The organism is Sulfitobacter aestuariivivens, from assembly GCF_014763045.1.
GTDB classification, from domain to species: Bacteria; Pseudomonadota; Alphaproteobacteria; order Rhodobacterales; family Rhodobacteraceae; genus Sulfitobacter; species Sulfitobacter aestuariivivens.
The window spans coordinates 1128675-1353987 of the sequence record NZ_JACTAG010000002.1; the positions used below are offsets into that span (position 1 = coordinate 1128675).

Consider the following 225313-nt stretch of genomic DNA (forward strand, 5'->3'; position numbering starts at 1 on the left):
GCGTTGAGGTCATGAATGGCCTGGCGCGGTATCTGGGTGTGGATGAGACGCTTGAGGGGTTGGACAAGAAGCTGAAAAAGCAGAACCCCAATCCGATCTCGGCCAAGGTCAGCAATTACGACGAAATGCTGGCGGCGCTGGCGCGGATGGATCGGTTTGATCTGACCCGAACGCCCAACTTTGAGCCGCGTCGCGGGCCGAATGTGCCGTCTTACGTGGCTGCGGCCGAAAGCGCGCTATTGTATCTGCCGCTGAAATCCGGGCCGCTTGAGCAAGTGACGGCGTGGATGGCGGCGCTGGATGGCGTTAATCTCGAGGATTTGCGGACCAAGCTCACGCAGAAAGACCTGCGCCGTTGGAAGCGGCGCCATCCCGGGCACCGCAGCTTTACGGTGCTCAGGCATCCGGTGGCGCGCGCGCATGATGCCTTCTGTCGCCATATTGTGCACACGGGCGCGGGCAGCTTTGTTCATCTGCGCAATACGATGATCCGACGTTACAAGATGCCGCTGCCCCCGGATGGGCCTGATGCGGGCTATGACAAGGACGCGCATCGCGCTGCCTTTGCCGCCTTTCTGACCTTTCTGAAGGGCAATCTGTCCGGGCAGACCGCGATACGTGTGGATAACGCGTGGTGCACGCAGGCACAGGCGTTGACGGGATTTGGTGATCTGGCGCTGCCGGACCGGTTGATCCGCGAGGAAGATATGGCGGTTGAACTGGCCGAATTGGCGACGATTGTTGGCGCGCCTGACGCACCGGCCTTGCCAGAGGCGGTTCCGGACCAGCCGATCACCTTGGCAGAGATCTATGATGAGAGGATCGAAGACCTGGCGGCAGAAGCCTACCAGCGCGATTATGTGACCTTTGGTTTTGGTCGCTGGGCCTAGGCGGCCTGCGTCGACTGTTCTTCGGTCAGGATTGTGTAGAGCGTCGTTGCAACCGGGTTGGCGCGCAGCTTGTTGCAGATGCTGTTGTTGCGCAGCGTGCGGCTGACGAGGGCCAGTGCCTTGAGATGTTCGACGCCCGCATCTGTCGGTGCAAACAGGGCAAAGGCCAGATCAACGGGCTGACGGTCAACGGAAGAGAAATCAATCGGCTTGTCCAGAAGGACGAATGCGCCGACGACTTCTTCCAGACCGTCCAGCCGCGCATGTGGCAGAGCAACACCGCGACCGACACCGGTCGGTCCCAGCGATTCGCGGGTCATGAGAGCGTTGACAACGTCAGACGCGCTGAGGTTATAGGCATTTTGCACCAAATCCCCGATATCCTGCATCAGGCGCTTTTTGCTGGACGCTGAGGTCAATACCTTGACCGCCTCCGGCTTGAGAACTCTCACAAGATCCATAACGTTTGCTCTGCCCTTGGACGCCTGTTGCGCCCTTTATGTTATGCCGGATCGATCCAGCCGATGTTGCCGTCCTCGCGACGGTACACGACGTTCAATCCCTCTTTTCCCTCTTTGCGGAACACTAGCACAGGGGCTCCTCCCAATTCCATCTGCATCACCGCTTCTCCGACAGACAAGGTAGCGATCTTGGTCTGCATTTCGGCGATTATCATAGGTTGAAGAGTTTCTGGCTCCTGCGCGTCCGAGTCGCTTTCAGAGGCGAGGATATAAGAGGATGCTCCAAGGAGTTCAACCGGTTCGACACGTTCCTTGTGATGGTCCTTGAGACGGCGCTTGTAACGGCGCAGCTGTTTCTCCATCTTTTCGCAACATCCATCGAATGCCGCATAAATTTCGGTGTCATGTGCCTTGGCAGATGCGGTCAGACCGGTGGAAAGGTGTACTGTTGCCTCGCAGACAAACTCATGCCCCGACTTTGAGAAGACCACCGTCGCGTCAGTAGGACGGCCAGCGTACTTCTGAACGGCTGCGCCCAGCTCTGCCTTGACGTGGGTTTGCAGGGCGTCACCGATGTCGATCTGTTTGCCGCTGATCTGGTACCGCATAGGGTCTCCTTCTTGATTGGCCTGAACATCGCAAATCGGACCACGAGCGTGGCCGAGCAATGGTTCAGATGCGGGTTGCTGGCATTTTCGGTTGCTTGTTTTTTGCCATGCCTTGGCTGAAAGGCCGATGCAGGATCAAACAGGAACGCGGTGCTGCCATCCCATGATCAGGCCAAGATTTCGTCTGAAAGTCAATGGCCGGACACCCATTTGCGCGGAAAAATACTGTTAACCATTTGGAAGCGTTAAGAAATGCGGAAGTTATCGCCAAGATAGACCCGGCGGACGTTTTCGTTCTGCACAACCTCGTTGGGCGTGCCCGACATCAGCACTTTGCCTTCGTGCAGGATATAGGCGCGGTCAACGATTTCGAGGGTTTCGCGCACGTTATGATCGGTGATCAGCACGCCAATGCCGCGGGTTTTCAGATCGGCGACCAGATGGCGGATATCGCCCACCGATATCGGGTCAACTCCTGCAAAAGGTTCATCCAGCAACAGATATTTCGGGTCTGCGGCCAGGCACCGCGCGATTTCGACCCGTCGCCGTTCACCGCCTGAGAGGGCCAGTGCAGGTGCGCGGCGCAGGTGTTCGATGGAAAACTCGGACAGCAGTTCTTCGAGCCGTTCCCGGCGCTGGTGACGATGTGCCACCGTGATGTCGAGAATCGCGGCGATGTTGTCCTGAACGGACAGACCACGAAAAATGCTCATTTCCTGCGGCAGATAGCCGATACCCAGTTGCGCGCGGCGATACATGGGCAGCGTCGTCACGTCTTTGCCATCCACTGTGACGGTGCCCGCTTCGGGTGTGACCAGACCGGCGACCGAATAGAACGTGGTCGTCTTGCCAGACCCGTTTGGCCCCAGCAGCGCTACCACTTCGCCGCGATCCAGATGCATCGAAAAATCGCGGATAACGGTCTTTTTGCGATAGGATTTGCGCAGGTGTTCTATTCTAAGGCCGGCGTTCCCGTCAGCCACCGCCAGCTTGGGGGGTGCCATCAGTTATCACCACCGGTTTGCAGAATGGTTTTAACCCGGCCCGACATCTGCGCTGTGCCATCAGACAGGCGTACCGACATGCGATCCGCACTCAGCGCGCTTTGGCCCTGCGCAAGCAGCACATTGCCCGACATCACGATGGTACCTTCATCAATGCTGTAGTCGGCGCGCTCTGCCTCAGCGGCGTCGGGGCCGGACACCAGCGTCACACCGCCTGTCGCCTCGAGGCGCGAAATGCCTTCACCACCGTCGCCATAGACGACCAGGACTCGAGCTGCTGACAAACGCATTTCCCCCTGTCCGATCAACACATTGCCCTCGAACACAGCGGTACCGTTTTCCTGATCCACGTTGAGATTGTCGGCTGTTACTTCAACCGGTTGGCTGGTGTCTTGCCGGATGGTGCCGAATGCGACGTTTGTGCCTTGTGCAAACGCTGCTGTCGCCAGGGCGAACAGGAAAACAGGCAGAAGCAGAAGTCTCACGGCGATCACTCTTTTAACTCTTTTGGGGTGTATATCAGCTTCACACCGTTTGTGAAAACCAATTGGGGGGCCTTGGTGCCATCGCGGGGGAACAGCGTCATACTGCCGGCGGAAAGGGTGCCCGCGGGCGCGATCCCTTCAACCGGACCGGGGGATGTGAGCGCAAGGACGGACATTTTGGTTTCCAGCATATCGCTGGCCAACCGGTACCCGCCTGACGTCGAAATTACCACTTTGTCCTGCAATCTTGCCATGTCGTCGACGATATGAAAGCTCGCCCGGTTAGCTTCAAGCGTGACGACGCTGCCCTCCGCCAGTTCCAATACCGACCTGATCTGTTGCGCTTCGTTTGCGTCGGTTTCGCCCTGCGGCGTTGTAAGTTTTTCGGCGGAAAACGACACTTTGTCGCCATCGGCGGTGGTCCCGGTAAAGAAGGGCCCGGTGACCTGCTGGTCGCGCAGGCGGTCCTGAATTTCCTTGTCGGCAAAGGGGATCACCGTTTCGGGGTCATTGCTGCGGGACAAAAGAAACAGCGTGGAGAGGATGGCAAGGGCAGTTAGTGGAAAGACCACCTTGAGCCAGGAAATCAGCCGGGAGTAGCGATCTGAGGCCACGGCACTCATCCCAGTCCGACGCGTAGGCAATCGTGGATGTGCAGCAAACCGGTCGGTTTGCCGGGGGCGTTGGGATCGACAACCAAAAGACACGTGATCTTGCGGTCGTTCATAATGCGCACGGCCTTTTCGGCCAGCGCATCCGGGTCGATGGTAATGGGCGAGGGGGTCATCACATCGCGCGCCTTGAATGTGGGCAGCCCTTCGATATGGCGGCTGAGGTCACCGTTGGTGATGATCCCGGCTAACTGGCCCGCATCGTCGGTGACGCCTGTGACGCCAAAGCCTTTTTCCCCGATCTGTGAGAGGGCATCGCTCATCGGGGCGTCTTGATGCACCAAGGGAATTGCATCGCCCGTGTGCATCAAATCCGCAACCCGGCTGAGCTGGGCGCCCAGCTTGCCGCCCGGGTGGAAGTCGCGGAAGTGTTCTGCCGTGAAGTCGCGGTTCTCCATCAATGCCACTGCCAGCGCATCGCCCAAAGCGAGCGTCATGGTGGTCGAGTTGGTGGGAACGACGCCGGTGCCGCAGGCCTCACCGGTTTGGGGCAATTGCAGTATGACATCTGACTGGCGCGCCAGCGCGCTGCCAAGGCGGCTGGTCATGCCGATCAGGGGGATGTCATAGCGGCGCGAATAGATCAGCAGGTTGGCAAGTTCGGGCGCTTCGCCAGAGTTCGAGATGGCCAATACCACGTCATCGCGTGTGATCATGCCCAGATCGCCGTGGCTGGCCTCGGCCGGGTGTACGAATTGCGCGGGCGTCCCGGTGGAGGCAAGCGTCGCTGCGATCTTGTTCGCGATGTGGCCGGACTTGCCAATGCCGGTGACAATGATCCGCCCTTTGCAGCCCTTCATCAGGTCGATGGCATCGCGAAAGCGCGCATCCAGGCTGTCGGCCAACGTCATCAGCGCCTCGGCCTCTGTGCGGATCACGCGGGCGGCGGTATCAAGGAAAGGGGTGCTCATGAATGGGCAAATATGTCCGTGTCCGGCCATCCTTCAAGGTCCAGGCGGGCGCGGGTCGGTAGAAAGTCGAAACATGTCTGTGCGATTTCCATGCGGCCTTCGCGTTCCAGCATCGCATTCAGCCTGTCGCGCAGTTGGTGCAGATAAAGGACATCGGATGCGGCATATTCTAGCTGCGCTTCGGTCAGATCGGTGGCGCCCCAGTCACTGGATTGCTGCTGCTTGGAGATGTCGATTTGCAGCATCTCTTGCAGCAGTTTCGCCAGCCCGTGCCGGTCTGTGTAGGTGCGCACAAGGCGGCTGGCGATCTTGGTGCAATAGACCGGTGCGGTCAGCGCGCCAAAGGCGTTCAGCATGGCGGCGATGTCGAAGCGGCCGAAGTGAAAGAGCTTGAGAACATCAGGGTTTTCCAGCAGGGCGCATAGATTGGGTGCCTCAGTCTGTCCTTTGGCGATCTGCACCAGATGTGCGTTTCCGTCGCCGCCCGACAATTGCACAACGCACAGGCGGTCGCGGTGCGGGTTCAGGCCCATGGTTTCACAATCGATGGCAACCATAGGACCCAGATCAAGGCCGTCAGGCAGATCGTTTTGATAAAGAGTATTTGTCATGCGCCCCCTATATCGCGGTCGTGGCACCGTGGAAAGCAGCGGTTAAATCGCCTTGTTCAGAGCGATGTCCGAAAGTGCTGGTCTTGGGTAGGCGGTCAGCAGATTGGAGACCAACACGTGACACTTGTAATAATCGCTTTGCGGATCAATCAGCGCGCGGGGCGGTTGGGCATATTTCAACACCAAGCGGCGCCAATTGTGGACCACGAGGCAGCGTAAAACGGCGGTGTCGAGCGGGTCGAGGGACGGCAGGTCTGTCAACGCATCTGACAGTGCCTCAAGCGCGGTGCGCAGCCGCGCGTAGTCGTCTTCCAGCGCTGCAGGTGCCACCTGTTTTGACACCCAATCGGGCGCGGTACTGGCGGCGAGCGCGAAGGTGTCCCGGGGCAGTGGAGCGTCCGCCGGGCCGACAAAGACGCGGGGCATAAGCTGGATCATGCCTGCATCGTTCAATATCTGCTGCCTCTTTGGATCAGTCTTGGGCAAAATGACAAGCTGCCAGTTCTCTGGCCCCTCATTGGGGCGGGCGTAGATGCGCGGGCTTGCTGCCGCACTTTCGGCGCGTCCCAGTGCAGTAAGGCTGTGCTGGCTGATGCGTCCGGATTTCTCGGATGCGATCCAGCCGTCATTGCGCAAGCGGTGCAGCGCCACGCGGGCGGCTTCTGGTCTTACCTCAAGTGCTGCCATGATTGCAGACAGGACCGGGCCATCAATCTTGTCGCCCTCCCCCTGTGCCAGATCACCAAACAGGCTGACCACCAACGACCAGACCCGCCCACCCCCAAGGGCGCGCAGATCTGCCGCCGCGTCGTACAGCGTATCAGAGGGCATTCATGGTCAAGAGCTCATACTCGGCGGCAGTCTCGTCATTCTGATTGGTCAGGGTCACGTGCCAGCGTACCTCACCATATTCATCATTGCGAGGTGTCTTGTGCTTGACCGTCAGGCGCACGCGGATGCTGTCGCCTGCTGCGACAGGGGTCATGAAACGCAGATTATCAAGGCCGGTGTTGGCCAGTACCGGGCCCGGATCAGGCTGCACGAACAGGCCTGCTGCAAAGCTGAGCAATAGATAACCGTGCGCCACGCGGCCCGGGAAGAACGGGTTTGCGCGCGCGGCTTCATCGTCCATGTGGGCATAAAAGGTGTCCCCGGTGAAATGCGCGAAGGTTTCGATATCATCGAGGGTGATTTCACGGCGGAGGGAATAGAACGTCTCGCCCAGATCGAGGTCGGTAAAGGTGCGGGTGAAGGGATGCGCGCGATCAGTGATCTCATCTGCGCCCGGCACCCATTGCTGGCTGATTGCGCTCAGAATATCAGGGCTGCCCTGCACCGCCGTGCGCTGCATATAGTGCATGACACCACGGATCCCGCCCAGTTCTTCGCCACCACCTGCGCGGCCCGGGCCGCCGTGAACCATGTGTGGCAGGGGGGAGCCGTGGCCCGTTGCTTCTTTCATTGACGCGCGGTTGTTGAAATAAAGCCGCCCGTGGAAGGCGGCACTGCCCATCGTTATTTCACGCGCAACTTCGCCGTCGTTGGTAATGACGGAGGCAACAAGCGAGCCTTTGCCCTTGTTCAGCAGGCTGACCGCATGGGGCAGATCACGATAGGCCATGATGGTTGAGACGGGGCCGAATGCTTCGGTATCGTGCACGCGTTCAGCCAGATCGGGCGCGGTGCAATGGAACAGCATTGGCGGGACAAATGCACCTTTCTGCGCGTCAGCACCATCGACGTTGAAATCTTCGGGGTCACCAAACACACGCTCTGCCTCGGCACCAATCAGAGCGGCTTTTTCCAGGACATCACGTTTTTGACTGGCAGAGACCAGCGCGCCCATGCGGGTCTGTTCAAGGCGAGGATCGCCGATCGTCGTTTTTGCAAGGCGTGCGGTTATTGCCTCAATAACAGGCTCTAACACCGGTTCTGGCACCATGATCCGGCGAATGGCAGTGCATTTCTGACCCGCTTTCGCCGTCATCTCTCGCTGCACTTCTTTCACGAATAGGTCGAATTCGGGTGTGTCAGGGGTGGCGTCAGGGCCAAGCACCGAGGCGTTCAAACTGTCCTGCTCAGACGCAAAGCGGACGGATCGCTGCAACAGATGCGGGTTGCTGCGCAGCTGATTTGCTGTGTGGGCTGATCCGGTGAAGGCAATGGCATCCTGCAGGTCAAGATGATCGAGCATATCGCCCAAACCACCGCTTACCAGTTGCACGGCACCCGCTGGCAGCTGCCCGCTGTCCAGCATCAGTCGCACACATTTTTCCGTGACATAGCAGGTGGCGGTTGCTGGTTTCACGATTGCAGGCACCCCGGCAAGCAGCGTTGGTGCAAGTTTTTCCAGCATCCCCCAAACCGGAAAGTTGAATGCGTTGATGTGTACGGCCACGCCTTGCAACGGCGTGCAAATGTGGCGACCCAGAAATTGCCCGTCGCGGCCCAATTGTTCTGGCACGCCATCAAGATAGACGTGCCCGTCCGGCATTTCGCGTCGCCCTTTGGAGGCGAAAACCATCATTGTGCCGATCCCGCCGTCGACGTCGATCTTATGATCGCTGAGCGTCGCACCGGTATCATAGCTGAGATCGTAAAGTGTCTGTTTGTGGGTCATCAGGTGCATCGCGACAGCCTTGAGCATGCGCGCGCGGTCATGGAACGTCATCTTTCGCAACGCCGGGCCGCCCACATCGCGCGCATAGCCCAGCATCGCCTGCACATCGAGCGCCTCATTGCCGGCCCGCGCGATCACCTCGCCGGTGATGGCGCTGGCGATGTCGCGCGCCCCGGCGCCCGGTGCAATCCATTGCCCGGCGGCAAAACTTTCAACTTCGAGCATATGGCCCCCTAATGAGTGTCGTAGTCGATGACGAGCGTGTCGGTGATCGGATAAGACTGGCAGGACAGGCGATACCCATCGGCCACCTCGTGATCCTCAAGCGCGTGATTGGCAAGCATTTCAACCTCGCCTTCCAGCACCTTGCACATGCAAGTCGAACAAACCCCGGCTTTGCAGGCAAAGGGGGCATCCTGGCCATTTTCCAATGCGGCATCCAGCACGGACTGGCCCTTGGACATTTCAAATGTGCGGCTGGCCCCGTCGATAATCACCGTTAGTTCTGTACCCTTCTGCCCCTCCGCACGTGCAGCCATCTCCTGCTTTGCAAGCTGGCCTTGCTGGCTTTCGCTGAAAAGCTCCATCTTGATCTGATCAGGCTCTAACCCGTGGGTTTTGAGGCTCTCCGAGATGGCCAGCATCATTGGTTCCGGCCCGCAGATAAAGGCGGTGTGGATGGATTTGATGTCGATCCAGTACTTGAAAAGTGCCGTGCATTTATCCTGATCGACACGACCTGTGAAAAGGTCAATGTCCTGACCGGATTCCAGCATATGAATGATCGTCAGCCGCCCCATGTAGTGGTTTTTCAGATCCTCGAGTTCTTCTCGGAACATGATCGTGTTCACGGCGCGGTTGGCATATACCAGCGTAAAGGTACTTTGCGGTTCGCGTTTCAGAACAGTCTTGAGGATCGACAGCACCGGCGTGATGCCTGAGCCGCCTGCAAATCCGAGATAGTTTTTCGCCTTTTCAGGCTCTATCTTTGTGAAAAATTTGCCCTGCGGGGGCATCGCGTGCAGCACATCGCCGACTTGAAGTTGGGTATTCGCAAAAGTGGAGAACGCGCCGCCATCGACGCGCTTGATCCCGACCTTGATCTTGCCCTCGTCAAGTCCGGTGCAGATTGAATAGTTGCGCCGCAGTTCGGTACCGTCGAAGTCACGCTTGAAGGTCAGGTATTGGCCTTGGGTGAACGAAAATTGTTCCGGGTTTTCCGGCTGCAATGTCAGCACCACAGCGTCGCGGATGGTGTGGTGGATGTCTGTTACCTTGAGGGGATGGAATTGGGCCATGTCAGATACACTTGAAGTAATCGAAGGGTTCGAGACAGTCCTTGCAGCGCCACTGCGCCTTGCAGGGGGTGGAGCCGAACTGGCTGATGCGCTCGACGTCTGTTGATTTGCAGCGCGGGCAGTACTGCGGGCCACCGGCGGGTTGCGGCGGTGCGATACCGTATTCTTCGAGCTTAGCGCGGCCGGCGTCGCTGAGCCAATCGGTAGTCCAGGCGGGCGAGAGTTGCCGTTTCAGAGACAGGTTTTCAATGCCGCGCGCGCGCAGAGCCGTTTCAATATCGAGGTTGATGATCGTGGTGGCGGGGCATCCGGAATAGGTGGGCGTGACCGTCACTTCCAGCGTATCGCCCTGCCACTGGACATCGCGGATGATGCCGAGATCAGTGAGCGAGATCACGGGGATTTCGGGGTCGGGAACCTGGCCGAGCCAGTCCCAAACTGTCTCTAAAGTGGGCTTTTCGATTACCATGACGCGTCCGGATAGGCCCGTTGCAGGAACTGCATGGAGCTGAGCATATGGCCCAGATGTTCGGTATGTCGTACGCCGGTCTTGCCGCCCTGATGGGCAAAGTCGTCTACGGGGCGGACGAGCGTCGCCTCGCCAAGCACTTCGGCCAGACGGGCGTCATAGGCGGGGCGCAGGCTAGCGGGATCGGGAGCGATGCCCTGTTCCGCGATTGCCTTATCGACCGCGTCGGCGGTGAACATTTCCCCCGCATAGGGCCACAGCAGGTCGAGCGCAGCTTGCATGCGCGCGTGGCTTTCCTCAGTGCCATCGCCCAGGCCGATCACGGTATCAGAGGAGCGTTCAAGGTGATAGGTGACCTCTTTGGTGGACTTCTCGGCAATGGCGGCGATCTGGTCATGACTGGCCGACTGCAAGGCCTTCAACATCTCCAGATGCCAGGCGTCGAACAGAAACTGACGCATCAGGGTCTGGCCAAAATCACCGTTCGGCTGTTCGACCAGCAATACATTCCGAAAGTCCCAGACGTCGCGGTGAAACGCGAGGCGATCGGCATCGCGACCTTGGCCTTCAGTCTCGCCCGCGAGGCCGAGCCAAAGCTGGGTCTGCCCAATGAGGTCGAGGCCCATGTTGGCGAGCGCAATGTCTTCTTCGATCACCGGGGCCACGCCGCACCATTCAGAGACACGCTGGCCCAGTACAAGGGTGTTGTCGCCCATGCGGCAGCAGAATTCGAAAAGGTCTTTGGTCACATCGCCCCCACTTCGTCAGGGATGTCGAAGAAGGTCGGATGGCGGTAAACCTTGTCGTTGGAGGGCTCGTAGAGCGATCCCTTTTCTTCCGGAGACGACGCGGCGATATGCGCAGCTTCGACGGCCCAGATGCTGACCCCTTCGTTGCGGCGGGTGTAAACGTCGCGGGCGTTCTTGATGGCCATTTCGGCGTCCGGCGCGTGCAGGGAGCCGACATGGCGATGCGACAGGCCGTGCTGGCCGCGGATGAAAATCTCCCAAAGGGGCCATTCGGTTTTGCGGGGGCTGCCGTGTTCGGCGGCTTCGGTATCGTTGTAAGGACTGGATTCTGGGCTGCTCATTTCGAGGTCTCCGTCAGATTGGTGTGCGTCCAAGCGTTTCAGGAACACTTGGTCAACTCCATTGAAGGGGTCGGCTATTCCGCAGCAATTGCTGCGTTGCGTTTCTTTTTGGCATGAGCCAGCAGCCCTTCGCGAACCCAACGGCCATCGTCCCAGGCCTTGTTGCGGGCCGCCAGTCGTTCGGTATTGCAGGGGCCGTTACCCTTGAGGACCTGAAAAAACTCATCCCAATCGGGTTCGGAGAAATCGTAGTGGCCGGATTCTTCGTTGAACTTCAAATGTTCATCCGGAACCGTCAGCCCAAGATATTCGGCTTGCGGTGCTGTCTGATCGACGAATTTCTGGCGCAGTTCATCATTGGTGTTCATTTTGATTTTCCACGCCATAGATTGTTCGGAATGCACCGATTCCTTGTCAGAGGGGCCGAACATCATCAGCGAAGGGTACCAAAAGCGGTTCAGCGCATCCTGCGCCATCCTGCGCTGGGCGTCTGTGCCATTGGCCATCTTCATCATGATGTCAAAGCCCTGACGCTGGTGGAACGATTCCTCTTTGCAGATGCGCACCATCGCGCGCGCATACGGCCCGTAGGACGTGCGCTGCAACGGCACCTGATTCATGATTGCGGCCCCATCGACCAGCCAACCAACCGCGCCCATGTCGGCCCACGTCAACGTTGGATAGTTGAAGATCGAGGAATATTTCATCTTGCCGGACAGCAGGTCACGGGTGAGTTGATCGCGGCTGACCCCCAGTGTTTCGGCCGCGCAGTACAAGTAGAGACCATGCCCGGCCTCGTCCTGTACCTTGGCCAGCAGAATGGCCTTGCGTTCCAGTGTGGGCGCACGGCTGATCCAGTTGCCTTCGGGCAGTTGACCCACGATTTCGGAATGTGCGTGCTGGCCGATCTGGCGGATCAGCGTTTTGCGATAGCCTTCGGGCATCCAATCCTTGGGCTCGATCTTGCTGCCAGCGTCGATCCGGTCCTGAAATGCCTTGAGAGCTTCGGGATCTTCCTGTGACGCCTCTGATTTGATCATCTGAGCATACATAGTTCAGGTCCTTTCAAGAATGAGCGCGACGCCCTGGCCCACGCCTACGCACATAGTGCACAGCGCGTACCGGCCACCGGTGCGTTTGAGTTGTAACGCTGCGGTCATCACAAGCCGAGCACCGGACATGCCAAGCGGATGGCCGATGGCAATCGCGCCGCCATTGGCGTTCACGTGCGGCGCGTCTTCTTTGATGCCGAGGGCGCGCAGCGTTGCAATGCCCTGGCTTGCGAACGCTTCGTTCAGTTCGACAATATCCATCTGGTCAGCAGTCAGGCCAGCGCGGGCCAACACTTTTTGGCAGGCAGGCACGGGACCGATGCCCATGACACGGGGTTCGACGCCGGCAGCGGACATGGCGACGATACGCGCAATGGGTTCAAGACCGTGGTCCGACGCCGCCTTTTCAGAAGCGACCAGCATTGCCGCGGCACCGTCGTTCACGCCGGATGCATTTCCCGCTGTGACGGTCAGATCGGGCCCATTGATCCCGCGCAGTTTGCCAAGTTTATCAAGAGTCGTGTCGGGCCGGGGGTGCTCATCTTTGCTTACGGTTATCGGATCACCTCGGCGCTGGGGAATGGACACCGGCGTGATTTCTTCGGCAAAGACACCAGCGGCATGAGCCTCTGCCCAGCGTTGCTGACTGCGTAGCGCGAATGCGTCCTGATCCGCGCGACTGACGTCGTGATCGGCGGCCACGTTATCCGCGGTCTGCGGCATCGAATCGACGCCGTACTGCGATTTCATCCGTGGATTCACGAAACGCCAGCCTATCGTGGTGTCATAGACAGCGTTGGTGCGGGAAAAGGCGGCTTCGGCCTTGGGCATCACAAAAGGGGCGCGCGTCATGCTTTCCACGCCGCCGGCGATGGCAAGGTCCATGTCGCCTGCGCGAATCGCGCGGGCAGCAGTGCCCACCGCGTCCATGCCTGAGGCGCATAACCGGTTCAGCGTCACACCCGGTACATCGACAGGGAGCCCGGCCAGCAATCCGGCCATGCGCGCCACGTTTCGATTGTCTTCGCCCGCCTGGTTTGCGCAGCCCATGAAAACGTCATCGACCCGCGCCCAATCCACATCAGCGTTGCGCGCCATCAGTGCAGCAATAGGCGCTGCCGCCAGATCATCAGTGCGCACAGCAGAAAGGGCACCGCCAAAGCGCCCGATGGGTGTGCGTTGCGCGTCGCAAATGAAAGCGTGCATCCAGATACTCCCTAACGAGAGTATACATTAGTTCATGAGAGATGCTGCGACAAGATAAATGTTACGAAAAATGAAGCGTGATGCGAAATTCGTAACATAAACCCATATCTATTGGTTAACCAATTCGGCCCCAAGAGTGTCGAACAGCGCGGTCAGGGTATCGGTAGCCGTGATCCCGGGTTCGCATCGATGGTTGATGTGCGGCTGAAGCGCGGGTGTGGCAATGTGGCGGTGATCACGCTGCGCCGCGCGGACGGTTTTGCGGATATCATCCACTGCGCGCTGAATAGTGCGACACATCCCACCCAATCTTGCCACCCGTTGTTCGTTCTCAAATGTGAAGAGTTCGAAATCGCGGAATGTTTCGAACATCGTGATCAGATTTTGCAGCTGGAGATCGGCCACGGATGACAGGTACTGAATGTCTTCGAACACGAGCACAGGGCCCATGTCAGCCTCAGGGGCAAGTTCGATGGTGGTGCCGACAATGCGGTCGCGACCGTCGGCCAATTGGACATATTGCAGCGTTGTGTCCCATCTGACATCGCGATTGGGGATCGCAAAGGCATCGCGGCAGCGAATGACACTACGTTCTCGGGTGCATTGGGCAAAGCGCATCAACGCAGTTCTGGCTGCCGCTGCGGGCAGTAAATCGACGAGGGATCTGCCGATCATATCCGCTACGGACCTGTTACAGGCGCGTTCCAGTGCTTTGTTGGCCCCTGTCAGTCGAAAGTCGCCGTGTCGTCCGCCGCGATCAATCGCGAACATCGGAACAGAGAACTGATTCAAGGTCCGGGTGAGATCCGTTTCAGAAGCCAAGTCATGCATACGTTTTTCCCTCCAATTTAAGGGAACGCTAGAGCGGAGAAGTAAAAAAACCTTTGCCAGATTGCGCAAAAATGATGACTTCTTGGAGTCGTTTGCCCATCTTCCCAGCAAACCGAAAATAAGATAAGTCTCTGACTCTAAACAATATACATGGATCAGGTTGAAAACCAAACGTGAGCGCTCAAGAACAAGAAAGTCGTCTGTCCTAAAAAGGTTCCCTTGAACCTCTCTGAAATAAACGAAGAATTTTAGCCTTTTCGCGCGGACCTCATCTGCCCGCTATGCGTTAAACGATCTTGGTCGAGAAATCGCCACGTAGCGCGACTTCGAGCAGCTCCAGATCGTCAGAACAATCGGCGTATGACGCGGCCAGTTCTGGCGGAATGACAAAAGCGTCACCCGCTTCGAGATCGCGGTCCGGTTGATCTTGCGCACGCAGGGTCATTGTGCCCTCCATCACAAAGGTGAAATGGATATCTGCGTCATGGGAAAACTGCGGCGGAGTGCCGCTTTGGTAACGTGCGACATGGATGCCTGCTACACCCTTGGTGCCGGCGGTGATCCCGGTATCACGCGCAACAAAGCCCGGTATGTGGAAGGGCTGCCAGACTGCCTGATCCTTTAAGTGGTGTACAAAGGTCTGACCGTCCCACTCGCGCGCAGGATCGCCGGTTCCGTTCGGCAGGGTGAAGTCGTGATCGATTGTTGTGACATGTTCGGCCGGGACGCCGATCTCTATCACTTCGATCTCAGGGGAGGCTTCGACAACACGGTGGCGAATGCCAGGGGGCTGCGTGACGCAATCGCCTGCGTGCAGACGGATGGCGTCCCCCTGATCTTCGTACAACACGTCTACCCAGCCCTTGTAGCAAAAGATCAGTTGGAATCCCACTGTGTGGTAGTGAACCATATCCGGTACCGGCCCGCCGTCCGGGATGCGGATGTGGCTGGCGATAATCGATCCGCCCAGCCGGGTCGGAATAAGATCGCGGTAATGCATGCCTGCCCGACCGATGATCCAAGGAGCCTCATCACGCAAGCGGCGAACAGCGAATTCATGTTGCGTTTGAGGTTGGTCAACACTTGGCGACAGAGGCACGACTTCGACGGTGGTACCGTTCGGCGCTGTCATCTTGCGCTGCCCTCGCGCAAAAGTATTCGGATGGTCTGTCAGGATCCGCAGGTGGCCCGGCGGCACATCTGCCCCACGTTCTATCCGGATCCGCAGGCCGTGGCCAGAAAAGCTGGCAACAGATGGATCGTCTGCGGGAAAGATATTTTCCAGGCGCATGCCAAGGGTTTTTGTGAAAAAGGGAAGATCATCACGCAGCTCTTTTGTCGGCAGCAAAACCTCTGCAAGAATATCGGTTTTCGTCATGGGGCGCCCCTTTACAACTTGCTGGTCATTCTATGCGGGCTGTCCGGTCTTGATCCAGCGCAAAGTCGTCCGCCCATTCTGAGTGCAAACAGAAATTCTGCATGCTAGGACATGCCCGAAAACAGAGTTAAGGCCCCCATGACCCAGGATTTCCAGACCGAAAAGACGCAGGCCGCTGCATGGTTCCGCCAGCTGCGCGATGACATCGTCGCAGCCTTTCATGCCATCGAAGACCGCCACGAGAGCGGCGAACGTGCTGGGCGGGTCGAGGTGCGCAAGACCAAACGCACGGCAGACGATGGCAGCGATGCGGGTGGCGGCGAGATGAGCGTCATGCGCGGCGGCCGGGTGTTTGAGAAGGTTGGGGTGAACATCTCGACGGTTTATGGCGCGTTGGGCGAACGCGCGCAAGCCGCTATGGCGGCGCGCAAAGGTATTCCGGGGATGACGGATGATCCGCGATTCTGGGCATCCGGCATTTCACTGGTCGCGCATATGCAGAACCCGCACGCCCCGGCGGTACACATGAACACGCGCATGTTCTGGACGCCGCACGCCTGGTGGTTCGGTGGCGGCGCGGATCTCAACCCCTGCATCGAATACGATCAGGACACCGCGCATTTTCATGCCGAGATGAAACGCGCCTGCGATCCGCATGGCGGGAATTTGTATCAGGAGCTCAAAGAGTGGGCCGATGAATACTTTTACATCCCGCACCGCAAGCGCGCACGGGGTGTCGGCGGTATCTTCTATGACGATCGCAATACCGGCGATTGGGATGCAGATTTTGCGCTGACCCGGGATGTGGGTGCCGCGTTTCTGCCTGCCTTTGTCCCACTGGTGGATAAACGTCGCGAAACACCTTGGGACGAAGCCGACAAGGACGTCCAATTGCGGCACCGGGGCCTCTATGCTGAGTACAATCTTGTCTACGATCGGGGTACCAAGTTTGGCTTGGAGACCGGCCACGACCCCGATGCGGTGCTTATGAGCCTGCCGCCCTTGGCAAAGTGGGTGTGACAGCCTTGCCAGTGGCATGATTTGACAGAGGTCGAAATGCCTCTACCGGCTAATGACGCCGAGGGCACATTTTCATCTTTCCAGTAAACTCAAGATCGCGGAATCAGCGACCTTCGCGGACAGTATCGATCATCAGCTGGACATTCTCCGGATCAGCATCCGGCGTTATACCGTGACCAAGATTGAAAATGTGCGGGCCGCCTGACAGCGCATCGACGATGCGGCGGGTTTCAGAGACCAGCGCGTCGCCGCCCGATACCATGTGTGATGACGCCAGATTGCCCTGCACACAGCCGTCAGGTTGCACATGTTCGGCGACCCATTCAGCGCTTACACCATCGTCGACCGCGATACAGTCTGCACCGATGGCGGCATGGGTACCCTTGAATCGCTCGCCTGCGCCACGCGGAAAGGCGATAACGGGGATGTTTGGATTTGCGGCTTTAACGCCGTCGACGATGGCCCGCATTGGGGCAATGGAATAGCGGTCAAAATCGGCACCCTGAAGAGAGCCGGCCCAGCTGTCGAAAAGTTTGACAACCTCGGCGCCCGCTTCGATTTGGGCGTTGAGGTAGGCGATTGTGGCTTGGGTGATCTTATCCATCAGGGCATCGAATACGGCAGGGATCTCTGATTTAAGAGCGTGCGCGGGCGCCTGATCTGACGTGCCTTTGCCCGCGATCATGTAGGTGGCCACAGTCCAGGGGGCCCCGGCAAATCCGATCAGCGTCGTTTCATCTGGCAACTCGCGCGACAAGATCCCGACCGTATCGTAGATGGGCATCAGGTGTTCGTGAATATCGTCAGGATCCTTTAATGCATCGACACCAGCCTGATCGGTGATTGTAGAAAGCCGTGGCCCTTCGCCGGTCACAAACCACAGGTCAGCGCCCAATGCCTGAGGGACCAGCAGAATGTCGGCAAACAGGATTGACGCATCAAATCCGTAACGCCGGATGGGCTGCAGCGTCACCTCTGCAGCCAGTTCGGGGTTGTAGCACAGCGACAAGAAATCTCCGGCCTTGGCCCGCGTTGCGCGGTATTCCGGCAGGTAGCGGCCTGCCTGGCGCATCATCCAGATCGGTGGTGTGTCCAGCGTCTCTCCTGCCAGCGCGCGGAGAATGGTTTTTTGTGCGGGCATGACGGATATTCCTTTTATCGCGTATCAGCGCACCATTTGCTTTTGTGCGTCTGGAATCAAGCGCCAATGGCGGCCCGGTCCAAAGCCTGACATAGAACGGGGCGCACGCGCCGCAATGGGAGAACACATGTATCGCCGATACGCCATTTTTTACACAGCAAGCGGACCTTTCGGAAGCCGGGGGGCCGCATGGCTGGGGTGGGATATTGCTGGCGGGCAGTCGGTCGCGCATCCGGATGGGTTGGGCATTGATCTAAGCCGCGTGACGGAAGCGCCGCGGAAATATGGGTTTCACGGCACATTGAAGGCGCCTTTCGCTCTGGCGGATGGTCATAGCAAGACCAGTTTGCTGACCGCTTTTGAGGGGTTCTGCGCGACCCACCGGCCTGCATCTGTCGACGGGTTGGAGATTGCGGCGCTTGGGCGTTTTCTGGCACTTGTTCCATCGGGCGACCCGGCAGCGCTCAATCAACTGGCAGAGCAGATCGTGCGTAGATTTGACGCAGTTCGCGCACCGCTGACATATGCCGATCTGGCCCGACGTAGAGTTTCGCGGCTTACGCCACAGCAAGACGCGAATCTTGTGGCATGGGGATATCCCTATGTGATGAGAGAATTTCGGTTTCATATGACATTGACGGGGCGGCTGCCGAAGGCAGACCTGGAAGGTGTGAGGCAGGCGGCAGTGCAGTATCTCGACGGTGCAATCCCTGCGCCGTTTACCATCGACGCACTTTCGTTGGTGAGAGAGCGTGAAGACGGAAAGTTTGAGACTCTTTTGCGAAGACCGTTAACGGGTTGAGCCGTCAAATGTCCTTCATCAGCCGCAGGGCATCATAGATCGCGGCATGGGTATTGCGTGCGGAGACGGCATCTCCGATGCGAAACAGACGAAACGTACCAGACGGGTTGCGCCTGATGGTTTGAGGGGCGCCGTTGATCAGAGCTGCCTGGTCTACCGCACCTTCATTTACTGACAGCGGTTTGAGATCGAAATAGAGATCATCAAGCGGGAGCGTTCCATAGTTTACCACCACCTGATCATATGTCGCTTCGTGCGTATGATCGCTGTAATCGGTGCCGATTGTCGCGGTCAGCTTGTTACCCGTACGGGCCACATTGAGCAGCCGACGCGCGACCGTAAAAGTAACGTCTTTGTCCTGAAGGCTGCGCATATAGGGGACCAGGTTCATACCCATGATATCGGGAGCAAAAGTGCGATCCGGTGTCATCACCTCGACCTTGGCGCCTGCAATGGCAGCCACTTCGGCAGACTGCAGGCCCGGATGATCGCCGGATTCATCGTAGATCAAGACGTGCTCGGCTGGCTTGATTTCGCCTGAAATGAGGTCCCATGTGGTTATGACATCGGGTTGCTCGTGGCCGGTTTCGAACAATTCAGTGTTGGGCAGACCGCCCGTGGCGATGATGACTACATCGGGGTGTAGCGCTGTCACATCCGCCGCTTCTGCCCATGTGTTGAAATGGAAGGTTACATCCCGCGCGGCGCATTGCGTCATACGCCAGTCGATGATGCCGATCATCTCGCGTCTGCGCGGGGACTGCGCGGTCAGGCGTATCTGCCCGCCGGGGGCGTCGGCGGCTTCGAAAACCGTCACGTCATGACCGCGTTCTGCGGCAACGCGTGCGGCCTCCAGCCCGCCGGGGCCAGCCCCGACGATCACCACTTTTTGGCAGATGTCGGCAGGGGGGATTGTGTGGGGCATGGAAAGTTCACGCCCAGTGGCGGGATTGTGAATGCAAAGCGCCTCGCCTGCTTGATAGATGCGATCCAAACAATAGGTCGCCCCGACGCAAGGCCGGATATCGTCCTCGCGTCCTTCCACGATTTTCTGCACGATGTGCGGATCGGCCATGTGCGCGCGGGTCATACCGACCATGTCGAGCAGCCCTGCCTGAACGGCATGCCGCGCCGTCGCGACGTCAGGAATGCGCGAGGCATGGAATGTGGGCATGCCGGTGGCCTTCCGAACTTCGCCGGCGAAGTCGAGATGTGGGGCGCTTTTCATGCCCTGCACCGGGATAATGTCTGTCATGGCCGGATCGGTATGAATGCGGCCGCGGATCACGTTCAGAAAATCAAGCTGGCCGGTGGCGGCGAGTTTTTTGGATATCTGTAGTCCTTCGGAGGGTGTGATCCCGCCTTTTTGCGCCTCGTCCGCCGTATAGCGAAAACCAACAATAAACTCGCCCCCCACACGCTTGCGTATGGCAGACAACACATCCATCGGAAACCGCAGCCGGTTTTCAAGCGTATCGGCGCCATAGGCCCCGGTCAGATCGTTGGTCAGTGGTGACCAGAATTGATCCAGCAGATGGCCATAAACCTGCAGCTCGATCCCATCCATGCCGCCGTCTTTCATCCGCTCAGCGGCATCGGCGTAGTCTGAGATCACGCGTTCAATGTCCCAGTCTTCCATCAGCTTGGGAAAGGCGCGATGCGCCGGTTCGCGGTGTTTGGACGAGGACATGGAGGGCAGCCAATCCCCCTTGTTCCAGCCGGTGCGTCGGCCAAGGTGGGTGAGCTGGATCATCACCGCGCAGCCATGTTCGTGAATGGCATCCGTCAGTTGGCGCGTCCAGGGCACAACTTCGTCCTTGTAGGCGAGGATGTTGTTGAAAACTGGCGGGCTATCACGGCTAACAGTTGCTGAGCCTGCGGTCATTGCCAGTGCCACGCCTGCCTTTGCACGTTCCGCATGGTAGGCGGCGTAGCGTTCAGTGGGCATGCCATCAACCGGGTATGCCGGTTCATGTGCGGTTGTCATGATCCGGTTGCGCAGGGTCAGGTGCTTCAGCTGGTAGGGTTGCAGCAACGGATCGGCTGACATCTCAGTTTTCCACCAGGGCGAGGACACGGAGGGGGCTTCCGGTGCCACCCTTTATCTTGAGGGGTGGCGCAACCAGCATCGCGCCAGTTGGCGGAAGTTGATCCAGATTGCACATACATTGGAGCCCGTATTTCCCCGCACCGTGCAGAATATAATGCGCAGGATACGGTGGCGTATAGTGTGCGCCCTGACCGGCATCCGTTCCAACGGTTTCAGTACCAAACCCCCGGATGTTACGATCTTCGACCAGCAGACGGATCGCGTCGGGCGTGGGGCCGGGGGAATGGGGGCCATCCGATGCCATATTCAGATAAGCTGCGCCAGACCTCTTTGACCAATCAGTGCGCATCAGCACCCAGGCATCTTCGGGGATTCGGCCATGTTCGGCCTCAAAGGCTTCGATGATCTGGGGGGTCAGTTCAAAGTCATCGTCCTGTGCAGCACCTTCTGAGCAATCAATGACGACAACCGGACCCACCAATTTATCGGCAGGGATTTCATCGACCGCACCCATCGGCACGTCCCGTCCCGAGATCCAGTGGGACGGGGCATCAAAGTGTGTGCCAGTGTGTTCGTTCATGGAGATATTGTGCCATTTCCAGCCGGGACCGCGATGGTCGTATGCCGATACTTCCTCCATCCGGAAACGCGCGCATTGCCCAAACTCTGGCGGCAGGATGATCACCGGGAAATCCGGATCAAGCGTGTGCGTCAGGTCGACGACCTTGACAGATCCGTCAGCGATATTTGATGCAAGGTTTGCAAGAGTGCTCATACGCCACCCCCTGTCATTTCGCGCTCCAAAACCTTGGGGTTGCGGCGGAACCGTTCATTGAGGTCTTTTGCGACATCCCCGCAAAACACGTCTTCGAACCCACCATGCAAACCGCGTACCACATCGCGGGCGATGGCTGCGGGGGTGACCTTGGGCGGCGGAAGAGGTTGATGCCATTCGTCGTCGGTGGGGCCGACAAAAACGTTCATCAGGCGCAAACCGCTGGCGCGAAACTCGGCCCGAAGCGACTGGCTGAGTGACAGCGCTGCCGCTTGGGACGCGGCGAAACTGCCAAACGAAGGCTCGTTCGCCAGCGCCCAAGCGGATAGGATATTGACCCAAGCGACGGCAGAATTGGTGCCGTCTGCGGTGCGGCTGCACATCGCGGGCCCCAAGGCTTGCGCCAGTCGCATCAGGCCCAGGGCGTTCACCTCCAGTTCACGGGCGGCGAGGTTTGTGTCGGTGCGGTCGATCACGCCGCCGGGACGGATGTAGCGTGCGTTGTTGATCAGGATATCGATTTTGCCGCCAAACTCTCCGGCAAGACGCTGGAGCGATTTGGTGTCGGTGACGTCGAGGGGAATGATCTGGGCGCCGACATCTTCGAGCGCTTTGCGGCCCTGAAACGGCAGCCAGTCTTCGGACAGACCGATGAGGATCATCGCGGCGCCCGCATCCTTGAGCGCCTTTGCAAAGTCCGGTGTATTGGGATTACGCCCGTCCACAATCAACACGCGGCGGTGACTGGGGTCGGAAGAGATGGCGCGCAAGTGCGGGTCGTCGGCCATATTGGGGGTATCCTTTTCGGGAAGCGCAAGGATGACGCCCTGACCGGAACGGTCAAGGCGATTGATCAAGCGTACGCGAGCGTATGGTTTGACGTCGCCATGAATGTGGCAAATCATCGGGGGTCCGGCATCCAGCCTAACGGTGCCAGCGCGCCAAGGCAGACGGTCGCGGAAATAGATGTCGGTTGTTGCACGTATTGTGGTTTCGGCCAGCAGCTCACCGGTGGGGATTATATCTTGCCAGGGCAGATCAATGGACAGGCATTTGTGACAAGCATCGCGCGGTGGATATTGAGTGGCGCCGCAGTCGGCGCAGACTTGCAGCATAAAGCGCCCCTCAGCCGCTGCCGCCGTGAGACCAAGCGCTGCGCGAGAGCGGGCGGCAGGCGGGATCGTGGATACCCAACTGCGGTTTAACGGGTTTTTCTTCGGGGGTGGCTGGATCGGATCGGTCATGCGCCACCGCCTTCTATCACTGTGGCCGCGGTACAGACGCCGCGATCATAGTTTACCATCCCAAAGCCTGAGATTACGGCGCGTTTGGCCCCTTTGACCTGTGTTGGGCCAGCTTGTCCTGTGACTTGACGGATCGCCTCAACCAGCCCGATGAAACCACCGGCAGCACCAGCCTGCCCGCCGGAAAGCTGCCCGCCGGATGTGTTGTGAGGGAAATCGCCCGATACCGTCATATCCTTGCCACACAAGAATTCCCCTGCATGACCCTTTTTGCAAAACCCAAGGTCTTCGATCTGCATCATCGAGATAACGGGATAGTCGTCATAGGTTTGGACAAGATCCATGTCGATAGGCGAATAACCCGACATCTGCCAAAGCTCATCAATGTCCAGAGTCCAGCCGCCTCGCAGTTGGATCGGATCATCGGCGTGCGCGTTATGCCGTTCTATTGCGCCCCGTACGGTTGCGTATGGCAGCTGACGCTTTTCTGCCTCCTTCACGGTCATGACAAGAAATGCCTCGGACCCGGCGCAGGGCATAACGCAATCAAAAAGCGTAATCGGATCAGAGATGGGGCGACCGGCAAGGTATTGATCCATTGAAAGCGGCTTTGTCATCACGGCACCGGGGTTCTTTAAAGCATTGGTGCGCTGGGCCACGCAAATGCGACCGAAATCCTCGCGTGTGGCGCCATAGGTTTGCATGTAGTGATCGGTGAGGATGCCGAAGACAGCATTTGGGCCGCCAAAGCCGTAAGGGTATGCAGCGTCCTGGCTGAAACGTGAAAAGGAAGAGAGTAGTTGGCGAAAGCTGTCGATATGATTGGTATCTCCAGCAACGCAAGCCACGACATCGGCGTCGCCCGCCTGAACCGCGCGCGCGGCGCGGCGCAAAGCGACGACGCCCGACGCCCCGCCCATCGGGATCTGATCCAGCCAGCGCGGAGACAGCCCAAGGTGCTGGGTCAGCCCAACGACAGTGTCAGGGAAAAGACTGAAACTGGCCGCAGAAAATCCGTCAAGGTCGGCAGGCGCGATACCTGCAGCATCAAGGGACCCCTTTAGCGCGCGGGCAATCCAGAAGTGCGCGGTGTCTATGGAATAGCGCTGGTAGGGGATCGATGTGGGCGCAACAAGTGCAACGCCTTGATAGGACTGCCGTGCGCGGCTCATGCAGGTTGCCGTTTCTTGAGATGGACCAGATTTATCGTTTCCGGGTCTTCAATCAATGCGACCGCCATACGCTTGAGGTCGCCGCGCTGAATTTTCTGTGTCCCGGTAAGCGGCAAGGTGTCCACAAACGCGATGTAGCCGGGTATCTTGTAGTAAGCCATCTGCCCAAGCGCCCACTCGGCCAGTTCCGTGGCCTTCTGCGCGGATGGGTCTTTAACTTTCAGACATGCAAATACCTCATCTCCTCTGATGGGGTCTGGAACGGCGGCGACCCCGGCTGCGCTGACATCGGGATGGCGCATCAGGACGCTTTCAACCTCAACCGCTGCGATGTTTTCGCCTGAGCGGCGGATCACATTCTTGCGGCGATCAACGAAGAAAATATTGCTGCCTTCCCCTTTGCGCACAACATCGCCGGTATGGAACCAGCCGTCTTCCCACGCCTCCGCGGTAGCAGTGGGGTTCTTGAAGTATTCGGTAAAAAACCCTTTGCGCGGATTGCCCTTTTTGCGGCGGACCAGCAATTCTCCGGGATGTCCGTTAGGTACATCAACATCTAGTTCGTCGACCAACCGCACATCCAGCCAATCCGGCACCTGACCAAGCGAGGATTGCCCGATCAAGCGGTTCTGCGCCTGATTGGAGATGGTCGCCCCCGCGCCAGTTTCTGTCATGGCCCAGCCTTCGCATAGCGGAATGCCAAAGCGGTCTTCGAATGCGGCATGGAGCTTTGGGTCGATGCCCGCTCCAAAGCCAAAGCGCACGGTATGGTCGCGATCATCAGGCGTTTCGGGCATGCCCATCAAGATCGAGGGCATGACGCCCAGATAATGCAGGCAGGTGGCGCGGCTGTCTTTCACGTCCTGCCACCATGTGGTGGGGTGAAATCGATCAACGACAATCAGGCACCCGCCGACCTGCAGCATGCCCATAAAGGAAAAGCACATGGCGTTCATGTGAAAGAGCGGCAGCGGCGTGATCATCCGCTCACCTTCCTTTTGCAGCGCAGCGATGCCGCCCATGCCGACGTAGTTCAGGCCAAGTTCCGTGAAATAGGTGTTGGATAGCACGCAACCTTTGGGTTTTCCCGTCGTGCCAGAGGTATACAGCATCGCGGCCTCCCGCGCGGGCGCGTCATCGGAAGGCCTGGCGGTCACCGCGCCGGCGCGAGGCGGTGGCAGGGGGGCATCGGGCGTGATCACCGCAACGTCGACGGGTGTGTTTGCAGCAGCTTCGGCCAGATCGTCGCGACGCGAATGGATTGCGATGATCAATGCGGGTTCCGCATGACCGATCATGTATTCAAGTTCTGCGGCGCGCAGGTCCGGGTTGATCGGCACAATGGCCATCCCAAGCCGGTTGGCAGCAAGCAGGATAATGAAATGCAGGGGTCGGTTCTCGACCAACAGGCCGATCCGCATACCCGAGCCATACCCAGACTCGGACAGCCTGTTTTGCCACGCCGTTACATCATGCAGGGCATCGCCATAGGTGATGTGACCCGCTGCAATGCCATAGACCTCTGCCGTGCGCGGCAGGACTTCCATAAAGGGGCGCAACGGATAGCGATGCGCCATCAACGCGAAGAGATCATAGGGGGAATTTGGTGGACTCATGGCAGCAGCTGAATGTTCCCAAAGGCGGCATCGCAATTAAGGATATCCACGCGCTTGCCCGCAATGCGAAGTTTGCCATCTACCAGTTTCAGTTGATGTTGCGCCGTCAGGGCCAGCAGAAATTGTTCATCCAGTCGCGTTTCCACGTAGTGCATCGATGTGTTGGTCTCAAACGAACCGGCGTCCGTATCGAAGGTGTCGACGAAGGGGCGCTGGATCACGTGGGAACATCGGCTTTTGGGTTTCTGACTGAACGTGCGTTCGCCATTCAATCGTTCCACCCGCAGTTTGCGCATGAAGTGATCTTCGTGAAGGAGCGATGTGATCAGGTCCGGATCTGTCTGCTTGTAATCCAACGGCATCCAATAGATTCCGTCCTCCAGCCACAGATCGAGCCATTCGGAAAAGCGGCCTTCATCGATCATGCGCGCTTCGGCATAGATGAAATCGATCACGTCGTCACGGGTAATGGTCATTCCGCGGCCTCCTGCGCGGGGGTGTCCATCGTGGCAAGCATGAAGCGTTTCCAGGCGTCGAACTGGTTGCGCATCTGGCGTTCCGACGTGCCATTTCCTGTCCATTCGTGACCAAAATCCTCGCCTTCTTCGGCGTTGCGGTGCAGGTCGACCCATTCATTGCCATCGGTCATCAGCCCCTCCTGCGCGCGTTCGTACATTTCCAGATCGTCGTGGCCCACGATAGAGGTCGGAGCGTTGATGATGCGGTTGTACATCGCGGTCCGTTTAAGCAAGTAGTCCGGCGCGCCGACAAGGCGGTAGATCCAGCTTTCCACAAGGGTTTTGTTCGGGCCCAGAGGGATGAAATTGCGCAGCTGCTGGATGGGACCTTTCATCATGATATTGGGGAAGTAGACGGTGTTGTGGCGGTTCTCGCCCAGAATCTCTGCAGCGCGCTCTTCGCCATAAGCGGCGTTCATTGCCTCGCCGTATTCGTCCTCTTCGGCGTATTCTTTGTGGATAGACGTGGCGACACCAGAGTGGCCGTGCCCGTTGGGCCAGGTGCGCTGGCCCATGCCTTCGAAGAATTCGTAGGGCGACATGAAGGGCGCGATAATCTCCATCGCCATGGGTTTGGGGTCACCTTCCTTCCAGTCGGATTCTTCAAAAAGACGCACGGCTGTACCGGCGGAGGATTCATGCGCCACCATAGGGTGGCAGGCGTCAGTCTGATTTTCGACCAGCATTTTCCAGTTGCACTGGTGCATGTAGCGCAGGGGCGGGCCTGCGACCTCCAACCGGCCCTCGGGCGCGCGGTCGACCATATTGTCGATGGAGGACATCGCGTCGCCAAAATATTCGTCAAATGAGATGCCTTCGGGAGCAAGGCGAGCAAAGACAAAACCCCGGTGATTGTGCACAGCACCGACAGATTTCATGCCTCTGGAGGCGGCCGTGTCGCCGAAATCAGTCTGCGCATAGCCTTTTTTGAGCGGGATCGCTAACAGGCAGCCATCGGTTTTGAAGCTCCAGGCGTGATAGGGACAGCGGAAGAACTTGCCGGTATTGCCGCTGCGGTCGATGGCGATCTTGGTGCCTTTGTGCGGGCAGCGGTTGTACAGAACCTTAACCTCACCGTCCGAGTGTCGGACCATGATCACCGGCTGGTCTGCGACCTGCGTGGTGATGTAGTCGCCCTTGTTGGGCGTCTGGCTGTCGTGGCCGACAAAGACCCATGTGTTTGCAAAGAGGTGCTTCATCTCAAGGCGGTAAATCTCCTCCGAGACATAGACATCGCGGTGCACCTGATTGGGGCGAACAAGGGCCGCAACGGCTTGGGGGTTTCCGGCATAGTTGCTCATCAGTTCCTCCCTAGATGTCGAGTTTCAGGCGCGGGCTTTTGGCCCTGCTGACACAGATTTGCATGACGTCGCCTGCCGCGCGTTCGGCGTCAGACAAGACCACGTCGCGGTGGTCGGGCTCACCTTCCAACACATCGGTCTGGCAAATGCCGCAGTCGCCGCGCTGGCAATCGTACATGATGTCCAGCCCCGCGTCTTCCAGCACATCGATGATGGATTTGTCAGGTGGTATTGTGAAAACCTGACCGTCGTTGATCTCTACCTCAAAGGAGGTGTCATCGCCCTCGGCCTGCGGCGTTTCGAAAAGTTCGAACCGAATGCGGTCACCGGGGTATCCTGCGGCCTCTGCGGCGGTGCGGACCGCTTCGATCATGCCTTTGGGGCCGCAGCAAAAGACGTGGGCATCATCCGGAGCGTCTTTGAGCAGACCTGCCACATCGATCATTCGGTCATCATCAAACCAGAACGTGAGTGCATCGCCAAACCGCTCTTCGAGCGTGTCTGCAAGAGCACAGACGTCGCGCGATCGGGCAGCGTAGTGAAAGGCGAAAGGCGTGCCGCGACGATCCAGTTCCGTCGCGAAGGAAACGATGGGTGTGACCCCGATGCCGCCCGCGATCAGAACAGCGGGCGCGTTGCTTTCGTGCAGGGCAAAACTATTCTTGGGCGCGCTGGCTTTGATCGTTTCGCCGACCGCCAGCTTGTGCATCGCCAGTGAACCGCCGTCGCCCTCATGTTCCGCTTGCACTGCGATGTGGTAGGCGCCCGGCAACGGGGCGATAGGAACGAAATCAATCAAAGAGTAGGACCTTGTGCCTACATCTCCCAGATCGAAATCGACGTGTGCGCCGGCAGTGTATTCGGGTAGGTCAGCGCCATCCGACCGGACCAGAGTGAACAGGCGAACGCGATCTGTAATGTCCCTGGCTTCTGCAATTTCAAGCTGCATGGGGCGTGTTTCTCCGGTGGAAAACATAATCCATGAATATTCATATAAATTCGTACTAACCCTGTCAAAGGCTATTGCCGATCAGATCGGATGGACGCGGACATTCTCCAATATCTTGACCAGCGTGCGCATCGTCACGGCGCGATCCTCTGCGGATATGCCTTTGAGCATTGCGTCATTGGCCCCCAATGTGACTGGCCAGATCTTCTCAAAAAGCGCTTCCCCTTCAGGAGTCAATTTGATTACCCGCTTGCGATTGTCCGCTTCGCTGACGCTGCGCAAGATGATTCCGTCGTTTTCCAAGCGGTCAAGCGCGCGACTCATCGTGGGTTGTTCGGCCAGTGCGTGCACGCAGAGTTCATTGATGGTCAGTTCCTTGAAAACCACGAGAGATGCGATGATGCGGGTTGCGATGGTGGACAGACCTATCGTTTTTAGCTCCGCATGAATTGTCTGATTGTATCGGTGTGCGATGCGGGTCAGCAGATATGAGGGCAGCCCGGTCAGCGCCTTGGGTTTCGTCGGTGTGTCGGTCATCCGTAATGCGCTCCGCTCTGGTTCGTATCAGGGCTACAGGGAAGGAGGCGGCGTGGCAAACACCGGAAAACTTGCATAATCATATAAAATTCTATTTCACTCGACACGACGTTCTTTGCCAAGAGGCCCGAAAACCCATGACTGACAAAACCTACTCAGGACGTACTGCGTTGGTTACCGGCGCAAGTGCGGGCATCGGGCGCGAGATTGCGCAACATCTGCTCGATCAGGGATGTCATGTGATATCGGCGGCGCGACGGCCTTTGAACATCGCATCGGATTATGTGACATCGTATGAGGTTGATCTGGCAGATCGCGCGGCGGTGCAGGCCTTTGCGAAAACGATTGCTGCTGATCATGCAGTCGACATTCTGGTCAATAACGCCGGTGTGGTGCGCAATACGCCCGTCGAGGACGTGTCAGGAGAAGAATTCGATCTGCTGCAGGAGTTGCATCTTTTCACAGCCATTCAGCTGGCACAGGCGGTGATCCCCAACATGAAGGCGCAGGGCTTTGGGCGCATCGTCAACATGTCTTCGCGGGCGGTCGTGGGGATGCAGCAACGGACCGTCTATGCTGCGACCAAGGCGGCGATCATGTCGATGACACGTACATGGGCGCTGGAACTCGGGCCATCGGGGATTACCGTGAATGCCATCGCACCGGGGATTGTGATGACTGATATGGTTGCGCCAGATATTCCTGCGGGCGGAGAAAAAGCCAGGGCCATCGCCGCCAGCCTGCCGCGCAGACGGTTGGGCAAGGCCGATGATATTGCCCGCGCGACACTATTCTTCACTGACCCCCGGAACGACTGGGTGACGGGGCAGACGCTGTTTGTTTGCGGTGGTGCCAGTCTGGCGTCGACGGCGGTCATATGAGTCACCACGTCCCCCAGAAAGTGCTGTTCAAGCATTGTGACCCTGCCGGCATCGTCTTTTATCCGCGCTACTTCGAGATGATCAATGACGCGATGGAAGACTGGTTTGCCGGACCGTTGGGCGCGCCATGGGAGGTGTTTCACAAGACGAATGCCTGTCCATCCGTCGAGATCAATGTGACCTTCATGGCCGTTTCCCGGCATGGAGATCAACTTGATCTGCGGGTGCAGGTGGAAAAGTTAGGCCGCTCAAGCGTCACCGTTTTGGTGGATGCCTATTGCGGCGATCAACAACGCTTTGCCGCGCGGGTGACGCTTGTGTGCATCCGGTCCGATACCACACGACCAGAGCCTTGGCCTGACGAGATCCGCACGCAGATGGAACGGTTTTCTGGCTAGAATTTGGACGGCCAGCCGCTGTGGTATTCCTGCGTGCTGTTGCCCCTTGGAAAGGGCGCCTTTGGCACCGGGACATCCAGAAAAGCGCAGAGTGCGTCCCAGCCGTCGCCAAGGGTATGAATATGTAATCGGTCTGCAGGCACGGTGTGTTTAACACGCGCGACATTGTCATTATAAACCGCGATGCAGTGATCTTTGGTCATGGGCTGGCCACCAAAGATAAGCGGGCCTGTCATTAACAGACCGGGTGTCATGCGCCCCTCGCCGGTGGTTGCCAGAATTGATTTCAGGATGGTCTGTTCAAAACTGCGCCACCAGTTCTGGGCATCGCGCCAGGTCAGCAATACCTTTGCTTTGGGAAACGCGTTGATCAATTGCGGCCAGTAGTAGGCCGTGGGCCAGTCCACACAAGCCTGAAATCCGTCCAGCAGCTGATCCCAATCAAGTGTATTCGTTGCTATGGCGCGCGACCATGTTGCGCAATGCGCCTGATCTTGCGCGATAACTTTCATGTGGTGACATGGGCCGATTCCCAACAACTCCAGCGCGTCGCGCATGGAATCGGTGCCCGTACGCCCAAATCCTGCACCAATTACTTTCAGATCCGCCGGCATGCACATCCCCTCTCGCGGCCGAGTATGGCCAAGGGATCATCGCATCACAAACGGGTTCGACATCGGCTGTGCCGAGGTATTGATCCACGTCGTCTTGGTGCGGGTGTAGTCAAGGATTGCCTCCTTGCCCGCCTCGCGCCCATAGCCTGATTGGTTGAAGCCGCCAAACGGCGCGATTGGAGAGATCGCGCGGTACGTATTCACCCAAGTGATGCCTGACCGAATGCGCGACGAGACGCGATGCGCCCGTGCGATGTTTTGCGTGAACACGCCGGAACCGAGGCCAAAATCGCTCTCATTGGCCAGTGCGACCGCCTCTTCCTCTGAGTCGAAAGGCAGAAGGGACATAACCGGGCCGAACATCTCTACCTTGAGGGTTTCGGTATCTGGCGTGTCGCAGAGCACGAGCGTTGGCTTGAAATAGTGCGCGCTGGTGCCTTTGGGCGCTTCTCCGCCAAAGGCGATGCGCGCGCCCTGTGCGACTGCTGCGTACAGCGTTTCGCGAATACGATGGACTTGTGCGACCGTGCAGAGCGGCCCAAGATGTGTGGCGGCATCATGTGGATCGCCCACGACAAGATCACTGCACTTTTCAGTGATTTTGCCGACCAGGGCGTCATAGATGGGGCGGTGCACCAGCCCGCGTGTTCCCGCAACGCAGGATTGCCCTGACGCGCCGAAGTTACCTGCAATCAGACCATTGGCAGCCGAGTCCAAATCGGCGTCATCGAAGACGATGATGGGGGATTTGCCGCCCAGCTCCAGCGTTGTGACGGCGAAATTCTCTGCTGAGTTACGAACCACATGGCGTGCGGTTTCGGGCCCGCCGGTAAAGGCGATGCGGTCGATGTCAGGGTGGCGGGTCAGCGGGATTGCGCAGTTTTCCGCATCGCCTGTGATGACAGACACGACGCCCTTGGGAAAGCCTGCCTGCTCGATCAACTTGGCAAATTCGATCATGGGTGCAGGGGCAATTTCCGATGCCTTGAGGATCACGGCGCAGCCCGCTGCCAAAGCTGGCGCCAGCTTGGTCGCGGCCAGAAACATCTGCGCGTTCCACGGTACGACAGCAGCCACAACGCCGATGGGCATGATCTGGGTGAAGACATGCATATCGGGTTTGTCGATGGGCAGTACGGCACCTTCGATCTTGTCAGCGAGGCCAGCGTAGTAGCGGTAGTAATCGGCGACATAGCCGGTCTGACCCATTGTCTCGACTGCCAGCTTGCCACTGTCCGTAGTCTCGATCCGGCCCAGATGCTCCGCGTTTTCAGCGACCAGATCGGCAAGGCGGTACAGCAACTTGCCCCGTTGTGTTTGCGTCATGTCGCGCCATGCAGGATCATCCAACGCGCCTTTGGCAGCAGCGACCGCGGCATTCACATCCGCCACTGACGCGCAATCGAATGTGGCCCAGGATGCGCCGGTTGCAGGATTGATCGTTTCCATGGTCTGGCCGTCCGATCCGACCCGCCATTCCCCTGCAATAAAAAGCTGAAAGTGTTCCATTCTGTTTCCTTACGCAAATGCGGGCATCACGTCGTCGATAAAGCGCGCCAGTGAGGCGCGCTTGCGTTCCGGGCTCATCCCGCTATCGATCCAGAAGGAGTATTCATCATATCCGAGGTCCTCGTAACGCTTGATCTTGTCGATGACTTCCTGCGCTGTGCCAATCGTCAGATCGCGTGCCATGTTTTCAGGCGACATCATCTTGTTGGCCGCAAGCTCATCCTCGCTCAGCGTCTGGATCAACCCCTGTTGCACCGGGCGCTTGTTCTGAAACCAAGCGCCAAAGTAGGAATAAAAACGGCTAAGTTCCTGAGCCGCCCGCGCGCTGTCATTGGCATCCGAGGCGACATAGGTGTGGTGCAGCAGCATGATCTTGTGCGTGCGCTTTGCGTGAGCGGCGCAAGTGTCTTTGTAGGTTTTCATCAGCTTGGTTATCTCTTCGATCCCCTGCCACAGCGGCGTGACCTGCACGTCAAAATCATTCACCACCGCGAATTCGTGGCTATTGGGATCACGCGCCGCAACCCAGATGGGTGGGCCGTTTTCCTGCAAGGGCTTTGGTGCGGAGCTGGTGGCCGGAAAACTGTGATAGGTGCCGTCATGGGCGCAGTCGCCCTGCCACAGCTTGCGCACCAGCGGCAGTGTCTCGCGCATCCGCTGGCCTGCGTCCCAGGCATCCATGCCGGGGATCATGCGTTCGTATTCGTAGGAGTACGCCCCGCGCGCAGCACCAATTTCGATCCGCCCGCCTGTCATCAGGTCGGCCATCGCCGCCTCTCCGGCCAGCCTGATCGGATGCCAGAACGGCACAATGACGGTGCCAGTGCCAAGGCGCACGTTTTTGGTGTGATGTGCGATGTCGACCAGCGTGGTGAAGGGGTTGGGGGCGATCGTGAATTCCATCCCGTGATGTTCACCCGTCCAGATCGCGCGCATGCCGCCCTCATCGGCCATTTTGCACAGGTCGATAAAGCTGGCGTAAAGCTGATCATGGGGCTGATCTGCGCTCAGCCGTTCCATATGGGCAAAGAGAGAAAACTCCATTCCGTTACCTTTCTTCTGTGGGCAGGACATCGCCCTCGGTTTCGCCCCCGACGTAGAGGCCAAAGGTCTTTGTCTGATGTTCCTGGGCAAATCGGGTCAGCAGGGATTTGAGTGCCGGGTCGGCAATCGGGGCGTATGGGAGCGTCTGAATGTCTACCGGTCGAAGGCCCGGTTGCGGCGTCTTTGCCGTGCCGCGAAAGACGATACGGCGTCGGTTCGCCGCTTCGTCGTAGACGGCGTAAACGACGCTGAGGGCGGTTTCGATTTCGCGGGACTTGAGATCATTTAGCAGCGTTTGCAGGGGGCTTTGTCCCGGTGGTACCTCAACCGTGGGCAGCTCCAGATTTTCGTTCAGCAATACGTGATCTGCGTCTTCGAGCAACGCACTGGCGCGGGTTGCCACGGCGTGCGGGGCTTCGGCTTCGCGTTCGCTGCTTTGGGTGAAATAGCCGTCTGGTCCGTATCCCAGCCCCGGCAGTTCGGCGTTGTCGAAATGGGTGACCCGCCCGATCAGGATCAGATGATCGCCTGCGACAACCCGTTCGTGCAGATCGCAGGTGAACCCAGCCGCGCGACCGGTGATCAGGGGGATGTTATACTTGGGCGCTGTCCAGTTCGTGGCGCCAAACCGATCCCCGGAACCGGAAGCAAAAAGGTTCGAGATGTCTTCTTGCCCTTCGGCGAGAACTGAAATGCCAAAGCGGTCAGTTTCGCGAAAGACGTCAAAGCTTGAGAGGTGGTTGCCCGGACAGACAAGCAACAACGGCGGGTCAAGTGAGACGGAGGTGAATGAGTTCGCGGTAAAGCCGACTGCTTCGCCATTCGGAGCGCGGGCGGTGACCACGGTCACACCTGTCAAGAACCGGCCAAACGCGCGACGCAGCTCTTTCGGGCTCATGCTCATATCACGGTCCCCTCGAAGGTGTCTAAGATTGCCTTGGCGAGGTGTTCAGGATGGGTCATTGGCAACATATGTGCCGCCTCGGGTACGCTGATGGCCCGCCCCTTGGGCGCAAGTCGCGCCATGGCTTGGGACATCTTTGGTGTTGAGTTCAGATCACCGTCTGCAGTTATGAATAAGGCGGGCATGGGAAGAGCGGTCAGCACCGCGTCATTCGGTCCGTCCTGACTGGCAAATAGACCATAGGCGGTGGCATAGCCTTTGGGATCGGCACCGGTCAGCCATTTCTCGCAGGCCTCGGATGCGGCGTGCAGCGGGCCTTGCGGATCTTCGCCGAACCAGCGGTCCAGCGTGGCGCCGGGATTTAAAGACCCTTTCGCGGCGATTTCTGCGGCGCGGGCTTTGACCGCGGCACTGGCCGTTTTGCTGCGCCGGTAGATTGCGTTTATTGCGGCGATCCCTGCAATTCTGTCAACGCGTTGGTGAGCCACGTCCAGTGCAATGACTGCGCCCATCGAATGCCCAGCTATGAAAATCGGGCCGGACACTGTGTCGACCATGTCAAGGACCCGATTGGCATAGTGAGAGAGCGCTGAAACATCGCCGAGCGGGGACTGCCCGTGACCGGGCATGTCGACGGCGTAGATCGTGAAGTAATCTGACAGGAGTGGGATAATCGCGCCCCACGCCTCTGCCCGCAGACCGACGCCATGGATCAACACCAGCGCAGGCCCTTTTCCCGCCTTGAAATATGCCAAATCGCCCGCGCCCTCAGACCGCGGCTGGGTTGTCCACGTCATGTCCCAGATCCTTGAGGTCCTGATACCGGTCACCAATGCGATGATGCGGGCGTCCGCCTGTGGCGGCACCCAGCGCCACGATGACTTCGTTCGCGCGGGGGGCGTCTGCGATGGAGAACTGGATCGTCAGATAATGCGATCTGCGACCAACATCGTTCTTGTCCATCAGCGGGATCTGGATTGAAGTGTCCGCTGCCGCCCTGATATTTGTGAAGGCCAGATAGGATTTGGCATCGACGGCCTGCCGGAAGAAATTCCCAAATCGCAGTGTATGGATCAGGCCAGAGGCATGTTCGATCTCGCCGTCCAGTCCGACCACGCCTGCTTTGCCAAATGCTTCGATCTGTTCTCCGCCGCCGGTCATTTCGGTGATCCGGTTTGTCAGCGTTTCGCCCAAGATCGGGCCGTACGCGTGAATGATCGGCTTGAGATCTTCCTCGAACCGTCCGGCCCATGGATTGGTCAGCACGGCGGCAACGGCATAAAGCCGCCAAGGCGGGTCAGCGGGTTTGAAACCTTCGATCAGCACGTCCTCTTGATAGCTGACCAGTTTTCGGATTTCGGGGATCATGGCGCACCTTTCCTCATGCGCATGAACCTAACGGTTCCCTTACTTCCCCACAAACGATAGAAAAAACCGTGAAAGCATTAGAAAGTCTTATGTGATGAAAAAGGGGCTCCCCCCGCTGACATGGTTTCGCGCTTTCGAGGCGGCTGCGCGGCACCTCAGTTTCACGGTTGCGGCAGAGGAGTTGGGGTTCACCCAGTCTGCCATCAGCCAGCATGTGCGATCCCTCGAAGATCGTTTGGGCAAACAGTTATTCGTGCGGCGTCACCGCGCACTGCAGCTGACCGATGCAGGGCGCTTGTTACTGCCTGATGTGGCAGCCGCAATGGCGCAGCTGGGCCGGGCGACGGCGCGCTTTCAGCCCACTGTCAGCAAACGCAAGTTGGTCGTCGCAACCAGCGCCAGCATTGCGCAGTGGATTATTGCGCCACGTCTGGCTTCGTTCACGGCAAGGCATCCGGATATTGCCGTGCAAATCGCAACAACAATCTGGCCAGACGATTTTTCAACCACTACCGCCGATATCGAGATCCGGTTTGGATCTGCTGATGTCGTAGGGCATGGTGCGCGTTTGTTGGAGCCATCCTTTCTGCACATGGTCGCGGCACCGGAGATAGCGACGCGCCTAGGTGCAGATTGCGGGCTGGCTGACCTTGAAGGTCTTGCTCTGATCCAGCCTGTCGGCTTGACGCAAAACTGGGCGGCGCTGGGCAAAGCGAATGCAAAACCGATCGCGCTGGAGGCCGGGCTCTTTGTGGATACCCACGGTCTGTCTGTTGATCTTGCAATATCCGGTGCAGGGGTCGCGCTTGCGCATTGTCAGGTGTCGCGGGCGGCCATTCTGGCCGGTCAGCTTGCGGTGCTTCGGTTGCCTCCGCTGGCTGCCGACGAAGGGTACTACCTTGCCCTGTTACCCTCTGTCGATACAGACGCGCGGGATGCCTTTGCGGAGTGGCTTCAGGCGGAAATAACGGCGTTGCATCACATGGGCTGAGCGGCGTTACTGCTTTAGAAAACACAGCAAAGGGATCTCGAGATGGCAAACGCCAACAAGAAAGCGCGCGGGTTGATTGAAGGGCGGCCCGCGTTGATCGTTATCGATATCCAGGCCAGTACATTCGCGGATGACAGCGCTGTACGGTCTATCGACAACATGCCGGGCTATGCGGACCGCATGCTGGCATCGCGTCAATTGATCGACGCGGCCCGGGGTGCGGACATTCCTGTAATCTTCATCCAGGAAATCCACCGTGCTGATCTGGTGGACTTTGGGCGCGAACTGGACGGGGACGAGGATGTTCACTGTCTCGATACCAATCCGAACACCGAGATTGCCAAGAAAGAGATGGGCTTTGTCGATGGGGACTACGTTATCCAAAAGCGACGCTATTCCGCCTTCTATGGGACCGATCTGGAGATTCTGTTGAAGGGCCTCAAGGCGGAAACGCTGATCCTGTGTGGTGGGCTGACGGATGTTTGCGTGCACTACACCTTTGTCGACGGGCATCAGGGCGACTATTTCTGCCGGGTTGTCGAGGATTGTGTCGCGGGTTCTTCAACTGAGGCGCATGGGGCGGCGTTGAAAGCGATGGAATATCTTCAGTCAGGTGCGGTGCGCGGGTTAGACGAAACGTTGATCGCGATGGCCGGTTAGGAAATCCGCGCCCCAGCCGGGATCGTCGGTGGTGCAGAATTCAGTGTTTCCATGGCAAACCCGGCGGCGGCTTTGTATTTTGCCATGAACTCCGACCGCTCTTGGGGTGAGACGACATCGTCGATGTTGCTGAATGCGCCGCCACAGCGTTCTTCGACGATCGTCAGCAAGCCGAATGGCCCATGCCCACGATTACGCAGGATCAGCTCGGAAACGGGCCCACAGAGTTTGGCGTTGTAGGCCTCAAGCGCGTCAGGTTTGATGCCATGTTCGAGCATCGCCACACCAATTTCGCGCGCGTCGATGATGGCCTGGCTGGCCCCGTTTGATCCGGTGGGGTACATCGCATGAGCCGCGTCGCCCATCAGCGCGACAGGGCCGTCCACCCAGGTCGGCACCGGGTCGCGGTCGATCATCGCACTTTCGTAGGTGACTTCTGCACCGTGGAGCAGCTTGGGCACATCAAGCCAGTCAAAGGTCCAGTCGTCGAAATGGTGGGCAAAATCAGCCACTTCCACTTGCCGGAACCAGCCGACATTATCGCGCGCAGAGGGGTCATCGATCGTGATCTCGGCGATCCAGTTAATCTGCGCCAGACCATCGGTGGGGTCGGGGGCGGAGATCGGATAGATGATCATTCGCTGTTTCACCGTGCCAAGGCCGACGAACGAAGACGCGGTGCGCATGGGTTTGGCCCGCGTTGTACCACGCCACAGAATTGCGCCGCCCCAATGCAACGGTGGCTGGTTCGGGTGCATGGTGGCCCGTACTTTGGAATGGATGCCGTCGGCGCCGATCAGCAAGCTGCCCTTGATGATGTCCGCGCTGCCATCTGCACGCGTGATGTGTGCCGTCACACCGCTTGTGCTTTTCTCATACCCGACGACACGCGTCCCCAGCATGATCGCGTCTTCACCCGCGCGCTCTTTGAGCTTTGCCGCCAGCAGCATCTGGAACTTGCCGCGATGCATTGAGTATTGGGGCCAGTTGTACCCGGCAAATGTGCCGCGGGGTTCGGCATATATCTCTTGTCCGCCGCGCCCCACGAGCGCCCATTCGCATGTTGGCACGCCCGCACTGTCGAGGTCTTCTCTGGTGAACCCCAGATCCAAGAGTTCGCGAACGGCGTTGGGCTGGACGTTGATGCCAACGCCAAGTGGGCGCAGTTCGGTCACAGACTCCAGAACGGTGAAAGGCACGCCGATCTGATGAAGTGTCAGTCCAAGCGACAGTCCGGCGACACCTCCCCCGGCGATGAGGACATGAGGCATGTCTGTCATTGCAGTAGGACAGGGATTTGAACCGGCCCATGAAACCCGAAGCCGCGAAAGATTACATCATCGGTATTGGGGATGCTCATGTTCGGGAAGCGGTCAAAGAGCGTCGGCAGCAGGATCTGCCCGATGGAGCGCCGCGCGACATGTGTGCCCTGGCAAAAATGCGGGCCATTTCCGAACGCCTGATGCGGGGCCTTGTCACGGTAGACATTAAAGATTTCGCCATCCTCATAGATGTCTTCATCGCGGTTGGCACTGGCCTGAATGGTCATGACCGTGTCACCCTTGGGGATGAAATGGCCCCTGATCTCCGTGTCTTCCTTCACCAGCCGGGACGAGGCCGAAATTGGGGCGATCCAGCGGATGCCTTCTTCGAACGCGGCATCCCAGTCGTCCTTGCGTTTTACCTCGGCCAATTGGTCAGGGTTCGTCAGGAGGCCATAGAGGATCGTGTTCATCGCATCGCGGGGCTCGTTGATGCCGCCACCGATCGCGATTTTGATATTCGAATAGATCTGGCTTTGCTCAATAGGGTCTTCGGCATTCAGCATGACCGAAAAGGCAGAGTTGTTAGGATCGGCACGGTGCCGGTCCTGAAGGCTGTCGAAAAGCGCATTCATTTCTGCGTTGGCTGCGTCCGAGGCGGCAAACAGATCATCGCGCCACCCGAAATTGCCTGCACCGTCGATCAGTGTCTGGCTCCAGCGTTGCATGTCGTTATCGCTGGCCTCATCCAAACCCAGCAGCACCGCCAACCCGCGCGCTGCATAGGGGCCTGACAGGGCAGGGAAGAGATCCACTACCTCGCCACGGGGCAGGTTCGCCACGTAATCCTGGGCAATCTCTTGATATGCGGGCACCCATTCATTCTTGATCACCGACGGGGCAAAGGTTGCGGCCATGGCCATGCGCTCTCGTTTGTGGGCTTCGCCATCCTTGCGCATCAGGGTGTGCGCTTGAAAAGCGCGCTTCATCGGTGTGTTGGGATCGTCCGAGCTGAAGACGCCGGGGTTTTCTTTAACGGCCCGCGTGTCAGCCGCCTTGGTCAACAGCGTCCGGTTTACGGCCTTGACCCGCAGAACCGGGGCTTCGGCCCGCAAGCGACGATAAATCGGAAACGGGTCGCGGTGCAGCGCGTCTAGTGTGATGATGTCGTCAATGGGGGCAGGGTTGGGCATGGTCTACCGTGGGGCCATCCGAATGGCCCCGTCAAGGCGGATCACCTCGCCGTTCAGCATGGGGTTGTCCAGTATGTGGCAGACCAGCTTGGCGTATTCCGCCGGATTTCCCAGCCGCGACGGGAACGGCACCTGCGCGCCAAGCGAGGCCTGAACGTCCTCTGGCAGGCCTTCCAACATCGGTGTGAGGAATAACCCAGGTGCGATGGAACAGACACGCACGCCCTTGTCAGCCAAATCGCGCGCCATGGGCAGTGTCATGCCGACCACGCCCCCTTTGGACGCCGAATAGGCCACTTGACCAATCTGACCGTCAAAGGCTGCGACCGATGCGGTGTTGATGATCACGCCGCGGGCGCCGTCGGGGGCCATCGGGTCTTCGCCCACCATCATGGTAGCGGCCTGACTGGCACAATTGAAGCTGCCGATCAGGTTGATGCGAATTGTCTTGTCGAACATCGCAAACTCATGCGGTTCCCCGCGCGAAGTGGTTTTGCCCGCAAGTCCGATACCTGCACAATTGACAAGAACGCGTGGCGCGCCGAGATCAGCCTTAGTTTTTGCCAGTCCGTCGGCGACGCTGGCCGGGTCCGATACGTCAACTTTGCAAATCAGACCGCCCAAGGCCTTGGCAGCCGTCTTGCCCGCCGCTTCGTTAAGGTCAAAAAGCGCGACTTTCAGCCCGGCGTCTGCCAGCGCCTTGGCGGTCGCCGCGCCCAGCCCAGATGCGCCCCCTGTCACCACCGCAACGTGTCCGGCCCAATCCTGTAGTCCCATTTCAGTGCTCCCGCTCTTGGGTTCTCATTCAAGTTGCCGCTATATTGAGAGGCCGCATCCTGACACGCAAGCCAAAGTGACGACGCCCATGTCCCTGCCGACTCCACAACTGAAAGAAGCCTGCCGGATTGAGGTCACGCTGGGCCCGGTCCGCGAATTGGGACAGGGCCGTGCTGGGGCGCGGCGGATCATTCCGATTATCGGCGGAACCGTGTCGGGGCACCGCCTGAACGGGCGTGTGCTGGACGTGGGTGCAGACTGGCAAACGGTATTTGCGAATGGCCTGGCAGAGCTGGACACGCGTTATGCCTTTGAGACTGAAGATGGTGCGGTGATTGAGATCATCAATTATGGTTTTCGGCATGGGCCGAAAGAGGTGCTGGACGCGGTTGCGCGCGGTGAGGCGGCTGATCCTGCCAGCTACTATATGCGCACCCACGCGCGTCTGGAAACGGGCGATGCGCGCTATGATTGGGTCAATCGCGCGCTCTTTGTCGGGGTAGGTGCGCGGCACCAGTCGGCTGTCACGATCGTTCTGTACGAGGTGCTGTAGCGCTCAGGCGACCGCAAGAAAGATCATCGTCGCGATCCCCCAAAGCGTCATCTGGTAATGCGTGTTCTGCGCGCCCTCATGGCTGAACCAGTAGCTAAAATGATTGCCGACGATCAGGAACATCGCCCATGTGGTTGTAAACATCAGGGTTCCGGCCAGCCCGATGGCCAGGGCTATTTGTGTGTCGATCATATTGAGAATGGCTAAAACCATAACGCCGACGCCTGCCCAAAGCGCAATGCACGCGAGAAGCTCCCAAATTACGACCAGCCGGAAAGCCAGCAATTGCAGCTTGCGGCTTTCTACCTTTCGGTGCGCGACCAAGGCATAGCTTTCGGGGTAATCCACCTGCATTCGCGCCATTGTCATGACTTCGGCGGTGAAAGCTTCGTTGTTGAGCGGGTAGAGAACGTTGTCTCGCACGCCAGTGGTCAGCCACAATGCCAAGAAAGTCAGGCAGGCGGTTTGTGCGATCAGGATCATAAGCGCCATCGGATGTTCCTCTTCAGGATGCGGCCAGAGCCATGTCGGACAACCCGTCGGCATCGGAAACCGTGACGCAAAGGCTGGACAGCGTACGCGGCTCTTCATAAGGCCATGGTGTGGCGCGGTGCAGGACGGCGCGCTGATCCCAGATCAGCACATCGCCGACCCGCCAGTTATGCGCGTAGGTGAATTGGTCCTGCGTACAAAACTCCATCAGTTCGTCCAGCAATGCCTTGCTTTCTTCTTTGGAGTAGCCATCGACCTGATAGGCGTGGCTCGCGATATAGAGTGCCTCGTGTCCGTTTTCCGGGTTCGTCCAAACGGATTTCCAATGCTGATCTGGCCATTTGTGAAACATGGGCATTTTCGCAAGTTCAGGGGCGATCTGCGCGCGCGAATGGCTGTATGCGTGCCAGATGCCGCGCCCCCGGATCCGCGCCTTGAGGGCCTCGGGCATTTCGGCCCACGCCGCCCGTGTTGAGGCAAGTTCAGTCGCACCGCCCGATGATGTGACCACGCGGGCGATCAGGATATTGGTCAGCGCAGGCCGGGGCAAAAATGTGCTGTCTGCGTGCCATAGCATGTTGGCCTTGAGGTTGAGGGTATGCAGATCCATTTCGCCGGTGACCGACCCATCTGCGCGCACGTTGGATACCTTGGGGACCTCGTACTTTTCGCCGGGTTTGCGTTCATCAGCGAGGCGGTCTTCGACCTCTCCGAATTGGCGCGCTAAGGCCAGATGGATGTCATCGGTCATGGTCTGATTGCGCAGCAGGAGGGCGGAGTGATCTTCGAAAAGCCCCCGCAGAGTTGCAAATCCTTCACCTTTTGCGGCGCGCTCAAGGGACAGGCCGTCGATTCTTACCCCAAAGGCCGAGGTGAGCGGGGTTGTCGTGATATCGTTCATGTTGTTGCCTTTGCTTCGATGTCTTCCGGGCTTAGGTCTTTGACACTGTCCCATGCCATGCTTTTGGCGCTGTTCAGCAAGCCTTTGGGGTCCATGCGTTTCTTCCATGCAAGGTGGCGATAGTCAGCATTTTTTAGGCCGCCCCCTTCGACCTGCCATGTGTGGGCGTCATAGACCGGAAATCCGTTGGCGGCATATGTTGCGTTGATCTCTGCCAGGCGATCTTCGCTGGTGAACCAGATGATCGGCAGATCAAATGTCACGATTTCGCCGCCCACCTTTGCAAACTCGTGATGCATCCAGACGTCATCGCCCAGCTTTGGGCGCAGGTCCGCAATTGCCTGCGGGTCCGGCGGCGCGGGGCAGCCGATTTGCTGATAGGTTGCCTTGCGATCCGCCTTGAGCACCTGAAGCGTGGTGTGATTATATGAAAAATCAAAGACATGCGGCAATTTTGCCGCGATGCGCTGATCCTCTGTCAGCGTCAGATCTGGCACGCCATCGTTATCTTCGATCACAGCGCGGAAAGCGTCGATCTGATCGGCAGGAATCATCGATACCATCAAGTGCTTTGCGCTGCGGACGTGCCCTTTCAGTCGGGGGAAATAATCAGTGATGCGAGCGTCTACCGTGCTGATCAGCTTGCAGCCGATCTCAGGCATCTGTGCCAGCGCATACCCTGTCGCGTAAGCCGTCGCATAGTCATCGAAGGTGGCTATGCATCCGATCCAGTCCTGTGCCGGGACGGTCCTAAGCGTAACCTCGGTAATGACGCCGTTCAGGCCCCAGGCGTGGTGCACCTGCAGCACGTCTTCACCCTCAAAAAGGTGCTCCTTGGGATCAGAGGTCACATCCATCGCCTTAAGCGCACGCAGGTTGCCGGGATCGCGCAGCATGCCGTTGGCAATCGATCCGATGCCCGATGATCCGCCCGCCACGAACCCCCCGATGGTCGCGATGTCCTGTGTTGAAGGGAACATGCACATTTCGCGACCGTGGTCCCGGAGGGCAGCGTTGACATCGGCCATAAGCGCGCCAGCCTGCGCGCGTACGAAACCATCGCCGATCTCCAGAATCTTGTTCATGCCCGTCATCTCGATGATCAGCCCGCCATCCATGGGCACGGATTGCCCATAATTTCCGGTGCCACCGCCACGCACGACAACGGGGGCATCAAAATCAAACGCAGTGGCAAGGCAACGTGCCAGTTCTTCGACGCTTTTGGGAACCGCGACCAAATCGCCAAAACATCGGCGCAGTTCTGCGTTCAGGATGGGACTATACCAGAAAAAGTCACGGGACCTTTTCTTGATCAGCACTGGTTCGTCTATCACCTCGACAGGGTCCAGCGCCTGAGTGAAGGCGTCCCAGTCGATCTGGGTTTTACCGGATAAGGATGTCATTGGGCGGCCTCCGCCATAAGGGTTGTGAGAGGGGTGCGGGTACAGGTGCCTGCCAGCAGGTCCGACACGCTGCCCGTGTCGCATACCAAAAGATCGTCCGGGGCCGCCCCGTCCACGAAAGTTTGAGGCAGCCCAAGGGCGCTGCTGGCCTGGGTCGTGATCATCGGGAGCAGGCGCCCGAGCGGTGGATCAAGGTGCCCGCCAAGGATTGCCAGCGCCAGCGATGACACCGGATCGTGTTGGCCTACGGGGCAGAACGCGTCGCGGACATTATCGGTGCCAACGATCACGTTCACCCCGGCATTCTGGAGCTCGCGGATCCGCGTCAAGCCTCGCCTGTCTGGCGTGCCATCGGTCCGACCTTGCAGGTAAAGGTTGGTGGTGGGCAACGTCACGATATGCAGCCCCGCACGCGCCACCTTATCGAGGAGCCGCTTGAGAGGATCGCCTGTCAAATTCATCAGACTGCAAGCATGTCCGCACAGGATCGGGCCTTCAAACCGCAGCTGCAGCGCGGTGTCGGCAATCAGGCTCAGACCGTCAAGGTCAGCGTCCAACCCTTCATCCACGTGAAAGTCCAGCGGCACGCTGTATTTGTCGGCAGACCGAAATGCCTGTTGGATCCCTGCGGCGCGGCGCGGCTGATCGTAAACGAAACAGCCCATCGCATCACCCGTCTCTGACGCCAGTTGAGCGATGGCATCAGCCAAAGCGGGCTGCGCCAGCGTGTCCACACCGATCAAAGGCGACAACTGCAGGTCAAGCGTACCGCGCATCTGCGCGCGTAGATCACATAGGACGTGCCAGGCCTCGGGCGGTGCTGCGCTGTCTTCGCGGTGCCAGTCGACATGGCTGCGCACAGCGCGGCAGCCTGCTGTTGCAAGTTCGCGCAGCCCGCGCGAGGCGCGGTGGTGCAGGTCATCGGTGGTCCACCGCTGCTTATCTTCAAATTGCGCGGTGATGGCGTCATGAAGGTTGCCGCCGACAGGACCCAGCCGATCGACAGTATGACATTTGTCGAGATGGACATGCGGCTCTGTCAGGCGCGGCAGGACAAGACGTGCAGCACCTTTTGTTGGGCCTGAACGCATACGGAAGATCTTGCCGTCCTCGACCACGAGATCGCCCAGCAGACAGTCGCCTTTTTCATCACCGCCAAAGCGTTGAGGGGCGCTGACCAGCGCCTTGGGAACCACCACGTTTGTTATGACATGCTGGGCGCTCATGAATCGCTATGTCGCAGGTCAAAACGGGCAAATTCGTCAAGGAACGCTGCAAAATTTTGCGCGGCGGAGGACAAAAGATGCGCACCCTTCTCCGCGTTAGCCACAGAGGCGTTCCCGCAGGCACCATGCGCATTCAAGTCACCGGCGACCCACGCGGGCTTTGCCGCTTGCCCGTTGAGCCCGATAAAGCGGTACTGCGCACGCCACGCAGCCATGGCGGGCGTAAAGTCCTGCGCTTGCGACATGTCCACTTTTTGAGGATGGGCCGCCAACATGGCGGAGGTTTCCAACTCGCCAGCGTGTATGTCATCGGCGAGTGATTGGGGGTCAACTGCACCATCGTCTTCTGCAAAACCAAACCAGCTGCACGTGGCAACGATCATTTCATATTTCATACGCAGATCGCGCGCGGCGATGTCCAATACAGGCGCATTGCCGCCATGCGCGTTCAACAGCACCAGCCGCGAGATACCTGTTCGCGCGACACTGGCCCCGATGTCACGCAGAACTGCAAGCAGGGTTTCCGCACTCAAACTCAGCGTTCCGGGAAACTGATCATGTTCACCGCTCTTGGTAACGGCGAGCGTCGGCATGAACAGAACGTTCTGCTGGTCGCTCAGGGCATCGAGGCTTTTTGCGACCACCGCATCCGCCAGATCGCGGTCCACGCTGAGGGGGAGATGTGGTCCGTGCTGTTCGATCGCACCCAACGGAAGTACCGCGACTGTATCAAGGGGCAATTTGGCAAAGTCGGAGGATGGCAGATCTGCCCAGTATCCGCGTACAGACATCAGCAGCACCCCGGCCCGATGATCCGGTGAAAAAACAGCAGAACGCACATGCGACCACCCTCCTTGAAGAGACGACGTTGCATGGCCCTGAGAATTGATCTGTGCCAGAGATGTATTTGGATGCTTGCAAAGAATGACCCGACTCGCAAGAGTTTTCGTAAGCGACGGAATAGAGGCCTTGTATGAAAGCGTTGACACCCACCGCGTTGCGGGCACCCTTTGGTAATTACGCACATGGGGTGGAGATACCGGCAGGTGCCCGTATCGTGCAGACGTCTGGCCAGTTGGGCATCAGGACTGATGACAGCATCCCGCCCGAGGCCCAGACCCAAGCAGAGATTTGTTTTGCCAGCATCACCGAAATTCTGCGCGTGGCAGGGATGACACCTGACAATGTCTTTCATATCGCGGCGTATGTCACCGACCGCGCCCATATGCCGGGGTATATGGCGGCCCGCGATGCCTTTGTTGGCCAACGTCAGCACCTGCCAAGTTCAACGCTGGTGATCGTGTCGGGCTTTACCCGACTGGAGTTCAAGGTCGAGGTGGAAGTGATGGCTGCGGCATCGGACTGAGCCAGCCATCGGGCAATTGAAAAAGGCGCGACCCATCGGGCCGCGCCTTGATCCGGAACGCTGCGGGTAGGCTTTAGAAGCCCAGACCGGCGTACTTGTTCTTGAACTTGGACACGCGACCACCGGTGTCCATCAGGCGCGAAGAGCCACCTGTCCACGCGGGGTGCGCGGAGGGGTCGATGTCAAGCGACAGCTGATCGCCTTCCTTGCCCCAAGTGGATTTCATCTGCACGATGTCGCCATTGGTCATCTTGACGTTGATCATGTGGTAGTCGGGATGTGTATCGGCTTTCATGTCTACGTCCTTTACGCTTCGGCGCCCTTGCGGGGCTTGTAGTTGGAATTTTCGGTGATGCGGGCGGATTTACCACGACGCGAGCGCAGATAGTAGAGCTTGGCGCGACGCACACGGCCGCGGCGCACCACGGTAATGTTGTCGATGTTGGTGGAATGCAGGGGGAACACACGCTCGACCCCTTCGCCAAAGCTGATCTTGCGGACGGTGAACGATCCGGCAATGCCATGACCGTTATTGCGCGCAATGCACACACCTTCGTAGTTCTGCACACGGGTCCGCGTGCCTTCGGTCACTTTGAAACCGACGCGAACAGTGTCGCCCGCGCGGAAGTCGGGGATCTTGTGCCCCAGTTCGGCGATCTGTTCCGCCTCAAGTTCTGCGATAATGTCCATCGACATATCTCCTATGATGCTCGTGGTATCTCCACGAAGTTATGGCGCGATCAGAGCTTCGGGGTTTGCAGGGTCTTCACCGCAGTGGCCCTCCGGAGGATGCATCGTCATTTCTTTTTTCACTTCGCCAATGGCAGAAGGGTCCGAAGCCGCAAAAGCGATTCCAGACGAGCGCCCGTATAGGCGGGGAAACGGCAGGGATCAAGAGGATGTTGTGCGATAGAGAGCTGGCACATTTGCAGATTGGCGGCAAACCGGCAGGTGAGCTTGCCGTGAAGAGCCTTACGTTATTGTGTCATGTGCAAAACTGCGTTGATCAGCCCCCGACGCCGTCAGACGAAACTCTCAACGGTGGCAATCGCCCCCTCCAGCGCCTTGCCTGCTGGGTCCTGTAACGCAGCCTCGCGCAGGCGCGCCATCCACTGGGCCGCATCTTCGCGACCTTCCAGCAGGTGCGCGGCTGCCATCACGCGGTCGAACTTGGACAATCCGCGCGCGTGGGTATCGGAATAACCCTTGATCAACCGACGGTTCCGCACCAATTCTACCGCCAGCGCGTAGTCCTGCGCGGCCATCTCAAGACAGGCCTGCATCCACTTTTCACAATGGGCCACTTCAACCGAATGGCGACGCGTGCGCAGACGGTATCCTTTCAATCCTCCCAGGACATGCAGCATCAAAAACGCGCGCAGGCTATCCGTTCGCAACCGACGGCCCTTGCCAAACCAGCGATCCAACCGCGCCATGCGCCGTTCTGACGCTTCCCATTTAGCGCCCATCTTTGCAGGCATCAGGCCCGCGATTTCCTCGGCACGGGGATGAAAAAACTCAGTGAGCTGTATAAGCTGATCGTCACCCGCGCCCATCTCTTGTCGGATGCGGGCATGGCGAGACGCACGTGTCTTGAGGTCCGCAACCTTGATGACATCGTCATATGCCATGGCATTGGCGATGTACTTTGCCGCCTCGTTGGTGAGCAGCCAATCCTGACTGGCGCTGTCCGCGGATTGCACCCGTGACACCGCTGCAAGATAACCCGCGCCATAGGCCACATCCTGAAAATCCACGACCTTGCGTAACCCGGTCTCAGCCATCATTTGCACCGGCTCGGGCAGCGCCTTGACCTGTTCAAGCAGCGCGGCCCAGTCGCGCATCTTCGCTTTCGGTCCGATGATCTTTGGCCCATCCGCGACAGGTGCCCGCGCCAGTGCATTCGGCCCTTGATCTGCGGTCTTGAAGCCAGCATCAAAGGCCCGCAACGACGCCTCCACCCCCTTGCCGCCGGCACGAATGGCATCTTCAAATGCCGCGCGCGTAAAAGGCAAGGCGCCAGACCCAGCCAACGCGCCGAAAAGCGACGCGGAAATGACCGATCCCTGCTCGACCGCCAACCGGTCCATATCTGCCAATATCAGTCTTTGGGCGGCCACTTCAGCTGCCGCGCGCACTTCGTCGGCATCGGCGATACCATCCCCGGGAATGGACTTTTCGCTTACCGCCAGTTGCCGGTGTGTCGATCCAATCAACGTGGTTTTGTCAGGTGTCACAAACCCCCGCATGATCGACCGCCCGACTTCCATCATTTCCGCGGCAATCAACACGTCGACGTCACCACCAGAGGGCGCCAGCGCAAAGACGGGTTGCTGCCCGGTGCTTGGCGTCATCTCAAGGTAATAGATTGTGGCTCCTGTCCGCTGACTTACCCCCGCAACAGAAGTTGCTTGCGCATCATACCCTTGCGATCGCGCCAGCGTTTCGATCCAGGATGTCAGTACGCCGCCGCCTTGGCCGCCCACGGCCATGATCGCCAGCTTTAGGATCTCGCCCACAGCCGTGTCGGCCTTGGGCTTCACGGCCATATTCATTTCAATGCCCCCATCGGCGGCAGCGGTGCCGCCCGCGCGCCCTCAGGGGCCGCCACAGTGATTGCATCAGACAACCGCAGCCGGTTGTCATCGCGCCGTTTTTGCAGCCACCCGATGATCCCCGCGCGCTTTCCTGCCCACCAGCGCTCAAGCCCGCCGGGATTGTGCACCACGTCCGCGCGATAGAACGACGGGCACAACACCGCAGCATCCGCCACTTCGCCGCAATTGCCACACCCCACGCAAGTCTGGTCGATGTGCGCAATCGGATCGTCGCGCAGCGGATCGTCCAGTCGTTTCAGTGACAACGACGGGCAGCCTGACAGCCGGATACAGGCGTGATCCCCGGTACATATATCCGCATCCACCCCGAAACGCGGCACGTCCACGCGTCGCCCTTCCTTGATGGCCTTCGCGCGCAGTGGCTTTTCGCGGCGCTGTTTGTTCAGCATGCACTCAGAGGAGGCGACAATCACCTTTGGCCCCTTGAAATCCGTGGTCAGCGCCTCGCGCACGGTGTCGCGCACCTTGGCCACGTCATACGTGTGATCAATCGTCCTGATCCATTTGACGCCAACGCCCTTCAAGGCGTCCTGGATGGGATTGCCGGTGTTCTTGGTGTCGCTTTGCGCCCGGCTCGACAACAGGTCCTGCCCGCCTGTGGCCGCGGAATAGTAGTTATCGACAATCACCACCACATTGTCAGACTTGTTGTACACCATGTTCCCGATGGAACTGCTGAGCCCATTGTGCCAAAACCCGCCATCCCCAAGCATAGAGATCGCGCGCCGCTCACCCCCGCCGTCAAAGGCGCCGTTGGCCGCAGGCCCCAACCCATAACCCATCGTTGCACCGCCAATCTCGAACGGCGGCAAAGATCCAAATAAGTGGCATCCAATGTCACCAGTGATCTGATGCTTGCCCAATTCCTCTTCGACCAGTTTCATACCCGCAAAGATCGGCCGCTCAGGACACCCTGTGCAAAATCCCGGCGGCCGGATCGGCACGACCTTGGACAAATCGGGGATTGCAGGTGTATCGCGATTTGGTGCGCGCACCTGCCCCGGCAACATGTCAGGTGCGGCTTTCTTCAAAAACGCTGTCATTCCGTCCAGCATCACCTGACCGGTGTATTCGCCGGCCATAGGCAGAACGTCCTTGCCATAAAGCTTCAGCTTGGCCCCGGCCTTGTAAAGGAAACTGCCAAGGTGCTGTTCGATATGTTCTGGCTGTCCCTCTTCGACGACCAAGATGTGATCCTTGCCGTCGCAAAAGGCGTCGAATTCTTCTCTAACAAGGGGATAAGTGACATTGAGCACGTATAGAGGAACATCCGTTTTGCCAAAGACATCCGCCAACCCTAGCCGCTGCAAGGCCCGAATGACCCCGTTGTACATGCCGCCTTGCAACACAATACCCATCTTCGCGCCTTGCGGGCCCATCACCTCGTTCAGATTATTCTCGACAATGAACTTCTCTGCCGCGGGCCAACGTTCTTTTACCTTCTGCTGTTCATGCACATAGGACCAGGGCGGCAGCACGACGCGCTGAAAATCTGATTGCGGTGCTGCAATCGCCTGCTTCATGGTCAGCGGCGGCGGGACATTATCACTGGTCTCGAAACTGCCGGTGACATGACATGACCGAATACGCACCATCAGCATCACAGGGGTATTGCTGGCCTCGGACAGTTCAAATCCGTCCTTCACGGCTTTGGTGATCGACGGCAGGTTCGGGCGTGGATCCAGCATCCAGAACTGCGATTTCATAGCGAAGCCGTGGCTGCGTTCTTGCATGATCGACGATCCCTCGCCGTAATCCTCGCCCACGATGATCAGTGCGCCACCAGTCACGCCGGATGAGCACAGGTTCGCCAGGGCGTCCGAGGCGACGTTCACACCAACCGGCCCCTTGAACGTGACCGCTCCGCGAATGGGGTAATGGACGGATGCCGCCAGCATGGCAGCTGCGGCAGCTTCAGACGCATTCGCCTCGAACCGCACGCCCAGCTCGCCCATCAGCTCTTCAGCGTCTGACAGCACATCCATCAGATGGGATATCGGCGCGCCCTGATACCCCCCCACATAGCCAACACCGTTTTCCAAGAGCGCCTTGGTAATGGCCAGAATACCCTCACCGGTAAAGACATCACCGTCGCCTTTGCGCAGATGTTCTACCTCCGCCTTGAAAGACCGTTCCGCCATGGTTTCCCCCGGATTAGAGCCTAAAAATCGTGAATGCGCACATTGCGCAGCATGGTTTTGAGTGTTGCGACAAAAGCTGCATGTTCATCCGGATTGATATCCTTGAACATCGCTTCGTAAGCCCGCGACATATGCGGCCAAAGTCGCGCATAGGCCTCGCGCCCTGCGCGTGTGATGAACACCCGTGTCGCACGCGAATCTTCGGTGTCGGTCTCACGTTCAATCAGCCCATCCCGCGCCAATGCGTCCAATGCGCGGCTAAGTGTTGATTGCTGGACGACCGCGTAGACCGCCAATTCACGTATGAGAATACCATCGATCGTACTCAGCACAGCCAGCGAGCGCATTTGTGGAGTGGTCAACCCAATTGCTGCCATTTCATCCTGCAATGCCGCATTGTACCGGCCCATGATGCGGTTCATCAGATAGGGTGCAAAATTTTCGAGCCCCAGTTCGTCAAGCTGCTGCTCTGCGCCACCATCGCTCACGATTTGATCCCCAGATAATCTTTGACCTTGCGTACCGGGTTCTGTTCGCCCGCTATGATCGCGTTCGCGACGTTCAGCCCCGATCCGCCACCCAACCCGGGTCCGGGATGGGTCGATGCGCCGATGTGGTGCAAACCCTTGATCGTGGTTTCGTTGTTGATCTGACCTGCATGGGGCCGCCAGACAAAGAACTGGTCCACTGCACAGGCCCCGCCATAGGGATCACCGCCCACCAGATTGATGTTCATCGCTTCCAGATCAGCAGGGGAATACGCGCGGCGCTTCAGCACCAACTTGTCGAACCCCTTGATGTGCTTTTTCAAGATGCCTTCAATCCGATCCGCATAGGCCTCGCGCATGTCCTCCGTCCAGTCCGGCGTTGTCTTGATCTTGCCCGCCGCGTCCCCCTTGATCACGCTTGGCGCATCGGGAATTTGCAACCAAAGGACCGCCTTGCCATCCGGGCAACGGCTTGGATCCAGAACATGCGGCTGACCGACACAGATTGTCGGCACTTCTGGTAACAAGCCTCTTTCAGCTTCATTACATGATTTAGAGACTGAATCGACTCCATCTGCGAGATGCAGAAGCGCCACCTGATCAAGCCCCGCGGTCTTCCATGCGACCGGCCCGTCCAAGGCATAGTGCAGCTGGAAGTTGCCCCGACCGTGACGGAATTTCTTGGTCGTTTCGGGCGCATGATCGCCGGACAGTAATGCATCGTAAAGCTGTCCCGGCGCGGTAGAGGCAATCACGCTGTCCGCGTAGACCTGTTCATCATCGGCGGTGATGACCCCATGCGCCCGGCCCCCGCTGACCATGATCCTTTTTGCTTCGACCCCTGTGCGGATCAATCCGCCATTGGCCTCAATCAGGGACTGAAACGCCGCCGCAGCCTGCCCTGCGCCGCCTTTGATCACAGGCGCGCCTGCTGCTTCCAACGCAAAGGCAATGACCCGCGCCATCTGCCCGCCATAACTGCTTTCCGGCGTCAGACCCACATGAAGGCACCAAGGCGCCCAGATCGCCTGCACCTCTGCACTTGAATACCGTGTCTGCAACCACCCGCGCGACGGCTCCATTGCCTCTCCGAACCAAGTCTTGAGACCATTGAAACCCTTCTTCCACGCCTGCTTGCTTAGCAATGACACCGTCTGTTTTGACCAAAGTGGTTGCCCCAGAAGGGCAAAAAGAAACTCCGCATCCTTTTCGACCGCGCCAACATCATTCACGTGCTGGTCGCCGTCACCAGCCCCTTTGGCGTTAAACGCAGCGCGATTGGCTTCGCGGTCGGTCTGCAAAACCAGCGACGATCCATCAGGCCGCAAAACGCCTGTGGGGTGTGGCGAATGGCAGAACTCCAAACCATGTTTTACCAAGTCCGCGCCCAAGGCCTCATGCGCCGGGCCAGTCAGAAACAGCACAAAGGTCGCCGCCATCACGTCGTGCCGGAAGCCCGGCACGGTGATTTCATCGGTATACATGCAGCCACCAATGCGGTCCTCCCGCTCGATCACCAGCACGCTGTCGCCTTTGCGCGACAGCATAGCGGCGGCCACCAACGCGTTGATGCCCGACCCAATAATCAAATGGTCGAATTTGGCCATCAGCCTTTGGGCACAAGCGCCAGTGCCCGGATGGGCGACCCGGTGCCGCTCTTGATCTTGAGTGGGGCCGCGATCAAAATCGCCCCCTTGGCCGGCAGTTTGTCGAGGTTCGCCAGCGATGCGAGACCAAAGCAATTGTCCCGATGCAGCAGGTTATGCGCCGGATAGGGGGGCTCCATCCCGCCCGCCTGTCCCGCATCAGTGCCAATGCACTGCGTCCCCCAGCCTACGATCTTTTTGCTCAGCAGATATTCGATGCAATCAGGTGTCGGCCCGGGGCTGTGCGGCCCGGTTTCGTCCGCGTTCAGAAATTTGTCTTCGTCATCAACACGGCTGTCCCAGTCGGTGCGCATCACAACCCATTCGCCCGCGCCGATCTCGCCATGCTCGGCCTCCCAGGCCTTCACACCGTCCGCCGTCAACAGGAAATCTTCGTTTTCGGCACTTTGCGCAGAGCAGTCTATGACGTTCACAGGGGCGACCAGACGCTGCACATCAAGGCTGTCGGTATAGCCATCCTCATAATCCTTGCCGGTGATCCAGTGGTGCGGCGCATCGAAATGGGTGCCGGAATGTTCGCCCAGTACCATCCAGTTCCAGGCAAAGAAGGGGCCGTCGCTGTCGTACTCCGAAATCTTGTGAATCTCGACCTTGGGGGTGTTCTTGGCGAAATCCGGTGGCAATTGCAGGATAGGCGTATCCGGCCCCAGAACCCCTGAACAATCCACAACCTCGACCCCACCAGAGGCCAGCATGGCCCCCAGATTGCTGACCACATCCGATGCACTCATGTCATTCTCTCCCTGATAGACCCACGATTTTCTTCGCGTTCAAGTTGCTGATTCAATGCTAGACAAATTTACATGCGTTTGCAATTATCTTGTGCAGGGGAGAACGCTGCTGATGTCCTCGGATATGGACGCGATTATCATCGGAGCAGGGCACAACAGCCTTGCCTGCGCCTGTCATCTGGCCAAGCGCGGCTGGAAGGTTGCGGTCTACGAACAAAACGCGGCCCCCGGCGGCGCAGTGAAATCAGGCACCTACACCAAACCCGGGTTTGTCCATGACTGGGCGGCAATGAACCTGTCGCTTTTTGCAGGCTCTGCATTCCACACCGAAAACGCCGAAGAGCTTGCCAGCCACGGACTTGCCTTTGCCCCCACAGGCAATCCGTTTTCCACACTTTTCCCCGATGGGCGTTGGCTGGGCATCTCCAACGATGCCGCGATCACCCGCGCGCGCGTTGCCGGACTTTCGACTGCCGACGCACAGGCGTGGGACAGTCTGACCGCTGCCTTTCCGACCGAAGCAGAACCGATCTTTGCCGTGCTTGGCAGTCCCATGAACATGCGCGCGCTGTCCTCGCTGGGCTGGAAGATGTGGCGCAAGAAGGGCGGCAGTGGCAGCCTTGATATGGCCCGTTTCCTTATGATGTCGCCGCGCGCCTGGCTGGATCAGACATTCGAATCCGACCACGTCAAGGCGACCCTGGCAGCCTGGGGCATGCATCTTGATTTCGCGCCAGACGTCGCAGGCGGCGCTGTCTTTCCCTACCTCGAAGCGATGGCCGGGCAGGCGTTTGGCATGGTGCTGGGCCAAGGCGGCGCGCAGACGATGACCGACGCCATGGTCAAGATGCTTAAGGCCCACGGCGGACAATTACACCTCAACGCGGAAGTTACAGAAATCGAACAGGCCGCAGGACGTGCGACGGGCGTTACCTTAGCTGATGGCCGTTTTGCACGCGCGGAAAGGGCGGTCATTGCCAATGTTTCACCCTCAGCCTTGCTGCGCCTGACGGGCGGCACGGGGGATGCCCGGCACGAGGCGGCAATGGCTCGCTTTCAGCACGCCCCTGGGACGATGATGATCCATCTGGCGATGGACGCCCTGCCCAATTGGCCCGCGCCCGAGCTCAAGCGCTTTGCCTATGTACACCTTGCACCATCGATGGATCAGATGGCGCGCACCTATGCGCAGGCCAAAGCCGGATTGCTGCCGGATGAGCCCGTCATCGTCGTGGGCCAGCCAACCGTTGTCGATCCGACCCGCGCGCCAGAGGGGAAACATGTGCTATGGCTACAAGTCCGCATGGCACCAGGCCTGATCAGGGGCGATGCAGCGGGCAAGATCAGCGCAACCGACTGGGAGGGAGCGGCCATGCCCTTTGCCAAACGCGCGCTGGATATCTTTGAACGTTATGCCCCGGGTACGGCAAGCAACACCATTGCCAAATATATCGTCACCCCCGACATGCTTGAGGTCGATAACCCCAATCTGATCGGTGGCGATCAGGTCTGCGGCAGCCACCACCTGCACCAGCACTTCATGAACCGACCCGCGCGGGGCTATGCCGACGGCAGCACGCCGCTGCGCAATCTTTACCATACCGGCGCTGCAGTCTGGCCTGGCGGTGGCACAGGTGCCGGGCCGGGCACGATGTTGGCGAAAAAACTGGCCGGGAACTGAACAAAACTAGAGACTAAAAAGGGAGAAACACCATGAAACTGAACCGAAGAAGCCTCTTGAAACTGAGCGCGGCCACGGCTGCGATGACAACCGTCGGCCTGCCATCCTTTGCGCAGGACATTGACGAATTGGTTATCGCCTACAACGTCAACCTGCCTTCATGGGATCCGACGGTGGGTCTGTCGGCGGTAAACCCCACCATTCAGGGGTTCTATCAATCTGTCTTTGACCTCTACATTCCGCAGAACCCAGACCTGTCGTTCGGCTCCGGCATCATCACCGACTATGGCTGGAACGACGATGGCACCGGCATCTGGATGGACGTGCGGGACGGGGTGACGTGGCACAATGGTGATCCGCTGACGGCCGAAGATGTCGCCTGGTCCCTCGCACGTGTCGCCAATCCCGATACCGGCAGCCCGATCCAGTTTATCTGGGGCAAGATCACCAACATCGCCGCCGACGGCAATCGCGTGACCGCGGACATGCCCGAGTACGAGCCGACGTTTTTCAAGTGGATGTCCTTTCTAACCGGATATGTCATGCCAAAGAAATACTACGAAGAGGTTGGCGCCGAAGGGTTCGAAGCCGCCCCAATCGGCTCAGGCCCCTACATGGTCGAAAAGTTTGAACGCAACGCTTTTGTGCGCCTGAAAGCAAACGATAATTACTGGGGTGGCGCGCCGGCATTCAAGACCGTGACCATCAAGTTCGTCACTGACGCCGCGTCTCGCGTGGCCGAGGTGGAATCGGGCAATTCCCACGTCACGCTCGAAGTGCCCTATGAAGAATTTGACCGCCTTAAGGCCAAGGACGGGCTTGCAGGCAAGGCCGAGCCGATCTCTGACATCGGGATGATTTTCCTCAATGATATTGAGGTGATGACCGACCCCAATGTGCGCATGGCGGCGGCCCATGCCATCGACAAGGGTACGATTATCGACCGGCTGTTGTCAGGCTACGGCGTACCGATCGACACGCTGCAAACGCCCGACTATCCCGCCTATGACGCCAGCATCAAGGTGCCCTATGATCCTGACAAGGCCAAGGAATTGCTGGCCGCGTCGGGCTATGGCCCCGACAATCCGGTCAAATTCAAAATCCAAACCACCAAGGGTTACAAACCCAAGGATTTCGAAATGATTCAGGCCATCGTCGGCTTATGGCGTCGTGTCGGGATCGAAGCCGAGATCGAAGTCTACGAGATCGCCAAACATTTTGAACTGCGTGCCGCGGACCAGCTGGCCCCGGCCGCCTTCTATAACTGGGGCAACTCGGTGGGCGATCCGACAACCTCTACAGGGTTCGCCATGTTCGGTCCCTCACCCCACTCTGTATGGGACGGCGAGGATACCTTTAATGCCATCCTCCCGCTTTGGGGCGAGAGAGACGAAGCAAAGCGGATCGCGGGCTGGAAAGAGGTCGACCGGCGCATCGCCGAGAACGCGGAGGTCATCCCGCTGCTGCAATATGTGCAACCGATCTTGCACGACGCGCGGATCGACGTGGTTCCGCACCGCTCCGGTGCGTTGCTGCCGCATCTGATGACACGCGCGTAAACCTTTTTTGCTGAACAGACGGGGCTGGCAAACGCTGGCCCCGTCCTTTTGTCCGAGCCCTTATGACCCTTTTACGCACTGTTCTTCTGCGGCTGATCACCACGCTGATCACGCTTCTCGGCGTGGCGGTAATTGTCTTTGTGGTGATCCGCGTGGTCCCGGGCAACCCCATCGCGATGATGCTGCCCCCGGGGGCAACAGAGGCCGATATCCTTAGGTTAGAGACACAATACGGTTTCGATAAATCCATCCCCCAGCAATTTGTGATCTGGCTGGGCGGGGTCATGCAGGGCGATTTTGGCATGTCTATTTCCACACGCCAGCCGGTTTCAACTCTTGTTCTATCGCGCCTGCCAGCGACGCTGGAGCTGTCGATCGTGGCGCTGCTGATTGCCGTGATCGCTGGAGGTACTATGGCCCTGCTTGGCACGCGCTTTCGCGACACCAAGACCGAGGGTCTGGTTGATGTTACGGCTGGCATGGCATTGTCGATCCCGGATTTTCTGTGGGGACTGGTGTTAATCTTACTGTTTGGGGTGCTTTGGCCGATCTTTCATATCTCCGGGCGCATCTCTCCCTCTCTCGACATTGATTTCACGACGAATTTCTATCTGTTCGAGGCAATTCTGCGCCTGCGTTTTGATGTGATCGCTGACCTGATCGGTCATATGTTCATGCCGGCTGTCGCGCTGGCGATCCCTTTGGCCGCGATCATTGCGCAGCTTCTGAAGCAAAGCCTTAAAGAAACCATGAATCTTGATTACGTGACCCTTGCACGCACCAAGGGCTATGGCGAAGGCAAGGTGATCACGTCCGAGGCATTGCCGAACGCGATCCTGCCGACGCTGACGCTGGTGGGCGTGCAGTTTACGTTTCTGATCGGCGGTACGGTGATTATCGAACGCCTGTTCAGCTACGAAGGACTGGGCAACATGGCGATTGATGCGGTGATCAATCGGGATCTGCCGCTGATACAGGGCATCGTGATCCTCTTTGCCCTGCTCTTTACGCTGATCAATCTGGCTGTCGATATGCTTTATGTTGTTCTCAATCCAAGGCTGCGTCATGCGTGACGCTCGGGCAGAAGTGAGGCGGCCCATCGGGCTTCGGTTGTGGCTGTCGGGCGGGTGGCTGAGCTTGCTGGCATTGGCCGCTATCTTTGCCCCGCTCATCGCCCCGCATGATCCCTTGGCTCAGGACCTGTTTCTTGGCCGCCTGCCGCCGTTTTGGGAAGACGGTACTGAACCGGGTTATGTCCTGGGCACTGATTCATTGGGCCGCGACGTGCTGTCCCGTATACTTTACGGTGCCCGATTGGCCCTGATCGTGGCTTTGGTCGCGGGCACGTTGACGTGCCTGATTGGTGCCACCCTTGGACTGGTCGCGGGTTATTATCGCGGCTGGTGTGACCGCATCATCAGCCGCTTTGTCGATATCTGGATGGCCTTCCCCCCGGTTTTGTTCGCGATCCTGCTGATCGCAGTTCTGGGCCCCGGCCTGATCTCGATCATCATCGCCATTGTTGTGATCGACTGGACCCGCTTTGCACGCGTCATTCGCGCCGAAGCGATGAGCCAGGGAGCGATGGACTATGTCGCCTCTGCCCAAGTCGCCGGTCGCACGCAATTCGGCACGATGTTGACTGAGATCCTGCCCAACGTCCTGCCGACCATCGTCGCATTGCTGACACTGGAAATGGGCATCGCCGTCATTGTTGAGGCGATTTTGAGTTTCGTGAACCTCTCCATTTCCACGGACAGCCCCACGTGGGGGGGCATGATCGCCGAAGGCCGCACCAGCGTCCATCAGGCGTGGTGGGTTCTGGTCTTTCCGCTGATCACGCTCTTTCTGACCGTTCTGAGCTTTAGCCAGTTGGGCGAAGGGTTGAAAGACCGTTTCGATCCGGTGCTGAGATGAGTTATCTTCAAATCAAAAACCTAGATGTGCGTTTGAAGGGCGGTGGGCCAATCCTGCGGCGGGTATCATTGGATGTAACCGCCGGCCAGGTTCATGGGCTTGTCGGAGAATCCGGCGCCGGAAAATCGATGATCGGCAAGGCCGTTCTGGGCACATTGCCCCGCGCACTTGAGATCACAGGTGGTGCAATCATGCTGGATGGCACCGACATTGGTACGCTGCCGCCTGCTGAACGGCGCAAACGCATCGGCGCTACCGCCGCGCTGATCCCCCAAGACCCGTTGACCGCGCTAAACCCCAGCAAACGCATCGGTCCCCAGATTACGAGACGCCTTGTAGATATCCTGGGTTGGCGCAGGGCGGACGCACAGGCCCGCGCGCTGGAGCTTCTGGATGAGGTTCACATTCCGGATCCGACCCGTGTGATGCGGAGCTATCCGCACGAACTGTCAGGCGGCATGCGCCAGCGCATCCTGATCGCATCGGCCTTTGCAGCAGAGCCCAAACTGATTATTGCGGATGAGCCCACAACCGCGTTGGACGTGACCGTGCAAAAGCAAATCCTGCGGTTGATTGCGGAAATGCAGAAACGCCACGGAACCGCCTTGCTGTTCGTTACCCACGACCTTGGCGTTGTGTCCAAGGTCTGCGACAGCCTATCCGTGCTTTATGCGGGCAAGGTTGTGGAAGACGCGCGCATGCAACGGTTTTTCATGTCCCCCATCCATGCCTATTCCCGCGCTCTTTTGGCAGCGACGCCTACCTACACCGACCCCAAAGGCAGCCTGATGCCTGTCCCGGACACCGTCATTGACGCGGTGGAGTTGGAGATCGCGCAGCATGATGTGAGGGCGCAAGCATGATGTATCAGGTGACCGATCTACACCTTTCGCTGCCCGACATGACCCGCAAACCACTGGTGGGTGCTGCGCCGCGGATTCACATTCTCAAGGGCCTGACCTTCGACGTTCCGAAAGGGGCTGTGCTTGGCATTGTCGGGGGGTCGGGTTCTGGCAAGTCGACCCTTGGGCGCGCGATGTTGCGGCTGCTTGAACCGACGTCAGGACAGATTGTATTTGACGGGACAGATGTTTCGCACCTGATCGAAGATCAGCTTCGCCCGATGCGCCGGCGATTCCAGATGATTTTTCAGGATCCCATGTCTTCACTCAACCCGCGGCGCCGGGTCGGCGGGATCATTGCGGGGCCCTTGCGGCTGCACGGGATGGAGACCGCCGGAAAGGTCGACGATGCGCTTGAGATGGTCGGCCTGCCGCGCAGTTTCGCGAGCCGATATCCTCATGAGTTGTCAGGTGGCCAGCGCCAGCGGGTCGGGATCGCGCGGGCGATTGCGCTGCGCCCCGATTTCATCCTCGCAGACGAGATCGTGTCGGGGTTGGATGTGTCCTCGCAGGCGCAGGTTCTGAACCTGCTCGAAGATCTGGTGCGCGAATTGGGGCTGACACTGGCTTTCATAAGCCACGACCTGTCGGTGATCAGGCGTTTGTGCAGTCGGATCATCGTGCTTGATCAAGGCAAAATCGTTGAGGAGGCACCGACCGAGGCTCTTTTCGAGGCACCGAAGGCGTCTTATACCCGCGCACTCTTGCAGGCGATCCCCTTGCCGGATCCCTATCAGGTCTGGGACTGAAGAGCTTGTCGGACCTGCTTGATTATCTCTTGGCGCTCAAAAAGTTCAGTTTCCAAAACCACCTGAACAAAATTGACGCGGTTGCTGGATCGATTCCTGTCCGAATGTTATGTACCGCACATGAACAGATGCCTTCCTGTAGTCGCACGTCAGGTGTAGTCGCATGAGACCGACCTTGACGCTGAGCCCGGCTTACTTTCTTTATCATTCAATCGGTCAATATCCTGGCAAGGCGGCAGAAATGGCATCGGCCTTGTCGCAGTTTTCGGATATCTGGGGCGCGATGGACGATGCGCAATGGCCGAGGGTTCTGGCCGAGCGGGAGCGGTTTCTGACGCTCTGGCGTGCTTTGATCGACGCGCCAGAAGGCACGTTGACGAGTGCGGAGAATGTGACCACGGCACTTTTTTCCGTTTTGGGTGGGCTGCCTGCAAATCGTCTAAAAGGTAAACGCGTGCTGGTGGCCGCTGATTGTTTCCCGTCGCTGCATTTTCTTCTCAACGGGATGGCGCCCCGATTGGGGTATACATTGGAGACCGTACCTGTGCGGCAGGGTGAGTTCTGGGTGCAGGATGAGGACATGCTCGCAGCCTGGGGCGAGGATGTTGGGCTGGCCTTGCTCACGTTCGTGACCTCCACTTCTTCGCATCGGAGTGATCTTGATGCGCTTGTCCAACACGGTCAGCGCATGGGATCATTCGTGGGTGTGGATCTGACCCAAGGGGTCGGGATCATTCCGTTTTCGCTGGTAAATACCCCGGTGGATTTCGTCGTCTCTACGTCGCTCAAATGGCTTTGTGGGACCCCCGGTGCAGGGATCATTCAAATGCGGGAGGGCTTGATCGATGACGTCAGACCAGAGCTGCGAGGCTGGTTTTCGCAGCCTGACCCGTTTTCGTGGGATCTGGACGCGTTTGAATATGCCCCGGACGCGCGTCGATTTGAGCATGGCACGCCGTCGGTGCTGGCGTGTGTCGGATCGGTGCCCGCTCTGGAATGGCACGCCAACCAGAGTCATTTGTTGACCCAAAATCGCGCGCTGACGGCGCAAGTGATTGAGGAGGCGGGGCGGGCAGGCCTGCATCTTGCAACGCCATTGGCCGAAAATCAGCGTGGCGGATCGGTCATGTTGGAATTGCCTGCACACGCAGATAGCGCAGCGGTTGTGAACGGGTTGCGCGGACGCGGGGTTTTTGTCGATGCGCGAGGTCGTCTTTTGCGGGTCTCGCCGGGGGCAATGACTGATCCCGCGCATGTAGAGCGATTGTTTGCAGGATTGCGTGAGATCCTTTGAGCAATTCGCGCTGGGCGGCGTGGGCGCAGAGGTATTTTCAAATGGGTGAAAGACCAAAGTGTGGTGCCCTATGGCTGCGACAGGTCGTTGAAGAAGCGCTGCAGGCGGATCATGGCCTCTTCCAGCACATCCAGTTCCGCGCAGCCAAAGCAGATGCGCAGATGGCCTTCGCCGGCGTCACCGTAGAAGCTGCCTGCTTCGACGACCACGCCGGTTTCTGCGAGCAGGCGGTCGGCGCATTCCTGTGCACTGAGGCCGGTCGCAGTGATGTTAGGGAAAGCATAGATTGTGCCTTGGACATCTGCGCAGGTCACACCGGGCATTTGGTTGAGCCTTGTCACAACGAGGTCGCGGCGGGTGCGGTCGCGGTCAACCATGCCTTGCAGGATTGACGGGTCACCTTGCAGGGCTGCGATGCCACCGTGTTGAATAAATGTATTGACGTGTGTGACTTCGCTTGTGTGGATTTTCATGCAGGGGCCGATGAGGCTGGCATCGGCAGCGAGGTAACCCAGACGCCAGCCGTCCATGGCGTAGGCCTTGGTAAAGGCGCCCATGGTGATGGTACGTTGCTTCATGCCGGGCAGGGTGGCGATGGGGATATGGTCCGCGCCGTCGTAGGTGATGTCGGCGTAGACCTCATCAGAAAAGACCAGCAGGTCGTGTTTGATCGCCAGATCGGCGAGCGCTTCCAATTCGTGGCGGCTATAAATGCGCCCCGTGGGATTACATGGGTTGATCAGGGCGATGGCGCGGGTTTGCGGTGTGATGTGCGGGGCGATCAGGTCGGGATTGATCGCAAAGTTGTTTGCAGCGTCCAAGGGGGCAACTTGCACGCGGGCTCCTGCAAGCTCTGCCTTTCCGATATGTTGCGGGTAATAGGGGGCAAGCAGCAGGCAGGCGTCACCTGTGTCCAGAAAGGCCATGAAAGCCGCAAACGAGGCCTGGGTGAGCCCGTTGGTGACGATGACCTCGGCGGCGGTGGTGTCCATGCCACGTTTTTGGAGCGTGTCCGCGATGGCGGCGCGCAGGTCGGGCAGACCTTGCAGGTCAGAGTAATGCACCGCCCCAACCTGAAGTGCAGCGACGGTGGCGTCCTTGATGTGTTGAGGCGTGTCTTCGGCGGGCATGCCCAACTCGAGGTGGATCAGATCACCCTTCATCCCCACGGCCTTGGCGAACATGCCGAAGTTCTTGGGCGAGGTGTCGGTGATACGGCGGGCAGGGCGGATCGGCATCGGGTGTCCTTGCGGCAAAGATTATGTGCATCTACATATATCTCAGGTCATGCGGGGATGACCACATCTGATAAGGAGGCAGCGATGCAGAAGGTTGCAGTGGTCACAGGGGCCGCAGGTGGCATGGGCCGCGCGATTGTTGCGCGACTGATGCGGGACGGGATGCAAGTGATCGGGCTGGACATCGACAGCGACGGATTGGCTGAGATGGAAAAGTCGGAGGGGTTCGTGGGAATTCCCATGGATTTGACCGACGCCCGTGCGATCGGGGTGGCTTTTGCCCGCATAGAGGCTGATTTTGGAGGGGTCGATGCCTTGGTGAACAATGCGGGCACTTGTTTCATGTCCGAGTTCCCGGATATTCCGGAAGACGAGTTCGAGCGGCAGATGGCATTGAATTTCTCGGGCGCGTTTCATTGTTGTCAGGCGGCGATCAAGCTGATGGCGGGGCGCGACGGTGTGCGCAAGATCGTCAATATCTCGTCGAACGGGGCGTATAATTTCGATGCCTTCGACCCGCCGCATTACCGGGCGTCCAAGGCGGCGCTGGACACGCTGACCAAGGATCTGGCGCGGCGGTATGCGCGTGCCAAGATCGCGGTCAATTCGATAGCACCTGCGATGACGGAAACGCCCTTATTTGGTGTGGTCAGCAAAGAGGTTTTGGAAGAGGCGATTGCGCAGATGCCACACGGACGCGCAATGCAGCCAAGCGAGATCGCTGATTGGGTCGGCTTTCTGGTGTCGTCTGCCGGGGATGTATCCAGCGGGAATGTGATCATTCTGAATCAAGGGCGGGATGTACGGTAAGAGAGATCGGATCACGCAAAAAACAGTGGCGCTTTCCTTAGATCTGGCCATTGTTCGGGACTGTGGCCGTAGATGATCAGCGCGTCCCGTTCTGCAGCCAGTTTCAGCAGGCGGTCACCGTGATGGATTGCCTGTGCGACGTCCCACGAGCCTACGAATTTCTCTTCCACTTCAGACGCGCGGCTTATGGCATCTGAGGTCAACAGCACCCACCCCGTTTGCGGAAGTCTGACCATAAAGGCCAGTTGTCCCGGTGCATGACCCGGGCAAAGCAACACTTCAAAGTTGGGGCCGATGGTGCAGTCTTGGTCGATCAGATGATATTGCGCCCTCGGCCAGGCCATGGGTTGTTTGCCAGACCAGTACAGCGGGCGCGGCAGGGCGCGTTCTGCGGCCGCGATCAGAATTGGTATACCGGGAAAGCCGGCCATATCGCCAATGTGGTCGATGTGCGTGTGGCTTTGGATCATCAGGGTTACATCGCGTTTGGTCAGATCCAACTTGGCCAGTTGCGCGGCAGGCAGGTTGGTGTGCGTTACGGACAGGACGCGCCCAAAACTGCCAAGGTCATCCTCTGCGGTCGCGGCATTAGCGTTGTCCGCATACTTGGCGGGAAAGCCGGTATCGATCAGGACGACCTCGTCTGCATCCGTCTCTATGACAAAGCCGCAGATGCCGATGGTGCGCGGGCCTGCGTGGACTTCGAATAGTCCGTAATCTAGCACGGCAAGGCGTTTCGGTTTGCCCTTCAGGGTGATCTGGCTTTTCATGGGACCAAGCAGACGGGATGGGCCATGAAAGTCAAGATACACACGTTGTTTCAGTATCTGTTGGAAACGACGGATGCCGCACCAGAGGCGATAGTAGGGTTTTCGTTGTCTGGCTCGCCTACGTTAGGGGATTATCTGGATGATCTTGATCCGGACTTGTCACTGGATTGGAACAACCGGGACTTTCGTGGCCTGCCAGAGTTGCGCGAAAATGTGCTGGCTCAGGCGGGGCTAACCGGCCTATGCACTTCGGCGGATGTGTTGATCACAGCGGGAGCGGCAGAGGCAAATTATCTCGTGATCATGCAGTTGTTGCAGCCCGGAGACGAGATTGTCATTGAGACACCAGGTTGGCCGCAGGCAGAGGTGTTGGCCAAGGCGATCGGCGCAAAGGTGGTGAAAGTCGCAAGGTCCGAAGCTGACGATTGGCGATTGCCATTGGATGCGGTGGCAGCGGCTGTCAGTGACAAGACACGAATGATCTTTCTGAGCAATCCGAACAACCCTACCGGGGATTTGCTGGGGGCAGATGATCTGGCTGAGCTGGTGCGCTGTGCGGATCGTGTCGGCGCATGGCTATTGGTGGATGAAGTTTACGCGGGGCTGGAGTGGGGGGCACCGCGTGCGCCATCGGTGGCCGGCCATTATGCACGCGGCATCAGCACAGGGTCAGTCAGCAAGGCGCTTGGGCTGCAGGGGCTGCGGACGGGTTGGTTGATTTGCCCTGATCCAGAGTTGATCATGGATGCAGTCATTCTGCGCGAGAACAGCAGCGAGATCATGAATATAATGGGCGAGACTATTGCCGAGATCGCCTTGCGCCCTGACAGGTATCGCGCGGCTATCGATAAGGCGCGACGCGAGGGGGCCGCAAACCTGGCTCAGATGAATGAATGGGTGGCAGAGCAGGCAATGCTAAGCTGGGTTGCACCAAAGGCTGGGCTTATTGGGTTGGGGCGGCTGCCAGCGGGGATCGACAGCGATGCCTTTGCCAAACGAGTGCTGGCCGATCCTTACCGCACCTTTTTGTTACCGGGCAGTGCGTACGATCAGCCGGGGCATATCCGTTTGGGCGTGGGCGGTGGGGCGGGCGTCAATCTGCGCAAAGGACTGGACCGCGTCGCGCAGGCACTGGCGGAGTGGTGATGACGACAGAAAAAATCATAGATGCGCATCATCACCTTTGGGCGCCTCAATCCGATCCCGGCACTGTCGGCTATGTCTGGCTACGCGACATCGGCGCGCCCAAGCCGTTTGGCGATCCGACGCCCATTCAGCGGGACTATCTGCTGCCGGAATTTTTGGCCGAACCAGCGCCAGATCGGTTGGCTGGGTCCGTGCATGTACAATGTGACCCCAAGATTTCCGATCCAGCGGCCGAGACGGCGTTCATTCAGGGGATCAGCAACACGGCCGGACATCCGATCATGATCGTCGGGTTCGCTGACCTCAGCCGGTCGGAAGTTGCCGAGACGATCAAATGTCATCAGGCCTATCCGAATCTGCGCGGGGTTCGGCAGATCATTTCGCATCTGCCGGACAGGCCTGACATCAGCTTTGCTTCAGCCAATCTACTGGAGGACCTGACATGGCGCGCGAATTTCGCAATACTGGCAGATGCAGGGCTTAGCTTTGATGTGCAGCTTTACCCTGAACAGATGCAACAGGCAGCGGAGTTTCTGGCGCAACATCCGGCTGTCCCCGCAGTCATCGACCATCTGGGCAGCCCTTATGATGCCTCTGATGCAGGGCTGCAGCGATGGGAAGACGGCATGACCGCATTGGCGGCACTGCCACATGTGCATGTCAAACTGGGCGGCTATGCCATGTACTTTGGCAGCGATCTGGGGTCTGTCCCCGCGCAATTGACCCAGCGCGCGCTGCAGCTTTTTGGTGCCTCTCGGGTGATGTTCTCCAGCAACTTCCCGGTCGACAGTCTGCATCTGACCTACCCCGATTTGCTGGCTTTCGTCCGAGCACAAATGCCGCGCGCAGATCACGCGCAGGTGTTTCATGATACGGCGGCTAAGTTCTACCGCTTCGCTTGTTAGTTACAAAAGCAACCATTATACCAACCTTCATGCGTTCAGGGAGGTTCGCTCATGGTTGATGTGCGCTATGATATTGCGTTCAAACTTTATCCTTACGAAAAGGTTGCCGCACAGGAAGCTACGGCACAGCGACACCCGGTGGTGATTGTTGGCGGAGGGCCAATTGGCATGGCCTGCGCGCTTGATCTGGGGCGCAAGGGCACGCCGGTTCTGGTATTGGACGATCACGAAGGGGTCGGGCAAGGCAGCCGCGCGATCTGTTTTGCCAAACGCACGCTTGAGATAGCCGACCGGCTGGGTGCGGGCGACGCAATGGTCGACAAGGGTGTTCAGTGGAATGTAGGCAAAGTGTTTCATGGCCCGGATCGGGTATTCGAATTCAATCTACAGCCTGAGCCTGGTCACAAGCGGCCCGCCTTTATCAACCTTCAACAGCCCTACTTTGAAAAATTTTTGGTGGACGCGGTGCGCGATGCGCAGGCGCAGGGCGCGCCTATAGAAATCCGGGGACAGAATGCCGTGACCGCCATGGAGCGGCATGGCGACTTTGTCACGCTTGAGATCGACACGCCTGACGGACCCTACACGCTGGAGGCCGATTGGCTTGTCGCCTGTGACGGGGCGCGGTCGCCCATACGCGATATGATGGGGCTCAGCTTTGACGGGCGGGTGTTTGAGGACAATTTCCTGATTGCCGATGTCAAGATGACGGCGGATTTTCCGACCGAGCGCTGGTTCTGGTTCGAGCCACCGTTCAAGGACAGTGGGCAATCCGCGCTCTTACACAAGCAGCCGGATGACATCTGGCGGATCGATTTTCAGCTTGGTTGGGACATCGACCGCGAAAAGGAACTGGACCCGGCGAACGTACGTGCCCGGGTTGATGCCATGCTGGGCGACGGGGTGGACTACGAGCTTGAGTGGACATCAATCTACACGTTTCAATGCCGGCGCATGAAGGAGTTTCGCCACGGAAATGTAATCTTTGCCGGGGATTCGGCGCATCAGGTGTCGCCCTTTGGCGCGCGCGGGGCAAATTCGGGTATTCAGGATACGGACAATCTGGCCTGGAAGCTGGATCTGGTGATCAAAGGTTTGGCGCCTGACAGTCTTTTGGACAGCTATTCGGCAGAACGCGCGCATGGGGCGGACGAAAACATCCTCAATTCATCGCGCGCGACGGATTTTCTGACGCCCAAGTCAGAGACCAGCAAGATTTTCCGCAATGCGGTGCTGTATCTGGCGCGGCAGCATGCTTTCGCGCGCCCCTTGGTAAATTCCGGCCGGCTATCCGTGCCCTGCGTGTATGACGATATGCCCCTTAACGGCGTCGACGCGCCTGGACTGCCCGAAGGGACGCGGCCCGGGGCAAGCTGTATGGATGCGCCACTGGATGAGGGGTTCCTGCTGGATCGGTTGCCCGGGAAGTTCATGATCATGGCGATCAATACGGAGGCGCCCAAAATCACCGAAGTAGACGGGGTGCCGGTAGGCACGCTGTCCCTGAGGACAGAGTCGCACGATCCGACCGGAGCGCTGGTCAAACGATATCTGGGTGAAACGGAAAAGGCGCTGTACCTCATTCGGCCGGATCAGCATATCGCCGCGCGCTGGACACGCAGCACGGCACAGGGTGTACGGGCGGCCTTGCTCAGGGCGATTGGAAAAGGGGCGTTGCAATGACACTAAATCTCGAACCCAACATCGCCGACCCGGACGGGTTTTACGATGAGTTGCTGCAGGCGCATGAAGGTCTCAGCAAATCCGAGAGCGACGCGTTGAATGCGCGGCTTATCCTTGTGTTGTGCAACCATATCGGCGACCGGGACGTTTTGCGGAATGCTTTGACCGCGGCACGCAAGGGTTAGGTCGCTCGCTTTCGGTTCATTATTGTCACCAATGGTACAAATTATTTGCCACTTGATGACCTATCTGGCAAGCATGCGGTGCATTGCCGGGCTTGTGATCACCATTCGAAACTTTTCCCACCGGTCAATTGCGCCCGCCAAATTGTTCAGTTGAAAGTCGCGAAAGGATGTCCGGATGAAAGACGAAAACTTCCTAAAGGAAAACAATGCCCGGCATATGTGGCACCCGATGTGTCATCCTGCCGACAGCCTCGCCAATCCGCCGCGCATCATCAAGGCTGCGTCAGGTGTTCGGATCACGGATATCGACGGCACAGAGGTTATCGATGCCATTGGCGGTTTGTGGAACGTCAATCTTGGCTATTCCTGCGCGCCGATCAAACAGGCCATCGCTGATCAGCTAGAGGCGTTGCCGTACTACTCGACCTTCCGCGGTACCAGCAATGATGCGGTGATTGAGCTGAGCTGGATGCTGCGCGAATTCTTTGAGCCCGATGGGCTGAGCCGGGCGTTCTTTACCTCAGGCGGCAGCGATAGCATCGAGATCGCAATGCGTCTTGCGCGGCAATATCACAAGATCAGGGGCGAGGCGGGTAGGGTCAAATACCTGTCGCTCAAAAAAGGCTATCACGGCACACATATGGGCGGTGCTTCGGTAAACGGTAATGCTAACTTTCGTGCACAGTACGAACCGATGCTGCCTGGCTGTCATCATGTCCCTGCACCATATGCCTACCGCAATTCATTTGGGGAAAGAGATCCGGAGACCCTGGCGCAGTTGTGCCTGGCGGCGCTCGAAGATGAGATCGCTTTTCAGGGTGCGCACACCATTGCGGCCTTTGTAATGGAGCCTGTGATGGGTGCGGGCGGAGTGATTGTGCCGCACCCCACCTTTATGCCGGGCGTGCGGGACATCTGTTCGCGAAACGGAATATTGCTGATTGCGGACGAGGTTGTGACGGCTTTCGGTCGCACAGGCAGCTGGTCGGGGTCACGCCATTGGGGCGTGCGGCCCGACCTGATGGCAACCGCCAAGGCGATCACCAACGGCTATTTTCCTTTCGGGGCCTGCATGATCGCGGATCACGTGGCCGAGGTGTTTGAGAACGACGAAACTGGCAAGGCCAACGTTGCGTCTGGCTATACCTATTCGGGTCATCCCACAGGCGCGGCCGCTGCGATTGCCTGCATCAAGGAAACCCAAAGATTGAATGTGGTTGCGAATGCTGCGGAGCGGGGCACGCAGCTCTTTCATGGCGTGCTTGCCCTGAAAGACAAGTACGATGTCATTGGAGACGTCCGTGGGGGCGAAGGTCTGATGACGGGAATTGAATTCGTGAGCGACCGCGCGACCAAGGCACCGCTGGACGCGCAGTCCGCTGGACGCATCCAGAACGCCATGTTCGACGCCGGAGCGATGGCGCGGATCTCAGGGCCGAATATGATCCTGTCGCCGGCTCTGATCATATCGGAGGCCGATATTGACGGAATCCTATCAGCGATTGAAGCTGGGCTTAAGGCTGCATGAATGCAGGGAAGCTTTAAGAGAGGAGCTGCGCTGAAAAATTCTTAGCAAGCGTTGAACAACGTGCTGGGTACGATTGCTGAAAGGAACACTTTCGAACCGTAAATCATGCCACTTCCCGGAAATCCTTGGGTCCTGGCCCTAATGCGCAGTCGATACCAAGCTAAGTCAGGCGCAGCGCTGACAGCCCCAATGTGTCGGATGCATTGAACGCGCCCATGCCGCCGTCTATGGCGATGTCTTCGCCCTTCATCCAGTTGCTGTCGGGCGACAGGGCAAAGGCAGCGACGCGGGCGACTTCGATGGCATTTCCGGGACGGCCTGTCCGGGCGACGTTTTTGGCCATGCGATCGCCGAACGCGCGGGCGAAATCGGCAAGGATGCCGGTGGATACGCCGCCGGGTGAAAGGGATATCATACGCAGGTCGCGGGCGAACAGGCCTTCGGTTTCGGCCATGGTCCAAAGGATCATCGCCTCTTTGCTGAGGTCGTACGCCCGGACATGGTTGATGTCTTCATTGTCGATGAATGCCGCCAGATCACTGGATCCCCGCAGCGCGCCAAGGCGTTTTATCTGGTCTACGTTTTCGCGCCATTTGTGGCCCGCGCGGCTGGCCATGTTGACGATGGCGCTCCCCTGCGTGAGGTGCGGAAGCATTGCCTGAGTAAAGCTACGTTGACCCAGAAAGTTGACCTGCAGTATCTGCGCCTCCAACCCTGTGCGCGGTGGCAGGCCCGCGTTGTTGCAAAGTCCATCCAATGGGCCTTCTACTTGTGCAGCCGCCTTTGCGATTGCCGGGAGGTCGTTGAGGTCAAGAGGAATGAACTGATCGACGTTGTCGGAAGTTTCCCGGACATCGAACCCGACAACCTGATGCCCGCGTTCTTTGAGCAGACCCGCAAGTGCGGCGCCGATGCCACTGGCGACGCCCGTCACGGCATATCGCGCCATGGCTCAGGCCGCCCTCAGCCCGAGGACACTGCGAGCCTGTGCAGGCGTGGCCACGGGACGTTCGTATTTTTCGCATAGCTTTGCGGCACGGGCGATCAATGCTGCATTCGAGGGCGCCAGCGTGGCCCGATCCAGCCGAACGTTATCCTCGAGCCCGGCACGGGTGTGACCGCCTGCAGCGATGGCCCATTCGTTGACGATGATCTGATTTGGTCCGATGCCAGCCGCGCACCATTGGGCATCAGGCGCGCGGGTTTTCATGATCTGGACGTAGAAATCGAACACTTCACGGTCCGCGAACATCGCGTTCTTCACGCCCATGACAAATTGTACGTATAGATTGCCGTAGAGCTTGCGTTCGCTGCTTAACCAGATGGCTTGAAGGATGTGACTGAGGTCAAAGGCCTCGATTTCGGGCGTGACTTCATAGGTTTGCATTTCCGACGAGAGCCACGCTACCAGATCAGGCGGGTTCTCATAGACGCGCGTCGGGAAGTTGTTTGATCCCACAGACAGCGATGCCATGTCAGGCCGCAGGGGCAGCATACCGCCACGTGCCTGCCCTGCGCCCGACCGCCCGCCTGTCGAGAACTGGATGATCACGCCGGGGCAGTGTTTTTCCAATCCCTCTTTCAGCGCGGCAAATTTGTCAGGGTCAGACGACGGCGTGCCGTCAGCGTTGCGCACGTGCGCATGGATAATTGACGCGCCCGCTTCAACAGCCGCATGGCTGCTTTCGACCTGTTCAGAGACGGAGATTGGTACCGCGGGATTGTCTGCCTTGGTTGGCACCGACCCGGTAATGGCACAGCAAAGGATGCATGGGTTGGACATGGGATCGTCCTTTCTAAATGTCGAAAAAGATCGTCTCGCCTGCGCCCTGCAGGTGTATGTCGAAACGATAGGTGCCGCTTCCTTCAGATTTGGCAAGCAACGTCGGGATGCGGTTTTGGTGCTCGATCCGTGTCAGGATGGGATCGGCGGCGTTGGCGTCGGCCTCATCCTCGAAATAGAGACGGGTGTGCAATCCGATGTTGATGCCGCGCGCCACCACCCAAAAGGTGATATGAGGGGCCTGCAAACGGCCATCGGGGAAGGGCACTGCGCCGGGTTTGACCGTTTCAAAGATGAACTCGCCTGTCTCCATGTCGCCGGGCGAACGGCCCCAGCCGGTGAAATTCGGATCTGCATCCCCCCGCGTTTCTTCAGGTGAATTAAAGAGACCCTCGGCATCGGCCTGCCAGATCTCGATCATGGCGTCCCGCAAGGGGGTGCCCGTGCCGTCAAAGACCGTTCCCTTGATCGTAATTTCCTGCCCCTTCACGGGGCCGGTCTTCATGCATTTTCCCAGATCGCCTCCATAGATGTCGATGCCGGTGAAATTGGGTGTGCAGCCGATGTGAACGTATGGCCCCGCCGTTTGGCTGGGAGTTTCGCGAAGATTGTGCAGGACTTGCGGCATCACAGGCCCTCCGGTCGGTTTTCAAAATACGTTTGCCTGCGACCACGCAGGGTGATGTCGAATTTGAAAGCGCGGGCATCCATCGGCACGGTCCGGTTCATGTCTAGTGGCGCGGTCAATGCATCGAAGGCCTCTTGGGATTTCAGCACGCCGACGATGGGGCAGAGCGGGATATGCGGATCGCCTTCGAAATACATCTGTGTGATCAGCCGTTGGGCAAAGCCAAGGCCAAAGATAGAGAAGTGGATATGCGCGGGTCGCCAGTCATTCAGCCCGTTGGGCCAGGGGTAGGGACCGGGCTGAATGCTGCGAAATTCGTAGTGGCCGGTTTCATCGGTGATCGCCCGACCGCAGCCGCCGAAATTTGGATCCAGCGCGCCTAAATAGCCCTCTTTCTTGTGCCGGTATCGCCCGCCCGCGTTAGCCTGCCAAACTTCGATCAGCGCGCCGGGTACAGGTCGGCCGGATTCATCCTTCACAACACCATGCACGATGATGCGCGGACCGATGGCTGACTGTCCATCGGCCGCGAAGTTGTGGATCAGGTCGTTGTCCATGGCACCGATGATGTCGTGTCCAAAGACGGGCCCGGTTTCTTCACCCAGCGTCGTCGGCATGGACAGGAGCGCTGCTTGCGGGCTGCGTTTGACAGAGGTTTTATAGGGCGGCGTAAACGCATCGGGCTGCCAGCCACGGTCGCGGGGGATATAGCCACCTTGCTTCAGGCTCATATTTCCACCCCCATTTCGGCGTAGGTTTGTTTCGCAAGTTTGATCGCGTGATTGGCCTTTGGCACGCCCGCATAGACCGCCACGTGCATGAAGGCCTGCAGTACATCTTGCGCGCTGGCGCCGGTATTGGCGCTGGCGCGGATGTGCATCGGGATTTCGTCAAAATTTCCCATAGCCGCCAGTAGCGCCAGCGTAAGCATGGAGCGTTCGCGCTGTGGGATTGCATCATCCGCCCACAACGTGCCCCAAGCCCCTTCGGTGATCATCTGCTGGAAGGGCGCGTCAAAGTCCACTTTCGCTGCCTCGGCGCGATCCACATGCGCATCCCCCAGCACGGCGCGGCGCGTTTTCATTCCGGTCTCAAAGCGATCTGTCATCATTCGTCCTTAGTAGGGCAGGCCCACATAGTTTTCAGCCATTGCCTGTTGCGCGGAGTCGTTGCTGCGCAGGAATTCCAGCTCGGCCACCTGAATGCGGTGATCGAATGTTGTCTGGTCAGGATAGCGGTGCATCAGCGATGAAAACCACCACGAAAAGCGCTCAGCCTTCCAGACCCGCGCAAGCGCTTGTGTGGAATAACATTCTAGCCCTGTATCAGAGCCCTTTTCGTAGTGCGCACGCAACGCATTGTAGAGGTAGTGCACATCTGACGCAGCGGTGTTGAGCCCTTTGGCCCCTGTGGGTGGTACGATATGTGCGGCATCGCCACACAGGAACAGACGGCCCCATTGCATTGGTTCTGTCACAAAGGAACGCAGCGGCGCGATGGATTTTTCAATCGACGGGCCCGTGATCAGTTTCTCGGCCTGTTCGGCGGGAATGCGGCGCTTGAGTTCTGCCCAGAAGGCGGCGTCGGTCCAGTCGCCGGGGCTGTCTGAAAGTGAACATTGGATGTAATAGCGGCTCAGGTTTTCATTGCGCATGGAACACAGGGCAAATCCGCGTGCCGAATTGGCGTATATGAGCTCGTGATTGACCGGGGGGGTTTCTGACAGGATGCCCAGCCAGCCGAAAGGATAGACCTTTTCGTATTCGCGCCGCACATTGTCAGGCATGGTGTTGCGGCTGACACCGTGAAACCCGTCGCAGCCTGCAATGAAATCGCAGTCTATGCGATGCGGGTCCCCGTCGACGCTGTAGGTGACATATGGCGCATCCGATTTGGCGTCGTGGATCACTACATCTTCGACGTTGAATTCGATCTTGCCGTCCGCTGCTTCGCGCGCGGCGTAGAGGTCACGGGTGACTTCGGTTTGGCCGTAGACCATCACCGCGTGGCCTGTGTGCTTGGTAAAATCAACGCGGAACATCTCTTCGCCATAGGAGATCAGGGTACCGCCGTGGGGGATGCCTTCGGTTTCCATTCGGTCGGCCACACCCGCTTCACGCATCAGATCCAGCAGTCCGCGTTCCAAAACGCCAGCGCGGATACGCGCAAGCACATAGTCTTTGGTCTTGCGTTCCAGCACGACGCTTTCGATGCCGCGCACGTGCAGGAGTTGTGCCAAAAGCAAACCGGATGGTCCTCCGCCAATGATGGCCACCTGGGTTTTCATGTGTCCTCCCTGATCGGTTCAGAATTGCATGGGTGTTTGGTCCATGTAAAATGCCAATTGAAGCGGCGCGTGTGAAAGGTGTCCCATGTCCCACAAAGAGGCTATCGATAGCATCGCCGCCGCCTTGCGCGCGGTTCCGGGGGTCCGAGCGCTTTATCTCAGCGGCAGCTATGGGACAGGGCTGGAAGATGCCTACAGCGACATCGACTTTACGCTTATCGCTGAAGGCGGCGCGAGCGACGCATTGGCGGCGGCGTGGCGCAAGGCCGTCGAACAGGTGGGTGAGATCGTGCTCTGGTGGGATCGCAATACGCGTCCTGGACTGATCAATGCCATCACCGCCGATTGGACGCGGGTCGACGTCGTCATCCTGAAGCCAGATAGTTTGGGCGGGCTTCGGCAGGACGCTGTTCAGGTGCTGTTCGATCATGATGGGCTTTTCCATGATTTGCCGGTCGAGACACAGCCAGCACAGCCAAACCCGGCCTATTTCCGCTATCAGGTCGAGGAATTCATCCGCATTCTTGGGCTGTTGCCGCTTGCTGTCGGGCGCAAAGAGTACATCAACGGGGTGTTGGGCGTGTTTCATCTTCGTAATCTACTGGTGGATTTGATGATTGCCGAGGCCGCCCCGCAGCATCGCGGTGGTGCACTTCATCTTAATCGGCTGATCACGCCCGCGCAGCGTGAAACCCTAACGAAGATGCCACCGCCTGTGGCGCAAAAGGAAGCGATGATTACCGGACATATGGCTTATGCGCGGGTCTATCTGCCACTGGCTCGCAGAATGGCGCTGGCCTGGGGCGTCGACTGGCCGGACCGGTTTGAGGCGGTCACCTGGGCGAACCTGAATGCGACGCTGGGCCTTGAACCTCCCCATGAGGCGGGTTGAGTGATGCAATATCATCTGAACGGTTTTACCCCCGGCGATCCTGCGCGTGCGCCTGAGGCAGACGGGGCGACCGATGTGTCAGATGCCGTGGATGTGCTGATCATCGGGTGTGGACCTGCGGGGCTGACGCTGGCCACGCAATTGGCGGCGTTTCGGGACATAACGACCCGCATCACTGAACGCAAAACGGGGCCGTTGATCATGGGACAGGCCGACGGGCTGGCCTGCCGGTCGCTCGAGATGTTCGCGGCCTTCGGTTTTGCAGAAAAGGTCGTGAAAGAGGCATATCACGTGAACGAGGTAGCCTTCTGGCGACCCGGTGAGGAAGGTGAGGGGCTGACCCGTGCTGAGCGTATTCAGGACGTTGAGGATGACTTGTCCGAAATGCCGCATGTGATCCTGTCACAAGCACGGTTGCACGATTTCTTTCTGGAGCGCATGGCGCAATCACCCCGACGGCTGGTGCCGGACTATGCCTATGATCTGTGCGATGTGTCCTATACAGACGATCCCGATCATCCCATTACGGCGCGATTTGACACGCCTGACGGGCCGGAAACGATTCACGCGCGCTATCTTGTGGGCTGCGATGGAGCGAGGTCGACCGTGCGGACCGCGATGGGGCTGACGTTGCAAGGCGCCTCAGCCCGGCAACTTTGGGGCGTGATGGACGTTCTGGTGGTCACGGATTTTCCGGACATTCGGCTGAAGTGTGCGATCCAGTCTGCGGGGGAGGGCAGCATTCTGATCATCCCGCGCGAGGGCGGCTATATGGTGCGTATGTACATTGAGCTGGACGAATTGCAGGGCGACGAACGCGCTGCGGATCGTAATGTCACCGCCGAGATGTTGATCGCAAAGGCACAAGCGATCCTTGCGCCTTATGTATTAGAGGTCAAAGAGGTGGTCTGGTGCTCTGCATATGAGATCGGACAGCGCGTCTGTGATCGGTTTGATGATGCATCGGATGTGGCTGACCCGCGCGTGTTCATCGCGGGCGACGCATGCCACACCCACAGCCCGAAAGCTGGGCAGGGGATGAATGTGTCGATGGCCGACACCTTCAATCTGGGCTGGAAGCTGGCACATGTGTTGCGGGGGCAGGCGGAACCGGCGCTTTTGCGGAGCTATTCAGCGGAGCGGCAGGCGAAAGCGAAGGAACTGATTGATTTTGACCGCGATATGGCGCGGCTTTTTAGTGCGAAACCGAGGGATAGCGAAGAGACGGCACAGTTTCAGCGCTATTTCAAGAAACACGGTCGTTATACGGCTGGGGTCGCGACGCGGTATGACGCTTCGGCCCTGACAGGGCCCGCCACTCATCAGGCTTTGGCCAGCGGTCAGATTGTTGGTATGCGATTTCATTCGGCGCCAGTGATCCGTCTGGGCGATGCAAAACGGGTGCATCTGGGACACATGTTTGCCGCAGACGGACGGTGGCGCATTCTGGCGTTTGGTGGCCAGGATGACACGGCGATTGATGATCTTTGCACTTTTTTGGCCGACGATCCGAAAAGCCCCCTGCGCCGCTTTACAGGCAAAGGTGTGGATATCGACAGTGTGATCGATGTGCGGGTCGTCTATCCGCACAGTCATCGCGACAAGCGACTTGAAGCTCTTCCGACGTTGCTTTTGCCGCGCAAAGGAAAACACGGTTTGATCGACTATGAGAAGGTTTTCTGCCCGACCACCCCGGACATCTATGATCTGCGAGGCATTGACCGCAAGAAAGGTGTGCTGCTGGTGCTGCGGCCTGATCAGTTTGTCAGCGCCGTGCTGCCGCTGAGTGACCTTGCTGGGCTTTGCGCCATCTTCGACAATGTGCTTGTCCCCAAGGGGTGTTAAAGCTCTGCCCGAGGGTGTAGGGAGCCAGCGGTCACCCATTAAACATGTGAGCTGAGATGAAAACGATCCCCGGCCCGGACGCCTTTTCCCAAACACTGAAGAACGATGCCCGCAAATATCCCAATCGGGAAGATGAGCGGTATGATGACTTTATGTTTTTCCCGGCGATTGAGCCCAGTTTCTCGATTGGGCGAGACGAGACGGTGTTCACTATCGGATCTTGCTTTGCGCGGAACGTGGAAAAGTTTCTGTTGGATCATAACGTCACGGTGCCGACCGCCCATTTCGAGGCCCCGCACGAGGAGGCGCCGGGCAACCCCAACCGTGTGTTAAACCAGTACAATCCCGGCACCATGATGCAGGTGGTCGAAGCGGCAGGGCAGACGCCTGACAAACGTGCGATTTATGGTGGGCTAACCGGATCGGTCGTGGATTGTCTGCTGGCCACAGGGGGGCGAGCGGTATCAAAGTCTCGTGCAATGGAACGTCGTCAGCAGATTTCGGATCTTTATGGGGCGGGTCTTGGGGCCTCGCAGACGGTCATCATCACACTTGGTCTGATCGAGACGTGGTATGACAAGCAAGACGAATTATACCTCAACGAGGCCCCCGGCGTGCGCTTTGTGCGCAAGAACCCGGATCGGTTCGAGTTTCGCCAGATGGGGTATGAGGAATGCAGCAGCGTCGTGAACAAGATGCTTCAGCGGCTGACGGATTTGGGCAAAAAGGTCGTGCTGACAGTGTCGCCCGTGCCGCTTCAGGTCACGTTCTCGGGCGGCGATGCAGTTACGCGCAACGCCTATTCAAAGTCGCTGTTGCGTGTGGTGGCTGAACAGGCCGCAACGACGTTCGACAACGTCGATTATTTTCCCAGCTACGAGATGGTCACCACGGGCGGCTTCCGGTCCTTCGGCAATGACAATGTGCATGTGAGACCCATCGTCGTAGAGCGGATCGTGCGCTACATGCTTGATGCCTATCTGCGTTAACCTTGGGCCTATTGGCCCGAACCGCTGCGGGCCTCGATTATCCATGACCCTACCTTGCAGTTTCTGCTGACCCGGTTCCGGGCACATAGCGTCATCCTTCCTGTACTAACGGCACCGCCTCGCGGACTTCCAGAAAAGACCAAAGAGCACGGGTGACGCGGTTGGTGTTGGCGGGATTGCGATAAAGACGGATCTGCAGCTCAACCTTCCATTCCGGCACGCCAGTAAGGACCAACAGGCCTTGGTCAATATCCGGTGCGACCAGGCTGCGCGGCAACCAGGCGATACCATCGCCGGCCCGTGCCCGGATCCTGAGCGCACCTGCCATTGAATTTTCGTAAACCGTGGTCAAACGCCGATAAAGGCCGTGGGCCTTGAGCATCGGGTTCAGCAGGGTGCTGATAGGGGCGGCTTCGCCGAAGCGCAGATAGGGCATGTCGACACCTTCGCGGGTAAAGTCAAAAAGGGGCGTGCCGTCGGACTCGGGTTTGCAAACAGGGATCAATTCGTCACTGCCGATCACCACAGTATCAAAACTGTTGTCGGATTGTTGCGCGGGCCCAACGTACGCGACGACAAAATCCAGCTCACCGTTCTTCAGATCCCGCAGGCAGTTGTGCAGGTCGTCCGCGCGTAGGCCTGACAGGATTGGCCCGTAAGCGTCTTCCAGTGCCTGTAACCAGCTGGGGTAGAACCGCCATCCAATCGAATGCTGCGCACCGAAAGTCACAACATATTTGTCCGGCAGCGAATGGGCTTCGAGGATCTGACTGCGTTCCCGTTCAATCCGTGCGAGTGCTTGCAAACCGGCCTCCAGCATCTGGGTCCCGGCCTCGGTCAGGCGGACTGGTTGGCGCGAACGGTCAACCAATGTTGCGCCGACCCAGGTTTCGAGCGATTTGATACGCCGGCTGAATGCGGGCTGGCTGAGGTTGGCAAGTACGGCGGCCTGGGAAAAATTGCCAAGCGCTCGCAGCTTTTCGAGATCGCGGAAGAGTAAAATGTCCATCGGTACATAGTAATGCAATTTTTGCATAATGTCATTTGTTCATAACATTGGCTTACGCGATGGCCGTGATGCACGATAGCTTTTGCGCCCAGAGCAGGAATCAACCATGGCAGAAACGCTCGAACATATCGCGACCCGGATCGACTTTGACCAGTTTCCGCGGACGAATCTTTGTCACCAGCCGACACCAATCGAAGCCATGCCGCGGCTGTCCACGTTCCTTGGCGGGCCAAGCCTGTTTATCAAGCGCGACGATTGCACCGGGCTGGCGATGGGCGGCAACAAGACCCGCAAACTTGAGTTTCTGGTGGGCGAGGCAATGCGCGAGAATGCGGATATGCTTGTCACGCAAGGTGCCGTGCAATCCAACCACGTGCGCCAAACTGCCGCCGCGGCCTGCAAGGTGGGCATGAAATGTCATGTGCTTCTGGAACGTCGGGTGCCGGATCGGGATGCCTCTTATGAGGAAACCGGGAACGTTCTTTTGGACAACCTCTTTGGTGCGTCGCAAGAGTTTCGGCCCGCTGGTCTGGACATGAACGCCGAGGCCGAAGTGGTCACGCAAAAGCTGCGGGATGAGGGTCATCGGCCCTATTTCATACCCGGCGGTGGATCAAACCCAACCGGTGCTTTGGGGTATGCCAGCTGTGCGCAGGAAATCGCAGATCACGCAGCGCAGACAGGACAGGTTTTTGACTGGCTGGTCATGGGGACAGGCAGCACTGGCACACAGGCTGGTCTGGTTGCCGGCTTTCACGCGCTGGGACATGATCTGCCCGTGATGGGGGTCAGCGTACGGCAACCGCGCGAGCGGCAGATGAATGCCGTGCATGCGTTGACGCAAAAGACGCTCGAAAAGTTGGGCGCATCTGGTGTGCCGCTGAGCAAGATATTGGTTGATGATGGATATGTAGGCGAAGGCTACGGGATTCCAGCAAAATCCACTCTCGAAGCAATAAAGTTGCTTGCGCGCCAAGAAGGGATTTTGCTTGATCCGGTCTATTCCGCAAAAGGGATGGCCGGGTTGATCGGGATGGTCCGGGAGGGCTTTTTCAAGCCCAGTGACAAGGTCTTGTTCCTGCATACCGGCGGGGCAAGTGCATTATTCGCATATCAGGCGCAGCTTGCGACCCTGATTTGACAAAGACGCCGGAAATTCGGCGCGTTCCAACAGAGGAGTTCACAACTATGATGATGAAATTGAAACCGATGGGGTTTGCCGCAGCGCTCTGCGTTCTGGCCGCACCCGCATTTGCAGCCGAAGAGGTGAAGATCGGGGTGCCATCCTGGACGGGGGCGCAGGCGATTGCGCATGTGCTGGGCGAGGTTGTCACCAGCCGCATCGGCGGGTCCGTTGAATATGTGCCCGGGAACAACGCCACGATTTTTCAGGCGATGGATCAGGGAAAAGGTGACATCGATGTGCACCCGGACGTTTGGTTGCCAAACCAGCAAAGCTTTACCCAGAAATACGTCGATGAAGCAGGCACTGTGACCTTGTCCTCCAATCCGTATGAGGGCAATCAAGGCTTCTGCGTGTCCAAGGATTTTGCCGCCAAGATGAACATCACTGACATTGCTGATCTGGGTCGCCCTGATGTGGCCGCGGCAATGGACAGCGACGGCAATGGCAAGGGTGAGATGTGGATCGGTGCCCCCGGTTGGGCGTCAGCAAATGTGAATGAGGTCAAGACACGCGATTATGGTCTGCTGGACTTTGTCGAACCCGTTCGTGCCGAGGAAAGCGTCAAGACCGCGCGTATCAAGGATAGTATCGCTAAGGGCGAAGGCTATGCTTTTTACTGCTACAAGCCACACGCCGTCTGGTTCATGTTTGATGTCGAAATGCTGTCCGAGCCGACCTTTGACCCGGCAAAATATGTGATGGTGCAACCATCCGATGATGCGGATTGGTACGAAAAATCAAGCGTTGCGACCAAGGATGCGCTGAAAGAGGTGCAAATTGCCTGGTCCAACTCATTGGTTGACCGGTCGCCTGCGATTGCCGAGTTCTTCCAGAATTTCGCGCTGAGCGCGGATGACGTCTCTGGGCTTGCGTATGAGATCAGTGCGAATGGCAAGGACCCTTCCGATGCTGCGAAAGAGTGGATCGCGGCTAACTCTGATAAGGTCGATGGCTGGCTGGGGCTTTGATGCGCCGCTGACACGATAACAGAGGCGGCGCCCGGGTACGGCGCCGCTTTTTTCAATTCTGATGGGGTGGTCACAAAATGTCCGACGAAACCGTCATCGAAATCTCCAACGTCTGGAAGATTTTCGGCGCTAACGCGCAAACTGCACTTGAGGCCATCCGGTCAAGGGGACTGACCAAGGCCGAAGTACTTGCCGAATACAACGCTGTCGTGGGTGTGGCTGATGTCAGCCTATCCGTCAAACGGGGTGAGATTTTCTGCATCATGGGCCTGTCGGGCAGTGGCAAGTCCACGCTGGTTCGCCACTTCAATCGTCTGCTTGAACCCACGGCTGGTAAGATCGAGATTGAAGGCACCGATGTCATGGCCTTGGGACCGCGCGCGCTTCAGCGGTTTCGCAACAGAACCATCGGCATGGTGTTCCAGAACTTTGCATTGATGCCGCACCGGTCCGTGCTGGATAATGTGGCAATGCCGATGGAAATCCGGAAAGTGTCCAAGAACGAGCGGATGCGGCAGGCGGCAGCGATCCTGGATATTGTTGAACTGGGGGCCTGGGGTGCCAAGTTCGCGCACGAGCTTTCTGGCGGAATGCAGCAACGGGTCGGGTTGGCACGGGCGCTGGCAGCAAACCCCGATGTGCTGCTGATGGACGAACCTTTTTCAGCGCTTGATCCCTTGATCCGACGCCAGTTGCAGGATGAGTTCATTCGCCTGTCGAAAATCCTCAAGAAAACGACGATTTTCATCACGCACGATCTGGACGAGGCGGTGCGCATCGGTGACCGGATTGCGATCATGCGGGATGGCAAGATGGTGCAGATGGGTACCGCAGAAGACATCGTGATGAACCCGGCAGATGATTATGTCGCTGATTTTGTCGCCGGAATTTCACGGCTGAAGGTGGTGCATGCCCATGCGGTAATGCAGCCCATCGCCGAATTTGTCGCAGACAAAGGGCCGATTTCAGCAGACGCACCGCGGGTCGACCAGGACGAAACGCTTAGCACGCTTATTAATCTGGCGATTGATGATGAGCATCCGATCATCGTCAAGGGTGACAGCGGCGATGCGGGTGTCATCACCCGCGCTGATCTGCTGCGGACCGTGATCGAAGGGACCGAAGTATCATGACCGAGACAGAAGTGAATCCGCTGGATGACACGCATTCCGACGCAGCCCGCGCCTATGCCGAAGAGCGGCGCGAGAATATCCGCACCTTTGTGCGCACCAGTCCCGACTACTACATTCGGATGTTTGACAAGATTGGTGCTTCGGCCAGTTTCACGCCGACATTCAATGCGATGGCGGGCTTGTTCGGCCCGGTTTGGTTCGGTGCGCGCGGTCTTTGGAACTGGGCATTGCCGTTTCTGATCATCGAAACGCTGGCCTTTGTGCAGATCGCACGCGGCCTTTTTGGTGACCTGGCCGCAGAGGCTATGACCCGTATCGCATCTATAGAAGGTACGCTTGAGCTTCGTCGTCGGCAGCTGGCCGCCGCGCTTGAGGAAAATTCGGACAAGGTAGATGTGTACACGCGCACCGTGGAATCGCTGGAGGCCAGTATCGGCGGCATCCGCGCTGAGGCCGAAGCTTTGGCGGCCGAGGGGCCGACAATTGCACTGACGGGGCTGGCGATTCTTGTGCTGGTCAAGATTGCGCAGTCGATGGTGGGCAATACGGCGCTGGAATCGCGGTTTTCCGAGTGGTTGAGCGACCGAACCGTGCGCTCTGGCATGCCGGTCTCGCATATCGTGCTGAGTGCCATATTCATGGTTCTGATCGTGGTGGCTGCAATGATGCACTACAGCTTTCCGGGCCGCTTTACGCTGCTCTCTGAATTTCCGACGGAACCCGGCATCCGGTTGACCAGCATTGAATGGGTTGAGGGGTTCTTTAATTGGGCGGTGCTGAACGGTGAAGCGCTCTTTGATGCGATAACCTATTGCATCCGGCTGGTGCTGGACGCCCTAGAGATCGTTTTTGTCAGCACACCCTGGATCGTGATTGCGAGCCTGATCATCCTGCTGACCTGGCTTACTGCAGGGGTGCGCATGGCCATCTATTCCGGCGCGTTTCTGGCCTACATGGGGTTGCTGGGGTTCTGGGACAAGGCGATGACAACGCTCGCTTTGCTGGGCACGGCGGCGTGCCTGTCGATTCTGATAGGCATTCCACTTGGCATGTTCGCAGCACGACGCCCGCGCTTTTATGCAGCGATCCAGCCGATCATGGATTTTATGCAGACGATGCCTGCGTTTGTTTTCATGATCCCGGTGATTGCCTTTTTTGGCACGGGCAAGCCAGCGGCAGTTGTCACCACGATGATCTTCGGCGGCACGCCCGTTGTGCGCCTGACGGTGCTTGGCCTGAGAGGCGTGCCTGAAAGCGTGCGTGAAGCGGCGATCAGCTTTGGTGCCAACAAATGGTATCTGCTGACCAAGGTCGATCTGCCGCTGGCCAGCCCATCAATCCGCGCGGGGATCAACCAGACGATTATGCTGAGCCTTGCAATGGTCGTGGTTGCCTCGCTGATCGGGGCCAAAGGACTGGGTGAAGACGTGCTGGAAGCATTGCAATACGCCAACGTTGGGCAGGGAATCCTTGCGGGCTTCTCGATCTTGTTCTGTGCGATGATACTTGACCGAATTGTGCAGGGCGGCCGTCGGTGACGCCTTTGGTCTGCGTTCATGGGTTCATGGGTGGCAGTGATCAGTGGGCGTTGCAGGCCCCTTTGGCAGAAGACCGTGAGCTGATCTGTGTCGATCTGCCCGGATTTGGCCGGAACGCCAGCCTGCCCCCCATCAGCAGCATTCAAGGATTTGCTGAGTGGGTGCTGGATGCGCTTGCGCGCCGAGGTATTTCGAATTTTGATCTGATGGGGCATTCCATGGGCGGCATGATCGTGCAGGACATGGCGCGCCTTGATCCTGCCCGGATCAGGCGTCTGGTGCTTTATGGCACGGGTGCTGTTGGCGCATTGCCCGGACGATTTGAGCCTATTGATGTTTCCATGCGTCGTGCCCGGCAAGACGGCGCGCCTGCCACGGCACATCGGATTGCGGCCAAGTGGTTTCGCGCTGGTGAAGATGCTGAGGAATATTTGGGATGCGCCGCCATCGCAGAGCAAGCTGGTCTGCCTGCCATTCTTGCAGGGTTGGAGGCGATGCGTGATTGGTCGGGCAAGGACCAACTGGCGCAGATCTCGGCGCCGACTTTGATCATTTGGGGCGACTGCGATCAATCCTATGCCTGGTCTCAAATCAGCGAGTTGTGGGCACAAATACCCGGCTGCCGATTAGCTGTACTTCCTGATGCGGGGCATGCCGCACATCTGGAGCATCCGGCGTTATTCAATATGGTCTTGTCAGACTTTCTGAACCGGACTGTTCTGGACAGCTAGGTAGTCATTATCCCCCGGTCGCCGCGCGGTACCACGCGACAATCGCCCGACGGCTATCTGTGTCCATGGTCGAGATTGCATTGGGCGGAGGCATGGCGTGGGTCACGCCCGCCTGCAAGAATATCTGTTGCGCTTGTCCGGCCACATCGCCCTGCGTTTCAAGCAAAACACCCTTTGGCGCCCAGCGGATGCCTTCAAAGAAGGGTTCGCGAGCGTGACACATTGAGCAGTTTCCACGCACCACATCAAAGGCATCAGCAAAACCAGCAGCACTGGCAAAGCGTTGTTCGTGCACTGTGAGGGGGCGGGCCTCGGCTTCTTCAAGCGTTTCATGCATTGGCAAGATTGACAGCCAGGCAATGAGGATCATCAGGAGCACGGTGACGGCCCATGTCCAGAGCGGCCCTTGGCCCGTGGCATGCATGGTGTTGAAGTAATGCCGGATCGTCACGCCCGTCAGGAAAATCAGGCTGGCGATAATCCAGTTGTACTCGGTGGCAAAGGCCAGCGGGTAGTGGTTGCTGAGCATCAGAAAAATGACCGGTAGCGTCAGGTAATTATTATGCGTCGATCGCAGCTTGGCGATCTTGCCGTATTTGGCGTCTGGCGTGCGTCCTTTCTGCAGGTCTTTCACGACGATCCGCTGGTTGGGCATGATGATGAAGAACACATTGGCGGTCATGATTGTGGCCGTGAACGCGCCCAGATGCAGCAGCGCCGCGCGACCCGTGAAGATCTGGTTATAGCCCCAGGCCATGACCACCAGGATCACAAACAAAAGCAGCATCAATACCGTGGGCGTCTCTCCTAGAGGGGACTTGCACAAGTAGTCATAAAGGATCCAACCGATCGTCAGGGACGCGGCCGAGATCAGCACACCCTGCCAAAGCGAGAGTTCCGCCTTGTTCGGATCAAGCAGGTAAATCTCGCCCCCAACCCAGTAGATGACCATCAACAATGCCGCACCGGAAAGCCAGGTCATGTAGCTTTGCCATTTGTGCCATGTCAGATGTTCGGGCAGACGCGCAGGGGCGACGAGGTATTTCGTCGTGTGGTAGAAGCCCCCGCCGTGGACCTCCCATTCCTCACCCGCCGCGCCTTCGGGCAGGTCGGGGGCCTTGCGCAGACTTAGATCCAGCGCAATGAAGTAGAACGACGCGCCAATCCAGGCCATGGCGGTGATCACATGCAGCCAGCGGACGGCAAAGCCGATCCAGTCCCACATGACGGCGAAATCATACATGGCGTGTCCCCAACTGCCCCTTCGGGGTTCCGTGTTAGCACGTCTGGCGCTGGATGCGAGGCGCAAAATCTCTTTGCGTCTGCCCGGCACCCCGCGCAGTATCGTGTGGCAAGGAAAGGCCCGCCCATGACCACGCCAATCGTTCCAGAGCTGATGTCCGCGCAGGCCTTCGCGCCGTTTGGGGATGTACTTGAGGTCGCAGGCGCGCCCGACAAGATCATCAATCAGGGCCTCTGCCGCCGGTATCACGACCGCGCAAAACTCGATTTCGGCGACGGGCGTGCGGGCGTCAGTCTCTTTCAGGCGCAGCGGCGCGAATTTCCGTTGATGCTGGATATGGTTGAGCGGCATCCGCAAGGCAGTCAGGCATTCATTCCTATGACACTTGTGTCTTTTCTGGTTGTCGTGGCTCCGGATGCGGGCGGTGTGCCAGGCCAGCCGCTGGCCTTTCTGACCGACCCCGGTCAGGCGATCAACTTGCACAAGGGCACGTGGCACGGGGTGCTGACGCCCTTGTCAGAGCCGGGACTTTTCGCAGTCGTGGATCGGATCGGGATGGGTGCAAACCTTGAGGAGCACTGGTTCGACACGCCCTATGTCATCGCGGGGCCACCGGATTAGAAGGCGGTTCCGCGGCAGCGAACGCCCTGTTGTCACCAGGTTAACCAGCGTTCGGCACCTTTGCGCAATCTTTACGCAAGGAGCCTGCGATGCCCATCCCCGACAAGTACGACGATTATCAGACAGCCCTGAACAGCCCCATCACCGGTGGTTTTGACATCATCCCGGCAGATGGCATGGACCTTGCTCAAGTCACACGTGCCGTGATGGTCTCGGAGGGCGGCGATCTTGCCGTGGTGTTCAAGAACGGCGACACCCTGACCCTTCCGGGTCTTATGCCCGGTGTGATCTATCCGTTGCGTGCTACTCAGGTGCTTGCAGCAGGCAGCACAGCGACTGGTATCAAGGGCCTGATCTGATGCTGGGTCTCTCAGTAGGGTTGCAGCCCCAGTACAGCAGTCGCGTGCCAGTGGACTTCCCAACCGGTTTTGGCTGGGACCAAGCGCACCACCCGCTGAGTATTCACCGCACCGGCACACGGTATGTTGCGGACATCAACCCGCGTGATCTGGTAGATCCGGCGATCTGGGCTGGTCCGGCCTATCACGTAGACAGCGCGGCGGGCGATGATGGGCAAACCGGCCTCGGCAGCGTGGACGGCGACTTTACTCAGGCCAAACGCACCATTTATGCGGCCTTTTTGGCCGGGAACGCGACGGCTGCGCCTTACCGGGTGCTCGTCAAACCGGGCACCTACGAAGAGAGCGCCTTCACCCGCAACGGCAATGATGAGCCGGATCAACCTGTGGCCATCATTGGCTGGGGCGGTCCCGCTACTTACCGCACGGGGCCTTTCAACGTTGCCTGGACAAATGCAGACGATACCTTTTCCGCGCCCGTCAGTTCCGTGAAGCGTGTGTTTCGCACCGATGTTCTGACACCCGAGGGGCACTATACCGAACTGACTGAGGTTACGGATACGGCCACCTGCGCAGTCACCGATCAAAGTTGGGCGGTTGATGGCAGCACAGTTCACATCAACATCGGCAGCGCCCCGGGTGCAAATGATATCGCGCTACTGCGTTCATTTCACGGTGCGCGGTTCATGACGCATACGCACGACATCTATTTGGAGAATATCCATACCCAAGGTGGTATCACCGGCGCGCTCCATCTTGATCCGGTGGCCTCGCGCAACATTGTCGGGCTAAATTGCTCGTTCCGCTACGCCGCACCTTCAAATCCGGCGGCACCACTTGATGCAGCGCGGATCAGACGCACCAGCGGGTTGTGTGCGTTCTTCAATTGCGACGCGTCGCAGGGCGCCAAGGACGGCTGGTCCTTTCACGAAGATGGTGTGAGCGGGCTGCATGTGTTGCTGCAAGATTGCACCGGCTGGCGCAACGGGATCGCGGGCGCCTCCTCTTGCAACGGGTTCACAACGCATGATGCGGTGCGCGCGATTGTCCTGAACGGGGCTTTCGGGCTATCGCGTAATGGTACCGAAGTGCACGTCATCCAATCTACCCAAAGCTGGCTTGCGGGAACCACCGCATTGGCGCGCGACGTTGACGGTACATCGATTGCATTCAAATGCTCCAACCCCTCGACGATGTGGTTGCAGGACTGCCGCGCCGATGCCGCCGGTTCGGCGACAAATTATGCTTTGGAGGTGAATGCGGGGACTGTTCTGACCCGTGATTTTGCCATCATTGCAGGGTCAGTCGAAACTTCGTTGGGCGGTACAGTTGCGTCATTCTGAGAGAGACTGCGGGCAAGGCCGGACCAATCGGCGATAGCCTCGGGCGTTTTTATCCATGCCTCGCAGCGTGCCGGACCGTCCGGCGCGCTGTATCCGATGATGGAAGGGATATCGCGGTGACACAGCGCATCAGGCCCGAGCGTCGGCAAGCCAAAATGTCGATACAGCAGGATGCGGTTTGAATTGGTCGTTTGATAAGCGATCCCCGGCGCGTCCAGATAGGGCGCAAGACCGATGTCGGCATGGGCGATGTGGGCCAGTGCGACGTCAAAGTTCTGTTCCCCGTGCCAGATGATGTTGGGCAGCGCGGGGGGCGGAGATTTCAGACGCCCCAGCACGTGGATTTGCCAGTGAGATTGCTTTGCGGCAATACGCTGCAGCGCCATGACATCCAGTTGCGTGGTGCCTGCGCAGACCGCGACTCTGCCTTTGAATGTCGGGTCAAAGGGGTTTGCCATCGGCTGTTCCACCGCTGTTTTTGGAATGCCCATCGGGTCCAGTGTAACGTTTTCATGGTCGCGAAAGCGTTTTGCCAACAAGGGTGATGCTGTGCTGATGCGGGTGAAACACTGCAGATTATCGGTCTCTGCCCGGATCAGCATCTGGGGCGCATTCAAGAGTCGAACATCGTCATTCACCCGGTAGATCCGCGCCGCGTCAGGCGCAAGTGCTGCTACCGATGGGCCAAGCAGGACAGGCGGGCCGCTTTCACAGATCACTAGATCAGCGTGCCTTAGCGGACTCTGCAGGCGTTTATGCCAGAAGGTGGTGAAATGGCGGAACGGCCATGCCAGCAACGTGTCAGCAATTTCAAACCGGGTTTTGAACGGATGTATCAGCGGTAGCTCGAATTGCGAGCTCAGCGTGGGGTTGATCACGTCGATGCCACGTGTCGGCAGGTGCTTGAACACTCCCAACCGCGCATCTCCTTTCAGGCGTGACAGCCACGAGTAGCCCATGGTCACGATCGTTACATGCCAGCCCATTTGCTGAAGGTGATCGGAGACCCACAGCATGCTGCCCTTACGCTTTTGATGCGCAAAATGGCCTGTAATCAGAACCGCGCGCTTCATGCCAACTGCCTTTGGGAGTGGGTCACAATCAGTAGAACGGCGCCGTAAACCGCCGTGCCCACCACGACCTGCGCGGCAAATGGCAAAGGCAATGCAAGCAATGTCAGTATCATCACGCCTGCTGCGCCCAACGGCTTGGCCAGGATCAGCAAATTGGATCCCGCCATGCTCAGGGCATTCAAGGCTCGCGGAACAAACCAAAGGCTCACAAGTATCGCTGAGACGGAGACAGCGGCCGCGACTGCCTGGACATTCAGCCACAACCCTATCCCTGCCATCAATGTTCCGATGCCCAATAGCACGAAGGCGCGGCCAAGAACCAACGCGGTGTATCCTTTGGCATTCAGCGCCTGCACCACCGGCATGCTGAGGGCTGATATCAGGGCGAAAGGTGCAAGTGCGCGCAGTAGGGGCACTGCTGCCGTGGTGTGATCGGCACCTACAGCCAGCCGCAGGATGTCAGGCGCGCTGATCCAAACGCCGCACCAAACCCAAGTTGACAGCATGGCTATTGTACCTAGTTGTGCCATCACCGCAGAGGGCAGGTCCGGCACAGTTCGCAGCTCGGGCAGGCTTACAAAACGCATGGGTGATAGCATCAGCGCTTCGATCAGCTCGACCATGCGCGTGGCAATCTGAAACGCTCCTGCCGCTGCTGGCCCCAGCGTCAGACCGATCATCAGTTGCACCAAAGGGAACAGCCCGGTGTTGAGCAACGCCCGCGCGATGATTTGCACGGTCTTGGGCCACAACAGGCGCAACATCCTGAGGGCGGGCAGACCCTTCGGCCGCCACCGGGCGAGCAGAACCGTTACCGCACTCCCAAGCACTGCATTCAACACAGCAAAGGCCACCAGCGCTGCCACACCTTGCCCCGTGCGGAGCATCCACAGGGCGACACCCGCAGCAACCAGTTGCACTGCTAAAGTCCGCAACGCCAGCGCCCTGATCCGCAGCCCACGCCTCAAAAGCCCGTCAGGTACCGCGGCGAGCCCGTGCACCAAAGGGATCGGGGCAAGACTTAGCAGCAGGGGATTGAAGGCCCAGCCAAGAACTGCAAAACCAAGCGACAGCGCGCCCCCCGACACCAGTGACACCGCAAAGAGAGCCTCTATCCGCCCACGGCTCCCGCCAAGGATGATCACCGCATCCGGCAGCGCGGCCTTGTGTATCCCCTGGATCATGCGCACGGGGGCAAAAGCGGTGGCAAAGAGCCCGATTTCGCTCAACGTCAGAAACCGCGTCGCCGCAAGAAAAAGCATCGCGTTGATGCCGACACGGCTCCAGCTGAGAACGAAAGACCACAAGTGCGTTTTCATGCCAGCCGCCTGTGTTGGCGAGGGCGAAACCCGCGCATCATTGGGCGTTCGATCCAATGGTGGACCACCATTCCGGTGACGAGCGAAAACAGCAGTGCCAAAACGAGATAGATTTCAGCACCGACACCGGTTGCAGGCAGCAGCGGCAGCAACACCAACGTCGCGGCCCGCAAGGCAAACCGATGTGACAGGTACAGCGCATAGGACGCATCGCCCAGCCTCAAGTCTGGCACTCTTATCGGTGGCCAGAAGAGCGTTGCGCCAGCCACCATCAGCATCGCGGGCAAACCTGCCGCCAGCACCCGGGGCATCGGCATCGAATCCAGTACGATCATCAATACGCTACCTACCGTCAGGCAAAGCCCACACCAGACAATATCAGGTCTTGGCCCCCCACTTTGCCACAGACGCGCCAGTGCGATGCCAAACAGAAACTCCAGCACCAGCGGGTTGGTCCAAAAGGTCAGGGCCGTATGTTCCGGTTTGAACACCGCGCCTGCGCTCACAAGCGCCACCAGCAAGATCGCGACCGCGCGCAGTGGACGCCCGCTGCACATGCACAAGGCCACTGCGGCATAAAAAAACACCTCGTAATTGAGCGTCCACCCCAGCGACAAAATTGGTGCCACGCGTCCATCTTCGCGGGCGTAAGGCAAAAAACCGTACGAACTGAGCACATTTGCCGGATCAAGGACCGTGTCTTTCACCGCGTCCGGCAAGGCCAGCAACGTGAGCAGCATCAGCGTCGTGAAGAGATAGTAAAGCGGCAAGACCCGTAGCAGGCGACGGCGCAGAAACACCAACGGATGTCCGATATGCCGGGCCACTGAAAGGGTGATCACGAACCCCGAGATGACAAAAAAGATGTCTACACCGCGCGTCCATGGCACGGCGTCGCCCGGGAGGGAGAGGGCAAAGTAGTGCTCTGCCTCGGCCAGAACATGACCGGTGAGAACCATGATCGCCGCAAGGGCACGCAGCATCTGCAATCCGGGTAGCCGTTGGCCGTTCACACGCGCGCGCCTTTAGAACGTCTGCGGCTGACAAAAATCCCATTCTCAATTGCGGTGCGGCATGCCCCGTGTTTGCGCGTGACCAGCGCGGATATTCCCCAGATCAGTAGCAGTGTGAAAAGGAAATTCTGATGCGTGAAGTATAGGGAATGGCTGGAAAAGAGCATCGCCGCGCCGAACTGGCCATAGACGGCGGCTGCAACCACAGACGAAGCCGCGCGCTGGTAAATCAGCCGAATGACAAAACCGCAAAGCACTATAAATGCGATTCCCCCGAAGGCTCCATAGTCGACGAAGGGGACTGTGAGAAAAGGAAATTCACCCCCGCCCAGAACCCGGTCAAGCTGTGCCAATGTGGGTGCCAGCACTTCAGCGAAATAGCTGTCAGTCAGGGTAAAGAACATCAGCCCCTCCAGCGAAAGCGCGCCGTGCGTATGGGGGGTGTGTGTGGACAACGGCGCAAAGGCATTCCACATGTCGTTGACTACATAAAACAGAAGCTTCTGGCTCGCGATTTGCGTCGCTGTGGTTTGCATCAGCGGGTTGGTTACCGCTTCGCGTGCGACCCATAGGGTCCCGAAAAGAACCAGTGCCCCGGCAAGCCAGATCACGCCAATTATCCGACCTCTTACTACGCAGGCAGTGATGTAGGCGCTCAGCATCAGTTGCAGCAAAAGCAACCGTTGGCTCATCACCATGGGCAGCACGAAAAGCGCCGCCGTATTCACAGCAAGCACGATCCACATCAAAAAACGCGCACGCTGGGTCAATTGACCTGCGGCCAACAACCCGGCCGCCAGACCAGCTGTCGCAGGCAGGGCTGCATAAAACAGACGCATTCCGGTAAATAGCTTGGTTTCAAGCAGCAGATCACGGGTCGACAGGCTGTCTTCATATGCCGCTGCGGCAAGGTGCCAGATCCCGCCGGTCTTGGTAGCAGTCAGCATAATCCAAATCCCCGTGACCCCCAGCAAGATCAGATTCGCGATAAATGTCACGCGCGCCAGCTTGCTCAGGTCAAAGGCCAATCGCATGCGCGGGGGACGACGCTGGGCAGCACGGGCGGCCAGATCACCCAGCCCATAGGCAAGGACCGCGACGAACAGCCAGCTGAAACCGGCCCAGCCAAATACCGAAACGGACAATTGTTCGCGCAACATGTAGGTCTGGACCAATGGGAGATGGTCAAGTGATAGCAATGCCACCAGTGCGACCAGTCCCGTCCCACCCCAGCAGATGATCAACAACGTCAGTGGTGACACCAGCCCTAGCATGCAGCACCGGTCCGGCTGAGAGCGTTCTCATATATGGCGATATCAGCTGCACAAAGCGCTTCGATCCTGGGGCGAAGCGACGCTGGTACGCACGTTGGACCTGGCGCGGTATTGCGCTGAAAGTAAGGAAGCGTGGCGCCGGTCAAACGCTCCATGTCGGTATGAAACCGGTCGGGCGCGGCCAGATCTCCTACAAGATCAAAGGCCGTCAGATGACTCAGCGCCTGCGCGATCATTGGCGTGTTTTGTGATGTCATCGTCTGGGTTTGGCCCGCGAAATAGTAAAGATACTGCGAGGCCAATCGCGCGGCGTCAGGTGTATCAAGAAATGCCGCCAGCGTATCAGGGCGCGTCGGATCGGGGTGGCGGCGCTGTAGATACCGATAGTGCGATACAAACCGCGAGACCGGGTCGCGCAGCAAGGTCACATATCGGTAATCCTGCGCTTCTGCCTGATGCAGTGCCGCATCGTATTGCACATGCCCCGCAATCAAATGCTTGCCGGCTGCAATCAGCCGCCGCAACTCGACGGCGCGGCGCTGATATTCGGAGATGATCCGTGCCTCAACTGTCAGTGCAGGATCCCCCGCACGAAGCGAGATCGTGGCCTGCGAGGTGAGGTACCGAAGCCGCAGCGCCATCCCGAAACTGGAGCCCCCGCATTTGGGCACGTGAATATAGATTAGTCGCGGCAGCGCTTTGCGGCGCGTCATCAGATGCAAGAAATTTGGCCCTCCCTACGCACGTTAGGATTTTGGTAAGGATCGCAGGCCATGGTTAACGCGGGCTTAACGGGTCATTGGCCCGGCTTTTGCGAAGGGATTGCCATGCACATCGTCCATATTCTGACCCGCCTGATGCGGGCTGGATCCGAAGAGAATACGCTTGAAACCTGTCGTTGGCAGGTCGCCGCAGGTCATAGGGTCACGCTGGTCCATGGGCGCGACAGCGACGTCTACTGGGACTGGCATCTGCCACATGGCGTCACACGCATTGCGGTGTCCGAAATGGTACATCCTGTGCAACCAATGCAGGACTTGCGGGCGCTGCGTGCGTTGCGGCAAACTTTGCGTTCGCTGGACCCGGACGTCATCCATACCCATCAAAGCAAGGCGGGGATATTGGGCCGGATGGCTGCCCGCGCGACACCAAAGGCGCTGGTCGTGCATGGCATCCATATTCTTCCTGTCGATGGCACCAGCGCAACGAAAGACGCCTTTTACCTGGCCGCGGAAAAATGGGTTGCTGGCGGAACAGACGCCTTCATTCCGGTTTCCCGTGCGGTCGGGCAGTCTTTTGCCGAGGCCGGCATTTGCGACGCAGAGCGTCTGCACCCGGTCTATTCTGGGATGGATCTCAAGAAATTCACCAACGCACAGCGCCCGGCAGACTGGCGTGCCCTGCTGGGGGTCCCACCACGGGGGCTCAAGCCGCCTGTGGTGGTGATGATGGCCGCTTTCGAGCCACGCAAACGTCATATCCCCTTTTTGCGTGCCTTTGCCCGTGTGGCCGCCGCGCTACCAGACGTTCGCCTGATACTGGCCGGAGAAGGGCCGGAGGAGGCACGTATCCGCGCGGAGATCGCGGCCTTTCGTCTGACCGACCACGTCATCCTTACCGGTCACCGCACGGATCCGGAGGCGTTGTTTGCGCTTGCCGATATTTCGGTCCTGACGTCTGTGCGCGAGGGTCTTCCGCGGGTGGTGGTCCAGTCCATCGCAGCGGGCTGCCCAGTCGTGGCGCAGGCCTTACCGGGACTGGATGAAATCGTGGCGCACGGGCACAATGGCTGGCTCGTTGACGCAGGCGACGTGCGTCCGGTCGCGGACCGCTTGCTACACTTTCTGACCCAGCCTGCGCAACTCGCAGCTCTCAGAAGCGGTGCGCTCGACACGGATGTGAGCAGCTGGTCCCTTGAGACCTTGGGACGCGAGACCACTCAGATCTACACCAATCTGCTGCAAAAAAGGGCGGTGGGCCGTCTGCATCCCGCGTGAAGGTTTATGTCAACGGTCGGTTCCTCACCCAGCCGTTGTCCGGCGTCCAGCGCTACGCACGCGAAATCACCGATGCGTTGGATCGCTCGCTGCCACCGGGTCGTGAGGTCACGGTCCTCGTCCCGCATCCGGTAACCTTTCCAGATTGGAAACACCTGTCCGCTCGGGTTGTACCTGGCGGCGTGGGGCACCTTTGGGAACAGACAACTCTTTATCAGGCGTCTCGCGACGGTATTCTGATCAGCCTTGGGAACGCCGGGCCGGTTCGGCATCCGGCGCAAGTGGTGTGCCTGCACGACGCGCATCTTTACGAGATGCCGCAGGCGTATGGGATACGCTACCGAATGGTACATCGTAAACTGCGACCGCTCTTGGCGCGTCGGGCATCGGCGTTGTTGACTGTCAGCCACACTTCAGCGACAGCGCTGGCGCGGTATCTTGGCCTGCCGGGACACCTTTTTCACATCGTGTCAAACAGTGCCGCGCACATTCTGCGCTTGCCTTGCGATGCGCTGGCTCCTGCCCGACACGGTTTGGAAGCGGGCCGTTATCTGTTGTCTGTTGGAAATCTGAGCCCAAACAAGAATCTCGCACGGCTTTGTGCGGCGCATGCGGCCTGTGACGTAAACGTTCCGCCGCTGGCTATCGCAGGTGGATTTGCGCCCGGGGTTGCGCGGGCACGCGATGCGGGTTTGCGCGCGCGCGTGAGTCTGCTGGGCCGGGTCCCCGACAGCGATTTGCGTGGCTTATACGAAGGGGCAGCGGGCTTTGTCTTTCCATCGTTGAACGAAGGTTTCGGTATCCCGGCGCTCGAGGCCATGCAGCTTGGCGTGCCCGTACTGGCGGCGCGCAGCGGTGCGCTGCCAGAGGTGCTGGGGCATGCCGCGCTTTGGTTCGATCCGAAAAGTACATCTGATATGGTCCGCGCAATTACCAAATTTGCCAAACTCGATAAAGCTGCGCGAAGTGTGATGCGAAAAAATGGTCTGGCTCGTGCAGCGCACTACAGTTGGGATGAAAGCGCCAACGCGGTGTGGCGCATTGTTCAGGACGTCGCCGCCCGTCAAACTTCGTCCTTGAGGCGTGCTGTCTGAGCTGTCAGGATCAGACGCCTGTCGATCTGAATACCACACCCGTTGTGCGCAAAAGCAACCCGATATCCTGCATCAATCCGCAGGTCTGCGCATAACGCCGATCAAGCCGAAGCCGCTGATCATAGCAGCCGTCACCGCGTCCCTCGATCTGCCACAGACCGGTGATGCCGGGACGACAGGCCAGATAGCTGTGGCGCTGCACACCGTAGCGGGCCAATTCCGATTCAGTGACAGGGCGCGGTCCGACAAGGCTCATGTCACCGCGCAGCACGTTCCAGATTTGGGGCAGTTCATCAAGACTTGTCCGCCGCAGGAATCGCCCCAGCGCCGTTGTCCGCGGATCATTCCGCAGCTTCTGGGTCCGCGCCCATTCCTGCTGCGCCGCCGGATCCCGCGCGAGGATGTCTGCCAGCTGGCGGTCCGCATCCGGCACCATTGTCTGGATTTTCCAGCACGAGAACGCCACACCGTTACGTCCGACGCGGTGATGCGCGAAGAACCCGGCAGGTCCGGACAGGCGCACCAGAATCCAGATCAGGCCGATAAGTGGTCCGAAAAGGGGCAGCGCAGCAAGCGACAGTGAGATATCGAGAATACGTTTGCCGTACCGAAGGTAAAATCCATCTGTATGATAGGATGTTTCTTTGGTCGTCAGGCGTTGCGCGTCAGACGAAATGCCTATTTGCGCCATATGAAGGCTCCGAAATGCGGTCCCACCCACAGGTCCGGTAAACCTACATTTCGCATCCCCACCCTTAACGAAAGGTAAACAGATTGAGGAAAAACTTCAGTGATTCAGATGTTTACATTAATCTTGGTTAATTTTCCCATATTCACATGCTGCATCGGCAATTGCCGCGGCCTGCCTAGCTGTCGCCAAACAGATCGCGTGTGAACAATTTGTCGGCGACGTCTTCCAGCTCCGGCGTCTTGCGGTTGGCGATGATGACATCTGCCTCAGTCTTGAACGCCTCCAGATCGTTTACCACACGCGAGTTAAAGAAAACCTTTTCCTCGAGCTCAGGCTCATAAACAATCACTTCGATGCCTTTTGCCTTGATCCGCTTCATGATCCCCTGAACGGAGGATTGGCGAAAGTTGTCTGACCCCGCCTTCATGACCAGTCTGTGCACGCCAACCACCGTAGGCGACATGGCTAGGATCTGTTCAGCAAGAAAATCCTTGCGTGTGCGATTGGCATCGACAATGGCGCGGATCAGGTTTTGTGGTACTTCGGAATAATTCGCCAGCAATTGCTTGGTGTCCTTGGGCAGGCAATACCCACCATAGCCAAACGACGGATTGTTGTAGTGATCCCCGATGCGGGGATCGAGGCTGATCCCGTTGATAACCTGTCGACTGTCCAAGCCCCGCGACATGGCATAGCTGTCCAGCTCATTGAAAAACGCAACACGCATCGCAAGATAGGTGTTGGCGAAAAGCTTGATCGCTTCGGCCTCAGCAGCGTCGGTAAACTGTACCGGAACATCCTTGCTAATGGCCCCCTGCAGCAGCAGATCGGCAAAGGCACGAGCTGCGTCGGTCGTTGCCCCCACGATGATCCGGCTGGGATGCAGGTTGTCATAGAGCGCCTGACCCTCGCGCAGGAACTCGGGCGAGAAGATGATATTTTGTGTTTCCATCACCGTGCGCATCCGGTCGACAAATCCGACCGGGATGGTCGATTTGATCACGATCGTCGCATCCGGGTTGTGGGCGTTCACTGCGGCGATCACCTGCTCGACGCTGGTTGTGTCGAAGTAATTTGTGTCGGTGTCATAGTTGGTAGGGGTCGCCACGATGACGAAATCAGCGCCCTCATAGGCGGTGGCCGCATCCGTGGTCGCGGTCAGGTCAAGGGTCATCTCTTTGAGAAACGTTTCCAGATCGGGATCGACGATCGGGCTGATGCGGTTATTCACCATCTCTACGCGTGTGGGGTCCACGTCCACCGCCACCACCGAATTGTGTTGCGACAGCAAGACGGCATTGGACATGCCGACATACCCCAAACCGGCGACTGCAATTTTCATGAACGCACCTCGGATAGCATTTTTTGATCAACAATAACTTGTGCCGAACCGCTATACGCGCGGCACACGCCGTGCAACCAATTCATTTGGACTTGCGCTGAAGCTTAATTTTAGATCGCGCTCAGCTATCGGCATTCCAGCTTCCGGCTATGTGCTGAAATGTCTAAACTCCTCAGACGATCTCTTGCCGTACTGACCTTTGCGTCTCAGCCTGCCGATGGTCCTTTTTCCATCTGGCGCTGGCAAATACCGCTTTCAATTTATTGAGTAGGAGCTTTTCTGAGAAAAATTGGTGCCCAGGAGAGGGCTCTGCACCGAAAATGGAACCTTGCAAAATCACACGTTATCAAAGGCTTGTCAAATGATGCCTGCCCGGGTGTGGATCTTCGAGGGTCCGTTTTGTGTACCCGCTAAAGGAACTTAAAGCATCCGACCTAAAACCGGAATCGTTGGGGATTCCCATAAGCGTTGATTTGTGATTCATCCTGTTTGGGAGGATGGATCATGTCAGCACCTTTGCCTGATGCGCTGCGGGCGCGGTTTCAGAAGTTGGTTGAAGAAGGATTGTCCGTCATCAAATGGTTTGAGACAGATGGCGTTTTGACTTTGAGGGGTCATCGCTCATCGGTTTTCAGTTAAGCAGCGGTTTTGGCGTGCTGCAAGCGCCTTAGCTTCATGGTTTGCCTTTTTGTCTTTTCTCGCTGGAGCATTATTGTGTTACCTCGATCTGTGTAGATGTCGGCGGGTGTCAGGTTGTGTAGGCTTTCGTGATAGCGTTGGTGATTGTAGTGCCCAACGAAGGCGGCGATCTGTGTTTCAAGGTCCCCTGGCAGGAAGTAGTTCTCCAACAAGATGCGATTCTTGAGGGTCTGATGTCAGCGCTGATCTTGCCTTGGGTTTGCGGATGATAAGGTGCGCCGCGTGTGTGCGGCATGCCTTTTGACCTGCCCCCCGAGGCTCCCTCATTCATATCGAGAGTTTGCGGGACTGGTTTTCATAGTTCTGGTCGTCGGTTTGGGCAAGCGCGTCGGGCGCGGAGCCCTCAAATTGCTCAGGCGTCCGACGCGCTTGATTGGGTGCCTGGTTCCCCAGAGATGAGTGCGGCCTAGCGTTGTTGTAGTCGTAGCGCCAAAGCGCGAGTTTTCGCCGGGCATCGTCTAGGCTGTCGAACATCTCCTCGTTCAGCAACTCATCACGCAGGCTGCCGTTGAAGCTTTCGATGAAAGCGTTCTGCTGCGGCTTCCCCGGGTCGATGTAGTGCCAATCGACATTGTTCTCGTTGGCCCATTTCAGGATCGCGCGACTGGTAAACTCCGTCCCATTGTCACTGACAATGCTGGCCGGTTTGCCATAGAGCCGGACAAGTGGATCCAATTTCCGCGCAACCCGGTCACCCGAGATGCTGGTATCCGCCATCAGACAAAGATTTTCCCGGCAGCAATCATCGTTCACGGCCAGAATGCGGAATCGGCGCGAGGCCCCGAACGTGTCGGATAGGAAGTCCAGCGACCAGCGTTCGCCAGGCCTCAGCGCCTCCGGCATCGGTGTCCGAGAGCCACGCGCCCGTTTCCGGCCCCGTCCTCGCCTGACGCCCAGCTTCTTGTCCGTGTAAAGCCGATAGAGCTTTTTGTGGTTCATGATCATCCCTTTGCGCTCCAGCATCACGCCGATCCGCCGATAACCGAACCGGCGACGCTTGGCCGCGACAGCCTTCATCTCCTTGCGTATCTCAGGATTATCCCCCTCTCATCGAAACTGCGTTTCGACTGCCGGGGCAGGCGGGACGGGCATTCGCGCCGGACTGTCTTCGGATCGACACCCCCTCTCAGGACATTGCTTCGCAGTGCCCTGCCGGGCAGTGGACAAGTCGGCAGGCCCGGCGTTGCGAGATGCCGTGATCCCGCATCGCCCTCAGCGCTGCCTCTCGCCGCTCATTCGGCGTCGTCAGTTCTTTCCCAGAAGATCCTTCAAAACAGCATTATCCAGCATCGTATCGGCCAGCACGCGTTTTAGCCGGGCGTTCTCGTCTTCCATCGCTCTCAGCTTTGCGACATCAGACACCTCCATGCCGCCATACTTCGATTTGTATTTGTAGAACGTTCCTTGGCCGAGGCCGTGCTTGCGGCACACCTCCGCCGTTGGCATCCCGGCTTCCAGCTCTTTGATCATCCCGATGATTTGGGATTCCGTTAAACGGCTCTTTCACATTCGTTTGCTACTTCAAAAGATCGAGCAAACTCTACATTACAATGCGGGAGATTTCGGGGGGCAGGTCAACGGCTTTGCAGCAACGCGCAAACCGCTGCCCAATCAAGGTCCGACTGCTTAATTCGCAGATCTGCGTTACAGCGTCTCAGGTTGCTCCACTTTTAGCCTTCGGCCGGAAAGAACACCTCTTGCCCGGCCTTGCCGTCCGTGTACCACCGCAGACACAGATCAGTCCAATGGGCGCGATGGCCGATCATATCTTTGATCGATACACCGGGCTCACCCAAAGATGCGGCCGCGTGATCCAGCGGCGCCAACAGCTTTTGGATTTTGGCGTATTCTTTTTGCGTCAAGGTGATCAGTTCGGCTTTGGTGGTGCAAGCCACTGCTGTTCCTTAGTGCGCCAACATAAGTGGCAGGTCAGTCTGTTCCATCATGGTCCGTGTGGTGCCACCCAGAACCGTCTGGATCATCCGCGCGTGGCCATATGCGCCCATGACAACCAGATCGGCGCCGAGTTCAGTGGCGCGATCCTGAATAGCTTGCCCGACTTCGCGGCCACCGCTGGGAAATTGAGACACTGTGACGTTGCATCCATGATGGCTGAGCCATTTGGCCACGTCTACGCCCGGGTCCTGACCACCCCCCGACACTGTCATGACCGGATCAATGCAGGCAATGACGACTTCGCTTGCCTTTTTCAGGTACGGCAGCGCTGCATGTATGGCCGCCGATGCTGCTTCGCTGCTGTTCCAAGCTACAAACACACGACCTGCTTTCTGCTCAACCGACCCATTCAGGCGCAAACCGATAGGGGAGTGGAACAAAACTCCCGAAGCGGCTTCGCGCAGGACATCAGGTGTGTCGCGCAGATTGGGTGCAAAAAATGCTTCATCACTCACGCGGGCAAGCCGGGAAACGTGGTGTTTGATATCCTGGGTCACACTGAGCGCTGGGTGAACTTCGCCAGAAGCACCAGATTTCGCGAGCAAAGCCTCAATCGCGTCGACGCGGTCCTTGTGTTCTCGCTGCGCCAACTCGACCGTTTCACTCCAGTTGTCGGGGATGTTCATTCCGCCATAAGGTGGCACGCCGTAGGCATACATTGGCAAGGCAGGGGCCTGGCCGAGCAACAGGCAAATGAGGTGTGTGGCGTCCTGTGCTGCGGCTTCGGCGGCCTGCGTGATCTGCACGTCTGGCGTGTCAGCGTTCAGGGCAAAGAGTATCGTACGGCTGTGCATGGCAGTCTTCCTTTCATAGAGTATCCGCCCGTTTGGCCGGATCTGTTGCAAGCAGGCTGGCACATCGCAGGGCTGCCCGACTGACACAGATCAAATCGCCAAGGCCTTGTGGATGGCAGGATGGCATCAGACAAAAGCATGCGAACGGCAGGCAGATGGAATTTAAGGACTATTACAAAGTGCTGGGCGTCGCGCGGGATGCGGGTGCCGACGAGATTAAGAAAGCCTTTCGCAAGGCCGCACGAAAGTATCACCCCGATATCAATACGGGCGCCGAAGCCGAAGCAAAGTTCAAGGACGTGAACGCGGCTTATGAGGTGCTCAAGGACTCTGAGCGTCGGGCGGCCTATGATCAGTTGGGGCAAGAACCGCCACGCGGTCAGTGGCGTTACCAGCCGCCGCCTGATTGGGACAGTGGTTTCTCATTCTCGCAAGGCGGTCCGCAGCAGGATGCGGCCTACAGCGATTTTTTCGAAACCCTTTTTCGGCGGGGCGCTGATCCGGCGGGTGGTATGGGGGCTGGGCGGGGGGCTGACAGCCACGGTCGGATCGAAATCACGATAGAGGAAGCCTTCACTGGGGCAAAACGTATGCTGAGCGTCAGATCGCCGGTGCTAGGTCCAGATGGCAGTGTTACGCTGACAGAACGCGCCGTCGCAGTGAACGTGCCCAAAGGCGTGTCCGAAGGTCAGCACATTCGGCTTGTGGGGCAGGGCGCAGCCGGCGAGGGTGCCGCAGGGGATCTGTTTCTTGAAGTGTCCTTCGCCCCACATCCCGTTTATCGCCCTGATGGCAAGGACCTGTACCTCGACCTTCCGGTCGCCCCGTGGGAGGCCGCCCTTGGCGGGCATGTGAAGATGCCCACCCCCGATGGCAAAGTGGACTTGCGCATACCCACGAATGCGCGCGCAGGTCAAAAATTGCGGCTCAAGGGTAAGGGGCTGCCGGGTCATCTAAGCGGAGACATCTATGCAACTTTGAAAATCGTCAACCCAAAGGCTGACACAGCCGAGACCCGCGCGTTTTTTGAGAAGATGGCACAGGAGATGCCCTTTGATCCGCGTGCCAATCTAGGAGGTTAGATCATGAAAAAGACCACCCTTCACAGCGACGTTGTCGACATGCTTACGCTGGAGGACCTTTGTCGCTTCTGCGATGCGGATGAGGCCTGGGTGATCGAGTTGGTAGAGCACGGCGTGCTCGACCCCATTGGCGGCACCAGTAGCAATTGGCGCTTTTTCGGTGCCAGCATCCGGCGCGCGAAAAAAGCGCGGCGACTTAACCGTGACCTGGGTGTGAACACAGCAGGTGTCGCCTTGGTCTTGGACCTTCTCGATGAACGTGATGCTGTAGTGCGACGGTTGGCGCAGTATGAGGCACCTTAGGGCTTCATACTGATCCGGGTGCCTTTGGCGCCCTGAACCAGTGCCATGCAATCCTCTAACCGCCCGATGGCAGCGAAACCCCCGGTCGCGCGCGCAAAGTCGCAGGCGGCATCGACTTTCGGCCCCATTGACCCAGCCGGAAAGGACATGGAGGCCAGTTCATCAGGTGTGGCCGCGCGAAGGATCGTTTCATCCGGCCCGCCCCAATCTGTGAAAACGCCTGCCACGTCGGTGAGCATCAAAAACGCATCCGCCTTCACTTCCCGCGCGAGCAGGCCGCTCGCATGATCTTTGTCGATGACAGCTTCCACACCGATCATCGTGCCGTCAGGTTTCTGCACTACCGGAATGCCACCACCGCCAGCGCAAATGACGATGACCTTCTGTTCCAGCAGGAGATTGATGACATCCAATTCCAGAATGCATTTAGGACGCGGGGAGGGGACGGTCCGGCGGAAATGCGCGCCATCTTTGCCGATGGACCAGCCGCGGTCCGTGCTCAGCTTTGCGGCTTCGGCTTCTGCATAAATCGGCCCGATGAACTTTGTCGGAGCCTGAAACGCGGGATCACCGGGATCGACCTCAATCTGGGTCAGAAGTGTGGCGTATTTCGCATCCGGCTCGTAGGCATTGTCTAGCTCCTGCTGAAGGACATAGCCGATCATGCCGTCGGTCTCGGCCCCCAGCACGTCCAGTGGGAAAAGCCCACCTTGCAGCGCCAGATAGCCGACCTGCGGGCCATTGCCGTGGGTGATCACCACCTCATGACCCGCCTCAAGCAGCTTAGCCAGAGATTCGGCAGCGACGCGGATGCTGGCGCGCTGGCCCTCGGCAGTCAGCGTTTCACCGCGTTTAGACAGGGCGTTCCCGCCCAAAGCGACGACAATTCTCATTTACGACCCAAGAGTTGCGACCAGAACGGCCTTGATGGTGTGCATGCGGTTTTCGGCCTGATCAAAAACGATAGAGGCGGGGCTTTCGAATACCTCTTCCGTCACCTCCATCGCGTCCAGACCAAAGGTATCGCGGATATGCTGGCCGACTTCAGTTTCGGTGTTATGAAACGCAGGCAGGCAATGCATAAATTTCGTGTGCGGATTGCCGGTCATCGCCATCATTTCGGTGTTCACCTGATAGGGCATCAGCAGCTTGATGCGCTCGGCCCAGACGCCTTCAGGCTCGCCCATAGAGACCCAGACGTCAGTATAGACGACATCGCATTCGCTTACCCCTTGCTGCACATCTTCGATCAAAAGGATCCGCGCGCCGGTCAGCTTCGCCTCGGCCAATGCTCCGTTGACGATGGTTTTGTCCGGCCAAAGTGATTTTGGCCCGCAAAGGCGCACATCCATCCCCAGCTTGGAGGCACCAATCAGCAGACTGTCGCCTATGTTGTTGCCCGCATCCCCCATAAAGCAGAACGCGATTTGACCCAGTGGTTTGTCGACGTGTTCAGACATGGTCAGAACGTCGGCGAGGATCTGCGTCGGGTGGAATGCGTCGGTAAGCCCGTTGTAGACGGGTACACCGGACCATTCAGCCAGCGTTTCAACGATGTCCTGACCAAACCCACGATATTCAATCGCGTCGTACACTCGGCCCAACACCCGCGCGGTGTCCTTGATGCTTTCCATCTTGCCAATGTGACTGCCCGACGGCCCCAGATAGGTGACATGCGCGCCTTGGTCGTGGGCTGCGACCTCAAACCCAACGCGCGTGCGTGTGGAGTTCTTTTCAAAGATCAATGCAATCTCGCGGCCTGTAAGGGTTGGCTGTTCGGTGCCTGCATATTTCGCGGCCTTCAGATCAGTGGCGAGTTTCAGCAGGAATTTGATTTCTTGCGGGGTGAAATCGCGCAATGACAAAAACGAGCGGTTCTTGAGATTGAAGGACAAGGCGTTACTCCACCGGATCACGTGAAATGGGGCAGGTCATGCAGTGGCCACCGCCACGGCCGCGGCCTAATTCGGCACCACGGATGGTGATGACTTCGATGCCTGCCTTGCGTAGAAGCGTGTTGGTGTGGACGTTGCGGTCGTAAGCGAGGACAACATCGGGTTCCAAGGCAACGACGTTGTTGCCGTCGTCCCACTGCTCACGCTCTTGTTCAAAATGGTCCCCGCCCGTGCCGATGATGTGCAGGCTGTCCATATGCAGAGGTTCCTGAATGACGTCAAAAAGAGATGGCCGGGGTCTTCGACCACTTTCAGCGCGTGCTTGTCATCGGGGTAAAGGGAATAGCATCTGATCTGTTCAGCCACTTGCGTGAAGCTGGTGACGGTATTGCGATCACAGAATGTCAGGACCGTATCGAGATGCATCGCGGCGCGAGACGCCGGCATCTGGCAGGCGATAACACGTGTCGCCATGCCCTGATCAAAGAGCGAGACGGCCAATTGCCCTACGGCCTGCGGTGTCGTGCGCTCGCCCATTCCGACCAGCACGCTTCCATTTCCTATGGGCATTACGTCTCCGCCCTCAAGCGTTGCGGGACCAAAATCCTGATCGGGGTTGCCCCAGAGCACCTTTGCCTTGCCCGCAAAGCGCGGGTGGAAGCGATAGATCGTGGCCGCGATCAACGTCTCTTGCTGCCGCGCGGGCCAGTGCATGGGGCTCAGCGTAACGCCCCCGTAGATCCAGCAGGATGTATCGCGGGTGAAAATGAGGTTCGGCAGAGGCGGTAGCACAAAACCATCGGCCCCGAGGAAACGGCCAAACATGCCATGCGGGGCAAAGGGCAGATCGCTGACCGTGATTCCACCCGTCAGAAATCGGGTCAGGGCGGCGGCGGGCAGTTCATTCAGCCAATCGCGCAGGTTGCTCATCATGCCGACGCCGATGCGGTCCTCTGTGATCTTGCGATCCAGAAGCCAGCGACGGGCCTCTGTTTGATCCAGAATCTCTGTCAGGAGATCGTGCTGTTCCAGCACTTCGATGCCGCGTTCACGCATCTTGTCACAAAAGGCGAAGTGATCCTTGCGGGCCTCATCCACCCAGAAGACATCGTCAAACAGCAGCGCGTCGCAGTTGCTTGGGGTCAGCCGTTCAAGTGCCAGGCCGGGACTCGAGACCATGACAGTACGCAATTTTTCCGACTTCCGAGTGTACTCCCAAAGGCGCGCTCATAGCAGCACCGCAGCGCTTAACAGCGCCATGGAGATAAGTGACAGCACCAACAGCAGGGGCCAGACAAACCTGAGCCAGATGTTATACGGCACCCGCCCAATAGCGAGGCCGCCGACAACAACAGCATATGTTGGTGCTACCAGATTGGTGATCCCGATTGCGGTTTGAAAGGCGGTGACAGCCAAGTCACGGCTGACACCGGCGAAGTCCGACAGCGGTGCCATGATCGGCATTGATAGGACGGCCAGCCCTGAGGTGGAGGGGACGAGAAAGCTCATCAACGCTTCGATCCCGAAAAGTGCGTTGATAAACGCAACCTCGGACATGCCGGTGATCCAGCGCTCGAACGTATGCAGAATGGTATCGGTGATCCGCCCCTGATCCATGATGATCACGATGCCGCGTGCCAGCCCGATAACCAGCGCCACACCCAAAAGGTCGCGCGCACCTTCGACAAAAGCATTGGTGAACGCCTTTTCGCCCAGCCAACCCAATGTCCCAATCAAAATGGACGCAGCGAGGAACAAAGCGGACATTTCTGCCATCCACCAGCCTTGCGAGGAGACGCCCCAAACCATCATGACAAAGGTTGCCGCAAAGAGGATCAGGATCACGCTTTGCATCCCCGTCAGCGTTTCACCTTCGACCGGCGCGTGCTTTTGCAGAAAGTGCGCCTCGTTCTCATCCTGCAGATGCGCAACAAGAGAGCGTGTAGGATCAACGCGCACCCGTTCGGCGTAGCGCATCACAAAGGCAACAGCCGCGAGCCACGACAGCCCAAGGATCACAAAGCGCAGGACCATGCCTTCGGTAAAAGCAATGCCCGCCGCGTTGGAGGCAATGGCGGTGGAGAACAGGTTGATGGTTGAACCGATCACCCCAACACCAGCGCCAAGCATGATAATCGCGACACCTGTCAGCGCGTCATAGCCGGCCGCGATCATGATCGGGATCAGCAGGACATAGAACGCCAGCGTTTCTTCGGCCATGCCATAGGTCGCGCCTCCAGCAGCAAACAGCGCCATCATGATCGGGATCATCCATTTCTCGCGGCCTTCCAGCTTGCGCATGGCCTGTGCCACGCCCGTGTTGATCGCGCCCGTTGCGGTAACAACGCCGAGGAACCCACCAACGATGAGGACGAACAGCGAGACGTCGATCGCGTTTGCTTCGTATGATGAGGGGTCGTAGAACCCCGCGATTGGGGCCAGTAGTACGTCAATGAACCCCTGCGGCGTCGCCTCTACCAGCGCGTAGGAGCCGGGGACAGGGACGTCCTTGGACAGCGCCGCATTCGGGGCGCGTTCATATTGACCTGCGGGAATGATCCACGTCAGTGCGGCCATTGCGATGACAAGGCCAAAGAGGATTGTGTAGGCGGATGGAAAGCGGCTCTCTTCTGGCTGCTTTTGATCGGAGCCGTAGTGCGGTGGCATGACCATCTGAAATACCTCCCTTATGGGCGCGGTTTCCATGATCATGGGGCAGTTGAGGGAATACCGATTGAGATTGCTCAATCGGACGACAGAACCGTCACTATTTCTTGATGCGCTGTTTGTACTTCCGGTAGAGGCGTTGATTCATTTCAATGAACTGACCAAGGCCTCTACCCAGCAGCCCTGCCGCATTGCGCCGCAGGTAAAAGTAGCCGGTAACGCTAGCGATAAGCCCACCCAAAGCGTCTACGATCAGATCGCCCATGGTATCTTTCAGGCCTGACTTCTGCATGTTCAATCCAAATGAAACGTCCATTGCAAATTCAAAAATTTCCCAGAGCGCGCCGACTGTCATTGCGACGCAGAAGCTGATGAATGCGATGGCGGAGGGTGGCGCGGCAAAGCGGTCGCCTTCGAATAACATAAAGACAAACAGAAACCCCGTCAGGCCAAAGCCCACCGCCGAAAGGCCATGCAATGCGATGTCCCACCACCAAAGGCGTTCGTAGAAATCGAAAGCTTCGCCCAGAAAGATCGATGCAAAGAAAAACAGGGTTGTGAACAGAAGAAACGGCAACGGCAGGCGAAGAGACCATCGGGCAGCGAGCAGGGGCGGCAACAGAGACAAAGCAAGCGTTGCGAAGCTGACAAAGGCCAGAGACCAACGCGACAGCCCAAGCGCGATCACAGCCGTACTCAGAAGCATCGCCCAGATGATCAACATTATGGCACTGGTGTCTTGGATCAGTTTCACAGATGACCTTAGGAGTGGTGTTAAAATCAGGCGTGGTCGTTCATATATATCTGGCATGCAGATGACGCAGATACGCATTGCAAGTTATAACATGCGCAAGGCCCGTGGTCTTGACCAAAAGCGGCGGCCTGAACGTACCTTGCAAGTGATCAGCGATCTGAATGCGGATTTGGTTGTGCTGCAAGAGGCCGACAAACGGCTGGGTTCGCGTCCCTCCGCCTTGCCGCGCAAGATGATCGAGACCGAGACGGATTTTGAACTGGTCAACGTGTCCCCCAACGATGTGAGTATTGGTTGGCATGGCAACGCCGTATTGGCGCGGAAAGGTCTTGACGTGATGTGCGTTGACCGATTGGACCTGCCCGGGTTTGAGCCGCGAGGGGCCGTCAGAGTGCGACTCGGTCTGGGGGCAGGTCTGACCATCATCGGGGCACATCTGGGATTGCGCAGAGGGGACAGGCAGGCGCAGCTTTCAGAGCTGAGCAGGTTCTCGTCCGAAGACAAGCATTGCATCATCGCTGGCGACTTCAACGAATGGTCCAAGACGAAAGGGTTTGAGCCGTTGAAGGCCCGATTTAAGACTCTCAGCCCTGGAAAGTCGTTCCACGCGCGACGCCCCATCGCTGCACTTGATCGTTTTGCCCTTTCACACGGCTTAACCTTGCGTGATGCAGGTGTTGATCAAAGCCCGCTTGCACGGGTGGCGTCGGACCATCTGCCGATCTGGTCCGACATTTCGGTTCCCGCCGCTACTTGCTGAACAGAATCGGCAGCTTCTGATCACGCAACAGAGCATAGGTCGTGGCCCCCAGCACAAAGTCATATGCGCGCGAATGGCCAAAGGCACCGGTGACAATCAGGTCAGCGCCCTCTTCGAATGCCACGTTCTGCAATACGTCTGCGATGCTGCCGCCCATAGGATCACGATGAACCAACGTAGGCTTCAGGCCGTGCCGCGCATACATTTCGACCATATCAATCGCGTCGGAATCCTTGAACGCATCCTGAGGGCTTTTCTGAACGCGCAGGACCGTCAGAGATGCACCATCATCTGCCAAGGCCAGCATGTCGTGCGCTGCGCGCGCTGCCTCGCGTGTATCGCTCCATCCCAATAGGATGTTGGCGCCGATCTCAGGCCCGTCGTATTCCAGCGGCACCACGATCACAGGTCGCCCGCTTTCGCGGATCACTTGGGTCTGGGCATGGCGCTGATCATAGCGGTCGCTGTTCTTGTCCTCGTGAGCCATGATGACCAGATCAGCCGCTCGCGCGCTTTCGATCATACGCTCGCTGGCCGATTGTGCTTCTGCCCGGACCAAACGGAACTCGCTGACGAAGTCTTCGGACCTGGTATGCTTTTGAAACACACCTTTGATCGCTTCTGACTCCTTTTTCTGGCTTTCGTTGAAGGATGCAAAGGCCGTGTCCGGAATATGCATTGCTATGCCGGGGTAGACGACGAGCGCTTCAACGGTGTGCAACCCAATCAGATGCGCACCGTGTTTGCGCGCGATTGGCACCGCAACTTTGAGAAGTGTTTCCGCATGATCGGGCGTGGTCAGGCATACAAGAATTGTCTTGGGGGCCATGTGTCTATTCCTTTGAGCGTGGTCCGAGCCGGGGCGCATCGCAGCGCCCCAGATTTTCGTCAGACTTTTTTGATGTTGATTTTCTGGACTGCGGCTTTGGCGGCTGGGGGTTTGGCGATGCTGAGCTTGAGGATGCCATCAGAAAAGTCCGCTTTCACGGCACCATCGTCAGGCGTGAAGCCAAGGGGAATCTGACGGCGGAAGCTGCCATATCGGCGTTCAATCCGATGATGCCCTTCTTGTTTTTCCTCGTGATCGGCGCTTTTCTCGCCCTTAAGAACCAGCAATTCGCCAGAAACAGTGACATCCAGATCATCTTCTTTGACGCCTGGCACCTCTGCGCTGACTTCGATCGCGTCGTCGGTTTCAACCACGTCAATGGCCGGGAAGCTTGAGCCTGCAAAGAAGGATTGGCCGTCATCCTCCAGCATCGGAAAGTTGGATTTGAACTGGTCAAACAGACGGTTCATTTCCTTCTGGAGCGACGGGAACAGTGCAGGTTCGCCAGCGGATCGGGTGGATTGGGGAAGCGTTTGACGTGACATCTTCAATCTCCTTTCAATGCAGTCGACACAGAGTGTATCCTTGGCTGAATATCAGGACGCAGAAAGCACCAATTGATCCCGATCAATCGATAGAGCGGAGATTCGCGTAGGTCCTCAGGGCAACAATGTTCTGAAACAAGGGGCCAATAATGTCTGTATTTGCCAAGATACTCACCGCGATTACTCTCGCGATTTTGTCACACGCAGCTTCTGCCGACCAAGTATCGACTTGGAATGGTGATGATACGTTCTTTGCGGGTGGACTGATAAACCAGTCGATTGATACCAAAGGGGATACCTTCGTTGCAGCAAGATCCGCGCGCGTGAAGGGTGCTGCCTTGGGCGATATGCATGTTTCCGGGTTTGACGTGTCAGTCGACGTCAATGTTGCCGAAGACCTCTATGCAATGGGTGCGACCGTTGTGATCCGGGGCGACATCGCCGAGGATCTTTCAGTCATGGCGTTTTCTGCCCGCACTGCAAACAGCGCCAAAACCGCTGGGAATGCGCGACTGTTGGGCAATTCGGTCACAGTCGAAGGACCGGTAGCTGGTGCTTTGTCGGTGATCGGCCGGGACGTCATTCTGAATGCACCCATCACAGGAGATGTGCGTGTTTTGGCGCAGACTCTCTCTTTCGGACCGGAAGCGGTGGTTTCTGGCACGCTTACCTATAGTACCAACGAAAAGATCAAGGTGCCGGTGCGCGTGGCATCAGAGGATCGCGTGAAGTTCGAAAAGGTTTCTGGCGGACAGATCTTTGAGGAATGGCAGGACGTCACCAAAGATATGCCTGCGCTGCCTACTTTCGCTTCAATGATGTTCGGCTTCATCGTTTCGCTGCTGTTCTTCCTCGCTCTTGGCGCACTGATGCTGGGGTTCATGCCCAAGCGGCTAGCACGCATGCGGCGCAGCATCGCGGCGGCACCCGGTCAGACATTCATGCTCGGTGTGATTGGTCTTTCCATGCTCTTTGGCATCGTCCTGGTGACCGCGCTTACCATCGTTGGTCTGCCTTTCGTTCCTATCGCCATTCTTGCCATCGTGGTGGCCTGGGTTCTTGGTTATGCCTTGGGTGCTTACAGCGTCGCTATGCGTCTTTGGACTGGTCTGGGCGGGGCGGATGACCCGAGTAATCTCGCGCGGCTTGCAATCCTTGCCGGAGCGATCACATCTATCGCACTTCTGAACTTTATTCCATTTGTGGGCTGGGTTGCGAATTACACACTTGTGCTGCTTGGCGTCGGTGCGATGACCCGCGCTGTGTTCCAATCGCTCATTGGAACCCCCGATGTGGTTCTCGATGTCGACATGAAACCGATCAAAGACTGACCTAAGAACAGGAGAAAACCCATGACCGCACAAGGTTTGGAGGTCATCGACCAGAGTGTCTATCTGACCCATGAGTGGATCAACGAGCTGGCAGGGCGGCTGGACTGGTCATCAAAGCGCTCCGCCCTTCGGCTTATGCGCGTGACCCTGCACCGCATCCGCGATCACCTGTTGGTCGATGAAGTGGCTCAGTTCTCGGCGCAACTGCCCGTGATGATCCGGGGGTTCTTCTTTGAAAGCTGGGTGCCAAAAGACACGCCGATTAAAGAGAGGCACGCGGAGGACTTTATCGCCTTCATACGGCATCAGATGGGTGAAACGGCAGAGTATCGTGGTCAGGATGACATCAAATGCGTATTTGATCTTCTCAATGCGAGGATCAGCCGGGGCGAAGTCGAAGACATTCGGGCGAGCCTGCCGCAAGATCTGCGCGACCTGTGGCCTGCTCCTTAAAACATCAAAGCCACGCAAGTGTTGCGTGGCTTTTTCTTACGGGTTAGCGACGCCGACAAATTCAGTCGTGGTCGCCTTCTGCAAGGCTCAGCAACGCTGTCGGGCGTTGGATGATGATCGTATGGATATTGTCGATTGTAATGATCCGGCTCTTGCGTAGTTGCGTGAATGTGCGGCTAACGGTTTCCGTGGTCAGACCCAGAAAGTCGGCGATGTCCGAGCGGCTCATTGGCAAGGTGATCTGACGGTATGCACCTAGATCTTCGCCAACACGCTTTGAAAGGACGCAAAGGAAAGAAGCGAGCTTTTCCGTCGCGGACTTGCGCCCCAACATCATGAAATGATCCTGCATCGCGCTGATTTCACGCAATGCTGCTTGTAGCAGGGCACAGTGCAGTTCAGGATCGCCTTCGCCGTTTTCCAGGTGGGACCGGCGGAAGGGTTGCAAGCGGACGTCGGTAAGCGCCTCGCAATCGGTGTGGTGCAGATCATTGGCCGGGAAACCGACGATGTCGCCGGGATACCCAAAAGCAATGACCTGTCGGCGGCCATCCGCCAGCAACCGGGTCAACCGCAGCACGCCGCTTGTGACCTGATAGAGCCATTCGACCTCATCACCCTCAAAATACAGGTAAGCGCCGGATTTCAGGCGCGCCTCTGCAGTTTTAGGTGTTGCGCTGGCAAGAGGTGCTATGGAAGCTTCGATGGTGCATTCGCTTGGAATCGTGACATACATTCGTGCAGACCTCCGTGTAAAGCTGAGGTCATCTTGATGTGTATGTGTAATTCAGCTTATGGTTCACCTGCTAAATTTTGTATCGTTTTGTATCGTGCGCTTCTTTCTCACTGCAATTTACACGAAGGCTCGGACAATTTTCTGCATCCCAAGCGCAAATAATGAGACCTTATGAAAGATCAGAGGATTCTTGTTGTTGAGGATGATCAAAAGATCAGAAACCTCTTGCGAAATGTGCTTGAGGACGAAGGTGCGCGCGTAATCGAGGCGGAAACAAGCGCCGAGGTCATGCGGGCAGTTGCAGACAAACGTCTAAGCTTAATCACGTTGGATCTACAGCTGGGCGCTGACAATGGGGTGGATATCGCCCGCCGGATCCGGGCTGTTTCACAGGTGCCCATCATCATGGTGACGGGCAAAGATGATGTGATTGATCGGGTTGTCGGGCTTGAGATCGGCGCGGACGATTACATCATCAAACCATTTCATGTGCGCGAGTTGATTGCCCGTATCCGAAGTGTATTGCGCAGATCCGGCGCACCCGCACGTACCACAGAGATAGATGCGATAGCGGGTAGCGCGCACTTCAGCTTTGACGGAATGACCGCTTTCCCCGACCGGCTTGAGCTTATCGACAGGGAGAACGTGCCGTGTGATCTGACCAGTGGCGATTTCAGGCTGCTGAATGTGTTTCTGAACAATCCTAAGCGCGTTCTGTCACGCGATCAGCTGATGGATCTCACCGGGGGCGTCGAATGGAGCCCGCTGGACCGGACGATCGACAATCAGGTCGCTCGCCTTCGCAAGAAGATCGAGCGCGATCCCTCAAGCCCCAAACTTATCAAGACGGTGCGTGGGATCGGTTATACCTTTGCCAGTGACGTGAGAGCTATTCAGCCATCGGCTGAACCGGCCAAAAGCGCCTGAAGCCGCTGCGCCAGTTCGGATTGACGGTAGGGCTTGTGCAGGATGTCAAAATGAATGTCATGGGCCAAATCGCCGGTGATCACATCACTCGCATATCCGGAGGTCAGCAAGACTTTGAGCTTTGGAAACTCAGCGGCGATTTTGGCCGCCAGATCATAGCCGTTCAACGTGCCTGGCATGACAAGATCGGAGAATACCAGATCGACATCTGCGCCGGCCTTCAGCATCTCATAAGCCCGGTCACCATTCTCGGCGTGTAGTGTGGCAAAACCGAGATCGCGAATGCGTTCAATCGACAGTTTTCGCACACGCTCATTGTCCTCTACAATTAGGATTGTCTCGCCATTGCCGCGTGGTGGTTCTTGTCGTTTCACGGCTTTTGGGTATACGCCATCCGCTTCAGTTTCATGCTCCACTGCCGGAAAATAGAGACCGAAACTCGACCCCAAACCCAGCTCGCTGTAGAGTGTCACGTGGCCGCCGGACTGGCGTACAAATCCGTAGACCATCGCCAATCCTAAGCCCGTGCCACCGTTCTCGGCTTTGGTGGTAAAGAACGGCTCAAACGCGCGGCGCTGCGCCTCAAGGCTCATGCCTGCGCCATCGTCGCTGACAGACAGCCGCACATAGTTGCCTGGTTGAATATCTGTTTCCTGAGCCATATAGCTGTCGTCAATCGTGACATTTGCGATGGAGACCAGCAGTTCGCCACCCGCGCCCATAGCGTCACGCGCATTCAGCGCAAGGTTCATCAGGGCGGATTGCAGCTGAACCGGGTCGATCATGACCATATCAAGTTCCGCGGCGAAGTCCGTTTTGATGCGGTAGGTCGCGCCAATGGTGCGTTTTAGCAGTGTCAGTGTTTTCGCGCACAACTCCCGCAAATCTGATCTCACTGGTTTGAGGTTGCTGCGCCGCGCAAACACCATCAGCCGCGTCGTCAGATCTGCACCCATCTCAGCGGATTCGAGCGCGTCTTTAATCAGGGGCATCTGATGTTCGTCAGCACCGCGCATCTCCAGCAGTTCGAGGTTACCGACGATCACGGTCAGCAGGTTGTTGAAGTCATGCGCGATGCCGCCTGTCATTTTTCCTATAGCATCAAGCCGCTGAGAACGTGCCAGTGCTTCTTCGGTCGCCTTGCGGTTGGTGAGGTCATGCAGGATGCCGATAAAAATGCGCGTTCCTTCGACCTGACTATGCCCGACAGACAGATGCAGCGGAAAGACCGAACCATCCTTGCGCTGTCCTTCAACATCGCGGCCAATGTCGATGATCCGCTTTTCGCCTGTTTTGATGTGATGTGCCATGAAGCCGTCATGCAGCATGCCCAGAGCCTCGGGCATCAGCATGTTGACGCTCTGGCCCAGCATTTCGGTCAAATCAAACTGAAACATGCGCGCTGCGGCGGCATTCGCCCGGAGAATTTTCCCTGTTTGGTCCGATACGACCATGGCATCTACGGCTACTTCCATGATGGCGTGCAAAATGGCGACGTCTGTTGCTGTATCGACCATGGCGGGTGTCCTCTTTGTCAAACACTGCCAAATGCTGCGCCTTGGGCGCAAGGCGGAATTGATTTGCATCAAGTGCTCATCGCTTGGTCTCGCGCATCTGGAGACATCAGGTGCCGCATGGCGTTGCCGCTCCTGAATCCTTGCAGCAAGGCTATAGAATTGGTGCGGATCTGATCATCGCTGTGCGTCGCGGATAGTGCAGCACTTTCAGTGTGGTCCTATGCAGCACGACGCAACGTGTAAATCGCCTGGCCAAATGCGCTTGCCTGTAAATCATTTGGTTGAGGTCATTGAGCAGACGAACAAGGACGTTCATCAACGATAGTACCCGCCGGTCCGAATTCACGTCGGGCTGTTATTTTTTTATCCTAAGGATTGTGCGGTTTGATTTAGGCAGGCGGTCAAGTCAGACAAGGTGATCACGCCTAGCAACTGGTGGCCTTCAACAACCATGAATTTGCGCTTGCCCGTCTTCCCGATCCTTTCCATGAGGTCTGAAAGAAGGGTTTTCGGCGAAACCATGTCTTCGTCATGCAAGCCAACAAATACATCTCCGACCCGGGTGCTTGCCCAATTTTCGCGGTCAATACCTGAGAGAACAGAGCCGTCGATATGGCCAAGAAGTACGGACCCTTCGGTCACCGGAACAAAGGTGAGACTGTGGTGTAGCATGATCTGGTTGACGAAAGCAGCTAACGTCATATCTGGGTGTGCCGTGATCGGGTCGCGCGTCATCAGGGCTTGCACTCTGTGCCCTTCGAACACGGATTTGCTGAGTTGGCTCGTGTACGTGGCACGCGCCGCTATCAGGACAAAGCCACCGATCATGATCTGCCATAGGCCCGTGAAAATCGCACCCTGAAATAGAGCGGCTATGCCAAACGCCATCAGGAAGTACGCAAAGAATATGCCCGACCGTGCTGCTGTCCGGGTTGACGCGAGCACATCACCCGATCGATGCCACAGATAGGCGCGTAACACACGACCCCCATCAAGCGGGAAGGCAGGAACCATATTAAACACCGCCAGCACCAGATTTATCAACGCCAGATAAAACAGCACTGAAATCAAAGCAGGTGGCAAGTCTATCAGGGTAGCCGCTCCTGACAGGCTCCAAAACCCCACCGCAAGTGCCAAAGACATTAACGGACCGGCAATCGAGATCCAGAATTCAGTCAGCCCGGATTTTGGTTCGGCTTCAAGCTCAGCAACGCCGCCAAATAGAAAAAGGGTGATGGACTTGATTGGCACGCCCAGATGGCGGGCAACGACCGAATGGGCCAATTCATGGAGCAATAAGGAGGCGAAAAGCCCCAGCATGGCAATGATAGCCATCGCCAAATAGGCTTGCGGGGAACGCCCGGGCAGCGCGTCCGGGAAGAACTGTTGTGATAAGCTCCAAGTAACGAGGGCCGCTATGATGAGCCAACTGGGATCGACCTTGATGTCGAACTTGTTGATTGAGAATAGTTTTATGGCGTTTGTGAACATACTAGAGCCCGTCCTTGCGGTGATCTTATCGGGGCGCAGGTGCATAAGATTGACATCGCTCAAAAACGATTATCTGGGATGGAATAATCCCCCTACGCCATATGCAAGAAGCGCTGCCGTCCCGCCGATGACCAGAGTCTCCAAGCCTGAACGCCACCATGGAGATAACGACCACCTGCTCTTGCCTGCGCCAATCAGAAAGAATGTTAAAAGCGTCGCATAGACTGATAAAGCGAACGGGTTTGATAGGCCAAAAACGAATGGGATCAGCGGCACAGCACCCGCCAATAAGAAGGCAACAAATGTCGCTATTGCCGCGCGCACGGGATGAGGATCATGGCGCGTAAGGCCATATTCATCCGTGAGCATAAGCCCGATCCATTTCTCCTTGCTCTGCGCAATGGCGTTTGTTGCCTGATCCAGAACGGTGCCAGAAAGCCCGCGCAACGCGAGGATTTGGCGCAGCTCTTCACGCTCGCCTTCGGGGTAGTGCGCTATGTGGGCTTCCTCGATCTGGATGATGCGCTTGCGGTCATCAAGTTCGGCCTTGGTGCCGGAAAAATTGCTCGCCGCCATGGAAAACCCATCGGCTAAAATGTTGGCCAGCCCCAGAGCCACAATGATGCTATGCGATAGGCCTGCGCCCTCGACCCCGGCGACAATGGCAAAAGTAGTCACCGCACCGTCGATACCGCCATAAATCATATCTTTCACCGGGCTGTATCTAATGCCTTGAGAAAGACGCTCTGTGACTTCCTGTGGATGGTGCCCGTGATCCTTAGTCATTCTCGCATAATAGAGGAGACTTTCAGCGGCGTGATTGAGCAAGATCAAGTGTATCGGGCGAAACCGCTTTATGTGGAAGGGATGTTTTTTCCCGCAACAACGCTCGGTCAAAGTCTGCTGGGCTTCGCCACCTGCGCGACTTGCGTCTGGATTGCTGGTGCGCGGCTGGCGTATCTAGCTGATGCATTGGCGGATCGGTTCAAGCTGGCCAAATCGCTGGTCGGTTTGCTGCTGCTCTCCCTGGCAACGTCCTTACCCGAGGTCGCGACTACGCTCACCGCTGCTGTTCAGCAATCGCGCGATCTTGTGTTGAACAATCTCTTTGGCGGCATCGCTTTGCAAACGGCGATCCTCGCGATGTCAGATTTCTGGGCACGGGGCCCGATTACCAACTACCCACGCAAAGCTAACCACGCGCTTGAAGCCACGTTGCTTGTGCTTTTACTTTCCGTGGCGCTGATTATCACTAGTCTGGGTGAGACATTTGTGGTTGCTGGCGTTGGGTTGGGCAGTGTCGCCATCGCGGTGATCTACGGCGGCGCGATCTGGTTGCTCAGGCGGTATGACAACAGCAGCGATTGGGTGCCGGTTGATTTGCCCGATCCCGATCCGCTCGCCTTTCCTGCGCCTACAGGTCTGAGCAAGGCTGGAAACGCAGCCCTGATTTGGCAGGCGTTTGCGGCCTGTGTTGCCATTTTAATCTTTGGGTTGCTGCTGGTGATTTTTGCGGAGCGGATTGCCGATCAATCGGGGCTTGGCGCCGGGTTTATTGGCGTGACACTGCTGGCTGCTGCGACTTCCCTACCTGAACTGACTACCAGCATCGCGGCTGTGCGCATCGGGGCGTACACCATGGCAATCTCAAACATTTTTGGAAGCAACCTGATCATGCTTGTGCTGGTTTTTCCGGCAGACATTCTGTTTCGCGCGGGGCCAATTCTGCAAGATACCTCGCGCACTGTCAGTCTGGCTCTTGGCTTTGGGTTGATGGTGACAGCAATCTATCTCACTGGATTAATCGTGCGTCGCAAACCACGGGTAAGGGACCTGGGCCTCGATTCAATCCTTGTGCTGATCACGTTCCTAGGCAGCCTCGCGGCTTACTACTTTGTCCGGTGAAACACTTGGCCTGATTGCTTTGAGCACCTCCGGCACCACGATAATCGGCAGTGCGAAGGCACCGATCAGCAGCCATTCATCAACCCCAATCTTCACGGTGTGCAGCAGTACCTGCAGTGGTGACCAATAAACCGCAAGAACCTGCGCACCCAGTGTGATCGTAAGCGCTGCAAGCAGGAACGGATTGCTGAACCACCCGATCCGCGATGTGGTCAGGCTCAATGAGCGGAAGGCGAAGACGCTGACCTTCTCAAAGACCACCATGGCGGTGAAGGCTGTTGTGCGCGCGAGGTCAACGCCTAAATCCATCAGATGGAAAAAGATCCAAAGGCTCGACAGCCCGGTGTATGTGCCCAGCAAAACGATTGTGGCAATCCCGCGCGCGCCCAGAATGGGGGCGTCCTTTTGGCGGGGGCTTTGTTGCATCTGATCGGGTTCTGATTTCTCCAGACCCAAGGCAACAGCCGTGACCCCATCGGTCACGAGGTTCATCCACAAAATTTGAGTTGCGAGAAACACCAACGGTCCGCCAATGGCGATGTTGATGACCAGCGCAATTACCTCTCCTGCATTCGAGGATAGCAAATAGCGTACAAACTTTTGCACGTTCGCAAATTGCCGGCGCCCCTCGCCAATGGCGCGAACAATCGTGGCAAAGTTGTCGTCCAGCAGGACCAGATCCGACGCGTCGCGCGCCACATCTGTTCCTCTGATCCCCATGGACACGCCAATATCCGCCTGTTTCAGAGCCGGTGCATCATTCACGCCATCGCCGGTCATCGCGACGATTTGCCCCTGCGCCTGCAGGGCAGAGACGATGCGCAGTTTCTGTTCCGGCTTGGTGCGGGCAAAAAGTACATCACCGCGCAGGACATCGCCCAGTTGGCTGTCGTCGAGTTCGTCCAGTGCGTCACCGGTCAGATGTTGCGTGATTCTGAGGGAAAGCTGACCGGCTATGGCATTGGCCGTAATGGGGCTGTCGCCAGTGATCATTACGATGCGAATGCCTGCTGACTTGGCCATTGCAATGGCACCGCGGACCTCCTCGCGCGGTGGATCGATCAGACCAACGAGGCCAAGGAACGTCATGCTTTCCTCAACAATCTGGTGATCGGGCGCGTTGCGCCGTGCAAAACCCATCACGCGCAAACCACTTTCCGCAAGGTGCGTATAGGCATGCTCGATGCCTGCCCGATCTTCTTCGGTGAGAGGGCGTGCGCCTGATCGTGTCATCACATTGCTACAGATCTCAAGCACACGTTCGGGCGCGCCCTTGGTCAGCACCTCTGCAGTGGCACCAGACTGAAACAACACCGACATTCGTTTGCGGGCACTGCTGAACGGCAGCTCGGCCAGCAGGTTTCGTTCTTCGGGCAACTCGCACCATCCCTTATAGCCCAGTGTTATCAATGCCCCTTCTGTCGGAGCACCGACCATGTGCCAGACGTCGCCTTCACGGGTCAGATGTGCGTGACTGCAATAGAGCCCAGTCTTCAGCAACGCGCCCAATACGGGATCATCTGACGCACGAATGCGCGCACCGTTCCATTCAATATGTCCTGCCGGGTCGTATCCCGTGCCGGTCACCAAATAGGACCTGTCCGGGGTCCATATTTGTGTCGCTGTCATCTTGTTCTCGGTCAGCGTGCCGGTTTTGTCTGTGCAGATCACCGACGCGGCACCAAGCGTTTCAACGGCTTGCAACCGCCGCGCCAGCGCATTGTGGCGCACCATTGCGGTCGCGCCCAATGCCAACGTAATGGTCACTACGGCGGGCAAGCCTTCAGGGACCATGGCAACGGATAAGGACAGGCCGGTCATCACCATCTCGGTTAGGTCGCGTCCTAACCAGATCCCAAGGCCCGAAACCCAAGCGGCGACCAAGAGCGCGGCGATGCCAAGTTGACGGGCCAGATGACCCAGCTTGATCTGAAGATTGGTGGTTTTCGACCCGACCGAACTTGTCAGATGCGCGATCTTGCCGAATTCCGTCGTGGCACCAGTTGCAGTGACCTGCGCTTCGGCCCGACCAGCAGTAACCGATGTGCCTGCAAAAACGGCGTTGCTTTCGTCAGCATCGCCTTTCGCCACTGGGATGGATTCGCCCGTCAAGACGCTTTCATCCACAGAAAATGCTGCCGCACGCAGCAGTTGGGCATCCGCTGCAATCTTTGTACCCGATGTGAGGATCAGAATGTCACCAGGCACGATGTCTTTGGCTGGGAGGACTTGCTCTCGACCATCGCGCAGGACAATGGCTTGGGGGGACAGCATGTCGCGTAACGTGTTAAGCGCAGTTTCTGCTTTCCATTCCTGCACAAACCCAAGGCCTGCATTCAGGACGACTACCAACCCGATGGTCAGTGCGTCCACCCTTTCCCCAAGCGCCAATGCGACAGCGGCAGCGACAATGAGGATCAACACCAGAAAGCTGGAGAATTGTCGGAGCAGCACGCGAAAAGGGCCTGTTTGCTTCACGGTAGGCAGTTCGTTCCAGCCATGCAGGGTTCGGGCGGCGCGCACCTCGGCCTCTGTCAGACCAGTTGGAATGATGTCATCTGCCATCGTTCATCCTTTGAGCGCTTTGTGATTGAGATATCCCCACAAAGCAGGGGGTTGATTGAGCCATGTCAAAAGGTGGTGGCATGAGTGCCGTAGGATTGCGCCATATGAACACTCACCGGAGGACTGACGATGGCAAACAAGTCACCAAATGAAGAGAGAATACAGACTACCGAGGCACCGTTGAGTGCCGTCACTCAGCTTCAGGAGGCTGGATTGGGCAGCATGATGGGCATGGGCACAGCGTGGATTGAAGCTGTGAGCGACATGAGTGCGGAAGTTGCCCATTTTGTTGCGGAACGGATCAAGGAGGATGTGAAGACGCAGCACGAGATTCTGCATTGCAAGAATGTCTCCGACCTCCAGCACATCCAAGCCCAGTTCATCCAAAAAGCGATGGATCAGTATCAGGCCGAAACTGGTAAACTGGTCGAAATGGGCACTAAGGCTTTCGCAGCAAAGGAAGACTGAAACCCGAATTTAACCGAAAACGTAGTCACCGGGCGCGGCCCCCAGTGTGTCATTGAGGGCCGCGGTTTCCACTTTGTGGCTGCTGTGATCCTTCAACCAAGCAGCCCAATGCGGCCACCACGAACCGTCCCGCGCAGCATGGGTGTCAAACCATTCGGGCGCGGTCATGTGCGTATCGCCCTCCGTTTTATGCGCGAACCTGAAATGGCGCCCTTTGTGTCCGGGTTCTGACAGTATCCCGCCGTTGTGCCCGCCATTGGTCAGAACAAAAGTTACGTCTGTATCAGTGAGAAGCGCGAGCCGGTACACCGATGTCCAAGGCGATACATGATCCGTCTCGGTCGCGACGCAATAGATGTCAGCTCTGATGTCGCTTAGCGCAACAGCGTTGTCATCTACCCTGAACCGTCCTTTTGCCAAATCGTTCGTTAAAAACAGTCGGCGCAGATACTCAGTGTGCATCCGCGCGGGCATGCGTGTTGCATCCGCATTCCACGCCATCAGCGGGTTGTCCGGGGTCCGCTCGCCCAACAGATAATGGCGGATCACCCGACTCCAGATCAGATCATTTGACCGAAGCAATTGAAATGCACCGGCCATCTGATCTGCTTTGAGATAACCCTGCGTTGCCATGATATCCTCGAGAAATGCCACCTGACTTTCGTTGATGAACAATCCCAGCTCTCCCGGCTCCGAAAAATCCACTTGAGCGGCCAACAGACTGACGCTGGCAAGGCTTTCATCCCCGTCGCGTGCCAACGCGGCTGCGACAATGGATAGAAGCGTCCCGCCCAGACAATACCCCGCCGTGTGCAACCGGGGATGACCCAACTCTTTTACCCGACGGATCGCAGCTTGGATACCGAGGTCAATGTAATCCTTCATCGACAGATCAGCGTCTGTCTCATCTGGGTTCTTCCAGGATAGAATGAACACCTCGAAGCCTTGATCCCGAAGGTAGGCAACAAGCGAGCGTTGCGCCGTCAGGTCGAGAATATAGAACTTCATGATCCATGCCGGAACGATCAGGATCGGCTCTGGATGCACCTTTGCTGTGGTGGGTCGGTAGCGGATCAATTCCACTAGATCGTTCTGCATCACGACATCGCCGGGTGTTGTGGCCAGATCCTTGCCAACCACGTACCTATCGGACGTGCGTGGTTTTTTGGCGAGCAAACGGTTGAAATCCTCCATCCAATAACGTGCACCGCGTAACAGGTTTTGACCGCCTTCCTCCTGCGTGCGCTTTTGTACCACAGGATTGGTCGCCGCAAAGTTGGCGGGCGAAATCATATCAAGCCACTGACGCGTTACAAAATTGACGATTTTGGCGTGTTTCGGATCAACACCGTGCATGTCGGTCGTTGCTGCGTCCCACCAATTCTGTGCCGCCAAAAAGCTGTGTGACATGATATTGTAGGGGTAAGCCTCCCAAGCGGGATCGGCAAACCGGGGGTCTTTCTCGCCGTCCCGTATCGACGGCTCCAATGAAAGCCTTATCAGTTCCGCTTGTTTCTCTGGCGATCCAATCATGTGCAGCCACCAGTCGAGAAAGGCCGTCGCAAGGGTCGCCGGGGAAAGACCGCCGGTCACTTGTCCTAATGCCGCGTGCAAATTGGCATCTAGGCCACGCGAGACTATGCGCTCCTTTTTCATAACGCAGCCCTTTCCACCAGTGAAACGCCAGCGGCGATATCGTCACTTGGATGCGTCACAACCCGCTCGTCGACTTCCAGACCGCTCAGCACCTCGACCATTCGGTCATTGCGTCGACCCAGTATCACAGCGCGTCTTTCGGCCAACCCCTCGACGGCCACAAACACCGCCCAACCATCGTCAGACCGGAAGGCAGCGCTGAGCGGAATCTGAAGGGCATCATCGGCGCGCCATTCGACAATCCGCAGAAAGACAGAAAATCCGTCCCCCAGATTGGGTCGCTTGTCAGCAGGTGTTGTCAGATCAAAATATGCATCGACCCGCTGTTCTTCGATTCCAAGTGCCGAAACCTTGGTGCGCGCTTTTGGGTCAATGCGGTCCAGCCTGGCTTCCAGAATGTCCGCACCGCCCCAACGTTCAACATAGGCCAGCGCGCCGGGCTCAAGCCGCACGGCGTCGTTTGATAAGATATCGGCGACCAACTCCAGCGCGTCCGGATCACCGATACTGACCAGCGGCGTACCGATGCTGACGGGGCGCTCGCTTATTGCCTCGACGGACAAAACAACACCATCGCTGGGGGCCTTCACCTCAACACAACAACTCTTTTTTGCTGTCTCAGCGCTTTCCGGCAAGAGCAGGGTGGCACGCGCGCGTTCAATCGCCCCGTCGGCCATTTCGATGCGAGCCTGCGCCGCCTCAATCGTCGCATTCGCCACGGCGAGGCGTTGTGTGTCGCCTTCCATTCGTGTGATTGAGGCAACGCCCCTGCTGACCAAGGCCTGCGTCCGCTCAAACTGGGACTGGGCAAAGCGCGCTGTTTCTTCAGCCTGTTTCAGATCGGCCTGCGCCACATGCTTTGCGGCAAATGCCTCTTGCAGCGCTGCTTCGGCCTGAAGTTGTGCGCGAGCATCCAGTAAGCCAGAAGAGGCGGGTTGCACAACGGCAACCACCGTCTCGCCTGCGCTAACCCGATCGCCTTCGGACACAGGAGAACGCAACGCTGTGCCAGAGATTGGAGAGGCGACTTCAAAGAGGTCGCGCACCTGACTTTGACCATCCGCGTTGATCGTCACTTCCAGCGGGCCGCGGGTGACGGTGGCAAGATCGACCGGTACAGGATCCTCGCGAAAGCTGACATAGGACAGCCCGGCCACCAGAGTAACTCCGAAACCGATCAGAACCAGCGTGCGGGTGGAATAGGACATCGGATCACTCCCTTGTTTTCATGACGGCAACCAGATCAAGTCCATCGAGCCGCCGGCGTACGATCATCACGGAAACGAAGGCGGCTGTCAGAACGACGAGGCTGGCAACGGTGAAGGTTGCAGGTTTCAGGACCAGCGGGATCGCGTATAGGTCACTGCTAAAGGCATTGGTCATCAGTTGCGCAATCCAAGCACCGATGAGCCAGCCGAAGGGCTGTGCGATGAGCGCAATCAGCATCATTTCTCCCATCAGGATGTAGGAAACCTCGCCCCGGCCAAAGCCGAGGATGCGTAGACTGGCCAGTTCACGGGCGCGTTCGGACAGTTGAATGCGCGCGGCGTTGTAGGTGACACCGACGGTGATCAGCACCGCAATTCCAATGTAGATCGTGTTCATTACAACGATGTTCTGCTCAATCGTGTCCTGAAAGGATCGTCGGTTTTCGTTCATCTCGACAATGCCCGTGATCCGGGGCGTTTTCTTGATCGCAGCGTGCAGGGCTTCAGTCTGGCTTTCATCCAGTGTGACGTTCACCGTTGAAACGCGCGGCGCCTGGCGGAACATCGCGTTCATGGTCTCGAAATCCATGTAAGCGCCCAGCCCGAAATGCAGTTCAACCAGTGCGGTGACAGGCAGCAGAAACGTCTCGCGCCTGCCGCTGAGGAATTCGACCTCGATGCTGTCGCCCGCCTGCACCTCCAGATGTCCGGCCAATCGTTCGGAAAGCACAAGGCCGCCGGGCGGCACATCCAAAAGACGGCCCTCGGCATCCAGAACCCGGCTCAGGTCATTGCCGGGGCGACGGGATTCGACCGCGGCGCGTTTGCTCAAATGCCCGTGGCGCAGGATGGCGGCATGAAACTGCTGGCTTTCGGCCTGCAGCACCCCTGGCAGATGGCGCACGTCTTCTACGGCTGTTTCGGGCACGTCGCTGGCAAACAGCAGCATCGCGTCCTGCCGGTTGGTTTGATAGAATGCCAGATCGACAATCTCATCCAAAGCGTCATTGATGAAGGTTGCGGCGATCACGGATGCCACGGCAAAAGCGAGACCCAGAGACGTCAGAAAGCTGCGCAGGGGCCACCGCAACAACGAGCGGAAGATCATGACGGTAGATTGCGCCAGCTGCATCCGCGCCATCGCCTCATCTATGATGGACCGCTTGAACCGAGGTGGGGCAGGGGGCTGCATCGCAATCGCAGGGGCCAGTTTGGCGGCTTTCAGGGCGGCATGCGCGGCGCCAAGGCTGGTCGTCAGCAGCCCGGCTAGACCCGACGCCGCATAGACCCAATAGGACACCCGAAAGATCACGTAGGGAAAGTTGAAAAACTCCGCGTATTGCGCGGCCGTGTCGCGCGCCAGCCATGTGCCTGCCAGCCAGCCGACCCCAACACCTACGACAGCAATCAGCCCGGCAAGCATCAGATAGTGCAAACAGATTTCGGTATTGGAATAGCCGATGGCCTTAAGCAGACCAATTTCGCTGCGTTCCAGCGAGATGATCCGACCCATGACCATACTGACCAGAAAGGCCGAGATACCAAAGAATATTGGTGGCAGGATCGCGGCCATGCCTTTTAGCTGATTGATCTCAGCGTCCAGAAAGGCATCCGACTGGTGGGTCGTGCGGTCATAAGCCCCCAAACCGCCGAACGGTTCCAGCAGGGTATCAAGTGCATCGATCACCGGCGGGGTCTGCGCGCCTGCGGCCAGGGACAACGAGATATTGTTGAAAGCCCCTGTCATGTCATAGGCGGCAGCGGCGGCGCGTTCGGGCATCCAGATAACTCCGAAGGCCGAATTGTCAGGCATCATTGCGCCGGGCCCGATGGTGTAGATGAACTCGGGCGACAGGACGGTGCCAACAATGGTCAGTTCCCGTTTTCGCCCCCGCAAATTGGCGCTGAAGCTGTCACCTTCAGTTAGGACATTGGCATTTGCAAAGGGCGCGTTTACCACAGCTTCGCCTGAGCTGAGCGGATCAGGAAAGCGGCCGGAGACAAGCAACGGAACATTCAGCACTGGATCGGCGGTTTCGGGATATGACAGGATATGCCCAACGGCTGTGCGGTTGCGTCCGGGAATATCCAGGATTGCTTCGCCAGAGATACGAGCTTCAATGCCAAGCACCCCGTCAATGTGAGCAATCTCTGGCAGCAAGGACCGGGGCGCGCGTGTCGTGATCGCGAATACATCGGCAAAACGATTGCGTTCATAGTAGGCGGCCCGCGTTTCTGACAGCGCGTTATACATGCCTACCGACGTCAGCATGATCGCCACACCACAGGCCAGCACCAACGCGATCGCGACGGCCTGTATCCAAAGCCGTTTGAAATCACGAAGCAGTTTCCGGTCTATCGCTTGCATAACGTTCACCACACGATCTCGGACGGGGAAAGACGGGTCTCATTCGTACGGACTTCGCTGATCTTGCCGTCCTGAAAGAAGATCACTCGGTGCGCCATGCGCTGAATTTCTGCGTTGTGGGTAATCACAACAGTCGTCGTGCCAAAGCGTTCGTTAATGTCGCGCAAGACCTCAAGCACCTGCACCCCTGTGGTGCTGTCCAGTGCGCCTGTGGGTTCATCGCACAGCAGAATCTGCGGACGCTTGGCAATGGCACGCGCGATGGCGACGCGCTGCTGTTCACCGCCCGACATCTCTGAGGGGAAGTGGTCCATCCGCTTGCCAAGCCCGACCAGAGCAAGCGCCTCTTCTGCAGGCATCGGGTCGGGCGCGACATCCGTGACCAGTTGCACGTTTTCGCGCGCGGTCAGGCTGGGCACCAGATTGTAGAACTGAAAGACAAAGCCCACGTGATCCCGGCGGTACTTCGTCAGCCCCCGGTCAGGCAGATCGGTTAGTTCGGTATCTTCGAACCAAACACGTCCATCGGTTGCGTGATCCAAACCTCCAAGAATGTTCAACAGCGTTGATTTCCCGCTGCCCGAGGGGCCGAGCAACACGGTAAGCTCACCTTTGTAGAGCTCCAGATCTACACCCGCCAAGGCGAAAACCTGGACCTCGCCGGTGTCATATACTTTGGTGATGCCTTGGGTTCTGAATATGACGTCGGCCACGATTTCCTCCTGTTGTGACCAACATAAAATTGATCGCGATGTAGAGATTGATTGATCTCAATTCCGGGAGATCAATCCGCCCGGCTCCTGCAATTCGGACAGAAAACTCGAGATTGTGCGATTCTCCTGCGCGGTGCCTTCGGCAGAGTTGGGCAGGGCACCTGTCGCAACAAAACGACGGCCGAGGTCTGACACGCCGGCCGCAAAGGCCTTCTCAGGTGGTGAATGCGCGCCAGAAGTGAGAAAAATCGAAACGACCTGCGGCAGAGCATCACCCTGCCGCATCAAGGCGCGCAACGGCACAGCGGGGTAGGAGGTCCAAACCGGGCCAACGAGGATCACGTGGCGATACTTCGTCAGAGCGCCAAAAGTTTGAGATCCCAACGCACCTTTCTGGCGGAGACTGTCAAAACCTGCGCGTATGTATCCCAAAATACGATTGCTATACTTGGGTGCAGTGATCTCTACCTTATCGGCATTGAGTTCCTCCGCCAGTTTGGCCGCAAGCCGTCTAGAGTGACCTGACCGTGAGTAAAAAGCGATGCAAATCTCCGGCGTATCTTTGGACATACGGGTGTCTCCTTTGTTCGGTTGCCAAGGTCTGCATCCAAAGGGGCGACGTCCATTTGACAAAGATCAATGGAAGCTCGCGATCCGAGAGTTAGAACAACCCCAACAAGGACGAATTCATGCTCAATGATCATACATGGCGGTTCAGTTTTCCCGGTCTTGAGAACCTTTCGCCGGCGGTTTCAGACCTGCTCAATAAACAGGCGGTTCCGGCGGTTTTGAAGAAAGATGCGGTGATCTTCGGACCTGGCAAACCGGCAGAAAACCTGTTGCTTCTGGGATCTGGCACAGTCCGGGTGCAGCAACTTTCTGAATCGGGCCGCGAGATCGTGCTTTATCGTGTGCATGCCGGGGAAAGCTGCGTGCTCACCACGGCGTGCCTCCTCGCCTTTGAAGACTATTCTGCAGAGGGTGTCGCGGAAACGAATGTCGAAGCGATCCTGATTCCGCGCGACACATTTGATAAACTGATGGCGGTCTCGATAGAATTTCGCGCATTCGTTTTCGAGGCCTATTCAAAAAGGATTACCGACCTTTTCATGGTGATCGAAGAAATTGCCTTTAAGCGCATGGACATCCGCGTGGCACAAAAGCTGCTCGATTTTCAGGATGCGCACAAGGCTCTGCACGTGACGCATCAGCAGATGGCCTTGGAACTAGGAACGGCGCGCGAAGTCGTTTCACGGCAGCTGAAGGAATTCGAGCGGCGCGGATGGTTGACCCTGAGCCGCGGCTTGATCGAACTCCGCGATCCTGCAGCCATCGGTCGTTTGGCCCAGGCATCCTGAGCGATATGCGGTTCTTGTGACAATGTCACAGACAGGTCCGCCATCTCGAAGCAATATGACAATAGTAACCTCGGAAAGGATACAGATATGACTGCCAACCTAGGAAGCCCCGATCGCTTGTTAAGAGCAATTCTCGGCATCGCATTGATCGTTTTGCCGTTGCTGAACATGCCCGCCATATGGTCCAGCTCTGCCTTGGCCTATGGCAGTATAGCTGTTGGATTGATCCTCGTTCTTTCCGCACTTATCCGATTTTGCCCGCTTTACCGTATCTTCGGTGTCTCGACCTGCAAGCTTTGAACAACTGAGACTTTATCGACACCACCGGCCTGCTTCACAGGAGGCAAATTGATCGGTCTTGCTGCTTTCCGCCTAACGCCTTTGCGCGAGCGGATCATGGGAGTAACGGTCATTGTGTCGGGTGCAGCGTGGCCCGCGAGCCGCTCTGGCGGATATGGCGACTTCGATGCTCGCGTGCATGCTCCCCTTGCGCTTTGGATATTGCTGGTGCTTGACAGTTCCATTTTTTGGGGACGATGTTTTACCTCTCATTAGGGCTTTTCTAACATCTTGAATCTGGTCAATAGTTCGCAATCGTATCCTTCATCACTATCGGCTTTGGGGACTCGTTTTGGAGCTGGGCTGGCGGCTGTAGGCTGGGACGACGGCCACGCACGGTTTGCCGACCTTCGGTCTGTTTACGGCTTTTCTTGTTGATGGGTTCAATTTCCCGACCAGCGGCCGAAGGCATTGATACTGATCAATCAAAGCGTTTCCGTCTTGGGTATGGTGGCGTCAAACAACCGATTGAGGATATACAATGCCTGACCTTTCACACTTCAGGAAACTGATCACAGACCGCCTTGAAGAACTAGATGTGCGCATTCATGAGGTCGATCATGAGTTAGGCGAACCCAAGTCGGCGGACTTGAACGATCAGGCCATCGACCTTGAAGACGACGAAGTGTTGGAGAGCCTCGGTGCAGCTGCGCAGAAGGAGATCTTGCTGCTCAAGCTAGCGTTGGGGCGAATAAAGGATGGTTCTTACGGCACTTGCGCAAAATGCGAGGAACCCATCTCCGATGCGCGTTTGGAGGCAGTACCCTATGCGCCACTTTGCAAGCGATGTGCTCAGGCTGCTTGAGCACTGCGGCGAACAGCCCAGAGGGTTGCGATTGGGCCTATCAGTTCGAAAATCACCGTCGCACCAATGATCAGTCCGATGGATTGATCCGCCCAAGCTGGCAAGGCTTGCCCCGCGATCAAAGCCATCCCGATGGCGACCCCGGCCTACGGTAACAACGCTATGCCAAATAAGGGGCGTTGCGCGTGTGGTGCAGCAGATATCGCGGCCCCGATCCAGCCGCCCAGCAGTCGCGAAACCGTCCGAAAAGCGATCAACGCGCCTCCGACCGCGCCCATGTTCAACAGCGTTTCAAGTTCAAGCGCTGCACCTGCAAGTATGAAAAAGACGATCATGAAAGGCCATTGCACGTGCTCAATCTCATGAAAGGCGCGGGTGTGATATGCCGCTAGGTTCACAATCAACGTCCCTAAAAACATGCCTATCAGCAGGAAAGACACGCCAAACCATACCGCGAGACCAGCAGTTAGAAACCCGATGGTGAGGGCCTCGATCTGCAGTGGCTTGCCGTCTGAAATCCGCCCTGTGAGATGTGCAGCCGGCAGGCCAATGACAACGCCATGCACCAATACCCCGCAGAGGAATACAGCAACCAGTGTCAAAGCAGAGACTTTGACAGCATCAGTAAACATGGCCATCTGGTCAGGCAGCAATCCTATCGTGCCTGCCAACAGTCCGCAGATCAGCAGCAGTGTTGCGCGGGGGATCTGTGTCCTGCGTCCCAATTGGTCGGCGGCCAACCCCACGCAGAATAGCGAACCTAAAGTCATCGGTGCGTAGGGATCAGTCATCACACGAATTCCCAACTTAAGCTTTGAACAGGTCTATTCCTGTATCGCTTCAAGGTAATCCAGCAAGCTTTCGAAATCGGTTTCCAACACTTCACCATCAGCACCGCCCTTGGGGTGCACATGGTGCAATCCTACACGCGCGAAATCTGGCATCGGCCCTGCAAGATCGTTTTCCTCGGTCAGCCCAAGGACGTATTGGCGCACATATGTACGCGGGAAAATTCCAGCGTTGCCTGCGCTTAACCCTACCAATTCAGGCGGTACAACCCCCAAACCCAGCGAGGCAGGCCCCGCTCCTTCGCCAGCGGCACCATGGCACTGCGAACATTCCTTAGCATAGACAATTTGCCCACGTTCAACCGCTTCGTTGGCGAAGGTATCTTGGGGTAGATTGGTGTCCAGCGTGCAAGCTGTAAGCAAAGCCGCACCCATACTCATGGAGATGGCGGTTCGAAATTGCATGGCGCGTTCCTTGCTGAATCTTCTTTTCCTATGTCGCACGATGGCTTCGGTACCCGATTGATTTGTATCAAGGACACGATCGTACCTCCCACTAAGACTGACTGGGATATGTGCATACAGTTCAATTTCACAGCTAACCTTGGCGATCCTTGATGGCGCGCTCTGGTTTGCCGCCCAAACGTCTCGGGGCGCTCGTCGATGGGGGTGTTCTTAGACTTAGTGGCCGATTGTTGATCGATACCATTGAGCAACTAGATCAAGACTTTGGACAGGACGCCTCGCGATTTGATGTCAGTCAACTCCAGCAGATGGACACGGCAGGTGCGTGGTTTCTGGTCGACCGGCAAATTCAAATGGCAAAGCAAGGCACAGTTCTTGAAATCATCGGCGCGACATCGGCACAGGCGCAATTGATAGAAACCGTAGCGCGCAATATGCCGCCCCCGGATCAGCCGGAAACCAAGCCGTTTACAATTGCGGACCGGTTTGAGGCTTTTGGCCAAAAGGTCACGCGCGGCTGGCGCATGGCAGTTGAGCTAATTTCGTTTCTGGGTCAGGTCGTGGCCACGTTGGCTGGCATTCTGCGCCATCCCAGCCGTCTGCGGCTCACCTCGGTTGTGCATCACTGTCAGGAGATTGGCGTCAGTGCCGTGCCGATTGTGGCGCTGATGGCGTTCCTGATTGGCGTTGTATTGGCTTTTCAGGGATCCGCACAGTTGCGGCAATTCGGGGCAGAGGTCTTTGTCGTCGATCTGATCGCCATTTCTATTCTGCGCGAATTGGGCATCCTGCTGACGGCCATCATCGTTGCGGGCCGCTCCGGCTCTGCCTTCACCGCCGCAATAGGGTCAATGAAGATGCGCGAAGAGATTGACGCAATGCGCACACTGGGCCTTGATCCTGTGACAATCCTTGTTGTGCCGCGCGTGTTGGCACTGATGTTGATGCTGCCCGCGCTTGGATTCATTGCCGATATCTCCGGTCTGATCGGTGGCGCGCTGATGTCATGGATTGAACTAGGTGTTTCGCCTGCCGTTTTTCAAACCCGGCTCGTCAGCAACACCGATGTCTGGCACTTCAGCGTCGGGATGATCAAAGCTCCTTTTTTTGCCCTGATCATTGGGATCATCGGCTGTTACGAAGGCTTGAAGGTGGGCGGCAACGCGGAATCTCTGGGCCGCCTGACATCTGCTTCGGTGGTCTTGTCGATTTTCATGGTGATCGTCATGGATGCCCTGTTTTCCATCTTTTTCGCCATCGTAGGGGTATGATGTAGATGAAAGATAATCCCACCATTCGCGTGCGTGGCCTTGTGACACGGTTTGGAACGCACACGGTGCATGAAGGTCTTGATCTGGACGTGCGGCAGGGAGAGATCATAGGCGTGGTTGGCGGGTCAGGCACTGGGAAATCCGTGCTGCTACGTGCGATTGTGGGGCTCTTGGAGCCGAACGCTGGACAGATCGAGGTTTTTGGCCAAAGCGTGCGCGACACATCAGATGCCGAACACCGTGCCCTGCGGCGCCGCTGGGGCGTGATGTTTCAGGACGGGGCGCTCTTTTCGTCACTGACCGTGCGCCAAAATGTTGAGGCGCCGATGAGGGAACAACTGGACCTCGAAGATACGTTACGCGAGACGCTGGCCGGCATCAAAGTGCGCATGGTCGGTCTGCCGGAAAATGCAATGGCGAAATATCCATCCGAGTTGTCGGGTGGGATGCGCAAGCGGGCGGGTTTTGCACGGGCGATTGCGATGGATCCCGAAATTGTGTTTCTGGACGAGCCGACAGCGGGTCTCGACCCCATCGGTGCCGCTGCCTTTGACACGTTGATCAAGCAGTTGCAGGCGGCTCTGGGGTTGACCGTTTTCCTTGTGACGCATGATCTAGACAGCTTGCACGCCATTTGTGATCGCATCGCCGTGCTGGCTGATCGCAAGGTTTTGGCGGTGGGTACGATGGAGGAAATGCTGGCCATCGATCATCCATGGGTACATGAGTATTTCCATGGACCTCGCGCCCGTGCAGCGCTTTCATCCGCAGGGAAAGGGATCGTCTGATGGAGACGCGCGGGAATTACATCCTGATTGGCGTCTTTACGCTCTGCGCGATTGTCGGCACTTTGGCATTTTTCATCTGGCTGGCTTCGGTTCAGGTGAACAAACAGTATCAAACGTATGGCATCCTGTTTGAAGACGTGTCCGGTCTCGACCCTTCTGGAGACGTGGTGTTCAATGGCATCTCTGTCGGCCGTGTGATCGGCTTGCAGATCGCGTCGCAAGATCCCTCGAAAGTGTTCACCACGATTGAGATTGAAGCGGACACGCCCGTCCGTTCCGACACAATCGCACAACTGCAATCACAGGGCGTGACGGGTGTGGCGTATATCTCGCTTTCGGGTGGCACCCCTGCCGCCCCTCCATTGAGCGCGGATGCAGATGGCTGGTTGCTGATCCCCTCAAAACGATCAACCGTCCAGACCATTGTTCAGGACGCGCCTGATCTTCTGCACGAGGCGACACGCCTGCTTGAACAGTTTCAGGCGTTGACTGGGCCAGAGAACCAAGCCTACGTCACCAACATCCTGCGAAATCTGGATGCCTCTTCCAACAATCTTGATCAGGCCCTGAAAGATTTCTCGCAAATCACTGGCACCGTACGAGACGCGACTGCACAAATCACCGACTTCACAGCACGCCTTGATGCAATTGGTGCCTCTGTCACCACAACGCTTGAGCAGGCAAACGAAACACTCTCCGCTGCAACCGGTGCCTTTGAAACAGCAGACACCGCCCTGACCGGATCTGTAGAGGCGATTGATAGTGTTGAGGCCACATTTGATCGTGCTCGGCAGATATTGAACGATCAGGTGCCGCATATCCTAGCCCAGGTTTCCGAAATTTCTGCGCAAACGAATGCTGCGATTGTGGACCTGCAAACGCGTTCTGCTGTCACATTGGATGATTTCACGGACACATCAAACCTTCTCAACGCCCGCCTTGTCGAACTTGAGAAGACCTTGCAAGAAGCCAGCACCGCGTTTCTTGCGGTGACCGATGCGTCAAACAGTTTCGATCTCCTCGTTGACGGTGACGGCTCATTGCTGGTCGCCGAGGCCCGCGCAGTGCTGGGTGACGCAAAGAGCGCAATTGAGACGATTGATACAATAGTGTTGGATCAGGTGCCCCCCATCATGACCGACATTCGTGCAGGGGTAACAACTGCTGGGGAAGCGATTGATGACGTTGCCGCGAACCTCACCAGACTGACCGACCAGTTCGATCCACTCGCCTCTGAAGCGCAGGGCGCTATCGCGTCCGCCAATGCGCTATTCACCAAAGCGCAGGGTAGCCTGACCGCGTTGGAGAAAACATTGGACGTAGCCGAGGGCACGCTGGCATCGGCGCAGACCACTTTTGACGCAGCAAGCACAGTTCTTGATACCGATTTTGCACCGATGATGACCGACATCCGAACCGCATCTGATGAGATCAGTCGAGCGATTACGGAGGTTACAAAGGACATGCCAGCCATCACATCGGAATTGCGCGCTTTGATCGCCCGCAGCGATACGGTTGCACGCCAAATCCAGACGGCGGTGGCCAACAGCGCGCCGGGTCTCAACGATTTTGCGAGCAAGGGGCTGCCGGAGTTCACTCGCCTTGCCGCCGAAGCGCGCACGCTGGTCGACATATTGGGCAATCTGGTGCGCCGGATTGAGCGCGATCCAGCGCGTTTTTTGCTGGATGGCCGCGTGCCTGACTACAGGAGATAGACTTATGGCTGAGATGATTCGTCGGACTTTCCTACTGGGCATGGTGTCCAGCGTAAGCAGTTGTGGGACCCTATCCGTACTCAGTGAAGCATCTGAGCCCTTGGACACCTATGACTTGCTGCCAGCCGCGGGTTCAAAACGCGGCAAACGCACGTCACGGACGCTTTTGGTCGCACGTCCGCAAGCGTCTGCTGCATTGGCAACGGACCGGATTGTGATCAAGCCGGATCCCGCCGCGATCACTTACCTGCCTGACGCCCGATGGAGCGATGAGCTGCCCGCTATGTTACAAAACCTACTGGTCCGCAGCATTTCTGAGACGGACCGTGTCGCCTACGTCGGGCATGTCGAGGGAGGGCCCGTGCCAGACAAGGCTTTACTGGTGCGTATTGATCGTTTTGAGGTGGAAGCCCATAAGGACGGTTCGTTCGAAGTCGGCGTCGACGTCTTTCTGTCAATGATCAATGACCGTGACCAATGGGTGACAGACACCCGTCGGTTCGCCCAGAGAGCGACCATTGCCTCCAATCGAACGCGCGAAATTGTGACGGCGTTTCAAGCGATCATGGATGTTCTTCTGCCGGAGATGTCAAACTGGGCGGTTCAGCAGATGTAAATCTGCTCTACTCTTGTATTTTGATGAGATAGGTAATCAGATCAGTAATCGGCCGACTGGTGAAAACCGGCTGCCCGCTGCGTGTCTTGAGCGCTGTGTCATCGCCTCAAAGAACGGCCCGTACACCAGCATAGGCGATACATGGCTGATCAAAGGATCACGCCCGGCAATACGAGTAGGCAACCGGCCATTAATCTCACTGGACGAGGTCAGTGGATGACGCCGAAAACGGTTGCTGCGGTATTTAGAGCGCGAGAGTAGGCTGCGTCCTCGAGTATTGAGGCCACATGTAGATGTCGCTGTTTTGACCCGTCGGCGTAGTACCATCTCGACCAAGCACTCTGATTAAGCGAAGCTGCGTGGCAGAAGGTAGGTCTTAGTCATCGCCGGCGCGATGCGGACCCTTTGCCTCTGTTCGCGACGGGATCTTCAGTGCGGTGCATTCGAACTCAGGTGCCCAGTGACGGCGAGTTGACCGTCCAGCTTGTACACCCAGGCGTGATAGGGGCACATGATGCGGGTCGTGTTGCCGGCGCCCGACAGCAATTCATGCGCGCGATGCTTGCATACGTTGTAGAACGCGCGCAGCTCGCCCGCTTTGTCGCGCACGACGGCGATAGGCTGGCCAGCGATTTCATCCGTGACATAGGAGCCGGGTTCGCGTGTTTTTTCGACATGACACACCCATTGCCAAGTCTTCGCGATGATGTGTTTCAGATCCTCATCAAACCAACCTTGGTCTGTATAGGCATCCGCGATCAAAGACTTTGATTTCGATGGGTCACTGTTATAACCCGTGGCAATGTTTCTAGCGTAGGTCATAACGCAGATCCCCCGATTTTCAGCGTACAGAATGGACATCCGGGGGAAAACATGCTTAGCATTTTCAGTCACAAGTTATACTTTTTTAGCCATGATTGCCTTGTCGCCAAAGAGCACAAACAGCGCTTAGGCATCTATGGCCGCACACCCTGTGCCATTGCCTTTGGCAAATTTCTGCTGCTTGATGACAGAACATGCCTAAGCGTATTTTTGAGACAACGGGCTGAATGTCATAGCCAAAAATGGAGACCCTATATGCGCACCACTGCAACCGTTAGTTTTATTGCCGTGTGTTGGGCATCCTTGGTTGTGTCCGAGGAAGCTCATACGCCTTACTCAGGGCTCGAAAACCGAGCGATCGCGGCTCTTTCTGAAAGCGACATTGACGCGCTTGAGGCTGGGCAGGGTTGGGGATTTGCGCTTCCTGCGGAACTCAACGGATATCCCGGCCCGCTGCACACCCTGGAATTGGCGGAAGCCTTGGCGCTTTCACCCGAGCAAGAGGAGCGGCTGACAGAGATTTTTGAACAGATGCCCACCGACGCAAAAGCGGCCGGTGCCGCGTTCATCTCTGCTGAGGCAGCTTTGGACCGCGCGTTTTCGCAAGGCGGGATTACGCAGGAAACTCTAAGCGATGCAGTGTTTACCGCTGGAAACGCCCGAAGCGCGTTGCGCCTTGTGCATCTGTCACGCCACCTGATGACGGTTGAAATATTGAACGAGGCGCAAATCCAGCGGTACAACGTGTTGCGCGGCTACGCGGATGATCCATGCGCCGCGACGCCGGACGGACATGACCCGGCGATGTGGCGACGCCACAACGGGTGTGAGGGGTAGTATGACGTGATTGCCACACTTAGTCCGACCGATCCGGTGGAAAAATCCACGTCATCCACATCCTTGGTGCGCGACGGATAGCTTTGCGCACCGTGAAAGCCACGGAAATTTTCCATTCCATTTGCGCGCGGTCCAGGTCGCCCGTCATTTACTGCATTGCTTGAAAGATAGGGCTGGCATGAGATTTTGCCGCCAATCTATCTGGAAGGCGTAGTGCGAAAAGTAAGGTGCCGTCATGATCGCCACCGGCCTTGGTGCCATCCGCCTTGGGTCGGATGTGGTTGGCGTGATGGATCATCCAACAGGAAAGCCACAACAGGTCTTCCTCAATAGTTTTGAGGTCAATGGTCTGGGAGCTCGCTTTATCTGCTTTCGACGGTCAGACGAAGGGTGTTTCGGCGAGGGTCGCTGCGTGCGTGCCGGTCGGCAGGACCAGCGCAAGCGTGTCAGAAGTTGATGCAAGATCGGAACGGATCAGGCCAATACCGATGGTTTTGCCCAAACGTTTGGAAAAGGCGAATTCGGAAACATAGCCGACGTTTTGCCCATCCAATTGCAGTGGCACCGGGTGACCGGGCGGTGTTGGCGTGCCGTCAATCACGACGCCGATCAGCGTCCGGACGGGGCCCGTTTTGGCGGCAGCTTGAAGCGCGCTGCGCCCGACAAAATCGTGCTCAAAGCTGATCAATGGGCCAAAGCCCACCTCGAACGGAGTGGCTGGATGGGTCTGCACCCGCATGTCCGCGCCATATGAAATCAGTCCACTTTCCAGCCGTTCCGTGTCGTTGGGTGCACCGGGTCCGATGTCGAATTCCGCGCCTGCGTCTTTGACGATATCCCACAACTCGATGCCGCGTGCGCTATCCATCAGGTACATCTCGAACCCGCCCTGTTTCGACCAGCCGGAGCGGGCGATAACCAACGCGATGCCGTGCAGTTCAGCGTCGGCAAAGCCGAAGTATTTAAAGTCGCGCACGTGGTCGCCAAACAGTTTTACCGCCAGATCCATGGCCTTCGGCCCTTGGGTCGCCAGCGGAGATACATCCGGTTCGGATACGAGCTTGAGGGTTCGGCCAAGATAGAACGTGAGCCGAACAACGCGTACTATCTCAACGCGGTAGCGGCTACAATACAGTCGCGGACGGTTGGCTATCTCAGCAGAGAACAAGCGCAACGCCTTTCAGCGCAGATGATCGAAGACGGTATTGAAAGCGCCAGATGTTCGGCGAAGATAGTGGGAGGATAGCGGACGAACCAGCATGACAGCGGACACTTCGGCGTCAGGCTCGGCATTCCGACATGGGGGTGGATAGACTTTGGAGTAGGGAAACAGGCACCTACGCCCGAGCGGAAACCAAAAGCGCCCTCTAAGCAGAAGCCGAGATCGGCCCGAACCGGTCTACTGATGGCCGTTTGGCGGCGAAAGCCCGTTAGTCAGATCACCGTGCATTCTGATAGTCATATGATGGTCTTCAGTTGTCGGGTGGTTTGACTCAAACATTGATCGACCGTTCGTTGGGTCGGTGCCGCTTGGCTTTCTGGTTTGGTTTAACCCTCATTCCGATCGGCTTGACACGTGTCTTTCCCTGGACCTGTCGACTGCCCGGGAACACCTTGCGGTGAGGCTTTGTCTCGAAGATGCTGTGTGACCCAAGAAGGGCCTGACCATTTGGTCTCATGACTGTCCTGTCCGTGCATTCTTTCCGGTGAAGTATGTCTGAAACTGCCGGAAAGGACGATCTCATGGCCAAACCGAAGCAACCCATCCCAGTCGAGGGTGGGGTCGATACACACAAAAACCTCCACGTGGCCGCTGTTGTTGATGACAACGACCAGATTCTGGGAACCCAAAGCTTCGCCACAACGCGGCAAGGCAACAAGCTGATGTTGGCCTGGATGCGATCATTCGGAGATGTGCAACGGATCGGTGTGGAATGCACCCGCAGCTATGGTGGTGATCTCTTGAGATATATGCAGGTCGCTAGTGTGGACGTTCTGGAAGTTACCGCCCCGGACAAACTGGATCGCAGACGGCGCGGCAAGAACGATGACTTCGATGCGCAAAGTGCTGCCCACGCGGCTATTGCTAAGCGGCGTACGGTAACCCCGCGCAGTCGAGATGGGATTGTGGAATTCCTTCGTATATAAATGGTTTGCCGCAAAACGGCTGTTCAAGCCAGACGCGTTGCATTGCAGATCATCCAGACGACAATAGTTTGCGCGCCTGACCGTCTACGTGATCTTTTACGCAAAGTGACCCGCATGCAATTGATCAGGACGCTGGCAGCCTGGCGTCCGGATCTGAGTGGGTATCGGGATGTCGAAGAGGCATACCGGCGCGCGCTCAAATCGCTTGCACGTCGATACCTCGAACTGCACGATGAGATCGCCGAACTGGACGACCTAATCCTAGCAATCGTCACAGAACTTGCCCCAGACCTAATCGCATGCAGCGGGGTCGAGTTTAACAGCGGGGCTCAATTGTTGCTGACCGCAGGCGATAATCCTGAACGATTCAAATCCGAAGCCAGCTTCGCTGCTTTGTGCGGTGTCAGCCCGGTTCCAGCATCTTGAGGGAAAACGAAACGGCACCGATTGAACCGAGGCGGTGACCGCGCGGCAAACAGCGCGCTTCACATCATCGCAATCGGGCGATTACGTCTGGATCCGAAGACAAAGGAATACGTTGCGCGCCGCACAGCTCAGGGCCATTCAAAACTGGAAGCTATTCGATGCCTGAAAAGATACATCGCGCGTGAAGTCTTCAACATCATTGCGCGACGGCACAAACAGATCAATCAGGCCCAAATCGCGGCGTGACACTTAGAAGGGCGTCAGACAGGCCCGGCTGGTTCGGTTCTATCATCTTCCGCCTCACTTGCCGATCCAGGGTTTGAGGTTTCTTACCAGAAAATCGTTGGCGACAGCCAACTCCCCAATCTTGGCGTGCAGGTCTTTGACTTGCTATTCATCGAATTCCGGTGTCTTTCGGCCGCCGCGCTCAAATACGCCAGATGCACCTTCAAGCACCGCACGTTTCCATTGATGCATCATCGTCAGGTGGACCCTAAACCGACTGGCCAACTCGCTGACCGACTCTTCGCCTTTCAACGCTTCTAACGCTACCTTGGCCTTAAATTCTGGATGATGTTGCTTTCGCTTCGACATCGTCGATCTCCATCGTGTTGAAGATCAGCAGATAACAAATTGCAGCTGACGTCAGTATCCGAATTTCGGTGAGTAGCTCAGTCCGCTTTTTTTCATCGTGTGGCGGAGATCGGGAAAGGCGGGCTGCTTGAGCATCGGCGGGCATCCTCAATTGTCGCCTATAGACCATCCCATCGCACTCAAACTGCTAGGTTTTTCAGATCCTCCCTTTCATGTCGGGCGCTCCATTCAAATTCTCCTTGCGTGACTGTGCTTGAGGCCGCATGAAAGAAAGATGACAAAACTCGTGATCCAAATTCCTTGTTACAACGAGGCCGACGACCTGGCTCGAACGATAGCCGACATACCGCGGATCATCCCTGGAGTTGACCACATCGAGCTCCTGGTCATTAACGATGGAAGCAGCGACAAGACGGTAGAAGTCGCCTTGGAAAACGGCGTTGACCATATCGTTCATCACCGCCGGAACCGGGGTCTTGCAGCCGCCTTTCAGAGCGGACTTGACTCAGCGCTCACGGCCGGCGCCGACATTATCGTGAACACCGATGCGGACGGTCAATACAGAGGCGAGGACATTATCGCGCTGGTGCGGCCAATCCTCGAGGGGAAAGCCGATATCGTGATCGGCGATCGGGCTGTGGACAAGAACGTGCACTTCAGCCCCTTGAAACGCCAATTGCAACGCCTCGGCAGTGCAGTGGTTCGAAAGCTGTCGGGAACGAACATCCCGGACGCAGTCAGTGGTTTTCGGGCCATCAGTCGCGAGGCTGCCATGCGAATCACTATTACGACCAGTTTCAGCTACACCACCGACATGCTTATTCAAGCTGGGCGCAAACGAATGGCGATCGCAAGCGTACCGGTGCGGACCAATCGCACCGAGCGACCCTCGCGGCTGTTCAAATCCATCCCGGGTTTCATTGCACAAACCGTGGTGACGATGCTCCGTGCCTACGCGACCTACAACCCGTTGCGGACATTCGCGGCCATCGGTCTGATGCTGTCTCTTTTTGGAATCCTGCCGGTCCTGCGATTCCTCTGGTTTTGGCTAGGGGGAGATGCGTCGGGACACGTTCAATCGCTGATCCTCGGCGGCGTATTGCTGGTTTTGGGGGTGATCACTAGCCTGATGGCAATATTGGCCGATCTGATAAGTGCCAACAGGGCGCTTATTGAAAAAACGCTGGAACAAGTCAGGCGGATGGAAACAAAATTGGCGCCCACGTCCAAGATGGCGGTTTCGGAAAGCGAAAAGCCCGTGCAGGAACGATCCCATGAGCGCCAATGACGTAACTAGCCCTGACAAGTCACGTTCCGTGACCGCAGCGGACAACCTGGAATCCGATCGTGCCTTGGTGGTTATTGTCCTCTACGCGGCCGCGATACTTGTGGCCGGACAAACGTTTTCCGCTCTGAATAGGGGTATCAATTGGGACGAGTTCCACCACTATGATCTTGTGACCCAACTGATCGACGGCACATTGAGGTATTCGCTGCAAAGTCTTTTTACCCAGATATTCCGTTGGATGCCGAACCTACCCGGGGACGTGATCGATCACATCCGCGTCGCCAGATTGGTCATGTTGCTTTGCCAAGTCGGTACAGCGGCGGCGATTTTCGGTGTAGCGCGCAAATTCTGCGCTCCCAAGGCCGCCGCGTTAATTGCCCTGGCCTATCTCTCAGGTGGATATGTGGTCTTGCATGGCGGTTCATTTCGCTACGATCCTCTAGCGGCCTTTCTGTTGATGTCGACAATGTGGTTCGTGGCATGCCGGCCCCTGACCGCAGCCACGATCCTTTTGACCGGAACGCTTGCGGCCTTGGCGATGATGATCACGATCAAATCAGTTTTCTATGCCCCGGCATTTGCTGGCATTATCTGGCTTCGCGTGCAAGAGGCGGAGCACAAGGGCCCAATTGCGATTCGGATCGCCAGCTGTTTCGTGGTCTTTTTTGCCGCTTTCTGCCTGATCTTCTATTGGCATTCCGGGTACGTGGCATCATCTGCCGTTCAGGCTGGCATAGGCACTGTCAAATCTGCAAGTGGCATCGTGTTTTCCCAAGGCTTTCTGCCTATGGCAAGGGCGCTGAAATTTCAGTTGGCGATGGCGCCGCATATTACCGCCCTAGTCGTTCTGACAGCTTGGAAATGGTCCTCTCTCAAGGCGAGCGCCAGCCAAAAAATCGCAATGTTGGCGCTTCTGACCCCGCTTCTGATCCCCCTGTTCTACCGCAACAGCTTCGAATACTTCTACGTGTTCATGTTGCCGCCTGTCCTGGTGGCACTGGCACCTGCGGCGGAACAGGTGGTCCTTCCTCGTGTTCGCTTCGCAATCTGCGTCGCCCTGATGGTCAGCATAGGTACAATCATCGCGACGATCAGAGCGCCGATCGATCGGAAAATTCGGGCAGCGCAGCAGCAGACTATTGCCGTTGCGCACCAGCTGTTTCCCCAACCAATCACCTATTTCGACTTCAGCGGATACCTGGGTGATTACGATCGCGCTCTGCCGTTCATGCTGTCTGGTTGGGGGCTGAAAGGTTACCGCGAGCGCGGCCACACCGCGTTCATTAACGCTATGAAGCGAAAAACGATCCCCCTGCTAATCGCGAACCATGGTTATCTACTAACCGAAGTCTCTGGACAAGCACAGGTTGAATACTTCATACCCGAAGATGCCCAAGCGCTGCGCGAGAACTACATTCACCATTGGGGGATGCTTTGGGTGGCTGGCCGTGTGGTGCCGACGGGCGATATGCCGTTGGAAATCCATAACCGAGTCCCGGGCGCTTATACTGTCGAGGGCGGCTCAATCCGGATTGACGGCAAGCTCTACGACGCTGGCGACTTGGTCACGCTGAGCCGCTCGGTTCACGCAATCGACGGAAACCGGAAAAGAGAAGTTACGCTGCGCTGGGGCAACAACCTGGAAATCCCGGACGAGGAAATGATCAAGGCCGGACCATTTCAGCCGCTTTGGTTTTTTCCTTGAGCGACATTCTCGCCCAAAGGGTAACATGACAGTGCCGGTCGTTTTTTCGAGTTCTGCTAGTAAGTTTCACCGACGTGAAAGAAAAGAGTATTGATGGGAGCAGACGGTTTCGTTATTCGCTTTTTGGCATTGGTCGCTGCGAGGTTTCGTCCGCGCGCCTTGCTGCTGCTGCTAAGGTGGTTTCATAACAAAGGTGTTTTCAAAAATATCCAAACTGCTTGGGATCCGAATTGGATCAGGAAGCATTCAAGTTTGTGCCTGCCGCCAAATATGGCCTACCTTCATGGGGAGGGTTACAAATTATGGGTGGATTTGAACGACCATATTGGCTACCGCTCGTTCTTGAAAAATGAACCTTTCGAGATGGCGGTCCATGCAATAGCCAGTGGGCTTAAGATTGATTCGTCTGGCGTGATTCTGGATAACGGAGCCAATATAGGATCTGCAAGTATACCCTATTGCGCTCAAAATGGTTCGGTCCTAATAGCTATTGAAGATTCAAGGACAAATGCGGCGGCTTTATGTAGAAACATTTCTTCCAATCAAATACGCGCGCATTTACATTTGGTTGCGCTGACAAATCGTCAGGATGAGGGGAAATTTCTTCCCTTGTATGCCAGACAAGGGAATTCCGGGGCAAATTCTCTTGTCTCAAGATGGAACCCGTCGGTGACCGACGGTGAATCGGAGCTTGTGCCCGCCACGACGTTAGACGGACTGCTTGATGAAGAGACCATCCAAAAAATAAAGCTGGTAAAAATCGACGTAGAGGGCGCTGAATATCATGTGCTTTCTGGTGCGAGTAGATTTCTCAAGAGCAATCGAGCACCAATTTTGATGGAGTACCGTCAAGATGCTGCAAGAAAATTTCTCGATAGCGATATGCGAGATGTTCCCGAACTCGTCTGCGATCGGTATCCCATCGTAGGTCTCGACCAATATTTTGATGAAGTTTCCTTTGATCCGAGCCAAAGTTACGAAAATATTCTGCTGAAGCCGACGCCTACGCCCGAAACAGGCGAACGCGACTGATGGTGTCAATGAAATCGAACACCAGGGCGGAAGATGGCAAGCGACGCATCGCGGTCGTGGGGCCCATGCCGCCATCGAAATCTGGTATCGCTAGGCATACGGCGAGCGTCGCCCAGGCGCTCGAGGCGCGCGGGGATGCCGAGGTCCGGGTCTGGAGCTTCTATCGCCAGTATCCCCGGTTGCTGTTTCCTGGGGAGGCAGAGGAAAGCGAGGATTTTGCTCAGAACCTGGCGTTATCGACGCGCACCATCGGCGGCACTGCGCCGTTGAGTTGGCACCGAACCATCCGGGAAATCGCCGCCTTCGGCCCCAATGACCTGGTCATGCCGGCCTGGACGTTCTTTTTGGCGCCCGCCCTTGGTTGTATTGCCCGCGCCTTGCGGCGACGCGGTAGCCGTTGCACTATGATCGTGCACAACGTCTCCGACCACGAAGGCGCGGCATGGAAAGACCGGCTGATGACCTATCAACTTGTACAGGCAGACCAGTTTCTGACGCACAATGCTGCGCTGCGTGACACCTTGCAAGCGCAATTTCCAGGGCGCCCGGTGCATGTCTTCCCGCATCCGGTGTTCTCCGATTATCCTGAGCCTACCGGCGCTCTGGCCCGCGACTGGCCGCTGGAGCTTTTGTTCTTTGGTCTTGTCCGTCCGTACAAGGGGCTGGATATCCTAATCGACGCATTCGCACTGTCGGGCCGGACAGATGCCCGGCTGACCATCGTCGGCGAGTTCTGGGCCGGGCTCAAGGACACCCGTGACAAGATTGCTGCGTTGAGGGTGAAAGACAGGATCGAGCTGGTGCCGCGCTTCGTGGGCGATGCGGAAGCCGCGGAGTTCTTTGCGCGCGCCGATGCGGTAGTCCTTCCATATCGGTCGGTCACCGGGTCCGGTGTGATCCCGACGGCGTATCGCTATGGCCGTGCCGTCGTGGCCAGTGATCTTCCCGGGCTTGCCGATGTCGTTGACCATGGAAAAACCGGCTGGCTGGTTCCCTCGGGCGATGTGGAGGCGTTGGCCTCGTGCATCCGGAACCTTGAACGTACTCAGGCGGGACATGCTGGGAACCGCGCGCGGGCGTACGGAGAAACCTTGACTTGGGAGCGCTTCGTTGTGCCGGTGTGGCGATGACACACTGGCAATCAGCGCCTGGGAAATACAGCATTTGAAACGCCGGGTTCTATTTCTGCGGCGTGTCGCCAAGCCTTTTTCGATCCTCGGCTCTGCCCTAATGAGGGGCGTCCAACTGCCCCAACTTGTGCACCCCCATCTATCCGACCGCTATGACATCCGGAGCTTTCCGTTTCACGCGAGTTTGGTCCCCGGACGAGCGCTTTCCGGGCTCTTGGCGAGAGGCGGGCCAAGACCGGTCGTAATTTTCACAAAGACGGCCACTTATGGTCTGACGGCTGCGCATGTCGAACAGTTGAAGGAATGTCGGGCCATCATCGGTGTGGACAGTGTCGATCTTCCGTTGGCCGAACTCGATTTGACGCTCTTCGACTTCCACATCGCGGCGTCGTTTGCTGCCCAACACGCCATTTGCAAACACTTGGCAAACGCGGGACTGTCCGAGCGACCGGTGGGCCTCGTTCATCATCACGCCGATCCGCGGCTGGCAAAAATTGCTTCCCGCACCGAAAACGGATTTCGCGCCGCCTATGTCGGAATGCCGGAAAACGCCACAATTCCCGAGAGCCTGCAGTCGGATGTTGCGGTCCTGCACGCCAAGACCGGGCGTGACTTCGGACGAATACTTCCCGAGTTGCAGAAATACACGCTGCATTTCGCGGTGCGCCCTCCCCGGGACAACGCGACTGCGCGTGGATACAAACCCTTCACAAAGGGCTTTACGGCGGCTGCTTGCAGGGCCAACATCATGGTGAACAGGAGCGAAGACGATGCAGAACATCTACTTGGTGCCGACTACCCGTATTTCGTTGAAGGCGCGTCGGCCGATGCCATTGAAAACTGCTTCGAAGACGCACGCAGCCATTACGGTGGTCCGGTGTGGAAAGACGCGCGTGATCGCGTGCAGAACATGCTGGAGTTGACGCGACCCGATCGCCTTGCGGGACAACTCCACGAGATTATCGATACGGCGGTCCAAACTATTGGGGATTGAGAGAGCGCAGAATGGATTGGGAAGAAGCTGGACGGCCAAACAAGGCGATGTGGCTCCTGGCCGAGAGCAAACCGGTTCGGCGGGTTCGAAAAGCAATAGGGAGAGTATTGGGCGTCGACCCATTCACTGGCGATACAAGATTCTACCAATTCGCACACGGACGCCATCGCGCCACTCGAATTCAATTGGTCAACCACATGATTGCCGTAAATTCGTATTCGCGTTACCTCGAAATTGGCGTTCGATCCAGTGAAGCTATGCTCGAAGAAATACATTGCAAAAATCGTCTTGGTGTCGATCCCGATCCGAATGCCTCAGCGGACGTCTGCAAAACATCCGACGAGTTTTTTTTGAGCAACAATCAGCAATTTGATATAGTATTCATCGACGGAAACCATACCGGCGATCAGGTCAGGCGAGATATCGAAAACAGCCTTGGTTGTCTGGCTCCCGGAGGAGTGATCATGTTGCATGACATGAACCCGCCGACCAGATTCCATGCGCGTGGCAGTTACAAAGTCGATGGGAAGTATCCTGCTTGGAATGGCACCTCTTGGAAAGGATATGCTTGGGCGCGCGCCAATCGGCCTGATTTGACCATGTATGTTGTCGATACCGATTGGGGTGTCGGGCTTATTCACCCGGGTCGGCAAGAGACGATTGACCTTCACGAACCGACATATTCCGACCTTTCAAAGAATAGAGGAAAACTACTCAACATTATCTCGGTCGGCGATTTCTTGAATAAGTATTCAAATCCGTTCCGCTTCGATCATGACTAACCGCGTCGGCCAATTTTCTCAGATCCTCCTGATACGGCTCTACGCGGCAGCCGCGAGTTTCTTGCTGACCCTTCTGCTGGGGCGTCTTCTGGGGCCCAGTGAATTCGGAGCCTATGTTTTTGCTATGGGCTGGGTCAGTATTGCGGTTCTTTTCACCACGTTCGGCTTTCACCATTTCGCCATACGTGCGATCCCACCGTTGATCGTGCGCGACCGGATGCCCGAAGCGATGGGCGTCGTGGTTTTCGCCACGGTTGCGATCACGCTTCTGGCGCTCGCAACCACCCTGTTCGCTCGCATGAACCTGGGGCTTTTCGCCACGGACCCGGCTCTACACGGCGCCGTGGCTGCCGCGACCCTTTTACTGCTACCGCGATCCTGGAACCTGTTGCGCACCGGTGTCCTTCAGGGGTTAGGACATCCGGTGGCTGGGCAGGTGCCGGAACGGCTGCTGGAACCGACGCTCCTGTTGATCGCGATTGGCACCATTTATCTCGCGGGTTGGCCGGTTTCGGTGGAATCCGTTTTGTACCTGACCCTGGCGGCAATGATCGCCTCGCTGTTCCTGGGTATGGCTGCTCTTGTCAGAGCATTGCGCCGGATTGTCGTTCGCCCGGCCTTTGGTAACTGCGTCGAATGGGTTCGCGGCGCGTTCAAATCATCGCTTGTCTTCGCGGCGGGCACCGTACTTGGCGCGACTGACGTGGTGATGCTGGGATTGCTGTCCACGCCGGAGGAAACCGGGATTTACGGCGTGGCGGCGCGGTTCTTCCTGTTGATGGGGCTGCCGTTTCATGCCGCCGGCGTCTATTTGTCACGGCCTGCAGCGGTTTGCTACGCCAATTCGGACAAGGCGGGTTTACAAGCCATCGCGGCGAAATCTTCCAGCCGAACCCTTGTTGCCTGTATTGGGCTGGCAGTGCCCAGTACAATTGCCGCGGCTTTTGTCGAGCAGATCTTCGGATCGGGATTCGCGCCCGCCAGCCTTGCGATCGTCTTGCTTGTCTGGACGCGTGTCGCCTTGTCGGTCTTTGGAGAACCATCCGCGTTTCTTGCGAACACCGGACACGTCGGTCGGGTGAGTATGGTGATGCTTTTTGGTGCGGTATTGAACATTATCTTGAATGCAATTTTGGCAGGGCCATTTGGGGCCATGGGCGCTGCCATTGCCACGGCACTATCGTATTCGGCCATGACACTCCTAATGACCCGTTTCTTGGAGAATTTTCTTGAAATTAAGGCTTTTAGCGCCTCGCTACTGTTGCAAGCGATTAAAGGTGATCGACGATGAGCCAATCCCGACAATCCGGTCAATCCCTCGTCGACATCGAGGAATTTTTGCGCTGCCCTGTCACTCATCAGCCGCTTATGCTCGACGATGACAAAGCGGCGGGGGACAGCGCACGGAGGCCATTTGTCGCGGGTCAGCCCGTTCTCGTGGATTTCGAGAACAGCATTCTGGACCGGGACAGGTTCCTTTCGGGCAACGCGGACAGCTTGATCGAGAACCGCCGCCGCACGCGCCCCCTGTGGAAACGAGTGTTGCTCGGACAAAACCGGGTGACGCCGGCTTCAGCCCGTCAAATGTTGGAACTTCTGCGGAAGGACACTGATGCGCCCTTGATCCTGATCATCGGCGGAGGGACGATTAGCGATAGCGCGCAGGTGCTTTACGATTCCGAATGTGCGCGAATTATTTCATTCGATGTCTATGCATCGGATCACACCGATTTCATTGCCGATGCCCACGCGATCCCGTTACGGGATGAGTCGGTCGATGCGGTTTGGGTAGAGGCGGTACTGGAGCATGTTCTGTCGCCGCATGTCGTTGTCGACGAAATCTGGCGGGTGTTGAAGCCAGGTGGCCTGGTCTATGCCGGCACACCCTTTCTGCAGCCTGTGCACGAACGCGCCTACGACTTTACCAGGTTCACCGAAAATGGACATCGGTGGCTATTCCGCCGGTTCTCGCTGATTGATAGCGGGGTCGTCGCCGGCCCGGGAACAGCATTGTTTCAACTTTTGCGCTATTGCATGGGCGCTCTTGTCAGGAATCGCAGGCTGGGCTCGATGCTTGCCGCCCCGTTCTTCTGGCTCAGGGCCTTCGACCGAGCTAGCGACCGGAGACATGCAAGCGACGCCGCCAGCGGGGTCTATTTTCTCGGTCGCCGTTCGGACGTGCCACTGCGACCGCACGACATGCCCTCGGAATTCCGAGGCGTCCGACAATGACAAAACGTATCGCCATGGTTTCCGGCACGGCGTGGTATCTGTGGAATTTCCGGCGCAATGTGATCAAGTACTTTGTAGAGAACGGCTGGCAAGTCGATGCCATTGCCGGCTCTGACGAATGGTCTGAACGCCTGTCCGATCTTCCGGGCGTCCGGTTTCACCACTGGGACGTTTCCCTTGATGGCGCTAATCCTGCGCTTGAGATGCTGGCACTGTCACGGATCACTCGGCATCTACGCCGAGCACGACCGAACATCGTGTTCAACAACGGCATCAAGGCCAACGTCTATGGCGGCCTTGCCGCGAGATGGCTTTGCTTTCCATATGTGAACAACATCAGCGGTTTGGGAATGCGTATCCGTGAAGCAGATCGACTGGGCAGAATACTGGCGAAACTCTACGTTTTCGCTTCCGCACGGGCCAAGGCATTGCTCATTCAAAATAACGCCGACCTAGAATTTCTCAGTTCGAACGGATTGCCGGCAAATATTCCCACAGTCCGAACGATGGGCTCGGGCGTCGACCTTACTCATTTTAGGGCAGAGCAGATGCCCACAATTTCGCCTTTTAGATTTCTCTTTGTCGGCAGGTTACAATTTGACAAAGGCGTGGCCGATTTCGTGGAAGCCGCAAGGCGGATCCACCGGAACAATGTTTCGATCGAATGCACCGTCTTGGGGGACACTTATCATACCAACTCCGGAAGAATTCCTGATGCGTTACTCGGCGCATGGGAAAACGAGGGAATTGTCAAATTCGTAGGCCGACGGGATGATATCAGACCATTTCTGGCGCGCTGTCACGCGCTTGTAATGCCTTCCCATGGTGGCGAGGGCATGCCCAAGGTAATTCTCGAAGCGGCGGCGTCGGGACGGCCCACAATCGTCAGCAATATCGACGGGTGTCGAGAAAGTGTCGTCCAGGGAAAGACTGGCTTTCTTGTCCCACCTGGAGACGCGTTGGCGCTGGCGAGTGCCATGCAGGAATTCTGTGATCTCCCGGAAACCCGCCTCAAAGATATGTCACGGGCCGCGCGCGCCCACGCGATCGCTCATTTTTCAGATGAGAGAATCTGCCGAATAAGCCTTTCACTTGCCGAAGCTGGGCTGATGCCCGGGCCAAGTTAGAAAATTTCTGGATGTCAAATGGATTGCGCCCCTGGGGGCGGACAGATTGAGTAAGTTGATTTGACCGGGAGCGGGCTTTCAGAGAAAGAAAGCCCATGCCGAGACGCCATCGTAGTCATAGAACCGAGTGTAAAAGTCAGGTCTTTGCCGAATATCATGCCGGGGAAGGCCTACATGCTCTCGGTCGCCGCCATGACCTCTCTCGAAACCTGATCCACATCTGGATCAAGAAGGCGGAGGCCGGTTCGTTCGATGAAAGCGCGGCTGCAGCCGAACTTCTCGCAGACTACGAGGCGCGAGTCGCTGCCCTCGCGCGGCTTGTCGGAAGGCAGGCGCTCGAGATCGAGTTTCAAAAGGGGGCTGCGCGCTCCAGACTCTCGCAGAAAAGCGCGCGTAAATCCGTGGCAGGTCCAGGAGCACGCATCGTCACCATAGCGAGTGGGAAAACCGCTGAGATAGTCGCGCGCAGCTTCTTGGCCGTTTCGCGGCGGCCACTGCGTTCTATGGGTTTCAGAAGGTGAAGGAGCTCCGCTGCGTTGATCTGGTCAATGGGACGGTTGTGTATCGGCTTTGCCAGGTTGTCGATGTGCCAGCGCATCTAGCGCAAGGTAGCAAAAGCCAAACCGCGATCAACTAAGTTGTCGTGGTATTCGTCTGCGATCTCTTTGAAGGTCATACGCGCTTTGACATGGGCGTCTATGCTATCGACCTTTTTCTGGACGGATGGGTCTGTGCCGGTCTCAACGAGGCGCTTTGCATCATCTCGACGCCTTCTGGCATCCGCTAGGGTGACTATTGGGTACTTGCCACGACTCAAAAGCTTTTCTCGGCCCATGAATCGGTAGCGAAACTGCCAGAGTTTTGCACCAGTCGGCTTCACCAGCACATGTAGGCCCAAACCGTCACACAGGCGAAACGGCTTATCTTTCTGTTTTGCTCCGCGAATTTGCAGGTCAGATAAGGGTATTGCGGGTATCGAATCTCCCTGTTTGGCGAACAACGCGCTGTTACCCGCATGGATACCCGCAAAAGCATGCTATTGTGCGTGTATCGAGGTTCATCTATGAGCAGGAGAACAGTGTATAATTCGTTGTTTTTCAACGATTTTGATAAGCTATGTTCGGGATGTATGGTGCCCAGGAGAGGACTCGAACCTCCACACCGTTGCCAGTACTAGCACCTGAAGCTAGCGCGTCTACCATTCCGCCACCTGGGCACGTGAGCCGTGCATGTAAGGACGTGGGCGGGGGGTGTCAATTGTAAATCGGTCGAAGTACCGGTGATTCCGCTCCTCTGGCTGTAGGACGCAGGCGATTGCGGCTTGTCCGGCGCGGGGTGGGGCGGTACATCACTTGGGCAGCGGTTCTCACGCAGGAGGTGCGACATGTCAAACTTGGTCACGATCTATGGCGGCTCAGGGTTTGTTGGGCGCTATATTGCGCGACGCATGGCCAAGGCGGGTTGGCGCGTGCGTGTGGCCGTGAGGCGCCCGAACGAGGCGTTGTTCGTGCGGCCCTATGGTGTTGTCGGACAGGTCGAGCCAGTGCTGTGTAATATCCGCGATGACGCCTCAGTGCGTGAGGTATTAAAGGGTGCTGATGTGGTTGTGAACTGCGTTGGTATCCTGGCCGAAAGCGGCAAGAACAGGTTCGAGGCCGTGCAGGCCGAGGGGGCCACGCGCGTTGCCCGGATGGCAGCTGCGGAAGGCGTGGCACGGATGGTTCAGATATCAGCCATCGGGGCCGATACAGAGGCTGAGAGCGACTATGCGCGTACCAAAGGCATGGGAGAAGAAGGGGTGCTCAAGCACATGCCCGATGCCCATATCCTGCGGCCTTCGATTATGTTTGGATCGGAAGATGAATTCTTTAACCGCTTTGCGGGCATGACACGGATGGGTCCGGTGCTGCCGATTGCCGGCGGAGAGACGCGGTTTCAGCCGGTTTACGTGGATGACGTTGCTGCCGCGGCTGAGAAATGCATCACCGGCAAGGCGGCCCCGGGCATTTACGAGTTGGGCGGGCCGGATGTGGAGACCATGCGCGCGCTGATGGCGCGGATGCTGGGGGTTATCAACCGTCGTCGTCTGGTGATCAACATGCCCAATTTTGTGGCGCGGATGATGGCCTTTGGGTTTGATATGCTGCAGGCGGTCACGCTCGGGCTGTTTTCGAACACGCTGTTGACGCGGGACCAGTTGATCAATCTGCAGGTCGATAACGTGGTGGCTGAGGGTGCCAGGGGGCTGGAGGATCTGGGGATCAAACCGACCACAATGGAATCTGTTTTGCCGGAGTATCTGTGGCGATTTCGTCCGTCGGGGCAGTTTGATGCCATCAAGAAGTCTGCGCGGAACCTGCGCGAAAGCTGATGGATCAATCAACGACGCTGGTCGCGGCCTTTCTGGGGCTGGTTGAAGGGCTTACGGAATTCATTCCGGTTTCATCGACGGGTCATCTGCTGCTGGCAGGGCATTTTCTGGGATTTGAGAGTGCGGGCAAGACATTCGAGGTGGTGATCCAGCTGGGCGCGGTGCTGGCCATCCTGACGGTTTATGCGGGTCGCTTGTGGGCTGTGTTCAGCGCGGCACCGTATGACCCGCAGGCGCGGCGATTCATCCTGTCGGTGTTGATTGCCTTTCTGCCAGCGGTCGTGATTGGCGTGCTGGCGCATGATTTCATCAAGACTGTTCTGTTCGAAACGCCGATGCTGATCGCGATCATGTTGATCCTTGGCGGCTTTGTTTTGTTGGTGGTGGACCGTATCGCGCCAGAGCCAAGACATGAAGATGCGATGGCGTTTCCCCTTTTGATGGCGCTGAAAATCGGGTTTATCCAGTGCCTTGCCATGATCCCGGGCACGTCCCGATCGGGGGCGACGATCGTGGGGGCCTTGCTGCTGGGGGCCAGCAAACGGTCTGCGGCGGAGTTTTCGTTTTTCCTGTCGATGCCCACGATGGCCGGGGCGTTTGCCTATGATCTTTATCAGAACCGGGATGTGCTGGATGCGTCGGCGATGGGCGAGATCGCGGTTGGCTTTGCCATGGCGTTTGTGTCTGCGGTGTTGGTGGTGCGCTGGTTACTGGGCTACGTCAGCAAGCATGGATATGCGCTTTTCGGGTACTGGCGAATCGTGGTTGGGGTTATCGCAGTGATTGGATTGAGCATTTAGGACCGGATCGGTCCTAAAAATTGCATCGCAGGCGCAGAAAAAGGTCACTTAAGCTGACATAATGTCATAATGGGTCAGTAATGCTGTCTTTTATGCGTTGCCTCTTTCGATTATTCGGAGGGCTCCAATTCTATCAGGGGCGCAGTCGGCCATGGCGAAACAACCTATGCTCAAGTTCGTGGATGTTGACCGGGATATGCCCGAAAAGCGTCCGCCAGACCTACGGCGAAATGATTTCAATGAAATCTATGCGGAGTACGCGGATGCCAAGGCCAAGGAGCAATCCGGGCGGTGCAGTCAGTGCGGTGTACCGTATTGCCAGAGCCATTGCCCGCTGCACAACAACATCCCCGACTGGCTGCGTCTGACGGCAGAGGGGCGCTTGCAAGAGGCTTATGAGCTGAGCCAGGCGACCAATACATTTCCGGAGATCTGTGGCCGTATCTGCCCGCAGGACCGTCTGTGCGAAGGCAATTGCGTGATCGAACAATCGGGTCATGGCACTGTTACCATCGGGTCGATCGAGAAATACATTACCGATACCGCCTGGGAAAAGGGCTGGGTGCAGCCGATTACAGCACGCGAGGAACGGACCGAGAGCGTTGGAATCATCGGCGCGGGACCGGGCGGGCTGGCGGCGGCGGATGTCTTGCGTCGGGCGGGTGTGCAGGTCACGATCTATGATCGCTATGACCGTGCGGGCGGCCTTCTGACCTATGGCATCCCGGGCTTCAAGCTGGAAAAAGACGTGGTGATGCGGCGCAACCAGCAGTTGGAAGACGGTGGTGTAACCTTTGAGCTGAATTGCGATGTGGATGCGGATATCTGGCAGACGATCCGGGCGGATCATGATGCGGTGATCATCGCGACAGGTGTTTACAAGTCGCGGGCGCTGGATGTGCATGGCAGCAGCGCGGAGGGTGTCGTGCGTGCCATTGATTTCCTCACCGCAAGCAACCGAAAAAGCTTTGGCGATGAGGTGGATGCCTTCGATAGTGGCAAGCTGAATGCCGAAGGCAAAAAGGTTGTCGTGATCGGCGGCGGCGACACGGCGATGGACTGCGTGCGCACGTCAGTGCGTCAGGGTGCGGAAAGCGTGAAGTGTCTTTATCGTCGCGACCGGGCCAACATGCCCGGCAGCCAGCGCGAAGTGAAAAATGCCGAGGAAGAAGGCGTGATTTTCGAGTGGCTTACCGCCCCCAAGGGGTTCACCACCGACCTGCGCGTGACAGATGCAAGTGATACATCTGCAGTATCGGGCCCGGTACGGGGTGTGATGGTGGAAAAGATGCGTCTGGGCCAGCCCGATGTCTCTGGCCGACAGGCGCCCGAGTTGATCGAGGGCTCTGACTATATCGAAGAGGCGGATCTGGTGATCATGGCGCTGGGATTCGAGCCTGAAGACCTGCCCACGCTGTGGGATGAACCGGACCTGCCCGTAAACCGCTGGGGAACGATCAAGGCGGACTATGTCACGGGTGCCACATCGCTTGATGGGGTCTATGCCGTTGGCGATATCGTGCGGGGCGCAAGCCTTGTCGTCTGGGCGATCAAGGACGGGCGCGATTGTGCCGAAGCCATCCTTGAACGGCTGGATGCGCCTTCTGCAATGGCGGCGGAATAGCATGTCGGTACAACGTCGGTATTACGTCGGTGTGACGTCGGTGCGCGATACCGACAGCAGGGCAGCGGCGCTGACTTTTTGGGGGAGAAGCGTTAAAAATGTCTGAAGACGGGCATCATCAGGGAGCTTGCTTGTGCGGTGCTGTCACTGTCCGCGTTGACGCGCCGTTTTTGCGCGTGACCGGCTGCCATTGCGGCAATTGCGCACGCTGGAGCGGGGGCCTTTTCCTGAGCATCGAGGTGCCGCGTGACAAGGTTCAGATTGACGGACCGGTCAAAAGCCATGCGGCCACCTCTTTTTCAGAACGCGGGTGGTGCGATACCTGCGGTTCGTCCGTCTATTTGCGCAATACCGGCGTTGATGATGACGGTGAAATGGAACTGATGCCGGGATTGTTCGAGAATTTCGGCGGGGCCCGTCTGACCCGTATCGTCTATGCCGACCGCTGCCCTGACGGGCTGAGCATTGGCGGGGATATAGAGCGGGTCAGCGCGGCGACCTATGAGGCCGAAAATCTTCACGTGGAGGATCAGCGATGAGCGAGACTATTCAGGGTCAGTGCCTGTGCGGGGCCGTAACGGTTGAAGCGCAGATTGACGACGCCAAGTTGCGCGCGTGTCATTGCGATATGTGTCGGCGCCATACCTCTGGCGCGTTCTTTTCGATCAAGACGGTGCCGGGGACAGAAAAAGTCGCAGGACCTGCAAAGAGCTTTCAATCCAGTGAGTGGGCCGAGCGGGGATTTTGCGGCACCTGCGGCTCTACCCTGTGGTACGGGACACTGCAGGATGGTGCGCGGCATCTTGCGGCGGGGCTATTTGATGATGCGGGCGGTGCGCCGCTGGTAATCGAATTTTTCGCTGATCGCTGTCCGCAAGGCTATGCGTTGGCGGGTAAGCAAAAGAAGCTCAGCACTGAAGAGACCATTGCGATGTTCGCGGGGGGGTCGTCATGAGGCGTGCCATCACGGTGTTTTCTTTGTGTGTCGCCGGTGCGGCGCAGGCCGATCTTTTCGAACCGCCCAAAGGTTGTACCGCCTACATGACGGTCCAGTCACGCAGTTGCATCGTCAAGCACCACTGGACCTGCGAAGGCGATGCGCCGGGGGAAAAGTGGCATGGGGAACTGAACCAGGATGGTTTGGTCTTTATGGGGCAGGTCGATTACGAGGCGCAGTGGCTGGACAATTTTTATCTGGGCAATAACAAGCGCGAGACGTTTGTCCCGCCCGCGGCGGATCCACAAAGCCTGACGCAGCTTATTGCGACCGGCACGGATACCTATGATTTTCTGTTGCAGACGCCCGAGGGTCAGCACCGCGTGCGCGGGCAAGACAGCATCATTGAGCGCGGTGTGACAATCGACGGCGAAGAGTTGCTGCGCACGGAATACCAGATCGTGATCACGGATGCGCAGGGGGCGATTACCTATGCCTCTACCGGGTCCGAATTTGTTTCTGAAACGCACCGGCGTTTTGTGGGTGGCTATGGCGACGTGACCGAACCGGGCACGCCCTTCACCTTTAATCAGCGACCTGTCGAATTCATCTATCCCGGTGAATCCGGTTTTCTGGACAACAAGCCCAAGTACGACTGTGACGTGATCAACGCGCGGTTTTCCGACCCTGAGCCCACCCCACTGCCTACGATTGGAGAGCAACCATGACCAAGTATGATGACAATTGGGTCGCTTCCGAAGAAGCCAAGCGCGCGCGTCTGGCGGCCGAGGGGCTGTATCATCCGTCCGAAGAGCGGGCCAATTGTGGTGTGGGTCTGGTGGTGAACATCGACGGGTCCAAGACACGGGCTGTGGTGGAAAACGGGATCAAGGCGCTTAAGGCGATCTGGCATCGCGGTGCGGTGGATGCGGATGGCAAGACGGGCGATGGTGCGGGCATTCACGTGCAGATTCCGGTGCCATTCTTTTATGATCAGGTGGAGCGGACGGGCCATACGCCGCGCCGGGATGAATTGATTGCAGTGGGGCAGGTTTTCTTGCCGCGCACGAATTTTGCAGCGCAAGAGACCTGCCGGACGATTGTAGAAACCGAAGTGCTGCGGATGGGTCATTACATCTATGGCTGGCGGCATGTGCCGGTGAACGTTTCCGTGTTGGGCGAAAAGGCCAATGCGACCCGGCCCGAGATCGAGCAGATCCTGATTTCCAATGCTACGGGCGCTGATGAAGAGACGTTTGAGCGCGAGCTTTACGTGATCCGGCGGCGGATCGAGAAGGCCGCTGCTGCCGCGCAGGTGGCAGGGCTTTATATTGCGTCGATGTCGTGCCGGTCGATTATCTACAAGGGGATGATGCTGGCCGAACAGGTGGCCGAATTCTATCCCGACCTGATGGATGACCGCTTTGTCAGCGGCTTTGCGATCTATCATCAGCGCTATTCCACCAACACTTTTCCGCAGTGGTGGTTGGCGCAGCCGTTTCGCATGCTGGCCCATAACGGCGAGATCAACACGCTGAAGGGCAACCTTAACTGGATGAAAAGCCATGAGATCCGCATGGCGTCGACGACCTTTGGTGAAATGGCCGAAGATATTAAACCTATCGTGGCGTCGGGATCGTCGGATTCGGCTGCATTAGACTCTGTTTTTGAAGTTCTGGTGCGGGCGGGGCGGTCGGCACCGATGGCCAAGACCATGCTGGTGCCGGAAAGCTGGTCCAAGCAGGCAGTGGAGCTGCCGCAGCCGTGGCGCGACATGTATTCATACTGCAACTCGGTAATGGAGCCCTGGGACGGACCCGCCGCGTTGGCGATGACTGACGGGCGCTGGGTCTGTGCCGGACTGGACCGGAACGGGCTGCGCCCGATGCGCTATGTCGTCACCAGCGACGGGATGCTAATTGCGGGGTCTGAGACGGGCATGGTGCCGCTGGATGAAGCCGGTGTGGTGCAAAAAGGGGCGTTGGGCCCCGGCCAGATGATTGGTGTGCACATGGGCAAGGGCAAGTTGTTCCATGACCGTGAGTTGAAAGACAAGATGTCTGCAGCCCTGCCTTTTGGGGAATGGGTTGGCCGGATCACTGAACTGGATGACGCGCTGGGCAAGGTTGAGGAACAGCCGATCTTTGAGGGCAATGAACTGCGTCGCAGGCAGGTTGCGGCGGGCTATTCCATAGAAGAGCTTGAGCAGATCCTGGCCCCTATGGCCGAGGATGGCAAAGAGGCGCTGGCATCGATGGGCGATGATACCCCGTCGGCGGTTCTGTCCAAGAAGTATCGCCCGCTGAGCCATTTCTTCCGGCAGAACTTTAGCCAGGTCACCAACCCGCCGATTGACAGTTTGCGCGAATATCGGGTGATGAGCCTGAAGACGCGGTTCGGCAACCTCAAGAACGTACTGGATGAGGACAGCAGCCAGACCGAAATTCTGGTGCTCGACAGCCCCTTTGTGGCCAATGCACAGTTTGACGAACTGGTGACGCATTTCAATGCGGATACGGTCAGCATCGACTGCACCTTTGAGCCTGGTGACGGGAAGCTGAGCGCAGGATTGGAGCGGATCAGGGCAGAGGCGGAAGATGCGGTACGCTCCGGCGCCGGGCATCTGGTGCTGACGGATCAGCATAGTGGCGAAGGTCGTGTGGCGATGCCGATGATCCTTGCGACGTCTGCTGTACACAGTCATCTGATCCGCAAGGGTCTGCGCACTTTTACATCGCTGAATGTACGGTCCGCCGAATGCGTGGATGCGCATTACTTTGCGGTGCTGATTGGCTGTGGCGCGACAGTGGTTAACGCATACCTCGCGGAGGATTCGCTGGCCGATCGGATCAACCGGGGGCTGCTGGATGTGTCTTTGACTGAAGCCATGCAGCGCTATCGCGAGGCAATTGATCAGGGTCTGCTCAAGATTATGGCCAAGATGGGCATCTCTGTCGTGTCGTCCTATCGCGGCGGGCTGAACTTTGAGGCCGTGGGCCTGAGCCGTGCAATGTGTGCAGAGTATTTCCCGGGCATGACAAGCCGCATTTCGGGGATCGGTGTGACCGGTATCCAGCGTAAGGCCGAAGCGGTGCATGATCAGGGGTGGCGCGGCGATGGCGTGGTGATGCCCATCGGCGGTTTTTACAAGGCACGCCAGTCTGGGGAGACCCACGCGTGGGAAGCCAGTTCCATGCATATGCTGCAAATGGCCTGTAACAGAGCCTCATATGCGATGTGGCAGCAGTATTCGGCCAAGATGCAAAGCAACCCGCCGATCCATCTGCGGGACTTGCTGGATATCAAGCCGCTGGGCGCGCCCGTTGGGCTGGAAGAGGTGGAAAGCATCACGTCGATCCGCAAGCGGTTTGTCACGCCGGGCATGTCGCTGGGCGCGCTGAGCCCGGAGGCGCACAAGACGCTGAATGTCGCGATGAACCGGATCGGGGCAAAATCGGATTCAGGCGAGGGCGGTGAGGATCCGGCGCATTTTGTGCCGGAGCCCAATGGCGACAATCCGTCGGCCAAGATCAAGCAGGTGGCTTCGGGCCGCTTTGGGGTGACTGCAGAGTACCTCAATCAGTGTGAAGAGCTTGAAATCAAGGTTGCGCAAGGTGCCAAGCCCGGCGAGGGGGGCCAGTTGCCGGGAATGAAGGTCACCGACCTGATCGCGCGCCTGCGCCATTCGACCAAGGGCGTCACGTTGATTTCCCCGCCGCCGCACCATGACATCTATTCCATCGAGGATTTGGCGCAGCTGATTTACGACCTCAAGCAGATAAACCCGCGCTGCAAGGTAACGGTCAAGCTGGTGGCATCCTCGGGCGTGGGCACGATTGCCGCCGGGGTGGCCAAGGCCAAGGCGGATATCATTCTGATCTCGGGTCACAACGGGGGCACGGGTGCGTCGCCTGCGACATCGATCAAATATGCAGGTCTGCCATGGGAGATGGGCCTGACCGAGGCGCATCAGGTTCTGTCGATGAACAACCTGCGGGATCGCGTGACATTGCGCACCGATGGCGGGTTGCGGACGGGGCGTGACATTGTCATGGCGGCCATGTTGGGGGCTGAGGAATACGGGATTGGGACGGCTGCGCTGATTGCCATGGGATGCATCATGGTGCGGCAGTGTCAGAGCAACACCTGCCCTGTTGGTGTCTGTACGCAGGACGAAAGCCTGCGTGAAAAGTTCACCGGGTCCGCGGACAAGGTCGTCAACCTGATCGGTTTTTATGCGCAGGAAGTGCGTGAGATCCTTGCCTCAATCGGGGCGCGGTCGCTGGATGAAGTGATTGGCCGGGCCGATCTGCTGGCGCAGGTCAGCCGGGGGTCGGCGCATCTGGATGATCTGGATCTCAACCCGCTGCTGATCACAGTGGATGGTGCAAATACCAACGTCTATGACCGCGACAAGCCGCGTCAGACAGTGGCCGACACGCTGGATGCACAGATTGTGCGGGATGCTGCGCGGTTCCTTGAGGACGGTGAAAAGATGCAGCTTTCGTATGCGGTGCAGAATACGCACCGGACCGTGGGCACGCGCACCTCAAGCCACATCGTCAAGCGGTTCGGGATGCGCAATTCGCTGCAGCCTGATCACCTGACGGTGAAGCTGACCGGATCTGCCGGGCAATCGCTTGGGGCTTTTGCCGCGCCGGGGCTCAAGCTGGAAGTGTCGGGTGATGCGAATGATTACGTGGGCAAGGGCCTTTCGGGGGGCACGATTGTGGTGCGTCCACCGATGGCCAGCCCGATTGTTGCCTCTGAGAACACGATCATCGGGAATACAGTGCTGTACGGCGCGACCGAGGGGTATCTTTTTGCCGCCGGGCGCGCGGGAGAGCGGTTTGCCGTGCGCAATTCGGGCGCCAAGGTGGTGATCGAAGGCTGTGGTTCGAACGGATGCGAATACATGACCGGTGGCGTTGCCGTGATCCTGGGCGATATCGGTGCCAACTTTGCTGCGGGGATGACGGGCGGCATGGCCTATCTTTATGATCCGGACGGCAAGGCGCCAGCGCTTTTGAATGAGGAGACGGTGGTGACATGCCCGGTGATGCAAAACCACTGGCTGGGCCAGTTGGAGGACCTGCTGGAGCGTCATCTGGCCGAGACAGGCAGCCGCAAGGCGGGTGAGATCCTACAGCATTGGGACATGGAGCGGCATCATTTCTTGCAGATTTGTCCCAAGGAGATGCTGGATAAACTGCCTGCACCGCTGGAAGGTTCAGCACAGGCCGTCCCTGCGGAGTAAGGCCAATCGGGGCCGATTCTTGAAGAATTGGCCCCGGACAGCCGGGTGTTTGCCTCAATATTAACACAATTGCCGGTCAAAATTGACGTAACGGGCCACAAAAGGCACCGACTTCGTTTTGAGGACGAGCAATGGCACTACTTGAGCTGACTGCTCAGAGTGTGAACGGTGATCCGCTCATCTCTGGCAGCAATATCAACATTGTGAACGGCAGCGTGACCTCGTTGCAGTTCACGGACTTTGATTTCCAGTTGTTTGACCCCGCGCCGGGAGAGACAGTTTCGCTGGATGGCGGGCTGACACAGCTGACCTATGAGTTTCTGGGCTACGGCGATGTGCGCAACGACACGTTGCAGCACGCGGCGTTCATCCGTGTCGATATGGGCGACGGGACGTTTGACACCTTTGCCATTGATATGAATGCGGATGGCGATGCATTGCCAAACCTCGCAACCGGGAACACCAAGCTGACGGTTGCCGGGCTTTCTTCCGGTCCCGCAGAGCGGTTTCCGGCACCTGCGTGCTTTACGCCCGGGACGATGATCGACACGCCGGGTGGGCCGCGATTGATCGAGACGCTGGCGCGTGGTGATCTGGTGTCGACATTGGATCACGGGGCGCAGCCGCTGCGACTGATGATCCGCAACACGTTTCACGCCTTTGGTGCATTGGCGCCGATCCGCATTGAGGCAGGTGCCTTGGGCAACGCCGACCCACTTGTGGTGTCCCAGCAGCACCGGATGCTGCTGTCTGGCTGGCGGGCGGAATTGCACTTTGGGCAGAGCGAGGTTCTGGTCGCAGCCAAGCATTTGGTGAATGGCACCAGTATCCGTCCCGTCATGGGCGGCACAGTTGACTATATTCACCTGATTTTCGACCGTCACGAGATCGTTTTCGGCGCGGGCATCCCATCCGAGAGTTTCTATCTGGGTCAGAACGATGCGTTCTCGGATCAGGGTGTTCTGGCGCAATTGAAGGCGTTGATGCCGCAGCAGGATTGGGCGGCGCAATCTCAATTACCCACCGCACGTCCGGTTTTGCGCCGGGTCGATATGCAGGCCTTGGCTGCCTGAGACCGTGTTGCCGCGACGGTTGTTCGTGATAGGGGTGGGTTTGCGTTCACAAACCGCAAGTCGGCCCCTATAGATTTAATATGGCAACCGGCAAGAAAACCACCAAATCAAAGGGCAAGGCCCCACTGAAGCGATCATTCAGGCGCAGGCTGACGCGAATGGGGCTACGCGCGGTGTCGGTGGTGTTTCTGCTGGCGCTGTTTGTGGTTCTTTTGTTTGCCTTCATCAATCCGCCGACCAACGCCTATATCTTCAGCGAGGGGCGTCGTTTGGGCGATGTGAAGCAGGAATGGGTCGCGCTGGAAAACATCGCACCGGTGATGGCGCGATCCGCGGTTGCGGCAGAGGACGCTAATTTTTGCAATCACTGGGGCTTTGACATGGCGGCCATCCGCAAGGCCATTGCGCAGGGATCTGCGCGGGGGGCGTCGACGATCAGCCAGCAAACGGTCAAGAATGTTTATCTTTGGCAGGGGCGGTCCTGGCTGCGCAAAGCCATGGAAGCGGCGATGACCCCGCTGGTCGAGGCGATCTGGACCAAGCGGCGGATCATTGAGGTCTATCTGAACATGGCGGAATTCGATGAGGGCGTCTTTGGCGTGAAAGCCGCGGCGCAGCATTACTTTGGTGTCGCCCCGGCGGACCTGACTGCGACGCAGTCCGCGCGGCTGGCCGCGATCCTGCCGTCGCCCAAGACGCGCTCTGCCTCGAAACCCAGCGATTTCGTGCGCAAAAGGGCGCGACAAATCCGCGACGGTGCGGCGACAATCAGCAAGGACGGGCGCGCGGTCTGTTTCGAGAGTTGAAACGCCAGTCGATCCGGGGCATGGAAAGAGGCAACTTCTGATTTTTTGAAAGTGCATGATGGCCCGCCTGTTCCACGTTCCCCTGTCGCCCTTTTGCCGCAAGGTCCGTCTGAGCCTTGCTGAAAAGAAGATCGAAGTGGAGCTGGTCGAGGAGCGCTACTGGGAACAGGATCCTGATTTTATGCGTCGCAACCCCGCCGGCAAGGTGCCGGTGCTGCGGCTGGACGGAATCATGATGGCAGAAAGTGCCGCGATTTGTGAGTATATCGAAGAAACCCGGCCCGAGCCGTCGTTGTTGCCCGCCGATCCGGTGCAGCGGCTGGAAGTGCGGCGGTTGGTGAATTGGTTCGACGACAAGTTCCACAGTGATGTGACGTCGAAACTGCTGTACGAGCGCGTCAACAAGAAGATCATGAAGCAGGGTTATCCCGATAGTGCCAACGTCAAGGCGGGCGCAAAAGCGATCAAGTATCATCTTGATTACATGGCCTGGCTTTTGGACCATCGGCGCTGGTTGGCAGGGGATGTGATGACGCTGGCGGATTTCGCCGCTGCGGCGCATTTGTCTGCGCTGGATTACATTTCAGACGTGGACTGGAACAGGTCGGATGCGGTGCGGGACTGGTATGCCAAGATCAAGTCGCGGCCTGCGTTCCGGTCCATTCTGGCCGATCAGATGCCGGGATTTCCGCCGCCTGCGCACTACAGCGATCTGGATTTCTAGGAGGCGGACCGTTGGGGGCTGTCTGCCCCCAAACCCCCGAGGAATATTATGGCCAAAGAAAGAACAGGGCTGAAAAAGGCACTGGTTCAGCAGGCTTTGGATGAGGGGTTTGTCGCGGCGCGGGTGTGCAGGCCCTGGGATGTGCCACACGTGGCGGACCGGCTGCAGGCCTTTGTTGACGCAGGCTATCACGGACAGATGGGATGGATGGCCGAGCGGATGGCGTGGCGTGGCGATCCGGCAGCGTTATGGCCCGAGGCGCGGTCGGTGATTATGCTGGCGGAGAGCTATGCGCCGTTGCACGATCCGTTGGACGTGCTGGCGCAAAAGGATCGAGGCGCGATTTCGGTCTATGCGCAGGGGCGGGATTATCATGATATCGTCAAGAAGCGGCTGAAGCGGCTGGCGCGGTGGCTGATTGCGCAAGAACCCTGTGAGGTGAAGGTTTTTGTGGATACTGCGCCCGTGCCCGAAAAGGCGCTGGCAGAGGCGGCGGGGCTGGGATGGCAGGGCAAGCATACCAATCTTTTGAGCCGGGAGTTCGGGAACTGGGCCTTTTTAGGGTCTGTTTTCACGACGCTTGAGATCGAGGCGGACGCGGCCGAGATCGATCACTGCGGGTCCTGTACGGCCTGTCAGGATATTTGCCCGACGGATGCCTTTCCGGCGCCCTATCAGTTGGATGCGCGGCGCTGCATTTCCTATCTGACGATTGAACATAAGGGGCCGGTGGCGGAAGATCTGCGGCCCTTGTTGGGCAACCGGATTTACGGCTGCGACGATTGTCTTGCGATCTGCCCCTGGAACAAGTTCGCGGTGACTGCGAGCGACACGCGGTATCTGCAGGATGCGCCGGAAAGTCCTTTGTTAGAGACGCTTTCGCAGCTGGATGATGCCGGGTTCAGGGCGCGGTATTCGGGATCTGCTGTCAAGCGGATCGGGCGGGACCGTTTTGTGCGCAACGTGCTTTATGCGATCGGGAATGCAGGCGATGCCACCTTGATCCCTGCGGCGCAGGCACTGCTGGATGATCCGGATCCGACGGTGGCCGATGCGGCGCGGTGGGCTGTTGGGCGGCTGGCGCAATAGGGCTGGACGGGGCGGTCTTTTTCACTAAACCCGGTCAGATGTGAAGAGGGAGGCGCGCATGGCAGTATTGTTGGGCGTGGATACGGGCGGCACCTATACGGACGCGGTATTGATCCGGGATGAAAAGGACGTGATCGCCACTGCCAAGGCGCTCACGACGCGGCAGGATCTGGCCATTGGTGTTGGTGCAGCAGTACGCGCGGTTTTGCAGGATTCCGGTATGGGTCCGGCGGAAGTTTCGATGGCGTCGCTGTCGACAACCTTGGCGACAAACGCGTTGGTGGAGGGCCAGGGGGGCCGTGTAGGCCTGATCAGTATCGGTTTCAGGGAACGCGATCTGGCGGCGCATGGATTGATTGAGGCGCTCAAGGGGGACCCCCATGTTGTCTTGGCGGGGGGCCACAACCACGCGGGCGGCGAGGCGCAGCCGCTGGACGCGGCGGGTCTGGATGCCTTTTTGACAGCCCATGGTTCGGATGTCAGCGGGTTTGCCGTTGCCAGCCAGTTTGCGACGCGCAATCCGGCACATGAATTGCGGGCGGTTGAGCGGGTTATGGCGCTGACGGGGCGGCCGGTTTCGGCCTCGCACCAGTTGTCGGCCAAGCTGAACGGGCCAAAACGGGCGATGACGGCAGTGCTGAATGCACGGCTGATCGGATTGATTGACCGGCTGATCGGGCGGGCAGAGCAGACGCTGCAGGATCTGGGGATCACAGCGCCGATGATGGTCGTGCGCGGGGATGGCGCCCTGATTTCCAGTGCGCAGGCGCGGGAGCGTCCGATTGAGACGATCCTGAGCGGGCCTGCGGCATCCATTGTCGGGGCGCGGTGGATGACGGGGGCGGATTTTGCCCTGGTCAGTGACATTGGCGGGACGACGACGGATGTGGCCCTGCTGAAGGACGGGCGGCCTGCGATTGATCCGGCGGGCGCGCGGGTCGGGCCGTATCGCACGATGGTCGAAGCGGTTGCCATGCGCACAACCGGGTTGGGGGGTGATAGCGCGGTGCATTTCCAGTCCGAAGGGTTGCGCGGCGGGGTGCAGTTGGGGCCAAAGCGGTTGTTGCCGCTGTCGCTGTTGGCGGTTGAGGCGCCTGATGTTGTGCACGCGGCGCTGGATGAGCAGTTGCGCGCGACGACCCCCGGCGACCATGACGGGCAGTTTGCGCGGGTTGTTCAGGGGCAGACCACCGAGGGGATTGGCCCCCGCGAGCAGGCGTTGCTGGCGCGCGTTGGCGATGCGGTTCATCCGCTTGGGCAGGTGTTGCGGGCGCGGGTTGAACAGGGCGCGCTGAAACGGTTGGTTGAGCGCGGGTTGGTACAGATTGCAGGGATTACGCCGTCGGACGCAAGTCATGTCCTGGGCCGGTTGGATGTCTGGGATGCGAGTGCGGCCCGCAAGGGATTGCAGATTTTCGGTCGGCGGCGCACCGGCGCGGGGGAGATGCTGGCAGCGCAGCCCGAGACACTGGCGCAGATCATCATCGACCAACTGACCCATCAGACGGTTTTGGCGTTGTTAGAGACTGCTTTTGCGGAGGAAGGTGGGTTTGACACCCCCGCAGAAGTGCTGGCCCGACATGAATTGATGCAGCGTGGTTTGGGCGGACATGCGGATCTGGTGCGGATTGATACCGGGCTTGCTGTGCCTGTGGTCGGGCTGGGGGCTTCTGCGCCCAGCTATTATCCGGCTGTGGGAGAGCGGGTTGGGTCGCAGATGATCTTGCCGGACCATGCTGGTGTGGCTAATGCGATCGGGGCTGTCGTTGGGCGCGTGACGATGCGCGAAAGTGGGACTGTGACATCGCCCAGCGAGGGCAAGTTTCGGGTACATATGCCGGATGGGCCGCAGGATTTCGGAGACAGGGACGCGGCTTTTGCCATGTTAGAGACTGCTTTGCGCGACAATGCACTGGCCGCCGCCAAGCGCGCGGGTGCAGCGGATATTCAGGTTTCAGTTGATCGAGATATCCGGGTCGCAGGCGTGGAGGCCCGCGAGGTGTTTGTCGAGGCGACGATCACGGTCGAGGCCTCTGGCCGACCGCGGGTGGCGCTTTAGGGCCTTTCCGACGCGGGAAAGGCCCCTTGAGCTTATTCGGCGGCGGCGCGTTTGGGCAGCACCCATCCGGGCCGGACAAAGTGGCAGGTGTAGCCGTTTGGCACGCGCTCGAGGTAATCTTGATGCTCTGGCTCTGCCTCCCAGAAGTCGCCGACAGGTTCGACTTCGGTGACGACTTTGCCGGGCCACAGGCCGGACGCCTCGACATCGGCGATGGTATCGAGTGCGATATCTTTCTGGCCTTCGTCCACGTAGTAAATGGCAGATCGATAGCTCATCCCACGGTCGTTTCCTTGCTGGTTGGGTGTCGTTGGGTCATGAATCTGGAAGAAGAATTCCAGTTGTTCGCGAAAGGACGTGACCGCCGGGTCAAAGATGATTTCGATCCCTTCGGCGTGCGTGCCATGATTGCGGTACGTGGCATTGGGCACGTCACCGCCGGTGTAGCCCACACGGGTTGAAATAATGCCAGGGCGTTTGCGGATCAGATCCTGCATGCCCCAGAAACAGCCACCTGCCAGAACGGCGCGTTCGGTTGTCATGTGATGTCCTCCACTTGGTCGGTATAGGCGCCATACCCTTCAGCTTGCATGTCGTCGCGGTGGACGAACCGAAGAGAGGCGGAGTTGATGCAGTAGCGCAGGCCGCCCCGGTCGGGCGGGCCGTCATTGAAGACGTGGCCCAGATGGCTGTCGCCATGGGTACTGCGCACTTCGGTGCGGACCATGCCAAGTGACATGTCTCGCAGTTCGTTGATGTGCGCGGGTTCAATCGGTTTGGTAAAACTGGGCCAGCCGCAGCCGGATTCGTATTTCGCACCGCTGGCGAAAAGCGGTTCGCCCGAGACGATATCAACGTAAATGCCGGGTTCTTTATTGTTCAAAAGCGCGCCGGTGCCGGGCCGTTCTGTCCCGCTTTCCTGCGTGACGTAGAATTCTTCGGGTGAGAGCGCTGCAATCGCATCTGGGTTCTTTTGGTACTCGGCCATGTGACCTCCGGTTCTTGTCTGTCTCGCATAGATGGGGCGTTTGTGTGAATTTGAAAGCCTTTCGGCGGCTCATGCAACTTAAAGTGAACCAAACGGGGAGCTGGGGCGTAGAATTGCCAAAAGGGAGAATGCGATGCGTCTGATCCTTGCAAGCCTAATGGGCGTTTTCTGGACAGTTGCCGCTGTGGCAAGCCCACTGAACGTGACCTTTGCCAATATTGATGGCGGCACACATGATTTGCGGCAGTGGAAGGGCCAGCCTGTGCTGGTTGTGAACACGGCCTCGGAATGTGGTTTTACCTATCAGTACGACGGGCTGCAGGCGCTTTATGATAAGTACAAGGGTCGGGGCCTGATTGTGCTGGCGGTGCCGTCGGATGATTTCAATCAGGAACTGGCGTCGGCCAGCGAGGTCAAGGAATTCTGTGAGATATCCTTTGGTCTTGATCTGCCAATGGCGGACATTTCGCGGGTGAAGGGGCGGCAGGCGCATCCCTTTTACAAGGCCGTGAAGGCGCAGACCGGCTTTGTGCCGCGCTGGAACTTCAGCAAGGTGCTGATTGGTCGTGACGGTCAGGTCGTTGCGACCTGGGGGTCAAACACCAAGCCGCAGTCGCGGTCCATCGTGGATGCGATCACGCCATTGTTGAATTAGCGGCAGGCGGCTAGGCTTTGCAAAAGTCCGGAGCCGCGTATGACCCGCAAAAAGCCCACTGTAGACACTGCATATGCCCTTGAGACGCCCGAGGACAGCAAGCGGCTTTATGCACAGTGGGCGGATACCTATGATCAGACGTTTGCGGCAGACATGGATTACCTGATGCCGCATACCATCGCAGAGGCGTTTGTGGCTGTCGGGAAGGGCCGGTCGCCGGTGCTTGATGTCGGTGCCGGAACCGGTTTGCTGGTGGCGCATGAAGCGATGCGCGACGTGCCGCGGATTGACGCCTTGGATATCTCGCCGGAGATGTTGAGGGTTGCGGGCGGGCGCGGCGTGTATGACGGGTTGATCCAAGGGGATCTGACACAGACCTTGCCGATTGAAGACAACACCTATGCTGCGATCCTCAGCGCGGGGACGTTCACCCATGGGCATGTCGGCCCCGACGCGCTGGATGAGCTGATGCGGATTGCGAAACCCGGTGCGGTTTTTGTGCTGGGCATCAATGCGGCGCATTATGCGGAACAGGGTTTCGAGGCGAAACTAGCCGCATTAGAGCCGCATATTCAGGGATTGATGATCGATACCGTGCCGATCTACGGACCCGGCGCGGATGATGCGCATCGCGATGATCAGGCGCATGTGGTCACCTTTTTCAAGTCGCCATCCTGAAGATGGACGCCCTTGTTGGCGGCGTCAGTTCTGGCCAGACCACAAGACCTTGCCGTCCGAAGCTTCCATGCCGGGCGGAATGCCATGCGCGGCGCGGTAGCTTTTGGAGAAATGCGAAAGCGACCGAAAACCGCAGGCCACGCAGACATCGGTCACCGACAGGGACGTTTGCCGCAGAAGATTGCGGGCTTTTTCGAGACGCATATGCAGGTAGTGCCGCTTGGGTGATGTGCCAAGATAGCGTGCAAAGAGCCGTTCCAGCTGGCGGGTGGACAGCTTGACCAAATCGGCAATCTCGTCAGGGCGCAGCGGGTCTTCGAGGTTGTTTTCCATGATCTGCATCGCGAGCAACAGCTTGGCATTGCGCACCTCGGGCCGCGATTGCAGTGACATGCGCTGGCCCTGTGAGTGGGCGCGCGGCACGGTATAGACCATTTGATCCGCGACCCAGGTGGCCATGTCGATGCCGTAGTCGGTCTGCACACGGTGCAGCATCAGATCCATCGACGCCGCGCCGCCAGCGGTGGTGAACACGCGCCCGTCCACGGAATAGATCGTGTCCTGCATGATCACATCGGGCAGCATTTCGGCCAGGGCGGTTTTGTACTCCCAGTGGGTGGTGACCTCTTTGCCGCCGATCAGACCCGCCAAGGCCAGAGTGTAGGTGCCTGATGACAGCGCGCCATAGTCCATGCCCTTGCGGGTTTCACGCCGCAGCCAGTTCAGCAGGGCCTTGCTGCTGCCTTCGCCGGCCTTCTCGCCTGCGCAGACGATAACGGTTTCATTGCGGTTCAATTCCGTCAGGCCGGTGTCGACGTTGACCTCGACCCCGTTGTAGGCACGCACCGGGCCGCCGGTTTCCGAGATCAGGCGCCAGGAATAGTATTTGCGCCCCGAGGGGTGGTGATTGGCCAGCGACAGCGCATCCAGCGCGCAGGAAAATCCCAGCGTCGAAAAGCCCGGAATCAGCACAAAGGCGTAGGCTTTGGGTGGGGCATCTGAGGGATCTTGAGTGTCGCTCATGATCAAGCGTTACAACATTGCGTCGGCCCTGGATCAGGTCCGTGTGCGGCGCGGTGTGTCGTTCTTGGGCTATGCGCTGCGGTTTTGGCGCGATACCTGCACGGCCAGGATCCCGCCTGCGATCACTAAAACGCCAAGAATGTCGCGCCCGCCCAGTTGTTCGCCCAGCAGCAGGGCGGCGATGGCCACGCCAAAAAACGGATTGAGGAAATGGAAGGTTGCGGCCCGGGTGGCGCCGACACGGTTGACCAGCCAGAACCAGACAACCGTCGCCAGAAGGCCGGGCACCAGGCAGGTGTAGGTGAAGGCAAAGAACAGGGGCCAGGATGGATCGACCCGCGGGGTTTCGAAGATGAGGGTCGCAATGGCCAGTGCGAGGCAGCCAAAGAGCATTTGAAGACCTACGATCATCAGAAAGTTGCCGCCCGAGGTGGCGCCGCGCACCAGCAGCGTTGCGGCCGTCAGGGCAAGCACGCCGATGGCGCAAAGCAATACGCCAAACATATCGACATCCGTGCCCAATCGCGCGCCCATGATCAGCGCCACACCGATAACACCGGCGATCAGCCCCGCAATGCCCAAGGGTCGCAGGCGTTCGCCCAAAAAGACCCATGCCGCCAGCCCAACGAGCAAGGGCATGGTTGAGGCGATGATAGCGGCAAGCGATGCCTCGACTGTCTGCATGGCGACAAAGTTGAGGCCAAGGTAGACAGCGTTCTGCAAGATGCCAAAGATGATGGTTGCGCGCCATTGTGCGGGGGTCAGTCGCCAGCTTTGCCCCAGTGCCGCCGCGATGCCGACGCCCAGCAGCCCGGAAATGAGATAACGCACCGAGAGGGCAAAGAGCGGGGACGCGTCCGCGACGATGATCCGCGCAGAGGTAAAGGCCGAGGACCACATCAGGGCAAAGGCAAGCCCCATCAATATTGCGCGGATATCCATCTGTGCCCCGACCCTTCAGTTTGACCGACAGTTTCCCAAGCAGGGCAAAAGGGCAAGGCCTGCCGCACAAACGAAAACAGCAGCCCCGAGAGGCTGCTGTCGTGACCCGAATTCATGATCAGATTAGTTTGTCGCTTCTTCTTCTGGCGCGGGGCCGACAGAGACCAGATAGGCCCAGACGTTCGCCGCGTCTTCTTCGTCACGCAGCTTGAAAGTCATCTTGGAGCGCGCCTTGCTGTCGTCCAGTGTTTCGCGCAGGAAGGCACGTGGGTCCTGAACATAGGGCACAAAGGCTTCTTCGATCCATACCAGACCGCCCTCGCCCGCGGCGACAAGATCATCGCCGTATTTCTTGCCGAACTCTTCGTCAGAGCCAGCGACACGTTCAAAAATCCCGTAGAGGTTCGGACCGTTCCGCCCGCCCTTCTGGATCGCTTCCCCATCTGCATCCACGATTGAGTGGCAGGCCTTGCACTTGCTGAATACTTTTTCGCCCGCCTCGGCATCACCTGTGGCGTGACCATCGGCAAAGGCGGTTGTTGTCATCAGTCCGGTGGCCAAAGCGGCCATGCTCAGTAATCTCATTCGAATCGCTCCTAGGATATGCTTTTCGAGTTTAACGTAGGCTCTTGAAGCCTGAGGTCAAATTCTTGGCATGAAGAAATCGTGATATGTGTGGTTCAAAGCAAAAGGGCCACCAAATGGCGGCCCTTTGTGTCTGTGACCGTGCTGTTGCGTTAGCCGTTCACGCTGTCCTTGAGTGCCTTGGCGATGGTCATCTTGACCACCTTGTCGGCGTCCTTCTTGAACTGCTCACCGGTCGCAGGGTTGCGGACCATGCGCTCGGGGCGTTCGCGGCAGTAGATCTTGCCAACGCCGGGCAGTGTGACGGCACCGCCGCCGGACACTTCACGGGTGATCAGGTTGCACACTGCTTCCAGTGCGGCGCCTGCGGATTTCTTGTCTGTACCCATTTCATCTGCCAGAGCGGCGACGAGCTGAGTCTTTGTCATTGGTTTGGTTGCCATGCTTCTTTTTCTCCTTAGACCGCCCGAATGTTGGGCCTCTGTCGGAGAATGTAGCGGCATCTTGTAGGGCAACACAACGAATAGTGGGCCAAAAAACCAATAAAACTGCGGTTTTTTGCGGTTTTTCGCCTTTAAAGGAAGGCTGTTTCGTCAAACGAGCGCAATTTCCGGCTGTGGATGCGTTCCAGCGGCATTTCGCGCAGGTGTTCCATTGCACGGATACCGATCATCAAATGCCGCGAAACCTGCGATTTATAGAAGTCCGAGGCCATGCCGGGCAGCTTTAATTCACCATGCAGGGGCTTGTCCGAGACGCACAAGAGCGTGCCGTAGGGCACGCGGAAACGGTAGCCGTTGGCGGCGATGGTGGCACTTTCCATGTCCAGCGCGATAGAGCGCGATTGTGACAGGCGCTGTACCGGACCGGACTGGTCGCGCAGTTCCCAATTGCGGTTGTCGATTGTGGCCACGGTGCCTGTGCGCATAATGCGCTTAAGCTCGTAACCCTCAAGCTGGGTGACCTCGGCCACGGCCTTTTCCAGGGCAATCTGGATTTCGGCCAATGCCGGGATCGGGATCCAGACGGGCAGGTCATCATCCAGCACGTGATCTTCGCGCAGGTAGGCATGGGCCAGGACAAAATCGCCGAGGTTCTGGGTGTTTCGCAGGCCTGCGCAGTGTCCGACCATCAGCCAGGCATGGGGGCGCAGGACCGCGATGTGGTCCGTGGCGGTCTTGGCGTTCGAGGGGCCGACGCCGATGTTGACCAGCGTGATGCCGCCGCCATCCTTGCGCTTGAGGTGATAGGTGGGCATTTGCGGCATCTTAAGCGTGGGCGGAATGGGGGTGTCGCCATCCGTGATCTCGACGTTGCCGGTGGAGACGAAAGAGGAATAGCCGCTGTCGGGGTCGTTCAGTTGCGCGCGGGCGTATTCCTCAAACTCGGTTACGTAAAATTGGTAGTTGGTAAAAAGCACGTGGCACTGGAAATGCTCTGCGTTCGTGGCGGTGTAGTGCGATAGCCGCGCAAGCGAATAATCCACGCGCTGGGCAGTGAAGAGAGCCAGCGGGCGCAGGTCGTCTATCGACTTGTACGTGCCATTCACGATGTCGTCGTTTGTGGTGCTGAGGTCAGGCACATCAAAGATATCGCGCAGGGTAAAGTCCGCCGCACCGTCCTGGGGAACATTCACGCTTTCGTCGGCAGTGACGGCGAAATGCACCGGAATGGGCGTTTCAGAGGGGCCGACGATAACGGGCTGTTCGTGATTTTCGATCAGCAGGCGGATCTGCTGGATCAGGTAATGGCGAAAGAGATCGGGGCGGGTGATCGTCGCGGCGAAGGTACCGGGGGAAGACACATGGCCAAAACTGAGGCGGCTGTCCACGCTGGCGTAGCTTGATGTGGTAAAGCGCAATTCGGGATAGAAGGCGCGGATGCGGGTGTTTTCGGGGGTGTCTTCCATCGCGGCGTTGAACTTTTCACGCAGAAAGGTCGTCGCGTCTTCGTAAAGTTCGGTAAGGCGGTCAACAGCTTCGGTCGGGTCCATGAACGCCTCGGCATGGGGGGCGTCGGGTGTGAGGATTGCTGGTGTGCTCATTTTTTGTTTTCCTTGTTCTTTTTGGGGCACATTGGCCCATTGATTATTGCACGATCACGTCAGTGAATTCGAAAGTGCGCACGTCGACCAGCCCCAGATCGGAGATCCGAAGCTCGGGGATCACCACGAGGGCCAGAAGTGAGTGCTGCATGTAGGCGTTGTTGAGGGTGCAGCCGCAGTCGCGCATGGCCTGCATCATGTTTTCGGCCTTGGCTGCGACATCTGTCGCGGGGTTGTCTGACATCAGGCCTGCGATGGGCAGTTCGACCAGCGCGCGTTCTTCGCCGTCCTGGAATATCGTGATACCGCCGCCGACGTCCTTGAGGCGGTTGGCGGCCAGTGCCATTTGATCGGCATCGGTGCCGACAACAATCATGTGGTGGCTGTCATGGGCCACGGTGGAAGCCATGGCCATGCACCCCTTGTACCCGAACCCGGAGACAAAGGCGTTTACGACACCTCCTGTCGCGCGGTGGCGTTCGACAAGTGCGATTTGCGCGACTTCTCCGGTGGCTTGTACGCGGCCTTCGGTAACGGGCAGTTCGAACTGCAGTGCCTTGGTCGGGGCTTGGTTCTCGACAACGCCGATGACATTGGCGGTCACGCCGTTGGCGCCTTCGGGGGCAGAGATTGCGAAATCATCTACTGTCAGGGTGCGTTTCATGTTGACGGTGGCGCGCGCATGGTCGGGCCAGGCGTAGTGCGGGCAGTCGACGATGCAGGCGCCGTCCTGCGCGACAATCCGACCGCGCGCGATGACAGTTTCGATGGGGAGCGATGTCAGGTCTGACGTCAGGATCACATCGGCACGGCGGCCCGGCGTCAACGAGCCGATGTCGCGCTCGAGACCAAAGTGCGTGGCGGTATTGATTGTGGCCATTTGCAGGGCGATCAGCGGATCGCAACCACAGTCAATCGCATGGCGGACGACGCGGTTCATGTGACCGTCATTCACCAGCGTGCCGGAGTGGCAGTCGTCGGTGCACAGGATCATGTTGCGGGGATCGAGGCCTTTTTCCGTGATCGCGGTAATCTGTGTTTCGACGTCATACCATGCGCTGCCCAGCCGGATCATTGACCGCATGCCCTGCCGCATGCGCGCGATTGCGTCGGCTTCGCAGGTGCCTTCGTGATCGTCAGCCGGGCCGCCTGCGACATAGGCGGCAAACGCAGGTCCCAAATCGGGAGAGGCATAGTGGCCGCCGACGGTCTTGTGGGCCCGTTGGGTTGCGGCGATTTCGGCCAGCATCTGCGGATCGGCGTTGCTGACGCCGGGAAAGTTCATCATTTCGCCAAGGCCGATGATGCCGGGCCATTGCATCGCGTCGGCCACGTCCCGGGCGCTGATTTCAAAGCCTGTGGTTTCCATCCCCGGGGCCGAGGGCGCGCAGGAGGGCATCTGCGTGAAGATATTGACGGGCTGCATCAGCGCCTCGTCATGCATCATGCGCACGCCTTCCAGCCCCAGCACATTGGCGATCTCGTGCGGGTCCGTGAACATGCTGGTCGTCCCATGCGGGATGACGGCGCGGGCAAATTCCGCCGGTGTCAGCATGCCGCTTTCGATGTGCATGTGGCCGTCGCAAAGGCCGGGGATCATGTAGCGGCCCTTGGCGTCGATGATCTGTGTGTCATCCCTCCGGCACTGCGATGCGTCCGGCCCGACAAAGGCGATCCGGCCTTTGACGACCGCGATATCATGGTCCGGCAGGGCTTCGCGGGTGTGGACATTGACCCAGATGCCGCCGGTGATGATCATGTCCGCAGCCGCACGGCCTGCAGCGACATTGACCAGATCGGCGGCCACATCGGGCCATGAAGGGAAAGTGTCTTGCGTCATGGCATAACATTTCACAGGGTCAGGGCAGGTTCAAGCGGGGGAACGTGCGATGGATTACGAGAGCATTTCGGCAGAAGATTTCGGCGCTGGGCTGAAGGGTATCGGGCTGAACCTGCTGGTGCGGGACGTGGGCCGCGAAGTTTCCTTTTTAGAGACTGTTTTCGGGATGAAGGCGTTTCAGCCGACGGCTGATTTCGCGATCATGCAGTACGGCAATCAGGTGTTTCAGCTGCACAGTGACGGCACATATCATTCCAACCCCTTGCTGGGGCTGGTGCCCGAAAGCCCGCCGCGCGGAGGCGGGATTGAGATCAGGCTTTACGACAGCGATCCAGAGGCGGCTTGCGCTGTTGCCGAAAACGCGGGCGGGACGATCCTGCAAAAGCCGACGGACAAGCCGCACGGGCTGCGCGAGGCATATATCCTGTGCGAGAATGGCTATGCCTGGGTGGCGAGCCGACCGCTTTGATCGCGCCCCGATGTAGGTTCGCCGAAATTCCGCAATTCTGATCTAAGCCAGGCGCAGAAAGTAACGGCCTGTTCCATCTGGGCGGCTTGTGGCGATTGCAGCAGAAAAAACGCCTCTTGCATGGGTGCACGATGGGAAAAGGGCGCAATAAGCGCGCCGGTCTGAAGATGTTGCCGGGCTGCCAAGTCATAGGCAAGGGCCAGCCCGCCACCAGAAAGCGCAACCGCCAGCGAGACCGAATAGGTTGACGCGTAGGTGATAGGCGGATTTGGCCAATTTAGAGACTGTTCTTCGGCCCAGACCGACCACATGCCCATCATGTTCGTGCAATCGAACAGAGGCTGTTGGTGTAGCGTTTCCAGCGTAACCGGATAGTCAGCGGCGCAGACTGGATAATAGAAGTCGGTGTACAAGAGCTCTGCATGGATCGTGTCGGCGGGGCGCAGGGAATGCCGGATTTCGATATCGATCCCTTTTGCCATGTCGCGCGGCTGCCAGATTTCGGTTGATATGTTCAGTTGAATGTCAGGGTGCTGCCTGCGAAACGCCCCAAGCCGGGGTGCCAGCCAGTGAATTGCGAAGGTCAGGTTGCATTGAATCTGCAAGACATCCTGTGTGGCGCGGGTGATGGCGCGGGTGCCGTGGCTAAGCGTGCGGAAGGCGTCACGCACGACGGGCAGATAGGAAAGGCCGGTCTCTGTCATTTCCAGCGTGCGGGGGCGGCGATGGAACAAGGGGCGGCCCAGATGGCCCTCCAGCGATTTGATCTGCTGGCTTACGGCGCTTTGGGTCATATTGAGTTCGAGTGCCGCACCCGTAAAGGACAGGGTGCGCGCTGCTGCTTCAAACGCACGCAGCCAGTTGAGCGGTGGGAGGGTGTCGCGCGGCGCCATAAATTACCCATTAGCATGACTTATGGATTACCCATAGTTTTTTCGTTGGTCATGCGGGTCCTGCGCGGCGCATTCTTTGGCCAAATCAAAGGAGACTCGCATGTCTGTCACGCACCTCAAACCTAACATGGATCACTGGCAGGAACGTGTCGATCTGGCTGCTGCCTTTCGCTGGACAGCCCGGTTGGATATGCATGAAGGCGTGGCCAATCATTTCTCGCTGGCGGTGAATGACACAGGCACGCAGTTCCTGATGAACCCCAATCAGGTGCATTTCAGCCGGATCAAAGCCAGCGATCTGTTGCTGATTGACGCCAATGATCCCGAAACGCTTGAGGGCCCTAATGCGCCGGATCCAACCGCCTGGGGTCTGCATGGGGGCGTGCACCGCGCCTGCAAACACGCGCGCTGTGTGATGCATGTCCATTCCATCTACGCGACGGTACTGGCGTGCTTGCAAGACAGCCGCCTGCCACCGATCGATCAGAACTGCTGTACTTTCTACAACAGGATCGTGATCGATGAGGATTATGGCGGTTTGGCGTTCGAAGACGAAGGTGACCGCTGTGCCGCGCTGCTGACGGACCCCAAGCAGAAAGTAATGGTCATGGGCAGCCACGGCGTCATGGTGATTGGCGATACCGTGGCTGAGACGTTCAACCGGTTGTATTATTTCGAACGTGCGGCAGAGACCTATATCAAGGCGTTGCAGACGGGCCTTCCCCTGCGCCGCATTTCTGATGACATCGCTGAGAAAACCGCCAGCGAATTGGAGCAGTATCCCGATCAGGACACACGGCATCTCGAAGAGCTGAAGGCGATTCTGGACGACGAGGGATCAGATTATGCCGCCTGAAATCGATATTCGGGGTGAAGCGGATCGATGGCATTACCATCCGGGGACGGTTGTCGAAAACAATCCGCTGTTCGACTGGCCACCGCGCCCGCGGGCCGTTCTGCAATGGTACCGGGCCTATTGGCTGGTAATTTCGACCACCACGCTCAGTTTGCTGATGGCCGTGCTGGCGATTTGGCTTTGGGCACCGTCACCGGATCAGACCGCGATGCCGGGTGGTTGGGTGATTGCGATCTGGCTGGGGTTTCTGATCCCGCACAGCGCGCTGGCAGGTGGCCTGCATCTTTGGCTTTATCGCGCCAAAGGGCAGGGCCATAGGCTGAAGTATGACCAGCGCGGACAGGCGGAGAACAACGGCACCTTCACGTTCCGGTCGCAGGTGCGTGACAACATGTTCTGGTCGCTGGTCAGCGGGATCAGTTTTGCCACGCTTTATACGGTGTCGTGGTTTTGGGCCGCGGGCAACGGCTGGGCAGCGACGACATCATTTGCGGAAAACCCGGTCTGGTGGGTGGCGTGGTTTCCGCTGATGCTGCTGTGGGGGTCCTTCCATTTCTATTGGGTGCACCGGGCATTGCATGTCCCCATCCTGTACCGGGTGGCCCATGCGCTGCACCACCGGAACGTCAATGTGGGGCCGTGGTCCGGCATTTCGATGCATCCGCTGGAGCATGCGATCTACTTTTCTTCATTGCTGATCCATTTTGTCATTCCCACCAGCCCGATGCATATCCTGTTTCATGTATATGCCTTCACCCTGCACCCGATCTGTTCGCATTCAGGCTTCGACGGGTTGCTGGTGACGGACAAGAAGCGCGCGCAGTTGGGCGACTTCTTTCACCAGCTGCATCACAAGTATTTCGAGTGCAATTATGGCACGGTGGAAATGCCGTGGGATCGCTGGTTCGGCACCTTTCACAACGGCACAGCCGAAGCGACAAAGCGCACGCGGGCCTTCAAGAAACAGATGTATACGAAATGAGCGATCGCAAGGAATGGAACCACACACCGGCGCTGCCGATTGCGGTTTCGCCGTTGTGGCAATGGCCGCCGAAGCCGATTTCGGACATGTAAGAGTCAGACTATGCCCGGTGACGTTGACATACAGGGTTAGATTGATGATCGAGCGCTTGTTAGTCTTTCGTGACGGACGAGCAAACTAGTCCCGGATGTCAGACACCGTTTTCGGCAAATTGGCGAGAAAGGCCTTGAATTCAGATCTACTGATTTCGAGCGTGCCCTCGCCTGTCACAACATGTTTCGAACCGCCATCGTTATTTAAAAGAATAAGGCGCGGCGATCCGGCGCAGTCGGGGATAACCTGGCAATCCAGATGGCCATCGTTGTAGACCAACCACAGGTCATCAGCTTTATTTTTTTCAAGAGCCTCAAGAAATAAATTCAACCTGCCTATGATCCGTGGCAACGCCGCGGATCTACTATTGAGGCCGACCGCGAGAAAACGACCATCACCGATGTCGGACCGCCGTCGTCCGATCTTTACGTTACCATCACGCACCATGAATGAGGTGTCGCCGACGAAAAGTCGCTTGGCATTTGCTGTGACGGTTTGGGGCAGGGTGATGGTCGGAAAAATTTCCCCAAGTTCGAGCGCTGCAAGGTCTGATTGCGTGAGACCTTTCGCAAGAACACCGCCTTGGGAATGCGACAGGAGAGACTGTCCAAAACCAAACTCCAGGGGACCGAAACCGGCAGCGTCAAGAAGGGTGGGCGTGATATCAAAGTGGGTGCCTTGGGCGGTGATTTCCTGCGGCGTACTGTTTGTGTTAAAGATAGAAAAAAGGAGGCGCCTGTCGGCTGCTTCCAAGATACTTGATGCCGTGTTGCGCATGGCCAGATGGTCCGAAAGCACCGCAATAATCGTTTCTTTGCCCTCAGGCCCTTGCAGCGTCTCGCGGATAAATCGACTGATAAGCTTGTCCGAACAAGACACTGCCGTCAATATGTCCTTCCCAACAGAAAATTCAGATGCGCATTCAGGAGAGGGATGCCCGTAAGGGTGATGCGTATCGAGCGTCAAGAGCGTTAAAAAATAGGGGGTAGCAGACTTGGCAAGCTGGTTGCGGACTCTGCCGACTTCCTCAAACAACTGCGCATCGTAAAGGCCCCATGGGCTTCTCTGCGCAAACTTTTTGAGCTCGTCGTAACCAAATACTGCTTCATATCCATTTGCACTTAGAAAGTTGCCTTTCCCGGCAAAATCAAGCGAGGCACCGCCCATGTAGGTCGTCGCATAACCCTGAGACTTAAGAAACTCGGCGAGGCAGGTGATGTTCTGAAACGGATTTTCGACAGACGCAAGTATCTGGTTGCCGCTGTTTCTTGAAATCAATGGTATTCCACATTGAGAGGAAACTATTCCCGCCGCCGTCCAACTGGTACCCGGATACTGGTGGATATTTGTAAAATTTATCCCGTTGGAACGGAGGGTTCTGAGTTGCGGCATGATGTCGCCGAAAAGATCCTCTCTAAGGTAGGTTTGTTCGAGCGACTCTGCATAGATGAGTATGATATTTTTGGGTGTTTTGCCTGCCGGGAGACCGCTGATCCTGGGTCGCTGGATTGAACTATTCAGCTTGGCCTGCAGTAGTGCGTTGTAGGTATAATGGCTTTGCAGATAAAAGAGCGTGGAATGTCCGGGCACAAACAATACAGCGGCCAAGATCAATGAAAGAGGGCCGATGATCCGGGAGAGAGGCGGACGTACAGGTTGCCAGATATGCAAGGTCATGACGGATGCGAGCAAACCAAAAAGAAAGCATGTTGTCGCAACTGTTGGCCAGAAATAAGCCTGAAGGGCGGCACCGAAAGTTGACCCATCAAGATGCGCGAAAAAGCGGAGGTCAGGCAGTGTGCCCTGCATGAAAATGCTTACGGCACCAGCGAGCGATAGAGAAAGGTAAGAAATTGCCAAAAGGAGTAGGATCACCCCTACTAATTTTCCGTGCCTTGCAGAAATCAGGAATAAACCAAAAAGGATCCCGGACACAGCCCAAATTACAACAAGGCGGTTGGGCACCAACGCTGCAATGGAAAGTGCCGGAAGTCCCCAAGAAAATAACCAAATCGTGGTCAGCAGAATACGCCTTGTATCATTCATGGTAAAAGCCGGAAGCCCCAAGGTTATTGAGGAAAGACTGGTATTCTAGACTATTGATCCGCGACGGAGAGCCATGTACATAAATCGGAAGTGTCGTCAGATCTTTGCGCAACGCCGCGAGGTGCTTCTTAGCAAATGTCTCGGGGATCGTCAGTGCAATGATGTCTGACGACATCGCTATGGTTCCAATCATTTCCGGCGTAATGCGACCCATTTTGTAGATGGTAAGAATCTTTGCTTGGTCCCGAAGGTAAGGTGCATCTATCTCGGCCTCTGAGTAGACCTGAATAACAACCTGATCGCGTACAAACTGCTTACTTGAAGCAGCCTCCAGATGGGATAGAAGCGCCAGCTGCACATCGGGATATTTGGTGTCAGTAACAAGCTTTGAGCCGGGACGAGCAGCAAGCCACGCAACAAGTTCTTGCAGCGTCATCCCTGTGAGGCCGTGATCGGACAATTCTGTACGAAATTCATTTAAAGTGGGCCGGACGCGGCCTCTGTTTTTCCAATCATGTGCCAGCACGATCTGACCGGCGCAGGTTGGCGCAAAGTCGACCTCGAAGACCCGGCGGCCAAGACCGTAGTTTCGCTCAAGTGCCTCAAGACTGTTCGTGTAGGGTTGTCCCAAATATGCCCCCCCTGCATGTGCAATATCAAGACAGCATTCCAAGCGGTCAAACTCATTATGGTATCGCACGTAAGGGGGATCGACCTCTGATGAAACAACGGCGTCCATTTCCGGAGCCGGGCCTGGTGCCGATGTGGGTGAAACATCGATACAGTCGGCGTTCAATGGCGATTTCCAGAACCAGAAACCGAAACTTATGACAATCACAATGCTTAGCAGGGCTACGGTGAGCGTGTAATATGGGTTCTTCAAAACCGAGCACTTTCCAGAACGAACATTCAAACACAACAAAAAATCTCTTTTTCAGGTTATTAATTTGTTCTTTAAGTTACAACATTTTCTCATTCCTGACCCGGTTGAACGAGATGTACCAGAACGCTGGTACCGAAAGGCGCGAGGAGGTCAGAGCTGATATAGCTCTGCCGCCGCGGTATTCTCTGTTTTGTGGCGTGGGTGCCTTTGGCTGACAACGTGTGCGGTAAAGCCTATGCTATTTTGGCACGGTTGATCTCTGGCCGAGCCGATGATTTAGTGTCCTCTGCGCAGACCGAACAAAGCGCACGCGGGCCTTCAAGAAACAGATGTATACGAAATGAGCGATCGCAAGGAATGGAACCACACGCCCGCGCTGCCGATCGCAATTTCACCCCTGTGGCAATGGCCGCCGAAGCCGATGCAGGTGGTCAAGTGGTATGCGGATGCTTGGTTCATTCTGACCATAAACACGTTCATTCTGGCGATCGCATGGGTCAGCTATCTGTGGCTGTCGCCGAGCCTGACACAGACCGCGACGCCGGGGGCGTGGATCGGGCTGATCTGGCTGCGCAATCTGGTGATCATCAGCGTGATCGCCGGCGGGCTGCATCTGTTTTTCCATTCCTATGCCGCGCAGGGCACAGACAAAAAATACGACCCGCGTCCCTTCCCGCGCAAAGGCCGGGTGTTTTCCTTTGACGATCAGGTGAAAGACAACATGTTCTGGTCGCTTGCGTCCGGCGTGACGGTCTGGTCGCTTTTTGAAGCCTGGATCTGGTGGGCGCTCGCCAACGGATACGCCCCGCTGACCACGTTTGCGCAGACACCGGTCTGGTTTGTTGCGTTCTTCTTTCTGGTGCCTGTCTGGGACAGTTTTTATTTCTACTGGATCCACCGATTGCTGCACACCGATGCGCTTTACCGGTTCCACGCCCTGCACCACCGCAATACGGATGTGGGGCCGTGGTCAGGCCTGTCGATGCACCCGGTCGAACATCTTTTCTATTTCGGCACGATCCTTATCCATTTTGTCGTGCCCAGCAGCCCCGTGCATGTGATCTTTCACCTGATGTTCTATGCCATCTTTGCGGTGACCACCCATACCGGGTTCGAGGGGTTGTGGTTTCGGGATCTCAAACGGCTGAGCCTTGGCACCTTTCATCATCAGCTGCATCACCGGTATTTCGAGGTGAATTACGGCAATCTGGATGTGCCCTGGGACAAGCTTTTCGGGTCATGGCATGATGGAACGCCGGAGGGCAAAGCCATGATGCGCGAGCGGCTCAAGGCACGCCGCCGCACACCCTAAGGCGCTAACCCCTTCTTCATCTTTCTTTTAAACTCAAGCCAACCTTACAGCTTTTCATCTGCGGTGCGGTCTGGACGTCACCGTCCCGGCACCTTGTCCCGCGCGGCTGCCGGTTCCCAGTTCTCGATCAGGTCAACCGCTTCCTGTGCGGTTTCGACAAAACGGAAAAGATCGAGATCTTCGGCTGAAATGGTGCCCGCATCCGCCAGGGCGTCCCAGTTGATGATCTTTTCCCAGAACGCGCGGCCAAACAGCAAGAACGGCACCCGTTCCATCCGACCGGTCTGGATCAGGGTGAGCGATTCAAAAAGTTCATCCATGGTGCCAAAGCCGCCGGGAAAAACGCAGATTGCCCTGGCACGCATCAGAAAATGCATCTTCCGGATGGCAAAGTAGTGGAAGTTAAAGCAAAGCTCGGGAGTGACGTATTCGTTGGGGGCCTGTTCGAACGGCAATACGATGTTCAGCCCGATGGAGTGGCCCCCCGCATCGATCGCACCGCGATTTCCTGCCTCCATCACGCCGGGGCCGCCGCCGGTGACGATCACGTCTTCGGTGCCGTTGCTTTCCATGGATTTGAGCGTCATCAGCCGCGCGAATTCGCGGGTTTCGTCGTAAAAGCGCGACAACTCTGCCAGCGTTTCAGTCCGGGCGGTGTCCTTTTTGGCGGGCTCCGGGATACGCGCGCCGCCAAACAGAACGATGGTTGAGGTGATCCCCGCCTCATCCAACAACAATTCGGGCTTGAGAAGTTCCAGTTGCAACCGCGCGGGCCTTGTTTCGGGCCTGCACATGAAATCGTCGTCGGTAAAAGCCAGCCGGTAAGCTGGCGCACGGGTCTGCGGGGTATCCGGCACCTCTTCCGCCTTCTGGCGGTCCATGTGGGCGTGGCGCAAAGGGTGGCGGGTGTTGTCTTTCATGGAGGTCTCCCAAATCCGATCAGGCCAGCGTGGCGTGGTTCCAGCCGACTTGCAATGGCGTCATTGACCAACATAGCCCAGGCGCGCAGGATAGCCCGCGAAAACGGGAGACGGGCCGATGCTGCTGGAAACCAAGACGTGTGATTTTGACTGGCCCGCGCCGGAGTTTGATCTGGCGACCCCGGCGGGCGTGCGCCATTCGCGTGATGGGGTGATTGGCGAGAAAGGGATGCTGGTCGCATTTATCTGCAATCATTGTCCCTATGTGGTCGCGGTGATCGACAGGCTCGCCGAAGATATGAATGCGCTTGAGGCAATGGGCATCGGATGTGTTTGCATCATGTCAAACGACTATCGCGACTATCCCGCCGATGCGCCGGAAAAGATGACGGTTTTTGCGCAGACCCATGGGCTGCAAGCGCCCTATCTGGTGGACGAGAATCAATCCGTTGGCCGGGCCTATGGCGCGGTCTGTACGCCTGACTTCTTTGGCTTTGATGCGGATGGCGGACTGCAATACCGGGGCCGGCTGGATGACGTGGGGATGCGCGGGGATGCAGGTGCGAGGGTGCCCGAGCTCGTGAACGCCATGCGCCAGATAGCCGAGACCGGTCAGGGTCCGCGCGATCAGACGCCGTCGATGGGGTGTTCGATCAAGTGGTCTTGAACGATTGCGCGACGTCAACTGCGCAGGTATAGCCCGCGCAGCACAAAGGAGAAGCCGCATGTCCAACGCCCAACTTGAGACCGCCATCGAAGCTGCATGGGAAGATCGCGACAGTATCACGCCCAGCACAACGGGCGAGACGCGCGAGGCGATCGAGGATACGCTTGATGCGCTCGACAGTGGCAAGCTGCGGGTTGCGGAAAAGCAAGAGAACGGTGACTGGCATGTGAACCAGTGGGCCAAGAAGGCTGTACTGCTGGGGTTCCGGATCAAGGAAATGGAGCAGCAGGACGGCGGCCCGCAAGGCGGCGGCTGGTGGGACAAGGTCGACAGCAAATTCAAAGGGTGGGGCGACAACCAGTGGCAGGCGGCGGGCTTTCGCGCCGTGCCCAGCTGTGTAGTGCGCAAATCCGCCTACATCGCACCGGGCGTGGTGCTGATGCCGTCCTTCGTGAACCTTGGCGCCTACGTGGATGAGGGGACGATGGTCGATACCTGGGCGACGGTCGGATCCTGTGCACAGATCGGCAAAAACGTGCACTTGTCCGGTGGGGTCGGCATCGGTGGCGTGCTGGAGCCGATGCAGGCGGGTCCGACCATTATCGAAGACAACTGCTTTATCGGTGCGCGTTCAGAGGTGGTCGAAGGCTGCATCGTGCGCGAAGGCTCTGTGTTGGGGATGGGTGTGTTCATTGGTCAATCCACCAAGATCGTGGATCGCGAATCAGGCGAGGTCATGTATGGCGAAGTGCCCAGCGGATCGGTGGTTGTGGCGGGGTCAATGCCGTCCAAGAACAACATCAACCTGTACTGCGCGGTCATTGTGAAGCGCGTGGATGAACGTACACGATCCAAGACGTCGATCAACGAGCTCCTGCGCGATTAATCTTTTCGCTGCATCGGGAACAGGGGCTGGTCTCGCGGCGTTTGTCCTTTAGTTCAATTTAGGAGACTTCAAATGACGGGCATCGGTTGGTTTGCAGCTATCATCGTTGGCGGCCTTGCGGGCTGGCTGGCGGAAAAGTTCATGAAACGCGACCACGGTCTGCTGATGAACATCATCCTTGGCATTGTCGGGGCGGTCGTTTTCAATTTCATCCTGATGGCGATCTTCGGATCGACGCTGGGAGGATGGATCGGTCAGCTCTTTGTAGGATTTGTCGGCGCGTGCATTCTGATCGCCGCTGCGCAGATGCTGCGCAACCGGGGGTCCTGACGGCTTCCCAAATTTGTAAAACCGCGCTAGGGCTGCCGTTCGTATCGAAAGGCGGCCCTTTTCATGTCTGAACCAAAAAAGAAGAAAAAACCCTCGCGTCAGCAGGTTTATACACTGGTGGTTCAGATTGGCCGCAAAGAGGGCGACGGCCTGCCTGACACGGCCACCGGTGCGGCGCTGATGTGCTTTGCCTCAGGGGTCGATGAGGCCGAAGCGGTGCGCGAAACGGTGGCCATCCTCAAACAGGCCGACACGGCGCCGCTGGATGTCACAGGCTATGGCACGCTGGCAGACCGCGAGGCCGAGGGTCAGACGATTGATGCAGAAGAACGCGCATTGATGCAGCGGGCGCTGGATGAAAACGCGGTGATCGTGGCGCAGATGACGCCGTTCTACGACTGATCTTGCGGTCGCGGCAGGGCAAAATAGATACTGTCACACCATTCATCGCCCAGTCTGATCGTGGCCGACGCCCGCCCGGTTTCGGCAAATCCCATCTTTGTCAGAAGTCCGATTGAGGCGGCATTGCGCGGATCGACATCCGCTATGATGCGCGCAAGTCCAAGATCGGTGAAGCCGTGCCTGATCAGGGCGCGCAGGGCCTCGCTTGCAAGCCCCTGACCCCAGGTGTCACGGTGAAAGATGAACCCGATCTCGGGAATCTGCCAAAACCCTGCCTTGCCGATCACCCGGCCTTCGTGCTCGACGACAAAGTCGGAGAACTGTGTGCGATCCGCGTTGATCATGGCCGCGACAAAGGCCTCGGTCTGGGCGATGTCGTCATGGGGCAGCGTGCTCCAGAACTTCATGGCGTCCCGGTCGGTAAAGACCGCGTGAAGCGGGGCGGCATCGCCCGTGCGGGCGGGGCGCAGCAGCAGGCGTGATGTTCTGAGTTCAGCCATCTCGTTTTCCTTAGGTGGGACATGGACAAACGCCCATTCCATGCATCTAATTCCCACGTGCTATCACAGCGGAAAGGACAGGAAAATGTCAGGCGAAACCGACCTGGATACGCTTTTGCGCGGGCTCTCAGCCGATTTGGTGGAGGGAGTGTTTGTTTTTGCAACCCTGTCGCAGGCCGAGGTGCCTTTGGGGCTGGCACCGCGCATGATGTTTCAGGAATCCGAGGGGATCACGCTGATCTTGCTGAAAGAGCAAGCCGAAGTGCATGGGCTGGCCTATGAATTTCCCTGCCGGATGATCACCCTGAACGTACATTCCGCGCTGGCGGCTGTGGGATTCATTGCCCGGATCTCAACCGCGCTCGCTGACGCAGGCATGGGGGTGAATCCGGTCGCAGGGTTTTACCATGACCATCTTTTTGTGCCCGAGGGGCGTGAAGGTGACGCGATGCGGGTGCTTGAGAATATCGCTCAGGCAGCGCGCTGACGCGCGAGGTGTATCGCTTCGAAGTGACGTAGAACCTGATGCGACGGGCGTCCGTGTTCGGGCAGGCCGTGCCGATCGAGATCACGCAAGACACTGCTGGCAAGCTCATCGGGTCGCCGCCGGATGCGCCCTATATAAAGGCTTTCCAGTGCCGTCCCCGCCGCAAGCATGGTTTCGTGTTTGGGCAACAAGAGCTGCGTGTAGGAAACCGTCGGCCCGCAGGGCGCTGCAAAGCCGGTAAAACCGTTCACCAGATGGCTTGCCGGGACAAGCACGGCCTCTTGCCCGAAAAGGTATTCGACTTCTGGTCCGTCAATCAGCAAGTGTTGCTCGGGGCTGACGGTAATGTCCTGTTGCAGACCGAAATAGGGCGCGCGCAGATGGATCGGGCGAAAGCTGCCACGGGCGGGCACGGTGCGGGTGATGCTGTGCACCACCGGCACCACCCCTGAGGCACGTGTGGTGACAGTGTCGCCCCGCCGAAGATCGCCCGCGGCCTTGTAATCCCACGGCGTTGCAATCGGCACGTCCGACATCAGGCTGGGCATCGGGCCCACGGGTTCGATCGCGTCTGAGAGCGCGGCAAAGATCATATCGGCAGAAAACACATGGCTGCCCCTGCCCAGCATCAGATCGCGCAGGTCCCCCAGCGATAGCGGTTGGGGTGCATCGATCTGCACGCTTTTGATGACCGATTCCTGCGGTTGTTCCAGGGTCATTCGCGCCCATCTGGCTGCGGCATCCCAGGAATACGTGATGCGGATGAAATCGCTGCGTGCGACATTGCTCACGCGGATTTCAGCGCGCGCGGTGTGATTGGCCATGGATTGGATAAAGGCGACGCCGCCGCCGGGCAGGCTGCGAAACAGCATGCCGCGTGGCCAAGGTTCTGATTCGGCATAGCCAAACAGATCGCGCGTGGTTTCATCGTCGTTCAGCCGCATCTCGAACAGCAGGGTCCCGCGGGAAACCAGCAATCGCGGATCAGGTGACAGACAGGGTTCATCCCGCCGATCGACACCCAGACCATTCAACGACAGCTTGCGGTCGTCATGATCACACAGCGCCAGCCACGTCATGGCCGCACCTCAATGTCTTTGAATACACCGCCTGCTGGTCCGTCTTCGGACCTCATACCCAATACTGTCATTCTGCCCGCACCGTTTGTTCAAAGGCAGAAATGATCAACAACAGCCCGCGCATTGCGTAGCGTGTTACATTCATTGGTCTGGTGGAAGGCCCTGTTTTCAGGTGCCATCCGGCTGCTGATGCCCTGCCTCGGGTCATTATTACGTTCAGACTAGCATGGATCACGGGTTCGGGAAGCGTTTGATCTGTCATCCCCCTTGGCACCGCGCCATTTTCGCCACAAGAATAGGCGTCCCGCCTGTTGTGATCAAAGGAGCCTGCATGCCCGGTATCGACCCTGTTGACCTGACCGCCAAGCTGGTGCGCTGCGCGTCCGTCACGCCTGAAAACGATGGTGCGCTTGAGATATTAGAGGAGATGCTGACAGATGCCGGTTTCGATTGCGCCTGGGCCGATCGCGGCGGCATTCGCAATCTCTTTGCGCGTTGGGGAAAGAAGGGAAACACCAGATGTTTCGGGTTTAACGGTCACACTGATGTCGTGCCCATCGGAAACGAAGCGGACTGGACGATGCCCCCCTTTGGAGCCGAGATAAAGGACGGTATCATGTATGGGCGCGGCACCACGGATATGAAGTCTGGCGTTGCCGCCTTTACCGCAGCGGCGATGGATTTCGTCAAGAACAGCCCGCCTGACGGATCGATTGTCATCGCGATCACCGGCGACGAGGAAGGCGATGCTCTGGATGGGACCACCGCGTTGCTTGATCATATGGCAGAACAGGGCGAGCGGATGGATGTCTGTCTGGTGGGTGAACCAACCTGCCCCGATACGATGGGCCAGATGATGAAGATCGGGCGCCGCGGGTCGATGACGGCCTGGATCAAGGTCACAGGCGTACAGGGCCATTCAGCCTATCCGCATCGCGCCAACAATCCGCTGAGTGCGATGGTGCGCCTGATGGACACGCTGGCCAGCCATACGCTGGATGAGGGAACCGAACATTTCGATGCATCCACACTTGCCGTCGTGACGGTCGACACCGGAAATCCTGCGACGAACGTGATCCCGGCAAGCTGCTCTGCCGCAGTCAACATCCGGTTCAATGACGCACATTCAGGTGCAAGCCTGACCGCGTGGCTGAACGAGAAATGCGAAGAGGTCAAAGGCGCCTTTGGCGTGGACATCGACATGAAGGTCAAGATTTCGGGCGAAAGTTTTATCACGCCCCCCGGTGCGCTGTCAGATCTGGTGGCCAAATCGGTCGAGGCTGAAACCGGCGTAAAGCCCACGCTGTCGACCACCGGCGGCACGTCTGACGCCCGCTTTATCAAAGCGCATTGCCCCGTGGTCGAATTTGGTCTGGTCGGACAATCGATGCATCAAGTGGATGAACATGTGTCGGTCGAACACATCCGACAGCTCAAGGCGATCTATGGGCGCATCCTGCGGGACTATTTTGCGTGACGGTGTCCATTGACCTGACGGATGATCTGAAGACCTGTTTTGAATTGCGACGGGTGGTTTTCATCGAGGAACAGGGCGTTCCCGTTGAAGAAGAAATCGATGCACTTGATGTTGAAAGCCTGCATTTGCTTGCACGGGATGGCGACACGCCGGTTGGCACGGCGCGCGTTTATATTGCCGATGATATCGCCAAGATCGGGCGGGTGTGTGTGTTGAAGTCACATCGCGGCGCGGGTCTGGGGGCGGCGCTGATCATGGCTGCACTTGAGGTTTCGGCAGGCAAGGCGCGCACGGCTAAGCTGGGTGCGCAGCTCCACGCTTTGGGTTTTTATGAAACGCTTGGTTTTGCGGCGACAGGCCCCGTTTACGATGACGCCGGCATTGATCATCGGGACATGGTGCGGCCGCTGTGAGGCGCACATTGATCGTGATGATCAAGGAGCCCCGGCCCGGACGGGTCAAGACCCGGTTGGGACGCCAGATTGGTATGATTCCTGCCGCGTGGTGGTTTCGCCATCAGGTGAAAAGGCTGTTGCGGGATATCCGCGATCCGCGCTGGCAGGTGGTGCTGGCCGTGGCCCCGGACTTGGCGGGTTTGCACAGTCGGGTCTGGCCCGGTGATTTGCCGCGTTGGCCGCAGGGGCGGGGCGATCTTGGCGACCGCATGGCACGGATGCTGCGGTTGGGGCGAGGGGGGCCTGCCTGTGTGATCGGGGCGGATATTCCGGGCATCTCGCGCCGACATGTTGCCCGGGCCTTTGCGGCTTTGGGCGATCATGATGCGGTTTTTGGTCCTGCGCCCGATGGTGGGTATTGGCTGGTGGGGCTGAAACATCCCGCCAGACAGCCCGCAGGTTTCATGAAAGACATCCGCTGGTCCACGGAACACGCACTGACGGATACGATGGCGACGCTGCCGGATCACCGGATCGCACAGGTTGCTTGCCTGCACGACGTCGACACCGCTGACGATTTGCATGTGACGGCGGCGGGGGCGCGTGCTACCTCAGGGCAATGAGCAGAATTCCCACCAAAGCCGAGATCCTTGAATGGATCGAACAAAACCCCACGCTGACAGCCAAGCGCGATATTGCTAAGGCGTTCGGTATCAAGGGTGCCGCGCGCATTGACCTCAAGCGTATTCTCAAGGAGCTCGAAGCTGAGGGGCATCTGGAAAAACGCAAGAAGACCTATCAGGATCCCGACCGTCTGCCGCCGGTTTCCGTGCTGCTGGTGACCGGGCCGGATGGCGATGGCGATCTTTTCGCGAAACCGATGGAATGGCACGGCGAGGGGGTAGAGCCGCGCGTGCTGGTTATCCCGCGTGCAAGTGATCCGGCATTGGGCGAAGGCGACCGTATTCTTGCGCGGCTGACGCTGGTCAAGGATGAGCCGTATCATTACGAAGCGCGGCTGATCCGGCGGATTGGCACAAACCCCAAGCGCGTGCTGGGCATTTTTCGCAAGAAATCCGAAGGCGGGCGGATCGTGCCTATCGACAAGGGCGCAGACAAGGAATGGACTGTCGCCGCGGACGCCATGCACGGTGCCAAGGATGGCGAGTTGGTCGAGGCGGAGCAGGCCGGACCAAAGGGCCGCATGGGCCTGCCAAGTGCGCGGATCGTGGAGCGTCTGGGCGATCCTTCCGCCCCACGCGCGGTGTCGCTGATTGCAATCCACCAACACAGCATTCCCGATGCCTTCCCCGATAAGGTGGTCGAGGAAGCGGATGCGATGAAACCAGCCGATCTCAATGGCCGTGAAGACCTGCGTGATTTGCCACTGATCACCATCGACCCCAGCGATGCGCGGGATCATGACGATGCCTGTTATGCACACGCGGATGAGGATCCTAAGAACGAAGGCGGTCACATTCTTTGGGTCGCGATTGCCGATGTGGCCCATTATGTGCGCCCGGGAACGGCACTGGACCGTGAGGCCAAGAAACGCGGCAACTCAACCTATTTCCCGGATCGGGTTGTACCCATGCTGCCGGATCGGTTGTCGGGCGATTTATGTTCCCTGCACGAAGGGGTGCCGCGTGCCTGCGTGGCGGTGCGGATGGTGCTGGATGCCAAGGGGCAAAAACTGTCACACACGTTCCATCGTGGTCTCATGCGGTCCCCTGCTTCGCTGCACTACGAAGAGGTGCAGGAGGCAATTGACGGCAATCCCAATGACCGCTGCGGGCCGCTGTTGGAACCTGTCTTGCAGCCGCTCTATGCCTGTTATGAGGCTTTGCTCAAGGCGCGTGCAGCGCGCCAACCGCTGGAACTGGACCTTCCCGAGCGCCGGATCGAACTGGCCGAAGATGGCACGGTGAAATCCGTCAATTTCAAGGACCGTCTGGATGCGCATAAGCTGATCGAAGAATTCATGGTGCTGGCCAACGTGGCTGCGGCCGAGACACTGCTGAGCAAGAAAGTACCGCTGCTGTTTCGCATTCATGAAGAACCGCCAAAGGAAAAGCTGGACGCGCTGCGTGAAACGGCGCAGGCGGCAGGGTTCAATCTGGCCAAGGGACAGGTGCTCAGGACAGAACATCTCAACAGGTTGCTGAACGACGCTGCGGGGTCCGAAGATGCAGAGCTGATCAATCTGTCGACGCTGCGATCGATGACACAGGCGTATTATGGGCCGCAGCACATTGGGCATTTTGGCCTCGCGCTGAAGTCCTATGCGCATTTTACCTCGCCGATCCGGCGCTATTCTGACCTGATCGTTCACCGTGCATTGATCACGGCGCATGGCTGGGGCGACGACGGGCTGCGCGAGGAAGACATCGACCGGCTAGAGCAGACAGGCATGCACATCTCTGACACGGAGCGGCGGTCGATGGTGGCCGAACGGGATACAACCGACCGCTATCTGGCGTCCTATCTTAGCGACCGCGTGGGGGCCGAGTTTACCGGGCGCATCAGTGGCATTGCGCGTTTCGGGGTCTTTGTAAAACTGGATGAAACAGGCGCCGATGGGCTGCTGCCGATGCGTGCGCTGGGCCGCGAGTATTTCCACTATGATCGTGAGGATCAGACGTTGATGGGGGCGGACACCGGCCGGGTCATCAGTGTGGGCCAACGCGTCAAGGTCAAACTGGCCGAGGCGGTTCCCGTGACAGGTGGCATCGCGCTGGAGCTTCTGGAGATAGAGGACCAGAAGGTCGAGGGCGGAAGCCGCAGCCCGGCTGGGCATAGCTCCCGCCGCAAGCCTCACAAAGGCAAGCGCAAGGGCACCAAGCCTAAGCGCAAAGTGACACGACGTCGCCGTTAGGCGCGCGCATCGCCTGTTCCATCCGGTCAAGATAGCGACACAGGATCACATCCTCAGCAATCCGGGTCTTCAGCAGGGTCGATCCCGGGGTCGCCCGCATGGCGCCCAGCATCGCAGCGACGGAGGCATCTGCCGCTGTTGGGCGGTTTCCAAACAGGAAGCACCCGTGCCAAAGCCGCGTGGTGACTGCTTGCAGATCTGGTTCGATCCGCGCCAGCCGCTCTTTTGCGGTCAGCCGACCAAGGCCCTGCATATGCATGCCGCGCAGAACGCTTTTGCGCAGCCTGTTTGTTATGAAGCGGCGCAGCGGTTTGGGGATCATCTTGAAATAGGTATCGCGGACCTTGGGCCAAGTGCGGTCATCACCCCAGCGATCAAGAACGATGTGAAAATACATATGCTCTTCGGCCATGCGGATGAACGCGCGGGAGGTTGCGCGTTCCATATCTGAAAGGCCCGCGTCAAAGTCGTGGCCCTGGCCCTCGAGATATGCGCGGATGTCGTCACTGTCATGGATCAGTGTTTCTTCGACGCGGATCGCGGGCAGTTTCTGTTTGGGCATGGATCGGGGATCGAATGTGTCGGACCGCCCCCACGACTGACCGGACATATTCAGAAGCCAGATCGCCTTGGTGCAATAGGGGCTGGCTGAAGGTTGGCCGAAGGCAGGCGCATAGGTGATGAGTGTGATCATGGGAAGACTCCTTTATCGGTCGCTTTCTATCTGAGGCTGCTGTCAATTATTGGCAGTATGGTCTAGGCTTTTCCCATGACACGCACGCACCGACTGTTTCAGATGATGACGGCCCTGCGCCGCATGCCCGCACCCGTCCGTGCAGGGCAATTGGCGGATGAGCTGCATGTCTCGCTGCGCACGGTCTATCGCGACATTGACGCGCTGCGCGGTCTGGGGGCCGTCATCGACGGCGAGGCGGGTTTTGGCTACACCTTGATCGAAGACGCCACGCTGCCGCCCCTGGGGTTTGAGGATGACGAGCTTGAGGCATTGGTACTGGGCCTGCGTGACGTCGCGATCATTGGCGACCCGGCCCTTGCCAAGGCGGCCAATACGGCACTGGCCAAACTGACTGCCCGGGTCCCGCCGCGACAGGCCCACCGCTTGCAACACGCCATTCTTGACGCGCAACGGTTCATTCGCCCGGACTCGCCGCGCATTGACGCGGCCTATCTCAGATCAGCCACATGGGACGAAGAAACGGTCGCGTTCTCTTATGTTGACAAGAAAGGTGCGGCGACGACGCGCGAGGTTGACCCGCTGGGGCTGGTCTATTGGCAGGAAACGAATGTGCTTATGGCATGGTGCCATTTGCGGCACGACTACCGTGTGTTTCGACTGGACCGGATGGACGATCTGCGGCGCACCGGGGCAAGCTTCAGACCGCGCCGGGTGCCGATGCTGCGAGAGTTCACGCAAATGATGCGCGACGCGGTGGCGAAGAGCCGCGCGGCTGAGGGGTGATGGCTTTCTTGCTGCCTATTCAGGCAGTATCATCGCGCCAAAGAACGGACCGAAACAATTGGGGTCGATATGGGCAAACTGACAAGCATCATTCTGGGGCTGTCTATCGGATGGGCGGGCACTGTCAGCGCTATGGGACCAGATGCGTCATTGCGCCCGCCTGAGCGCGGCGACATCACCATTGTCGCAAATCCGACGCAGGCTGGATTGAAGGCATGGGTCCGGACGTTTCGGCCTGCTGCGCTGGCGGCGGGCCTGTCAGCAGACACCTATGACACAGCCATGCGGGACGTGACCTATCAGCCCGAGGTCGTGCGCCGGGATCGCAATCAGGCCGAATTTACCAAGACCGTGTGGGATTACCTTGATACTGCCGTATCTGATTTACGGGTCAGCAATGGCAAGGCGGCGCTTGCAAAATGGGACAAGACGCTGCGGGCGATCGAGGCCAAATACGGTGTCGAGAAAGAGATTGTGACGGCGATATGGGGTTTGGAAAGTGCCTATGGTACGTTCCGCGGTGAAGATTCAGTTCTCAATTCTCTGGCGACTCTGGCATATGAAGGACGCCGCGCCGCGTTCTTTGAAGCAGAGCTGTTGGCCGCGCTCAAAATACTGCAGGACGCGGATACGACCAAGGGGCGACTGAAAGGATCCTGGGCTGGCGCGATGGGCCATACGCAGTTCATGCCCTCCTCCTTTCAGAAGCTTGCCGTTGATTACGATGCGGACGGGCGGCGCAACATCTGGGGGGAAGATCCGTCAGATGCGCTCGCGTCGACTGCAGCATACCTCAAGCACTTTGGCTGGACGTATGGCCAACCCTGGGGGGTTGAGGTGAAGGTGCCCGAAGGATTTGATTATATGTTGGCACGGCGCACGCTTAAGAAAATGCCCAGTGACTGGGCTGTTCTGGGCGTGGTGCAACCGGACGGAAGCGCCGTGAGAGACCACGGTCTGGCGTCTGTTCTGCTGCCGGGGGGCGCGAACGGGGCGGCGTTCCTGATCTTTGGCAACTTTGAGGCGCTTGAAGCGTACAACACGGCGGACGCCTATGTGATTGGGGTCGGGCATCTTGCGGACCGGATCCGGGGTGAGGGGCCGATCAGACAAAGCTGGCCGCGCCACTTGCGGGTGCTGAGCTATGATGAGCGGATCGAATTGCAGAAACGGCTGACGGCGGCGGGGTTTGATACCGAAAAGATCGACGCCAAGATGGGGCCCCTTACCATCAATGCCATCCGGCGCTTTCAACAGGCGCAGGGCGTCTTGCCGGATGGATACCCGTCATTGCAGTTGCTGGAACGATTGCGGGCATTGTGACGGTGCGCGACGCGCGTCTGCGACGACGCCCCGCCCACCGTCCCGCAGGTCTGTCATAGCAGGAACACCCGACTGGTCAGGAAGCCGCCTTGAGCATGTCCTTGTCTTTGAGATCGGCATAGGTTGCGTCCAGGGCCTTGCGCGCGCGGGTGGCGAACACCTCGATCTCTTCCGGTGTGATCACCAGAGGTGGTGAGATCACCATGCGGTCCCCCACATGCCGCATCACCAGATTGTTGGCAAAGCAGTGCTCGCGGCACATGTAGCCCACGTCGCCCTTGGGCGAGGCAAAGGCGGCGCGGCTTTCCTTGTGCGGCGTCAGCGCGATGGAGGCCATCATGCCAGAGCGCGCGGTTTCCCCGACCAGCGGATGATCTTCCAGCGCGGACAGCGCATTTTGCAGGGCGGGGGCCGCCACGTTGCGAATGTGATCCAGCATGTTTTCTTCATGCATGATGCGGAGATTTTCCAAGGCCACCGCAGCGCAGACCGGGTGACCGGAATAGGTGTAGCCATGGCTGAATTCGCAGGCGTTGATGACCTTCGCGACCTTGTCATTCACAATGGATGCACCAATGGGCGCGTAGCCCGAGGACAGACCTTTTGCGACGGTCATGATGTCGGGAATAATGTCGAATGTTTGCGCGCCAAACCAGTTTCCGGTGCGCCCAAAACCGCAGATGACCTCGTCGGCAATCAGCAACACGTCGTGCTTGCGGCAAATGCGCTGGATCTCTGGCCAGTACGTGCTTGGCGGGATGATGACCCCGCCCGCACCCTGAACCGGCTCTCCGATGAATGCCGCAACATTCTCGGCACCCAGCTCAAGGATCTTTTCCTCAAGTTCGCGTGCACGCGCCAGCCCAAAGTCTTCGCGCGTCATGTCGCCGCCTTCGGACCACCAGTCGGGCTGACCGATATGATGGATGCCCGGAATAGGCATCCCGCCCTGTTCGTGAATATAGGTCATCCCACCAAGCGATCCCGACCCCATGGACGACCCGTGATAGGCATTCTTGCGGCTGATCACGTGGCTTTTTTCGGGTTTGCCCAGTTCCGCCCAATAGGTCCGCACCATGCGCAGGTTCGTATCATTTGCCTCTGACCCCGAACCGGCAAAGAACACGTGGTTCAGATCGCCCGGCGCCAGATCGGCCAGTTCCTTGGCCAAGGCGATGCCCGGGACATGCGTGGTTTGGAAGAAGGTGTTGTAGTAGGGCAATTCGTTCATCTGCCGCGCGGCGACCTGACCCATTTCCGGGCGACCATAACCAAGGTTCACGCACCACAGACCTGCCATCGCGTCGAGGATCTCGTTGCCATCTGTATCGGTTAGGTAGACGCCTTTGGCCCGTGCGATAACCCGGACACCCTTGGCGGTCAGATCATCATTGGTCGTAAAGGGATGCATGTGATGCGCCGCGTCCAGCGCCTGAAGTTCAGCAGTGGGCAGGTGGTTTGAGATCGTGGACATGGTCGCCCCTTTCACAGTGAAATTTATCGCCGCCAAAATATGATCAAATTATCGGAAGTCAATCAGAGGACACGGGCCCATTGCCGTCAGAGAGGGCTTCGCGGATTTGCCGTGTGCCTTGGGCCACGTCCTCTGCCATGGCCTGTCGCGCGGCATCGACATCGCCCGACTCCAGTGCGGCCAGTAAATCGGCGTGTTTGTCGGGCAGGTTCGATGTGCCAAAGCGGCCACAGACAACCCTCAGTGACGGTCCGAACCGCAGCCAAAGGCGATCTACGGTGGCGGCCATGATCGGCGCATCGGCACTTGCGTAAATATAGGCATGAAACCGATAGTTATGCGTAAGGTATCCGCCAATATTGCCGGTGGCGATCGCCGCATTCAGATCGGCGTCGACGGCCCGCAATGTATCGATATGCTGTGCCGTCATGCGGTGCGCAGCGCGCCCTGTCAGCTCAGGCTCCAGCGCGCTGCGCATGAAACCAAGCTCATCCACACCTTCCGGAGTGAGTTCGGGCACACAGACCCGGCGATTTCCCTGATGGGTCAATGCCCCTTCAGCGATCAGACGTCTGAGCGCCTCGCGCACGGGCGTCATGCCTGCACCAAGCTCTGACACAAGCCCCTGGATCGTCACGGCCTGACCGGGCGCCAGATCGCCAAAGAGGATCATCGCGCGCAAATTTTCATAAACACTTTGATGGGCGGGTGTCTTGCCAGTTTCGGTTTCGGCAAACGGATTGGGAGCCGGAATGGTTTCTATGTTCATTGCCTCGCCCACACCTCTTGTTATCGCCCGCCACTGTCAGATGCAGGCCCCTACGGGCGCAACCATAAATCATCTTGCTGTATCGTGCAAAACTTGATCAAATTGCATCCAATCAGGGATGCTGGTCCACGGTGTGTCACGTGTAAGGGCTCGTGAGTATGCGATGGGGATGCCGCGATCGGGCAGGGTGCCCGTGGCATGGCCAACTGCCGCTCTTGTATCAGGTGCAGTCACGATAACGGACAGGTGGTGATATGAAACGGATTTACCCCGACTTTACCTACAGCGACGCGCCGCGTGCCGGGTGTTGGTGGGATCACACCTGTGACGCACCTGATCGGGATGCATTGCAGGGCCATCACAGTTGCGATGTTGCGATCATCGGGGGCGGCTTTACCGGTGTGTCCGCTGCGCTGCATCTGGCCAAAGCCGGTGTCGACGCGCGGGTGCTGGAAAGCCGGTATGTGGGATTTGGCGCATCCGGGCGCAATGGCGGGTTTTGCTGTCTGGGCGGTGGCCGACTGGACGATGCAGGACTTGAACGGCGCGTCGGTGTCGAGGGCCGGACAGAATGGCGGCAGGCTGAACTGGCGTCAGTCGCCTTTGTCGAGGATCTGATCAATCAGTATGGGATAGACGTAGACCGGCATTCGGACGGTGAGACGCAGTTCGCCCACCGTTCGCGCGACTTTGCCACACTGCGCGCGGAGGTGGACCGCGTTGGTGAGGTTTATGGCCTGAATGCGCGCCTGACGGCTGCCGCAGATCTGCAATCCGAAGGCATGAATGCGGGATTTCACGGTGCGTTGACCCTTCCGGCCGGGTTCGGGTTGAACCCACGCAAATACATTCTGGGACTGGCTGCAGCCGCAGAAGCAGCAGGCGCAACCCTTTATCACGGCAGCGGGGTAACACAGATCACGCGCTCCGGTGGCAGGTATCAGCTGGCAACCCCCGCCGGTGTTTTGAGTGCGGACAAGCTGATCATCGCAACAAATGGGTATTCGTCCGAGGACCTGCCCGACTGGCTGGCCGGGCGTTATATGCCGACACAATCCAGCATTATCGTCACCCGACCACTGACCCAAACCGAGTTGGGCGCACAGGGCTGGACCTCAGGACAGGCATCTTACGACACGCGCAAGCTGCTTCACTATTTTCGGCTGATGCCAGACAACCGTATGCTGTTTGGCGTGCGCGGCGGGGTGATGGCCACACCGGGGTCAGAGGCACGGGTACTTCGACGGGCGCGTGCGGATTTCGAGCACATGTTCCCGGCCTGGAAAGAAGTTGAAACACCATACAGCTGGTCCGGCATGGTCTGCGTTGCGCGCAATCGCATGCCGTTTGTGGGGCCGGTCCCGGGCCTGCCGGGAGCATTCGCCAGCATGTGCTATCACGGCAATGGCGTCGCGATGGCGAGCTATTCTGGCGGATTGCTGGCCGATCTTGTTCAGGGCAATGAGCCAAAACAGATATACCCAAGGATCGTGCAGCGCCCTTTGGAAAAATTCGAACTTGGTCGCTTTCGGCGCGCTGTGATGCCGCTTGTTTATGCGACTTTCTCCCTTTCAGATCGCTAGATCGGATCACGCAGGCCGGTTACTGTGCTGGCCAGAACCGCGGTCCCGCCCTCCAGGATGAGGATGGTCTGACCGTCCTGTATCCGGGCTTCGACAATGCCTGCATAGGTTTCGGCAGGGTCGGTCAGGATCAGATCACTGGCGGCATAGCTTTCGATTTCAAAAGAATAGACACCGTTTGGAAAAGGCGTGCCATCGTCTGAAACGCCTGCCCATTGCACAGGGTCTGTCGACAGGGGAATGGATTGGCGCTGCACCTCCAGTCCGGTTTCGTCATAGACGACCAGAAACACCTCATCTGCGGCGGCGGCCGGATTTGGATTGATTGTCACCGGAGTGCCATCAAAGGTGACCGGCGCCGTGGTCAGTGCTTCCATCCCGATCCAGCCGGACATTTGCGCCATGTTTCCAGACCCGAACTGGGCCGACAACGCGGCCAGAAGGTCATTGGACATAACCTGTTGTTCCACCATGGAAAACTGTGCCAATTGCGCTGCGTACTCGCTTGAGTCTATCGGCTCCAGCGGGTCCTGATAGCGTGCTTGCGTGGTAAGCATCCGCAGAAAAGTTTCAAAGTCGGACGACAAGACAGGGTTCGACGCCACAGGTGTCGGGGGTGTGGGCGTGACGGGTGCGGTACTTGTGGGGGCGATCATCAAAACGGTCCTTTATATGCGCAGATCAAGGCCCGTCATCGGGCCGTTTTGAACATGGCTGGGGGGAAGGTCTTGCAGTTCGACCTCAACGAAAGCGGGGGCAACTTGGGCAGATGTTTCTTGCCCCTTTGGGTGGCGGTCGCCGCCCTTGTTGGCAAAGGAAAAGGTAACATCCTCATATCCTAATGCCCTGAATTCTTGGCCCAGCTGATCAATATGGCGGCGCATCAGATCAAGCGTTTCAGGCCGCTCTGTCAGCAAAGTGACCACGATCCCGGTATCCGCCATCTGGAGTGCCATACGCACACGGCCCAATTCCTGAGGGTTCAGGGAAAGTTCGACCGACCTCCCGTGCGACTTTGCCAACCCCTCAGCCAGCTGTCGTGCGATCATCGGGGGCAGGTCTGGCCGCGATAGGAAGGACGGTGGTAGCGGGCCCGCAATTCCTGCGATGTCCCGTGGTGTCGAATATGACAGGTCCCGCGCGCGAATCTCTGAGGCATCTAATTCAGCGTCTGCAGCCGAGACAGCATGCAAGCCCGGCGTGATCTGCTTGGGCGACGGCACATCAGTTTTGGCGGGCTGCGTTGGCACCATAGCCTTTGCAGTGGCGCCCTGCGCCTGCATATCTGCCCGGATCGCACGATCAAATATCGGGCTGTCATTGCGCCGCCTTTCCGCGCGGCCACTTGAATGCCTATCTGCGGACGCCCCAGCGATTTTTGCCGCAATGCCCGCCAAGGGCTGCACGATCCCTGCTTTCACTTGGGTACGCGGCTTGTGATCAGCGGGCACCAGATCACCGGTAGTGTCCGGATAGGCACCCTGCGTTGGTCGACGTGTCGTTACTGATTTCAACCCGGCAAGCTTATTGTCAGCGAAGGTCATCTGATCAGATTTTTTGGCCGAAACTTGCGCAACTTGTGGTGTTTTGGGCTCAGATGGCATCGATGTTGAGCCCGGCACATATATTGGGTGCTGCGAAACACCAGCCTTGCTTGCCACATCCGTCAATCGTGTCTGAACATCCTGTGATTGACCGGCTGTGTTCGGTCGCACGGCCTTCGCGGGGACGTCAGGGCGCTCGATTCGGTTCTCGGGGCCGGCCCTGCCCTGCCCAAACAGGGCACCCTTGTGTATCGATGTCCCGACTATCACCGCGCCACTGAGGTGATCTGCATCCGTTTGGATCGCTTTTGCGCGCCCACTCGCGGAAAGGTCTGATGTCTTGCGATGCGACGGCGGAGTGGTAACTTGCCCCGCTTGTTTGACAAAGCTGGCGCCAATCCACCTGTCGTTATTGTCAGTTTGGGGGGGGATCTTGGCCGTAAGATCACCCATTTCCGACGCTGGCCTAGCGAGATTTTGCGATGTTCCAAGAATTGCGCCCGCTGCCAGTTGCGGCACATGGCCACCCGGCCAATTTTTGTCACGCGAAAAAGATGACAGAGCACCAACCCCTTGATCATTGTCAGCAGGGCTCTCCGGTTTTGCCGATGCGACCCCCGTTGGCTCCGCACTTTCCGGTCTCGTACCGGGCAGATCTTTTTCAGGCCGCGACGCGGTTTCGGTGATTTGGGTGTCAGATGCATCAGACGGTCGTGGCGCGCCATTATCGTCGTCACCCTTCGCATCAGGTTGCATCACCGCGTCCGGTGGCGGTGTGGCAGCGTTTGCTTGTGCATCCGCTTCGCTGCCATCCAGCACATTCGAAAACAGCAGGTCTTCCTGGCGTTCTGAAAAGATGACTGCGACGCTTGCCTGTTGTTCTCCGCCAAGGACGAAATTTTTGGCGGCAGGTATATTGGGCAGAAATGAAAACAGGTGCAAAGCGACTCTCCGGAAATTCTGCGCGGTTGAGTGCACTATCTGCGGACATCCTTACCGGTTGTTTACTGATCGTGGGCCAAGATCCAACAAAGTAGAACGCAATTTAAGGACCTGTCCGATGCAGATTTCCGCGCCGTCGCATGCCCCACCACCTCCACCACTGCCGGATAAGGACCGGGCGTTGAGGGACGCTGCACAGGATCTTGAGGCGACGTTCCTGGCCGAAATGCTCAAATCCGCGGGGCTGGGACAGTCGCGCAATAGTTTTGGTGGGGGCGCAGGCGAGGATCAATTTGGATCCTTTCTGGTGCTTGAACAGTCCAGACAACTTGTTCGGGCGGGCGGCATCGGATTGAGCGAAGCGCTCTTTGACGCACTTAAGGAGAGAGAAAATGAATAAACAGTCCGGCACGCTAGACATTGATGCACTTGAGGATCTGCTTGATGCAGAGCGGTCAGCATTGCTCAGCGGGGACCTTGTTGCGCTGACCCAAATGCTGCCGGCCAAGGAAGCATTGTTTGATGTCCTGAACGACGATGCGGGGTTGGAAACCCAGGTTCTGGCGGAACTGAACGGCAAGGTAAGGCGCAATCAGCTTTTGCTGGATTCTGCGCTGAAGGGGATCCGCGACGCCACTGCACGCATGACGTCAGTGCGGCACTTGCGCAGTTCACTGGAAACCTATGGATCCGACGGTCGAAAGCAGAATATTCAAATTGATGGCGCGCATGCGTTGGAGAAACGCGCGTGATGGTTGATTGAATTAAATTCGGGGGAATTGCCGTCGCGGATTTAGCAAAGTGTTAACGCAAGCGCCGCCATGGTGAGCCTGCATCTGAAAGCGGATGGCGCACCAACCTGAGAATGACAGGTAAGTGCACTGGTCAGAATGACTCTTGGTCCTGCCCTTCGCGGGGTACGACACCACGGACGCAAAGCGTCAATGACTTAAGGAACAAATATGTCCAGCATTCTTACCAACAACAGCGCCATGGTCGCCCTCCAGACGCTGAAACAGATCAACATGAACCTTGCCGGCACGCAGAACGCGATTTCCACTGGCAAAGACATCGCAAGCGCCAAGGATAACTCGGCAGTTTGGGCGATTTCAAAGGTGATGTCGTCGGACGTGCAGGGTTTTGAGGCGATTTCCGATTCTCTGTCACTTGGTGAATCCACTGTGGCGGTTGCGCAAAACGGCGCGGAAACCGTGACGGACCTGCTGACAGAGATCAAAGGCAAGATCGTTAACGCGCAGGAAGACAACGTGGATCGCGCCAAGATCCAGTCTGATATCGCGGCGCTCCGAGACCAGATCAGTTCGGTTGTGTCAGCGGCGCAGTTCAATGGCCTCAACCTGCTGACTGAGGGCGCAGCTGTTTCAGTCCTTTCTTCGCTGGATCGCGCAGCCGATGGGAGCGTTACGACAAGCACAATCGATGTCGCGCGTCAGGATCTGGCTACCAATCAGGCGGCTTTGGCCGCTGATGCGGTTTACGCCGCCGGATCTGGTACTGCCGGGGCAGCCTCTGCAACTTTGAACGCGACGCAGACCCAGAATCTTGCCATTGCCGGTGTGACAGCGGGTGTCGCATATAGCATTGGCCTGACGGGGCTGGATGCTGATTCCAGTACATTTACGCCTGCGGATTATACGACAAGCGCTGATGTGACAGGTGCATCCGAGATGTTCTACGTCGCCAAAGAAGGGGACACGGCGGCTGATGTGGCGGCGGGTCTTGAGGCCGCATGGGATGCCTTTGCGGCAGAGAATAGTCTGGATACATCGATTCTTGATATCACCGCCACGCCAACCGGGTTGACCGCGACGTCGACGCAAACAGATGGCAATGACACCATTGCCGTCCGCGTCGATACATTGACATCCGCGTTGGATGAAAACGTTGCCTCGGGCGGACTGGCGGACCTTGGCCTTGTGGATGTCAGCACCGAAGAAGGTGCGAATGCAGCGCTGGAAAGTATCGAAGGGTTGATCCAGACGGCCATTGACGGGGCCGCTGCGTTTGGTTCTGCGCGTGGCCGCATCGAGACGCAGTCGGACTTCATCAGCAAGCTGAGCGACTCGTTGAAATCAGGCATTGGCGCGTTGGTCGATGCAGACATGGAGGCCGCCTCAGCCCGACTTCAGGCGCTGCAGACCCAGCAGCAGCTGGCGGTGCAGGCGCTGTCCATCGCCAACCAGTCGCCACAGACGATCCTTTCGCTCTTCCGATAAGAGCCTGGCGGGGCGCGTCTGATGCGACGCGCCCTGCTGCAATCGTCGCTGCGACGAGGTTACTTCAAACAAGTAAGGTGAGACCGTGAATTCAATTGCGATGGCCCAGCGCGCCTATGCGCCAACGACCGCACCGACGCGATCTGATCGAAGTGTCGAGTACGACGTCATAGCGCGTGTCACGTCCCGCCTGAAACGCGCCATCACCCGCAAAGATTTTCCTCGGCTGCTGGAAGCCTTGCATGAGAATCGCAAGCTCTGGCGGACGCTGGCGATTGAAGTTGCTGACAAGAATAATGCGCTGCCTGCCGATCTGCGCGGACGCATTTTTTACCTCGCGGAATTCACGGATCATCAGACCCGCAGGGTCATGCGCCAGAAGGAAAGTGCGGTCCCTCTTTTGGAAGTGAACACTGCCATTCTGCGCGGCCTCAAGCAGGATGGGCCGGTCACATGAGCGGCCTAGTTCTCAAACTCGGCCCGAAAGAACGTGTGCTGATAAACGGAGCGGTCATCGAAAACGGGGACAGGCGCAGCCGGCTTGCGATCAAAACACCCGACGCGCACATTTTGCGCCTGCGCGATGCAATCCATCCAGAAGACGCAACAACGCCTGTGCGCCGCGCGTGCTTTGCCCTGCAATTGGTCCTGTCGGGCGACAGCGATCCGCAAAAGATGCGTCCAACGCTGCTGCGCCAGTTGGAGGAACTTAGCCAGGTCTTCACAGATAGCGATAGCCGGCGGGTTCTGTCCGAAGCGAGCGCTGCCGTCATAGCGGATCAACACTACAGCACCCTAAAGCACCTGCGCGGCCTCTTGCCCCGTGAGGACCGGCTGCTTGCGATGCGGCCAAGTTGATGTTCCAGCCGATTGTACCAGACGGCGGATTGGTAGGGTGGCGGTTCTTGCAACGCACCTATGACAGCCAATTTGAAACGTTCACACAATCCCCCGTTCTTCAGCGGGACACGGATTACTTCCGGGAAAAGATCAGTTCAATTACCACAGCGGAAGAGCTTGTCCTTGACCGCAGGCTGCTATCTGTCGCCCTTGGCGCCTTCGGCCTTCAGGATGACATCGACAATCGCTACTTTATCCAGAAGGTTCTGGCTGACGGCACAAACAGCGATGATGCGCTGGCCATGCGGCTTGCCGACACGAGGTACCGGGAAATGTCGGAAAGTTTCGGTTTTGGCCCGGCTGAATTCCTCAAGACTGGTGAACCCGATTTCATCGAGGTGATCATCACCAGATTTCAGACCAGCAGTTTTGAAGTCGCGTCGGGGCAACAGGATGACGCCATGCGCGTGGCACTCTACGCGCAACGAAAACTTGCTGAAATTGTGACGATGGACGGATCAGAAAACACCAAATGGTTCACGATCATGGGCGACCCGCCGATGCGGCAACTATTTGAAAAAGCCCTTAACCTCCCATCTTCAGTTGGCCAGATCGACATTGATCAGCAGCTTGTCATTTTCAAGAACCGTGCGACCCGCCTGTTTGGCGGTATCGATCTTGCACAGTTCGCAGATGCATCCGCTCGAGAGGACTTGATCGCGCGATATCTGCTTCAGGATCAAATTGACAATCTGTCAGCGGGCCTGTCATCAAACGCAATCGCGCTCACACTTTTGCAGTCCTAGGCGGCGTCTGGTGGGGCCTGAGGTAAACTTCGCGTCTGCAACGGCAGACGGCGCATCACCAATTTGAGTTGTTGAAAACTCTGTTCAACACTTGGCTCCTCTGTGCGGGCAAGAAACCCTTCCAATTCGGTTTCCAGCGCGATTGCCTGGTCGAGTTCGGGATCGCTGCCCGGCTGATAAAGGCCAGCGCGGATCATCATCGCATTTCGATCATAGAGTCCCATCAGCTTGCGGGTTTGGGCGAGCAATGCGTTTTCCTCTGGTGTTGCTGCTGCGGGCAGGCTGCGCGACACAGATCGCACGACGTCAATCGCAGGATAGCGTCCACGCTCCGCGATGGCGCGGTCCAGCACGACATGCCCGTCGAGAACGCCACGCAAGATGTCAGCGATGGGCTCTTCCATATCTGAGCCCGCAACGAGCACACTGAAAATGCCGGTGATGTCACCCTGACCACCTGCGCCGCTGCCCGCCCGTTCACACAAAGACATGATTTGATGCGCCGTCGACGGCGGATAGCCTCGCAACACTGGCGCTTCGCCTGCGGCGACGGCGACTTCGCGGTGCGCCTCGGCAAAGCGGGTGATGGAATCGGCCAGAAACAGCACTGATTTCCCCTGATCCCGGAAATGTTCAGCGACGGCCATGCCCGTGAAGGCACAGCGCCTTCGTTGAAGGGGCGATTGATCGGATGTGGCTGTGACAACAACAGTGCGTTTGAGCCCTTCAGGCCCGATCACCTCGTCCAGGAAATGACGCAGTTCGCGCCCACGTTCGCCAATCAATGCAATGACGATGACATCCGATTGCATGTGTTTGGCCAGATGGCCCAACAGGCTGCTTTTACCGACGCCGGATCCTGCGAACAATCCGATGCGCTGACCCTGTGCAATGGGCAAAAGCGTATTGAAAACCGCGGCGCCGGTTTCAAGCCGTGCACCCAACGGGCGCCGGTCCGCCGCGGGCGGCGGTGCCGAGCGAAGCGCGCGCGGCGACAGTCCCCGCATCAGCGGCCGCCCATCCAGAGGTTGGCCATAAGGATCAACGACGCGGCCAATCCAGTCGTCACTTGGCGCAATATCGTCAGACCCCAGCAAGGTGGCGCGATCACCCAAAGCGACCCCGTCTGGAGGGGCATCCGGCAATACGACCAAAGTGTCACCTTGCAGTTGCACGATTTCACCCTTGAGAGGTTTGTGATCGCAGCGAGTGATCTTGACCCAGTCGCCGGTTCGGGCGGTATCCGCCAAGCCTGCCACACGGACCACGCCCGCCTGGACGCCGGCCACGCGCCCGGCGGGGCGCACGGCATCAAGCGTGTCAATTTGGGCCCGAAGGCCGTCAAGGTTTGGCAAGTACTTCATTTTCATCCGATCCCAGCTGCAAACCCTTTCTAAAGGAATCAGAGTTAAGCCTTGGTTGAAATCGCAGGAGGGAGAACCCCCGATGTTCGACAGACTTGATGTCTTCAAGATATCGATCGCCATGGCAAAGCACGCCGGCCAGAAACAGGCCATTGTTGCGCAAAATGTAGCTAACGCGGATACGCCGGGATACGTTGCGCGAACCCTCCCAGATTTCAAGACAGTCTATCAGCCCGCGGGTTTGGTGCGGTCCCAAATTGCAACCCGTGCATCGCACTTGAACGGCGCGATGCCGGGTCACGGCCATGTTCGCCCGATCGCGAACAAAATGCAGGCCAGCCCAAACGGAAATCAGGTGTCATTGGAGGAAGAGATGCTGAATTCCGTCGCCGCAAAGCGCCAGCATGACCGCGCAATAGCGATTTACAAGTCATCCCTGAAGATCCTGCGCAGCACGATCCGCAGCTAGGAGATATCATATGAATGATCTATCAAAATCTCTTGAAGTTTCTTCCAGCGGCTTGCGGGCGCAGGCGGCGCGCCTGCGGCACTTGTCCGAGAACATTTCGAATGCTGATACACCCGGGTATCGGCGCAAGATGATCTCGTTCGAGGCGGCGATGTCAGACCGAAGCGGTGTCGCTGAGGTATCTCCTGGTCGCGTGCGCCTTGATCGGACAGAGCTGACGCGCATTCATGATCCCAGTCACCCGCTTGCGGATGAAACGGGCCATTTCGATAGCTCCAACGTCGATCTGTTGATCGAACTGGCCGACGCGCGCGAGGCCCAGCGCAGCTATGAGGCAAATCTCAAGATGTTCGAACAATCGCGCAAGATGTCTTCCGGACTGATGGACCTTTTGCGCCGTTGAATCCGTAAACGCACCTCAGAAAAACAGGAGATCCAGAATGGAGATCAGAGGCCTTTCGGCGATAGAGAAATACGCTGCTTCCAAACCGGCAACAGACCCCGGTGAGGGGAAGGGAATCGCGGCAACGGCAGGGCGTGTCATTGGCGATTTCGCGACCACGCTGGCGCAGACCGAAGAAACCGCCAAGACGGCGATGATCGGCGACGCTGATCCCCATGCGCTTGTCACGGCCCTCGCCCAGACCGAACTGGTGGTAGAGACCGCGGTGTCGGTGCGCAACAAGGTGGTCGAGGCCTATCAGGAAATTCTGCGGATGCCGGTCTGATGCTGGATGAGATACTGTTCTTCGACACCATGCGTCAGGGGCTTTGGGTCGCAGTGATCATTTCCCTGCCGATCCTGACGGTGGCGCTGCTGGCCGGTCTGGCGATTGGTCTGGTTCAGGCCCTGACTTCTATCCAGGAAATGACACTGACGTTTGTTCCCAAACTGGCCTGTATAGCCTTGGTTTTCTGGGCCTCCATGGGGTTCATGACCCAATCGCTGGTCGCTTACTTCGATGATCGCATCGTGCCCCTGATTGCTGGAGGATAGCATGGAAAACACCGGATACGTCACACTGACACGCCAATCGGGACTGGCACGCGAGTTGCAAGTGGTCGCGAACAACATCGCCAATGCGGCGACGACCGGATTTCGTGCGGAGGGTGTGATCTTTTCCGAACATGTGCAGCCTGTTCGCGTTGGCCCGTCGCTTTCCATGGGGCAAGGCAATGTACGCAACACATCCTTTGTCCAAGGAGGGCTGAACCAGACCGGCGGGTCCTTCGATTTCGCAATCGAAGGGGATGCATACTTCCTGATCGAAACACCGGCAGGCGAACGGCTGAGCCGGAATGGGGCTTTTACGCCCAACGCCGAAGGCCAACTGGTCACCAGTGACGGCTATCCCGTACTGGACATCGGCGGCACCCCGCTGTTCACTCCGCCGGGTGAGCAGGTCGCCGTCGCAGCCGATGGCACGCTTAGCGTTCAGGGTCAGCCGCTGGGACAGATGGCATTGGTTACGGCCACAGACCCCAAGACCCTGATCCGCGAGGATGGCGTGCTGTTTCGCGCTGACGAGGGGTATGAACCCGCAGAAAATGCGCGTGTCATGCAAGGTTTCACCGAAAGCTCAAATGTGAACGCGGTGGGCCAACTGGTTCGCCTCATTGAGGTGCAGCGCGCCTATGAGATGGGTCAAAGTTTTCTGGAAAGCGAAGACGAACGTGTGCGTGCGGCCATGAAGGCCCTGCTCACATAACCCTAATTCCGACGAAAGGACGCTAAAATGCGCGCTTTGAAAATCGCGGCGACCGGCATGGCCGCCCAACAGATGCGGGTTGAGACGATATCAAACAACCTGTCGAACATGTCTACCACAGGGTACAACGCGCGCCGGGCCGAGTTTGCCGATTTGCACTATCAGCAAATGGCGCGCGCCGGCACGGTCAATGCCTCGGACGGGACGGTATTGCCGACGGGGATCCAATTGGGTTTGGGTGTACGGCCTGCGGCAGTGTCCATGCAGCTTGCGCAGGGTGGGATCTCACCCACTGGCGGTGATCTGGATGTGGCGATCGAAGGGCTTGGTTATCTGGAGGTCGTGATGCCCTCTGGTCAGATGGCCTATACCCGCGATGGTGGGTTAAAACGCACGGGTGAGGGGCTGATCGTGACCTCAGATGGCTTTCCGGTACAGCCCGAGATCGTCATCCCCGCCGACGCCCGCAGCATCTCGATCAACGCCGCAGGCGAGGTTTTCGCCTATTTCGATGACACTGCTGAGGGTCAGCCGCTGGGGCAACTTAACCTGGCGGGCTTTACCAATCCTAAAGGGTTGGAGGCCTTGGGCAGCAACCTTTTTGCTGAAACCGAAGGGTCAGGCCCAGCCTTGGTTGGTACCCCGGGTGAGGATGGCCTTGGCACCCTCAGGCAGGGATATCTTGAAGACAGTTCCGTGGATGCCGTGCGCGAAATCACGGAGCTGATCGAGGCACAACGCGGTTATGAAATGAATGCCAAAGTCATCTCTGCCGCCGATCAGATGATGAGCGCGACAACACAGGTGCGATGATGATCTGGCGTGCCCTTCTCTTTTTGTGCCTGGCGTATCCCGCTGGGGCGGAAACCATCGTCGCGGCCCGTACCATTCGGGCACATGCAATTATCCTGCCGACCGATGTCACCCTTTCCACAGCCCAGATGGCCAATGGTTTCGGGCAGGCCGCGGATGTTGTGGGCCAAGAGGCGCGTGTTGTCCTTTATGCGGGACGCCCGATCTTGATCGATGATATTGGGCCTCCGGCAATTGTGACGCGCAACCAATTGGTGCGCGTGGTCTTTCAGGGTGCCGGGCTGTCCATCGCCACCGAAGCCCGCGCGCTTGAGCGTGGCGCGGCAGGGGACCGCATCCGCATCATGAACCTCAGTTCGCGGGCGACACTTTTTGGCCAAATACAGGACGATGGCACGATCAAAGTGCACAGATAGGATCAATTATGACCAAACTTTCTGCCGCGATGCTTGGCCTTGCAGTGCTTTGCGCCTGCGGGCGAGAAGATCACATCGGCAAACCCCCCAGCTTTTCCGAACCTATGCAGGGGCAGGAACATTCTGCGATGATCAATCCGGGGCTGCCACTGCGACTGGAAGAGACGCAGCCGATTTATCGTGCCTCGCTTTGGTCTGGGACGCGGCAGTCCCTGTTGGGCGATCGGCGCGCGGACCAGCGCGGCGATATCCTGACCGTGGTGATCGAAATCGATGAACGTGCAGAGATTTCAAACCAGACCGACAGATCCCGTTCGGGCAACGAAAGCCTTGGCGTTCCCGGCCTGTTCGGCATTCCACAGCGTCTGGATACTCAACTGCCCGAAGGCGCCTCGTCAGCAGAGCTCGTTGAGATTGCCTCGAACAGCAGTTCGTCTGGGGACGGATCTGTCAAACGCAACGAAAAACTGGAATTGCGTGTGGCTGCGACCGTCATTGATGTGCTGCCGAACGGGGTGCTCTCCATCGCCGGATCACAGGAACTAAGGGTCAATTTCGAACTCCGCGAACTATTGGTGACTGGATACGTGCGCCCTGCGGATATCTCCCGCCAAAACGAGATCACCTATGACAAGATTGCCTCGGCGCGGGTGTCCTATGGCGGACGCGGCCAGATCACGGATGTCCAACAACCCCGCATCGGCCAGCAGCTGCTGGACGTGGTTCTGCCATTTTAGGAGCGCGCCATGCGAATGCTGTTACCTCTCTTGTTGCTGCTGATTGGCTCAGCCGCCGGTGTCGCCGCCGGCATCTACTTTCGGCCTGCGGCTGACACGGGGCCTGCGGCGTCGCAAACATCTGATCCTACCGTCACGATGCCTGAAAATGGCGGAAAAGGCGTGAAGGATGACAGCGGCGCTGTTGAGTATGTCAAGCTGAGCAATCAGTTCGTCGTTCCGATCGTCAAGGGCGGCAATGTTGCATCGCTGGTGGTCCTGGCGCTGAGCATGGAAGTGCCCGCGGGACTGAAAGAGACGATCTATCGCCACGAACCCAAGCTGCGGGATTCGTTTCTTCAGGTGCTTTTTGATCATGCAAATGTGGGGGGGTTCGATGGCGCATTCACACAAGCAACGATGCTTTCACAGCTGCGCGCTGCATTGCGCGAGGTGGCGCAACGCGACATTGGAAAGGATCAGGTCAACGATGTTCTGATCACGGAAATCGCCCGCCAGGACTATTGATTACCGCAAACCAGCAATGCTCAAAGCGATCGCTTCTTCAAGTTGGCGCTGTGCATTGGATCGCCGCATTCCTGCGGTCCGTTCTTTTTGCAACTCGTTCACTACCGACATCTTGCCGTGGGCCTGCCGGACATCGCGCAAATGATGACCCTTGGCAGCGAGGACCTGCGCCAATTGCAGGTTCAGCGCTGTACGCGTCCGTTCGGTCCATGTTTGCCAGACCACGTCCGCACCAACCGACTGCATCTGATGCATTGCCTGGGTCGCGGCGCTGGCCTGCAGGCGCACGTCATCCAGGTTTGCGAGTTTCATCCGCAGCCCCTTTTCGCGGGCGACCAGTTTTGCAAACGCAAGCTGCCTATGGGCGTACACGGCCTCCGTAATCGTCTTCAAATCGGTCAGGGCGCTTGCGTCGGTCATGCCAGCCCTTTTGCACGCTGGCGCATGGCTTGGGCAAAACGAATGGCCGCCGCCACAGCATGATAGTGATCTGGTGCAACCTGACTGCCAATTTCCGTGGTGGCAAAAAGAGCGCGTGCGGTAGGCGGATCGCGGTGGACCGGCACGCCCGCCGCAGCGCCCTTTTCGCGAATGGCCCGCGCCATCTCGTCAACACCTTTGGCAATGCAAACGGGTGCGCTGCCAGGCAATTGATCCCATTTCAGCGCGACCGCGTAGTGCGACGGGTTGACAACAATCACGTCCGCGTCTGGTACGTCCGAAAGCATCTGGTTTTGGGAGAGGGCCATCGCGCGCTGGCGGCGTTCCTGCTTGAGGTGTGGATCGCCTTCCGCGTTTTTCGTCTCATCAGTGATTTCCTTCCGCGACATTCGGTTATTGCGCAGATGTGAATGGTGCTGCCAGACAGCATCAATCCCGCCGATGCAGAGCGAAATGACAACTACGATCAGCAAAAATACCAAACACAAATGTGCCATCAGGGTGAGGGCCAGTTGGGGCGATGTTTGGAGACTGGCCAGTATCTCCGGCAGGCGTGCATTGATGAATGCTGCAAGGCAGACCGAATAGATCAGCAATTTGGCGAAACTTTTGGCGAACTCGAACAGCCCGTCTCTTCCAAACTTGTTTTTGGCATTCGCGATCGGAGAGATGCGGGATAGCTTGGGCGCCAGCTTGGTCGGTGCAAAGACCATCGCGCGTTGCGCGAACACCGCCAGCAGCACGGCAGCGGCCGGGAATGCAAAGACCGGTAAAACAGCCATCGCGGATTGAAAAAGCAGGGCCCCCATCGTGGGGCTGACACCACCGGCAAGAAACAGCGGGGCAAGCGCCGCAGGCTGATCAAGCAAGACCATCAGGGCGGTTCCCAAGTGCCGTATCATTTCGGCGCCCGCCATCAGAAGGGCCACAAGGAGCCCTGAATAAGCGGCCGCGGTCAACAGATCGTTCGACTTGGCCACCTCGCCCTTTTTGCGGGCTTCCAGCAGTTTCTGCGGCGTTGCCTCAAAGGATTTTTCGCTGTCATCTTCCTGCGCGCTCATGGTCGACCCGAAAATGGGGTGGCCATAAAGTGGTCAAGGGCTGCCAGCCAGGTTGTCAGGATCATCGGGGCCGCCAGAAACAAAAGAAAGAGACCTGCAAACGTGATCACTGGCGCGCCGACAAAAGCCACCATCAGTTGTGGCATCGCCTTGTTGATCGCCCCCAATGCCAGATTGTACAGAACTGACACGATCACAAATGGCGCCGCAAGCGTGAAAGCCAGTTCAAACGCGTGTCGCACCTGATCCAACCCCCATTCCGACACCACGGCACCATCCGGCAGGCGCCCCATCGGCAAAAGTGCGTATGACACAATAACCAGTTCTGCCGCTTTGACATGCAGTCCGGTCATGACCGCCAGCGCCAAACCGGCGATGATCAACGTATATCCCAAGGCGGGCAGAGGATCAGCAACGGCACCGCCAAGGATCTGTGACAGCGAGGTCGATTGTGCCGCAATGGATCCCGCCGTCTGCAAGGCCAGCACAAACATGCGAATTCCCAAACCCAGTATCAGCCCGGCAACGATCTCGGTCAGGATGAGCCATGTCACCGTGTCGAAGGTTCGTGATACCTCCATCGCGGGCACCGCAGGCGCGATAACAAACACGAATGCAACCGCAATCCCCAGCTTGATACGTACCGGGACGGATTGTTCACCGAAGGCAGGCATGAGCGAAACGAGCGCCGCGACACGCAAAAAAACAGTGAATCCATGCCACAGCGCATCATTAATCATAGGCGACAATTCTGCCAGCGCAGCATTCACGCCGCCACCACACCCACCAGCGATGGCCGCGCGTCCAACCCAATCTCTTCGAATGACAAAACAGGATTGGTGATGCCTTTGGCGCGCATGACAGTGCGCAGAAAGCGCCGGCGCCGGGTGTTGGTAACAACAGCAGCAAAGATACCATTGCTGCTGGCATCACTAAGCTTTTCGGCGGTCTGTTCTGCCAATCGATTGAAGACATCGGGGGGCAAGGCGATGTCCAAGCCGCGATCCGCGTCTACCTGATAAAGGGCAAATGTATCTTCCCATTCAGGGGCAAGTTGCACCAACGGAAGAGTGCCGTCGGCGCGACGCATCTCCCCGACCAGTTGAAAGCCCAGTCGTTGGCGCACGTGTTCACAAATCGCTTCAGGTGCTGCGTTTTGGGCGCGCGCCTCCGCGACGGCTTCGAGGATCAGCGGAAGGTTGCGGATCGAAACCTGTTCGTCCAACAACAGCCGCAGCACTGCGTGCAAAATGTCGATTGGCACCTTGTCCGGGATTAGTTCGTCCAACAGCTTTCGATTGGCATCTGAACGTTTTGGATCCGAGATATTCGTCATCTCAGTCAGAATGCGACGCAGCGATTTCAAGGTGAGCAGCCGGCTGAAATTGCGCTTCATCAATTCCAGAAGATGTGTTGCCAGAATCTCGGTCGGGGTGACGATGGTAATCCCGGCCAGTGCGGCTTCTTCCTGATGGCGCTTGTTGATCCAGCGGGCAGGTGCTCCATACACCGGTTCAACCGTTTCGATGCCCGCCGGCAGTGCGCCGTGGTCCTCCGGGATGAGGGCAAGCACCTGATCAGGATTGAGATCGGCCCGTGCCTGTTCCACACCCTGAATGCGCAGCACATACGTTCCCGTTGGCAGGCTTGGTTCGTCGGTCAGGCGAATCTCTGGCAAAATGAGTCCGTAGACCGATGCGACGTGCGTGCGCATATTGGCGATCCGCGCATCCAGGCCTGTGCCCGGATCAAGAACCATATTCACCAAATCAGGCGCAAATTCGACGTGAATATCGTCCAGCTCCAGCACATCCCCAAGGGATCTCTCCTGGATTGCGTCCTCTTGTGCGTCGACGGATCGGTGCGTTTGCGCCTGCGCCTTGTCGCGGCGATAAACAAAAAAGGCGGCCGCGCCCATCGCAAGACCCCCTGCGATGAAAGGGAGAAAGGGCAGACCGGGAAACAGCCCGAATGCCCCCATCAACAGCGCGACCGTTACCAATGCAGACGGGTGTTTCCCCAGTTGTCCAAAAACGGCCAGATCAGTAGCCCCCTGCGTGCCGCCGCGCGCCAACAGCAATGCCGCCGCGATTGAGATCACGACGGCCGGTATCTGGCTGACCAATCCATCGCCGACAGTCAGGATGGCATAGGTTTCAAACGCCGCGCCAATCGGCATCCCGTGCACCACGATCCCCATTATCAGGCCCGCGACAAGGTTCAGCAACGTGATCAGCAACCCGGCGATTGCATCCCCTTTCACAAATTTCGACGCGCCATCGAGTGAGCCAAAAAATGTGGTTTCCTGCTGTTCGATCGCGCGTCTTTCCTTGGCCTCTTCGTGTGATAGTGCACCGGCAGAAATATCGCTGTCGATCGCCATCTGCTTGCCGGGCATCCCATCCAGCGCAAAACGTGCGCCGACCTCGGCCATTCGGGTCGCACCTTTGTTGATGACCATGAAATTAACGATCAACAACACGCAAAAAACCACAAGACCCAGAAAGACGGAGCCCCCCATCACGAACATGGCAAAGCTTTGAATGACGTCGCCAGCAGCATCCGTTCCGGTGTGCCCTTCCCCGATGATAAGCTTTGTCGACGACACGTTTAGCGATAATCGCAACATGAGCGCGGCAAGAAGAATTGTCGGAAAAGACGAGAAATCAAGCGGACGCTCAATAAAGAGTGTGATGGTAAAAATCAGTATTGCCAATGCAAAAGAGGTTGCCAGCCCCACGTCAAGGACCCACGATGGCATCGGCAAAATCATCATGACGATGACAGCCATGAGCGCAACAGCAAGCAGGATGGTGGGGTTAAACAGGCCCTTGAATGTCAAGTTTTGCAACCCTCACCCCCCGTCGCGGGGCGAAAAGAAAGGCACGCCTGCAGCAGTGTCCAGTGGCACAAGCGACCCAGCCGCAGCACCCCCGTCACGTGCCCGCAAGAGCGGAAAGCGGTTCGCGCGATACGGTCCATCAAGCGGCGAGACCTGCTCCGGCTCCTGCAGATTGGCATAGTTTGCCGCATATCGCTTCATATAGCGCGCCGCGTATTTGTGCGTGCGCGAGTGATACGCCCCCGCCGCCTTGTTCCAATCGCCAAGTTCGGCATGCAACCGCTTCAGGAAACCTGCGGCGTAAACGGCATTCTTGACCGGGTCGAACATCTGCTCGATGGAGTCAAAGGCCTGTCCGTGCCATTTATAGTTTAGCTGAAAACATCCGACATCGAAACTGCGGGCACCGCGTTTGAAGTGACGAAAGACGTAAACATGGGCCTCGCTTTCGGTATCAAACCAAACCCCGTTTCCTTCCATGTTGACGGTCCAGGGCCAGGGCTGAAGCTGTAGCGATGTCCTGCGTCCTGTTTCCGTTCGCGTAATGGCGCGAAGTACATTTAGCGGCACGCCCGTCTGTTGTGCCGCACGTTTTGCCGCTAGGTCACAAACATGGACGGGATCAGGGGTCGCCGAATGGGCAAGACTGACCCAAACCGCACTGCTGCTGGCCCAGCAAAGAGCACAGCACAGATAAACACGGTACGACGTTTCGGTGATGCGCGGCAGCGGCATTCTGGCTCTCCAGTGGTCCACATTCTGTGACCTGGATAACGCTAGGCAAAGGAGGTTTAGATTGTATGACCTCTTGTCCGAAAATCATGTCCGGCCGCGTTAATTTCCAACGCTTGAGTGCTGGGTGCCACCTGCCAGCATAACTTCAATCCTTTCGCGGGCGCGTGTGCTCTGGGCCAGCAATTCGGCTGACCGGGCAAGCATGCCGTCGCTGGCTTTTTGTGTGATCGACTGAAGTAGTGCGCCCTGTGCAGGCACGTTACCCACCGCTAACGGGCCCGGAGGTGGTATCTGCTGAAGGCCCTCTGCCCTTGATATTATGATATCGGGTGCCGCTGGCCCGCCCCTCTCAGACAAGGGCTGGAGTGCCGTATCGCGCGCATCAGCAAGCTGTTGTGCGCGCACGCGCAAACGGTCAGCCTCGTCGTTTTCCACGCCAAGAAGATCCGCACTTGCCTTTGATGGCTTGTTTAATGCCAGCGCTGCGCGTGCCGCCAGAACCTGTGCACGATCGTTTGTGTCTTCCGGTTGCAAATGGGCAAGCACATTTTCCGCCCGCAACGGAAACCCCAGCGCAAGAAACCTGTCCGCCATGCTCACCTTTGTCTCATGGTCCAACTGATCGATGTCCTCCATTTTCTGTGAAAAAGCATGGTGCAAAAAATCAATGTCACTGGCCCGGTCAGTCAGTTCTTGTAGCATGGTGCGGCGCAAGGCAGATGACGCCTGCGTTGCGTCGTCCCCACCCAGTTTGCTTGATGCATCAAATGCCTGATCAAACTGTCCGGACTTCAGCAAAGCGATTACATGCGCGCGCCGTAGCTCCGCACCTTGCGGTGTGTTCCTGAGTTCCTTGGCGTAGGCCGCGACCAGCCCGGCGACGTCATGATCAATTGGTTGATCTGCCTTCAACCGCGCGTCAACGAGGGCCACCAAAGCCTCAGGAGATTCCAGCGAATTTTCTGCAACAACGTCTTCAAGTATCGCGACGCCGGCTGGCGCGTTACCTGTAAGGATCGCGCTTTCAGCCTGCGCGATCTCAGCCGCAGGGGGAAGTTCCTGAGGCAACCTTTCTAAACTGCGCAGCGCCGCGATCGCAGCGTCTGATGCACCCAGATCCTGCAGTTTCTGGCTCAGCTTTGGCGCAAGGACACTGCGCAAGTGTCCCGGCAATGAATTCAGGCTGCGCAATGCAGCATCTGTTGCTGGCAAAAGCGGTGAGGCGCCATCAGGCAAACTCAAAATAGCCCAAAGGGCGACATCAGTGTCGCAACTGACATAGCTGGCAAGCTGCGACGCAGCTGCATTGATGCGGTCATCATAAAGACCGGCAAGCCCGAGGAGGTGATTGTGCAATTCCAACAATGTGTCTGAAAGCCGAAGAACCTGCGCCGCCTCCGCGCCAAAACCAAAATAAAGGTACCTCTTCACCAGCCCCAACGCGACATCGGAATTCAGCCTGTCCAGTTCCGTAAAAAGGCCGTGCCGTGCCGCGGCCAGCTGGCTCGAAAACGGACGATTGTCCCCCCACGCCGCAACATCAAAGGTTCCGGGACGTGGGCACAAGACGCCGTCAGCACTGACAGGTCTCTCACCTTGGGTTACCAGCGGAGCGATGTCGCGGCTACTGCTGATCCGCAGGTTCGACAAGGGACTCATGATGGGCGGTTCAGGAGTAAAGATTTCCTGAGTCAGTCCATCGGGTTTTTGTTGCACCTGGTCGGGTGCGCCTTCAACCCTGTCCGGCATAATCCGCGCGGTCAGGACGCCGCGAGATGAAGCCGCACCAAATTCTTCTGCCAAGTGTGTCTGAACATCACTCAAGACGCGCTTTTCAACGGACGAAAGCGGCTGGCGCGTCAAATTCAGTGACATGCGGCCCGGCACCAAGGCCGGCGCTGCAAACCTGACGAAATCCGGGTTCGGGTCAGGGGCCCTGCTGGCAGTTTCAACCGGGGCAGCCTCTACGGCGATCAGCGGAGTTGGCAAAGTCACATCGGGCGACGCGACATCGATGACAACGAAAGCTCCCTTTTCGGTGAAGGCTGAGACACGGCAATCGCAGTTCAGAACAAGTGTCAGGCTGTTCGTGTCGGACGTGACCGTTGAAATGCGGGTGCGCGGAATACGCCTGAAAACCCGCTCGGTTTCAAAACCCGCGTCAAACCTGTCATATCTCAGGACCACTTCCCGCCCGACTTGTCTGACGGACCACTCCACCCCATCTGGTAATGCTGCGACAAGCCGCGAATAGCCTTCATGTTCTCCGGATCGGATGACGGTCGGCGTCGCCGATACCGGCATCGCCACGACTCCCAGCAGAAGGAAAACGACGAGATAGCGCATCACGCCGCGCTCTGCTTGACGGACTTCAAAGCCTCTTCCAACTCACCAAAACTGGGACGCTGATGGGAAGGCGTGTTCTGTCGGCCAACTTCGATGCATATATTGGTCGCGTGGTTGTGCAGGTTCGCGACCAACACCTCGCGGATCAATTGATAAAAATGCGCCTCGTCTTCCGTGACATCCTTGACCTTAACGGCGAAGGGGCCGACCAGCCCATAAGATAGAAAAACGCCAAGAAATGTCCCGACCAATGCGCTGCCAATAAGCTTGCCCAGGATCTCTGGCGGCTGATCAATGGAAGCCATCGTTTTGATCACCCCCAGCACCGCCGCGACGATGCCGAGTGCGGGCAATGCATCTGCGACTGTCTGCAATGCATGACTGGAATGCAGCGCGTGATGGGCATTCGCTTCCATCCGTTTTTCAAGCACTTCCTCGACCTGATGCGGGTCATCGTAGTTCATTGAGGCGGATCGCATCGTGTCGCAAATCAAAGCGATCGCTTCCTTATCACTCAATATTTTCGGGTATTTGGTGAAGATGGCGGATTCGTCTGGCGCTTCGATATGCTCTTCAATCGCGACGGGATTTTGGCGTGCAAGTCGGATCAGCTCAAAAAGCAGACACAGAAGATTCCGGTAATCATCCGGTTTCCACTTCGGCCCCTTGAAGACTTTTCCGATGTCCTTCAACGTTTTTTTGACTGCGGCGCCATCATTACTGATCAGAAACGCACCCAGGGCCGCGCCGCCAATCATAATCAGCTCATACGGCAGAGAGTACAGGATAATCCCCATCTTGCCGCCAGCAAGAAGATAGCCACCAAACACCATCACAAAAATGCAGATAATTCCGATAATGCCGATCATGACGGTCCCCGTCGCTACGCCCTATGTGCCGACCTTTTCAGAACGAAGTTAAGAAAGCCTCAGCGCGGGTCAGGTTTTTGGAACACTTGCGTTGCGCCCGGCCAGGATCACGCTGATGGAGTAAGCGCGCTCGGGGGAAAGGCCGGCCAGGACGGTCGCGGCGATGTCAGGCCGCATCCGGCCGAGAAAGCCGGCAGCAAACGCGGGTTCCATCGTCTCAAACAGCGCTGCGGCCTCTTTTGGTTTCATGCTTTCGTACACGGAAGTCAGGCGCGCCAGATCGTCCTCAGCGGCTCCATCCGCCAGTGACAAAGTCTGGCGCAAGGCCTCTTCCGCGGCTTTAAGAGAGACGAGGCGCTGCGCGATTTCTGCGTCAGCAACCAGCAGTGCCTTTTTGCGCTCTGCCAAGGTGCGTTCACGTTCCAAGAGTCGTGCTTCACGCACTTGCAGCGCTTCCAGCAAGCTTCCCATTTCAGCGCGGTCAGATGCCCCCTTTGCCATCAGGATGGGAACACCTGGCACAGGGGTTTTTACCTCAGCGGGCAAGGGACGTGCTGCAACATCAGTGTCCTGCGCATTCGCAACCCCAGAGGCCAGCCGCAGAACAGCTGAAGAGATCAGGAAACCGGCGATCAGCATGACCGATCCCCGACCGTAGCGGCGAAATCGCGATGACTTTCCGGATCTGCTCATGCTGCATCCTCCACCTTCCGGTGGCGCATGAACATTGGTTCCGCTGGATTTGACGAATTTTTTGTCTCCGTCCTCTGCGGAGGCGAAGAGTTGGTGACCGCTGGCGCCGGGATGTCATGTAGGGCCGCCATCTGAAGTTCAAGCCTGCGCGAAATCGCCTCTGCCCGCTCAGCGAGATCGGTCAGGGTGGCGGCAGACCCACTTGCCGTGGATTGCGCGGCGGCGAGCGCGCGCGCAAGATCATCGACTTGTGCAGACAGGACCGCGACAGCACCACCTACACCTTTTTCCAGATCATTGAACCGGTTCAACCGCCGGCCCAAAACGAGGCAATAAAGACCCGCCCCAAGCGCGCCAGCTACCAAAAGAATATCTGCAATCAAATCCATCTTTATTCCCTCAGTTCAACACAAATTCCATGACCAGAATGTCGGCTACCCGGCCTTGCCCCACGACGACCTGCACACGTCGAAGCATCTGAGCCCGCAGCCGTGCGAGGCCGGACTGATCCTCCAGATCGGAGGGTTCAAGTGCGCGCAAATAGCTGTTGAGCACATCGACAACCCGCGGCAGAAGCTGAGTTACCTCTTCTTGGTGCCGGCTTGGCACTTCCAGTTGCGCCCGAAACCGAAGATGCCGCGCGCCTGCCCTGTTCCCAAGTGACACAACAAGGGGATCAACCGGCACAAAAACCATGTCCGGCAGGCTACGGTCGTAACCTGCTTTGCCCGGAGAGCTGGCATCTGATTCGACCCTCAAAACCATGCCTGACCAGGTTGCATGAAAGCCACCAATTGCCCCGACAACCGCAAGCAAAACTCCTATAATGACGAGGAGTTTCAGAGAGTTCACTGGCGCATCAATTTCAACTGTTCCTTTGGTTGAGTCGGGGCTTTCGGTGACTGACATGGGACAGATATAGACCGCATTGCACTAACCGAATGTTAAGGCCCGTCGTGCATCTGTGGCGGAGAGCCGGACAGAATGTCGGGCGATCCGGAGGTAAGTGTGCAGCAATTTATCAGTGCCTGGTCTGGTCTGGAACGGCGGCGGCAAATCATCGTCGTCATAGCGACGGTTGCGATGTTTGTCGCTATTCTGGCGTTATCCCGCATGGCTGCAGCACCCAGCATGACGCTTTTGTATGCAGGCCTTGAAAGCGGCGCTGCGGGTGATGTCGTCCGTGCGCTTGAACAACGTAGCGTTGCGTTTGAAGTGCGTGGCGGTTCGATCTTTGTGGATTCGCGGCAGCGTGACCAACTGCGGCTGACACTTGCCAGCGAAGGGCTGCCTGCAAACAGCAATCGTGGTTACGAACTTTTGGATAATTTGACGGGGTTTGGCACCACCTCGCAAATGTTTGACGCTGCATATTGGCGCGCCAAGGAGGGCGAGCTGGCGCGCACCTTCGTGTCCAGCCCTCACATTGCTCAGGCGCGCGTCCACATTGCCACCACGGGATCGAACCCATTTCAACGCGGCGTCACGCCCAAGGCTTCTGTGTCGCTGATGCCCAGCGGTGCCGAACTGACAGCGGCGCAGGCCAAGGCCGTTCGCTTTCTTGTCGCCTCTGCAGTTGCCGGCCTCGCGGCAGAGGATGTGGCCGTCATTGATGGCAACGGCGCCCTGCTGGGTCAAAGTGATGCCCCGGTCCCGGCCATTGGCGGGGACGACAAGGCACAGGTTCTGCGCGAAAAGGTGCAGCGATTGCTGGAGGCCCGGGTGGGGTTCGGCAATGCCATCGTCGAGGTCAGCGTCGACACTGTTAATGAAAGCGAAGCCATCCGCGAGACCCGCTTTGACCCCGACAGTCGGGTTGCGATCAGCACAGATACAGAGGAACGGACCGGCACGTCTAATGACAGTGGCGGCGGCGAGGTGACTGTGGCCAGCAATCTGCCCGACCAGCAGGAAGGGGACGGTGAAGCGTCGTCATCCCAGAACTCCGAGACACGCGAGCGGATCAACTATGAAGTGTCAGAGACCGAGCGTGAAATCGTCAGGGCACCAGGCGCAATCAAGCGCGTCACCGTTGCGGTTCTGGTGAACGAACCGGTGGTGACCGATGCCAACGGCGCTGTCACCCCCGCCCCGCGCGAGGAGGAGGAGCTGGACGCCCTGCGCGAACTTGTCGCTTCTGCAGTCGGCTTTGATGAGGCTCGTGGCGATAACATCACCATCAAATCCATGGCCCTCCTTACGGCCGCGCCTGCAGGTACCCCAGCGGATCAATCGCTCCTTGCGGGGATGACGTTCGACGTGATGTCGGTCATACAAACTGCCGTTCTTGCGCTCGTTGCTCTGATTCTTGGGCTCTTCGTTGTCCGTCCATTGCTGTCTCGTCCTGCTGCGCCCGTACTTGATGAGACCAAACCCCTCGCACTGGCGTCCGCGCCGGAAAATGACCCGGAAGTGCAAAGCGCGCTTTCCGGCGAAGTGAGCGATGGGGAAACGACATTGCCAGAATTTGAGGTCGACCCGACATTTCAACCAAGGGCGATGGATCTGCCGGATATCTCCATGCTTGGTGACCCGGTATCTGATGATCCTGTTGAAAGGCTGCGCTCGATGATTGCGGAGCGGCAGGATGAAACCGTTGAAATCTTGCGGAGTTGGCTCGAAGACACGGAGGAAAGTGTTTAGTGCCTTCCCTTTCTCACCGATATCGTGACTTTGGGGCATCCGAAGATGGTGCGTCCCTAGCGGTAGAAGGTGCACATTCAGCCGCAGATGAAGATGCCGAACTAGAAGCGTTCGATA

General features: G+C 57.9%; 230 protein-coding genes, 1 tRNA gene and 5 pseudogenes (2 of these 236 only partly in view). 108 read left to right on the forward strand and 128 right to left on the reverse strand.

Annotation, left to right across the window (positions count from 1 at the left end):
• On the forward strand, positions 1-890 hold the 3' portion of the coding sequence (locus H9Q16_RS15285; RefSeq protein WP_191076283.1) for a nodulation protein NodH. The gene continues 538 nt to the left of window position 1, outside the view; the window shows 890 of its 1428 coding nt (coding positions 539-1428); the start codon falls outside the window, past its left edge; the stop codon is at positions 888-890.
• Here H9Q16_RS15285 and H9Q16_RS15290 read toward each other — a convergent pair.
• From H9Q16_RS15290 to H9Q16_RS15370, 17 genes are all read right to left on the reverse strand, one after another.
• Positions 887-1351, reverse strand: a complete 465-nt coding sequence (locus tag H9Q16_RS15290) for a PTS sugar transporter subunit IIA (RefSeq protein WP_191076284.1) — start codon at positions 1349-1351, stop codon at positions 887-889. The two genes, H9Q16_RS15285 and H9Q16_RS15290, sit on opposite strands and share 4 nt — an antisense overlap.
• 41 nt (positions 1352-1392) lie before the next feature.
• Positions 1393-1959 (reverse strand): ribosome hibernation-promoting factor, HPF/YfiA family, encoded by a 567-nt coding sequence (gene hpf / locus H9Q16_RS15295; protein WP_191076285.1) that lies wholly within the window; start codon positions 1957-1959, stop codon positions 1393-1395.
• Positions 1960-2204: 245 nt separating this feature from the next.
• The gene (lptB, locus tag H9Q16_RS15300) at positions 2205-2963 is read right to left on the reverse strand and encodes an LPS export ABC transporter ATP-binding protein (protein ID WP_191076286.1); all 759 of its coding nucleotides are present in this window, start codon (positions 2961-2963) and stop codon (positions 2205-2207) included.
• Positions 2963-3457, reverse strand: coding sequence for a lipopolysaccharide transport periplasmic protein LptA (gene lptA / locus H9Q16_RS15305; protein ID WP_191076287.1), 495 nt, complete (start codon positions 3455-3457; stop codon positions 2963-2965). Before lptA ends, lptB begins: the two co-directional genes overlap by 1 nt.
• A complete protein-coding gene (locus H9Q16_RS15310) occupies positions 3454-4071 on the reverse strand; it encodes a hypothetical protein (RefSeq protein WP_216859428.1) in 618 nt (205 codons plus the stop codon). The genes lptA and H9Q16_RS15310 overlap by 4 nt, the downstream gene beginning before the upstream one ends.
• Entirely contained in the window at positions 4068-5030 is a 963-nt protein-coding gene (locus tag H9Q16_RS15315; protein ID WP_191076288.1) for a KpsF/GutQ family sugar-phosphate isomerase, read from the reverse strand. The genes H9Q16_RS15310 and H9Q16_RS15315 overlap by 4 nt, the downstream gene beginning before the upstream one ends.
• A complete protein-coding gene (locus tag H9Q16_RS15320) occupies positions 5027-5641 on the reverse strand; it encodes a ribonuclease D (RefSeq protein ID WP_191076289.1) in 615 nt (204 codons plus the stop codon). Before H9Q16_RS15320 ends, H9Q16_RS15315 begins: the two co-directional genes overlap by 4 nt.
• Before the next feature lie 42 nt (positions 5642-5683).
• Positions 5684-6472, reverse strand: coding sequence for a PaaX family transcriptional regulator (locus tag H9Q16_RS15325; RefSeq protein ID WP_191076290.1), 789 nt, complete (start codon positions 6470-6472; stop codon positions 5684-5686).
• The gene (paaZ, locus tag H9Q16_RS15330; RefSeq protein ID WP_191076291.1) at positions 6462-8486 is read right to left on the reverse strand and encodes a phenylacetic acid degradation bifunctional protein PaaZ; all 2025 of its coding nucleotides are present in this window, start codon (positions 8484-8486) and stop codon (positions 6462-6464) included. The genes H9Q16_RS15325 and paaZ overlap by 11 nt, the downstream gene beginning before the upstream one ends.
• Before the next feature lie 8 nt (positions 8487-8494).
• Positions 8495-9559 carry a 2Fe-2S iron-sulfur cluster-binding protein gene (locus H9Q16_RS15335; RefSeq protein ID WP_191076292.1) on the reverse strand — a complete coding sequence of 355 codons (1065 nt, stop codon included), beginning with the start codon at positions 9557-9559 and terminating at the stop codon, positions 8495-8497.
• 1 nt (position 9560) lies between these two features.
• Positions 9561-10028, reverse strand: a complete 468-nt coding sequence (paaD, locus tag H9Q16_RS15340; RefSeq protein WP_191076293.1) for a 1,2-phenylacetyl-CoA epoxidase subunit PaaD — start codon at positions 10026-10028, stop codon at positions 9561-9563.
• On the reverse strand, positions 10022-10744 hold the full coding sequence (gene paaC, locus H9Q16_RS15345; protein WP_216859480.1) for a 1,2-phenylacetyl-CoA epoxidase subunit PaaC: 723 nt from the start codon (positions 10742-10744) through the stop codon (positions 10022-10024). The genes paaD and paaC overlap by 7 nt, the downstream gene beginning before the upstream one ends.
• Positions 10745-10773: 29 nt before the next feature.
• A complete protein-coding gene (gene paaB, locus H9Q16_RS15350) occupies positions 10774-11118 on the reverse strand; it encodes a 1,2-phenylacetyl-CoA epoxidase subunit PaaB (protein ID WP_191076295.1) in 345 nt (114 codons plus the stop codon).
• A gap of 74 nt (positions 11119-11192) precedes the next feature.
• Positions 11193-12170, reverse strand: a complete 978-nt coding sequence (paaA, locus tag H9Q16_RS15355) for a 1,2-phenylacetyl-CoA epoxidase subunit PaaA (protein WP_191076296.1) — start codon at positions 12168-12170, stop codon at positions 11193-11195.
• Positions 12171-12173: 3 nt separating this feature from the next.
• Entirely contained in the window at positions 12174-13376 is a 1203-nt protein-coding gene (gene pcaF, locus H9Q16_RS15360; RefSeq protein ID WP_191076297.1) for a 3-oxoadipyl-CoA thiolase, read from the reverse strand.
• Positions 13377-13484: 108 nt separating this feature from the next.
• Positions 13485-14207 (reverse strand): nitrogen regulation protein NR(II), encoded by a 723-nt coding sequence (locus H9Q16_RS15365; protein WP_191076298.1) that lies wholly within the window; start codon positions 14205-14207, stop codon positions 13485-13487.
• Between the two features lie 286 nt (positions 14208-14493).
• Positions 14494-15585, reverse strand: a complete 1092-nt coding sequence (locus tag H9Q16_RS15370) for a cupin domain-containing protein (RefSeq protein ID WP_191076299.1) — start codon at positions 15583-15585, stop codon at positions 14494-14496.
• A 138-nt stretch (positions 15586-15723) separates the two neighbouring features.
• Here H9Q16_RS15370 and hemF point away from each other — a divergent pair, with 138 nt between their 5' ends.
• A complete protein-coding gene (gene hemF / locus H9Q16_RS15375; RefSeq protein ID WP_191076300.1) occupies positions 15724-16605 on the forward strand; it encodes an oxygen-dependent coproporphyrinogen oxidase in 882 nt (293 codons plus the stop codon).
• Between the two features lie 103 nt (positions 16606-16708).
• Here the strand turns inward: hemF and hemE are convergent, their stop codons facing one another.
• Positions 16709-17746: a uroporphyrinogen decarboxylase gene (gene hemE, locus H9Q16_RS15380; protein ID WP_191076301.1), complete on the reverse strand. Its 1038-nt coding sequence runs from the start codon at positions 17744-17746 to the stop codon at positions 16709-16711.
• On the opposite strand from hemE, the gene H9Q16_RS15385 reads away from it, so the two are divergent.
• Entirely contained in the window at positions 17745-18548 is an 804-nt protein-coding gene (locus H9Q16_RS15385; protein WP_246455768.1) for a DUF1045 domain-containing protein, read from the forward strand. The genes hemE and H9Q16_RS15385 overlap by 2 nt on opposite strands.
• Positions 18549-18552: 4 nt before the next feature.
• On the opposite strand, the gene H9Q16_RS15390 is transcribed toward H9Q16_RS15385, so the two are convergent.
• From H9Q16_RS15390 to H9Q16_RS15430, 9 genes are all read right to left on the reverse strand, one after another.
• A complete protein-coding gene (locus tag H9Q16_RS15390; protein ID WP_191076302.1) occupies positions 18553-20598 on the reverse strand; it encodes an NADH:flavin oxidoreductase in 2046 nt (681 codons plus the stop codon).
• Position 20599: 1 nt separating this feature from the next.
• Positions 20600-21373 (reverse strand): cyclase family protein, encoded by a 774-nt coding sequence (locus H9Q16_RS15395; protein WP_191076303.1) that lies wholly within the window; start codon positions 21371-21373, stop codon positions 20600-20602.
• Positions 21370-22617: an SDR family oxidoreductase gene (locus H9Q16_RS15400; RefSeq protein ID WP_191076304.1), complete on the reverse strand. Its 1248-nt coding sequence runs from the start codon at positions 22615-22617 to the stop codon at positions 21370-21372. The genes H9Q16_RS15395 and H9Q16_RS15400 overlap by 4 nt, the downstream gene beginning before the upstream one ends.
• Positions 22614-23789, reverse strand: a complete 1176-nt coding sequence (locus H9Q16_RS15405) for a thiolase family protein (RefSeq protein WP_191076305.1) — start codon at positions 23787-23789, stop codon at positions 22614-22616. Before H9Q16_RS15405 ends, H9Q16_RS15400 begins: the two co-directional genes overlap by 4 nt.
• Positions 23786-25405 carry an AMP-binding protein gene (locus H9Q16_RS15410; protein ID WP_191076306.1) on the reverse strand — a complete coding sequence of 540 codons (1620 nt, stop codon included), beginning with the start codon at positions 25403-25405 and terminating at the stop codon, positions 23786-23788. The genes H9Q16_RS15405 and H9Q16_RS15410 overlap by 4 nt, the downstream gene beginning before the upstream one ends.
• Positions 25402-25881, reverse strand: a complete 480-nt coding sequence (locus H9Q16_RS15415; RefSeq protein WP_191076307.1) for an aromatic-ring-hydroxylating dioxygenase subunit beta — start codon at positions 25879-25881, stop codon at positions 25402-25404. Before H9Q16_RS15415 ends, H9Q16_RS15410 begins: the two co-directional genes overlap by 4 nt.
• The gene (locus H9Q16_RS15420; protein WP_191076308.1) at positions 25878-27224 is read right to left on the reverse strand and encodes an aromatic ring-hydroxylating dioxygenase subunit alpha; all 1347 of its coding nucleotides are present in this window, start codon (positions 27222-27224) and stop codon (positions 25878-25880) included. Before H9Q16_RS15420 ends, H9Q16_RS15415 begins: the two co-directional genes overlap by 4 nt.
• A gap of 10 nt (positions 27225-27234) precedes the next feature.
• Positions 27235-28173 carry a PDR/VanB family oxidoreductase gene (locus H9Q16_RS15425; protein WP_191076309.1) on the reverse strand — a complete coding sequence of 313 codons (939 nt, stop codon included), beginning with the start codon at positions 28171-28173 and terminating at the stop codon, positions 27235-27237.
• Positions 28174-28254: 81 nt separating this feature from the next.
• Positions 28255-28710 (reverse strand): MarR family winged helix-turn-helix transcriptional regulator, encoded by a 456-nt coding sequence (locus tag H9Q16_RS15430; protein ID WP_191076310.1) that lies wholly within the window; start codon positions 28708-28710, stop codon positions 28255-28257.
• Positions 28711-28847: 137 nt separating this feature from the next.
• Here H9Q16_RS15430 and H9Q16_RS15435 point away from each other — a divergent pair, with 137 nt between their 5' ends.
• Both H9Q16_RS15435 and H9Q16_RS15440 read left to right on the forward strand, forming a co-directional pair.
• A complete protein-coding gene (locus H9Q16_RS15435; RefSeq protein WP_191076311.1) occupies positions 28848-29591 on the forward strand; it encodes an SDR family NAD(P)-dependent oxidoreductase in 744 nt (247 codons plus the stop codon).
• On the forward strand, positions 29588-29989 hold the full coding sequence (locus tag H9Q16_RS15440) for an acyl-CoA thioesterase (protein WP_191076312.1): 402 nt from the start codon (positions 29588-29590) through the stop codon (positions 29987-29989). The genes H9Q16_RS15435 and H9Q16_RS15440 overlap by 4 nt, the downstream gene beginning before the upstream one ends.
• Here the strand turns inward: H9Q16_RS15440 and H9Q16_RS15445 are convergent.
• Genes H9Q16_RS15445 through H9Q16_RS15470 form a run of 6 tightly spaced genes read right to left on the reverse strand, consistent with a single transcriptional unit; the run spans position 29986 to position 35428 of the window.
• Entirely contained in the window at positions 29986-30603 is a 618-nt protein-coding gene (locus H9Q16_RS15445) for a sulfotransferase family protein (RefSeq protein WP_191076313.1), read from the reverse strand. The genes H9Q16_RS15440 and H9Q16_RS15445 overlap by 4 nt on opposite strands.
• A 36-nt stretch (positions 30604-30639) precedes the next feature.
• Entirely contained in the window at positions 30640-32112 is a 1473-nt protein-coding gene (locus H9Q16_RS15450) for an aldehyde dehydrogenase (protein WP_191076314.1), read from the reverse strand.
• A gap of 9 nt (positions 32113-32121) precedes the next feature.
• Positions 32122-33156: an LLM class flavin-dependent oxidoreductase gene (locus H9Q16_RS15455; protein ID WP_191076315.1), complete on the reverse strand. Its 1035-nt coding sequence runs from the start codon at positions 33154-33156 to the stop codon at positions 32122-32124.
• 4 nt (positions 33157-33160) lie between these two features.
• A complete protein-coding gene (locus H9Q16_RS15460) occupies positions 33161-34060 on the reverse strand; it encodes a flavin reductase family protein (RefSeq protein ID WP_191076316.1) in 900 nt (299 codons plus the stop codon).
• A complete protein-coding gene (locus H9Q16_RS15465) occupies positions 34057-34857 on the reverse strand; it encodes an alpha/beta fold hydrolase (protein ID WP_191076317.1) in 801 nt (266 codons plus the stop codon). Before H9Q16_RS15465 ends, H9Q16_RS15460 begins: the two co-directional genes overlap by 4 nt.
• A complete protein-coding gene (locus tag H9Q16_RS15470) occupies positions 34829-35428 on the reverse strand; it encodes an amino acid synthesis family protein (protein WP_191076318.1) in 600 nt (199 codons plus the stop codon). Before H9Q16_RS15470 ends, H9Q16_RS15465 begins: the two co-directional genes overlap by 29 nt.
• Positions 35429-35522: 94 nt before the next feature.
• Between H9Q16_RS15470 and H9Q16_RS15475 the strand changes: the two genes are divergently transcribed.
• Together H9Q16_RS15475 and H9Q16_RS15480 are read left to right on the forward strand one after the other, a co-directional pair.
• A complete protein-coding gene (locus H9Q16_RS15475) occupies positions 35523-36419 on the forward strand; it encodes a LysR family transcriptional regulator (RefSeq protein WP_191076319.1) in 897 nt (298 codons plus the stop codon).
• Positions 36420-36461: 42 nt separating this feature from the next.
• Entirely contained in the window at positions 36462-37079 is a 618-nt protein-coding gene (locus H9Q16_RS15480; RefSeq protein ID WP_191076320.1) for a cysteine hydrolase family protein, read from the forward strand.
• Here the strand turns inward: H9Q16_RS15480 and H9Q16_RS15485 are convergent.
• The 3 genes from H9Q16_RS15485 to H9Q16_RS15495 are packed head-to-tail and all read right to left on the reverse strand — an operon-like array spanning position 37076 to position 40311.
• Positions 37076-38359, reverse strand: coding sequence for a flavin-dependent oxidoreductase (locus H9Q16_RS15485; RefSeq protein ID WP_191076321.1), 1284 nt, complete (start codon positions 38357-38359; stop codon positions 37076-37078). The genes H9Q16_RS15480 and H9Q16_RS15485 overlap by 4 nt on opposite strands.
• Positions 38356-39534: a cytochrome P450 gene (locus tag H9Q16_RS15490; protein WP_191076322.1), complete on the reverse strand. Its 1179-nt coding sequence runs from the start codon at positions 39532-39534 to the stop codon at positions 38356-38358. The genes H9Q16_RS15485 and H9Q16_RS15490 overlap by 4 nt, the downstream gene beginning before the upstream one ends.
• Positions 39535-39537: 3 nt before the next feature.
• Complete coding sequence (locus H9Q16_RS15495; protein ID WP_191076323.1) at positions 39538-40311, reverse strand: SDR family NAD(P)-dependent oxidoreductase; 774 nt, start codon at positions 40309-40311, stop codon at positions 39538-39540.
• Positions 40312-40399: 88 nt separating this feature from the next.
• Between H9Q16_RS15495 and H9Q16_RS15500 the strand changes: the two genes are divergently transcribed.
• Positions 40400-40864 carry a DUF3237 domain-containing protein gene (locus tag H9Q16_RS15500; RefSeq protein ID WP_191076324.1) on the forward strand — a complete coding sequence of 155 codons (465 nt, stop codon included), beginning with the start codon at positions 40400-40402 and terminating at the stop codon, positions 40862-40864.
• Between the two features lie 3 nt (positions 40865-40867).
• Here H9Q16_RS15500 and H9Q16_RS15505 read toward each other — a convergent pair whose 3' ends face one another.
• Genes H9Q16_RS15505 through H9Q16_RS15525 form a run of 5 tightly spaced genes read right to left on the reverse strand, consistent with a single transcriptional unit; the run spans position 40868 to position 45677 of the window.
• Positions 40868-41356, reverse strand: a complete 489-nt coding sequence (locus H9Q16_RS15505; protein WP_191076325.1) for a DUF2165 family protein — start codon at positions 41354-41356, stop codon at positions 40868-40870.
• A 13-nt stretch (positions 41357-41369) separates the two neighbouring features.
• Entirely contained in the window at positions 41370-42257 is an 888-nt protein-coding gene (locus tag H9Q16_RS15510) for a TauD/TfdA dioxygenase family protein (protein ID WP_191076326.1), read from the reverse strand.
• Positions 42254-43660, reverse strand: a complete 1407-nt coding sequence (locus H9Q16_RS15515; RefSeq protein ID WP_191076327.1) for an FAD-binding oxidoreductase — start codon at positions 43658-43660, stop codon at positions 42254-42256. The genes H9Q16_RS15510 and H9Q16_RS15515 overlap by 4 nt, the downstream gene beginning before the upstream one ends.
• Positions 43657-44886, reverse strand: a complete 1230-nt coding sequence (locus H9Q16_RS15520) for an amidohydrolase family protein (RefSeq protein ID WP_246455769.1) — start codon at positions 44884-44886, stop codon at positions 43657-43659. The genes H9Q16_RS15515 and H9Q16_RS15520 overlap by 4 nt, the downstream gene beginning before the upstream one ends.
• Positions 44883-45677, reverse strand: coding sequence for a creatininase family protein (locus H9Q16_RS15525; RefSeq protein ID WP_191076328.1), 795 nt, complete (start codon positions 45675-45677; stop codon positions 44883-44885). Before H9Q16_RS15525 ends, H9Q16_RS15520 begins: the two co-directional genes overlap by 4 nt.
• Before the next feature lie 182 nt (positions 45678-45859).
• On the opposite strand from H9Q16_RS15525, the gene H9Q16_RS15530 reads away from it, so the two are divergent.
• Entirely contained in the window at positions 45860-46252 is a 393-nt protein-coding gene (locus H9Q16_RS15530) for a RidA family protein (protein ID WP_191076329.1), read from the forward strand.
• Positions 46253-46325: 73 nt separating this feature from the next.
• Here the strand turns inward: H9Q16_RS15530 and rpmE are convergent, their stop codons facing one another.
• The 7 genes from rpmE to H9Q16_RS15565 all read right to left on the reverse strand — a co-directional run bounded on the left by rpmE (position 46326) and on the right by H9Q16_RS15565 (position 53897).
• Positions 46326-46547: a 50S ribosomal protein L31 gene (gene rpmE / locus H9Q16_RS15535; protein ID WP_191076330.1), complete on the reverse strand. Its 222-nt coding sequence runs from the start codon at positions 46545-46547 to the stop codon at positions 46326-46328.
• 11 nt (positions 46548-46558) lie between these two features.
• Positions 46559-46942, reverse strand: coding sequence for a 50S ribosomal protein L19 (gene rplS, locus H9Q16_RS15540; protein ID WP_191076331.1), 384 nt, complete (start codon positions 46940-46942; stop codon positions 46559-46561).
• A 332-nt stretch (positions 46943-47274) separates the two neighbouring features.
• Positions 47275-48801: an indolepyruvate oxidoreductase subunit beta family protein gene (locus H9Q16_RS15545; protein ID WP_191076825.1), complete on the reverse strand. Its 1527-nt coding sequence runs from the start codon at positions 48799-48801 to the stop codon at positions 47275-47277.
• A 2-nt stretch (positions 48802-48803) separates the two neighbouring features.
• A complete protein-coding gene (locus H9Q16_RS15550) occupies positions 48804-51011 on the reverse strand; it encodes a thiamine pyrophosphate-dependent enzyme (RefSeq protein WP_191076332.1) in 2208 nt (735 codons plus the stop codon).
• Between the two features lie 20 nt (positions 51012-51031).
• Positions 51032-51499: a MarR family winged helix-turn-helix transcriptional regulator gene (locus tag H9Q16_RS15555; protein ID WP_343067867.1), complete on the reverse strand. Its 468-nt coding sequence runs from the start codon at positions 51497-51499 to the stop codon at positions 51032-51034.
• Positions 51496-53106 (reverse strand): phytoene desaturase family protein, encoded by a 1611-nt coding sequence (locus tag H9Q16_RS15560; protein ID WP_191076333.1) that lies wholly within the window; start codon positions 53104-53106, stop codon positions 51496-51498. The genes H9Q16_RS15555 and H9Q16_RS15560 overlap by 4 nt, the downstream gene beginning before the upstream one ends.
• Positions 53106-53897, reverse strand: coding sequence for a cyclase family protein (locus tag H9Q16_RS15565; protein WP_191076334.1), 792 nt, complete (start codon positions 53895-53897; stop codon positions 53106-53108). The genes H9Q16_RS15560 and H9Q16_RS15565 overlap by 1 nt, the downstream gene beginning before the upstream one ends.
• A gap of 112 nt (positions 53898-54009) precedes the next feature.
• On the opposite strand from H9Q16_RS15565, the gene H9Q16_RS15570 reads away from it, so the two are divergent.
• From H9Q16_RS15570 to H9Q16_RS15600, 7 genes are all read left to right on the forward strand, one after another.
• Complete coding sequence (locus tag H9Q16_RS15570) at positions 54010-55578, forward strand: phytoene desaturase family protein (RefSeq protein ID WP_191076335.1); 1569 nt, start codon at positions 54010-54012, stop codon at positions 55576-55578.
• 32 nt (positions 55579-55610) lie between these two features.
• Positions 55611-57137, forward strand: coding sequence for an ABC transporter substrate-binding protein (locus H9Q16_RS15575; RefSeq protein WP_191076336.1), 1527 nt, complete (start codon positions 55611-55613; stop codon positions 57135-57137).
• Positions 57138-57199: 62 nt separating this feature from the next.
• Positions 57200-58210: an ABC transporter permease gene (locus tag H9Q16_RS15580; protein ID WP_191076337.1), complete on the forward strand. Its 1011-nt coding sequence runs from the start codon at positions 57200-57202 to the stop codon at positions 58208-58210.
• Entirely contained in the window at positions 58203-59054 is an 852-nt protein-coding gene (locus H9Q16_RS15585) for an ABC transporter permease (RefSeq protein WP_191076338.1), read from the forward strand. Before H9Q16_RS15580 ends, H9Q16_RS15585 begins: the two co-directional genes overlap by 8 nt.
• Positions 59051-59917 carry an ABC transporter ATP-binding protein gene (locus tag H9Q16_RS15590; RefSeq protein ID WP_191076339.1) on the forward strand — a complete coding sequence of 289 codons (867 nt, stop codon included), beginning with the start codon at positions 59051-59053 and terminating at the stop codon, positions 59915-59917. Before H9Q16_RS15585 ends, H9Q16_RS15590 begins: the two co-directional genes overlap by 4 nt.
• Complete coding sequence (locus tag H9Q16_RS15595) at positions 59914-60705, forward strand: ATP-binding cassette domain-containing protein (RefSeq protein ID WP_246455772.1); 792 nt, start codon at positions 59914-59916, stop codon at positions 60703-60705. The genes H9Q16_RS15590 and H9Q16_RS15595 overlap by 4 nt, the downstream gene beginning before the upstream one ends.
• Before the next feature lie 163 nt (positions 60706-60868).
• Positions 60869-61999, forward strand: a complete 1131-nt coding sequence (locus tag H9Q16_RS15600; protein WP_191076340.1) for an aminotransferase class V-fold PLP-dependent enzyme — start codon at positions 60869-60871, stop codon at positions 61997-61999.
• A gap of 68 nt (positions 62000-62067) precedes the next feature.
• On the opposite strand, the gene H9Q16_RS15605 is transcribed toward H9Q16_RS15600, so the two are convergent.
• A complete protein-coding gene (locus H9Q16_RS15605) occupies positions 62068-63237 on the reverse strand; it encodes a pyridoxal phosphate-dependent aminotransferase (RefSeq protein WP_191076341.1) in 1170 nt (389 codons plus the stop codon).
• An 84-nt stretch (positions 63238-63321) separates the two neighbouring features.
• Between H9Q16_RS15605 and H9Q16_RS15610 the strand changes: the two genes are divergently transcribed.
• Positions 63322-64047, forward strand: a complete 726-nt coding sequence (locus tag H9Q16_RS15610) for an SDR family NAD(P)-dependent oxidoreductase (RefSeq protein ID WP_191076342.1) — start codon at positions 63322-63324, stop codon at positions 64045-64047.
• Between the two features lie 11 nt (positions 64048-64058).
• Here H9Q16_RS15610 and H9Q16_RS15615 read toward each other — a convergent pair whose 3' ends face one another.
• Positions 64059-64817: an MBL fold metallo-hydrolase gene (locus H9Q16_RS15615; protein ID WP_191076343.1), complete on the reverse strand. Its 759-nt coding sequence runs from the start codon at positions 64815-64817 to the stop codon at positions 64059-64061.
• A gap of 24 nt (positions 64818-64841) precedes the next feature.
• Here H9Q16_RS15615 and H9Q16_RS15620 point away from each other — a divergent pair, with 24 nt between their 5' ends.
• From H9Q16_RS15620 to H9Q16_RS15640, 5 genes are all read left to right on the forward strand, one after another.
• On the forward strand, positions 64842-65963 hold the full coding sequence (locus tag H9Q16_RS15620; protein ID WP_191076344.1) for an aminotransferase class I/II-fold pyridoxal phosphate-dependent enzyme: 1122 nt from the start codon (positions 64842-64844) through the stop codon (positions 65961-65963).
• On the forward strand, positions 65963-66868 hold the full coding sequence (locus H9Q16_RS15625) for an amidohydrolase family protein (RefSeq protein ID WP_191076345.1): 906 nt from the start codon (positions 65963-65965) through the stop codon (positions 66866-66868). Before H9Q16_RS15620 ends, H9Q16_RS15625 begins: the two co-directional genes overlap by 1 nt.
• Positions 66869-66919: 51 nt before the next feature.
• Entirely contained in the window at positions 66920-68551 is a 1632-nt protein-coding gene (locus H9Q16_RS15630) for an FAD-dependent oxidoreductase (RefSeq protein WP_191076346.1), read from the forward strand.
• On the forward strand, positions 68548-68736 hold the full coding sequence (locus H9Q16_RS15635) for a DUF2783 domain-containing protein (RefSeq protein ID WP_191076347.1): 189 nt from the start codon (positions 68548-68550) through the stop codon (positions 68734-68736). Before H9Q16_RS15630 ends, H9Q16_RS15635 begins: the two co-directional genes overlap by 4 nt.
• A 175-nt stretch (positions 68737-68911) precedes the next feature.
• Positions 68912-70264: an aminotransferase class III-fold pyridoxal phosphate-dependent enzyme gene (locus tag H9Q16_RS15640; RefSeq protein WP_191076348.1), complete on the forward strand. Its 1353-nt coding sequence runs from the start codon at positions 68912-68914 to the stop codon at positions 70262-70264.
• Between the two features lie 160 nt (positions 70265-70424).
• Here the strand turns inward: H9Q16_RS15640 and H9Q16_RS15645 are convergent, their stop codons facing one another.
• The 6 genes from H9Q16_RS15645 to pobA are packed head-to-tail and all read right to left on the reverse strand — an operon-like array spanning position 70425 to position 74962.
• Complete coding sequence (locus H9Q16_RS15645; RefSeq protein WP_191076349.1) at positions 70425-71213, reverse strand: SDR family oxidoreductase; 789 nt, start codon at positions 71211-71213, stop codon at positions 70425-70427.
• A 3-nt stretch (positions 71214-71216) separates the two neighbouring features.
• Positions 71217-72047 (reverse strand): 3-oxoadipate:acetyl-CoA acetyltransferase, encoded by an 831-nt coding sequence (locus tag H9Q16_RS15650; RefSeq protein WP_191076350.1) that lies wholly within the window; start codon positions 72045-72047, stop codon positions 71217-71219.
• Positions 72048-72060: 13 nt separating this feature from the next.
• Complete coding sequence (pcaG, locus tag H9Q16_RS15655; protein WP_191076351.1) at positions 72061-72675, reverse strand: protocatechuate 3,4-dioxygenase subunit alpha; 615 nt, start codon at positions 72673-72675, stop codon at positions 72061-72063.
• Entirely contained in the window at positions 72675-73406 is a 732-nt protein-coding gene (gene pcaH / locus H9Q16_RS15660; protein ID WP_191076352.1) for a protocatechuate 3,4-dioxygenase subunit beta, read from the reverse strand. The genes pcaG and pcaH overlap by 1 nt, the downstream gene beginning before the upstream one ends.
• Positions 73403-73783, reverse strand: coding sequence for a 4-carboxymuconolactone decarboxylase (gene pcaC, locus H9Q16_RS15665; protein WP_191076353.1), 381 nt, complete (start codon positions 73781-73783; stop codon positions 73403-73405). The genes pcaH and pcaC overlap by 4 nt, the downstream gene beginning before the upstream one ends.
• A gap of 9 nt (positions 73784-73792) precedes the next feature.
• Complete coding sequence (pobA, locus tag H9Q16_RS15670; RefSeq protein ID WP_191076354.1) at positions 73793-74962, reverse strand: 4-hydroxybenzoate 3-monooxygenase; 1170 nt, start codon at positions 74960-74962, stop codon at positions 73793-73795.
• An 85-nt stretch (positions 74963-75047) separates the two neighbouring features.
• Here pobA and H9Q16_RS15675 point away from each other — a divergent pair, with 85 nt between their 5' ends.
• From H9Q16_RS15675 to H9Q16_RS15685, 3 genes are read left to right on the forward strand one after another with little or no spacing between them, the layout of a single operon-like run.
• Positions 75048-75854: a nucleotidyltransferase domain-containing protein gene (locus H9Q16_RS15675; RefSeq protein WP_191076355.1), complete on the forward strand. Its 807-nt coding sequence runs from the start codon at positions 75048-75050 to the stop codon at positions 75852-75854.
• 3 nt (positions 75855-75857) lie between these two features.
• Positions 75858-77699: an FAD-dependent monooxygenase gene (locus H9Q16_RS15680; RefSeq protein WP_191076356.1), complete on the forward strand. Its 1842-nt coding sequence runs from the start codon at positions 75858-75860 to the stop codon at positions 77697-77699.
• 56 nt (positions 77700-77755) lie between these two features.
• A complete protein-coding gene (locus H9Q16_RS15685; RefSeq protein WP_191076357.1) occupies positions 77756-78688 on the forward strand; it encodes a GSCFA domain-containing protein in 933 nt (310 codons plus the stop codon).
• A 91-nt stretch (positions 78689-78779) separates the two neighbouring features.
• Here H9Q16_RS15685 and H9Q16_RS15690 read toward each other — a convergent pair whose 3' ends face one another.
• Positions 78780-79697 (reverse strand): LysR substrate-binding domain-containing protein, encoded by a 918-nt coding sequence (locus H9Q16_RS15690; protein WP_191076358.1) that lies wholly within the window; start codon positions 79695-79697, stop codon positions 78780-78782.
• A 139-nt stretch (positions 79698-79836) separates the two neighbouring features.
• On the opposite strand from H9Q16_RS15690, the gene cuyA reads away from it, so the two are divergent.
• From cuyA to H9Q16_RS15715, 5 genes are all read left to right on the forward strand, one after another.
• The gene (gene cuyA / locus H9Q16_RS15695) at positions 79837-80838 is read left to right on the forward strand and encodes a D-cysteate sulfo-lyase (RefSeq protein ID WP_465319336.1); all 1002 of its coding nucleotides are present in this window, start codon (positions 79837-79839) and stop codon (positions 80836-80838) included.
• 47 nt (positions 80839-80885) lie between these two features.
• The gene (locus tag H9Q16_RS15700) at positions 80886-81851 is read left to right on the forward strand and encodes an ABC transporter substrate-binding protein (RefSeq protein ID WP_191076360.1); all 966 of its coding nucleotides are present in this window, start codon (positions 80886-80888) and stop codon (positions 81849-81851) included.
• Between the two features lie 77 nt (positions 81852-81928).
• On the forward strand, positions 81929-82984 hold the full coding sequence (locus H9Q16_RS15705; protein ID WP_191076361.1) for a quaternary amine ABC transporter ATP-binding protein: 1056 nt from the start codon (positions 81929-81931) through the stop codon (positions 82982-82984).
• A complete protein-coding gene (locus H9Q16_RS15710; RefSeq protein ID WP_191076362.1) occupies positions 82981-84522 on the forward strand; it encodes an ABC transporter permease in 1542 nt (513 codons plus the stop codon). The genes H9Q16_RS15705 and H9Q16_RS15710 overlap by 4 nt, the downstream gene beginning before the upstream one ends.
• Positions 84519-85253 (forward strand): alpha/beta fold hydrolase, encoded by a 735-nt coding sequence (locus H9Q16_RS15715; protein WP_191076363.1) that lies wholly within the window; start codon positions 84519-84521, stop codon positions 85251-85253. The genes H9Q16_RS15710 and H9Q16_RS15715 overlap by 4 nt, the downstream gene beginning before the upstream one ends.
• A 7-nt stretch (positions 85254-85260) precedes the next feature.
• Here the strand turns inward: H9Q16_RS15715 and H9Q16_RS15720 are convergent, their stop codons facing one another.
• Positions 85261-86496 (reverse strand): urate hydroxylase PuuD, encoded by a 1236-nt coding sequence (locus H9Q16_RS15720; RefSeq protein ID WP_191076364.1) that lies wholly within the window; start codon positions 86494-86496, stop codon positions 85261-85263.
• A gap of 126 nt (positions 86497-86622) precedes the next feature.
• Here H9Q16_RS15720 and H9Q16_RS15725 point away from each other — a divergent pair, with 126 nt between their 5' ends.
• From H9Q16_RS15725 to H9Q16_RS15735, 3 genes are all read left to right on the forward strand, one after another.
• A complete protein-coding gene (locus H9Q16_RS15725) occupies positions 86623-87117 on the forward strand; it encodes an ureidoglycolate lyase (protein WP_191076365.1) in 495 nt (164 codons plus the stop codon).
• Positions 87118-87206: 89 nt separating this feature from the next.
• The gene (locus tag H9Q16_RS15730) at positions 87207-87476 is read left to right on the forward strand and encodes a spike base protein, RCAP_Rcc01079 family (protein ID WP_191076366.1); all 270 of its coding nucleotides are present in this window, start codon (positions 87207-87209) and stop codon (positions 87474-87476) included.
• Positions 87476-88819, forward strand: coding sequence for a hypothetical protein (locus H9Q16_RS15735; RefSeq protein ID WP_191076367.1), 1344 nt, complete (start codon positions 87476-87478; stop codon positions 88817-88819). Before H9Q16_RS15730 ends, H9Q16_RS15735 begins: the two co-directional genes overlap by 1 nt.
• On the opposite strand, the gene H9Q16_RS15740 is transcribed toward H9Q16_RS15735, so the two are convergent.
• From H9Q16_RS15740 to H9Q16_RS15760, 5 genes are read right to left on the reverse strand one after another with little or no spacing between them, the layout of a single operon-like run.
• Positions 88717-89892: a GumK N-terminal domain-containing glycosyltransferase gene (locus tag H9Q16_RS15740; protein WP_191076368.1), complete on the reverse strand. Its 1176-nt coding sequence runs from the start codon at positions 89890-89892 to the stop codon at positions 88717-88719. The two genes, H9Q16_RS15735 and H9Q16_RS15740, sit on opposite strands and share 103 nt — an antisense overlap.
• Positions 89889-91211, reverse strand: coding sequence for an oligosaccharide flippase family protein (locus H9Q16_RS15745; RefSeq protein WP_191076369.1), 1323 nt, complete (start codon positions 91209-91211; stop codon positions 89889-89891). Before H9Q16_RS15745 ends, H9Q16_RS15740 begins: the two co-directional genes overlap by 4 nt.
• Positions 91208-92224: an acyltransferase family protein gene (locus tag H9Q16_RS15750; RefSeq protein WP_191076370.1), complete on the reverse strand. Its 1017-nt coding sequence runs from the start codon at positions 92222-92224 to the stop codon at positions 91208-91210. Before H9Q16_RS15750 ends, H9Q16_RS15745 begins: the two co-directional genes overlap by 4 nt.
• Positions 92221-93486, reverse strand: a complete 1266-nt coding sequence (locus tag H9Q16_RS15755) for a hypothetical protein (protein ID WP_191076371.1) — start codon at positions 93484-93486, stop codon at positions 92221-92223. Before H9Q16_RS15755 ends, H9Q16_RS15750 begins: the two co-directional genes overlap by 4 nt.
• A 5-nt stretch (positions 93487-93491) precedes the next feature.
• A complete protein-coding gene (locus H9Q16_RS15760; RefSeq protein WP_191076372.1) occupies positions 93492-94211 on the reverse strand; it encodes a sulfotransferase family 2 domain-containing protein in 720 nt (239 codons plus the stop codon).
• Positions 94212-94271: 60 nt separating this feature from the next.
• Between H9Q16_RS15760 and H9Q16_RS15765 the strand changes: the two genes are divergently transcribed.
• Both H9Q16_RS15765 and H9Q16_RS15770 read left to right on the forward strand, forming a co-directional pair.
• Positions 94272-95495 carry a glycosyltransferase gene (locus tag H9Q16_RS15765; RefSeq protein WP_191076373.1) on the forward strand — a complete coding sequence of 408 codons (1224 nt, stop codon included), beginning with the start codon at positions 94272-94274 and terminating at the stop codon, positions 95493-95495.
• Positions 95492-96589, forward strand: coding sequence for a glycosyltransferase (locus H9Q16_RS15770; RefSeq protein WP_191076374.1), 1098 nt, complete (start codon positions 95492-95494; stop codon positions 96587-96589). Before H9Q16_RS15765 ends, H9Q16_RS15770 begins: the two co-directional genes overlap by 4 nt.
• Before the next feature lie 10 nt (positions 96590-96599).
• On the opposite strand, the gene H9Q16_RS15775 is transcribed toward H9Q16_RS15770, so the two are convergent.
• The 6 genes and pseudogenes from H9Q16_RS15775 to H9Q16_RS15800 form a co-directional block, all read right to left on the reverse strand.
• A complete protein-coding gene (locus H9Q16_RS15775) occupies positions 96600-97280 on the reverse strand; it encodes a sugar transferase (protein WP_191076375.1) in 681 nt (226 codons plus the stop codon).
• Positions 97281-97455: 175 nt separating this feature from the next.
• Entirely contained in the window at positions 97456-98622 is a 1167-nt protein-coding gene (locus H9Q16_RS15780) for a nucleotide sugar dehydrogenase (protein ID WP_191076376.1), read from the reverse strand.
• A 635-nt stretch (positions 98623-99257) separates the two neighbouring features.
• Positions 99258-99562 (reverse strand): annotated as a pseudogene (locus H9Q16_RS15785) (integrase core domain-containing protein); the annotation flags it as partial.
• 26 nt (positions 99563-99588) lie between these two features.
• Positions 99589-100824 (reverse strand): annotated as a pseudogene (locus tag H9Q16_RS15790) (IS3 family transposase); the annotation flags it as partial.
• A gap of 167 nt (positions 100825-100991) precedes the next feature.
• A complete protein-coding gene (locus tag H9Q16_RS15795) occupies positions 100992-101216 on the reverse strand; it encodes a ClbS/DfsB family four-helix bundle protein (protein WP_191076377.1) in 225 nt (74 codons plus the stop codon).
• A 9-nt stretch (positions 101217-101225) separates the two neighbouring features.
• Positions 101226-102071 carry a universal stress protein gene (locus H9Q16_RS15800; RefSeq protein ID WP_191076378.1) on the reverse strand — a complete coding sequence of 282 codons (846 nt, stop codon included), beginning with the start codon at positions 102069-102071 and terminating at the stop codon, positions 101226-101228.
• Positions 102072-102226: 155 nt separating this feature from the next.
• On the opposite strand from H9Q16_RS15800, the gene H9Q16_RS15805 reads away from it, so the two are divergent.
• Positions 102227-103153 (forward strand): DnaJ C-terminal domain-containing protein, encoded by a 927-nt coding sequence (locus H9Q16_RS15805; protein WP_191076379.1) that lies wholly within the window; start codon positions 102227-102229, stop codon positions 103151-103153.
• 3 nt (positions 103154-103156) lie between these two features.
• Positions 103157-103456 carry a chaperone modulator CbpM gene (locus H9Q16_RS15810; protein ID WP_191076380.1) on the forward strand — a complete coding sequence of 100 codons (300 nt, stop codon included), beginning with the start codon at positions 103157-103159 and terminating at the stop codon, positions 103454-103456.
• Here H9Q16_RS15810 and H9Q16_RS15815 read toward each other — a convergent pair.
• From H9Q16_RS15815 to H9Q16_RS15835, 6 genes and pseudogenes are all read right to left on the reverse strand, one after another.
• Entirely contained in the window at positions 103453-104349 is an 897-nt protein-coding gene (locus tag H9Q16_RS15815) for a carbamate kinase (protein ID WP_191076381.1), read from the reverse strand. The genes H9Q16_RS15810 and H9Q16_RS15815 overlap by 4 nt on opposite strands.
• Positions 104350-105372 (reverse strand): ornithine carbamoyltransferase, encoded by a 1023-nt coding sequence (argF, locus tag H9Q16_RS15820; RefSeq protein ID WP_425507704.1) that lies wholly within the window; start codon positions 105370-105372, stop codon positions 104350-104352.
• Positions 105356-105607, reverse strand: coding sequence for an arginine deiminase family protein (locus H9Q16_RS20790; RefSeq protein ID WP_281403145.1), 252 nt, complete (start codon positions 105605-105607; stop codon positions 105356-105358). Before H9Q16_RS20790 ends, argF begins: the two co-directional genes overlap by 17 nt.
• Positions 105608-105732: 125 nt before the next feature.
• A pseudogene (locus H9Q16_RS15825) lies at positions 105733-106530 on the reverse strand (arginine deiminase family protein); the annotation flags it as partial.
• Between the two features lie 48 nt (positions 106531-106578).
• A complete protein-coding gene (locus H9Q16_RS15830; protein WP_246455773.1) occupies positions 106579-108063 on the reverse strand; it encodes a YfcC family protein in 1485 nt (494 codons plus the stop codon).
• Positions 108064-108118: 55 nt separating this feature from the next.
• Positions 108119-108772 (reverse strand): DUF2238 domain-containing protein, encoded by a 654-nt coding sequence (locus tag H9Q16_RS15835; protein ID WP_343067868.1) that lies wholly within the window; start codon positions 108770-108772, stop codon positions 108119-108121.
• A 91-nt stretch (positions 108773-108863) separates the two neighbouring features.
• Here H9Q16_RS15835 and H9Q16_RS15840 point away from each other — a divergent pair, with 91 nt between their 5' ends.
• Positions 108864-109532 (forward strand): endonuclease/exonuclease/phosphatase family protein, encoded by a 669-nt coding sequence (locus tag H9Q16_RS15840; RefSeq protein ID WP_246455774.1) that lies wholly within the window; start codon positions 108864-108866, stop codon positions 109530-109532.
• Here the strand turns inward: H9Q16_RS15840 and H9Q16_RS15845 are convergent.
• Entirely contained in the window at positions 109522-110361 is an 840-nt protein-coding gene (locus H9Q16_RS15845) for a universal stress protein (RefSeq protein WP_191076383.1), read from the reverse strand. The two genes, H9Q16_RS15840 and H9Q16_RS15845, sit on opposite strands and share 11 nt — an antisense overlap.
• A 59-nt stretch (positions 110362-110420) precedes the next feature.
• Positions 110421-110906 (reverse strand): Hsp20/alpha crystallin family protein, encoded by a 486-nt coding sequence (locus H9Q16_RS15850; RefSeq protein WP_191076384.1) that lies wholly within the window; start codon positions 110904-110906, stop codon positions 110421-110423.
• A gap of 149 nt (positions 110907-111055) precedes the next feature.
• Here H9Q16_RS15850 and H9Q16_RS15855 point away from each other — a divergent pair, with 149 nt between their 5' ends.
• Together H9Q16_RS15855 and H9Q16_RS15860 are read left to right on the forward strand one after the other, a co-directional pair.
• Positions 111056-112237: a DUF8173 domain-containing protein gene (locus H9Q16_RS15855; RefSeq protein WP_191076385.1), complete on the forward strand. Its 1182-nt coding sequence runs from the start codon at positions 111056-111058 to the stop codon at positions 112235-112237.
• Between the two features lie 21 nt (positions 112238-112258).
• Positions 112259-112690, forward strand: coding sequence for a DUF2267 domain-containing protein (locus H9Q16_RS15860; RefSeq protein ID WP_191076386.1), 432 nt, complete (start codon positions 112259-112261; stop codon positions 112688-112690).
• A gap of 61 nt (positions 112691-112751) precedes the next feature.
• Here the strand turns inward: H9Q16_RS15860 and H9Q16_RS15865 are convergent, their stop codons facing one another.
• On the reverse strand, positions 112752-113426 hold the full coding sequence (locus H9Q16_RS15865; RefSeq protein WP_191076387.1) for a helix-turn-helix domain-containing protein: 675 nt from the start codon (positions 113424-113426) through the stop codon (positions 112752-112754).
• A 171-nt stretch (positions 113427-113597) separates the two neighbouring features.
• On the opposite strand from H9Q16_RS15865, the gene H9Q16_RS15870 reads away from it, so the two are divergent.
• Positions 113598-114353, forward strand: a complete 756-nt coding sequence (locus H9Q16_RS15870) for a response regulator (protein ID WP_191076388.1) — start codon at positions 113598-113600, stop codon at positions 114351-114353.
• Here H9Q16_RS15870 and H9Q16_RS15875 read toward each other — a convergent pair.
• From H9Q16_RS15875 to H9Q16_RS15885, 3 genes are all read right to left on the reverse strand, one after another.
• Positions 114320-115870, reverse strand: coding sequence for a PAS domain S-box protein (locus tag H9Q16_RS15875; RefSeq protein WP_191076389.1), 1551 nt, complete (start codon positions 115868-115870; stop codon positions 114320-114322). The two genes, H9Q16_RS15870 and H9Q16_RS15875, sit on opposite strands and share 34 nt — an antisense overlap.
• A 363-nt stretch (positions 115871-116233) precedes the next feature.
• Positions 116234-117361 carry a site-2 protease family protein gene (locus H9Q16_RS15880; protein ID WP_191076390.1) on the reverse strand — a complete coding sequence of 376 codons (1128 nt, stop codon included), beginning with the start codon at positions 117359-117361 and terminating at the stop codon, positions 116234-116236.
• Positions 117362-117430: 69 nt separating this feature from the next.
• Positions 117431-118147 (reverse strand): VIT1/CCC1 transporter family protein, encoded by a 717-nt coding sequence (locus H9Q16_RS15885; protein ID WP_191076831.1) that lies wholly within the window; start codon positions 118145-118147, stop codon positions 117431-117433.
• Positions 118148-118195: 48 nt separating this feature from the next.
• On the opposite strand from H9Q16_RS15885, the gene H9Q16_RS15890 reads away from it, so the two are divergent.
• Complete coding sequence (locus H9Q16_RS15890; RefSeq protein WP_191076391.1) at positions 118196-119266, forward strand: hypothetical protein; 1071 nt, start codon at positions 118196-118198, stop codon at positions 119264-119266.
• Here H9Q16_RS15890 and H9Q16_RS15895 read toward each other — a convergent pair.
• Positions 119231-121831 (reverse strand): cation-translocating P-type ATPase, encoded by a 2601-nt coding sequence (locus H9Q16_RS15895; protein ID WP_191076392.1) that lies wholly within the window; start codon positions 121829-121831, stop codon positions 119231-119233. The genes H9Q16_RS15890 and H9Q16_RS15895 overlap by 36 nt on opposite strands.
• 129 nt (positions 121832-121960) lie before the next feature.
• Here H9Q16_RS15895 and H9Q16_RS15900 point away from each other — a divergent pair, with 129 nt between their 5' ends.
• Positions 121961-122299, forward strand: a complete 339-nt coding sequence (locus H9Q16_RS15900; RefSeq protein ID WP_191076393.1) for a phasin family protein — start codon at positions 121961-121963, stop codon at positions 122297-122299.
• 9 nt (positions 122300-122308) lie between these two features.
• On the opposite strand, the gene H9Q16_RS15905 is transcribed toward H9Q16_RS15900, so the two are convergent.
• Genes H9Q16_RS15905 through H9Q16_RS15925 form a run of 5 tightly spaced genes read right to left on the reverse strand, consistent with a single transcriptional unit; the run spans position 122309 to position 128814 of the window.
• A complete protein-coding gene (locus tag H9Q16_RS15905; protein ID WP_191076394.1) occupies positions 122309-123955 on the reverse strand; it encodes a PHA/PHB synthase family protein in 1647 nt (548 codons plus the stop codon).
• Positions 123952-125163 carry an efflux RND transporter periplasmic adaptor subunit gene (locus H9Q16_RS15910; protein ID WP_191076395.1) on the reverse strand — a complete coding sequence of 404 codons (1212 nt, stop codon included), beginning with the start codon at positions 125161-125163 and terminating at the stop codon, positions 123952-123954. The genes H9Q16_RS15905 and H9Q16_RS15910 overlap by 4 nt, the downstream gene beginning before the upstream one ends.
• Before the next feature lie 4 nt (positions 125164-125167).
• Positions 125168-127531, reverse strand: coding sequence for an ABC transporter permease (locus tag H9Q16_RS15915; protein WP_191076396.1), 2364 nt, complete (start codon positions 127529-127531; stop codon positions 125168-125170).
• Positions 127532-127536: 5 nt separating this feature from the next.
• Positions 127537-128244 carry an ATP-binding cassette domain-containing protein gene (locus H9Q16_RS15920; protein ID WP_191076397.1) on the reverse strand — a complete coding sequence of 236 codons (708 nt, stop codon included), beginning with the start codon at positions 128242-128244 and terminating at the stop codon, positions 127537-127539.
• Between the two features lie 57 nt (positions 128245-128301).
• Complete coding sequence (locus H9Q16_RS15925) at positions 128302-128814, reverse strand: flavodoxin family protein (RefSeq protein ID WP_191076398.1); 513 nt, start codon at positions 128812-128814, stop codon at positions 128302-128304.
• 119 nt (positions 128815-128933) lie between these two features.
• Here H9Q16_RS15925 and H9Q16_RS15930 point away from each other — a divergent pair, with 119 nt between their 5' ends.
• The 3 genes from H9Q16_RS15930 (at position 128934) to H9Q16_RS15940 (ending at position 130746) form a co-directional block, all read left to right on the forward strand.
• Positions 128934-129602 carry a Crp/Fnr family transcriptional regulator gene (locus H9Q16_RS15930; RefSeq protein ID WP_191076399.1) on the forward strand — a complete coding sequence of 223 codons (669 nt, stop codon included), beginning with the start codon at positions 128934-128936 and terminating at the stop codon, positions 129600-129602.
• A gap of 87 nt (positions 129603-129689) precedes the next feature.
• Entirely contained in the window at positions 129690-129902 is a 213-nt protein-coding gene (locus H9Q16_RS15935) for a YgaP family membrane protein (RefSeq protein ID WP_191076400.1), read from the forward strand.
• Between the two features lie 520 nt (positions 129903-130422).
• Positions 130423-130746: a TraR/DksA family transcriptional regulator gene (locus H9Q16_RS15940; RefSeq protein ID WP_191076401.1), complete on the forward strand. Its 324-nt coding sequence runs from the start codon at positions 130423-130425 to the stop codon at positions 130744-130746.
• A gap of 146 nt (positions 130747-130892) precedes the next feature.
• On the opposite strand, the gene H9Q16_RS15945 is transcribed toward H9Q16_RS15940, so the two are convergent.
• Entirely contained in the window at positions 130893-131537 is a 645-nt protein-coding gene (locus H9Q16_RS15945; protein ID WP_246455777.1) for a cation:proton antiporter, read from the reverse strand.
• Positions 131538-131570: 33 nt separating this feature from the next.
• The gene (locus tag H9Q16_RS15950; RefSeq protein ID WP_191076402.1) at positions 131571-131999 is read right to left on the reverse strand and encodes a c-type cytochrome; all 429 of its coding nucleotides are present in this window, start codon (positions 131997-131999) and stop codon (positions 131571-131573) included.
• A gap of 152 nt (positions 132000-132151) precedes the next feature.
• On the opposite strand from H9Q16_RS15950, the gene H9Q16_RS15955 reads away from it, so the two are divergent.
• From H9Q16_RS15955 to H9Q16_RS15970, 4 genes are read left to right on the forward strand one after another with little or no spacing between them, the layout of a single operon-like run.
• Positions 132152-133270, forward strand: coding sequence for an ABC transporter permease (locus tag H9Q16_RS15955; protein ID WP_191076403.1), 1119 nt, complete (start codon positions 132152-132154; stop codon positions 133268-133270).
• Positions 133271-133275: 5 nt separating this feature from the next.
• Entirely contained in the window at positions 133276-134058 is a 783-nt protein-coding gene (locus H9Q16_RS15960; protein ID WP_191076404.1) for an ABC transporter ATP-binding protein, read from the forward strand.
• Positions 134058-135773, forward strand: a complete 1716-nt coding sequence (locus H9Q16_RS15965; RefSeq protein WP_191076405.1) for an MlaD family protein — start codon at positions 134058-134060, stop codon at positions 135771-135773. The genes H9Q16_RS15960 and H9Q16_RS15965 overlap by 1 nt, the downstream gene beginning before the upstream one ends.
• Positions 135774-135777: 4 nt before the next feature.
• Positions 135778-136389 carry an ABC-type transport auxiliary lipoprotein family protein gene (locus tag H9Q16_RS15970; protein WP_191076406.1) on the forward strand — a complete coding sequence of 204 codons (612 nt, stop codon included), beginning with the start codon at positions 135778-135780 and terminating at the stop codon, positions 136387-136389.
• 429 nt (positions 136390-136818) lie between these two features.
• On the opposite strand, the gene H9Q16_RS15975 is transcribed toward H9Q16_RS15970, so the two are convergent.
• A complete protein-coding gene (locus H9Q16_RS15975; protein ID WP_246455779.1) occupies positions 136819-137250 on the reverse strand; it encodes an aromatic ring-hydroxylating oxygenase subunit alpha in 432 nt (143 codons plus the stop codon).
• Between the two features lie 216 nt (positions 137251-137466).
• Between H9Q16_RS15975 and H9Q16_RS15980 the strand changes: the two genes are divergently transcribed.
• Complete coding sequence (locus tag H9Q16_RS15980) at positions 137467-138048, forward strand: hypothetical protein (protein ID WP_191076407.1); 582 nt, start codon at positions 137467-137469, stop codon at positions 138046-138048.
• On the opposite strand, the pseudogene H9Q16_RS20680 reads toward H9Q16_RS15980, so the two are convergent.
• Both H9Q16_RS20680 and H9Q16_RS15985 read right to left on the reverse strand, forming a co-directional pair.
• Positions 138048-138346: pseudogene (locus tag H9Q16_RS20680) on the reverse strand (transketolase); the annotation flags it as partial. The gene H9Q16_RS15980 and the pseudogene H9Q16_RS20680 overlap by 1 nt on opposite strands.
• An 81-nt stretch (positions 138347-138427) precedes the next feature.
• A complete protein-coding gene (locus tag H9Q16_RS15985; RefSeq protein WP_386260500.1) occupies positions 138428-139081 on the reverse strand; it encodes a glycine cleavage T C-terminal barrel domain-containing protein in 654 nt (217 codons plus the stop codon).
• Between H9Q16_RS15985 and H9Q16_RS20910 the strand changes: the two genes are divergently transcribed.
• Both H9Q16_RS20910 and H9Q16_RS15990 read left to right on the forward strand, forming a co-directional pair.
• Entirely contained in the window at positions 139025-139294 is a 270-nt protein-coding gene (locus tag H9Q16_RS20910) for an HIRAN domain-containing protein (RefSeq protein ID WP_425507711.1), read from the forward strand. The two genes, H9Q16_RS15985 and H9Q16_RS20910, sit on opposite strands and share 57 nt — an antisense overlap.
• Positions 139295-139791: 497 nt before the next feature.
• Positions 139792-140868: pseudogene (locus H9Q16_RS15990) on the forward strand (IS110 family RNA-guided transposase).
• Positions 140869-141012: 144 nt separating this feature from the next.
• On the opposite strand, the gene H9Q16_RS15995 reads toward H9Q16_RS15990, so the two are convergent.
• Positions 141013-141216: a transposase gene (locus H9Q16_RS15995; protein WP_191076409.1), complete on the reverse strand. Its 204-nt coding sequence runs from the start codon at positions 141214-141216 to the stop codon at positions 141013-141015.
• A gap of 274 nt (positions 141217-141490) precedes the next feature.
• Between H9Q16_RS15995 and H9Q16_RS16000 the strand changes: the two genes are divergently transcribed.
• From H9Q16_RS16000 to H9Q16_RS16040, 9 genes are all read left to right on the forward strand, one after another.
• Positions 141491-142504 carry a glycosyltransferase family 2 protein gene (locus tag H9Q16_RS16000; protein WP_191076410.1) on the forward strand — a complete coding sequence of 338 codons (1014 nt, stop codon included), beginning with the start codon at positions 141491-141493 and terminating at the stop codon, positions 142502-142504.
• Positions 142491-144209: a hypothetical protein gene (locus tag H9Q16_RS16005; RefSeq protein WP_191076411.1), complete on the forward strand. Its 1719-nt coding sequence runs from the start codon at positions 142491-142493 to the stop codon at positions 144207-144209. Before H9Q16_RS16000 ends, H9Q16_RS16005 begins: the two co-directional genes overlap by 14 nt.
• Before the next feature lie 93 nt (positions 144210-144302).
• Positions 144303-145241, forward strand: a complete 939-nt coding sequence (locus tag H9Q16_RS16010; protein WP_191076412.1) for an FkbM family methyltransferase — start codon at positions 144303-144305, stop codon at positions 145239-145241.
• A gap of 8 nt (positions 145242-145249) precedes the next feature.
• Positions 145250-146371 carry a glycosyltransferase family 4 protein gene (locus H9Q16_RS16015; protein ID WP_191076413.1) on the forward strand — a complete coding sequence of 374 codons (1122 nt, stop codon included), beginning with the start codon at positions 145250-145252 and terminating at the stop codon, positions 146369-146371.
• Between the two features lie 322 nt (positions 146372-146693).
• On the forward strand, positions 146694-147365 hold the full coding sequence (locus tag H9Q16_RS16020) for a hypothetical protein (protein ID WP_191076414.1): 672 nt from the start codon (positions 146694-146696) through the stop codon (positions 147363-147365).
• A gap of 11 nt (positions 147366-147376) precedes the next feature.
• On the forward strand, positions 147377-148147 hold the full coding sequence (locus H9Q16_RS16025; protein ID WP_191076415.1) for a class I SAM-dependent methyltransferase: 771 nt from the start codon (positions 147377-147379) through the stop codon (positions 148145-148147).
• Positions 148140-149438, forward strand: a complete 1299-nt coding sequence (locus H9Q16_RS16030) for an oligosaccharide flippase family protein (protein ID WP_191076416.1) — start codon at positions 148140-148142, stop codon at positions 149436-149438. The genes H9Q16_RS16025 and H9Q16_RS16030 overlap by 8 nt, the downstream gene beginning before the upstream one ends.
• Positions 149435-150379 carry a class I SAM-dependent methyltransferase gene (locus H9Q16_RS16035; protein ID WP_191076417.1) on the forward strand — a complete coding sequence of 315 codons (945 nt, stop codon included), beginning with the start codon at positions 149435-149437 and terminating at the stop codon, positions 150377-150379. The genes H9Q16_RS16030 and H9Q16_RS16035 overlap by 4 nt, the downstream gene beginning before the upstream one ends.
• Positions 150376-151506, forward strand: a complete 1131-nt coding sequence (locus H9Q16_RS16040) for a glycosyltransferase family 4 protein (protein ID WP_191076418.1) — start codon at positions 150376-150378, stop codon at positions 151504-151506. Before H9Q16_RS16035 ends, H9Q16_RS16040 begins: the two co-directional genes overlap by 4 nt.
• A gap of 170 nt (positions 151507-151676) precedes the next feature.
• On the opposite strand, the gene H9Q16_RS20535 is transcribed toward H9Q16_RS16040, so the two are convergent.
• The 4 genes from H9Q16_RS20535 to H9Q16_RS16050 form a co-directional block, all read right to left on the reverse strand.
• Positions 151677-151859: a hypothetical protein gene (locus H9Q16_RS20535; RefSeq protein ID WP_216859429.1), complete on the reverse strand. Its 183-nt coding sequence runs from the start codon at positions 151857-151859 to the stop codon at positions 151677-151679.
• Positions 151856-152104, reverse strand: a complete 249-nt coding sequence (locus H9Q16_RS20915) for a phage integrase central domain-containing protein (protein ID WP_425507705.1) — start codon at positions 152102-152104, stop codon at positions 151856-151858. Before H9Q16_RS20915 ends, H9Q16_RS20535 begins: the two co-directional genes overlap by 4 nt.
• On the reverse strand, positions 152105-152506 hold the full coding sequence (locus H9Q16_RS20920) for an Arm DNA-binding domain-containing protein (protein WP_216859430.1): 402 nt from the start codon (positions 152504-152506) through the stop codon (positions 152105-152107). It abuts the gene before it with no gap.
• 130 nt (positions 152507-152636) lie between these two features.
• Positions 152637-152722 (reverse strand) — tRNA-Leu (locus tag H9Q16_RS16050).
• Between the two features lie 168 nt (positions 152723-152890).
• Between H9Q16_RS16050 and H9Q16_RS16055 the strand changes: the two genes are divergently transcribed.
• The 12 genes from H9Q16_RS16055 to H9Q16_RS16110 all read left to right on the forward strand — a co-directional run bounded on the left by H9Q16_RS16055 (position 152891) and on the right by H9Q16_RS16110 (position 168246).
• On the forward strand, positions 152891-153877 hold the full coding sequence (locus H9Q16_RS16055; RefSeq protein WP_191076419.1) for a complex I NDUFA9 subunit family protein: 987 nt from the start codon (positions 152891-152893) through the stop codon (positions 153875-153877).
• Complete coding sequence (locus tag H9Q16_RS16060) at positions 153877-154677, forward strand: undecaprenyl-diphosphate phosphatase (protein WP_191076420.1); 801 nt, start codon at positions 153877-153879, stop codon at positions 154675-154677. The genes H9Q16_RS16055 and H9Q16_RS16060 overlap by 1 nt, the downstream gene beginning before the upstream one ends.
• Before the next feature lie 151 nt (positions 154678-154828).
• Positions 154829-156301, forward strand: coding sequence for an NAD(P)-dependent oxidoreductase (locus tag H9Q16_RS16065; RefSeq protein WP_191076421.1), 1473 nt, complete (start codon positions 154829-154831; stop codon positions 156299-156301).
• 98 nt (positions 156302-156399) lie between these two features.
• On the forward strand, positions 156400-156840 hold the full coding sequence (locus H9Q16_RS16070; protein WP_465318350.1) for a GFA family protein: 441 nt from the start codon (positions 156400-156402) through the stop codon (positions 156838-156840).
• Complete coding sequence (locus H9Q16_RS16075; RefSeq protein ID WP_191076423.1) at positions 156837-157256, forward strand: GFA family protein; 420 nt, start codon at positions 156837-156839, stop codon at positions 157254-157256. Before H9Q16_RS16070 ends, H9Q16_RS16075 begins: the two co-directional genes overlap by 4 nt.
• Positions 157253-157966 (forward strand): hypothetical protein, encoded by a 714-nt coding sequence (locus H9Q16_RS16080; protein WP_191076424.1) that lies wholly within the window; start codon positions 157253-157255, stop codon positions 157964-157966. Before H9Q16_RS16075 ends, H9Q16_RS16080 begins: the two co-directional genes overlap by 4 nt.
• Positions 157963-162495: a glutamate synthase large subunit gene (gltB, locus tag H9Q16_RS16085; protein WP_191076425.1), complete on the forward strand. Its 4533-nt coding sequence runs from the start codon at positions 157963-157965 to the stop codon at positions 162493-162495. Before H9Q16_RS16080 ends, gltB begins: the two co-directional genes overlap by 4 nt.
• Positions 162496-162626: 131 nt before the next feature.
• On the forward strand, positions 162627-163568 hold the full coding sequence (locus H9Q16_RS16090) for a Hint domain-containing protein (protein WP_191076426.1): 942 nt from the start codon (positions 162627-162629) through the stop codon (positions 163566-163568).
• 80 nt (positions 163569-163648) lie between these two features.
• A complete protein-coding gene (gene mtgA / locus H9Q16_RS16095) occupies positions 163649-164374 on the forward strand; it encodes a monofunctional biosynthetic peptidoglycan transglycosylase (RefSeq protein ID WP_191076427.1) in 726 nt (241 codons plus the stop codon).
• 58 nt (positions 164375-164432) lie between these two features.
• On the forward strand, positions 164433-165098 hold the full coding sequence (fzlA, locus tag H9Q16_RS16100; protein ID WP_191076428.1) for an FtsZ-binding protein FzlA: 666 nt from the start codon (positions 164433-164435) through the stop codon (positions 165096-165098).
• 48 nt (positions 165099-165146) lie between these two features.
• Complete coding sequence (queG, locus tag H9Q16_RS16105) at positions 165147-166187, forward strand: tRNA epoxyqueuosine(34) reductase QueG (RefSeq protein WP_191076429.1); 1041 nt, start codon at positions 165147-165149, stop codon at positions 166185-166187.
• Between the two features lie 58 nt (positions 166188-166245).
• Complete coding sequence (locus tag H9Q16_RS16110) at positions 166246-168246, forward strand: hydantoinase/oxoprolinase N-terminal domain-containing protein (protein WP_191076430.1); 2001 nt, start codon at positions 166246-166248, stop codon at positions 168244-168246.
• Between the two features lie 32 nt (positions 168247-168278).
• Here the strand turns inward: H9Q16_RS16110 and msrA are convergent, their stop codons facing one another.
• Positions 168279-168788 carry a peptide-methionine (S)-S-oxide reductase MsrA gene (msrA, locus tag H9Q16_RS16115; RefSeq protein WP_191076431.1) on the reverse strand — a complete coding sequence of 170 codons (510 nt, stop codon included), beginning with the start codon at positions 168786-168788 and terminating at the stop codon, positions 168279-168281.
• On the reverse strand, positions 168785-169234 hold the full coding sequence (gene msrB / locus H9Q16_RS16120; RefSeq protein WP_191076432.1) for a peptide-methionine (R)-S-oxide reductase MsrB: 450 nt from the start codon (positions 169232-169234) through the stop codon (positions 168785-168787). The genes msrA and msrB overlap by 4 nt, the downstream gene beginning before the upstream one ends.
• A 133-nt stretch (positions 169235-169367) precedes the next feature.
• Between msrB and H9Q16_RS16125 the strand changes: the two genes are divergently transcribed.
• A complete protein-coding gene (locus H9Q16_RS16125) occupies positions 169368-169889 on the forward strand; it encodes a glutathione peroxidase (RefSeq protein WP_191076433.1) in 522 nt (173 codons plus the stop codon).
• Positions 169890-169928: 39 nt separating this feature from the next.
• Complete coding sequence (locus H9Q16_RS16130; protein WP_191076434.1) at positions 169929-170567, forward strand: class I SAM-dependent DNA methyltransferase; 639 nt, start codon at positions 169929-169931, stop codon at positions 170565-170567.
• Between the two features lie 24 nt (positions 170568-170591).
• Here the strand turns inward: H9Q16_RS16130 and H9Q16_RS16135 are convergent, their stop codons facing one another.
• The 6 genes from H9Q16_RS16135 to ade all read right to left on the reverse strand — a co-directional run bounded on the left by H9Q16_RS16135 (position 170592) and on the right by ade (position 177001).
• The gene (locus H9Q16_RS16135) at positions 170592-171590 is read right to left on the reverse strand and encodes a GlxA family transcriptional regulator (RefSeq protein ID WP_191076435.1); all 999 of its coding nucleotides are present in this window, start codon (positions 171588-171590) and stop codon (positions 170592-170594) included.
• A 69-nt stretch (positions 171591-171659) separates the two neighbouring features.
• On the reverse strand, positions 171660-172532 hold the full coding sequence (locus H9Q16_RS16140) for a DMT family transporter (protein WP_191076436.1): 873 nt from the start codon (positions 172530-172532) through the stop codon (positions 171660-171662).
• 123 nt (positions 172533-172655) lie between these two features.
• Entirely contained in the window at positions 172656-173117 is a 462-nt protein-coding gene (locus H9Q16_RS16145; RefSeq protein WP_191076437.1) for a c-type cytochrome, read from the reverse strand.
• Between the two features lie 152 nt (positions 173118-173269).
• Positions 173270-173545, reverse strand: a complete 276-nt coding sequence (locus tag H9Q16_RS16150) for an HU family DNA-binding protein (RefSeq protein ID WP_425507706.1) — start codon at positions 173543-173545, stop codon at positions 173270-173272.
• Positions 173546-173691: 146 nt separating this feature from the next.
• Positions 173692-175161 carry an AMP nucleosidase gene (locus tag H9Q16_RS16155; protein ID WP_191076439.1) on the reverse strand — a complete coding sequence of 490 codons (1470 nt, stop codon included), beginning with the start codon at positions 175159-175161 and terminating at the stop codon, positions 173692-173694.
• Positions 175162-175204: 43 nt separating this feature from the next.
• Positions 175205-177001 carry an adenine deaminase gene (gene ade, locus H9Q16_RS16160; RefSeq protein ID WP_191076440.1) on the reverse strand — a complete coding sequence of 599 codons (1797 nt, stop codon included), beginning with the start codon at positions 176999-177001 and terminating at the stop codon, positions 175205-175207.
• 49 nt (positions 177002-177050) lie between these two features.
• Between ade and H9Q16_RS16165 the strand changes: the two genes are divergently transcribed.
• A complete protein-coding gene (locus H9Q16_RS16165) occupies positions 177051-177470 on the forward strand; it encodes a VOC family protein (protein ID WP_191076441.1) in 420 nt (139 codons plus the stop codon).
• Here the strand turns inward: H9Q16_RS16165 and H9Q16_RS16170 are convergent.
• Positions 177440-178363 carry a LysR substrate-binding domain-containing protein gene (locus H9Q16_RS16170; RefSeq protein ID WP_191076442.1) on the reverse strand — a complete coding sequence of 308 codons (924 nt, stop codon included), beginning with the start codon at positions 178361-178363 and terminating at the stop codon, positions 177440-177442. The two genes, H9Q16_RS16165 and H9Q16_RS16170, sit on opposite strands and share 31 nt — an antisense overlap.
• A gap of 100 nt (positions 178364-178463) precedes the next feature.
• On the opposite strand from H9Q16_RS16170, the gene H9Q16_RS16175 reads away from it, so the two are divergent.
• Both H9Q16_RS16175 and H9Q16_RS16180 read left to right on the forward strand, forming a co-directional pair.
• Positions 178464-179219 carry a class II aldolase and adducin N-terminal domain-containing protein gene (locus tag H9Q16_RS16175; RefSeq protein ID WP_191076443.1) on the forward strand — a complete coding sequence of 252 codons (756 nt, stop codon included), beginning with the start codon at positions 178464-178466 and terminating at the stop codon, positions 179217-179219.
• Positions 179209-180201 carry a sterol desaturase family protein gene (locus H9Q16_RS16180; protein ID WP_191076444.1) on the forward strand — a complete coding sequence of 331 codons (993 nt, stop codon included), beginning with the start codon at positions 179209-179211 and terminating at the stop codon, positions 180199-180201. The genes H9Q16_RS16175 and H9Q16_RS16180 overlap by 11 nt, the downstream gene beginning before the upstream one ends.
• A 177-nt stretch (positions 180202-180378) precedes the next feature.
• Here H9Q16_RS16180 and H9Q16_RS16185 read toward each other — a convergent pair whose 3' ends face one another.
• Both H9Q16_RS16185 and H9Q16_RS16190 read right to left on the reverse strand, forming a co-directional pair.
• Entirely contained in the window at positions 180379-182340 is a 1962-nt protein-coding gene (locus tag H9Q16_RS16185) for a sulfatase-like hydrolase/transferase (RefSeq protein ID WP_191076445.1), read from the reverse strand.
• Positions 182333-183223, reverse strand: a complete 891-nt coding sequence (locus H9Q16_RS16190; protein ID WP_191076446.1) for a PI-PLC domain-containing protein — start codon at positions 183221-183223, stop codon at positions 182333-182335. Before H9Q16_RS16190 ends, H9Q16_RS16185 begins: the two co-directional genes overlap by 8 nt.
• Positions 183224-183563: 340 nt before the next feature.
• Here H9Q16_RS16190 and H9Q16_RS16195 point away from each other — a divergent pair, with 340 nt between their 5' ends.
• On the forward strand, positions 183564-184535 hold the full coding sequence (locus H9Q16_RS16195) for a sterol desaturase family protein (RefSeq protein WP_191076447.1): 972 nt from the start codon (positions 183564-183566) through the stop codon (positions 184533-184535).
• A 77-nt stretch (positions 184536-184612) separates the two neighbouring features.
• Here the strand turns inward: H9Q16_RS16195 and H9Q16_RS16200 are convergent, their stop codons facing one another.
• Entirely contained in the window at positions 184613-185455 is an 843-nt protein-coding gene (locus H9Q16_RS16200) for an LOG family protein (RefSeq protein WP_191076448.1), read from the reverse strand.
• Between the two features lie 118 nt (positions 185456-185573).
• Between H9Q16_RS16200 and H9Q16_RS16205 the strand changes: the two genes are divergently transcribed.
• The 4 genes from H9Q16_RS16205 (at position 185574) to H9Q16_RS16220 (ending at position 187740) form a co-directional block, all read left to right on the forward strand.
• Complete coding sequence (locus tag H9Q16_RS16205; RefSeq protein WP_191076449.1) at positions 185574-186122, forward strand: thioredoxin family protein; 549 nt, start codon at positions 185574-185576, stop codon at positions 186120-186122.
• A 58-nt stretch (positions 186123-186180) separates the two neighbouring features.
• The gene (gene dapD / locus H9Q16_RS16210; RefSeq protein ID WP_191076450.1) at positions 186181-187008 is read left to right on the forward strand and encodes a 2,3,4,5-tetrahydropyridine-2,6-dicarboxylate N-succinyltransferase; all 828 of its coding nucleotides are present in this window, start codon (positions 186181-186183) and stop codon (positions 187006-187008) included.
• Positions 187009-187080: 72 nt separating this feature from the next.
• A complete protein-coding gene (locus H9Q16_RS16215) occupies positions 187081-187338 on the forward strand; it encodes a GlsB/YeaQ/YmgE family stress response membrane protein (RefSeq protein WP_191076451.1) in 258 nt (85 codons plus the stop codon).
• 63 nt (positions 187339-187401) lie between these two features.
• On the forward strand, positions 187402-187740 hold the full coding sequence (locus H9Q16_RS16220; protein ID WP_191076452.1) for a hypothetical protein: 339 nt from the start codon (positions 187402-187404) through the stop codon (positions 187738-187740).
• Here H9Q16_RS16220 and H9Q16_RS16225 read toward each other — a convergent pair.
• Positions 187731-188240 (reverse strand): GNAT family N-acetyltransferase, encoded by a 510-nt coding sequence (locus H9Q16_RS16225; RefSeq protein ID WP_191076453.1) that lies wholly within the window; start codon positions 188238-188240, stop codon positions 187731-187733. The two genes, H9Q16_RS16220 and H9Q16_RS16225, sit on opposite strands and share 10 nt — an antisense overlap.
• A gap of 85 nt (positions 188241-188325) precedes the next feature.
• Here H9Q16_RS16225 and H9Q16_RS16230 point away from each other — a divergent pair, with 85 nt between their 5' ends.
• On the forward strand, positions 188326-188727 hold the full coding sequence (locus tag H9Q16_RS16230) for an ACT domain-containing protein (RefSeq protein ID WP_191076454.1): 402 nt from the start codon (positions 188326-188328) through the stop codon (positions 188725-188727).
• On the opposite strand, the gene H9Q16_RS16235 is transcribed toward H9Q16_RS16230, so the two are convergent.
• The gene (locus tag H9Q16_RS16235) at positions 188712-189806 is read right to left on the reverse strand and encodes a Hint domain-containing protein (RefSeq protein ID WP_191076455.1); all 1095 of its coding nucleotides are present in this window, start codon (positions 189804-189806) and stop codon (positions 188712-188714) included. The genes H9Q16_RS16230 and H9Q16_RS16235 overlap by 16 nt on opposite strands.
• A 331-nt stretch (positions 189807-190137) precedes the next feature.
• Between H9Q16_RS16235 and dapE the strand changes: the two genes are divergently transcribed.
• Genes dapE through rnr form a run of 4 tightly spaced genes read left to right on the forward strand, consistent with a single transcriptional unit; the run spans position 190138 to position 194553 of the window.
• Positions 190138-191283 (forward strand): succinyl-diaminopimelate desuccinylase, encoded by a 1146-nt coding sequence (gene dapE / locus H9Q16_RS16240; RefSeq protein WP_191076456.1) that lies wholly within the window; start codon positions 190138-190140, stop codon positions 191281-191283.
• Positions 191280-191696, forward strand: a complete 417-nt coding sequence (locus H9Q16_RS16245; protein ID WP_191076457.1) for a GNAT family N-acetyltransferase — start codon at positions 191280-191282, stop codon at positions 191694-191696. The genes dapE and H9Q16_RS16245 overlap by 4 nt, the downstream gene beginning before the upstream one ends.
• Positions 191693-192301: a TIGR04282 family arsenosugar biosynthesis glycosyltransferase gene (locus H9Q16_RS16250; protein WP_191076458.1), complete on the forward strand. Its 609-nt coding sequence runs from the start codon at positions 191693-191695 to the stop codon at positions 192299-192301. The genes H9Q16_RS16245 and H9Q16_RS16250 overlap by 4 nt, the downstream gene beginning before the upstream one ends.
• Complete coding sequence (gene rnr, locus H9Q16_RS16255; RefSeq protein WP_191076459.1) at positions 192298-194553, forward strand: ribonuclease R; 2256 nt, start codon at positions 192298-192300, stop codon at positions 194551-194553. The genes H9Q16_RS16250 and rnr overlap by 4 nt, the downstream gene beginning before the upstream one ends.
• Here the strand turns inward: rnr and H9Q16_RS16260 are convergent.
• Positions 194522-195247 (reverse strand): glutathione S-transferase family protein, encoded by a 726-nt coding sequence (locus H9Q16_RS16260; protein WP_191076460.1) that lies wholly within the window; start codon positions 195245-195247, stop codon positions 194522-194524. The two genes, rnr and H9Q16_RS16260, sit on opposite strands and share 32 nt — an antisense overlap.
• A gap of 75 nt (positions 195248-195322) precedes the next feature.
• Between H9Q16_RS16260 and H9Q16_RS16265 the strand changes: the two genes are divergently transcribed.
• Both H9Q16_RS16265 and H9Q16_RS16270 read left to right on the forward strand, forming a co-directional pair.
• Positions 195323-196033 (forward strand): helix-turn-helix transcriptional regulator, encoded by a 711-nt coding sequence (locus H9Q16_RS16265; protein WP_191076461.1) that lies wholly within the window; start codon positions 195323-195325, stop codon positions 196031-196033.
• Between the two features lie 69 nt (positions 196034-196102).
• Positions 196103-197356 (forward strand): lytic murein transglycosylase, encoded by a 1254-nt coding sequence (locus H9Q16_RS16270; protein WP_191076462.1) that lies wholly within the window; start codon positions 196103-196105, stop codon positions 197354-197356.
• A 76-nt stretch (positions 197357-197432) separates the two neighbouring features.
• On the opposite strand, the gene H9Q16_RS16275 is transcribed toward H9Q16_RS16270, so the two are convergent.
• Both H9Q16_RS16275 and H9Q16_RS16280 read right to left on the reverse strand, forming a co-directional pair.
• Positions 197433-198830: an aspartate aminotransferase family protein gene (locus tag H9Q16_RS16275; RefSeq protein WP_191076463.1), complete on the reverse strand. Its 1398-nt coding sequence runs from the start codon at positions 198828-198830 to the stop codon at positions 197433-197435.
• Positions 198831-198888: 58 nt separating this feature from the next.
• Entirely contained in the window at positions 198889-199599 is a 711-nt protein-coding gene (locus H9Q16_RS16280) for a GntR family transcriptional regulator (RefSeq protein WP_191076464.1), read from the reverse strand.
• 254 nt (positions 199600-199853) lie between these two features.
• Here H9Q16_RS16280 and H9Q16_RS16285 point away from each other — a divergent pair, with 254 nt between their 5' ends.
• The gene (locus H9Q16_RS16285) at positions 199854-201182 is read left to right on the forward strand and encodes an NAD(P)/FAD-dependent oxidoreductase (RefSeq protein ID WP_191076465.1); all 1329 of its coding nucleotides are present in this window, start codon (positions 199854-199856) and stop codon (positions 201180-201182) included.
• Here the strand turns inward: H9Q16_RS16285 and H9Q16_RS16290 are convergent.
• Positions 201179-201838, reverse strand: coding sequence for a flagellar hook capping FlgD N-terminal domain-containing protein (locus tag H9Q16_RS16290; RefSeq protein ID WP_191076466.1), 660 nt, complete (start codon positions 201836-201838; stop codon positions 201179-201181). The genes H9Q16_RS16285 and H9Q16_RS16290 overlap by 4 nt on opposite strands.
• Before the next feature lie 12 nt (positions 201839-201850).
• On the reverse strand, positions 201851-202726 hold the full coding sequence (locus H9Q16_RS16295; protein ID WP_191076467.1) for a flagellar hook-length control protein FliK: 876 nt from the start codon (positions 202724-202726) through the stop codon (positions 201851-201853).
• Positions 202727-203786: 1060 nt separating this feature from the next.
• On the opposite strand from H9Q16_RS16295, the gene H9Q16_RS16300 reads away from it, so the two are divergent.
• The 6 genes from H9Q16_RS16300 (at position 203787) to H9Q16_RS16325 (ending at position 207551) form a co-directional block, all read left to right on the forward strand.
• The gene (locus H9Q16_RS16300; protein WP_191076468.1) at positions 203787-204068 is read left to right on the forward strand and encodes a rod-binding protein; all 282 of its coding nucleotides are present in this window, start codon (positions 203787-203789) and stop codon (positions 204066-204068) included.
• Positions 204061-204420, forward strand: a complete 360-nt coding sequence (locus H9Q16_RS16305; RefSeq protein WP_216859432.1) for a flagellar biosynthesis protein FlgN — start codon at positions 204061-204063, stop codon at positions 204418-204420. Before H9Q16_RS16300 ends, H9Q16_RS16305 begins: the two co-directional genes overlap by 8 nt.
• 210 nt (positions 204421-204630) lie before the next feature.
• Complete coding sequence (locus H9Q16_RS16310) at positions 204631-205905, forward strand: flagellin (RefSeq protein WP_191076469.1); 1275 nt, start codon at positions 204631-204633, stop codon at positions 205903-205905.
• Between the two features lie 85 nt (positions 205906-205990).
• Positions 205991-206362 carry a flagellar biosynthesis regulator FlaF gene (gene flaF, locus H9Q16_RS16315; protein ID WP_191076470.1) on the forward strand — a complete coding sequence of 124 codons (372 nt, stop codon included), beginning with the start codon at positions 205991-205993 and terminating at the stop codon, positions 206360-206362.
• On the forward strand, positions 206359-206763 hold the full coding sequence (flbT, locus tag H9Q16_RS16320; RefSeq protein WP_191076471.1) for a flagellar biosynthesis repressor FlbT: 405 nt from the start codon (positions 206359-206361) through the stop codon (positions 206761-206763). The genes flaF and flbT overlap by 4 nt, the downstream gene beginning before the upstream one ends.
• Positions 206763-207551, forward strand: a complete 789-nt coding sequence (locus tag H9Q16_RS16325; RefSeq protein ID WP_191076472.1) for a DUF1217 domain-containing protein — start codon at positions 206763-206765, stop codon at positions 207549-207551. The genes flbT and H9Q16_RS16325 overlap by 1 nt, the downstream gene beginning before the upstream one ends.
• Here the strand turns inward: H9Q16_RS16325 and H9Q16_RS16330 are convergent.
• Complete coding sequence (locus tag H9Q16_RS16330) at positions 207548-208915, reverse strand: FliI/YscN family ATPase (RefSeq protein ID WP_191076473.1); 1368 nt, start codon at positions 208913-208915, stop codon at positions 207548-207550. The genes H9Q16_RS16325 and H9Q16_RS16330 overlap by 4 nt on opposite strands.
• An 82-nt stretch (positions 208916-208997) precedes the next feature.
• Between H9Q16_RS16330 and H9Q16_RS16335 the strand changes: the two genes are divergently transcribed.
• From H9Q16_RS16335 to H9Q16_RS16375, 9 genes are read left to right on the forward strand one after another with little or no spacing between them, the layout of a single operon-like run.
• Complete coding sequence (locus H9Q16_RS16335; RefSeq protein ID WP_191076474.1) at positions 208998-209384, forward strand: FlgB family protein; 387 nt, start codon at positions 208998-209000, stop codon at positions 209382-209384.
• A gap of 10 nt (positions 209385-209394) precedes the next feature.
• On the forward strand, positions 209395-209787 hold the full coding sequence (gene flgC / locus H9Q16_RS16340; protein ID WP_191076475.1) for a flagellar basal body rod protein FlgC: 393 nt from the start codon (positions 209395-209397) through the stop codon (positions 209785-209787).
• 37 nt (positions 209788-209824) lie between these two features.
• Positions 209825-210112 carry a flagellar hook-basal body complex protein FliE gene (gene fliE / locus H9Q16_RS16345; protein WP_191076476.1) on the forward strand — a complete coding sequence of 96 codons (288 nt, stop codon included), beginning with the start codon at positions 209825-209827 and terminating at the stop codon, positions 210110-210112.
• A complete protein-coding gene (locus tag H9Q16_RS16350; protein ID WP_191076477.1) occupies positions 210112-210381 on the forward strand; it encodes a flagellar biosynthetic protein FliQ in 270 nt (89 codons plus the stop codon). Before fliE ends, H9Q16_RS16350 begins: the two co-directional genes overlap by 1 nt.
• 1 nt (position 210382) lies before the next feature.
• Positions 210383-211093, forward strand: a complete 711-nt coding sequence (locus H9Q16_RS16355) for a flagellar hook-basal body complex protein (protein ID WP_191076478.1) — start codon at positions 210383-210385, stop codon at positions 211091-211093.
• 27 nt (positions 211094-211120) lie between these two features.
• Positions 211121-211906 (forward strand): flagellar basal-body rod protein FlgG, encoded by a 786-nt coding sequence (gene flgG, locus H9Q16_RS16360; protein WP_191076479.1) that lies wholly within the window; start codon positions 211121-211123, stop codon positions 211904-211906.
• A complete protein-coding gene (gene flgA / locus H9Q16_RS16365; protein ID WP_191076480.1) occupies positions 211906-212322 on the forward strand; it encodes a flagellar basal body P-ring formation chaperone FlgA in 417 nt (138 codons plus the stop codon). Before flgG ends, flgA begins: the two co-directional genes overlap by 1 nt.
• Before the next feature lie 8 nt (positions 212323-212330).
• A complete protein-coding gene (flgH, locus tag H9Q16_RS16370) occupies positions 212331-213059 on the forward strand; it encodes a flagellar basal body L-ring protein FlgH (RefSeq protein WP_191076481.1) in 729 nt (242 codons plus the stop codon).
• A 9-nt stretch (positions 213060-213068) separates the two neighbouring features.
• Complete coding sequence (locus H9Q16_RS16375; protein ID WP_191076482.1) at positions 213069-213566, forward strand: flagellar basal body-associated FliL family protein; 498 nt, start codon at positions 213069-213071, stop codon at positions 213564-213566.
• Here H9Q16_RS16375 and H9Q16_RS16380 read toward each other — a convergent pair whose 3' ends face one another.
• The 10 genes from H9Q16_RS16380 to H9Q16_RS16425 all read right to left on the reverse strand — a co-directional run bounded on the left by H9Q16_RS16380 (position 213567) and on the right by H9Q16_RS16425 (position 223462).
• On the reverse strand, positions 213567-213986 hold the full coding sequence (locus H9Q16_RS16380; RefSeq protein WP_191076483.1) for a hypothetical protein: 420 nt from the start codon (positions 213984-213986) through the stop codon (positions 213567-213569).
• Entirely contained in the window at positions 213983-215068 is a 1086-nt protein-coding gene (gene flhB / locus H9Q16_RS16385; protein WP_191076484.1) for a flagellar type III secretion system protein FlhB, read from the reverse strand. The genes H9Q16_RS16380 and flhB overlap by 4 nt, the downstream gene beginning before the upstream one ends.
• Positions 215065-215808, reverse strand: coding sequence for a flagellar biosynthetic protein FliR (locus H9Q16_RS16390; protein WP_191076485.1), 744 nt, complete (start codon positions 215806-215808; stop codon positions 215065-215067). The genes flhB and H9Q16_RS16390 overlap by 4 nt, the downstream gene beginning before the upstream one ends.
• A gap of 26 nt (positions 215809-215834) precedes the next feature.
• The gene (gene flhA / locus H9Q16_RS16395) at positions 215835-217859 is read right to left on the reverse strand and encodes a flagellar biosynthesis protein FlhA (protein WP_425507712.1); all 2025 of its coding nucleotides are present in this window, start codon (positions 217857-217859) and stop codon (positions 215835-215837) included.
• 63 nt (positions 217860-217922) lie between these two features.
• Complete coding sequence (locus H9Q16_RS16400) at positions 217923-218645, reverse strand: transglycosylase SLT domain-containing protein (RefSeq protein ID WP_191076487.1); 723 nt, start codon at positions 218643-218645, stop codon at positions 217923-217925.
• Between the two features lie 99 nt (positions 218646-218744).
• A complete protein-coding gene (locus tag H9Q16_RS16405) occupies positions 218745-220991 on the reverse strand; it encodes a hypothetical protein (RefSeq protein WP_216859433.1) in 2247 nt (748 codons plus the stop codon).
• The gene (gene motA / locus H9Q16_RS16410; protein WP_191076489.1) at positions 220991-221860 is read right to left on the reverse strand and encodes a flagellar motor stator protein MotA; all 870 of its coding nucleotides are present in this window, start codon (positions 221858-221860) and stop codon (positions 220991-220993) included. Before motA ends, H9Q16_RS16405 begins: the two co-directional genes overlap by 1 nt.
• Before the next feature lie 69 nt (positions 221861-221929).
• Entirely contained in the window at positions 221930-222553 is a 624-nt protein-coding gene (locus H9Q16_RS16415) for a MotE family protein (RefSeq protein WP_191076490.1), read from the reverse strand.
• The gene (locus H9Q16_RS16420; protein WP_191076491.1) at positions 222550-222942 is read right to left on the reverse strand and encodes a hypothetical protein; all 393 of its coding nucleotides are present in this window, start codon (positions 222940-222942) and stop codon (positions 222550-222552) included. Before H9Q16_RS16420 ends, H9Q16_RS16415 begins: the two co-directional genes overlap by 4 nt.
• Positions 222943-222952: 10 nt before the next feature.
• A complete protein-coding gene (locus H9Q16_RS16425; protein WP_191076492.1) occupies positions 222953-223462 on the reverse strand; it encodes a flagellar basal body-associated FliL family protein in 510 nt (169 codons plus the stop codon).
• A gap of 75 nt (positions 223463-223537) precedes the next feature.
• On the opposite strand from H9Q16_RS16425, the gene fliF reads away from it, so the two are divergent.
• Positions 223538-225196 carry a flagellar basal-body MS-ring/collar protein FliF gene (fliF, locus tag H9Q16_RS16430; RefSeq protein ID WP_216859434.1) on the forward strand — a complete coding sequence of 553 codons (1659 nt, stop codon included), beginning with the start codon at positions 223538-223540 and terminating at the stop codon, positions 225194-225196.
• 101 nt (positions 225197-225297) lie between these two features.
• On the opposite strand, the gene H9Q16_RS20880 is transcribed toward fliF, so the two are convergent.
• On the reverse strand, positions 225298-225313 hold the final stretch of the coding sequence (locus H9Q16_RS20880) for a hypothetical protein (protein WP_343067870.1). Its footprint extends 572 nt past the window's final position; 16 of the gene's 588 nt are visible here — the last part of the coding sequence; the start codon falls outside the window, past its right edge — the gene reads right to left on this strand; the stop codon is at positions 225298-225300.

Excerpts from the sequence above, each read along its gene's own strand:
- H9Q16_RS15290 (WP_191076284.1), bottom strand. The coding sequence starts at position 1,351 with ATGGATCTTGTGAGAGTTCTCAAGCCGGAGGCGGTCAAGGTATTGACC.
- hpf (WP_191076285.1), bottom strand. The coding sequence starts at position 1,959 with ATGCGGTACCAGATCAGCGGCAAACAGATCGACATCGGTGACGCCCTG.
- lptB (WP_191076286.1), bottom strand. The coding sequence starts at position 2,963 with ATGGCACCCCCCAAGCTGGCGGTGGCTGACGGGAACGCCGGCCTTAGA.
- H9Q16_RS15310 (WP_216859428.1), bottom strand. The coding sequence starts at position 4,071 with ATGAGTGCCGTGGCCTCAGATCGCTACTCCCGGCTGATTTCCTGGCTC.
- H9Q16_RS15315 (WP_191076288.1), bottom strand. The coding sequence starts at position 5,030 with ATGAGCACCCCTTTCCTTGATACCGCCGCCCGCGTGATCCGCACAGAG.
- H9Q16_RS15320 (WP_191076289.1), bottom strand. The coding sequence starts at position 5,641 with ATGACAAATACTCTTTATCAAAACGATCTGCCTGACGGCCTTGATCTG.
- H9Q16_RS15325 (WP_191076290.1), bottom strand. The coding sequence starts at position 6,472 with ATGCCCTCTGATACGCTGTACGACGCGGCGGCAGATCTGCGCGCCCTT.
- paaZ (WP_191076291.1), bottom strand. The coding sequence starts at position 8,486 with ATGCTCGAAGTTGAAAGTTTTGCCGCCGGGCAATGGATTGCACCGGGC.
- H9Q16_RS15335 (WP_191076292.1), bottom strand. The coding sequence starts at position 9,559 with ATGGCCCAATTCCATCCCCTCAAGGTAACAGACATCCACCACACCATC.
- paaD (WP_191076293.1), bottom strand. The coding sequence starts at position 10,028 with ATGGTAATCGAAAAGCCCACTTTAGAGACAGTTTGGGACTGGCTCGGC.
- paaC (WP_216859480.1), bottom strand. The coding sequence starts at position 10,744 with ATGGGCGACAACACCCTTGTACTGGGCCAGCGTGTCTCTGAATGGTGC.
- paaB (WP_191076295.1), bottom strand. The coding sequence starts at position 11,118 with ATGAGCAGCCCAGAATCCAGTCCTTACAACGATACCGAAGCCGCCGAA.
- paaA (WP_191076296.1), bottom strand. The coding sequence starts at position 12,170 with ATGTATGCTCAGATGATCAAATCAGAGGCGTCACAGGAAGATCCCGAA.
- pcaF (WP_191076297.1), bottom strand. The coding sequence starts at position 13,376 with ATGCACGCTTTCATTTGCGACGCGCAACGCACACCCATCGGGCGCTTT.
- H9Q16_RS15365 (WP_191076298.1), bottom strand. The coding sequence starts at position 14,207 with ATGCATGACTTGGCTTCTGAAACGGATCTCACCCGGACCTTGAATCAG.
- H9Q16_RS15370 (WP_191076299.1), bottom strand. The coding sequence starts at position 15,585 with ATGACGAAAACCGATATTCTTGCAGAGGTTTTGCTGCCGACAAAAGAG.
- hemF (WP_191076300.1), top strand. The coding sequence starts at position 15,724 with ATGACCCAGGATTTCCAGACCGAAAAGACGCAGGCCGCTGCATGGTTC.
- H9Q16_RS15385 (WP_246455768.1), top strand. The coding sequence starts at position 17,745 with ATGACGGATATTCCTTTTATCGCGTATCAGCGCACCATTTGCTTTTGT.
- hemE (WP_191076301.1), bottom strand. The coding sequence starts at position 17,746 with ATGCCCGCACAAAAAACCATTCTCCGCGCGCTGGCAGGAGAGACGCTG.
- H9Q16_RS15390 (WP_191076302.1), bottom strand. The coding sequence starts at position 20,598 with ATGTCAGCCGATCCGTTGCTGCAACCCTACCAGCTGAAGCACCTGACC.
- H9Q16_RS15395 (WP_191076303.1), bottom strand. The coding sequence starts at position 21,373 with ATGAGCACTCTTGCAAACCTTGCATCAAATATCGCTGACGGATCTGTC.
- H9Q16_RS15400 (WP_191076304.1), bottom strand. The coding sequence starts at position 22,617 with ATGACCGATCCGATCCAGCCACCCCCGAAGAAAAACCCGTTAAACCGC.
- H9Q16_RS15405 (WP_191076305.1), bottom strand. The coding sequence starts at position 23,789 with ATGAGCCGCGCACGGCAGTCCTATCAAGGCGTTGCACTTGTTGCGCCC.
- H9Q16_RS15410 (WP_191076306.1), bottom strand. The coding sequence starts at position 25,405 with ATGAGTCCACCAAATTCCCCCTATGATCTCTTCGCGTTGATGGCGCAT.
- H9Q16_RS15415 (WP_191076307.1), bottom strand. The coding sequence starts at position 25,881 with ATGACCATTACCCGTGACGACGTGATCGATTTCATCTATGCCGAAGCG.
- H9Q16_RS15420 (WP_191076308.1), bottom strand. The coding sequence starts at position 27,224 with ATGAGCAACTATGCCGGAAACCCCCAAGCCGTTGCGGCCCTTGTTCGC.
- H9Q16_RS15425 (WP_191076309.1), bottom strand. The coding sequence starts at position 28,173 with ATGCAGCTTGAAATTGCAGAAGCCAGGGACATTACAGATCGCGTTCGC.
- H9Q16_RS15430 (WP_191076310.1), bottom strand. The coding sequence starts at position 28,710 with ATGACCGACACACCGACGAAACCCAAGGCGCTGACCGGGCTGCCCTCA.
- H9Q16_RS15435 (WP_191076311.1), top strand. The coding sequence starts at position 28,848 with ATGACTGACAAAACCTACTCAGGACGTACTGCGTTGGTTACCGGCGCA.
- H9Q16_RS15440 (WP_191076312.1), top strand. The coding sequence starts at position 29,588 with ATGAGTCACCACGTCCCCCAGAAAGTGCTGTTCAAGCATTGTGACCCT.
- H9Q16_RS15445 (WP_191076313.1), bottom strand. The coding sequence starts at position 30,603 with ATGCCGGCGGATCTGAAAGTAATTGGTGCAGGATTTGGGCGTACGGGC.
- H9Q16_RS15450 (WP_191076314.1), bottom strand. The coding sequence starts at position 32,112 with ATGGAACACTTTCAGCTTTTTATTGCAGGGGAATGGCGGGTCGGATCG.
- H9Q16_RS15455 (WP_191076315.1), bottom strand. The coding sequence starts at position 33,156 with ATGGAGTTTTCTCTCTTTGCCCATATGGAACGGCTGAGCGCAGATCAG.
- H9Q16_RS15460 (WP_191076316.1), bottom strand. The coding sequence starts at position 34,060 with ATGAGCATGAGCCCGAAAGAGCTGCGTCGCGCGTTTGGCCGGTTCTTG.
- H9Q16_RS15465 (WP_191076317.1), bottom strand. The coding sequence starts at position 34,857 with ATGACGTGGACAACCCAGCCGCGGTCTGAGGGCGCGGGCGATTTGGCA.
- H9Q16_RS15470 (WP_191076318.1), bottom strand. The coding sequence starts at position 35,428 with ATGATCCCCGAAATCCGAAAACTGGTCAGCTATCAAGAGGACGTGCTG.
- H9Q16_RS15475 (WP_191076319.1), top strand. The coding sequence starts at position 35,523 with ATGAAAAAGGGGCTCCCCCCGCTGACATGGTTTCGCGCTTTCGAGGCG.
- H9Q16_RS15480 (WP_191076320.1), top strand. The coding sequence starts at position 36,462 with ATGGCAAACGCCAACAAGAAAGCGCGCGGGTTGATTGAAGGGCGGCCC.
- H9Q16_RS15485 (WP_191076321.1), bottom strand. The coding sequence starts at position 38,359 with ATGACAGACATGCCTCATGTCCTCATCGCCGGGGGAGGTGTCGCCGGA.
- H9Q16_RS15490 (WP_191076322.1), bottom strand. The coding sequence starts at position 39,534 with ATGCCCAACCCTGCCCCCATTGACGACATCATCACACTAGACGCGCTG.
- H9Q16_RS15495 (WP_191076323.1), bottom strand. The coding sequence starts at position 40,311 with ATGGGACTACAGGATTGGGCCGGACACGTTGCGGTGGTGACAGGGGGC.
- H9Q16_RS15500 (WP_191076324.1), top strand. The coding sequence starts at position 40,400 with ATGTCCCTGCCGACTCCACAACTGAAAGAAGCCTGCCGGATTGAGGTC.
- H9Q16_RS15505 (WP_191076325.1), bottom strand. The coding sequence starts at position 41,356 with ATGGCGCTTATGATCCTGATCGCACAAACCGCCTGCCTGACTTTCTTG.
- H9Q16_RS15510 (WP_191076326.1), bottom strand. The coding sequence starts at position 42,257 with ATGAACGATATCACGACAACCCCGCTCACCTCGGCCTTTGGGGTAAGA.
- H9Q16_RS15515 (WP_191076327.1), bottom strand. The coding sequence starts at position 43,660 with ATGACATCCTTATCCGGTAAAACCCAGATCGACTGGGACGCCTTCACT.
- H9Q16_RS15520 (WP_246455769.1), bottom strand. The coding sequence starts at position 44,886 with ATGAGCGCCCAGCATGTCATAACAAACGTGGTGGTTCCCAAGGCGCTG.
- H9Q16_RS15525 (WP_191076328.1), bottom strand. The coding sequence starts at position 45,677 with ATGTCTGTACGCGGATACTGGGCAGATCTGCCATCCTCCGACTTTGCC.
- H9Q16_RS15530 (WP_191076329.1), top strand. The coding sequence starts at position 45,860 with ATGAAAGCGTTGACACCCACCGCGTTGCGGGCACCCTTTGGTAATTAC.
- rpmE (WP_191076330.1), bottom strand. The coding sequence starts at position 46,547 with ATGAAAGCCGATACACATCCCGACTACCACATGATCAACGTCAAGATG.
- rplS (WP_191076331.1), bottom strand. The coding sequence starts at position 46,942 with ATGGACATTATCGCAGAACTTGAGGCGGAACAGATCGCCGAACTGGGG.
- H9Q16_RS15545 (WP_191076825.1), bottom strand. The coding sequence starts at position 48,801 with ATGGCCGTGAAGCCCAAGGCCGACACGGCTGTGGGCGAGATCCTAAAG.
- H9Q16_RS15550 (WP_191076332.1), bottom strand. The coding sequence starts at position 51,011 with ATGGCGGAACGGTCTTTCAAGGCGGAGGTAGAACATCTGCGCAAAGGC.
- H9Q16_RS15560 (WP_191076333.1), bottom strand. The coding sequence starts at position 53,106 with ATGGCCAAATTCGACCATTTGATTATTGGGTCGGGCATCAACGCGTTG.
- H9Q16_RS15565 (WP_191076334.1), bottom strand. The coding sequence starts at position 53,897 with ATGAGTGCATCGGATGTGGTCAGCAATCTGGGGGCCATGCTGGCCTCT.
- H9Q16_RS15570 (WP_191076335.1), top strand. The coding sequence starts at position 54,010 with ATGTCCTCGGATATGGACGCGATTATCATCGGAGCAGGGCACAACAGC.
- H9Q16_RS15575 (WP_191076336.1), top strand. The coding sequence starts at position 55,611 with ATGAAACTGAACCGAAGAAGCCTCTTGAAACTGAGCGCGGCCACGGCT.
- H9Q16_RS15580 (WP_191076337.1), top strand. The coding sequence starts at position 57,200 with ATGACCCTTTTACGCACTGTTCTTCTGCGGCTGATCACCACGCTGATC.
- H9Q16_RS15585 (WP_191076338.1), top strand. The coding sequence starts at position 58,203 with ATGCGTGACGCTCGGGCAGAAGTGAGGCGGCCCATCGGGCTTCGGTTG.
- H9Q16_RS15590 (WP_191076339.1), top strand. The coding sequence starts at position 59,051 with ATGAGTTATCTTCAAATCAAAAACCTAGATGTGCGTTTGAAGGGCGGT.
- H9Q16_RS15595 (WP_246455772.1), top strand. The coding sequence starts at position 59,914 with ATGATGTATCAGGTGACCGATCTACACCTTTCGCTGCCCGACATGACC.
- H9Q16_RS15600 (WP_191076340.1), top strand. The coding sequence starts at position 60,869 with ATGAGACCGACCTTGACGCTGAGCCCGGCTTACTTTCTTTATCATTCA.
- H9Q16_RS15605 (WP_191076341.1), bottom strand. The coding sequence starts at position 63,237 with ATGCCGATCCGCCCTGCCCGCCGTATCACCGACACCTCGCCCAAGAAC.
- H9Q16_RS15610 (WP_191076342.1), top strand. The coding sequence starts at position 63,322 with ATGCAGAAGGTTGCAGTGGTCACAGGGGCCGCAGGTGGCATGGGCCGC.
- H9Q16_RS15615 (WP_191076343.1), bottom strand. The coding sequence starts at position 64,817 with ATGAAAAGCCAGATCACCCTGAAGGGCAAACCGAAACGCCTTGCCGTG.
- H9Q16_RS15620 (WP_191076344.1), top strand. The coding sequence starts at position 64,842 with ATGAAAGTCAAGATACACACGTTGTTTCAGTATCTGTTGGAAACGACG.
- H9Q16_RS15625 (WP_191076345.1), top strand. The coding sequence starts at position 65,963 with ATGACGACAGAAAAAATCATAGATGCGCATCATCACCTTTGGGCGCCT.
- H9Q16_RS15630 (WP_191076346.1), top strand. The coding sequence starts at position 66,920 with ATGGTTGATGTGCGCTATGATATTGCGTTCAAACTTTATCCTTACGAA.
- H9Q16_RS15635 (WP_191076347.1), top strand. The coding sequence starts at position 68,548 with ATGACACTAAATCTCGAACCCAACATCGCCGACCCGGACGGGTTTTAC.
- H9Q16_RS15640 (WP_191076348.1), top strand. The coding sequence starts at position 68,912 with ATGAAAGACGAAAACTTCCTAAAGGAAAACAATGCCCGGCATATGTGG.
- H9Q16_RS15645 (WP_191076349.1), bottom strand. The coding sequence starts at position 71,213 with ATGGCGCGATATGCCGTGACGGGCGTCGCCAGTGGCATCGGCGCCGCA.
- H9Q16_RS15650 (WP_191076350.1), bottom strand. The coding sequence starts at position 72,047 with ATGTCCAACCCATGCATCCTTTGCTGTGCCATTACCGGGTCGGTGCCA.
- pcaG (WP_191076351.1), bottom strand. The coding sequence starts at position 72,675 with ATGCCGCAAGTCCTGCACAATCTTCGCGAAACTCCCAGCCAAACGGCG.
- pcaH (WP_191076352.1), bottom strand. The coding sequence starts at position 73,406 with ATGAGCCTGAAGCAAGGTGGCTATATCCCCCGCGACCGTGGCTGGCAG.
- pcaC (WP_191076353.1), bottom strand. The coding sequence starts at position 73,783 with ATGACAGATCGCTTTGAGACCGGAATGAAAACGCGCCGCGCCGTGCTG.
- pobA (WP_191076354.1), bottom strand. The coding sequence starts at position 74,962 with ATGAAAACCCAGGTGGCCATCATTGGCGGAGGACCATCCGGTTTGCTT.
- H9Q16_RS15675 (WP_191076355.1), top strand. The coding sequence starts at position 75,048 with ATGTCCCACAAAGAGGCTATCGATAGCATCGCCGCCGCCTTGCGCGCG.
- H9Q16_RS15680 (WP_191076356.1), top strand. The coding sequence starts at position 75,858 with ATGCAATATCATCTGAACGGTTTTACCCCCGGCGATCCTGCGCGTGCG.
- H9Q16_RS15685 (WP_191076357.1), top strand. The coding sequence starts at position 77,756 with ATGAAAACGATCCCCGGCCCGGACGCCTTTTCCCAAACACTGAAGAAC.
- H9Q16_RS15690 (WP_191076358.1), bottom strand. The coding sequence starts at position 79,697 with ATGGACATTTTACTCTTCCGCGATCTCGAAAAGCTGCGAGCGCTTGGC.
- H9Q16_RS15700 (WP_191076360.1), top strand. The coding sequence starts at position 80,886 with ATGATGATGAAATTGAAACCGATGGGGTTTGCCGCAGCGCTCTGCGTT.
- H9Q16_RS15705 (WP_191076361.1), top strand. The coding sequence starts at position 81,929 with ATGTCCGACGAAACCGTCATCGAAATCTCCAACGTCTGGAAGATTTTC.
- H9Q16_RS15710 (WP_191076362.1), top strand. The coding sequence starts at position 82,981 with ATGACCGAGACAGAAGTGAATCCGCTGGATGACACGCATTCCGACGCA.
- H9Q16_RS15720 (WP_191076364.1), bottom strand. The coding sequence starts at position 86,496 with ATGTATGATTTCGCCGTCATGTGGGACTGGATCGGCTTTGCCGTCCGC.
- H9Q16_RS15725 (WP_191076365.1), top strand. The coding sequence starts at position 86,623 with ATGACCACGCCAATCGTTCCAGAGCTGATGTCCGCGCAGGCCTTCGCG.
- H9Q16_RS15730 (WP_191076366.1), top strand. The coding sequence starts at position 87,207 with ATGCCCATCCCCGACAAGTACGACGATTATCAGACAGCCCTGAACAGC.
- H9Q16_RS15735 (WP_191076367.1), top strand. The coding sequence starts at position 87,476 with ATGCTGGGTCTCTCAGTAGGGTTGCAGCCCCAGTACAGCAGTCGCGTG.
- H9Q16_RS15740 (WP_191076368.1), bottom strand. The coding sequence starts at position 89,892 with ATGAAGCGCGCGGTTCTGATTACAGGCCATTTTGCGCATCAAAAGCGT.
- H9Q16_RS15745 (WP_191076369.1), bottom strand. The coding sequence starts at position 91,211 with ATGAAAACGCACTTGTGGTCTTTCGTTCTCAGCTGGAGCCGTGTCGGC.
- H9Q16_RS15760 (WP_191076372.1), bottom strand. The coding sequence starts at position 94,211 with ATGACGCGCCGCAAAGCGCTGCCGCGACTAATCTATATTCACGTGCCC.
- H9Q16_RS15765 (WP_191076373.1), top strand. The coding sequence starts at position 94,272 with ATGGTTAACGCGGGCTTAACGGGTCATTGGCCCGGCTTTTGCGAAGGG.
- H9Q16_RS15775 (WP_191076375.1), bottom strand. The coding sequence starts at position 97,280 with ATGGCGCAAATAGGCATTTCGTCTGACGCGCAACGCCTGACGACCAAA.
- H9Q16_RS15780 (WP_191076376.1), bottom strand. The coding sequence starts at position 98,622 with ATGAAAATTGCAGTCGCCGGTTTGGGGTATGTCGGCATGTCCAATGCC.
- H9Q16_RS15800 (WP_191076378.1), bottom strand. The coding sequence starts at position 102,071 with ATGCACAGCCGTACGATACTCTTTGCCCTGAACGCTGACACGCCAGAC.
- H9Q16_RS15805 (WP_191076379.1), top strand. The coding sequence starts at position 102,227 with ATGGAATTTAAGGACTATTACAAAGTGCTGGGCGTCGCGCGGGATGCG.
- H9Q16_RS15810 (WP_191076380.1), top strand. The coding sequence starts at position 103,157 with ATGAAAAAGACCACCCTTCACAGCGACGTTGTCGACATGCTTACGCTG.
- H9Q16_RS15815 (WP_191076381.1), bottom strand. The coding sequence starts at position 104,349 with ATGAGAATTGTCGTCGCTTTGGGCGGGAACGCCCTGTCTAAACGCGGT.
- H9Q16_RS20790 (WP_281403145.1), bottom strand. The coding sequence starts at position 105,607 with ATGGACAGCCTGCACATCATCGGCACGGGCGGGGACCATTTTGAACAA.
- H9Q16_RS15830 (WP_246455773.1), bottom strand. The coding sequence starts at position 108,063 with ATGATCATGGAAACCGCGCCCATAAGGGAGGTATTTCAGATGGTCATG.
- H9Q16_RS15840 (WP_246455774.1), top strand. The coding sequence starts at position 108,864 with ATGCGCAAGGCCCGTGGTCTTGACCAAAAGCGGCGGCCTGAACGTACC.
- H9Q16_RS15845 (WP_191076383.1), bottom strand. The coding sequence starts at position 110,361 with ATGGCCCCCAAGACAATTCTTGTATGCCTGACCACGCCCGATCATGCG.
- H9Q16_RS15850 (WP_191076384.1), bottom strand. The coding sequence starts at position 110,906 with ATGTCACGTCAAACGCTTCCCCAATCCACCCGATCCGCTGGCGAACCT.
- H9Q16_RS15855 (WP_191076385.1), top strand. The coding sequence starts at position 111,056 with ATGTCTGTATTTGCCAAGATACTCACCGCGATTACTCTCGCGATTTTG.
- H9Q16_RS15860 (WP_191076386.1), top strand. The coding sequence starts at position 112,259 with ATGACCGCACAAGGTTTGGAGGTCATCGACCAGAGTGTCTATCTGACC.
- H9Q16_RS15865 (WP_191076387.1), bottom strand. The coding sequence starts at position 113,426 with ATGTATGTCACGATTCCAAGCGAATGCACCATCGAAGCTTCCATAGCA.
- H9Q16_RS15870 (WP_191076388.1), top strand. The coding sequence starts at position 113,598 with ATGAAAGATCAGAGGATTCTTGTTGTTGAGGATGATCAAAAGATCAGA.
- H9Q16_RS15875 (WP_191076389.1), bottom strand. The coding sequence starts at position 115,870 with ATGGTCGATACAGCAACAGACGTCGCCATTTTGCACGCCATCATGGAA.
- H9Q16_RS15880 (WP_191076390.1), bottom strand. The coding sequence starts at position 117,361 with ATGTTCACAAACGCCATAAAACTATTCTCAATCAACAAGTTCGACATC.
- H9Q16_RS15885 (WP_191076831.1), bottom strand. The coding sequence starts at position 118,147 with ATGACTAAGGATCACGGGCACCATCCACAGGAAGTCACAGAGCGTCTT.
- H9Q16_RS15895 (WP_191076392.1), bottom strand. The coding sequence starts at position 121,831 with ATGGCAGATGACATCATTCCAACTGGTCTGACAGAGGCCGAGGTGCGC.
- H9Q16_RS15900 (WP_191076393.1), top strand. The coding sequence starts at position 121,961 with ATGGCAAACAAGTCACCAAATGAAGAGAGAATACAGACTACCGAGGCA.
- H9Q16_RS15905 (WP_191076394.1), bottom strand. The coding sequence starts at position 123,955 with ATGAAAAAGGAGCGCATAGTCTCGCGTGGCCTAGATGCCAATTTGCAC.
- H9Q16_RS15910 (WP_191076395.1), bottom strand. The coding sequence starts at position 125,163 with ATGTCCTATTCCACCCGCACGCTGGTTCTGATCGGTTTCGGAGTTACT.
- H9Q16_RS15915 (WP_191076396.1), bottom strand. The coding sequence starts at position 127,531 with ATGCAAGCGATAGACCGGAAACTGCTTCGTGATTTCAAACGGCTTTGG.
- H9Q16_RS15925 (WP_191076398.1), bottom strand. The coding sequence starts at position 128,814 with ATGTCCAAAGATACGCCGGAGATTTGCATCGCTTTTTACTCACGGTCA.
- H9Q16_RS15930 (WP_191076399.1), top strand. The coding sequence starts at position 128,934 with ATGCTCAATGATCATACATGGCGGTTCAGTTTTCCCGGTCTTGAGAAC.
- H9Q16_RS15935 (WP_191076400.1), top strand. The coding sequence starts at position 129,690 with ATGACTGCCAACCTAGGAAGCCCCGATCGCTTGTTAAGAGCAATTCTC.
- H9Q16_RS15940 (WP_191076401.1), top strand. The coding sequence starts at position 130,423 with ATGCCTGACCTTTCACACTTCAGGAAACTGATCACAGACCGCCTTGAA.
- H9Q16_RS15945 (WP_246455777.1), bottom strand. The coding sequence starts at position 131,537 with ATGACTGATCCCTACGCACCGATGACTTTAGGTTCGCTATTCTGCGTG.
- H9Q16_RS15950 (WP_191076402.1), bottom strand. The coding sequence starts at position 131,999 with ATGCAATTTCGAACCGCCATCTCCATGAGTATGGGTGCGGCTTTGCTT.
- H9Q16_RS15955 (WP_191076403.1), top strand. The coding sequence starts at position 132,152 with ATGGCGCGCTCTGGTTTGCCGCCCAAACGTCTCGGGGCGCTCGTCGAT.
- H9Q16_RS15960 (WP_191076404.1), top strand. The coding sequence starts at position 133,276 with ATGAAAGATAATCCCACCATTCGCGTGCGTGGCCTTGTGACACGGTTT.
- H9Q16_RS15965 (WP_191076405.1), top strand. The coding sequence starts at position 134,058 with ATGGAGACGCGCGGGAATTACATCCTGATTGGCGTCTTTACGCTCTGC.
- H9Q16_RS15970 (WP_191076406.1), top strand. The coding sequence starts at position 135,778 with ATGGCTGAGATGATTCGTCGGACTTTCCTACTGGGCATGGTGTCCAGC.
- H9Q16_RS15975 (WP_246455779.1), bottom strand. The coding sequence starts at position 137,250 with ATGTCCATTCTGTACGCTGAAAATCGGGGGATCTGCGTTATGACCTAC.
- H9Q16_RS15980 (WP_191076407.1), top strand. The coding sequence starts at position 137,467 with ATGCGCACCACTGCAACCGTTAGTTTTATTGCCGTGTGTTGGGCATCC.
- H9Q16_RS15995 (WP_191076409.1), bottom strand. The coding sequence starts at position 141,216 with ATGTCGAAGCGAAAGCAACATCATCCAGAATTTAAGGCCAAGGTAGCG.
- H9Q16_RS16000 (WP_191076410.1), top strand. The coding sequence starts at position 141,491 with ATGACAAAACTCGTGATCCAAATTCCTTGTTACAACGAGGCCGACGAC.
- H9Q16_RS16005 (WP_191076411.1), top strand. The coding sequence starts at position 142,491 with ATGAGCGCCAATGACGTAACTAGCCCTGACAAGTCACGTTCCGTGACC.
- H9Q16_RS16010 (WP_191076412.1), top strand. The coding sequence starts at position 144,303 with ATGGGAGCAGACGGTTTCGTTATTCGCTTTTTGGCATTGGTCGCTGCG.
- H9Q16_RS16015 (WP_191076413.1), top strand. The coding sequence starts at position 145,250 with ATGAAATCGAACACCAGGGCGGAAGATGGCAAGCGACGCATCGCGGTC.
- H9Q16_RS16025 (WP_191076415.1), top strand. The coding sequence starts at position 147,377 with ATGGATTGGGAAGAAGCTGGACGGCCAAACAAGGCGATGTGGCTCCTG.
- H9Q16_RS16030 (WP_191076416.1), top strand. The coding sequence starts at position 148,140 with ATGACTAACCGCGTCGGCCAATTTTCTCAGATCCTCCTGATACGGCTC.
- H9Q16_RS16035 (WP_191076417.1), top strand. The coding sequence starts at position 149,435 with ATGAGCCAATCCCGACAATCCGGTCAATCCCTCGTCGACATCGAGGAA.
- H9Q16_RS16040 (WP_191076418.1), top strand. The coding sequence starts at position 150,376 with ATGACAAAACGTATCGCCATGGTTTCCGGCACGGCGTGGTATCTGTGG.
- H9Q16_RS20915 (WP_425507705.1), bottom strand. The coding sequence starts at position 152,104 with ATGCGCTGGCACATCGACAACCTGGCAAAGCCGATACACAACCGTCCC.
- H9Q16_RS16055 (WP_191076419.1), top strand. The coding sequence starts at position 152,891 with ATGTCAAACTTGGTCACGATCTATGGCGGCTCAGGGTTTGTTGGGCGC.
- H9Q16_RS16060 (WP_191076420.1), top strand. The coding sequence starts at position 153,877 with ATGGATCAATCAACGACGCTGGTCGCGGCCTTTCTGGGGCTGGTTGAA.
- H9Q16_RS16065 (WP_191076421.1), top strand. The coding sequence starts at position 154,829 with ATGGCGAAACAACCTATGCTCAAGTTCGTGGATGTTGACCGGGATATG.
- H9Q16_RS16070 (WP_465318350.1), top strand. The coding sequence starts at position 156,400 with ATGTCTGAAGACGGGCATCATCAGGGAGCTTGCTTGTGCGGTGCTGTC.
- H9Q16_RS16075 (WP_191076423.1), top strand. The coding sequence starts at position 156,837 with ATGAGCGAGACTATTCAGGGTCAGTGCCTGTGCGGGGCCGTAACGGTT.
- H9Q16_RS16080 (WP_191076424.1), top strand. The coding sequence starts at position 157,253 with ATGAGGCGTGCCATCACGGTGTTTTCTTTGTGTGTCGCCGGTGCGGCG.
- gltB (WP_191076425.1), top strand. The coding sequence starts at position 157,963 with ATGACCAAGTATGATGACAATTGGGTCGCTTCCGAAGAAGCCAAGCGC.
- H9Q16_RS16090 (WP_191076426.1), top strand. The coding sequence starts at position 162,627 with ATGGCACTACTTGAGCTGACTGCTCAGAGTGTGAACGGTGATCCGCTC.
- mtgA (WP_191076427.1), top strand. The coding sequence starts at position 163,649 with ATGGCAACCGGCAAGAAAACCACCAAATCAAAGGGCAAGGCCCCACTG.
- fzlA (WP_191076428.1), top strand. The coding sequence starts at position 164,433 with ATGGCCCGCCTGTTCCACGTTCCCCTGTCGCCCTTTTGCCGCAAGGTC.
- queG (WP_191076429.1), top strand. The coding sequence starts at position 165,147 with ATGGCCAAAGAAAGAACAGGGCTGAAAAAGGCACTGGTTCAGCAGGCT.
- H9Q16_RS16110 (WP_191076430.1), top strand. The coding sequence starts at position 166,246 with ATGGCAGTATTGTTGGGCGTGGATACGGGCGGCACCTATACGGACGCG.
- msrA (WP_191076431.1), bottom strand. The coding sequence starts at position 168,788 with ATGACAACCGAACGCGCCGTTCTGGCAGGTGGCTGTTTCTGGGGCATG.
- msrB (WP_191076432.1), bottom strand. The coding sequence starts at position 169,234 with ATGGCCGAGTACCAAAAGAACCCAGATGCGATTGCAGCGCTCTCACCC.
- H9Q16_RS16125 (WP_191076433.1), top strand. The coding sequence starts at position 169,368 with ATGCGTCTGATCCTTGCAAGCCTAATGGGCGTTTTCTGGACAGTTGCC.
- H9Q16_RS16130 (WP_191076434.1), top strand. The coding sequence starts at position 169,929 with ATGACCCGCAAAAAGCCCACTGTAGACACTGCATATGCCCTTGAGACG.
- H9Q16_RS16135 (WP_191076435.1), bottom strand. The coding sequence starts at position 171,590 with ATGAGCGACACTCAAGATCCCTCAGATGCCCCACCCAAAGCCTACGCC.
- H9Q16_RS16140 (WP_191076436.1), bottom strand. The coding sequence starts at position 172,532 with ATGGATATCCGCGCAATATTGATGGGGCTTGCCTTTGCCCTGATGTGG.
- H9Q16_RS16145 (WP_191076437.1), bottom strand. The coding sequence starts at position 173,117 with ATGAGATTACTGAGCATGGCCGCTTTGGCCACCGGACTGATGACAACA.
- H9Q16_RS16150 (WP_425507706.1), bottom strand. The coding sequence starts at position 173,545 with ATGACAAAGACTCAGCTCGTCGCCGCTCTGGCAGATGAAATGGGTACA.
- H9Q16_RS16155 (WP_191076439.1), bottom strand. The coding sequence starts at position 175,161 with ATGAGCACACCAGCAATCCTCACACCCGACGCCCCCCATGCCGAGGCG.
- ade (WP_191076440.1), bottom strand. The coding sequence starts at position 177,001 with ATGACGCAAGACACTTTCCCTTCATGGCCCGATGTGGCCGCCGATCTG.
- H9Q16_RS16165 (WP_191076441.1), top strand. The coding sequence starts at position 177,051 with ATGGATTACGAGAGCATTTCGGCAGAAGATTTCGGCGCTGGGCTGAAG.
- H9Q16_RS16170 (WP_191076442.1), bottom strand. The coding sequence starts at position 178,363 with ATGGCGCCGCGCGACACCCTCCCACCGCTCAACTGGCTGCGTGCGTTT.
- H9Q16_RS16175 (WP_191076443.1), top strand. The coding sequence starts at position 178,464 with ATGTCTGTCACGCACCTCAAACCTAACATGGATCACTGGCAGGAACGT.
- H9Q16_RS16180 (WP_191076444.1), top strand. The coding sequence starts at position 179,209 with ATGCCGCCTGAAATCGATATTCGGGGTGAAGCGGATCGATGGCATTAC.
- H9Q16_RS16185 (WP_191076445.1), bottom strand. The coding sequence starts at position 182,340 with ATGAATGATACAAGGCGTATTCTGCTGACCACGATTTGGTTATTTTCT.
- H9Q16_RS16195 (WP_191076447.1), top strand. The coding sequence starts at position 183,564 with ATGAGCGATCGCAAGGAATGGAACCACACGCCCGCGCTGCCGATCGCA.
- H9Q16_RS16200 (WP_191076448.1), bottom strand. The coding sequence starts at position 185,455 with ATGAAAGACAACACCCGCCACCCTTTGCGCCACGCCCACATGGACCGC.
- H9Q16_RS16205 (WP_191076449.1), top strand. The coding sequence starts at position 185,574 with ATGCTGCTGGAAACCAAGACGTGTGATTTTGACTGGCCCGCGCCGGAG.
- dapD (WP_191076450.1), top strand. The coding sequence starts at position 186,181 with ATGTCCAACGCCCAACTTGAGACCGCCATCGAAGCTGCATGGGAAGAT.
- H9Q16_RS16215 (WP_191076451.1), top strand. The coding sequence starts at position 187,081 with ATGACGGGCATCGGTTGGTTTGCAGCTATCATCGTTGGCGGCCTTGCG.
- H9Q16_RS16220 (WP_191076452.1), top strand. The coding sequence starts at position 187,402 with ATGTCTGAACCAAAAAAGAAGAAAAAACCCTCGCGTCAGCAGGTTTAT.
- H9Q16_RS16225 (WP_191076453.1), bottom strand. The coding sequence starts at position 188,240 with ATGGCTGAACTCAGAACATCACGCCTGCTGCTGCGCCCCGCCCGCACG.
- H9Q16_RS16230 (WP_191076454.1), top strand. The coding sequence starts at position 188,326 with ATGTCAGGCGAAACCGACCTGGATACGCTTTTGCGCGGGCTCTCAGCC.
- H9Q16_RS16235 (WP_191076455.1), bottom strand. The coding sequence starts at position 189,806 with ATGACGTGGCTGGCGCTGTGTGATCATGACGACCGCAAGCTGTCGTTG.
- dapE (WP_191076456.1), top strand. The coding sequence starts at position 190,138 with ATGCCCGGTATCGACCCTGTTGACCTGACCGCCAAGCTGGTGCGCTGC.
- rnr (WP_191076459.1), top strand. The coding sequence starts at position 192,298 with ATGAGCAGAATTCCCACCAAAGCCGAGATCCTTGAATGGATCGAACAA.
- H9Q16_RS16260 (WP_191076460.1), bottom strand. The coding sequence starts at position 195,247 with ATGATCACACTCATCACCTATGCGCCTGCCTTCGGCCAACCTTCAGCC.
- H9Q16_RS16265 (WP_191076461.1), top strand. The coding sequence starts at position 195,323 with ATGACACGCACGCACCGACTGTTTCAGATGATGACGGCCCTGCGCCGC.
- H9Q16_RS16270 (WP_191076462.1), top strand. The coding sequence starts at position 196,103 with ATGGGCAAACTGACAAGCATCATTCTGGGGCTGTCTATCGGATGGGCG.
- H9Q16_RS16275 (WP_191076463.1), bottom strand. The coding sequence starts at position 198,830 with ATGTCCACGATCTCAAACCACCTGCCCACTGCTGAACTTCAGGCGCTG.
- H9Q16_RS16280 (WP_191076464.1), bottom strand. The coding sequence starts at position 199,599 with ATGAACATAGAAACCATTCCGGCTCCCAATCCGTTTGCCGAAACCGAA.
- H9Q16_RS16285 (WP_191076465.1), top strand. The coding sequence starts at position 199,854 with ATGAAACGGATTTACCCCGACTTTACCTACAGCGACGCGCCGCGTGCC.
- H9Q16_RS16290 (WP_191076466.1), bottom strand. The coding sequence starts at position 201,838 with ATGATCGCCCCCACAAGTACCGCACCCGTCACGCCCACACCCCCGACA.
- H9Q16_RS16295 (WP_191076467.1), bottom strand. The coding sequence starts at position 202,726 with ATGACCTTCGCTGACAATAAGCTTGCCGGGTTGAAATCAGTAACGACA.
- H9Q16_RS16300 (WP_191076468.1), top strand. The coding sequence starts at position 203,787 with ATGCAGATTTCCGCGCCGTCGCATGCCCCACCACCTCCACCACTGCCG.
- H9Q16_RS16305 (WP_216859432.1), top strand. The coding sequence starts at position 204,061 with ATGAATAAACAGTCCGGCACGCTAGACATTGATGCACTTGAGGATCTG.
- H9Q16_RS16310 (WP_191076469.1), top strand. The coding sequence starts at position 204,631 with ATGTCCAGCATTCTTACCAACAACAGCGCCATGGTCGCCCTCCAGACG.
- flbT (WP_191076471.1), top strand. The coding sequence starts at position 206,359 with ATGAGCGGCCTAGTTCTCAAACTCGGCCCGAAAGAACGTGTGCTGATA.
- H9Q16_RS16325 (WP_191076472.1), top strand. The coding sequence starts at position 206,763 with ATGTTCCAGCCGATTGTACCAGACGGCGGATTGGTAGGGTGGCGGTTC.
- H9Q16_RS16330 (WP_191076473.1), bottom strand. The coding sequence starts at position 208,915 with ATGAAGTACTTGCCAAACCTTGACGGCCTTCGGGCCCAAATTGACACG.
- H9Q16_RS16335 (WP_191076474.1), top strand. The coding sequence starts at position 208,998 with ATGTTCGACAGACTTGATGTCTTCAAGATATCGATCGCCATGGCAAAG.
- flgC (WP_191076475.1), top strand. The coding sequence starts at position 209,395 with ATGAATGATCTATCAAAATCTCTTGAAGTTTCTTCCAGCGGCTTGCGG.
- fliE (WP_191076476.1), top strand. The coding sequence starts at position 209,825 with ATGGAGATCAGAGGCCTTTCGGCGATAGAGAAATACGCTGCTTCCAAA.
- H9Q16_RS16350 (WP_191076477.1), top strand. The coding sequence starts at position 210,112 with ATGCTGGATGAGATACTGTTCTTCGACACCATGCGTCAGGGGCTTTGG.
- H9Q16_RS16355 (WP_191076478.1), top strand. The coding sequence starts at position 210,383 with ATGGAAAACACCGGATACGTCACACTGACACGCCAATCGGGACTGGCA.
- flgG (WP_191076479.1), top strand. The coding sequence starts at position 211,121 with ATGCGCGCTTTGAAAATCGCGGCGACCGGCATGGCCGCCCAACAGATG.
- flgA (WP_191076480.1), top strand. The coding sequence starts at position 211,906 with ATGATCTGGCGTGCCCTTCTCTTTTTGTGCCTGGCGTATCCCGCTGGG.
- flgH (WP_191076481.1), top strand. The coding sequence starts at position 212,331 with ATGACCAAACTTTCTGCCGCGATGCTTGGCCTTGCAGTGCTTTGCGCC.
- H9Q16_RS16375 (WP_191076482.1), top strand. The coding sequence starts at position 213,069 with ATGCGAATGCTGTTACCTCTCTTGTTGCTGCTGATTGGCTCAGCCGCC.
- H9Q16_RS16380 (WP_191076483.1), bottom strand. The coding sequence starts at position 213,986 with ATGACCGACGCAAGCGCCCTGACCGATTTGAAGACGATTACGGAGGCC.
- flhB (WP_191076484.1), bottom strand. The coding sequence starts at position 215,068 with ATGAGCGCGCAGGAAGATGACAGCGAAAAATCCTTTGAGGCAACGCCG.
- H9Q16_RS16390 (WP_191076485.1), bottom strand. The coding sequence starts at position 215,808 with ATGATTAATGATGCGCTGTGGCATGGATTCACTGTTTTTTTGCGTGTC.
- flhA (WP_425507712.1), bottom strand. The coding sequence starts at position 217,859 with ATGGCTGTCATCGTCATGATGATTTTGCCGATGCCATCGTGGGTCCTT.
- H9Q16_RS16400 (WP_191076487.1), bottom strand. The coding sequence starts at position 218,645 with ATGCCGCTGCCGCGCATCACCGAAACGTCGTACCGTGTTTATCTGTGC.
- H9Q16_RS16405 (WP_216859433.1), bottom strand. The coding sequence starts at position 220,991 with ATGCGCTATCTCGTCGTTTTCCTTCTGCTGGGAGTCGTGGCGATGCCG.
- motA (WP_191076489.1), bottom strand. The coding sequence starts at position 221,860 with ATGATCGGCATTATCGGAATTATCTGCATTTTTGTGATGGTGTTTGGT.
- H9Q16_RS16415 (WP_191076490.1), bottom strand. The coding sequence starts at position 222,553 with ATGAGCAGATCCGGAAAGTCATCGCGATTTCGCCGCTACGGTCGGGGA.
- H9Q16_RS16420 (WP_191076491.1), bottom strand. The coding sequence starts at position 222,942 with ATGGATTTGATTGCAGATATTCTTTTGGTAGCTGGCGCGCTTGGGGCG.
- H9Q16_RS16425 (WP_191076492.1), bottom strand. The coding sequence starts at position 223,462 with ATGTCAGTCACCGAAAGCCCCGACTCAACCAAAGGAACAGTTGAAATT.
- fliF (WP_216859434.1), top strand. The coding sequence starts at position 223,538 with ATGTCGGGCGATCCGGAGGTAAGTGTGCAGCAATTTATCAGTGCCTGG.